The organism is Pseudonocardia sp. NPDC046786 (assembly GCF_040645415.1).
GTDB classification, from domain to species: domain Bacteria; phylum Actinomycetota; class Actinomycetes; order Mycobacteriales; family Pseudonocardiaceae; genus Pseudonocardia; species Pseudonocardia kongjuensis.
Window position 1 is genome coordinate 1 of record NZ_JBEYYF010000014.1, and the last position, 170,160, is coordinate 170,160.

Consider the following 170,160-nt stretch of genomic DNA (forward strand, 5'->3'; position numbering starts at 1 on the left):
GCCCGTCGGAGACGAACGCGGCCGGATGACCGACCGAGAACGCGGCGTAGCGGGTGACCCGCGGCGAGCGCAGCGTGATCGCCCAGCCGAGCCTCGCAACGCTCGGCAGCGGGCGTGTCATGGCCGGAGGGTGGCCGCAGCGCGTCGGCGATGAATCTCCAGGTACCGGCGCAACAGGTCCGGTGCCGGTGACGTCGGCCGCACGGCGCCGGCGTCGCGGGCGCGGGCGACCAGCGCGTCGGCGGCCGCGTGCAGCCGCTCCCGGATCCCGGCCACGGACCCAGATGGAACTGCGTGGCGCGACGGCGCTCGTGACCGGTGCGAACCAGGGTTTCGGCCGTCAGCCGGCCGTGGAGCTGGTGACGCGTGGCGCGACGGTGTACGCCGCCGCCCGCCGTCCGGAACTGATCGACATCGCCGGGGTGCGTCCGCTGCGGCTCGACATCACCGATCCGGGCTCGGTCGAGGCCGCCGCCCGGACCGCGCCCGACGTCGACCTGCTGGTCAACAATGCCGCCTCCACCGAGATCGGCAACCTGGTGACCGGAGATCCCGACGTGGTCCGGCGGATGCTGGACACCCACTTCCACGGCACCCTGGCGATGATCCGGGCGTTCGCCCCGGTGCTCGCAGGCAACGGCGGCGGCGCCGTCCTGAACGTGCCGGACGAGCTGGCGCGGCACGCGCTGGACGGCATCGAGGCGGGCGAGATCGAGATCCTCGACCGGCAGAGCGCCGAGGCGAAGACCGCCCTCTCCGGCCCCCCGCACCCGTTCGATCCGGCGGCCATCGCGGGTTCCTGACGTCCCGGAGCCGGCGGGTCGGCCGACCGACGACGGGTGTGATCCGCACGTCACAGTCCACAATTGAACCTGAGCACGGATTCAATTAGCGTCCCTCGGCGAGGGGAGCCACCGACGGCTCCCGGTCCGCCGGAGGGAACGCATGGACGTCACGGGGCAGGTCGCGGCGGTCACGGGTGGGGCGGGCGGCATCGGCCGCGCGATCGCCCGGCGACTCGTGGAGAACGGCGCCCGGGTACTGGTCTCCGATCTCGACGCCGGCCGGATCGACCAGGTCGTCGCGGAGCTGGAGGTCCTCGCCCCGGGCCGGATCGCCGGACACGTCGGCAACTGTGCGGACGAGACCGATCTCGCCGGGCTGCTCGCCGAGGCGGATCGCCGGTTCGGGCCGGTCGATCTCTTCGTCGCCAACGCCGGGATCGGCCCGGTCTCCGGGATCGACGCCCCGGACGCGGAGTGGACCGCCGCGCTGGAGGTCAACGTCCTCGCGCACGTCCGGGCGGCCCGGCTGCTGCTGCCCGGCTGGCTGGAGCGCGGCCGCGGGTACTTCGTCGCCACCGCGTCCGCGGCCGGGCTGCTCACCCAGATCGGGTCGCCGACCTACACGGTCACCAAGCATGCCGCGGTCGGCTTCGCCGAATGGCTGTCGATCACCTACGGCGACCGGGGGATCGGGGTGAGCTGCCTGTGCCCGATGGGTGTCGACACCGCGATGCTGCGCGGCGGCACCGACAGCGGTGGCACCGACAGCGGCGGCGTCGAGCCCGGTGCCGCGGAGGCCGGTGACGGTGAGGCGCTGCGCCGGGCGCTGGCCGCCGTCACCGGGGCCGGCCGGGTGCTGGACCCGCTCGACGTCGCCGACACGCTGCTGGCCGCATTGCACGACGAGCGGTTCCTCGTGCTCCCGCACCCGGAGGTCGGCGAGTTCCACCGGCGCAAGGCCGCCGACCACGACCGCTGGCTCGCCGGGATGCGGCGCTACCGGCAGAGCCTCGGCTGAGCCCCGGCCACCGGGCCGTCGACCACCAGACCACCCGATCACCCGCGATCCGACGGAGACGCACCATGGACTTCGCCCCCAGCCCGCGCGCCCAGGAGTACCAGAAGCTCCTGCTGGCCTTCATGGACGAGCACGTCTACCCCGCCGAGCCGGTCTACGCGCGGCAGATGGCGGAGTCCGGGAACCCGAACTTCCACCCGCCGGTCCTGGAGGAGCTCAAGGCGGAGGCCCGCAGCCGGGGTCTGTGGAACCTGTTCCACCCGCACGAGCGCCCGGACTGGGGTGCCCCCGGCCTGAGCAACCTCGACTACGCCCCGCTGGCCGAGATCATGGGCCGCAGCCCGCTGCTCGCCCCGGAGGCGACCAACTGCAACGCCCCGGACACCGGGAACATGGAGGTGCTGGAGCTCTTCGGCACCGACGAGCACAAGGAGCTGTGGCTGCAGCCGCTGCTGGCCGGGGAGATCGCCTCGGCGTTCGCGATGACCGAGCCGGACGTGGCCAGCTCGGACGCGACCAACATCGAGCTGCGGATGGTGGCCGACGGCGACGACTACGTGCTCAACGGCCGCAAGTGGTTCGCCTCGAACGCCCTGCACACGCACTGCCGGGTGCTCATCGTGATGGGCAAGACCGATCCGGACGCGGCACCGCACCGCCAGCAGTCGATGATGGTCGTGCCGCTGGACACCCCCGGGATCACGGTGGTGCGCGGCCTGCCGGTGTTCGGCTACCTGGACCGCGAGGGGCACGCCGAGATCCTCTTCGAGGACGTCCGGGTGCCGCGGACCGCGCTGCTCGCCGGCGAGGGCGATGGCTTCATGATCAGCCAGGCCCGGCTCGGGCCCGGCCGGATCCACCACTGCATGCGCTCGATCGGCGCGGCCGAGCGGGCGCTGGACCTGATGATCGCCCGGGCCCGGGAGCGGGTGACCTTCGGCAGCCCGGTCGCCGAGCGGTCGAACATCCAGGACTGGATCGCCGAGGCCCGGATCGACATCGAGATGACCCGGCTGCTGACGCTGAAGGCGGCCTGGCTGATGGACACCGTCGGGAACCGGGAGGCGCGCACCGAGATCGCGGCGATCAAGGTCGCCGCCCCGGCCGTGGCGCTGCGGGTGATCGACCGGGCGATCCAGGTGCACGGCGGCGCCGGCGTCACCGAGGACTTCCCGCTGGCCGGGTTCTACGCCCACCAGCGCACGCTCCGGCTGGCCGACGGCCCGGACGAGGTGCACAAGCGCACCATCGCCCGGATGGAACTGCGCCGCGTCGAGTCCGCCGGACGGCGCTGATGGCCGTGCAGCCGACCGGCCGGGGCGCGCGGGCATGACCGGCTCCGGTGCAGCGCGCACCGAGGGCCCGATCGACGACGTGCCGCCGCTCGCCGACACCTCGGGGATCCGGGAGCCGACCACCCGCCGCGGCGCGCGCACCCGGGCCGCGCTGGTGACGGCCGCCCGGACGGTCTTCGAGCGCGACGGCTACCTGGCGGCCCGGCTCAGCGACATCACCGCCGAGGCGCGCTGCTCGATCGGGACGTTCTACACCTACTTCGCCGGGAAGGATGAGATCTTCGCCGCCGTCCTGGAGGCCGCCCAGGACGACATGCTCCATCCCGGCATGCCGCACGTCGCCGCCGACGACGACCCGGCCGCCGTGATCGAGGCCAGCAACCGGGCCTATCTGGTCGCCTTCCGGCGGAACGCGAAGCTGATGGCGCTGATGCACCAGGTGGCCGCGGTCGATCCGGCGTTCCGGGAGCTGCGCCGGCGCCGCGGCCGGGCGTTCGCGGAGCGCAACGCGCGGCGGATCGCCGAGCTGCAGCAGCGCGGGCAGGCCGATCCGGACATCGACCCGTTGCAGGCGTCGTACGCGCTGTCCGGGATGGTGAGCCGGATGGCGATGGACCAGCTGGTGGGGGAGGGCGCCGACCTGGAGGAGCTGGTCCGCGTGCTGACCCGGCTGTGGATCAACGGGCTGCGGCTCACCGACAGCTCGGGGCGGCCCGCGCGGTGAGCCGGTCAGGCCCCGGTCGTCGCGCCGGGTCCGGGGGCCGGGTCCGGGTCCGGGCTGAAGATGTCCTCGATGGCGCGGCCGAACACCGCCGCCAGCCGGAACGCGAGCGGCAGTGACGGGTCGAAGCGGCCCTTCTCGATCGAGATGACCGTCTGCCGGGTGACGCCGAGCTCGGCGGCCAGCCGCTGCTGGGACCAGCCGTACCCGCGGCGCAGCTCGGCCAGGGTGTTGCGCACCGTCATCCCCGCCGGCGGGCGAGCAGGTAGCGCACCGATACCGACACCAGCGCCACCAGCACGGTGGCGGTCAGCGCGCCGATCCCCGGGACGTCGGCCCCGGTCACGGCGAGGGCCGCCAGGGCGAGGCCGGCGAACGTCACGGTGTCGGTGAACGCGCCGCGGGCGGCGGCGTCGAACCACACCGACTCGACGGACTCCTCGGGGCGCTCGGTCGCGCCGCGCAGGGTGCGCCGGTCCACCAGGAACGCCCACACCAGCCCGGTGAGCCCGGCGAACGAGACCAGCGCGACGGCGGCGCCGCCGATCAGTGGCCGGGGACCGGCGGCGCCGGCCAGCGCCGCGCCGACGCCGAGCCCGGCGGCGAGCACCGCCCCGGCCGGTGCCGCGAGCCACATGGCGGGCACCGTCCCGTTGCCGAACCGGACACGGCCCCAGCGGGTCGGTGCGTCGTCGGTCATGATCACCCCTCCGATGTACAGCTCACTTGACATGTTGAGTGAGCTTTACACAGCGGTGGGCTGCGCGCAACGGTGCGGCTCCCGGGTCAGCCCGCGCCCTGGACCTTCGTCGCCAGCAGCTCCCAGCTGCGCCACCAGCTCTCCCGGCGCGGCGCCGGGACGGTGACGACGAGCTCGTCGGCGTCGGCCCGGGTGGTGAACTCGGCGAGCTCGCGGGCGACGGTGTCCGGCGTGCCGACGGCGCTGCACCGGGTCATCGTGCGGACCTGCTCGCCGCCGGGGCCGTCGAGCACGGCGTCGACCTCGGCGTCGGTCAGCGAGCGCCCGCGCCGCCCGGTGAGCAGGCGGACCCGGTCGCGCTGGGTCTCGTGCAGCACCTGCTGTGCCTCCTCGGCGGTGTCCGCCGCGATCACGTTCACCCCGGCCAGCACGTGCGGCTCGGCGAGCTGGGCGGACGGCCGGAACTCCCGGCGGTAGAGCGCGACGGCCTGCTCGAGGGCGTCCGGCGCGAAGTGCGAGGCGAACGCGTAGGGCAGGCCGAGGGCCGCGGCGACCTGGGCGCCGAAGAGCGAGGACCCGAGGATCGTCAGCGGGACGCCGGTGCCGCGGCCCGGGTAGGCGTGCACGTTCGGCACCAGGGTCTCGTCCCCGAGGAACGCCTGCAGCTCCTGGACGTCCTGCGGGAAGCGGTCGGACGCCCGGGGATCGCGGCGCAGCGCGCGGACGGTCTCCTGGTCGGTGCCCGGCGCGCGGCCCAGCCCGAGCTCGATCCGGCCGGGGTGCAGCTCGGCGAGGGTGCCGAACTGCTCCGCGACCTGCAGCGGCGAGTGGTTGGGCAGCATGACGCCGCCGGAGCCGAGGACGATCCGCTCGGTGCGGGCGGCGATGTGCGCGATGAGCACACTGGTCGCGGCGGACGCGATCGACCCCATGTTGTGGTGCTCGGCGTACCAGATGCGCCGGAAACCCCACTGCTCCGCGCGCTGCGCGAGCGTGGTGCTGGCTTCCAGCGCCTGGCCGACGCTCTCGCCCCTGGCGACGGTGGCGAGATCCAGGATCGACAGCGGCAGGGGCAGGGACACGGGGACACCTCTCGTCGCGGAAGGGGAGGACCCTCCGGACAACAACGGGGATGCCCGCGACCTTCCGTCCCCGGGTGCACCCGTGCCCGGAGTGTGCTGCTCGCAACACCGATGCCGTCGGCGCCCGGATCACGGACGCCGCACCGTCAGAACGACGACGCCCAGCAGGTTCGTCCCGAGGTAGGCCAGCGCCGAGCCGACGACCGCGAACCCGACCCGGCCGGACGGGTCGGCGAGCAGCGCGAGGACGCCGATCGGCGCGACGTACATGACGATCCGGATGAGGCCGAGCTGGATCTGCTGGAGCTGGTCGATCACGTTCAGCGCGAGCGCGTTCCCGGTGGCGCGGACGTGCCGGTTGAGCGCGACCCCGAACAGCAGCGAGAACACGATGATCGGCACCATCGCGGCCTCGGCCATCGCCTCGACGATGTTGGTGGTGAAGAAGCCGAGGACGGTGTCCTGCCAGCCCGCGGGCTGCGCGTCCGGGGCCGCCAGTGCGGGATCGACGGCGCCGAGGCCGACCATCCCGGCGCCGGGCCGGAGCAGCAGGCCGAGTACCACCGCCACCACGGCCGACACCGCGGAGAGCCCGAGCATCCAGCCGAAGGGCCGGGCCGCGACCCGCCCGGTCCCGGCGCCGCTCATCGACCCGGTGGCGGTGATCACCGAGGTCATGACGAGCGGCACGATCGCCATCTGGACCAGCCGGATGAACGCGTCGCCGACGACCTTGAGGCTGCCCGCCCACTCGCCCGCGACGATGCCGAACGATGCCCGCGACGGCGGCGACGGCGATCTGGGCCGCGGGATGTCTCAGGGCGGAGAGCGTCATGTCGTCCCTTCGTCGCCGTCCGGTCGCCCGGCCCGGCGTGTGGATCATGGATCCGGGCGACGCCGACGACAGGATGTTGCGACGGCGGCTCGGTGGGATGTCCCCGTGTTACCCGGGGGAGCCGACGGTGCCGCGGGACGGCGGGCGCTCAGCCGGGCCGCACCTCCGACAGGGCGTCGGTGAGCAGTGCGACCAGCGCCTCGAGCTGCACGTCGGCCGACGACGGGCCGTCGTCGTCGATCCCGTCCAGCGCCTGCGCGGCCAGCCCCTCCTTGCTGTCGATCAGCTCGGCGATCCGGGCGTCGATCGTCTGCGCGGCGATGATCCGCCAGGCGGTGACCGGCTGGTCCTGGCCGATGCGGTGGCTGCGGTCGATCGCCTGGGTCTGCTCGGCGGCGGTCCAGGACAGCTCCGCGAGCACGATGTTCGACGCGACCTGCAGGTTGATCCCGACGCCCGCCGCGGTCAGCGAGCACACCGCGATCGAGACGTTCGGGTCGCCGGTGAAGGCGTCGATGTTGCGCTGCCGGGCGGCGGAGGTCTGGTCGCCCCGGATCGAGGCGATCCGCAGGCCCGCCCGGGCGAACGTCTGCTCGGCGGCGTCCATCACGTCGACGTGCTTGGCGAAGAAGACGACCTTGCCGGCGCTGCGCGCGAGCTGGGCGGCGTAGTCGGCGGCGAGCGCCGCCTTGGCCCGGCCGATCCGGCGCATCATGCCGAACACGTTGTCGCCGGACTTCGAGCCGATCGCGTCCTTCTGCTCCCACTTCGCGACCTGGCGCACCAGGTCGTGGTCGATGCCCTCGACGACGGCGCGGGAGCTGCGGTTGGCGAGCGCCTCGGAGTAGCGGGCCACCATCCGCCGGGCGAGATCGCGCTCGGCGGCCCGGATCGAACGCCCGTCGGCGCCGTCCAGCTCGACCGGTAGATCGGCGATCCGGCGGGCCGGGATGTCCGCGGCCACGTCGATCTTGCGCCGGCGCACGATGCCCATGTCCACGACGCACTGCCGGGCGGCGGGCTCGAACCGCGCGTCGGCCGGGGTCATGCCGGTGGCGGTGAGCGCGTCCATCAGCTCGGCCCGCGGCTTCTTCTCGTCGATCCAGCCGAGGAACTGCCAGATGGCGAGGAAGTCCTCGATGTCGTTGATCAGCGGCGTCCCGGTGAGCGCCATCATCAGCGGCCGGGTGGTGAAGGCGCGGATGCGGTCGGACAGCGCGAGCACGTGCTGCGAGCGCTGGGAGCTCTTGTTCTTGATGAAGTGCGCCTCGTCGACGACCATCCCGCGGAAGCCGAACTCGCCGAGCCAGCCGACGTGCCGGTCCAGGATCTCGTAGTTCACGACGACGATGTCGGCGAACCCGTCGATCGAGTCCCCGTTGCCGTAGATCACGGTGGCCGGGCGGCGCGGGGTCCACCGCTGGGCCTCGCGGACCCAGTTCGTCTTGACGACGTTGGGCACGACGACCAGCAGCGGATAGGCGTTCGCGGCCTCGGCGGCCAGCAGGGCCTGGGCGGTCTTGCCCAGCCCCGGCTCGTCGGCGAGAAGGAACGTGCGGTGCCCGGCGGCCGCGGACGCGACCAGGCGGGCCTGGTGTGCCATCAGCTCCGGGCCCTCCGGCCCGGTGTGCTCCGGCGGCTCGGGGAGCTCCATGCAGGTCGACGCGCCGGTCCCGGCCCGTTCGAACGACCGCAGCAGCGGCTCGAGCAGCTCCCAGCCCGACAGCGGCGTCGGCCGCGGCCCGGCCGGCCGGGGCGCCGAGAAGTCGGGCGCCAGGAACGGGTTCGCCAGCTGCCGGGAGACGACCGCCTGCGGCACGACCCCGGGCCGGGTCGGCTCGGGCGGAGCCGGCACCGGCTCGGCGACCTCCTCGGTCGCCTCCTCGACGCCGACCGAGCGCAGCACCTCGCGGGACATCGAGCGGGCCTCGTCGGACACCACCGCGTCCTCGGAGAGCAGGGCCAGCAGCGCCGCGTCGCGCACCGCGGTGGAGGCCAGGTTGGTCGCGATCGTGTCGAGCCGCTTGAGCTGCTCGGCCCGCTGCGCCTCGGTGCTCGTGCGGTCGCCCAGCACCCGGGCCCGCTCGTTGCGCAGCAACAGCGCGATCGCCTGGAACTTGGTGCGGGTCTCGGCGGTCACCCGACCGTTCCGCCGAGCGGCCTGGACCTCACGGACCGAGCGCGCGAGCACCGACATGATGTCCCCGCCGTCGCGGCCGCGACGGCGGTCCCGCGGGGCGTCACGGCGCGCCCTGGTCTGCGGCCGGCCTCGTCGAGCCAAGAACTCCTCCTCCGGAGTACCCGGCGGGACCACCGCAGCGGCCCCGCCGCGCATGCTGCTTCGGTCGGGGTGGCGGACGTCGCGGGAGGAGGAGCCGGATGGCCCATCCCCGATGCGACCCGACCCGTAGGTCTGTGGGAGATCGCCGTCGCAGGGCCGAACAGTCCGAACACGGAGCTGGGCGCCACGACGGGCATCCCGGACGCCCTCCGTCGATGATAACCCGACGGGCCGCGGCCGACGAGCGGCGCCGGTGCGCCGGTGGGGTGACGGTCGCGGGTCAGCCCCGCGGTTTCGCGTTACCGGAGGAGCCCTCGGTGTGGGACAGCCGCTTCGCGTCGCAGTCCCGGGCCGGGTATCCCTGCGAGTCACACCACTGGTTGGCCTCGTCGGCGGTGTAGTGCGGGACGGCGGCCACCGTGACCCAGAACCCGCCCGAGCGGAAGCTGGAGAAGTCCTCGGAGCGGACGAGCAGGAACGGCGTGTCCGGCCGGGTGGAGCCGGTGGACCGGTGTTCCCGCAGGTTCGACGGCGCGTCGTACCCGTCGACGCCGACCTGTTTCGAGGAGACCTGCGGCACCCAGTACCCGACGAGCTGGTCGGTGTAGGGGCGGTCGGCGTCGGCCAGCTCCTGCAGCGTGTCCGCTGCGGCCGGGGCCGCCGCTGCCGGTGCCGTCGGCGAGGGATAAGAGGTATCCGGGGGCGGAGCCGGCCCGACGGCGTGCGTGGCAGGCCGCAGCATGAGGACGGTTCCTCCGCCCACCGCGACCGTCAGCACGATCGCGGCCGCAATCAGCGCCGCGGCACTGCCGCGGCTCCACCCTCCCGGCCGGTCGGCGGCCTGCCGGGGGTCCTGGGCCGAGCTTCCGCAGCCAGGACAGAACAGGGCGTCCGCGCGCAGCGTTCCCCCGCAGGAGTCACAACGGTCCATCTGCGATCAGCCCGGGAACCGGTTCGCGATGATCTCGGTGATCTTCAGCAGGTCCGCGCTGTGCGCGAGGGCCCGCCCGAGCACCGCGCGGACCGCCTCCCACCGGCTGCGCACGACAGCGGATCGCGGCTCGTCGCGGTCCAGCTCGGCCAGGATCGCCTGGACGTCGGCGCGCAGGGCCGCGCGCTCGTCCTCGTCCTGCCCGCCGTCGACGATCCGGTCCCGGACCCGCCTGCAGGCTCGCCCGCAGGTCGGTGCCGGCCGGTTGGGCGCCGGCGTGGTGGGTGACCTGGCTGGTGGTCCCGATCCCGATCGCCGTTCCGCCGGTGAAGGTGCCACCGGTGACGTGGACGACCGAGTCCCCGCCGGGGCCGTCGTGGGTGTCGCTGCCGGTCATGGCTGCTGTCCGTTCCGCCCGCTCGGGCTGTTGGTCCGGGAGTCGGTCTGCTGGTTCACGGTGCCGATGCCGAGCGCGGTGCCACCGGCGAAGTTCCCTCCGCTGACCGAGATCGAGTTGTTGGTGATGATCGAGGCCTTCGCGGCCTCCATGAAGTCGACGACCGAGTAGCCGCGCTCCTCCAGGAACCTCCCGACCGCGCGGAGCACGGCACGTTCGACGATCCGCGTGTAGCGGACGGCGTCGGTGTCCTGGAAGTAGTCCAGCGTGTACGCGTCGGCGGCGAGCTCGCGCAGGGTGGTCCCGGCGCCGTAGCGGTCGGGGACGACCTCACCGGGGCGCTGGGGCAGCGCCCGGAACCGGTGCACGATCCGGGCGAGCCGCTCGAACACCGTCACGGGCAGCGTTATCGCCGTGCCGAGCGCCCGCAGGACCGGCCCGGCCCGGGGGGGGGGGGGGGGCCGGTCGATGTCGCGGTACTGGTCCTTCAGCGGTCTGAGCAGGCAGTGTGTCCATGCGAGGTAGAGCATCCGCGAGTCGACGCCCGCGGCGAAGTAGGTGGTCGTGGCGAGATCGCGGTCCCATGCCTCGATCCGGAAGCACCGGTAGTAGCGGGCCCACTCCTCCGGCCGGTCCGCGAGCTGCCGGACCCGGTCGGCGGGCAGGTGTGGGACCGGCGGCCGGTCCAGGCCCGGCAGGACCGGAGCGCAGCGTTAGCAACACGCACCGTCGAACCCGGGGAGAGGGTCGCAAGCATCCCCAAATCTGGGGACACGGGTTCGCCGCTTCCGCTCCTCCGGTCCGCCGGCACGTCACTCGTGCCGCAGCGCCTCCACCGGGTCCTTGCGGGCGGCCCGCAGCGCGGGCAGCGTCCCGGCGAGGAACGCGACGGCGACGATCACCGCGATCACCGCGAACACGGTGCCGGGGGCGAAGGCGATCAGCGTGAACCCGGGCAGGTCGGCGAACAGCGACCCGGCGAGCGCCGCGCTGATCGCGGTGCCGGCCACGATCGCGATCACCGCCCCGAGGATGCTGCCGAGCAACCCGAGGAACCCGGCCTCCAGGCTGAACAGGGCGAACACCCGGGCGCGGCCCATCCCCATCGCCTGCATGAGCCCGATCTCGCGGGTCCGTTCCTGCACCGACATGAGCAGCGTGTTCACGATGCCCAGCCCGGCGGCGACGAGTGCGATCCCGGCGAACGCGTTCAGCACCAGGACGATCGTGTCGATCACCGAGGTGAAGGCGCCGATCTGGTCGGCGATCGTCCGGCCCTCGAACCCGGCGTCGACCAGCCGGTCCTTCAGCGCGGTGAGCTCCTCGGGGGTGATGTCCGCGGCGTACTGCACGGTGGCCTGGGACCACCGGTCCACCTGGTCGGCGGGCAGGCCGACCTGCTGCAGGTCGTACACCGCGTCGGACAGTGCGTCGTTGACGGTCACGCCCGGGGCGGCCGGCCCGGCGAGGGTGTCCTCGGTGACGCCGACGATCGTGCCCTGCACGGTCTGATCGGCACCGGCGCCGTCGGTGAGGCCGAGCGTGACGGACTTGTCGATCGCGTCCGCGGCGTCGGTGAAGCCGAGCGGATCCACGTAGCTGAGCGGGATGGTGAGCTGGCGGGCGTCGCCGGTGCCGTCCGGGGCGGTGCCCTCGGTGCGCTCCTGGGTCTGGCCGGGGAGCAGGGTCGACGCGGTCGTCGCGTAGCGGGTGCCGGACCCGTACTGGACGAAGTCGACGGCCAGCGACCGGATCGGCGCCGCCTCCTCGACCCCGTCGATGCCGGCGAGGGTGTCGATGTCGGCCTGCGTCATCACGGTCGTCGTGGTCGGCGGGCCGGGCTGGTCGGAGGTGACCGCGTCCGGGTCGTAGACGGGTGGCCCGTCGGTCTCGATGGCGACGTCGGCGTCGGAGCGCTTGACGACCGTCATCACCTCGCTGGACCCCAGCGAGGACACGGTGCTGTCGATGAACCGGTTGATGCCGGTCCCGGCGCCGTTGGTCAGGGTGAGGGTGAAGGCGCCGACGAAGATCGCCAGCACGGTCAGCAGGGTCCGCGCCCGGGCCCGGAACAGGCTGCCGGCTGCGGTGCGGACGAGGTCGCGCGTCCTCATGCCGCCGCCACCTCGTCGGTGACGATCCGCCCCTCGCGCAGCCGCAGCGTGCGGTCGCAGCGGGCGGCCAGCTTGTCGTCGTGGGTGACGATCACCAGCGCGATGCCCTGCTCCCGGTTCAGCGTGAACAGCAGGTCCTCGACGATGCCCCCGGTCACCCCGTCGAGGTTGCCGGTGGGTTCGTCGGCGAAGACGATCCGCGGGTTCCCGACGATCGCCCGGGCGATCGCCACCCGCTGCTTCTGCCCGCCGGACAGGTCGGTGGCCCGGTTGGACGCCTTGTCGGCGAGCTCCAGCTGCTCCAGGGTCGCCATCGCGCGCTCCCGGCGGACCCGCGGGGCCAGCCCGGCGATCGTCAGCGGCAGCATCACGTTCTCCAGCACCGTCCGGTCGGGGGAGAGCAGGAACTGCTGGAAGACGAAGCCGAACGTCTTGTTGCGCGCCCGGTTCAGCCGCGACCGGCGCAGCTCCCAGGTGTCGCGGTGGTCGAGCAGGATGGTGCCGTCGGTCGGCTCGTCCAGCAGCGCGAGCAGGTGCATCAGGGTGGACTTGCCGGAACCGCTGCGGCCGACGACGGCCAGGCTCTCGCCCTCGTAGACGTCCATCGAGACGCCGCGCAGTGCCTCCGAGCCGCCGACCGCGCTCCGGTAGGTCTTCCGCACGTTGCGCGCGGACAGTATGGCCTCGTTCATGGTGTCCGTTCTCTTCCGTGGCTGGTCGGCACAGCCTCGCCGCAGACATGCGCGCCGGGCATCGGCCCGTGGGTGTCTTCCCGTGTACCGCAACCGCAGTACACGGATGCACAACCGGCGGGGGAGGGCCCGGACGCCCGGCGGGTGGACAATGGGCCGGTGCCCGGGACCGCGATCGGACCGCCGCGTCGGCTGATCCCGGTGTGGCTCACCGACGTGGCGGTGACCCTGCTCGTGCTCGGCGCGGCGGTCGCCCCGGTGGCCGGCCGGTTCGGCGAGGTGAGCGCGCTGGGCCCGGCGTTGGAGGCGCTGCCGGCCGTGCTGCTCTGGCTGCGCCGCCGGTACCCGGTGGCGGTGCTCGCCGCCTGCACGGCGTGCTTCGTCGGCGCGCTGTTCACCGCGGTGATCACGCCGCTGTCGGTGTTCGCGCTCGCCGTCGCGATGTTCGCCTGCGCCGACCACCACGGGCGGCGGTTCACCGTCGCCGCGTACCTCGCCGTGCTGGCCGTCGTCGTGCCGGCGACGCTCGTCGCCGCGATCGGCTCCGGGCACCCGCCGCTGACGATCCAGATCGCGGTGACGATCGGGTTCGCAGCGGCGCTCGGGGACAGCACCCGCAGCCGCCGCGACTACATCGCCTCGATCACCGCGCGCGCCGAGAACGCCGAGGCGACCCGGGAGATCGAGGCGGTCCGCCGGGTCACCGAGGAACGGCTGCGGATCGCTCGCGACCTGCACGACGTCGTCGCCCACCAGATCGCGGTGATCAGCCTGAACGCCGGCGTCGCCTCGGCGAACCTGCACGGCGGGCCGCCCGCCGCGACCGACGCGCTGGCCACCATCCGGTCCGCGGCCCGCCGGGTGCTGGGCGACATCGGCGACCTGCTCGCCGTGCTGCGGGCCGACGACGACCAGCCACCGGTCTCCCGCCCGGGCCTGCACCAGCTGCCCGAGCTCGTCGAGTCGCTGTCGGTGTCCGGGCTGGAGGTGACGGTCCGGCGGACCGGCGAGATCCCGCCGACGCTCTCGCCGGCCACCGACGTCGTCGCCTACCGGGTGCTGCAGGAGGCGCTGACCAACGTGCTCAAGCACGGCAGCGAGTCCCGGGCACACGTGCTGGTCGCGGCCGGCCGGGACACGCTGCGGCTGCTGGTCACCAATCCGGTGTCCGACGCCGGTCCGGCGGGCCGGTCCGGGACCGGTGGGTACGGTCTGAACGGGATCCGGGAGCGGGCGGCATCGGTCCGCGGCCGGGTCAGCGCCGAGGAGCGCAACGGGATCTTCCGGCTGGACGTGCACCTGCCCGTCCCGGCCGCGGTGGGGGAGGGGAACCGATGCCGGACGTCGTGATCGTCGACGACCAGCCGCTGATCCGGTCCGCGATCCGCGGCCTGCTCGACGCCGACCCGGAGGTGACCGTGGTCGGTGAGGCCGGCGACGGCGTCGAGGCGCTGGAGGTGATCGCCGCGACCAGGCCGGAGGTGGTGCTGATGGACATCCGGATGCCCCGCCTCGACGGCATCCGGACGACCGCCGCGCTGTGCGCCGACGACCGGTTCGCCGACATCCGGGTGCTGGTACTCACCACCTTCGAGGAGGACGGCTACGTGGTCGCCGCGCTGCGGGCGGGCGCCAGCGGGTTCATCGGCAAGGGCGCCGAGCCGGAGGACATCCCGCGCGCGGTCCGCGCGATCCACGACGGCGAGGCGCTGCTCTCACCCGCGGCGACCCGGGCGCTGATCGAGAAGTACCTGACCGTCAGCCGGGCCGCGGACCAGGAACCCGGCGGGCACACCGGGCCGCCGCTGGAGACGCTCACCGCGCGCGAGCGAGAGGTGCTGGAGCTGGTCGCCCGGGGCCGGTCCAACCAGGAGCTGGCCGCAGAGCTGGTGATCTCGCCGCTGACGGTGAAGACGCACGTCAACCGGATCATGGCCAAGATCGGGGCGCACGACCGGGCGCAGGTGGTCATCTACGCCTACGAGAGCGGGCTGGTCGTCCCGTCGCCGCCGCAGGGCTGACCCGGCGGGTCTCCCCGGCCAGGCGCGGCCCGGTGAACTCGACGGTCACCGGCTCGGCGGGCAGCTCCTGGCCGATCAGCCCGAGCGCGCGCCGGGCGCACTCCCGGCCGAACTCGCGCGGCCGCAGGTCGAGCGCGAGCACCTCGGCGCCCAGCGCATCGGTGACCGAGGAACGGATGTAGGCGGCGACGGCGGGGTCGTGGTGGCCGTGCTCGCGCAGCCAGGTCGCGACCGAGCCGGCGGTGCTGTCCGTGCCGACCAGCAGGACATCCGGCTGTGCGGCCATCAGCGGGCCGAGCAGGTCCTGCACCCGCTCGTGCTCGGTGAACGGCACCTCGGTGACGATCGGCTCCCGGTCGAGCCGGGCGGACCAGTCGCGGTAGGTGCGCTGCAGGGCGCGGGCCCAGCCGGCGTCCGAGCCGGGGGCGAGCAGTGCGATCCGGCGGTGCCCGCGCGCGGCCAGTGCGTCCAGCACCGCCGTCGCGTGCCGGGGGTGGTCCACGGCGACCGTCACGGCGGGCCGGGGGAGCCCGTCCGGGACCTCCTCGGCCGCGACGACGGGCGCCCCGCCGGTCAGCAGGTCACGCGCGACGGCGTCGTCCGCGGTCACGTCGAGCACGACGGCGGCGTCCAGGCCGACGTCGCGGGCACCGTGCTCGCCGAGCAGCAGCACCGACATCCCGGCCTCGTCGCACGACTCGACCGCCCCGAACACGAACTCCATGTAGAACTCGTGGCTGGTCGCCCGGTGCGGCAGGTGCACGCCGAGCACGCCGTGCCGGCGCCGCCGCAGGTTGCGCGCGGTCGCGTTGACCCGGTAGCCGAGCTCCTCGGCGACCCGCAGCACCCGCGCCCTGGTCTCCGCCGAGACCCGGCCGCGCCCGGACAGCGCGTACGACGCGGCGGCCACCGACACCCCGGCCCGCTCCGCGACGTCGCTCAGCTGGACGGCTCTGCGCGCCATCTCCCGGTCCTCCTCCTCGCCCATATATCAACTTTCTTGTGTCTTTGTCGGCTCGGGTTGACGGACCCCTCGCCGACCTCCTAGCCTCAGATTAATCGATTAATCACCAACCCGCACCTCGGCTCCGGGTGGTTCGTGGGGCACCGTCGCCCCCTTCCCGCTGCCCGATGTGCGTCCCGGCCCGGCCGCAGCCGTCCACCGGCGGCACCGGCCACGATCCGCCGGCCCGGCGGATCCGGGACCGGACCCGATCGGGAGGAGTGGAATCGGATGATCGTCACCCAGGGGTGGGTGTACTGCGACGTCCAGGGCTGCTGGACGCCACCGTTCACCCGCGACGTCACGGTCGCCACCGGCGGCTTCGATCCGGTGCTCCGCGCCCGCTGCAGCGAACACGGCTGGCAGCACCACGCGGACATCGACGTGTGCCCGGAGCACGTGGGGGACCTGGACAAGCTCGCGGTCGACCGCGGCGACCGGCCCGGCCTCGACGGCGGGCCCGACCGGTCGTGAGCCCGGCCGCCGGTCCGGGCCGGTGACACCGGCTCCCGGGTCGCCGCACCCTTTCCCCGTCCACCGCCCGGGTGCCATGCTGCCTTAACGATCGTTCAGCGCTGACGTGAGGACGGGTGATGGGCAGCGAACCCGACCGGGTGGCCGGGCTCGACCCGGAGCGGGTCGCCCGCTGGCTCACCGGCACCGTCGACGCGCTGGTCGGTCCGGTCCGGTTCGAGCTGGTCGCCGGCGGCCGCTCCAACCTGACCTTCCGGGTCACCGACGCCGCGGGCACCGGGTACGCGCTGCGCCGCCCGCCCACCGGCGGGGTGCTGTCCACCGCGCACGACATGGCGCGCGAGTGGCGGTTCCTGACCGCGCTGGCCCCGACCCCGGTGCCGGTCCCGCGGCCGGTCGCCTTCTGCGCCGATCCGGACGTCACCGGTGCGGAGTTCTACCTCATGGAGTTCGTCGAGGGCACGGTGCCCGCCGACGCCGCCGCCGGCGCCGCGCTCGGCCCCGCCGCCTGCGCCCGGGCCGGCGAGCAGACCGTCGACGTGCTGGTCGAGCTGCACGCGCTCGACCCGGCCCGGACCGGGCTCGGCGACCTGATCCGCCGCACCGGCTACCTGCAGCGCCAGCTCCGGCGCTGGCACGCCCAGCTGCACGCCTCGGCGGACCGGCTGCCCCGGCTCGCCGCCGATCTCGCGCTGCTCGACGAGGTGCACGACCTGCTGCTCGCACACGTCCCGCCGCAGCGCACCGGGATCGTGCACGGCGACTACCGGCCGGGCAACGCGGTGTTCGGCCCGGACGGCACGCTGCGCGCCGTGCTGGACTGGGAGCTGGCCACCACCGGGGACCCGATGGCCGATCTCGCCTGGCTGATCTCGGGCTGGCCGGACCCGGGCGAGGACCTGGTGCCCACCACGTCCGGCCCGAGCACCGCGCCCGGCTTCCCGCGGCGCGCCGAGCTCGTCCGCCGCTACGCCGACCGGTCCGGCCGCGACGTCGCGGACCTGCCGTACTGGACGGCGTTCGCCCGCTGGCGGGCGGCCTGCATCAGCGCCGGCGTGCAGGCCCGCTACCTGGCGGGCCACATGGCCGACGACGGCCACCTGATTGAGGCGCGGGCGCGCGCCGAGCACGTGACGCAGCTGGGCCGGTCCGCCCGGTCCGCCCTGCGGGACGCGGGAATCTGACGAGGGGAACGGCGATGGCCTGGGATTTCTCGACCGAACCGGAGTTCGAGGAGAAGCTGGAGTGGATGCGCGGGTTCGTCCGCGACGAGGTCATCCCGCTGGAGACGCTCGACCTGGAACCCGCCGAGCTGGACCGGCTGACGGCGCCGCTCAAGGCGGAGGTGCGGGCCCGCGGGCTCTGGGCCGCGCACCTGCCGCCCGAGCTGGGCGGCGGCGGCTTCGGGCAGGTCCGGCTCGGCCTGATGCACGAGATCCTCGGCCGCTGCGTGTACGCGCCCGCCGTGTTCGGCAACAACGCCCCGGACTCGGGCAACGCCGAGCTGCTCGCCGTCGGCGCGAACGCCGAGCAGAAGCGGCGCTGGCTGGAGCCGCTGCTCGACGGCACGCTGCGCAGCGCGTTCTCGATGACCGAGCCCGGCGCCGGGGCCGACCCGACGCTGCTCACCACCCGGGCCGAGCGGGACGGCGACGGCTACCGGGTGAACGGCCACAAGTGGTTCACCTCGAACGGGTCGGTCGCCGACATCCTGGTCCTGATGGCCGTCACCGATCCGGACGCGCCGCCGCGCCGCCGGGCGTCGATCTTCGTCGTGCCCGCCGACGCGCCGGGCGTGCAGATCCTGCGGGACGTGCCGACGATGGGCGACCCGCACGAGCACTTCGGACGGCCCGGCGGGCACGCCGAGATCCACTACCGGGACGTGTGGGTGCCCGCCGAGAACCTGATCGGGGCGGAGGGCGACGGCTTCCTGCTCGCCCAGAAGCGGCTCGGGCCCGGCCGCATCCACCACTGCATGCGCTGGCTCGGCCAGTCCCAGCGGGCCTTCGACATGCTCTGCGAGCGGGCCGTCTCCCGGTACGCGCACGGCTCCGTGCTCGCCGACAAGCAGATGGTGCAGGACTGGATCGCCACCTCGGCCGCCGAGATGACCGCGGCCCGGCTGATGACGCTGCAGGCGGCCTGGAAGATGGACCGGGGCGGCACGACGGCCGCGCTGACCGACATCGCGATGATCAAGTTCTACGGCGCGGGCGTGCTGTACAACGTGATCGACCGGGCGGTGCAGGCGCACGGCTCGCTCGGCTACACCACCGACCTGCCGCTGGAGTCGATGTACCGGCACGCCAGGGCGGCCCGGATCTACGACGGCCCGGACGAGGTGCACAAGGTGACGGTCGCCCGGCGGGTGCTGCGCGACTACCCGCCCCGCGAGGTCCCCACCGAGCACGTGCCGACCCGGCGCGAGGCCGCCCGGGCGAAGTTCGCCGAGCTGCTCGACACGATGTCGGTCGGCTCGTGAACGGCCGCTCAGCCGCGGTGGTCGACGATCCGCAGCGCGATGCCGGTGTAGCGCTCCGCCAGCTCGGCCGGCGTGATGCCGCCGCCCGGCTCGTACCACTGCACGATCGCGTTGCACGCGGCGACGACGGCCCGCCGGGCGTCGTCCGGGTGCGGGCAGCCGAACACCCCGCGGGCGACGCCGTCGTCGATGATGTCCGCCCACAGCCGGGTCGCGGCGCGGCGCAGCCCGGCCAGCCGCTCCCGGTTCGCGGGTTCCAGGTTGCGCCACTCCAGGGCGGCGATGTTGCTCTCCACCCGCCGGCTCACCCGGTACTCCACGGTGACCCGGACCAGCGCGCTCAGCCGCTCCGCCGGATCGTCGCCGATCCCGCGCAGCGCGCGGTCGCACCGCCCGAAGTAGTCGTGGGTGATCTCCTCCATCAGCGCGGCCAGCAGGTGCTGCTTGCTGGGGTGCCAGTAGTAGAGCGCGGACAGCGACAGCCCGGCCCGCCGGGCGATGTCCCGGATCGAGGTGCCGTGGTACCCGCGTTCGGCGAAGCTCTCCCGGGCGGCAGCGGTGATCGCCTCCCGGCCGCCGCCGCGCCGGGGCGCACCCGGGTGGATCTCCTCGGCGGTGCTCATCGGGTCAGCATGGCCCATCGGGCGGGTGCGCGGTCCGGCGGCGTGCGGACGGTGCGATGAGCGACCACAGCGAGATCCGGCTGGACCTCCCGACCGGCACCGGCTCCGGCTCCGGCACGGCCACGATCACCCTGCACCGCCCGGACCGGCTCAACGCATTCACCGGCACGATGGCCCGCGAGCTGGTCGCCGCGTTCGACGCCACCGACGCCGACGAGTCGGTCCGGGTGGTGATCCTGACCGGCGCCGGGCGCGGCTTCTGCGCGGGCGCCGACCTGGGCCGCGGGGAGCGCTCCTTCGACGCCGGCGACGCGGCCCGGGCCGCCGAGCGCGGCGACCTGGGCACCGTCGGCGGCGCCCCGCGGGACGCGGGCGGTGTCGTCTCGCTGCGGATCGCGGCGTCGGTGAAACCGGTGATCGTCGCCGTCAACGGCCCGGCGGTCGGCATCGGCGCGACGATGATGCTGCCCGCCGACGTCCGGATCGCGGCCGCGTCGGCGCGCTTCGGGTTCGTGTTCGCCCGCCGCGGCCTGGTGCCGGAGGCGGCGTCGAGCTGGTTCCTGCCCCGGGTGGTCGGCATCTCGCAGGCGATGGAGTGGGTCGCCACCGGCCGGGTGTTCGACGCCGCCGAGGCGCTCTCCGGCGGTCTCGTCTCGCGGGTCGTGCCGGACGACGAGCTGATCGGCACCGCGCGGGCGCTCGCCGACGAGATCGCGCACAACACCTCCGCGGTGTCCGTCGCGCTCAGCCGCAGGCTGCTGTGGTCGATGCTGGGAGCGTCGTCGCCGTGGGAGGCGCACCGGCTGGACTCCGGCGCGATCCTCGAGCTCGGCCGCGGGGCGGACGCCCGGGAGGGTGTCTCCTCGTTCCTGGAGAAACGGTCGCCGCAGTTCCCGGACCGGGTCGCCGACCGGCTCGGCGTCGTCCCGGGCTGGCCGGAGCGGCCGGACGGAATGACCTGAGCGGCGCCGCAGGCCGGGTCAGGCCGGGCCGGGTCATCCCGTGCCCGCGCACTCCCGGGCCGCGCCGACGAAGTGGCCGACCGCGGGGGAGCGGTTGCGCCGGCGCCACGCCACCTGCAGCGCGACCGAGGGCACCTCGCCGGACAGCGGCCGGAAGGCGACGCCCGGCGGCCGCAGGTTGGCGTAGTACGACGGCTGCAGCGACACCCCGATCCCGGCCGCGACCAGGCTGAGCTGGGTCTCGATGTCGGCGCCCTCGGCGACGATCCGCGGGGTGAACCCGTGGTCGCGGCAGTAGCCGGTGATGATGTCGAAGAACTCGGCGCCCAGCGGCCGCGGCCACAGCACGAACGGCTCGTCGGCGAGCGCGCCGGCGTCCACAGTGTCGTGCCGGGCCAGCGGATGGTCGCCGGGCAGTACGACCAGCAGCGGTTCGGTGACCAGCTCCTCGACGACCACCGCGTTCGTCGGCGCCGCCGAGCGGACCAGCCCGACGTCGAGCCGCTCCTCGGCGAGCATCACCATCTGGGCGGCGGTGTCGTGCTGGGACACCTCCATCCGCAGGTCCGGGAACCGGGCGCGGACCGTCCGCAGGATCCGCGGTGCGATCGAGGCGAGTGCGGTCCCGACCGAGCCGACGACGAGCAGCCCGCTGGCGCCCTCCGCGGCCTGCCGGACCCGCGCCCCGGCGCGCTCGGCCTCGAACAGCACCCGCGGTGCGGCGTCGAGCAGCACCCGCCCGGCCGGGGTCAGCTCGGTCGCCCGGCTGGTGCGGTCGAACAGGGTCGCCCCGACGGCCCGCTCCAGGGTCCGGATCTGCTGGCTCAGCGCGGGCTGGCTGACGTGCAGCCGGGTCGCGGCCCGGCTGAAGTGCAGCTCCGCGGCGACCGCCAGGAACACCCGCAGCTGACGCAGCTCGACGTCCATCGTCGAATCATAAGGTTCTCCTTATCCCTGCATCGGGACGCCCGATCGCGGATCGGCCCCACGGCGGCGCCGGCCGGGTCAGGGTGGGGGCGCACCTACCCCCGGGAGATCCACAGTGAACACCGACCATCCCTTCGTCGTCGTCGGGTGCGGCGGCATCGGCTCCGCCGCGCTGTTCTGGCTCGCCCGCGCCGCGGCGCCGTACTCCCGCGTGCTCGGGCTGGAACGGCACAACCTCGGCCACGACCACGGCGCGAGCCAGGACCACAGCCGGATCATCCGGCTCGCCCAGCACCAGGACGTCTACGCCGCGCTCGCCCCGCACGCCTACCGCACCTGGCGGCAGATCGAGAGTCTGTCCGGCCAGACCCTGGTGACCGAGACCGGCGGGCTGGTGATCGAGGACGTGCAGTCCCGCCGCGGGCTCGACACCGCCGGACGCGACATCGACGGCTACGCCGCGGTCGCCGCCCGGCACGGTGTCGACGTCGAGCTGCTCGACGCGGACGAGCTCACCGCGCGCTGGCACCAGTTCCGGCTGCACGGCACCGAGCGGGCGCTGTACCAGCGGCGGTCCGGCATCCTCGACGCCCGCCGGGCGAACGCCACGCACATCGCGCTGGCCCGCGGGTACGGCGCGCAGGTCCGGGAGAACAGCCCGGTCCGGGCGCTGCACGACGCGGGCCGGCATGTCGAGGTCGTCACCGACGACGAGATCTACCGGGCCGAGCACGTCGTCGTCGCCGCCGACGCGCGCACCAACGAGGTACTCGACGGCCTGGTCCCGGCCCTCCCGCTGACCGTCACCCAGGAGCAGGTCACCTACTACGCCACCCCGAACCTGCTCGACTTCGCACCCGGGCGGTTCCCGGTGTTCATGTGGCACGGCGCCGAGAACTACTACGGCTTCGGCGTGTACGGCGAGGTCGCCACCAAGCTCGGCCAGCACATGGGCGGCCCCGAGGTCACCGCCGACTCCCGGACCTTCGAACCGGACCCGTTGCGCCGCAAGCGGCAGGAGGAGTTCCTCGTCGAGCACGTGCCCGGCATGCTGGGGCCCGAGCTGTACACGAAGACCTGCCTCTACACGATCCCGCCGGGACCAGCATCTCGTCCTCGGTCCGGTGCCCGGCGCGCCGCGGGTCAGCGTCGCGGTCGGCGCCGGGCACGCGTTCAAGTTCGCCTCGCTGCTGGGCCGGATCCTGGCCGAGCTCGCACTCTCCGGCCGCACCGGCTACCCGGTGCGGGCGTTCGCGCCCGACCGCCCGGCGCTCACCGATCCCGCCTTCCGGAGGTCGTTCCATGTCTGACACAGCACTCTCCGGCCCAGCCCGGTCCGGCACGGCTCGGTCCGCCACCGTCACCACCGTCCCGCTCCGGCGGCCCGGCTGGTCGCTGCCGCAGGCCGCCTACACCGACCCGGACGTGTTCGACGCCGACCTGGAGCGGGTCTGGGCCGGCGGCTGGCTGTTCGCCGGGCACACCTGCGAGCTGGCCGGCCCCGGCGACTACCTCACCCGCGACGTCGGCCGGGACCGGGTGATCGTGGTCCGCGGTGACGACGGCGCCCTGCACGCCCACCACGACGTCTGCGCGCACCGCGGGTCCCGGCTCACCACCGCCGACCGCGGCCGCGTGCGCGCCTTCGTCTGCCCGTACCACCAGTGGGTCTTCCGCACCGACGGCTCGCTGCGCTCGGCCCGGCTGATGGGGGACGGCTTCGGGGTCGCCGGGTACCGGCTCGCCCCGGTCGCCGTCGCCGAGATCGAGGGGCTGGTGTTCGTCTGCCCGGCCGACGAGCCGCCGGACATCTCCGGGTTCGCCGCCGCGCTGGGCCCGCAGCTCGCACCGCACCGGCTCGCCGACGCCCGGATCGAGACCCGGCTGCGCTACCGGGTCGCCGCCAACTGGAAGACGCTGGTGGAGAACAACCGGGAGTGCTACCACTGCGCGGGCAGTCATCCCGAGTTCACGCTGTCGAACTTCGATCTCGGGGTGAACGGCGACCTCCGCACCAACCCGCGCTACGACGCCACCCGCGCACGGGCGCACGCCCGCTGGGCCCGGCGCGGGCTCCCGTCGGCGGAGGTCAGCTTCCCGGACGGCGCCTGGTACCGGGTCGCCCGGCTGCCGCTGCGCGACGGTTTCGTCACCGAGTCGCTGGACGGCCGCCCGGTGGCGCCGTTCCTCGGCCGGCTCGGCGAGGCCGACGCGGGCAGCCTGCGCGTGGTCGGGCTGCCCGACATGTGGGCGCACGCCAACAGCGACTACGCGGTGACCACCCGGCTCACCCCGGTCGACGCCGGCACGACCGACGTCGAGCTGTGCTTCCTGGTGCGCGCCGACGCCGGTGCCGTCGACGTGGACGCGCTCACCGCGGTCTGGCGCGCCACCTCCGAGCAGGACTGGGCGCTGTGCGAGCAGGCGTATGCCGGGATCGCCTCCCGCGGCTACCGGCCGGGGCCGCTGTCCCCGGTCGTCGAGTCCTCGGTCGAGGCGTTCCTGGCCTGGTACGAGTGCGCGTTCCGCTGATCACACTCCTGTCGATCACTTGCCACGGCAAGTCATCGCGGGCGTAGTGTACCGGTGGTGACCGAGGAACCGCCGCGCTGGCTCTCCGCCGAGGAGATGCAGGCGTGGCGGGCCCTGCTCGGGGTCATCATGTGGCTCCCGCCCGCGCTCGACGCGCAGCTGCGCCGGGACGCGGGGCTCGCGCACTTCGAGTACGCGCTGCTCGCCCAGCTGTCGATGAGCCCGGGGGGCCGGGCCCGGATCAGCGATCTCGCCGTGCTCGCGAACGGTGCGCTGCCCCGGGTGTCCAAGGTGCTCGACCGGTTCGAGCAGCGCGGCTGGCTCACCCGCACACCCGACCCGTCGGACGGCCGCTACACCCTCGCCGTGCTGACCGCGCAGGGCCGCGCCGTCGTCGAGCGCAGCGCGCCCGGTCACGTCGAGCACGTCCGCGGGCTGGTCTTCGACCGGCTCACTCCGGCCCAGGTCCGGCAGCTGACCCGGATCGCCGACGCGGTCGGCCGGGCCGCCCGGCCGGAGCCGAACCCCACGCACACCGCCCGAACCGCACCGGAGGAACCATGACCACGACCGGCACCGCGAACGACGGCCGCACCGTCCCCGACGGCTTCCGCGATCTGCTCGCCGCCCCGTTCGCCACCCTGGCGACCAACGGTGCGAGCGGATGCCCGCAGCTCACCGCGGTCGCGTTCCTGCACGACGAGGACGACGACCTGATCAAGATCTCGCTCAACGACACCCGGCAGAAGACCCGCAACATGCGCCGCGACCCGCACGCGACGCTGTTCGTCGTCGACCCGCAGAACCCGGGGCGGACCCTGGAGGTGCGGGCCGAGGTCGAGTTCGCCCCGGACCCGGACTTCGCCTTCTGCACCCGCGCCGGCGCGAAGTACGGGCAGGACTTCCGGGCCAACGACCGGCCCGGGGAGACCCGCTCGATCGTCATCCTGCGGCCGCGGCGGGTCGTGGGCACCGACCTGTCCGGCTGACCTCCCGGCGGCCGCTCCGGCCGGTGATCCGGAGCACCCGCCGGCCCGGTTGACCGTGCCGCCTCGGCACGGTGTGTGCTCGGAGCCGAGCGCGCCCGGCCGGGGGCGCCGTCCCGTGGGAGGTAGGAGCATGCGCGGTACCGCGCGACCGGTCGGCACACCCGTCACCGCGGAGCTGGTGCACGGTGCGCTGGAGCTGGAGCGGACCCCGGTCGGGATCCGCCCGCACCGGCTGCCGGCGGCGGCGCTGGCCCGGGGCGGCGATCCGCAGCTGGCGATGGCCGAGGCCCAACCGTCGGGCGTCCGGCTGGTCGCGGAGACCGGGGCGCGCAGCATCGAGCTGACGGTGCTCACGACCCGGTTCAGGTTCCGCGGGCTGCCCGCGCGGCCGCCCGGGGTGTTCGAGCTGGTCGTCGACGGCCGCCCGGTCGCCCGGTCGATCCCGGACACCGCCACCACGGTCACCGTCGATCCCGCCACCGGCACCCGGGAGACCAGCACCGCCGAGCCCGCGACGATCGTGTTCGACGATCTCCCCGCCGGCCGCAAGCTGGTGGAGATCTGGCTGCCGCACAACGAGACCGTCGAGATCGCCGGGCTGCGGGCCGACGCCGCGCTGGATCCCGCCCCGGGCCGGCGCCCGCGGTGGCTGCACCACGGCAGCTCGATCAGCCACGGTTCCGGCGCCGAGCACCCGCTGGGCACCTGGCCCGCGGTCGCCGCCACCGCGGCCGGTCTCGACCTGGTCAACCTGGGGTTCGGCGGCAGTGCGCTGCTGGACCCGTTCACCGCCCGCACGATCCGGGACACCCCGGCCGACCTGATCAGTATCAAGATCGGGATCAACCTGGTGAACGCCGACCTGATGCGGCTGCGCGCGTTCGGGCCTGCCGTGCACGGGTTCCTCGACACGATCCGGGACGGGCACCCGGACACCCCGCTGGTCGTGGTCTCGCCGGTGCACTGCCCGATCCACGAGGACACGCCGGGGCCGGGTGCGTTCGACCCGGCCGCGCTCGCCCGCGGCGAGCTGCGGTTCGTCGCGACCGGCGACCCGGCCGAGGTCGCCGCCGGGAAGCTCACCCTGCGCGTGGTGCGTGAACAGCTGGCCCGGATCGTCGCCGAGCGGCGCGCCGGCGACCCGGACCTGCACCATGTCGACGGGCCTTCGCTCTACGGCCCGGACGACGCCGTCGCGCACCCGCTGCCCGACGACCTGCACCCGGACGCCGCCACCCACCTGCAGATGGGCGAGCGGTTCGCCGGGCGGCTGCGTGCGGTGCGATCGCCGGTCTGACCGCTAGCGGTGCGGCCCGGGGGCGGCCAGCGCCGGGATGTCGGGATGGTCGAGCAGCGCCTCGACGACCGCGTCCACCGCCGCCCGCAGCGCGGTCCCACGGCGGCGCACGATCGCCACGTTGCGCTGCACCGGCGTGGTCAGCTCCCGGGTGACGACGGCGTGGCCCGCCGTCACCGCGAGCGCCGGCAGCAGGGCCACCGAGCGGCCCGCCTCGACGTGCTGCAGGGTCAGCAGGTAGTTGCCGAACCGGCAGGCCACCTGCGGCTCGAAGCCGGACTCCCGGCACAGCCGCCGGGTCAGCTCGTCCATGTAGGAGCCCGGCCGGTCGCAGGCCCACAGCTCGCCGGCGCAGGCGGCGAGATCGACGACCCGGCGCCGGGCCAGCGAGTGGCCGGCCGGCAGCACCAGCACGACCGGGTCCACCCCGAGCGGCACGATCTCCAGGTCCGGGCTCCACGGGAACTCGACGAAGTCGGTGGTGGTGACGACGACGTCCAGCTCGCCGGTGCGCAGCGCCGGCCCGCTCTCGTGCGGCTCGGCCTCGACCAGCTCGACGTGCAGGTGCGGATGCGACCCGGTGAGCCGGGCGGCGGCCGGGACGGCGAGCGGATGGATCGCGCTCTGGAACACGCCGAGCCGCACGGTGCCGATCGGCTCGTCGTTCAGCGCGCGCAGCTCCGCCTCGGTCTCGGCCATCCGGTCCAGGATCTCCCGGCCGCGCCGGGCCAGCGCGATCCCGGTCCGGGTCAGCCGGACCCGGCGCCCGGACCGCTCCAGCAGCGGGCTGCGGGTCTCGGCCTCCAGCACGGCGAGCTGCTGGGACACCGTCGACGGGCTCAGGTGCAGCGTCTCGGCGACCGCGCGGACGGTGCCCAGGCTGTCGAGCAGCGCGAGCATCCGCAGCCGCCAGGGGTTCAGCATCCCGGAAGTGTGCACGCCTGTGCGCCGGAACCGAACAGCAGCGTCGGAATCGTGTGATGGACGTGCACGTCGGTGGTTCCTAGCCTCGACCGCATGCCGGACGCCACCAGCCATCTCATCCGCTACGCCGGCGGTTTCACGCACGGCATCGTCGACCGCGCGAAGGGCACCTCGATCTTCACCGAGGACGGCCGCGAGCTGCTCGACTTCACCTCCGGGCAGATGAGCGCGATCCTCGGCCACTCGCACCCGGCGATCGTCGAGGTGATCCGCGACCAGGTCGGCCGGCTCGACCACCTCTACAGCGGGATGCTGTCCCGGCCGGTACTCGATCTCGCCCGGCGGCTCGCCGGGACCCTCGCCGATCCGCTGGACCGGGCGATGCTGCTGACCACCGGCGCCGAGTCGAACGAGGCGGCGCTGCGGATGGCGAAGCTGGTCACCAGGAAGCACGAGATCGTCTCGTTCGCCCGGTCCTGGCACGGCATGACCCAGGGCGCCGCGGGCGCCACCTACGTCGCGGGCCGGTCCGGCTACGGGCCGGCCGCGCCGGGCAACTTCGCGCTGCCGGTGCCGGACCGGTTCCGGCCGGCGATCGTCGACGCCGACGGGAACCTGGACTGGCGCCGCCAGCTCGATCTCGGCTTCGACCTGATCGACGCCCAGTCGTCGGGCAGCCTCGCGGCCTGCCTGGTCGAGCCGATCCTCAGCTCCGGCGGCGTGGTCGATCTGCCGCCCGGCTACCTGGCGGCGCTGCGCGACAAGTGCCGGGAGCGGGGGATGCTGCTGATCCTCGACGAGGCCCAGACCGGCCTGTGCCGGACCGGCGACTGGTACGCGCACGAGCGTGACGGTGTCGTCCCGGACATCCTGACGCTGTCCAAGACGCTCGGCGCGGGACTGCCGCTGGCCGCCGTCCTGACCAGCGCCGAGATCGAGCAGGAGGCGCACGACCGCGGCTTCCTGTTCCTGACCACGCACGTCAACGATCCGCTGCCGGCCGCGGTCGGCAACACCGTGCTCGACGTGCTGGTCCGGGACCGGCTCGACGAGCGGGCCCGCGAGCTGGGCGTGCTGCTGCAGGACGGGCTGCGCGAGCTGGCCGGGCGGCACCCGGTGATCGGTGACGTCCGCGGCCGCGGCCTGCTGGTCGGGCTGGAGCTGGTCGGGGCGGACCCGGCCGATAGCAGCAGCACCGGCGCGCGCAGTGCCGGCACACGGAGCGCCGACGCGCTCGGGGCCGCCGTCACCCGCCGCTGCGCCGAGCTGGGCCTGCACATGAACATCGTGCAGCTGCCCGGGATGGGCGGCACGTTCCGGATCGCGCCGCCGCTCACCGCCACCGAGGCGGAGATCGGGCGCGGCCTGGAGATCCTCGACGGCGCGCTCACCGACGTCACCCGCTGACCGGCCGCCGGTCCGCGGCGGACGCGACCAGCGCGACAGCGATCAGCGCCGCGGCCAGCCCGATCCCGGTGGCGAGACCGGTCCGCCACGACCCGGCCGCACCGGCGACGACGAACAGTCCGGTCCCCGCGGCCAGGCACAGGGTCGCCGAGATCCGCTGCGAGACCTGGAAGAACCCGGCGGCCAGCCCGCGCGCACCGGCCGGCGCCAGGGCCAGCGACAATCCCTGGTTGGGTGCGGTGACCAGCCCGCCCGCCGCGCCGACCAGCAGCTGGGAGCCGGCCAGCGTCCAGGGCAGCGCGGCGTCCGGCAGGGTCAGGACGGCGCCGAGGGTGCCGAGCTCCACCAGCAGCAGCGAGGCCAGCGCGACCGTCACCGACGGCCGCCCCCACCGGGTGACGACCCGCCAGCCCAGCCAGGACACCAGGCCCATCCCGATCGCGGCCGGCACCGTGCACAGCCCGGCGGCCAGCGGGCTCAACCCGAGGCCGTCCTGCAGGGCGAGGGTGATCACGACCGTGCTGCCCAGCGAGGACCCGAACCAGCACATCGCGACGAGCGTCCCGAGCACGAACCCGCGGGATCGGAGCAGCGCGGGCAGCAGCACCGGCGTCCCGCCGCGCCGGGCCACCCGGCGTTCCCACCGCACGAGCGTGACCAGCACCGCCACCCCGGCGGCCGACCAGGCGAGCGGCGGGCCGGCGCCGACCACCGGCAGCAGCACGCACAGCGTCAGCAGGGTCAGCAGCGCGACGCCGACCAGGTCGAGATCGGCCCGGCCGTCCCGGACCGGGTGGCCGCGGCCCAGCCGCAGCGCCGCGACCAGGCAGGTCGCCAGCCCGAACGGGACGTTCACCGCGACCACCAGCCGCCAGCCCGTCTCCGGCCCGGCGATGGCGAGCAGCCCGCCGCCGACCAGCGGCGCCAGCACCGAGGACAGCGCCGCGACGGTCGCGTAGGCGCCGAGCGCCCTGGTCCGCCCGGTGCCCTCGAACCGGTCCTGGATCAGGCCCAGCACCTGCGGATTGGCGGTACCGGCGCCGAGTCCCTGCAGCAGCCGGGCAGCGACCAGCATCCACGGGTCGCTCGCGCAGGCCCCCAGCAGGCTCGCCGAGCTGAACAGGGCGAGGCCACCGACCAGCAGCCGGTGCCGCCCGTGCGCGTCGCCGAGCCGTCCGGCGGGCACCAGGGCCAGCCCGAAGGTCAGCGAGTAGGCGGCCAGGATCCACTGCACCTGCGCGGTGTCGGCGCCGAGATCGGACCGCAGCGCGGGCACTGCGACGGTCAGCGCCGCCTGGTCGAGCAGGGTGGTGAACCCGGTCGCCAGGCAGACGGCGAGGACGAGTCGGTTCCTCACCCCGGCACGGCGGGCGCCCGGTCGGCGACCGCGGGCAGCAGCCCGAGGTTCTCCCGCAGGGTCGTCCCCTCGTACGCGGTGCGGTAGGCGCCGCGGTCCTGCAGCGCGGGTACCAGCCGGTCGACGACGTCGTCGAACCCGTCCGGGACCGCGTTGGGCTGCAGGTTGAGCCCGTCGAGCGCCCCGGCCCGGACGTAGCGGGTCAGCTCGTCGGCGACCGCGGACGGGGTCCCGACGAACTCGACGGCGTCGTTCAGGTGCAGCACCAGGTCCCGCATCGAGAACCCGCGGGCGGCGGCGAGCTCGCGCCAGGCGGCGGCGGTCCGCAGCGGCCGGTCGCTGGTGTTGACGACGCCGTGGGTGAGGGTCTGGGTGGCGGCCACCGGATCGGACGCGGGAAGCGGACCGTCGACGTCGTGATCGGACAGGTCGTGCCCCCACACGGCCTCGACGACCGAGCGGATCCGCCGCTCGCTCCAGGTGCGGTCGCGGAACCAGGCGGCCTTCTCCCGGGCCTCGGCGTCGGTGTCACCGAGGATGACCCGGGTGGCCGGGAAGATCCGGATGTCGTCGGCAGGCCTGCCGTGCCGGACCAGCCGGGCGCGCAGGTCGTCGGCGAAGGCCAGCGCCTCGTCGAACCGCAGGTAGCGGGAGAAGACGCCCTGCGCGTGCCGGGCGGCGAACTCGCGGCCCTGCGGCGACTCGCCGGCCTGGAACAGCACCGGGCGGCCCTGCGCGCTGGGCGGCAGCGCCGGGCGGGCCCGCCGCGCGCCGCGGACCACCGGGGTGATCGCGGCGGGCCGGGACCAGGCCGGTGCGTCGGTCGCGTCGGCCACCGCACCGGGCGGCCAGCCGCTCCACAGCGCCTCGACGGTGCCGAGATGCTCCGCGGCGTGCCGGTAGCGGTCGTCGTGGGTGACCTCGGCGCCGCGCCGGAAGTTCTCCCCGGTCCAGTCGTTGTCGGTGGTCACCACGTTCCAACCGGCCCGGCCGCCGCTGAGCAGGTCCACCGTGGACAGCCGCCGGGCCAGGTCGGCGGGATCGGTGAAGGTGGTGTTGAGCGTGGCGACCAGCCCGATCCGCTCGGTCACCGCGGCGAGATGAGCGAACAGCACGAGCTGGTCCGGCCGCCCGGTGACCGAGTGGTCGGTGACCCGGCCGAGGTGCTCGCGCAGCCGCTGGCTGTCACCGAGGAACAGGGTGGAGAACAGCCCGCGTTCGGCGGTGGCGGCGAGCCTGCGCCAGGCGGCGAAGTCGTAGTAGACGTGCGGGCCCGGCGCCTCCGACCAGACGTAGGCGGGGCCGAAGCCGAAGAAGCCGGCCAGGTGCAGGTGGGCGTGCGGACGGGCGGGTTCGGGTGCGGCCACGGTCTCCTCCGGGTCTCGGGACGGTCAGGACGCCCGGTCGCTGGGCGCGGCTTGCTGCCCCGCCGGGTCGAACCGCCCGGCGGGCCGGGGCAGTCCGAAGGCGTCGCGCAGGGTCGCGCCGGGTACCGGGCGGTGCAGCAGCGATCCCAGCGCGGGCAGCACCCGCCCCGCGAGGACGGCGCCGTCCACGTCGAGCACGGCGGGGAGCAGCCGGACCGCGTCGAACCGGGCGGCCAGCGTGCGGAGCAGCGCGACCAGGCCGTCGGCGTCGCCGACGTGCCGCAGCCGCCGGCCGGCGGGCCACCGGGCGTGCCGGTCCAGCGCGGCCAGCCGGTCCGCGGCAGGTGCGTCCGGGGTGTCGAGCACGATCTCGATCTCGGCCAGCGAGCGCGCGGCGCCCGGGTCGGCGGCGAGCAGCCCGTCGACGTCCGGCGCGGTGACGATCCCGACGTCGACCAGGTCCGGCGCGAGCGTCCCGGCGGGCGCGAACACCGGCACCTGTCCCTGCGGCGGGCGCGGCACCAGGGCCGGTCCGCGCACCGAGAACGTGCGGCCACGGAAGTCCACATGATGGACCCGGTCGGCGTCCAGGAACCGGCCGGTGGCCTCGTCGGCGATGATCGCGTCGTCCTGCCAGGAGTCCCACAGCCACCGGGCGGCCCGCACGACGTCGCCGGTCTCCCCGGCGAGCACCGCCGGCGCGCTCTCGTGCCGCACCGCGTACGCCGCGGAGCGCTCCGGCGACTCCCCGCCGACGGCGAGCCAGCCGGCCCGCCCGGCCGAGCCGTGGTCCAGGCCGGAGAGCTGGTTCGACACGTGGAACGGCTCGGCGTGCGCGGTCGGCACCACCGGTACCAGGCCGGGTGCGGAGGTGTGCGCGGACAGGAACGCCGCCGCCGTGACCGGATCGAACCGGCCGGCGACGCCCGCGCCGGGATCGGCCCCGGCCCGGTCGTCGAGGGTGACGAAGGTGTAGCCGGCGGCCTCGGCGCGGTGCCCGGTCCCGGCGAGCCGGGCCGGGGTGAGCAGCTCGTCCGGCGGGTGCGCCGCGTACCGCCAGGCCGCCGGGTGGGCGCCGTCGCCGTCGATCTCCAGACCGACGGCGAGGCCGCGTGTCGTCGCGTCCATACAGGTCTCCTTCCCCGGCCCACGGACCGGGACGTCGCTCGCTCCCCGCGTGATGTGCCGCCTACGTTGGCCGGACCTGCCGATCTCCGAGGAGGAACCGTGACCGAGCCCGACCGGGTCGGCCTGCTGGAGGGGCTGCGCAGCACCCCGTCCCGCCGCTACCTGTCCGACACCCCGATCCCCGACGACGTGCTGTGGGAGCTGCTCGACGCCGCGGTCCGCGGACCGTCGGGGGGCAACCGGCAGCAGTGGGGCTGGGTGGTGGTCACCGACGCCGGGGCCAAGGAGCGCATCGCGGTGCACTACCGGGAGGGCTGGGAGGCTGCCTACGGGGTGCGCCGCGACGAGCTGCTCGATCCGGCCCGGGACGGCGCCGCGGAGGGGCTCAGCCCGTCGTCGTTCCGGGCGACCGAGCACCTGGCCGGGCACCTGGCGCAGGCGCCGGTGCTGGTGGTCCCGGTGCTGCGCAACGCGGCGGGCTCCACCGACAAGCGGCTCGGCGCGTCGATCTACGGCGCCGTGCAGAACCTGCTGCTCGCGGCCCGCGCGTACGGCATCGGAGGGGTGCTGACCTCGTTCCACCTGACCGGGGAGGCGGAGATCGACGAGCTGCTCGGGCTGCCCGCCGACGCCACCACGATGGGGCTGGTGCCACTGGGCTATCCGGCGCGCGGGCGCTGGTCGCTGCCGCACCGCCGCCCGGTCGCGGAGGTCGTGCACTGGGGGCGCTGGGGCGAGGTCCGGCACGGATCCTCCGGGCGGTGACGGGGCCGACCCGCCGGGGACGACGGGGGACCGGTGGTCACGGGCGCCGGGGGCGGCGGGCGTGCGGGACGGCACGGAGCGGACGGCCGCGGGTGGCGGGGATCCGGGGCCGGGGGACCGGTCGGCGGGACCTCGTCGACCCGCAGGCGGGGGACCGCCCGGCGGTTCCCACTCAACCCGCCGCCCCGATCCGAAGTCAAGGCAGCTGTGTCGAGGCGGCGGTGTCGGGGCAGCCGAGTCACCGCCGCGGTGCCGGGGCCGCTGTGTCGCCGCAGCTACGTCGAGGCGGCCGGGCGGTCAGCCCCCGCGCGGCCGCCGGGCCGGCGCCGGCGCCGCGGCCGGGCCGGTCGAGGTGGACGGCAGCGCGCCGGACAGTCCGCGCACCCCGCCACCGGCCAGCAGCCCGCCCAGCACCATCGCGAACAGCTGGTCGGCCAGCTCCCGGTCGGCGTCGGCGCTGCGCGGGGTGAACCAGTGCTGCATCCAGTCGAGCATGCCGACGACCGCGCGGGTGGCGATCCGCGGGCTGGCCGGCAGCGACAGTTCCCCGGTGCGGGCGCCCTCGGCGAGCAGCGTCTCGACGGCCGCGGTGTAGCGCCGGTCCATGTCGTCGAAGAACGCGAAGGCGGGTGTGCGGGCCCGGCCGACGTGCTGCAGGTACACGAACGCCGCCGGGTAGTGGTCGGCGAACACCCGGACCTGGAGCCGGATCAGCTCGCGCAGCCGCACCGCGACGCTGCTCGTGTGATCCCGGCTGAGCAGCTCCAGCTCGTCGAGTAACGCGCGGGCCGGGCCCTCGACGACGGCCAGCAGCAGCTCCTCCTTGCTGCTGACGTAGTTGTAGACGCTCCCCTTGAGGATGCCGACGCGGGCGCCGATGCCCTCCAGCGTCGCGTGGTCGTAGCCGTGCTCGCGGAACTCCTCACCCGCCGCGGCGACGAGATCGGCCCACCGGTTCTTGCGGGGCATCGGTTCCCTCCGTTCTCCTCCACGCCCGGTGTGGCGCCGCTGCCCGGTGCACGGTCAGTGCATGGCCCAGCCGCCGTCGACGCACAGGGTGCTCCCGGTGATGTACGAGCCGGCGTCGGAGGCGAGCAGCAGCAGCGGCCCGTCCAGCTCGTCCGGCTCGCCGATCCGGCCCATCCGGATCCGGGTGAGCGCGCGGGCGTGCGCGCCCTCGTCGTGCAGCAGCGGCGCCGTCAGGTCGGTTGATACGTACCCGGGTGCGAGGGTGTTCACCCGGATCCGGTGCCGTCCGGACCACTGCTGGGCGAGATCGCGGGTCAGCCCGAGCAGGCCGGCCTTGGACGCCGAGTACGCGGCCTGCGGCACCGTGCCGGTGCTCAGCCCGAGCGCCGAGGAGATGTTGACGATGGAGCCGCCGCGCCCGGCGTCGATCATCGCCCGGCCGGCTGCCTGGCACATCCGCAGCGTGCCGAGCAGGTTGGTCTCCAGCAGCCGGGCGGCGCGCTCCGGGTCGTCGTCCTCGGCGCGGGCGGCGTAGCCGGTGCCCGCGTTGTTCACCAGCACGTCGGGCCCGCCCAGCTCGACGGCGGCCGCGACCAGCGCCCGGCAGCCCTCGACCCGGGCGATGTCGGTCCGCACGGCGACGCAGCGCCGTCCGAGACCGCGCACCGCGTCGGCGACCGCCTCCAGCTCGGCGACCCGGCGGGCGCCGAGCACGAGATCGGCTCCGGCCCGGGCCAGCAGCACCGCGAAGTGCGCCCCGAGCCCGGCCGAGGCCCCGGTGACGACGGCGGTGCGCCCGTCCAGCCGGAACCGGGCGCCCGGATCACCGGCCGGCGCGCTCATCCGGCCCCGGCCCCGCCGGCCAGCAGCGGGAAGCGCTCCATGCCGCGGGAGAGCAGCACCGGCGCCCAGTGCGGCTCGCCCGCCGGGACCGCACCCGGCAGCCGCTCCAGGATGCGCGGCACCGCGATCGCCGTCTCCAGCCGGGCCAGCGGGGCGCCCAGGCAGTAGTGCATCCCGACCCCGAAGCCGAGCTGGCGGCCCTGCCGCCGGGTGATGTCGAAGGTGTCCGGGTCGTCGAACGCCGCCGGGTCCCGGTTCGCCGCCGACGGGCTGAGGAAGACCCGCTGCCCGCGGCGCAGCACCCGGCCGCGCAGCTCGACGTCGTCGGCCATCAGCCGCACGACGGTCTTGGCCGGGCCGTCGAACCGCAGCATCTCCTCGACGGCCCCGTTCACCAGCGCCGGGTCGGCGGCCATCCGGGCCGCCTGGCCGGGATGGGCGAGCATCGCCCGCACCCCGGAGCCGATCAGGTTGGTGGTGGTCTCGTGCCCGGCGAACAGCAGCAGCACACCGGTCGCGATCACCTCGTCGTGGGTCAGCGCGTCCTGCTCGTCCCGCGCGGTGATCAGCCCGGACAGCAGGTCGTCGGCCGGCTCGCGCTCGCGGCGGGCGACCAGCTCGGTCAGGTACCCGGTGAGCTCACCCATGCCCTCGGCGCCGCTGCGGTGCCGGTCGGTGTCGGAGAGGCCGCCGAACACCAGGCCGGTGATCCGGTCCGACCACTCCTTGAAGCGTTCCTGGTCGGCTCGCGGGACCCCGAGCATCTCGGCGATCACCGACGCGGTGAGCGGGTAGGCGAGGTCACGGACCACGTCGATCCGGCCGGGCGGCGCCGCGTCGAGCAGCTCGTCGACCAGCTCGGTGATCCGCGGGGCGATCCGGCCGACCGCGCGCGGGGTGAAGCTGCGGCTGAGCAGCCTGCGCAGCCGGGTGTGGTCGGGCGGGTCCTTGAACACCATCCACTCGCCCAGTACTCCGAACGCGGCCCGCAGCGCCGGATCGGCGTCCGGGCCCTCCAGCTTCGCCCGCCGGTACGGGGTGATCCGGTCGGAGGAGAACCGGGGATCGCGCAGCGCGGTGCTGACGTCGTCGAAGCGGGTGACGAACCACGACCGGAAGCGCTCGCTCCAGTGCACCGGGTCGTGCTCGCGCATCGCGGCGAGCAGCGGGTACGGATCGGCGACCGCCTCGGGGGAGAGCAGATCGGCGTCGGCGACGTCGGTGGCGGTCGGGGTCACGGTGCCTCCAGAACGGCGACGGCGCAGGCGTTCCCGTCCAGCACGGACACCCCGCCGCCCATGGTCTCGACGAGGCCGAGGCGGGCGCCGTCGACCTGGCGGCCGTTCGCCCGGCCGCGCAGCTGCCACACGATCTCGGCGACCTGGGCCAGCCCGGTCGCGCCCAGCGGGTGCCCCCGGGAGAGCAGCCCGCCGGACGGGTTCACCGGCAGCGACCCACCGAGCGCAGTGCCGCCCTCGGCGGCCAGCCGGCCGCCCTCGCCGGGTGCGGCGATGCCCAGCGCCTCGGTGGTGACGACCTCGCCGATGGTGAACGCGTCGTGCACCTCGACGACGTCGAGATCGTGCACCGAGTCCAGGCCGGCCGCGCCGAGCGCGTCGGCTGCGGTGTCCCGGACGATGTCGTGTCCCCACACGTGCGGCGACCGGTCGTCCCAGGGGGCACCGCTGCGCAGCGCGAGCCCCCGGACGGTGACCGCCGGCTCCGGGCCGGCCGGGCCGAGCACGGCGGCGGCCGCCCCGTCCGAGGTGGGGCAGCACTGCAGCACGGTGAGCGGATCGGCGACCATCCGCGATCCGAGCACCTCGGCGACGGTGTAGCGGCCGGAGTACTGGGCGCGCGGGTTGTGCAGGGCGTGCGCGTGGTTCTTCACCGACACCGCGGCCAGCTGCTCAGCGGTGACCAGGCCCTCGTGCAGGTAGCGGCCGGCGCCCATCGCGTAGAGCGCGGGCAGGGCGAGCCCGCTGCGTTGCTCGGGATCGGTCGGCTCGGGGGTGATCGCCCCGGAGAACGCGCTGCTCATGTGCTCCAGGCCGAGCGCGAGGACCCGGCCGTACCGGCCGGTCCGCACCGCCTCGTGCGCCTCGACGAACGCGGTGGTCCCGCTGGCGCAGGCGTTCTCCACGGTGATCACCGGGATGCCGGTGATCCCGCAGGCGCGCAGCACCCGCTGGGTCACCCCCGGCGGGCCGAACACGGTGCCCGCCCAGACGGCGTCGACCGGCGGGTCGGGCCGGGTGGAGCCGGCGTCGGCGAGCGCCTCGGTGACGGCGGCGTGCGCGAGCGCGACCAGATCGTGCCCGGGCTGGCGGCCGAAGTGCGAGGTCCCGACGCCGAGCACGGCGACCCGGCCGGTCACGGCGTCACCACCGGGCACGGGTGGCCGCCGGTGCGGGCTGGGGGAGCGGTGGGGCGGGCACGGGGCCTCCGGGAACGTCGCTGGGCTGGGTCTCGCCCCAGGATGTAAACAAACACGTGGTAGTTAATCAACCACAGGTCGACTCGCCGCGGATCGCGAAGGGGGGCGTTCGTCCTCGTAACTTGACAGCAGCGGTGAACCAGGTCACTGTACGCCGACAGCGATAACTACCCGTGGTTTGCCAACGTCTGGACGTGCGGGTGGTTCTGCTCCCACCTCACGAGCCAGGAGGATCCGACCGATGCAGTTCGGCCTGTTCGCCATGCCCGAGCACCCCCCGATCGAGAACTGGACGCTGTCCTACGACCGCGACATCGACGACATCGTGCTGGCCGAGAAGCTCGGATTCTCCGAGTACTGGATCGGCGAGCACCACACCGGCGGCTTCGAGAACGTGCCGGTCCCCGAGTACATGATCGCGAAGGCGTCCGCGGTCACCAGCCGGATCCGGCTCGGCACCGGGGTGGTGAACCTGCCCTACCAGGACCCGTTCCAGGTCGCCGAGCGCCTCGCCTTCCTCGACCACCTCACGCACGGCCGGCTCGACTACGGCTTCGGCGGCGGCGGGCTCCCGACCGACCAGGCGCTGTTCGGCCTGGAGCGGTCCGAGGCCGCCCCGCGCACCAACGAGGCGCTGGAGATCATCGAGCTGCTGCTCACCTCCGACGACCCGGTCGACTACGAGGGCGTCTACTGGAAGTACGAGAACCGCCAGCTGCAGGTCGGCCCGTACCAGGAGGTGCCGCCGTTCGCGGTGGCCGGCCTGACCGGCACGCACAACTACGCCCGCTGCGGCGCCAAGGGCTGGAAGGCGCTGTCGGTGTACTTCTCGCCGATCGACAACCGAGGCTACGAGGGCGCCCCCGACCTGCTCGCGCACGGCAAGGCCCTGGTCGGTGCGGCCGAGGCGGCCGGACTCGATCCGGCGGTCGCCCGCCGGAACTGGCGGGTCAGCCGCGAGGTCTACGTCTCCGACAGCCGCAACCAGGCGATGAACGAGATCCGCGAGGGCGTCAAGCGCTCCTACGAGTACCTGCTCGGGCTCGGCCTCGGCGCGCTGATGAAGAAGGGCGAGGGGATGGACGACGCCGACCTCACCTTCGAGTGGATGGCCGAGGAGATCCCCTGGATCATCGGCAGCCCCGAGGACTGCGTCCGGCAGCTGCGCGAGCTGGAGGAGGGCACCGGCGGCTTCGGCACCTTCCTGATCAACGCCCGCGACTGGGTCACCACCGACAAGTGGAACCGCTCGCTGGAGCTGTTCGCCCGCTACGTCGTGCCGCAGTTCACCCCGAGGGAGAACATGGCGCGCCGCAACCGGCTCGCGAACGTCGCGCTCGGGCGGGACTGAGCCGTGGTCGCGCGGTTCGAGGGCCGGATCGCCGTCGTCACCGGCGGCGTGCAGGGCATCGGGCAGGGCATCGCCGTGCGGCTGGCGGCCGAGGGCGCCGCGGTCGTCATCGGCGACCTGCAGGACGACGATTCGACCGCCCGGCGGATCGTCGCCGACGGCGGGCGGGCCGCGCACGTGGTGATGGACGTGCGCCGGCCCGGCGACTGGAAGCGCCTGGTCGACGAGGCGGTCGGCGGCTTCGGCGGGGTGGACGTGCTCGGCAACGTCGCCGGGGTGACGAACACGCTCGGCCCGGACAACGTCGTCGAGCTGACCGAGGCCGGCTGGAACCACGTCGTCGACACCGACCTGAAGGGCGTCTGGCTGGGCATGCAGGCGGTCATCCCGCGGATGCTCGAGGGCGGCGGCGGGTCGATCGTGAACATCGCGTCGATGGCAGCGCTCAAGGGCCTGGAGAACCTGGCCGCGTACTCCGCGGCCAAGGGCGGCGTCGTCAGCCTCACCCAGCAGGTCGCGATGGAGTACAGCCCGCGCGGCATCCGGGTGAACTGCATCTGCCCCGGCACGATCGACACCCCGATCCTGGCCGGCATCACCGACGACATGCGGAAGAACTTCACCGCGGCGCACCTGATCCCGCGGCTGGGCACGTCCGCCGACATCGCGGCGGCGGCGGCGTTCCTGCTGTCCGACGACGCGAGCTTCTGCACCGGCGAGGTCCTCCCGGTGGACGGCGGCTGGAACACCAAGGGCAGCGCGGGCTGACGGCTCCCGGCCGGGCGGGGCCGCCGAGCCCGCCCGGCCGGGCACCTGCACCGACCACCACGAGGAGGGGTACATGAGCGACGACGGAGTCGCGGGCCGGACCGCACTGGTCACCGGCGGCGGCAGCGGCATCGGGAAGGCGATCACCGCGGCGCTGCTCGCACGCGGCGCGAACGTCGTGGTGCTGGAACTGTCCGCCGCGAACATCGCGGCCGCCGACGCCGAGCTCGACGGGGGCGACCGGCTCGCCTGGCACGAGGGCTCGGTGGCGGTCGCCGCCGACGTCGACGCCGCGTTCGCGCTGGCCGCGGAGCGGTTCGGCACCGTGCACCATCTGGTCAACAACGCGGGCACCGCATCGCTGGCGCTGATCCGGGACTGCTCGGAGGACGACTGGGACCTCATCGTCGACACCCTGCTCAAGGGCACGTTCCTGTGCACCCGGGCGTTCGCCCGGCAGGCGATCGAGGCCGGCGAGGGCGGGACGGTCGTCAACATCTCCTCGCTGAACGCGGTCGCCGCCACCGACGGCCTCGGCCACTACTGTGCCGCGAAGGCGGGCGTCGCCCAGTTCACCCAGGTCACCGCCGGCGAGCTGGGCCGGCACGGGATCCGGGCGAACGCGATCGGGCCGGGCACGGTGAACACCCCGCTCGGCGCCGGGTTCACCGTCGGCCGGATCGGCCAGGAGTTCCTGGACCGGACGCTCGTCGCGCCGCCCCGGCACCAGGAGGCCGAGGACATCGCCGACGTCGCGCTGTTCTTGATGTCGCCCGCCGCCGGACGCATCACCGGGCACTTCGTCCCGGTCGACGGCGGCCAGCACGTCCGCGGCCTGCACTCGTACTGGGACGTCGCCGAGGCGCAGGGCCTGGTGAGCCGGTCGTGAGCACGGTGACCGGCGCCGGGGACGATCTCGGCGCCCCCGATAACCTCGGCGAACCTGAGAACCTCGGCGCAGCTGACAACCTCGACGACTCCGAGAACCTCGACGACTCCGACGAGCGCGGCTTCCCGCGGTTCTGGGACGCCGCCCGCGAGACCCGCCCGCACGCCGAGCGCGAGCAGCTGGTCCTGGAGCGGATCCGGCACCAGCTACACTACGTCTACGCCGAGCTCCCGTTCTACCGCAGGCACTACGACGCGCACGGCTTCCATCCCGACCAGGTCCGCTCACTCACCGACTTCACGACGAAGGTCCCGGTGATCACCAAGCGGATGCTGGTCGCCGACCAGGCCGAGCACCCGCCGTTCGGCAGCTACACCCCGCAGCACCCGCCCGGCGGGATCGCCCGGATCCACGGTTCGTCGGGCACCTCCGGGACGCCCACCCTCTACGCCGTGTCCAATCCCGACTGGGACCGCGCCGCCGACGTGCACGCGATGGCCCAGTGGTGCGCCGGGATCCGGCCGGACGACATCGCCCAGGTCGGCTTTCCGTTCGGGCTGTTCTTCGGCGGCTGGGGGGTGCTGCAGGGTCTGGAACGGATCGGCGCGACCGTGTTCCCGCTCGGCGTGACCGACTCGGAGAAGCACATCGAGCTCATCACCCGGCTCGGCTCGACGGTGTTCACCGCGACGCCGTCGTACGCGGTGCACCTGCTCTCGGTCGCCGAGCGGATGGGCGTCGATCTCGCCGCGGGCACCGTCCGCACGCTGCTCGTCGGCGGCGAGCCCGGGGGCTCCCTGCCCGGGACCCGCCGGATCATCGAGCGCGGCTGGGGCGCCACCGTCGTCGACGCCGGCTCCACCTCCGAGATGTACCCGTTCCAGACGAGCGTCGGCTGCCCGGCGGGCACCGGCACCCACCTGATCGCCGACGAGGTGCACACCGAGATCGTCGCCTCCGGAGACCTCAACACGCCGATCCCGGCCGGTGAGCGCGGCGCGATCGTCTACACCCACCTCTGGCGCGAGTCCCAGCCGATGATCCGGTTCGCGCCCGGCGACGAGAGAGAGCTACCTGACCACCGAGCCCTGCCCCTGCGGGCGGACCTGGCCGCGGCTGCCGGAGGGTGTGCTCGGCAGGCTGGACGACATGCTGGTGATCCGCGGGGCGAACGTCTACCCGTCGGCGATCGAGACCGGCCTGCGCACCGTCCCCGAGCTCGGCCCCGAGTTCCGGATCCGGGTCAGCAGGTCCGGTGCGCTGGACGAGATCACCGTGCTCGCCGAGCTGGGCCGGGAGGCCGCGGCGGCGCTGCCCGCCGACGGGCCGGGCCGGGCCGACGTCGTCGCGCGGACCGAGGCGGCGCTGCGCCGGGCCGTCAACATCGGCGTGCCGGTCCGGCTGCTGGAGCCGGGCACCCTGCCGGAGACGACGTTCAAGGCCCGCCGGGTGGTCGACGAGCGGCCCCGCGCGCAGGACGCCCGTTGACCGTGCACCCGCCGGGCGCCACCGGGACGGTCGGCACGCGCGACACCACCGTCCACAACACAGCCGTCCACAACACAGTCGTCCGCGACACCGTTGTCCGCAACACAGTCGTCCGCACCACAGTGCCGGTCGCCGACGGCGTCGTCGCGGTCGAGCTGGTGGCCGCCGACGGCGGCCCGCTGCCGCGCTGGGAGCCGGGCGCGCACGTCGACCTGCTGCTCGGCCCGGACCTGGTCCGCCAGTACTCGCTGTGCGGCGACCCGGACCGCCCGCGGAGCTGGTGGATCGCGGTGCTGCTGCGCCCGGACGGCGGCGGCGGATCCCGCCGGGTGCACGCGCTGCGCCCGGGCGACCGGGTCCCGGTGCGCGGGCCGCGCAACGCCTTCCGGCTGCACCCTGCGCCGCACTACGTGTTCGTCGCGGGCGGCATCGGGATCACCCCGATCCGCCCGATGCTCGACGCGGCCGGCCGGGCGGGCGCCGGCTGGACCCTGCACTACGGCGGCCGGTCGCGCTCGACCATGGCGTTCGCCGACGAGCTGGCCCGGCACGGCCCGCGGGTCCGGCTGCAGCCGCAGGACGAACACGGCCCGCTCGACCCGGACGCGATCCTGGCCGCCGCACCGTCCGGCGCGCTCGTCTACTGCTGCGGCCCGGCAGGGCTGATCGACGCGGTGACCGCGCGCAGCGGCGGATCGGGGACCCTGCACGTCGAACGGTTCACCGCCGCACCCGGTGCCGACGACGGCGCGGACACGGCGTTCGACGTCGAGTGCCGCGCCTCCGGCGTCACCGTGCGGGTCCCGCCGGGGGTCTCGATCCTCGACGCGCTGGAGGAGGCCGGCGGGGTGATCGTCAACTCGTCGTGCCGGGAGGGGGTGTGCGGCACCTGCGAGGCCGGTGTGCTCGCGGGCGAACCCGACCACCGCGACACCGTCCTGGACGACGCCGAGCGCGCCTCCGGCGAGATGATGATGGTGTGCGTGTCCCGGTCCCGCGGACCGCGGCTGGTGCTCGACATCTGATCCCCGGTGCCGCGCTGCGGTACACCCGGACGGCCGCACCGGAGGGCACCGGACGGCGTCCTCCGGAGACCGGGCTCACCACACCTTGATCGGAGTTACACCGGTGTTCCTACAATCCCACCGATCAGGCGGAACGGTGGTCGGCGTGGCAACGTCGATCCCGCTCGGCAGACGATGACGGTGAGCGTGGTGCGGCGGTGGTCCGCGATCGGTTCGACGATCGCGGGATGCCGCAGGCATCCGGGTGAAGGGAGACGGGGTTGGCCGAGATCTCAGGCGGCGCCGGTGAGCCGGTGTCCGCGAAGTCGATCCAGGGTGAGCAGCAGCAGGACACGGGTTGGGTCAGGGCCTCCGAGGAGGACGTCGACCTCTACGTGGACCGGGTGACCGACGAGGTGCTGGCCTGCCGGGAACGGGGCAGGCACCTGTTCCCGACCATCCGGCAGGCGGGCATCCACTTCACCGGTGTCGACGACGACGGCCTGCTGCTGCGCCGTCTGGTGTGCACCTGCTGCGAGCTCGCGGTCCGGGTGGAGAAGTGGGAGGGCGCCCGCCGCGGCGGCCGGACCCGGTTCCAGCGGGTCGCGTCCGGGCTGGAGTACCGCACCGGGAAGGACGGCCAGGAGTACCTGGCGCCCAGCGGCCGCGGGCACATGACCCCGCGCCAGATCGGTGACTCGGTGGCGTCGAAGGCGCTCTCCGGTCAGACCCTGGCGTCGCTGCGCAAAGCCGCCGAGCGTGCGCAGAAGGAGGAGCGGGCCGAGCGGGCCGCCCGCTCGCGCGACGCGTCGGACACACAGGGCTGAGCGGACGGAGGCTGACACGTGGGTGTTCGAGAGATCCGGTACTGCGATCTCACCGGTACCGAGGACGGCGTCGAGTCGCACGAGATCCATCTCGACCAGATGCGGATCGCGATCGACCTGGCCGCGGGCGAGTACCAGAAGCTGCTGACGGTGTTGCGTCCCTACATGGATGCCGGGCGGATCGAGGCGTCGGTGCCGGACGGTTCGTCGATGGCGTCGCGGCGCAACGAGCCGCGCCGGCGCACCACCTCCGGTCTGACCGCCGAGCAGCGCCAGGAGCTGCGCCAGTGGGCGGAGGAGAACGGGATCGAGGTTCCGTCGAACAACCGGTTCAGCCAGGCGCTGGTGAAGCGCTGGCGGGAGGCGCACGAGGTGCCTGCCGAGGAGGAGTGACGGATGTCGGGATCAGCTCGGGCCACCGCCCCGCGGGGCGGTGGCCACGATCCCGGCGACCAGCAGTTCCAGACCGAGCGCGAGGTACTCCTCGCGCTCGATGCCCTCGCTGAGTGGGCCCTCCGCCTCGACCAGCCGCGGGTAGCGCTGCGCTCGCCGCGCTGGAGGCGGTCGCCGACCGGATCCCGGTGTTCCGAGTGGTCCCGGCGGGCTGAGTGCCGGTCAGCCGATCACGCCGCGGTCGCGCAGGGCGCCGATCTCGGCGGTCGACAGGCCGAGCTCGCCGGCCAGGATCTCCTCGGTCTCCCGGCCGAGCTCGGGAGCGTCCCCGGCCTCGCCGTGCGCGCCGTCCCAGCGGACGGGGGAGCGGGCGGTGACCGCGGCCGTCCCGCTCGGCAGCACGATGTCGGTGAGCAGCGGATGCGCGCCGGCCCGGTGCTGCTCGACCACCCGGGTCATCCCCTGGTAGCGCCCCCACAGCACGCGGGCCCGGTTCAGCTCGGCCTCGACGGTCGCCGAGTCGCGGGCCCCGAACCACGGCCGGAGCACCGCGGCGATGGTCTCGCGGAGCCGGTAGCGCTCGGTCTCGTCGGTGAGGTCGGCGCCCAGCGCGGTCTCCAGCGCCGCGAACACGGCGCCGGTGCCGGTCACCGTGATCAGCGCGTTCCACTGGCCGGGGGTGAGCGCGACGACCATCACCCGCCGCCCGTCGGAGCAGGCGAAGTCGACGCCGAAGCTGCCGAAGACGTGGTTGCCGTGCCGGGGCCGCTCGTGGCCGGTCTCGGCGGCCTCGGACAGCCAGCCGAGGTTCGCGACACCGGCCAGCGCGACGTCGGACAGCGCGATCTCGGAGTAGACGCCGCGCCCGGTGCGGCCGCGCTGGTGCAGCGCGGCGAGCACGGTGGTGGACACCGTCAGCCCGGTGACCAGGTCCCAGGCGGGCAGCACGTGGTTGACCGGCGCGGCGCCCTCCTCGCTGCCGGTGATCTGCGGGACGCCGACCTCGGCGTTGACCGTGTAGTCCACCGCGGGCCGCCCGTCCGGGTAGCCCTGGACGCGCACGTGGATCAGGTCGGGGCGGCGCGCGGTGAGCACCTCGTTGGCCATCCAGCGGCGGCCGACGACGTTGTCGACGAGCACGCCGCGGTCCTCGCCGGCGCCGGTCGCGAGCGCGACGACCAGCTCGCGGCCCTCGTCCGAGCGCAGGTCCACCGCGAACGACCGCTTGCCCTTGTTCAGCGACGCCCAGTAGTACGAGTCGCCGGTGCCGTGCCCCGCCGCGGGCCAGCGGCCATGGTCCGGCCCGCCGCCGAGCGGGTCGATCCGGATCACCGAGGCGCCGAGCTGGGCGAGGGTCATCCCGCCGGTCGGGCCGGCGACGAAGCTCGCGCACTCCACGATCCGCAGGCCGTCCAGCGGGCGGCCGGTGTGCTGCTGGGAGGTCGTGGTCACGTCCGGCCGGGCCCCTCGGGTCGCTGTGCGTGGATGATCACGGTCCGAGGGTAGCCGGGGGGATCGGCCGGACCGTCGTCGCGGAACCGGGCGACGACGAACTCGGCGAACCGGGACACCACCGGTGGGCGGGGCCGGTCGCGCAGCCAGGCCAGGCCGATCATCCGGTGCGCGGCGCCGTCGGTGAGCCGCAGGTGGCTGACCCCCGGCTCGGCGCGGTGCGGCCGCGGCTCGGGCACGATCGCGACCCCCAGGCCGGCAGCGACGAAGCCCTCCAGGGTGCCGATCTCGGTGCCCTCGAACGCGATCCGCGGCGCGAACCCGGCCCGTGCGCACAGCTCGTCGGTGAGTCGGCGGAAACCGATCGGTTCGCGCAGCGTCACGAACGGCTCGTCGCCCGCCTCGCCGAGCGCCACCCGGTCGCGGCCGGCGAGCCGGTGCCCGGCCGGGACGGCCAGGCACAGCCGTTCCCGGTGCAGGTCGGTCCAGGCGATCGCGTCGTCGTCCGGGCGCGGGGCGGTCAGCCCGAGGTCGACCCGCCCGGCGCGCACCTGCTCGACGATCTCGTGCCCGACGGCCTGGGTGAGCTCGAAGGTGACGCCGGGGGCCTCGGCGCGGTGCGCGCGCAGCACCTCGGGCATCAGCCCGGCGGCGATCGAGTGCAGGAACGCGAGCCGTACCGTGCCGCGGCCCGGATCGCGCAGCGCGGCGATCCGCTCCTCGGCGGCGGCGAGCTCGGCGAGGCCGCGCCGGGCGTGCTCCAGCATGATCTCGCCGTAGGGGTTGAGCCGCAGCCTGCGGTTGACCCGGTCGAACAGCGGCGCGCCGACCCGCCGCTCCAGCCGGCCGAGCGCCCGGGACAGCGTCGGCTGGGCCAGCGAGAGCCGTTGCGCGGCCTGCGTCATGTGCTCGGTCTCGGCGAGCGCCACGAACCACTCCAGCTCGTCCACGGTCGTCACCTGCGTCATCATGCCACCCGAAACGATGTCTCGGGTGCATCACCGCGGGTCAGGGCGCCGCCTGCCGGAGCACCTCCCGCGCGTGCGCCAGCAGCGGCACGTCGACCATCCGGCCGTCCAGCCGGAACACGCCGCCGGAGTGCGCCTCGGCCGCGGCGAGCATCGCGCGGGCCCGGGCCACCTCGTCGTCGGTGGGCCGGAACGCCTCCCGGACGACGGCGACCTGCGCCGGGTGGATGCACGCCTTCGCCGCGAACCCGGCGGCGACGGCGGCCGCCGAGTCCGAGCGCAGCGTCGCCCCGTCGTCGATGTCGACGAGCACGGTGTCGACCGGGGTGACACCGGCGGCGCGAGCGGCGTAGAGGATCCGGGTCCGGGCCTCCTCGACGGCGGGCCGGTACCCGCCGCCGGGCGCCCGGCCGGCCCGGCCGCCGAGATCGGCGACCAGGTCCTCGCTGCCCCACATCAGGCCGGCGCAGCCGGTCGCGGCCGCGATCTCCGGTGCGGCGAGGACGCCGCGGGCGGTCTCGCACAGCGCGACCACCGGGTGCGGGGCCAGCGCCTCGACGTCGGCGGCCCGGTCGGCCATCGGCAGCATCAGCGCGACCTGCGGGTGGCCGGAGAGTGCGCGCACGTCGTCGTCGTACCAGGGGGTGCCGGGCGCGTTGATCCGCACCAGCACCGCGGCCGGGTCCAGGTCGGCGAGTGCGCCGACGACGGCGGTGCGGGCGGCGGCCTTGTCGTCCGGACCGACGGCGTCCTCCAGGTCCAGGATCACCGTGTCGGCGGCGGCGACCGCCTTCGCGAACCGGTCCGGACGGTTGCCCGGGCAGAACAGCAGGGCGGGCCCGCGCAGGGCGAACGTGGCCGTCATCCGCGGTCCAGCCCGCCGCGCCTGACCAGCTGGGCGGCGACCACGTTGCGCTGGATCTCGTTGGTGCCCTCACCGACGATCATCAGCGGGGCGTCCCGGAAGTAGCGCTCGACGTCGAACTCGGTGGAGTAGCCGTACCCGCCGTGGATCCGGACGGCCGACAGCGCGACCTCCATCGCGGTCTCGGAGGCGAACAGCTTCGCCATGCCGGCCTCCATGTCGCAGCGCCGGCCGGACTCGTACTCCCGGGCGGCGTGCAGGATCAGCTGCCGGGCGGCGGTGATCTTGGTGGCCATGTCGGCGAGCAGATTGCCGACCGACTGGTGCTGCCAGATCGGCCTGCCGAACGACTCGCGGTCCCGGGCGTAGCGCAGCGAGTCCTCCAGCGCGGCGTCGGCGACGCCGAGCGCGCGGGCGGCGACCTGGATCCGGCCCGTCTCCAGGCCCTTCATCATCTGCGCGAAACCGCGGCCCTCGACGCCGCCGAGCAGGGCGTCGGCCGGGACCGCCATGTTCTCGAACACCAGCTCGCAGGTCTCGACGCCCTTGTAGCCGAGCTTCGGCAGGTCCCGGGAGACGGTCAGGCCCGGGCCGTGCTCGACGAGCAGCACCGAGATCCCGCGGTGCGCGGGCTCGGCCGCCGGGTCGGTCTTGCACAGCAGCGCGATGAGCCCGGACCGGCGGGCGTTGGAGATCCAGGTCTTCGATCCGTCGATCACGTAGCCGTCGTCGGTGCGCCGCGCCCTGGTCGTCATGTTCTGCAGGTCGGAGCCGCCGCCGGGTTCGGTGAGCGCCATCGTGGCGCGCAGCTCGCCGGTGGCCATCCGGGGCAGGTAGCGGTCCTGCTGCTCGCGGGTGCCGAACGCGACCAGCAGCTTCGCGACGACGGTGTGCCCGCCCATCGCACCGGCCAGGCTCATCCAGCCGCGGGCCAGCTCGGCGGTGACGAGTGCGTAGCACGGCATCGAGACCGGGGCCTCGCCCCACGGCTCGGGGACCGCCAGCCCGTAGATCCCGAGCTGCTTCATCTGCTCGATCCACTTCTCGGGATAGACGTCCGCGTGTTCCAGCTCGTTGACGTGCGGTTTCACCTCGCGGTCGATGAAGTCGCGGACCGTGTCGACGACGGCCTGTTCCTCGGTGTCCAGCGCACCCATGGCGCGGACCTCCTGATCTGGTCGGCGGTGGTCTGTGCTCGTGGCTGTCGGGGCTCGTCTGCGGGTGCCGGCGGTCGTCAGCGGAACCGGACGGTCGCGACCAGCGACGGGGCGACCCCCTCGGCCGCGACCGCGACCGTGGCGGCACCCGGGTCGTCGGCGTCCCGGTCACCGGCGGCGACCAGCGTCGAGGGCACGAAGGCGGGCCGGGTGAGCCGGTAGCCGAACTCGGCGACGGTGTCCGCGGGTGCGTGCACCCGGGGCAGCTCCAGCGCGAGCAGGGCCATCAGCGGCCCGTGCACGACGAGATCCGGGTAGCCCTCGACGGTCGTCGTGTACGGGTGGTCGTGGTGGATGCGGTGGCCGTTGTAGGTCAGCGCGCTGAACCGCGACAGCAGCACGCTGCCGGTGCCCAGCCGCCGCCGCCACGCCCCGTCCGGCTCCGGCTCGCCGCCCGCCGGACGGGGGACCACCCGTCGCTGCGCGCCGTCGGGCTCCGAGCGGTAGACGATGTCCTGCTCCTCGACCGCGACGACGGCCGGATCGTCGCCCACCCGCAGTTCCTGGCGGACGGACACGAACAGCATCTCGCCGCTCCGCCCGGACTTCGGGGTCACCGAGGTGACGGCCGAGCTGCCGTGCAGCACCGCGCCGAACGGGATCGGGGCGTGCTGGGTGAACCGCCCCCCGGCGAACATCCGGCGCCGGCCCGGGACCCGCGGCAGCAGTGGGCCGTCGGCGGGATGCCCGTCCTCGCCGAGATCGGCGGTCCGCGGGTGCTCCAGCAGCACGAACCAGTGCCACAGCGGGGGGAGCGGCGCGCCGTCGCCGAGCGCCGGGGGAGCGGCGTCGACCAGGTCGGCGAAGGCGGCGGCCGGCCACGGGTCGACCCGCCGGCTGGTCCGGACGGTCGGCGGATCCCAGTCCCGCACCAGATCGGCCAGGTTCGCGGTCTCGGACACGGCACTCCCTCGTACGGTTCGGTCGCCGGATCCCACTCTGGACGCTCCGGCTCGATGTGTGAAATGCAGATCCGGACCCTGCCCGATGCACCGCGTGCATCAGCGGGCGTGGGGATGCGTGCTGCCGGGATCCGGCCCGCCCGCCTCGTGGTCGCCCCGCGCGCCCGGCTCAGGGTCCGTCGAGCCAGGCCCGCACGTCGGCCGAGTCCGCACCGATCGGCGGCGGCGAGCGCCGGTAGGACGGCGGCGTCCGCGAGTACGTCACCGGGTTCCGGACGGTCGGGACCGCGGCCGCGTCCGGCGCCCGGACCACCGGCTCCAGGCCGAGCCGCTCGGCCAGCGCCACCCCGCCGTCGACCGAGTTGATCGGTCCGCAGGGCACGCCCACCTCGGTGATCGCGGTGTACCACTCCTGCGCGGTGCGGGTGGCCAGCCGGGCGCGCAGCCGCTGCTCGATCTCGGCGCGATGCCCGATCCGGTCCGACATCGTCGCGAAGCGCGGGTCCTGCGCCATCGCCGGATCGCCGAGCACGGTGGCGAGCCTGCGGAACTGGCCGTCGTTCCCGGCGATCACGATGAGCTCGCCGTCCTTGCAGGGCATCGGCTGGTAGGGGAAGACGCTCGGGTGCTCGTTGCCCATCCGCTGCGGCACCGCGCCCGCGGCGACGTAGGCCTCGGTCTGGTTGACCAGCGTCGACAGCGCGACCGAGAGCAGGTTCGTCTCCAGCAGCTGCCCCTCGCCGGTGTGCTCCCGGTGCCGCAGTGCCGCCGCGACGGCCAGCGCGGCGTGCAGCCCGGTGAGCACGTCGAACACCGCGACCCCGGCCCGGTAGGGCGGCCCGTCGGCCGGGCCGGTGATGCTCATCAGGCCGGACACCGCCTGCACCAGCAGGTCGTAGCCGGGCAGGTGGGCGCCGCCGAGCGGGCCGAACCCGGAGATCGAGCAGTACACGACCGACGGGTTGTCCGCCGCGACCGCGGCGTGGTCGAGGCCGAAGCGGGCCATCCCGCCCGGCTTCATGTTCTCCACCAGCACGTCGGCCCGCTGCGCCAGCCGCCGCGCCACCGCCAGGTCGGCGGGGTCCTTGAGGTCGAGCACGATCGACCGCTTGTTCCGGTTGATCGACAGGTAGTAGGTGGACGTCCCGTCGAGCACCGGGGGTTTCCAGGTGCGGGTGTCGTCGCCGCCGGGGCCCTCGACCTTGATCACGGTCGCGCCGAGATCGGCCAGCATCATGGTGGCGTACGGACCGGCCAGCACCCGGGAGAAGTCGGCGACCAGAATGCCGTCCAGCGGGCCGCCGGCCGGTGCGTCGCCGAGTCCGGGGCCGTCCTGCGTCGGGGAGTGATCCACGTACCGGGACGTTATCCCCGGCCGGACGGCGTGTCAGGGGCCGGCAGGATATTGCCGCCGATCGGCATTCCTGCCGATTCCGGGCCGGGCCGGTCGCGGCCACCATCGACGCCATGAGCAGCGACGGCCGGACGCTCGTCCGGATCCTGGCCGGTCTCGGCCGCGCCGGGCCCGGGGGATGGCGGCTGCAGGGCTGCTACCTGCCGGTGCCCGGCGTGCCGGACCCCGGATCGAGCTCCCCGCCGACGTAGAACCACCGGCCGTCCTCCCGGACGAACCGGCTCCGCTCGTGCAGCACGCCGTCCCGGCGGTGCGCCCGGAACTCGACGATGCCCTCGGCGTCGAACATCGCCCCGCCGGAGCGGTCCAAGATCTCCAGCCCGGTCCACACCGAGCCGGGCTCCAGGCGCAGCGCCCGCGGCCGGGTCGAGGGATGCCAGGACGCGGTCAGGTGCGCGGTGTCGCCCCGGACGAACGCGGTGTAGCGGCTGCGCATCAGGTCCTCGGCGGTCGCCGCGGGGCGGCCGTCGAGCACCGGGCCGCAGCAGGCCCGCTCCGGGCGGGCCCGGCCGCAGGGACAGTTCACGGGCATCCGTCCAGTATCGGGCCGGCTCAGCTCCCGGCCCGCACCGCCCGCGGGCTGGCGCCGAACCGCTGCCGGAACGCCGTGCTGAATGTGCTCACCGACCGGAACCCGGACAGGTGCGCGATCTCGGTGACCGACATCCCGCGGTGCGCCCCGCAGGTGAGCCGGGCTCGTGCGCGGGTGAGCCGCTCCTCGCGGATCAGCTCCCGTGCGGTCGTGCCGGCCCGCTGCAGCGCGAGCTGGACCTGCCGGGTCGACCAGCCCAGTGCCGCGGCGATCGACGACGCGTTGAGGTCCGGATCGTCGACGTGTTCGCGGACGTGCCTGCGGACCGCGATCTCGATCTCCCCGAGGGTGCCGGTGCCCGCCGTGCCCTGACCGGCGACGAGGATGCCGGTCAGCTCCCCGAGCCGTTCCACGACCGCGTCGAAGTGGTCGGCCGGGAGCCGCTCCTGCGCCAGCGTCGCCTGCAGCACGGCCCGCAGGATCGTGCCCAGCCCGGTCCTGAGATCGATCGGCGAGGTGCCGCCCGGCAGCCGGCCGACATGCCGGGTGATCTCGCGGCCGGTCATCGTCACCACGACCAGCTGGGCTCCCCGGCCGTGGGTCACCTCGAACGGCCGGTCCATCCGGATCAGGGCGGCGGTTCCGTCGTCGAGCACCGCCGGACCGTGCCCCCCGCCGAGCACGACCCGTCCGCGGGCCGGCGCGACCAGCAGGCAGCTGTCGATCCCGTCCGCCCGGATGTGCCGGTCGGTCCGCTCGTACCGGATCGGCGTGGAGTTCCAGCTGAGCACCTGGTACCGGTCGGTCCGGGTGCGCGTGAGGGTCCCGCCGAACTCGGCGCGGTCCCCGAAGTGACACGTCATGGCGCCCTGCAGGGCGGTCGTCAACGTGCGCCAGGTGTCCCGCGCCCGGGTCACGGGCAGGCCGTGGACGGCCGTGCGCTCGCTGCGGACCGCATCGTCCGACATCTCGTCCACCTCCGGTCGTGACCGGCGTCCGGGGCAGCGTAGCGGTCGCGACGGCGGCGTCCGAGCCCGACGAGGCCCTGTGCCCGCCCACCACCGCACGGTGGCGGCTCGCTCCATTGGAGCGTCCCCGGACCGTTCCTAGCGTGGGACGCACGCCCGGCGCAGCCCGCCGGAGTCCGGGCGGCCCACGACCGGCGGGAGCCCGGAGGACGACGGATGGATCTCGCGACCCTGATCCGGACCGGCGCACGTGACCACCCCGACCGCCCCGCCGTGATCTGCGACGACATGACGCTCGACTACACGGGCCTGTACGAGCGGAGCTGCCGCCTCAGCAACGCGCTGGCGGGTCTGGGCGTGCGACCGGGGGAGCGGGTCGCCACCCTGACGGACAACAGCCCGGAGTCGCTGGAGCTGATCCTGGGTGTCGCCCTCGGCGGGTACGTCCGTGCGTCGCTCTACACGCACAACACTCCCGCGACGAACGTCGCACTGCTCGACACGATCGGCGCCACGGTGCTGATCGCGCAGCGCACCCATCACGACGCGATCGCTCCGCACCTGGCCGGCGCCGGCGCACTGCGCCACGTGATCGTGCTCGACGGCCCGGCCCCGGCCGGGGCACACGGCTACGACGACCTGCTCGCCGCGGCGTCCCCGGTCGACCGTGGGATCGCACCGGACCCCGATGCACCGCAAACGATCCGGTTCTCGGCAGGGACCACCGGCACCCCCAAGGGCATCGTGCACTCCTGCCGGGCCTGGACCGGTGTCGGCACCGAGACCACCGCCGCGCTGATCCCGCTCCGAAACGACGACATCTACCTCGCGGCGGGGCCGCTGGCCCACGCGACGATCATGCCGGTGTTCGGTGTGCTGGCCGCCGGGGGTGCGGTGGCGGTGCTCCGCGCGTTCGAACCCGGTGCCTTCCTCGCCGCGATCGAGCGGCACCGCTGCACCCTCACCTTCGGCGTGCCGACGATGGTCCAGCTCGCGGCCGGGCACCCGGCGGCCGGCCGGACCGACCTGCGCAGCCTGCGGCAGTTCGTCTACGGGGGTTCCCCGATGACCGCCACCGCCCTCGACCGGGCCCGCGAGGTCTTTGGCGACATCCTGCTCCAGCTCTACGGCCAGAGCGAGGTCGCGCCGGTGTCGGTGCTGTCGCCGGCCGACCACCTGGCCGAGGGCGGCCGCTGGCTGCGGTCGGCCGGGCGGGCGACGCCGAACACCCGGATCACGATCGTCGACGAGGGTGGGCGGTCCGTCCCGGCCGGGACCGTCGGCGAGGTCGCGGCGCACAACCCGTCGGTGTTCGACGGCATCTGGGACGACCCCGAGGCCACCCGTGCCCGGCTGCTGCCCGACGGGTCCGTGCTCACCCGGGACATGGGCTACCTGGACGAGCACGGCTTCCTCTTCCTGACCGACCGCAAGGAGGACATGATCATCTCGGGTGGGTTCAACGTGTGGCCGACCGAGATCGAGAACGCGCTGGCGGAGCACCCCGCGGTCCGTGACGCCTCGGTCGTCGGTGTACCGCACGACAAGTGGGGTGAGACGCCGCTGGCGCTGGTCGTTCCCGAACCGGGTGCCGAGGTCACCGAGGACGAGCTGATCGCCTGGACCCGCGAGCGCCTCGGGCCGGTGAAGCGCCTGACCAGCGTCCGGTTCGACACCGAGCTACCCAAGTCCGCCGTCGGGAAGGTGCTGCGGCGCGAGGTCCGCGCCCGGTACGCCCCGCAATCCGCACAGCCGAGCCGAGGAGCAGTACACCCGCGATGAGAACCGCCTACGTGCTCGGTGTCGGAATGACCGAGTTCAGCAAGCCCGGCCGTCCCGACCCGAACTACCCCGAACTCGCCCACCGCGCCGCCGACGCCGCCCTGCGCGACGCGGGCATCGGGTACCGCGACGTCGAACAGGTCTGCGCCGGGTTCGTGCACGCAGACTCGACCGCGGGTCAGCGCGCGGTCTACGAGCTGGGCATGACCGGCATCCCGGTCGTGAACGTCAACAACAACTGTGCCTCCGGCTCGTCCGCCCTGCTCTACGCCCGACAGCTGGTGCAGGGCGGGCTGGCCGACTGCGTGCTGGCGCTGGGCTTCGAGAAGATGCAGCGCGGCTCGCTCGGCACCCCCACCCACCCGCAGTCGGCGAATCCGGTCGGCAAGTTCGTCGAGGCGCTCGCCGGGTTGCACGAGCCGACGGGCGCACCGGTCGTGCTGGAGATGTTCCGGGCGGCCGGCAACGAACACTCGGCCCGGTTCGGCACCACGCCCGAGCAGTTCGCCAAGGTCGCCGAGAAGAACCACCGGCACTCCGCGGACAACCCGTACGCACAGTTCCGGGACGTCCACACCCTGCAGGAGATCCTGGACTCCACCGCGGTCTGCACGCCGCTGACCAAGCTGCAGTGCTCGCCCACCTCGGACGGGGCGGCCGCCGCCGTCGTCGTCTCCGAGGAGGTGGTCGACCGGCTGGGCGCTGCCGGGCGGGCGGTCGAGATCGTCGCCCAGGCGCTGGCCACCGACACCACCGACGCCTACGACAGTGCGGTCAACATCGTCGGGACACCGGTCTCCCGGCGGGCCGCCCGCCAGGTCTACGAACAGGCCGGGATCGGGCCCGACGAGATCGACGTGATCGAGCTGCACGACTGCTTCTCGGTCAACGAGATCCTCACCTACGAGGCGCTCGGGTTGTGCGCAGAGGGAGAGGGCGGCGCTCTCGTCGACGCCGGCGCCACCACCTACGGCGGACGCTGGGTGGTCAACCCCTCCGGCGGGCTGATCTCGAAGGGTCATCCGCTCGGCGCCACCGGGCTCGCCCAGTGCGCCGAGCTCAGCTGGCAGTTGCGCGGCGAGGCGGGGCCCCGCCAGGTCGACGGCGCGCGGCTCGCCCTTGCGCACAACGTCGGCCTCGGCAGCGCCGGCGTCGTCACCCTCTACCGGATGGCGCAGTCGTGAGCGGCCCGTTGCTGGTGGAACGCCGGGACGCGGTCGTCGTCCTCACGATCGACCGGCCGGAGCGCCGCAACGCCTTCGACCGTGCCACGGCCGAGGCGATGGAGGCCGCGATCGACGCCTTCGACGCCGACGACGGACTGCGGGTCGCGGTGCTCACCGGGGCCGGCGGGACGTTCTGCGCCGGCCAGGACTTGAAGGCCGCGGCCCGGGGCGAGCTCGGCCGTACCGAGCGGCGCGGCGGCGGCGGGCTGATGGCCCGCCCGCCGGAGAAGCCGATCATCGCGGCGGTGGAGGGACACGCACTCGGTGGCGGCCTGGAGCTGGCGCTCGCCTGTGACCTGGTCGTCGCCGCCCGCGGTGCCCGGATCGGCCTTCCCGAGGCCCGGCGCGGACTCCCGGCGATGGGCGGCGGGCTGTTCCGGCTGCCCCGGCGGATCCCGTACGCGCTGGCGATGGAGGCCGCACTGACCGGCGCGGCCTGGGACGCCGAGCGGTACCACGAGCTCGGGCTGGTCAACCGGTTGGCTGAGCCCGGTCAGGCGCTGGAGGTCGCCCTCCGGTTCGCCGCCGAGATCGCCGCCGGGGGACCGGTCGCGGTCCGGGCCAGCAAGGCGATCGTCCGGCACGGTCCGGAGTGGACGGACGAGGAGAGCTGGACGGCCCAGCAGCGGTACGTGGACACCGTGCTGGCGTCCGAGGACTACCGCGAGGGCCTGGCGGCCTTCGCCGAGAAGCGGGAGCCGGTGTGGAAGGGACGATGAAGACGACGGGCACGAACGCGGTGGGCACGGACACGCTGGGCACGAACGCGGTGGGCACGAACGCGGTGGGCACGAACGCGGTGGGCACGAACGCGACAGATGCAGCCGGGACCGACATCGAGGGCCGGGTGGCCCTGGTCACCGGTGCCGGGCAGGGGGTCGGCCGGCAGGTCGCCCTCGACCTCGCCGCCCGCGGCGCGGGTGCGGTGCTGGTCAACGACGTGGACGCCGCACGGGCCGATGCGGTAGCCGCCGAGATCCGCGGCCTGGGTGGCACGGCGACCGGGGTGGCGTGCGACGTCACCGACTACGACGCGGTCGGCGCGATGTTCGCCCGGGCCCGCGACGCACACGGACCGGTCGGGGTGCTGGTCAACAACGCGGGAAACCAGGGCGGCGGGGGCGCTGCGCCGCCGGCGCTGCCGTTCTGGGAGCAGGGCCCGGAGCACTGGTCACCGTCGCTGGGGGTGAACCTGCACGGCGTCCTGAACTGCGCCCGGCACGCGCTGGCGCAGATGGTCGAGGCCGGCGCCGGCGGCCGGATCGTCACCGTGATCTCGGATGCCGGACGGGTCGGCGAGACCGGCGGCCTGGAGGCGTACTCGGCCGCCAAGGCCGGCGCGGCCGGCCTGACCCGGGCGCTGGCCCGGGCGGGCGGGCGGTACGCGGTCACCGCCAACAGCGTCGCGCTCGGCGCCACCCGGACCCCGGCGACGGACGGGTACCTGGCTGATCCGGCGCTGCGCAAGCAGCTGCTGAGCCGCTACCTGGTGCGCCGGATCGGTGAACCGTCGGATGCCTCGGCGATGATCGTGTTCCTGGCCTCGCGCGGCGCGTCGTGGATCACCGGCCAGACGATGCCGGTCAACGGCGGCTACTCGGTGGCGCTGTGACCGATGTGCCTCCGGCCGGCCTGTTCGACGTGACCGGCCGTACCGCGCTGGTGACCGGCGGGACCAGCGGGATCGGGCTGATGACCGCCGAGGGGCTCCTCGCGGCGGGTGCCCGGGTGCTGGTGTCCTCGCGCAAGCCGGCGGCCTGTGCGGCGGTCGCCGACCGGCTCGGAGCGCGCTGCACCGGCGTCCCGGCCGACGTCGGTACACCGGACGGCGCGCGAGCCCTCGTCGCGGCCGTCGACGGGCAACTCGGCGGGCGGCTGGACATCCTCGTCAACAACGCGGGCGCCACCTGGGGTGCGCCGATCGACGACTTCCCGGACGACGCCTGGGACAAGCTCGTCGGGGTCAACCTCACCGGCGTCTTCCGGCTCACCAGCTCGCTGCTGCCCGCACTGCGCGCCGCGGCGACCGACGACCATCCGGCGCGCGTGATCAACATCGGGTCGCTGGCCGGGCTGCGGGTGACCGAGCTGGAGAACTACCCCTACAGCGCCACCAAGGCAGCTGTGCACATGCTGACCCGGCACCTCGCCCGCCGTCTGGCGGCCGAGCACGTCACCGTCAACGCGATCGCGCCCGGCTACTTCCCCAGCCGGATGAGCGCATTCGTGGCCGACGACCCGGACGCCCACGACGCGGTCCGGGCCGGGATCCCGCGCGGCCGCTGGGGCCGCCCGGACGACGTCGTCGGGGCGACCGTCTTCCTGTCCTCGCGGGCCGGCTCCTACCTGACCGGCGTCGTGCTGCCGGTCGACGGCGGGGTCTCCGGCTGCACCTGACCTGCCGGGTCCGGCCGGGCGACCATCGTGGACAGCTCGGTGGCGGTGCGCAGCGCCAGATCGGCCGGGTCCACCGGACGTCCCAGCAGTGACTCGATCCGTTCCATCCGCTTGACCACGGTGTTCGGATGCACGTGCAGCCGGCGGGCGGTGCGGGTCGGGCTGCCCAGTTCGGCCAGGTGCACCCGCAGGGTCCGCAGCAGCCGGTCGGCCTCGTCGCCGCCGGCCGCCAGCCTGCCGAGCGTCCTCGCCACGAACGCGGTCGCTGCGGACTCGTCCCGGGTGGCCAGCGCGAGTACCGCGACGTCGTCGAACAGCACGGTGCCCGCCGAGCCGAGTGCGTCGGCGACCCGGCGGGCCTCCTGTGCCTCGGCGTGGGTGGTGCGGAAACCGTCGTACCCGGAGGCCGGGCCACCCCAGGCGATGTGCACGCCCGGCGGGAGGCTGCGCCGCGCCGCCAGCTCGCGCCACCCCTCCCCGTGACAGACCAGCCAGCCGTGGACGGACCGGCCGTCGCCGGGGACCCGGAGCCGGCGCTGCGGTCGCAGCGCCTCCACCACGGTCCGGACGGCGCCGTCGAGCCGGTCCGGCCCGGATCCGCGGTCGGTCCAGGCGATGAACCCGACGTGCCGGGCACCCAGGTCGTAGCCCAGCTCGCGCTGTGCCGCCGCCGGATCCACCGTCCCGCCGAGCAGCCCCGTCACCAGGTCGGTCCGGCGGGACGTCGCCCGGCGCTCGAGCAACGCCAGTTCGGTCCCGTACAGCGAGGCGGTCCGCTCGCTCGCGGTCCGGAAGTAGGCGAACAGCCGGGCCGCCGCCCACTCCATGACGGCTGCCCGCTCGACCGCGGACGGCCGCGGGTCCGCGGTGTGCAGCGCTGTGACCAGGTGTTGCCACAGCGCGGCGTGCAGCGTCTCGAACGACCGCAACAGCACCGGCAGGGCCACCGCGTCGTGTCGGGCCAGCGCCCGTGTGTAGCGGGCGACCAGCGACGGCATCGCGATCTCGGAATCCGGTTCCTCGGGTGTGAAGCAGCGGGTCAGCGTCGTGAGGTGCATGCGCACCGCGTCTCGTACGTGCCGGTCCGGGGCGTCGGCGGCGACCAGGATCTCCGGCACCGCCGTGGTGAGCGCCGACACCAGCGGGTCCAGCAGGGACTCGATGTCGCGGCGCAGCCAGCCGGCCAGCCAGGCCTGCGGGGTGGACCCACCCGCGCGGCCGATCGTCGTCGATCGGGTCATGCCCGGACCCTGGCCGCGCCGCGGGGGCACCGGCAAGTCGCTGCGCGCAGGGATCTTCGTCCTGCGCGCAGGGTGGCCAGGCGGGCCTCCGGTGCAGCGCGCCGCCGATGTGCGACGCCGCCACCGGACGGTGTCGGCCGGGCCCATTGAGGACCGGTGCCACCGGCAGAAGGCTGCCCGGTGAGCAGGTGCAGCCCGACTCGGCGCACCGGGACCACGGAGGGACGGGTATGCCGGTCACGATCGACATCGACACGGGAGGGACCTTCACCGACGTGTTCGTGGTGCGCGACGGCACAGTCCACACCGCGAAGACGCTCACCACCCCGCACGATCTCGCGCTGTGCTTCCGGGCGGCGGTGGAGGCCGCGGCGGAGCGTCTCGGCACCGGTGTGCCGGACATGCTGCGGGACACGGTCGCCGTCCGCTACGCGACGACCGTCGGGACGAACACGGTGATCCAGCGCAGCGGTCCCCGGCTGGGGCTGCTGACCGACGACACGACGATCGCCGCCGGGGGACCGGGGACCGGGGTCGGCACGTTCGTCGACACCGGGATGGTCGCCCGGGTCCCGGACGGCACGAGCGGCCTGGCGGAGACCCGGGGGCTGCTCCAGGACGGCGCCCGCGGGCTCGTCGTCGCCTCTGCCGACCCGGCCCGGGAGACGTCGATGGCCGCGACGTTCACCGAGCACCACCCCCGGCACTGCCTGGACGCGGTCCCGATGCTGCGGGCCGGTGAGCTGTCCGCGGGCAGGGACCCGGTGCGCGCGGCCGCCACCGCGCTGTTCAACGCCTACGTCCATCCCGACGTCGCCGACTACCTGTACCGGGCCGAGGACTACCTGCGCGACCAGGGTTACGCCCGGCCGCTTCGAGTGGTGCACAACGACGGCCGGGCCGCCCGGGTGGCGCGCACGGTCGCGGCGAAGACCTACAACTCCGGCCCGGCGGCCGGGCTGCTCGGGGCGGCCGCGGTCGCCCGGCACCACCGGATCCGCGACCTGGTCACCCTGGACATGGGCGGGACCAGCCTGGACGTGTCGGTCCTGCGCTCCGGCGAGGTCCCCTACCACGAGCACGGGGTGGTCGCCGGGGTGGAGATCGACCTCCCGCTGCCCGACCTGCTGGCCTTCGGCCTGGGCGGCGGCTCGATCGCCTGGGCCGACGGCACGGAGCTACGGGTCGGCCCGCAGAGCGCCGGCGCCAGCCCCGGTCCGGCCTGCTTCGGCTTCGGCGGCGCCGAGCCGACCGTGACCGATGCCGATGCCGTGCTCGGTGTACTGCGGCCGGAGACTTTCCTCGGCGGGGGGATGGAGCTCGACGTCACCGCGGCCCGCCGCGTGTTCACCCCGCTCGCCGACCGGTTCGGGATCACGGTGGAGGAGATCGCGGCCCGCGCCCTGGACACCGCCCACCGCGCCGCGGGCACCGGGATCGCCGCCGAGCTGCACCGCCGCGGCGTGCACCCGGCGACGGTGACGGCGCTCGCCTTCGGCGGCAACGGCGCCACCCACGGCGCCGCGATCGCCGCGGCCACCGGCATCCGCTCGGTCCTCGTGCTGCCGTTCGGTCCGGTGTTCTCCGCCTACGGCGCCTCGACCGTGGATGTCCGGCACGTGCACGGCGCACCCGCCGACGGCGCCGACGAGGCGTCCCTTCGGGAGCGGGTGCTGCGCGACATGCGCGGGGAGGGGATCGCGGCGACGGACGTCGAGCTGACCGTGACCCGGGTCGGGCACGACGAGCACCGACGGGTGGTGGTGGAAGGCGTCCACCGGTTGCCCCACCATCCACCGACCGGCCCTCGCCTCCCGGGGGCGACGGCGGGCGGGAGCACGAGCGACCGGCCGGTGTACTGGCCGGGACACGGACGGCTTGACACCGCGGTACTGGGCCCGCAGGGGCCGGCCGCCGGCACCGTCGTCACCGGCCCCGCGCTGGTCGACTCCGCCGACACCACCCTCTGCGTCCCGCCCGGCTGGACGTTGCGGGTCGACGACCACGGCGCCGCCCTGCTCGGCGCCCCGACCGGGGGGAGCGACCGATGAGCGACCGGATCCGCATCACCGAGTACCTGGTGATCGACCTTGCCACGGCGAGCTGGCACTGCGAGCGGTGTGACCACCGCATCGGGCCGGCCGGCGAGGACTACAAGCGCGGCCTGCTGCTGCACGACCGGGACCCGAGGGAGATCCACCCACCGCGCTTCGACGGTGGCCACGACGTCGCACCGGACCCGGCCTGGTGCCGGATCGTCGAGTACTACTGCCCCGGCTGCGGCGCGCAGGTGGAGGCGGAGTACCTGCCGCCGGGACACCCGCTGGTGCGGGACATCGAGATCGACCTCGACACGCTGGAGGCCCGATGAACGCCGTGCGCCGCACTCCCGGGAACAGCCCCTCGAACCGGGCAGAGATCAACGTCGACATCGGCGGCACCTTCACCGACTGCCTCGCCACCGACCGCGACGGCACCGTGTACACCGCCAAGGCGCTGACCACGCACCACGACCTGTCGGTCGGGTTCCTGCGCGCCGTCGGTGACATCGCCGCGGCGGCCGGCCGGGACACCGACGAGCTGCTCGCCGGCACCGGCGCCATCCGCTACGCCACCACGCTCGGCACGAACGCACTGATCGAGCGGACCGGCCCCCGGCTGGGCCTGATCACCACCCGCGGGCACACCGCCACCGTGCCGATCGGGCGGTGCCGCCAGTGGGCCGACGGGCTGCCCGCAGCGGCCACCCGCGACCTGCCCCGTGCCACCCGGCCGCAGCCACTCGTCGAACCGGAACGCATCGTCGGGCTGACCGAGCGGATCGACTCGGCAGGGCGGGTGGTGATCCCGCTCGACCCGGACGAGATCCGCGACCGGGTCCTCGACCTGGTCGACCAGGGCGTGCGCGGGTTCGTGGTGTGCCTGCTCAACGCCCACCTGAACGCGGCGCACGAGCAGCTGGTGCGCGAGATCGTGGAACACGAGTACCCCGACAGCTACCTGGGCCGGTTCCCGACGATCCTGTCCCACGAGGTGTCCGGCCGGGCGGGTGAGTACGCCCGGTCGATGACCGCCACGATCGACGCCTACCTGCACCGGTTCACCGCGGACCGGCTCTCCGCGCTGCGTGACGAGCTGCGCGCCCGGGGCTACCTCGGCGAGCTCCTGATGGTGCACAACAGCGGCGGGATGGGCGGGCTGGCCGGGACGTCGCCGATCCAGACCGTGCACGCGGGCCCGGTGTCCGGGCTGTACGGCAGCAGGCACATCGCCCGGGCCCGCGGCCTCGACAAGATCGTCACCACCGACATGGGCGGCACCTCGTTCGACGTCGGCATCGTCGTCGACGGATCGGTCCGCTTCTACGACTTCCATCCGGTGATCGACCGTTGGCACGTGCAGCTGCCGATGATGGACATCTCCGCGATCGGCGCGGGCGGCGGCTCGATCGCCCGGCTCGACCCGATCTCCGGTATCGCGGTCGGCCCCGAGTCGGCGGGCTCCACACCCGGCCCGGCCTGCTACGGGCAGGGCGGCACCGAACCCACCGTCACCGACGCCAACCTGATCCTCGGCCACCTCGCCGCGGACACCTACCACGGCGGCCGGCTGCCCCTTGACCTGCGGCGGGCCGAACGGGCCGTGGAACGCCGGATCGCCGGCCCGCTGGGAATCTCGGTCCCGGAGGCGGCACACCGGATCCGCCGGATCGTCGACGAGACGATGGGCGCCGAGATCTTCAAGGGGATCACCACCAAGGGCTACGACCCGCGGGAGTTCACCGTGCTCTCCTTCGGCGGCGGCGGACCGCTGCACGCCTGCGGCTACGCGGCGGCGCTGGACGCGCGCGAGGTCGTCGTCCCGCCGCACAGCTCGGTCTTCTCCGCCGCCGGCGCCGCCGGGCTGGAGCGGTTGCACATCTACGAGCAGTCCGTGTGGATGGTGCTGTTCAACCCGCTGACCAAGCAGCTGCTCACCGACGTCGACGGGTTCAACGCGATCGTCGACGGCTTCCGGGAGCGTGCCCTGGCCGACTTCGCCGGCCAGGGCCACGGCCCGGACGACATCGTGACCGCCGTCGAGCTGGACATCCGGGCGCTCGGCCAGCTGGACGTGGTGACCGTCGCCAGCCCGGTCGAGCGGATCACCGGCCGGGACGACCTGGTCGCCGTGCTGAAGACCTACTTCGCCGAGTACGGCGACCGGTTCGGTGATCTCGCCCTGACCCGGGAGGTCGGCGTCGCGATCGACACGGTCCGCGTCCGGGCCCGGATCCCGCGCCCGGCGCCGGCACCCAGGGCGCGTACCGCCGACGGATCCGATGCGCGCACGGCGTTGCGCGGCCGGCGGGACTGCCGGTGGGGCGGCGCCGAGCCGGTCACCACCGACGTCTACGCCTATCCGGCCCTGACCCCCGGACACCGGATCGCCGGGCCGGCGATCCTCGAGGCCCCCGACACCACGATCGTCGTCGAGCCCGGCTGGCACGGCGAGCTCGACACCCACGGCTTCTTCCGGATGCGGCGAGAGGACCACCGATGAGCACCCCCGAGACGACCACCGCCGGCGACGACACCGAGGCGTTCCTCGACGACCTGCTGGAGAACCGGCCGGTGATGTACGGCCCGGACGCCGAGCTGACCGGCGAGTTCCGGCTGCGCCCGCGCACCGACCGCGAGGACGAGGCACTCGCCGCCGTGACCGACCCGACCGACCTGGCCGTCGGGCTCGGCCGGGTCGAGGCGGTGCTCGAGTCGAGCATGCAGATGCTCCAGCAGATCAGCGCTTCCTCCGCCGCCAAGTGGGGCGACCTCATCGTCGGCATCTACACCCGGGAGGGCGACTTCGCCGTCGCCACCTCCGGCGGGGTGAACATGTTCTCCGCGACGACCTCGCCGGTGCCGAAGTTCGTCAACCGGTACTGGGCCGACGAGCCCACCGTCGGGCTCGCCGAGGGTGACGTCTTCTACCACAACGACGCCAACTACGGCGGCACGCACAATCCCGACCACACCCTGCTGCTGCCGCTGTACTGGGCGGGCGAGCACATCGCCTGGATCGGCGCGGTCGTGCACGAGGGCGAGAACGGAGCCTCGCTGGACCAGGGAGGGCTCGCCGTGCGGGCCACCACCAAGTACGCCGAGGGCGTCCGGATCCCGCCGATGAAGATCGGTGAGGGCTACACGCTGCGCCGCGACGTGGTGAACATGTTCCAGAACCAGGTCCGCGACCCGCTGCTGTGGCTCACCGACATCCGCGCGAAGCTCGCCGCCGCCCGCGCCGTCGAACGCCGGATGCACGAGTTCATGGCCGAACGCTCGCCGGAGCTCCTGATCGCCACCCTGCGCTCGGTGCTGGAGAACACCGAGGCCGAGGTGCGCCGCCGGATCTCGGCCTGGCCGGACGGCACCTACCGCGGTGTCCACTTCGGCGACACGACCCTGCTGGAGGAGCGCCTGTTCAAGCTGAACGTCGAGCTGGACAAGCGGGGCGACACCCTCACCGTGCGGACCGCGGGCAGCGCCCCGGCCATCGACCGGGCGCTCAACACGCAGGCGCACTTCACCCGCGCCATGGTGGCGAACCTGTTCATGAACTTCCTCTACGGGGACCTGCCGCGCACCGCGGGGTTCATCGCCGCACTCGACTACGACCTGGAACCGGGCTCGATCCTCACCGCCGACACCGAGCACCCCTCGTCGCTGTCACTGACCACCATGTTCTGCCTGAACGCGGCGCTGCACCAGGCCGTCACCAAGGCGATGTTCTCCGCGCCCGGCCCGGCCAAGCCGATGGCGCCCTGGTACGCGATGATCCCGACCCTGCAGTACGGCGGCCTGACCCAGCACATGCAGGTCACCGCGAACGTCTCCACCGAGATGAACGCCGCCGGTGGCGGGGCGCGCTGCGACGCCGACGGCGAGCACGCCGCGGGCCCGGTGTTCGCGCCGGTGTCTGACTGGGGTGAGATGGAGACCCGCGAGTCCGAGCTCCCGCTGCTCGGGCTGTGGCGCGAGATCCCGGCCGACAACCACGGCTTCGGGCGGTTCCGCGGCGGCGCATCCGTCGAGTGGGCGTACATGCTCTACGGCAGCCAGATGTTCGGGTTCGGGATCACCAGCATGGGCGGCCGGTTCCCGGTGACCGCCGGCATGTTCGGCGGGTACGGCGGCAGCTGCACGCCGCTGACCCGGATCCGGCCCGACGGCGGGATCGAGGCGGTACGCGCCTGGCTGGCGGGCGGCGCGAAGGGAATCACCTACGACGGGCCGTCCATGGTCGTCGACCGCCCGTTGCCCGGGACCTACGAGGTCGGCAACCCCGTCCAGCCCGCCGACCCGGTCGCCGAGGGTGACATCTGGATCCAGCGGATGGGCGGCGGTGGCGGCTACGGCGACCCGCTCGAACGGGATCCGCGCGACGCCATGACCGACCTGCGGCGTGGCCTGATCAGCCCCGAGGTGGCGCGCCAGGTGTACCGGCTGGTGTGGGACCCGCAGCGGATGGAGCTCGACGGGGCGGCGACCGAGGCGGCCCGGACCGCCGAACGCGCCGACCGGATCGCCCGCGGCCGGCGCTACGACGACTTCGTGGCGGGCTGGCGCGCGGACACCCCACCCGAGCACCTGGGTTTCCTGGGGGCCTGGGAGTGGCCGGAGGGGCAGGGCTGAGCGGTGCTGTTCGTCCCCGTCCTCGACCAGGTCGCCGCCCGCATCGGGGGCGTACCTGTCGGCGCCCGCACCGATCCCGCCCGCTGGGCCTACCGGGTGCGGGACGCGGCCGCGCTCGCCCGGCCGGACTGGGTGGTGACCCACCACGACCCACAAGCCGAGGCGGACGCCGTACGGGCGGCGGGCGGTGGTCCGCTGGACCGCCCGCTGCCCGGCTCCGCCGCGGTCGCGCCGCTGCTGGAGCTCACCCGGGTGCTCGCCGGGCTGTTCCCCCGCACGGCGGTGGCAGCCTCGCTCACCGGTCCCGTCGCGCTGGCCCGTGCACTCGCGGGCGGGGGGACGCCGGACCCGGAGCTGGTCACCGACTGTGCTGACGCACTGGCCGGTCTGGCGTCGGCACAGGTGGAGGCGGGGGCGACCCGGCTGCTCGTCTGGGAGTCCGATGAGCCGGGACCGGCGCCGGCCGACGCGCTGGCCCCGCTGCTGCGCCGGGCCGCGATCCTCGGAACCCCGGTGCTGCTCCGCGGCGGCCCCGTCCCGGCCACCGCGGGCGTGCTGCGTGCACGACCGGACGGCAGCGGTGACGCGCTGCTCGTCGATCCCGCCGTGTTCGCCCCGGACGGCACCGCGGCCGGCTTCGAGCGGGCCTGGTCGTCCTGGACCGGCGCCTCGGCGCCCGAGCTGGTGCTCACCGACGGCCCCGTCCCGTACGACTGCGACCTGGCGACGGTCCGTGCGGCGGGTGAACGCCCGATGTGACCTCCCCGACCGGCCCACCCGGTCCGGTTGACCGCCCCGTGCGGCGTGTGGTCGGCTCGTTCGCCGTCGATCACGGATCAGCTGCGCAGGGGACCATCAGGAGGCCAGGGGTGCACGGGGACTTCTACGACGTGCTGCACTCCCGCCGCGACGTCCGCACCGGGTTCCGGCCGGACCCGGTCGACGACGCCGTGCTCACCCGGGTGCTGGCGGCCGCGCACGCCGCGCCGAGCGTCGGGTTCTCCCAGCCGTGGGACTTCGTGCTGGTGCACGACGCCGGCGTGCGGGACCGGGTGCGCGCGCTGGTCGCCGAGCACCGCGAGCGGTACGCCGCGTCGCTGCCCGGCGCGCGGGCCGAGGCGCTGCGCGACATCCGGATCGAGGCGATCCGGGAGACCCCGCTGAACGTCGCCGTCACCGCCGACCCGACCCGCGGCGGCCGGCACACCCTCGGCCGGCACGGCCGGCCCGAGATGGGCACGTACTCGGCGGCGCTGGCCGTGCAGAACCTGTGGCTGGCGGCCCGCGCCGAGGGCCTGGGCGTCGGCTGGGTCAGCTTCTTCGACGACGCCGGGCTGGCCGCCGTGCACGAGCTGCTCGGCCTGCCCGGGCACGTGCAGCTCGTCGCCTACCTGTGCGTCGGGCACGTCGAGGAGTTCCCGGACCGGCCGGAGCTGGAGCAGCACGGCTGGGCCCGGCGCCGCCCGCTGGACTGGGCGGTGCACCAGGGGACCTGGGGCAACCGCGGGCTGCCCGGCGCCGCACCGGCCGCCCTGCTGGAGTCCGCGGTGGACGCCGTCGGGCCGGTCGACGCGGCCGCCCGGGCCGCTGCCGCGGACCGGCTGGACCGGATGACGAAGCCGCGCGGCGCGCTCGGCCGGGTCGAGGACGTCGCCGTCGCACTCGCCGGGATCGCCGGGGAGCCGGTGCCCGCGGTGCCCGCGCCGGCCGCGGTCGCGGTGTTCGCCGCCGACCACGGCGTGCACGCCCGCGGCGTGACGCCGTGGCCGCAGGAGGTCACCGCGCAGATGGTCGCGAACTTCACCGGCGGCGGCGCCGTGGTGAACGCGTTCGCCCGCCAGCTCGGCGTCGAGGTGCAGGTCGTCGACGTCGGCGTCGCCGCCGAGCTGGACCCGGTCCCCGGGCTGCTGCCGCGCAAGGTCGCCCGCGGCACGGCCGACATGACCGCCGGGCCGGCGATGACCCGCGAGCAGGCCCGCACCGCGCTCGAGCACGGCATCGAGGTGGCCCGCGACCTGGTGGCCGCCGGGAACCGCTGCCTGCTCACCGGCGACATGGGCATCGCGAACACCACCGCGGCGGCCGCCCTGATCTGCGCCTTCACCGGCGCCGACCCGGCCGAGGTGACCGGCCGCGGGACCGGCGTCGACGACGAGACGCTGGCGCTCAAGACCGCCGTCGTGCGGGAGGCGCTGGAGCGCCACCGGCCCGATCCGGCCGATCCGCTCGGCGTGCTCGCCGCGGTCGGCGGGTTCGAGCACGCCGGGCTCGCCGGGCTGGTGCTGGGCGCCGCCGCGCTGCGCGTTCCGGTGCTGCTCGACGGCGTCTCGGCCGGTGCGGCCGCGCTCGCCGCGGCCGCGTTCGCGCCCGACGCGACCGGCTACTGCCTGGCCGGGCACCGCTCCGCCGAGCCGGGCGGGGCCGCCGCGCTGCGGCACCTGGGCCTGACCCCGCTGCTGGAGCTGGACATGCGGCTCGGCGAGGGCACCGGCGCGCTGCTCGCGCTCCCGGTGCTGCAGGGCGCGGCCCGGGCGATGGCCGACGTCGCGACCTTCGACAGCGCAGGGGTCACGGACAAGACCGATGGGTGACCCGCCGGTCACCGTCGTCGGGATCGGCGCCGACGGGTGGGCCGGGCTGGCGGAGCCGTCCCGGTCGGCGCTGCGCGACGCCGAGCTGCTGCTCGGCGGACCGCGCCAGCTCGACCTGCTGCCCGCCGACGTCGCGGGGGAGCGGCGGCCCTGGCCGTCCCCGCTGGTCCCGGCGCTGCCCGGGATCCTGGACGAGCTCGCCGGCCGCCGGATCGCGGTGCTCGCCTCGGGCGACCCGATGTTCTTCGGGATCGGCGCCACGCTCGCCCGGATCGCCGGGCCGGAGCGGCTGCGGGTGCTGCCGCACCCGTCGTCGGTGGCGCTGGCCTGCGCCCGGCTGGGCTGGGCCGCCGAGCACGTCCGGGTGCTCAGCGTCGTCGGCCGCCCGCTCGACGCGCTGCGCCGCGCCCTCGCGCCCGGCGCCCGGCTGCTCGTGCTCTCGGCCGGCGCCGGATCACCGGCCGAGATCGCCGCGCTGCTCACCGGCGCCGGCTGGGGCCGGTCCGGGCTCACCGTGCTGGAACGGCTGGGTGCCGGCGACGAGCGGACCGTCACCGGCACCGCGGCCGGCTGGCGCGGCGGGAGCGACCCGCTCAACGTGGTCGCGCTCGAGTGCGTCCCCGACGACGGCCTGCACCCGCCCGGCGAGACCCCCGGCCTGCCCGACGGCGTCTACGAGAACGACGGCCAGCTCACCAAGCGCGACGTCCGCGCCGTCACCCTGGCCCGGCTGGCGCCGCGGCCCGGCGAGCTGCTGTGGGACGTCGGCGCGGGCTCCGGCTCGATCGGGATCGAGTGGATGCGCGCCCATCCGGCGTGCCGCGCGATCGCCGTCGAGTCCCGGCCGGAACGCGCGGAGCGGATCGTGCGCAACGCCGCCGCGCTCGGCGTCCCCGGCCTGCGGGTGGTCACCGGGAGCGCCCCCGGCGCGCTGGCCGGGCTGCCGGAACCGGACGTGGTCTTCGTCGGCGGCGGTCTCACCCGGGACGGCGTGTTCGACGCCTGCCTGGGCGCCCTGCGCCCGGGCGGCCGGCTGGTCGCCAACGCGGTGACCGTGCAGACCGAGGCGCTGCTCGCCGCCGCGCACGCCGGGCACGGCGGCGAGCTGGTCCGGGTGCAGGTGGCCGTGGCCGAGCCGATCGGCCGGGGCGCGGCCGCTCCGGGCGGGGCCGGGTTCCACGGCTGGCGGCCGTCGATGCCGGTGACGATCTGGACGTACGAGAAGGGGGATGCGCCGTGACGGTGCACTTCATCGGGGCCGGCCCGGGCGCGGTCGATCTGCTGACCCTGCGGGCCCGGGACCTGATCGCCGCCGCGCCGGTCTGCCTGTACGCGGGCAGCCTGGTGCCGCCGGAGATGCTGGACATCTGCCCGCCCGGGGCGCGCACCGTCGACACCGCGCTGATGACCCTGGACGAGATCCTCGACGAGATGGTCCGGGCACACCGGCACGGCCTGGACGTCGCCCGGCTCGCCTCGGGCGATCCGTCGGTGTTCTCCGCGATGGCCGAGCAGATCCGCCGCCTGGAGATCGAGGGCGTGCCCTACGACGTGTGCCCCGGCGTCCCCGCCTACGCCGCCGCGGCCGCCGCGCTGGGCCGGGAGCTGACCGTCCCGACGGTCGCGCAAACCGTCACGCTCACCCGGGTCGCCGCCCGCGCCACCCCGATGCCGCCCGCCGAGGACCTCGCCTCGCTCGGGAAGGCCGGCGGCACCGTGGTGCTGCACCTGGCCGTGCACCGGATCGACGAGGCCGTCGACGCGCTGGCCCCCGCCTACGGCGGCGACTGCCCGGCCGCGGTCGTCGCGCACGCCTCCCGGGCGCACGAGATCGTGCTGCGCGGCACCCTGCAGGGGATGCCCAAGGCGGTGCGGGAGGCGGGCATCGAGCGCACCGCGGTGATCATCGTCGGGGAGGCGCTGGCCGCCCGGCACTTCCCCGACTCGCACCTGTACTCGAACGACCGCTGCCGGGACCTGCCTCAGTAGTCCTCGTGCCAGGCCCGGCCGTCCCGCTCGACCAGCGCGGTGGCCGAGGCCGGTCCGTTGCTCCCCGCCGCGTACGGCCGCGGATGCTGGCCGGTCGCCTCCCAGGTGCGCAGGATCGGCTCCGCCCAGGTCCAGGCGGCCTCGATCTCGTCGCGCCGCATGAACAGCGTCGGGTTGCCGCGCAGCACGTCCATCAGCAGCCGCTCGTAGGCGTCCGGCAGCCGGTCGCCGAAGGTGCGGGCGAACGACAGGTCCAGCGGCGCCGGGATCGGCCGGATCCCGCCGGGGCCGGGCTGCTTGGCGGTCATGTGCAGCCGCACCCCCTCGTCCGGCTGCAGCCGCAGCACCAGCCGGTTCGCCGGCAGCTCCTCGCCGAACGCCGGGAAGATCGAGTGCGGGACCGGCTTGAACTGCACCACGATCTCCGACGCGTGCGTGCCCAGCCGCTTGCCGGTGCGCAGGTAGAACGGCACCCCCGCCCACCGCCAGTTCGCGACCTCGGCGCGCAGCGCGACGAACGTCTCGGTCGTGGACCGTTCCCGCTCGCGGGCCGTGCCGGCCCGCGACTCGGCCAGCTCGGTGGCGTAGCCGGGCACCGCGGCGCCGTCGACCAGGCCCTCGGTGTACTGCCCGCGCACCGTGTCCCGCACCACGTCCGGGCCGTCCAGCGGGCGCAGCGACTGCAGCACCTTCAGTTTCTCGTCGCGGACCCCCTCGCCGTCGATCCGGGCCGGCGGCTCCATCGCGACCAGGCACAGCAGCTGCAGCAGGTGGTTCTGCACCATGTCCCGCAGCGCGCCGCTGCCGTCGTAGTAGTCGGCCCGGTTCCCGACGCCGATCGACTCGGACACGGTGATCTGCACGTGGTCGATCTGGCCGGCGTTCCACAGCGGCTCGAACAGCGAGTTCCCGAAGCGCAGCACCAGCAGGTTCTGCACGGTCTCCTTGCCGAGGTAGTGGTCGATCCGGAAGATCTGCTCCTCGGCGAACACCGAGCCGACCTCGTCGTTGATCGCGCGGGCCGAGGCCAGGTCGTGGCCCAGCGGCTTCTCCAGCACCACCCGGGTGCGGTCGTCGACGATGCCGGCCGCCGCGCTGCCCACGCAGATCCGGCCGAACAGCTGCGGCGCCGACGCCAGATACAGCACCCGGATCCGCCGGTCCTGCGGTCCGAGCAGGTCGGCGAGCGCGGACCAGTCGTCGTCGGCGACGTCCAGCGTCACGTGGTGCAGCCGGCCGAGGAACCGCTGGTGCACCGCGTCGTCGGCGCACACGTCCACGCCGGCCCAGCGCGGCGCGGTGGCCCGCAGCTCGGCGTCGACCTTGTCCCGGTAGCCGGCGTCGTCGAGCCCGGACCGGGACACCGCGACGATCCGGGTGCCCGCCGCCAGCTGGTCGTCGCGGTCGCGCAGGTAGAGCGAGGGCAGGAGCTTGCGCATGGCGAGATCGCCGGTGCCGCCGAACACGACGATGTCGGCGGGATCCATGACGGGATGTGGATGCGGCACGAGCCGTCTCCTCGATCGATCGGGAACAGAGGTGCCTGTCGGAGCGCCGCTCAGGGCAGCCCTTCCGTACTGTACCGATTCCGATCGGGCTTTCAAAAACCTAATCGGGCAGCCGCCCCGCGCCCTCGCTCGGCCGTCCCGGGAACACCACCGGCGCCGTCCAGCCGCGCTCTGCGTACGCGGCGCGCACCGCCGCCGTCACCGCGCCGACCCGGCCGGTGTCGCACAGCGCGATCACGCACCCGCCGAAACCGCCGCCGGTCATCCGGGCCCCGACCGCCCCGCCGGCCCGGGCCGCCGCCACCGCCACGTCCACGTGCGGCACGGTGATCTCGAAATCGTCGCGCATCGACGCGTGCGAGGCGTCCAGCAGCTGGCCGATCTCCCGCGGATCCGCGCCACCGGAGAGCAGCGCCACCACCTGCAGCACCCGCTCGTTCTCGGTGACCACGTGCCGGGCCCGGCGCCGGATCCGCTCGTCGGCGATCCGCGGCAGGTCCGCCGGGCGCGCGTCGCGCAGCGCGGGCACGCCGAGCGCCGCGGCCGCCGCCTCGCAGTCGGCCCGCCGGGCGCCGTACTCGCCGTCCGCGTGCGCGTGCGGCGCCCGCGAGTCGATCACCAGCAGCTCCAGGCCGTGCGCGGGCGGATCGAACGGCACCAGCTCGACGGTGTCGTCGCGGGTGTCCAGGAAGACCAGCCGGCCGGGCCTGCCGTGCATCGACGCCATCTGGTCCATCCCGCCGGTCGGCGCGCCGACGAAGGCGTTCTCCGCGCGGCGGGCGATCCGGGCCAGCCCGGTCGGGTCGACCGGCACCCCGGCGAGCCCGGCCAGTGCCACCCCGACCGCGCACTCCACCGCCGCCGACGACGACAGGCCCGCCCCGACCGGCACGTCCGAGTCCAGCCGCAGGTCGACCTCGCCGACCGGGAACCCGGCCTCCCGGAACGCCCAGCAGGTCCCGGCCAGGTACGCCGCCCAGCCGGTCACCTCGCCCGGCGCCACCGTGGCCGCCCGGAACTCCACCACGCCGTCCTGCTGCGCCGACCGCACCCGGCTGGACCCGCCGGACACCGCCGACGCGGTCACCACCGCCCGGTGCGGCAGCGCGAACGGCAGCACGAACCCGTCGTTGTAGTCGGTGTGCTCGCCGATCAGGTTGACCCGGCCGGGGGCGAACCAGACCCCGGACGGCGCGGCCTCGGTGGACATCGCGACGCTCCTCACTGCGACAGGTGCGGGCGAGCATGCCCCGCGGGTCCGGGCCGGGCGCCGCCGGGGCAGGATCGGGGCGTGCCAGCCGATCTCGACGCCGCCCTGCGCAATCCGGTCCCGGACACCCTGAACGGTCGGCTGCGCGAGTTCGGCACGGTCCGCGGTCGGGCCGCCCGCTTCGCGCCGGACGTCTCCCCGTTCGGCGGCATGCCGCTGCGCCCCGAGGACGGCGACTGGGCCGATCTCGCGGCGCTCTGCGGGCCCGGCGAGCCGGTCGTCCTGGTCCGCGCCGGCGACGGGCCGCCCGCCCTGCCGGCCGGCTGGCGGCTGGAACGGGCCTTCCCCGGCGTCCAGATGGACGGCTCCGCCGCGCCCGGCGAGCCGGACGACGACGCCGTCGAGCTCGGCCCCGCCGACCGCGCCGAGATGGCCGACCTGACCGCCCGCACCGAGCCCGGCCCGTGGCTGGCCCGCACCGCCGAGCTCGGCCGGTTCCTCGGCATCCGGCACGGCGGCAGGCTGGTCGCGATGGCGGGGGAGCGGATGCGCCTGGGCGGTCCCGGCGCGGGCGCCACCGAGATCAGCGCGGTGTGCACCGACCCGGAGTTCCGCGGCAAGGGCCTGGCCGGGCGGCTGGTCCGGGCGGTGATCGCCGGGATCGTCACGCGCGGCGACCGGCCGGTGCTGCACGCGTCCGCGGTGAACGCCGGCGCGATCCGGCTGTACCGGCAGATGGGCTTCGAGGTGAGCCGGGAGATGCGGTTCGACCTGCTGCGGACCCCGGACGGCGGGTGACCCCGGCCGGCCGGGTCACCCGGCGCGGCCCGCCGGGGCGCTCACCGCGCGGTCCACCGCGGTCGCCGAGAGCACCTCGTCGAGCACCAGGATCGCGCAGCCGATCACCCCGCTGCGCCCGCTCAGCAGGCCGGGCTCGATCCGCAGGTTCTGCGTCGCGGTCGCCATCGACCGCCGGTAGATCGCCTCGCGCACCCCGGCGACCAGCGGATCGAACGCGCCGACCAGGTCACCGCCGATCGCCACCAGCGCCGGGTTCACCAGGTTCACCGCGGCGGCCAGCACCTCGCCGAGCCTGCGGCCGGCGATCCGCACCAGCCGCACCGCGTCCGGGTCGCCCTGCTTCACCAGCGCCACCACGTCGGCGATCGAGGTCACCTCGCCCTCCGGCCGGCCCGCCGACAGGTCCCGCACCAGCGCCCGGCCGGACGCCAGGACCTCCAGGCAGTCGATGTTGCCGCAGCCGCAGCCGATCCCCGGGCCGTCGTGCACCGGGATGTGCCCGATCTCCCCGGCGGCGCCCCAGGCCCCGCGCTGCAGGAACCCGCCGGACACCAGCCCGGCGCCGACCCCGGACCCGATCTTCACCATCAGCAGGTCGTCGACGTCGGGATGGGCGGCGTGCTCGGCGAGCGCCATCACGTTCACGTCGTTGTCCACCCGGACCGGCACCGCGAAGCGCTCGGTCAGCAGCGGCGGCAGCGCGATCCGCTCCCAGCCGGGCAGCGAGGGCACGCCCACCGACCACCCGTTGCGGTCGTCGACGGTGCCCGGGACGGACAGGCCGAGCCCGCGGATCCCCGCGTCGTCGGCGCCCGCGTCGAGCAGCAGCTTCTCCAGCGTGCTGACGGCGTCGCCGAGCAGCCGGTGCGGCCCCACCGAGGCGGGCAGGTCGACGACCGCCTCCGCGAGCACGGCGCCGGTGAGGTTGCAGACCGCCGCCTTGCTCCGGCTGACCCCGACCGACAGTGCCAGCACGGTGCCGCCCGACGCGTTGAACTCCAGGCGCGCGGCGGGCCGCCCGCCGGTCGCCGCGGCGCCCACCACCTCGGTGACGAGGCCGTCGGCGAGCAACCGGTCGACCCGCGCGGCGACCGCGGTCCGGGACAGCCCCGTCTCCCGGCCGATCTCGGTCCGGGTGGCCGCGGTGCCGTCCCGGACCAGCCGGAAGATCTCGCCCGCCGTCGCGGGCGCGCTGGTCGGGGTGCGTCCTCGCATTCGTCCAGTCAACCACAGGGCTTTGAGCTGGCAAAACGCCGATCGGCTGATACTAACGCCTTGTAGGTACTTAATAACATCGCTAGAGTGCAGATCGCGGGCACGCTCCGCCCGGTCCGGCACCTCCGCCCACCACCCCCAGGAGAGGGACGCATCGTGACCGTCATCCCGGAACCGCATCCCGTCCTCGACCAGGTCACCCGGCGGGTCGTCGCCCGCTCGGCGACCACTCGCGCCGCCTACCTCGAGCGCATCCGCGTGGCCCGGCGGGCCGCCCCGGCCGGGCCCGGCCGGGGGAGCCTCGGCTGCGCGAACCTCGCGCACGGCGCCGCCGCCTGCGGCCCGGACAAGCTGACCCTCACCGCCACCCCGGCCCGCAACCTGGCGATCGTCACCGCCTACAACGACATGCTGTCCGCGCACCAGCCGTTCGAGGGCTACCCGGAGCTGATCCGCTCGGCCGTCCGCGAGACCGGCGGGGTCGCCCAGGTCGCCGGCGGCGTGCCCGCCATGTGCGACGGCATCACCCAGGGCCGCGCCGGGATGGAGCTGTCGCTGTTCTCCCGCGACGTCATCGCGATGTCCACCGCGGTCGCCCTGAGCCATGACATGTTCGACGCCGCGGTGCTCCTCGGCGTCTGCGACAAGATCGTCCCCGGGCTGGTGATGGGCGCGCTGTCGTTCGGCCACCTGCCGGTGCTGCTGGCCCCGGCCGGCCCGATGCCGTCCGGCCTGCCGAACAAGGAGAAGGCCAGGATCCGGCAGGCCTTCGCGGCCGGCGAGGTCGGCCGCGACGAGCTCCTGGAGGCCGAGTCGCAGAGCTACCACGGGCCGGGGACCTGCACCTTCTTCGGTACCGCGAACTCCAACCAGCTGCTCATGGAGGTCATGGGCCTGCACCTGCCGGGCTCCTCGTTCGTCAATCCCGGCACCCCGCTGCGGGCGGCGCTGACCGCCGAGACCGCGCGCCGCGCGCTGGCTGCCGCCGATGACCCGGACCGGGCGATGGGCGAGATCGTCGACGAGCGGGCGGTGCTCAACGGGATCGTCGCGCTGCTCGCCACCGGCGGCTCGACGAACCACACCATGCACCTGGTCGCGATGGCCGCCGCCGCGGGCGTCCGGATCACCTGGGACGACTTCTCCGACCTGTCCTCGGTGGTCCCGCTGCTCGCCCGGATCTACCCCAACGGGCACGCCGACGTGAACCACTTCCAGGCCGCGGGCGGGATGTCGCTGCTGGTCCGGGAGCTGCTCGGGGCCGGTCTGCTGCACGACGACGTGCGCACCGTCGACGGGCCCGGCCTGCACCGCTACACCCGCGAGCCGTTCCTCGACGACGGGCGGCCGGTGTGGCGGGAGGGCCCGGCCGAGAGCCTGGACAAGTCCGTGCTGCGCGGCGTCGGCGACCCGTTCTCGCCGGACGGCGGCCTGCGCGTGCTGCACGGCAACCTCGGCCGTTCGGTGGTCAAGACCTCCGCCGTCGAGCCGGACCACCGGTTCGTCGAGGCACCCGCCGTCGTCTTCGACGACCAGGACGACCTGCTCGCCGCCTACCGGGCCGGCGAGCTGGACGGGCGGGACTTCGTCGCCGTCGTCCGGCACCAGGGTCCGCGCGCCAACGGAATGCCCGAGCTGCACAAGCTCACCCCCGCGCTCGGCGTGCTGCAGGACCGCGGGCAGCGGGTCGCCGTCGTCACCGACGGCCGGATGTCCGGCGCGTCCGGCAAGGTCCCGGCCGCCCTGCACGTCACCCCGGAAGCGGCCCGCGGCGGCCCGCTGCAGAAGGTCCGCGACGGGGACCTGATCCGGTTGGACACCCTCAACGGCACACTGTCCCTGCTCGTCGACGCCGACGAGTTCGACGCCCGCGAGCCGGCCCGCCCGGCCGCCCCGTCCGGGCCGGCCTTCGGCACCGGCCGGGAACTGTTCGGTGTGTTCCGCGCCGCCGTCGGACCGGCCGACGAGGGCGCGGTCGTCGCCGCCCCGGGATCCTGAGAGGAACCATGAGCGAGAAGCTGCTGGAACTGGCCCCCGTCGTGCCGGTCGTCGTGCTCGACGACGCCGGTGCCGCCGTCCCGCTGGCCCGCGCGCTGGTCGACGGCGGCCTGCCGGTGATCGAGGTGACCCTGCGTACCCCGGCCGCCGCCGAGGCGGTCCGCCGGATCGCCGCCGAGGTGCCCGATGCCGTCGTCGGCACCGGCACCGTCCGCACGCCCGCCGACGTGCGGCTCTCGGTCGACGCCGGGGCGCGGTTCCTGGTCAGCCCGGGCGCCACCCCGCGGCTGCTGGACGCGATGGAGGACTCCGGACTCGATCTGCTGCCGGGCACCTCGACGATCTCGGAGATGCTGGCCGTCGCCGAGCGCGGGCTCACCGCGATGAAGTTCTTCCCGGCCGAGGCGGCCGGCGGTCGCCCGTTCCTCTCCGCCGTCGCCGGCCCGCTGCCGGACCTGCGGTTCTGCCCGACCGGCGGGATTTCGGTGGACAGCGCCCCGGACTATCTGGCGCTGCCGAACGTGTCCTGCGTCGGCGGCTCCTGGATCACCCCGGCCGATCTGGTGGCGGCCGGCGACTGGGACCGGATCCGGTCCCTCGCGGCGGCCGCGGCGGCGCTGGGATAGGGTCCTGCCCGGTGTGCCGGGAAGTCTGGTCGGCGATGGACGACGCATGCCCGCCGACCCCCGGAGTCCCGTGAAGACCTCGAACCCGCTCGCCCGCACCGCCGACGCCCTCCGGGGCGAGTCCATCGGCGGGTTCCTGCTGGTCGGCGCCGCTGTGCTGGCGCTGGTGCTGGCGAACTCGCCGTGGCGCGACGCCTACTTCGGGCTCGCCGGGACCACCGTCGGCCCGGCCGCACTGCACCTGGACCTCACGGTCGCCGCCTGGGCCGCCGACGGGCTGCTCGCGATCTTCTTCTTCGTCGTCGGGCTGGAGCTCAAGCGCGAGTTCCTGGCCGGCGACCTGCGCGACCCGGCGAAGGCGTTGCTGCCGGTCGCCGCCGCCGTCGGCGGGATGGTCGCCCCCGCGCTGATCTACGTCGCGATCAACCTGGCGAACCCGGACGCGCTGGTCGGCTGGGCGATCCCGACCGCGACCGACATAGCGTTCGCACTCGCCGTGCTCGCGGTGATCGGCAGCAGCCTGCCGTCCGCGCTGCGGATGTTCCTGCTGACCCTGGCCGTCGTCGACGACCTGCTGGCCATCACCATCATCGCGATCTTCTACACCGACGACCTGTCCTTCCCGCCGCTGCTGCTGGCACTGGTCCCGCTCGCGCTGTTCGCGCTGGCCGTGCAGCGCGGCGTCCGGGCCTGGTGGCTGCTGCTCCCGCTCGCCGCGCTGACCTGGGTGCTGGTCCACGAGTCCGGCGTGCACGCCACCGTCGCCGGGGTGCTGCTCGGCTTCACCGTGCCGGTGCTGGCCCGGGGCGGCGAACGGCCCGGCCCCGGGCAGCGCTCGCCCGCCGAACGGATCGAGCACACCGTCCGCCCGATCTCGGCCGGGATCGCGGTGCCGGTGTTCGCCTTCTTCGCGGCCGGCGTGTCGATCGTCGACGGCGACGGGATCGGTGCGGCCCTGGCGGACCCTGTGACGCTGGGCATCATCGCCGGGCTGGTGCTCGGCAAGACCGTCGGCGTGCTCGGCTCGACCTGGCTGGTGCAGCGGTTCACCAGGGCCCGGCTGGCCGAGGACCTGGGCTGGTGGGACCTGCTCGGGCTGGCCCTGCTCGCCGGGATCGGGTTCACCGTGTCGCTGCTGGTCGGCGAGCTGGCGTTCGGCACCGGCACCCCGCAGGACGACCACGTCAAGATCGGCGTGCTGACCGGGTCGCTGACCGCGGTGCTGCTGGCGACGGTGGTGCTGCGGATCCGCAACGCGCACCACCGGCGGCTCGCCGAGGGGCGCGACGGGCCGTGAGCCGGCCGGCGCGCGATGATCGCGGTGCACCATCCGGCGTCCGGCCGGGCCCGGTGCCGCGGACAGCGCGGCGCCGACGGCCAGCGGATCCGCCCGCCGCCCGGCGGGCGCCCCCAGCAGCGACGACGTCCGGCCGGGCAGCTGTGCGGCGAGCTGGTCGAGACAGCCGTAGGCGAGCGCGGTCTCGTCCTCGTCGCCGTCCGCGGCGAGCACCACCGTGCCGGACGTGCGGGCCGCGCAGCGGGCGATCAGCGCGCTCTCGACCGGCGCCCGCCGGGCCGTCCACCCACACCAGCGCGGGCTGCCCGGCGCAGGCCGCGGCCCAGGCGTCGTCGACGGAGGCGAGCTCGGCGACCCGCCCGACGAACGGTTCCCTGGCCGGTCGCACGGTGGTCATCCGACGACGACAGCGCGGGACCGGCCGCGGAGTCCATAGCCAGTTTCGACGGTTCGGCAGAGCCCGTCCGGGTCAGCGGTGGTCGGCGCGGGCGGCGGCGTGCCGGACCGCGGCGGGGGACAGGCCGCGGCGGCCTGCGTCCCAGTCGCCGGTGTCGGGCAACTGGCACGGCAGCGCGTGCACGAAGGTCCGCACCGGGGCGCCGTCCGGCGCGACGCCGCCGAGGGTGTTCATCCGCAGCGGCTCCGCGGTGCGGTCGATCGGGTTCCAGCACCGCTCGCAGAGCAGGTCGCCGGTCATGCCGCGCGGTCCTGCCGCTCGTGCGCCCAGTGGCTGCCCGCCGCCGCACAGGGCGCGGTGTGCACCACCGCGTCCCGCCAGGTGACGTTGCCCGCCGCGTCGGCGTGGTCGATGTGCGAGAGCCGGTAGTGGCCCTCGGTGTCGGGATCGATCGGTGCGTAGCACCGTTCGCAGAGGAGGATCATCGTTCACGGCTCCCGGGGAGCTGTCGGAGTCGGATCCGCCATTGTTGCTCAGGGCACCCTTACCTCACACCTGAATGTGGTCCGCGCCGCTCTGTGTCCTGAGGCACCTGAGCTGGGATTTCACGGCGGTTCGCGGACGCGCCGGGTCGCGTCGCGGTCGCTGTCGGTGCGCTCTCCTACACTCGGCGCGCCCCCTCGACGATCACCCGGCAGGACCGGACCGGGACAGGACGGAGTCGCCATGCGCCTGGTGCACGCCGCCGACCTGCACCTGGACAGCCCGCTGCGCGGCCTGGCCCGGCTCGGCGACTCCGAGCTGGCCGGCACCCTGCGCGCGGCGACCCGGCGGGCCTGCGAGAACCTGGTCGACGCCGTCGTCGACCTGCGGGCGGACGCGCTGCTGCTGGCCGGCGACGTCTACGACGGCGACTGGAAGGACTACGCCACCGGCGCCTTCTTCGTCCGGCAGCTGTCCCGGCTGCACGACGAGGGCGTCCCGGTGTTCCTGATCAACGGCAACCACGACGCGGAGTCCGAGATCACCCGGTCGCTGCGGCTGCCGCCGAACACCCACCGGCTGTCCGTCGAGCACCCGGAGACGGTGGTGCTCGACGATCTCGGCCTCGCCGTGCACGGCCAGGGCTTCGCCCGCCGGGCCGTCCTGGAGAACCTGGTGCCCGCCTACCCGGACCGGATCCCCGGCCTGGTCAACGCCGGGATGCTGCACACCTCGGTACAGGGCGACGACCGGCACGACACCTACGCCCCGTGCCGGCCGGAGGACCTGTCCGGCTGCGGCTACGAGTACTTCGCGCTCGGGCACGTGCACGAGCGGCGCACCGTCTGCGACGGGCCGCACAAGGCCGCGTTCTCCGGGAACCTGCAGGGCCGCCACCCCCAGGAGCGCGGCCCGAAAGGGGCGCTGCTGGTGGAGGTCGAGCCGGGCGGCGCGGCGTCGATCGAGCCGCTGGTGCTGGACGTGGCGCGCTGGGAGCTGGTCGAGGTGGACATCACCGGCCTGGCCGGCGCCGACGAGGTGTTCGACGCGGCCGCGGCGGCGCTGCGCGAGCGGTGCGTCCAGGCGGCACCGCGGGCCGTCGTCGCCCAGGTGACGCTGCACGGCGCCGGGCCGGCCGCGGCCGGGCTGACCGAGACCGAGCGGGTGCGCACCGAGCTGGACCTGGCCGCCGGGCAGGCCGGTGCGGTGCTGGAGAAGATCCGGAACCGGACCCGTCCGCCGGCCGATGCGCTCGCCGTCGACCCGGAGCTGACCGCCGCGGTGTCCGCAGCCGCCGCCGGGCTGGCCGGGGACCCGGACCGGATCCGGGAGCTGGCCGCCCCGCTGGACCGCGAGGTGGGCCGCCGGCTGCGCGAGGCCGGCCTGCTCGACCTGCGCGACGACGCGCGGCTGGCCGCGCTCGCCCACCAGGCCGAGCAGCAGCTGCTGGCCCGGATGGCCGGGACGGAGGGCGACCGGTGAACCTGCGGACCCTGGTCCTGGAGCGCTACGGCGCCTACGAGGGCCGCGAGCTGGCGCTCGGCCGCGGCCTGACCGTCGTGTCCGGCCCGAACGAGGCCGGCAAGACGACCCTGCTCGACGCGCTGTCCGACCTGCTGTGGGGGATGCCCCGCCCGGTCCGGCACGCCTACGCGTTCAGCCCGGCCCGGCTGGCGGTGTCCGCGCTGGTCGACGGCCCCGACGGCGAGCAGCTGCTGCGCCGCACCACCCGCGGCCTGCACCGGGTGCCCGGCGATCCGGACGGTCCCGCGGAGATCGCGGTGGATGCGCCGTGGGGCCCCGGGGGCGCCGAGGCCCGCCGGCGCTGGCGGGAGGGCTTCGGGCTGGGCCACGAGCAGCTGCGCGAGGGTGGCCGCAAGCTGTGCGCCGGCGGCGGGGACCTCGCCGAGCTGGTGTTCACCGCCCGCAGCGGCCGCGATGCGCGCGCGCTGATCGCCGCACTGGACGCCGAGGCCGACGCGCTGTTCAAGGAGCACCGCGGGAACCGCTCGGTGGCGGTGCGGGCCGGGTTCGCCCGGTTCACCGAGACCGAGCAGCTGGCCGGCGAGCGCACCTCGCGGGCCGGTGAGGTCAGCGCCGTCGCCGACGAGATCGCCCGGCTGGAGCGCCGCGCGGCGGAGCTGGCCCGCGCCCGCCGGTCCGCGGCCGACGGCGCCGACCGGGCGCGGCAGGCGCTGCGGGCCAGGGAACCGGCCCGGGAGCTGGCCGCGCTGCAGGCCGAGCGGGCCGCGCAGTGCGCCACCGGTGCCGCGCTCGGCGCGGAGGCGCTCGCCGAGTACACCCGGGCGAGCGCCGACCGGGTCGCCGCCGAGCAGGAGCGGGACACCCACCGCACGCGGGCCGACGAGCTGCGGGCCGCCCGGGCCGAGCTGGACCTCGACGAGGACCTGCTGGCCGACGCCAGCCGGGTGCGCGAGCTGGAGTCCGCCGCCCAGGCCCGCCGGGCCGACGCCGAGCGGGCGGCCCGGTTGCGCGCCGACGCGGCCGAGGCGCACCGGCGGGCCGAGTCGGCGCTGGCCGGGCTGGTCGCCGACGACGGCCGCAGCGCCGGGGAGCGGCTCGCCGCGGTGCACCTGCCCGCCGACCGGGCCCGCGATCTCGACGAGATCGCCCGCAGGCTGCACGACGCGCAGGTCGAGGAGGACCGCGCGGAGCGGGTGTACGCCGAGGCGCTGGCCGAGGTGCGCGAGGCCGCCGACGTGCCCGGCGGCCTCGATCCGGACCGGGTCGGCCGGGTCGCCGAGGTGCGCCGGGCGATCGAGGCCGACGGCTCGGCGGCGGCGCTGTGCCGGGCCGCGGTGGTCGAGCGGGACGCCGCCCGCGCCCGCCGGGCCGAGGCGCTCGCCGCGGCCGGCTACCGCGGGCCGGGCGCGGACAGGCCAGGACAGGCTCTGCCGGACAGCGCCCCACCGGTGCTCGCCCCACCGGTGCGGGAGGTCCGGTCGGCCCGCACCGCGCTGCGCGCGGCCGAGCAGGAGCTCCGGGCCGCCGAGCGCGCGGCCGCCGACGCCGCGGAGCGCGAGCACCGGGCCCGCACCGCCCGCGACGGGGTCGCCGCCCGCGGCCGCCCGGTCGGGCCGGACGCGCTGGCCGCGGCCCGCGCCGAGCGCGACGACGCGGTGGCCCGGCTGCTGGCCGCCGACGACCGCGCCGTGTCGGCGGCGGCCGGGCGGGTCGCGTCCGCGGTCGCGGCGGCCGACCGCGTCGCCGACGACATGATCGCCTCCGCCGACCGGGTCGCCGAGCTCGCGCAGAAGGAGTCCGAGCTGGCCGCCGCGGCGGACGCGCTGGCCGAGGCCGGTGCGGCGGTCGGGCGGGCCCGTGGGCAGGCCGACGCCGCCGGATCGGCCTGGACCACGCTGTGGCGGGCGCACGGCGTCGCGGTGCCCGATCCGGACGACGCCGACACCGTGGTCGCCGCCCTCGCCGAGGCGACCCGCGCCCAGGACGAGGTGGCCCGCGCCGACGAGCGGCTGGCCCGGCTGCGGGACCAGGCGCAGGAGCAGGAGCGGGCGCTCGGCACGGCGCTGGCCGCCGCCGGGCGTCCGCGGGACGGGGCCCCGCTGGACGTGCTGCTGGTCGCCGCCGAGGACCTGGCGGTCGAGGCCGGGCACGCCAGGGACCGCCAGGTGCTCCTGGCCCGGCTGCGAAGCGAGGCCGAGCGGGCCGGGGGAGCGGCCGACGCCGCCCGGCACGACCGCGAGCTCGCGGCCCAGCGCTGGCGGTTCGCGCTGCGCGGGGCCGGGCTGCCGACCGACCTGGAACCGTCCGGCTGGGGCACCCGGCGGGACACCGTCGCCGACGCCCAGCAGGCCGGGGCACTGGCCCGCCAGGACGACCAGGAGGCGACCCGCCTGGAACGGGCGGTGAACAGCCACCGCCGGGCGGTCACCGCGCTCGTCGAACGGCACCTGGACCGGGCGCCGACCGGCACCGCGCCGGCCGACCGGCTCGGCGAGCTGGCCGACCGGGTCCGCGAGGTCACCAAGGCGGCGGTCTCGGCCGGGCATCTCGACGACGGCATCGTCGCCGCCGAGGACGCCGCGGCCCGGGCGGCCCGCGACGTCGCCGCGGCGGGGGCGGTGCTGGACCGGCTCGCCGTCGAGCTGGCGCTGACCGAGGCGATGGAGCCCGGCGGGCTGGAGGCGGCGGCCGAGCGCGGCGCCGTGGTGGCCGGGCTGGACGCCCGGATCGCCGAGCAGTCGCGGCTGCTGGCCGCCGCCGCGCCGGATCTCGACGCCGGCGAGCTCGTCGCGTCCGCGGCCGATCCGGGTGCGGAGCCGCCCGCCGGAACCGGCGGGGTGAGCCTGAGCGCCGATCCCGGGGCGCTCGCGGAGGCCCTGGACCGGGCCGAGGCGCACGAGCGGGAGCTGGGCGCCGAGCAGGACGGGATCCGCGAGCAGCTGGGCGGTCTGCGTGCCCGGCGCCGCGAGCTGGAGGAGGCCGAGGGCGCGGCCGAGCTGCACGCCCGCGCGCAGGAGGAGCTCGCCGGGGTCGCCGACGCCGCCGAGCGCTACCTGGTGCTGCACCTGCAGCGCGAGATCCTGCGCCGCGAGCTGGACGCCTACGAGCGCAGTCACGCCTCGCCGCTGCTGGTGCGGGCCGGGTCGCTGCTGGAACGGCTGACCGGCGGCCGGTTCGTCGCGCTGCGGCCGCCGTCCGAGCCCGGGGCCGGCGCCCGGACGCTGGTCGCGGTCCGGGCCGACGGCGAGGAGCTGACCCCGCCGACACTGTCCGAGGGCACCGCGGACCAGGTGCACCTGGCGCTGCGGCTGGCCGGGATCGAGCAGCTGCAGGCGGACCGGACCGCGGCCGGTCTGCCGCCGGTGCCGGTGGTGCTCGACGACGTCCTGATGACCTTCGACGACGAGCGCTCTCCGGCCGCGATCCGGGTGCTCGCCGAGCTGGCCGGAACCGCCCAGGTGCTGCTGTTCACCCACCACGAGCACCTGGTCGGGCTGGCCCGCGGCACCGGCGTCGAGTTCACCGTCGCCGAGCTGGGCCCGCCGTCGCGGATCGAGCCCGTGCTCGACGCCGGCGCCGCGCGCGCCACCCCGCTCGCGGGCTGATCCGCCGCGGTCCGCACACTGCGTGGATGGACGCGTGTGGTGAGCGGTTCGTGATCGTCTCCGGGGACTGCCGGGCCGAGGTGGACGAGGTCGGCGGCGGCCTCGCCGGGTTCGTGCAGGGCGGCCGGGTCCGGGTGGAGCCGCATCCGCCGACGGCGCGGCCGGCGAAGGGCTCCGGCGCGGTGCTCGCGCCGTGGCCGAACCGGGTCCGCGGGGGCCGGTGGAGCCTGCGCGGCGCGGCGCAGCAGCTCGCGCTGACCGAGCCCGCGGCGGGCAACGCGATCCACGGGCTGCTCCGGCACGTCGGGTGGACGCTCGCCGACCGGGCCGGCGACCGGCTGGTGCTGACGGCAGTGGCGCCGGTCCAGCCGGGCTGGCCGCAGCCGGTGCGGGTCCGGATCACCTACACCGTCGGTGCGGGCGGGCTGGGCGTCGAGACCGAGGTGGAGAACCTCGGGTTCGCGCCGGTGCCGTTCGGCCTGGGCTTCCACCCCTACCTGCGGGTCGGTGACGTCCCGGCCGACGACCTGGAGCTCACCCTGGCCGCCCGGACCCGGCTGCCGCTGCGCGAGCAGCTCCCGGACGGTCCGCCGGAGCCGCTGGACCGCCCGTTCGCCGGGACCCTGCTGGCCGGGACCGAGCTGGACGACGCGTTCGGCGGCTGCGTGCCCGCGGAGGGCGACGACCTGGTCCGGCACCGGGTGGTCGCCCCGGACGGCGGCGGCACCGAGCTGTGGGCGGACCCGGCGTTCGGCTGGGTGCAGGTCTTCACCCCGGCGGACTTCCCGCGGCACGGCCCGGACGGGGTGGTGACCGCGGCGCGGGCGGTCGCGGTGGAGCCCATGACGTGCCCGCCGGACGCGCTGAACTCGGGCACCGACCTGATCGAGCTGGTCCCCGGCGAGCCGCAGGTGCTGCACTGGGGGATCACCGCCACCGGGTGATCCACTTCACCGGCCGGTGCGGAATCCCGGTCGATGGTTGAGCGTTCTACTTCCTGTGACTGCGACTGCTGCGCTTGCTGCGACCCAGCTCCCCCTGCCCGTCCTCGACGACGCCGGCCGCACGGCACTGTTCACCGAGGCCCGCACCGCGAACACCTTCACCGACGAGCCGGTGTCCGACGAGACGCTGCGCTCGATCTGGGAGCTCGCCCAGTGGCCGCCCACCGCGGCGAACACCCAGCCGCTTCGGGTGACCTTCGTGCGCACGGCCGAGGCGAAGCAGCGGCTGCTGCCGCTGCTCGCCGAGGGCAACCGCGGCAAGTCCGAGCAGGCCCCGGTGATCGCGATCCTGGCCGCCGACCTGGACTTCCACGAGCACTCGCCGGTCACCTTCCCGGTCAAGCCGGACTTCCGGGAGGGCATGGAGGCGCAGGGCCGCGAGGGTCGCGAGGGCATGGCCCGGTTCAACGCCGGCCTGCAGATCGGCTACCTGCTGCTCGCCGTCCGCGCGCACGGCCTCGCCACCGGCCCGATGGCCGGGTTCGACGCCGACGCCGTCACCGAGGAGTTCCTGCCCGGCGGGCGGCACCGCGCGCTGCTCGTGGTGAACATCGGGCACCCGGGCCCGGACGCCTGGTTCCCGCGCCTGCCGCGGCTGGCCGCCGAGGACGTCCTCACCTTCGCCTGAGCCCGCGGGTCACGCCGCTCGCAGGCAGCCGTGCAGCGCCCCGAGCAGCCGGGCGGCCCGGTCGTCGACGTCCTCGGCGCGCATCTCGTTGGTCAGGAACGAGAAGCCGATCCGCCGCTCGGGCCAGGCGCCGTGCCGCCCGCCGCCCGCGCCGCTGTGCCCGAACGCGACCGGCTCGGGACCGAACGTGCCGAGCCGGTCGGCGAGCTCGTAGCCGAGCCCGAACCGCACCGGCCGGTCGTTCACCGCGTCGGTACCGGTCGCGTGCGTGCGCACGGCACGGGCCAGCGCGGCCGGCCGGACCGGTGACCGCGCCGGATCGGTCAGCGCCGCGTAGGCCCGGGCCATCGCGGGAGCCCCGGCCACCGCCGCGCCGGCCAGCGCACCCGAGCGGTACCAGCCGGGGGAGTTGACGGCGTCGGCGTCGTCGAGCAGCACCCGGTACATCCGCTCGACGGCCCGCCGGCGCCGCGGATCGTCGAGGAACGTCGAGATCCGGTACCCGGGCGCCCGGACGATCCGGGCGGGCTCCGGCGGCGCGGTCGCCAGGAACACCCGGGCACCCGGCACCCGGCCGACGACCTCCTCCAGCACGACCCGCGGATCGGCGCCGCCGGTCGCCCGGCGCACCAGCTCGGCGACCAGGTTCCCCCAGGTCAGCGCGTGATAGGCAACCCGGCTGCCGGGCTCCCACAGCGGTGTCTGGCGGGCCAGCGCGACGGCGCAGGCCCGGTCGTCGAGCGCGTCGGCGGTCGCCGGCTCCGGATCGACGTAGGGCAGCCCGACGGTGTGCGCGAGCACCTGGGCGACGGTCGCGGTCGCCTTGCCGCCGGCCGCGAACTCCGGCCAGTACCGGACCACCGGCGCGTCCGGGTCGAGCCGGTCGGCGAGCGCTGCGCAGGCCGTCGCGGCCAGCCCCTTGGTGCCGGAGAACAGCACCGCCACCGTGTCCCGGGTCCACGGCCGCCCGGTCACCGGGTCGGCGAGCCCGCCGTGCAGCTCGACCAGCGGAACCCCGTCCCGGACCACTGAGAACGCCGCGCCGCCGCGCGCGCCGGCCAGCACGTCGGCGAACGCGTCCGCGACCGCGGAGAACCCGGGCGCGACCGGGCCGCGCGGCGCGGACCGTGCGGCCGCCGGATCGCCCCTCACCGCACGGCGGCCATCGACGGCGTGTGCTCCAGCAGCTGCCGGGTGTAGGCGTGCTGCGGGTCCGCCAGCACGTCCTCCACGGCGCCCTGCTCCACGATCCGGCCGCCCTGCAGCACCGCGATCCGGTCCGCGACCTGCCGGGCCAGCGCGATGTTGTGCGTCACGAACAGCATCGCCGTGCCCAGCTCGCGGCGCACCGTCGCGAGCAGGTCCACGATCGCCGCCTGCACCGACACGTCGAGCGCCGAGGTGACCTCGTCGCACACCAGCACGTCCGGCGCGGTGACCAGGGCCCTGGCGATCGCCGCCCGCTGCCGCTCGCCGCCGGACAGCCCGCCCGGATAGCGCCCGGCGAACGTGTCGTCCAGCCGGACCTGGCCGAGCATGTCCAGCACCCGGGCCCGGCGGGCGTCTGCGTCGAGATCGGTCAGGTGCCGCAGCGGCACCTCCAGCGAGCCGGCGACCGTGCGCCGCGGGTTCAGCGAGGCGAACGGGCTCTGGAACACGTACTGCACGCTGCGTAGCTGCACGTAGCTGCGCGGGGTCGCCAGCGGCTCGCCGCGCAGGGTCAGCGATCCGGTGTCGAGATCGAGCAGCCCGGCCAGGCCACGGGCCAGGGTCGTCTTCCCGGAGCCGGACTCGCCGAGCAGCATCAGGCACTCGCCGGGCCACAGCTCCAGGTCGATGCCGTCGAGCACGGTCCTGGGCCCGTAGCTCTTCCCGGCGCCGGTCACCTGCAGCAGCGGGGCGCCCGCGTCCGCACCGGACGGCGCCGCGTCCCGCTCGACGATCCGGTCCAGATCGGGCACCGCCGCGATCAGGCTCTGCGTGTACGGGTGCTCGGGCGCGGTGAGCACCTGGCGCACCGTCCCCGTCTCCACCACCTCACCGGCCTGCATCACGGCCACCCGGTCGGCCAGCCCGGCGACGACGGCCAGATCGTGGGTGATGTACAGCGCCGCCGTCCGGGACCGGGTGACCAGCTCGCGGACGGTGTCCAGCACCAGGTCCTGGGTGGTCACGTCGAGACCGGTGGTCGGCTCGTCGAGCACGACGACGTCCGGCCGGTTCGCGAACGCGGCAGCGATCCCGACCCGCTGCTGCTGCCCGCCGGAGAGCTGGTGCGGGTAGCGGCCGAGGAACGCGTCGTCGCAGTCCAGCCCGACGTCGGTCAGCACCTCCTGCACCCGCGCACCGACGTCGCCGTCGTAGCCGTGCGCCTGCAGCACCTCCGACACCTGGGTGCCGATCCGCAGCAGCGGGTTCAGCGACAGCGCCGGGTCCTGCGGCACGTAGCTGACCAGCCGCCCGCGGATCCCGCGGATCGTGGCCGGCGGCACCGTGAGCAGGTCGTCGTGCGACTCGGTGTGGCCGTCGAATCGGATGGTCCCGCCGGTGTGGACCAGCCCGGTGCGGAAGTGGCCGAGCGCGGCGAGCGCCGCGGTCGTCTTGCCCGATCCGGACTCGCCGACCAGGGCGAGGATCTCGCCGGGCGCGACGGCGTAGTCCACCCCGTGCAGCACCTCCCGGCCGCCGGTGGTCCCCACCCGCAGCCCACTGCAGGCGATCGTCGCGGAGGCCGTGGCCGTGACCGTGCCGCCCGGTCCGCTCGCGTCGTTCCCGGTCATGATGCGGCCTCCCCGGTCGTGTCGGCCGACTCCTTGGCCAGCGCGTCGGTGATCATGTTCGTGCCGACGGTCAGCACCGCGATCGCGAGCACCGGCAGCAGCACACCCCACGGCGTGACGATCAGCGCGATCCGGTTCTCGTTGATCTGCAGGCCCCAGTCCGACGCGGGCGGCTGCACCCCGAGCCCGAGGAACGACAGCGACGCGACGTAGCCGATCGAGTACGTCAGCCGCAGGCCGAGCTCGACCATCAGCGGCCCGGTGATGTTCGGCAGCACCTCGGTGGCCAGGATCCGCCGCCGCGGCACGCCGTACATCCGGGCGGCCAGCACGTAGTCCTGCCCCGCGACCGACAGCGTCGCCTGCCGGGCGACGCGGGCCACCCGGGGGATGTGCGTGATCCCGATGACCAGCACCAGCAGCCAGCCCGACGAGCCGAGCACGGCCACGGCCAGCAGCGCCAGCACCAGCTGCGGGAACGACAGCAGCACGTCACCGCCGCGCATGATCAGCGCGTCCAGCCTGCTGCTGCGGTCACCGGCGGAGTACCCGGCGAGCATCCCGGCGATCGCGCCGCCGACGATGCCGATCGCGGTCGCGGCCAGCGCGTAGAGCAGCACCGGCCCACCACCGGCGAGGAACCGGGTGAGCACGTCGCGGCCGAGATCGTCGGTGCCGGCGACCCCGTCGGACTGGAACGGCCGGCCGGCGAAGTCGTCCACCCCGTAGCCGGTGAGCAGCGGGCCGAGCAGCGGGCCGAGCAGCGCCACCGCCACGACGACCAGCGTCAGCACCGCCCCGATCCGGGCCTGGCGGCGGCGGAACGTGCGCCGCAGCAGTCCTGCAGGAACAGCGGGGGCACTCATGCGCCACCTCCCGACGCGTGACGGATCCGCGGATCGGCCAGGATCCCGGCCACGTCCGCGGCCAGGTTCACCAGCACGTAGAACGCGGCGATGATGAGCGTGATCGCCTGCACCACCTGGACGTCGCGGTTCGCGACGGCGTCGATCAGCGCCTGCCCGATCCCGGGGTAGCGGAACAGGAACTCGACGACGACGACGCCGCCGGCCAGCCAGGCGAGCTGCAGCGCGATCACCTGCGCGACCGGCCCGATGGTGTGCGGGACGGCATGCCGGACGAGCACCGTGCGCTCCGGCAGGCCCTTGAGCCGGGCCATCTCGACGAACCCGGCGTCCAGCGCCTCGGACAGCGTCGCCCGGGTCATCCGCACCACGTACGGGATCACCACCAGGGCGAGGGTGAGCACCGGCAGCACCAGCTGCTCGGGCCGCGCCCACACCGGCTCCCCGGGCCGCGCGATCGTCACCGACGGCAGGATCTGCAGGACCGACGTGGCGAACAGGACGACCAGCAGGACACCGATCACGAACTCGGGCAGCGCGGCCAGCACCAGGCTGGATCCGGAGAGCACCGAGTCGGTCCGGGTGCCGCGGCGGGTCGCCGCCCAGGCGCCGAGCGCCAGCGCGACCGGGGTGCTGATCAGCGCGGTCAGCACCAGCAGCAGCGCCGAGGCGGCGATCCGGTCGCCGAGCAGCTCGGACACCGGGCCCTGGGTGGCGGCGGAGAAGCCGAGATCGCCGGTGAGCACACCGCCGAGCCAGGACAGGTACCGCTCCCACGCCGGCCGGTCGAGGCCGAGCTGCTCGGTCAGCGCCGCCACCCGCTCCGGGGTCGCCTGCTGGCCGAGGATCGCCCGGGCCGGGTCGCCGGGCAGCAGCAGCGTCGCGGCGAAGATCAGCAGCGACACGACGAGCAGCACCAGCACGCTCACCAGGAGCCGCTTCACGATCATCTTCGTCAGCAGGCTCATGCGGCCACCCACGCCTTCCGGAACTCGTATCCGGACAGCGACAGGCCGGTGCGGTTCGGGACCAGCCCGCCGACGTAGCCCTGGTGCGCGTCCACCCGGTCCGGGAAGCCCCAGATGAGGTAGCCGCCGCGGTCGAACTCGATCTGCTGGGCCCGGCGCACCAGCTGGGCCCGCAGGTTCGGGTCCACCTCGGAACGGGCCCGCCGGATGACGGCCTGGTACTCGGCGTCGTCCCAGTGGGTCTCGTTGAACGGCGCGTCCGGCATCGACGACTGGGACGCCTGCGGGATGTAGTTGCGGGTGTTCCAGAAGCTCTGCGCGAACTCCCACTGCAGGTACTGGTCGGAGAAGAAGGTGGAGGTGTCCACCCGGCGCAGCCCGATCTCGACGCCGGCCGCGCGGGCCTGCGTCGCGTACACCTGCGCGGCCTCGACGGTGCCGGCCTGGATCGGCGAGGTCACCAGCTCCAGCGACAGGTTCGGCCGCCCGGCCGCGGAGAGCAGCTCGCGCGCCCGCTCCAGGTCCTGCTCGCGCTGCGGGTCCAGGTACTCCGGGTCGAACCGGGCGTACAGGTCGACCGCGGGGGCGCCCAGGCCGGACAGCACCTGGTTCACCATCTGCTCGCGGCCGGCGACCAGGCGCAGCGCCTGCCGCACCCGGACGTCGTCGAACGGCTCGACGTCGACCCTCATCGTGATCGGCAGCCACGCCCCGGTCTCCGAGGTGAGCAGCCGGATCGACTCGTAGGACCCGACGACCTCGGTCAGCGACAGCGGCACCTGGTCGATCGCGTCGACCTGGCCGGACAGCAGCGCGTTGATCCGCGCGTCGTCCTCGGAGAAGTTGATCAGCTCCAGCCGGTCCACCCAGGGCTGGTCCGGACGCCAGTAGCCGTCGTGCCGGACGAACGCGCTCTGCTGGCCCGGGCTGAACGACTCGAACCGGAACGCCCCCGTCCCGACCGGCCGCGTCACGTCGAAGTCCGCGGGCACGATGCCGCACGAGTACTCGCCGAGGTACTGGTCGAACACCGGCGACGGCTCGCTCAGCACGAACCGGACCTCCCGCTCGCCCGCGACGACGATGTCGTCCAGCACCCCGAGCTGGGACGCCCCGGACTTCGGGTCGTCCGGGTCGGTGATCCGGCGGAAGGTGGCGACGACGTCGTCCGGGGTGACCGGACGGCCGTCGTGGAAGGTGATGCCGGCCCGGATCGTCGCGGTCCAGGCGCGCGCCCCCGGCTCGGGGCGGACCGCCTCGGCGACGGCCGGCTGCAGGGTGTACGTGTCGTCCCAGTGCAGCAGCGGCTCGTAGAGGCTCAGCGTGCGGGCGATGTCCGGGTTGGTGGCCGGGCTGTGCGGGTCGAGGGTGTCCGACGCTCCACCGCCGGTCACCCCCACCCGCAGGACCCCGCCGCGGCGGGGTGGCCCGGCGTCCCGGGCCGCGGCGGGACCGCCGCAGCCTGCGAGCAGTGCCACCGCCCCCAGGCCGGCCGCGCCGGCGAGCAGGCGGCGCCGCGGGAACGGCGCCGCTGTCGGGCTGATCATGAACTTCTCCTCCGGGCAAGGCCCCGGAGTCCTGCCCCGGGGCCGCGGTCGCGGGCTCAGGTCGGGGGCCGGCGCACCACCGTCCCGTCGGGTTCGGCACCGGCCGGGCCGACCGGGGCGATCGCGCGTCCGGCGTGTGTGGGCTCCGGCCCGTCCCCGGTGAGCGCGTCCAGCGCGGCGGCGACCGGGTCCGGGAACGGCAGCGTCCCGTCCGGGCCGACGTGCAGGCACATCAGCTCCTCGGTCGCCGAGGGCGCGCCGGCGGGGTCCACGTACAGCTCGTGCCAGAGCCGCAACCGCTTGGCGTCCCGGCCGAGCACCCGGGTGCGCACGGTCAGCGGCGCGTCCGGACCGATCTCGGCCAGGTACCGGACGTGCGCCTCCACCGTGTACAGCGAGCAGCCGGTCGCCGCCCGGTAGGCGGCGTCCATCCCGGTCCGTTCCATCAGCGCGGTCGTCGCGTCGCCGAACACCAGCACGTAGTACGGCTCGGAGAGGTGCCCGTTGTAGTCGATCCACTCCGGGCGCACGGTGTCGGTGTGCACCAGCCCGGAGCCCGGTCGCTCAGCCACCGGCACCCCCGGCAGCCCGGGCCGCCTCGACCGCGCGCCGGACGGCGATGACCGCCCGGTCCCGCTCGGCGACCAGCTCGGCCATCGGCCGCCCACCGGCGCTGACCTGCGCACCCGCCACCATGTCGTCGCGCAGCGCGGCGGTGAGCTCGGGTGCGTCCAGCCGGGTCCACGGGGCCTTCAGCGACGGCCCGAAGTGGTCGAGCATGTGCGCCATGCCGCCCTCGCCGCCCGCCAGGTGGAAGGTCAGGCAGGGGCCGTGCACCGGCCAGCGCAGGCCGGGCCCGTCGGTGATCGAGCGGTCGATCTCCTCCGGGGTGGCCTCGCCCTGGGCGACCATGTGCAGCGCCTCCCGCCAGATCGCCTCCTGCAGCCGGTTCGCGATGAAGCCGGGCAGCTCCCGGTCCATCTCGATCACCGACTTGCCGATGTGCCGGTAGAACTCCGCCGCCCGCGCGGTCGCCCAGGGCTCGGTCGCGTTCCCGCCGACCACCTCGACCAGCGGGATCAGGTAGGGCGGGTTGAACGGGTGCCCGACGACCAGCCGGCCCGGGTCGGCGGCCTCGGTCGCCATGTCCGACATCGGGAAACCCGAGGTCGACGAGGCGACGACGACGTCCGGCCCGGCCGCGGCGGCCAGCTCGGCCAGCAGCGCCCGCTTCAGGGTGAGGTCCTCCGGGGCGCTCTCCTGCACGAAGTCGGCACCCGCGACGGCCTCGGCGGCGGTCGGGAACAGCTCCAGCGCGTGCGGGTCGGCGCCGGGCGCCAGGCCGAGCTCGGTCAGCGCGGGCCAGGCGGCGTCGATGGTGCGGCGCAGCCGGTCGCCGGCGTCCGGCGCCGGGTCCCAGGCGCGCACCCGCAGCCCGCGGGCCAGGAAGTAGGCGGCCCAGCCGCCGCCGATCACCCCGGCGCCGATGCAGGCGACGGTGCGGATGCCGCTCACCGGGCGCTCAGACACCGGCCCGCTCCTTCAGCCCCAGGATCTCGCGGGCCTGGTCCGGCGTCGCGACCGTCCCGCCGAGGTTCTGCACGATCTCGACGGCCCGCTCGGTCAGCTGCTCGTTGGTCGCCTTCACCCCGCGGGCGAGATAGAGGTTGTCCTCCAGCCCGACCCGGACGTGCCCGCCGTGCAGCATCGACTGCGCCACCCAGGGCAGCTGGTCGCGGCCGATCGAGAAGGACGCGAAGTTCGAGCCGGGCGGGAGCAGGTTCACCATCGCGGCCAGCACGCCCGGATCGGCGGGGGCGCCGTACGGGATGCCCATGCACAGCTGGAACAGCGGCGGCGCGTCGATCAGGCCCTCGGCGACCATCGTGGACGCGAACCACAGCTGGCCGGTGTCGAAGATCTCCAGCTCCGGCTTCACGCCGAGCTCCTGCACCCGCTTGGCGCCGGTGCGCAGCATGTCCGGGGTGGACACGTAGAGCTGGTTGCCCTCGCCGAAGTTCAGCGAGCCGCAGTCGAGCGTGCAGATGTCGGGCAGCAGCTCCTCGACGTGCGGGAGCCGCTCGAGCGCGTTGACCAGGTCGGTGCCGTCCACCGGCTTGAGCGGGTCCTCGGCGTCGATCACCAGGTCACCGCCCATGCCGGCGGTCAGGTTCAGCACGACGTCGACGCCGGCGTCCCGGATCCGGGTCACCGTGTCGCGGTACAGCTCGACGGCCCGGGACGGGTCGCCGGTCTCGGGATCGCGCACGTGGATGTGCACGACGGCGGCGCCCGCGCGGGCGGCCGCGATCGCGTCGGCGGCGATCGCGGCCGGGGTCACGGGGACGTGCGGGCTGCGGCCCACGGTGTCCCCGGCCCCGGTCACCGCGCAGGTGATGATGACGTCACGGTTCATCCGGTCTCCGTCCGGTGGGTGTCCTCCGGCGCCGCGAGCACGGCCCGGTCGATGAAGTCGTGCAGCACCGCGCGCATCTCGGCGGCCCCGGTGCCGGGGGTGCCCGCCATGACCTGGATGCCGAGGCCGTCGATCAGCGCGGTGAGCTGGTGGGCCAGCGGTTCGGCCCGGCCGGCGACGAACACGCCGGTGGACGCGCCGTCCTGCAGCGTCATCAGCACGCTGCGGTACCAGCGGTCGTAGGAGTCCCAGTAGAGCTCCCGGCGGGCCGGGTCGATCGCCGACTCCGCCCACACCTGGATCCAGATCGACCACTCGCGGCGCAGCAGCTCGCCCTGCGGCAGCTGCAGGTCGATCAGCCGCAGCAGCCGCCGGTGCGGGTCGGTGATCTCGTCCAGCTCGGCGACCTGCCGGTCGAACGCGAGCTTCACGTTGTGCCGCAGCGCCTCGTCCAGCAGCTGGGAGCGGGTGGGGAAGTGGTAGTGGATGGCCGCCGGGCTGGTGCCGCACTCGCGGGCCACGTCGGCCGTCCGCACCCGGTGGTAGCCGTGGTCGGCGATCAGCCGCCACGCCGCGTCCAGGATCCGGCGCCGGGTGCGCCGGGCGCCCTGCGTCCCGGCGTCCGTGCCGTCCGGCGTGCCGTCCGGCGTGGCACCGGAGGCCGCGGCGGCAGCAGGGCCAGGTGACGCGACAGGGGCCGCGGTGCCGCCCGGCACCGCGGTGTGCGTGCGCGCGTCGTCGCGGCCGTGCAGCAGCCGGTTCACCGTCTCCCCGGTGACGTCGGCGATCGCGACCAGCTCGGCCGCGGCGAACCGGCGGCGGCCGGCCAGCGACTTCGACAGCTTGGTCTCGTCCAGCCCGATCGCGGCCGCGAAGCGGCGCTGCGTCCACCCGTCCCGGTCCAGCAGCTCGCGCACCCGTGCGGCCACGGCGGGAACGGAGCGGGGATCGGTCATCGCGGAGCACGGTAGGGCCGGACTTGCGTATTTCGCAACATTTGATCCTCGACCGCGCTGCGTACAGGCCGCTTGCGGAGACCTGTCCGGCGCACCGGTCAGATTGCGCCTCCGGACCGGGTGGCCGGTGTCGCGATCACCGGTAGGGTCGCGCGTCGGTACGGAGTCGACCCGGGGGAGAGAGAGCCATGCGCTCGCTGGACGAGGCCGCGATCTGGAACGAGGGCGTGCCGGGGGTGGACGTCCCCGGCTACGACCGGACCGGCATCCGCACCGGCATCGTGCACATCGGAGTGGGTGGGTTCCACCGCGCGCACCTCGCCATGTACGTCGACTCGCTGCTGATCGCCGGGGAGGCCCGGGACTGGGGGATCTGCGGGGTCGGGGTGCTGCCCGGCGACGCCCGGATGCGCGACGTGCTGGCCGCCCAGGACGGGCTGTACACCCTGGTCCGCAAGGAGCCGGACGGGTCGCTCGCGCCGCGCGTCGTCGGCTCGCTGGTCGACTACCTGTTCGCGCCGGACGACCCGGAGGCGGTGATCGAGCGGATCGCACACGCCGACACCCGGATCGTGTCGCTGACGATCACCGAGGGCGGCTACGCGATCGACCAGAAGACCGGCGAGTTCGATCCCGAGTACCCCGGCGTCCGGGACGGGTCGTGCGCGTTCGGCCTGGTGGTGGAGGCGCTGGCCCGCCGCCGGGACCGCGGCACCGGCCCGCTCACGATCATGAGCTGCGACAACATGCAGGGCAACGGCGACGCGGCGCGGCGGGTCTTCACCGGCGTCGCGCAGCTGCGCGGTCCGGAGCTGGGCGCCTGGGTCGCCGACCGGGTGAGCTTCCCGAACTCGATGGTCGACCGGATCACCCCGGCCACCGCCGACTCCGACCGCGACGCGCTCGCCGACCGCTTCGGCCTGCGCGACAGCTGGCCGGTGGTCTGCGAGCCGTTCACCCAGTGGGTGCTGGAGGACGACTTCGCCGCCGGCCGCCCGGACTTCGAGCGGGTCGGCGTGCAGCTCGTCGACGACGTCGTGCCCTACGAGTTCATGAAGCTGCGGCTGCTCAACGCGACCCACCAGGCGCTCGGCTACCTCGGCTACCTGGCCGGCCACCGGTACGTGCACGAGGTCGCCCAGGACCCGGTCTTCGCGTCGTTCCTGCGCGGCTACATGGACGACGAGGCCACCCCGACCCTGCGCCCGGTCCCGGGGATCGATCTCGACGGCTACAAGGACACGCTGATCGAGCGGTTCGCCAACGCCGGCGTCGCCGACACCCTGATGCGGATCAACTACGGCAGCTCGGACCGGATCTCGATCTTCCTGCTGCCGGTGGTGCGCGAGCAGCTCGCCGCGGGCGGCCCGGTACAGCGGGCCGCCGCCGTCGTCGCCGGATGGTGCCGCTACGCCGAGGGGGCCGACGAGCAGGGCACGCCGATCGAGCAGCAGGACCGGCTCGCCGCTGAGCTGACCGCGCTCGCCCTGCGCGAGCGGGACGAGCCGCTGTCGTTCCTGCGGCACAGGGCGGTGTTCGGCGACCTGGCCGACGACGAGCGGTTCGCCTCCGCGTTCCGGACCGCGCTGGAGTCGCTGTACGCCCGCGGCGCCGCGGCGACGGTCGCCGATCTCGGCTGAGCGGTGGGCCCGCGGCCGGGCCGGTGGGTCCGCGGCCGCGACGATGAGTTCCGGGTGCTCCGCCGGTCAGCACCGGGGAAGCCCGCCGCAGACAGGAGACCGCCATGGGAACCATCGACGTGCACGAGTTCATCAGCCTGGACGGCGTCGTCGAGGATCCGTCCTGGACCGCCGAGTACGGTTTCACCGAGGCGATGGGCAACGCCATCGGGAACCTCTGCGACCAGGCGATCCTGCTGGGCCGCACCACCTACGAGGCGTTCCACCCGGCGTGGTCGGCGCGCGGGCACGACGTCGAGTCCGGCGGCGCGTTCTTCAACGGATCGCCGAAGCACGTGGTGACGTCCACCCTGGACGACCCGCTGGAGTGGGAGAACTCCACCGTGCTCGGCAGCTACGACCCGAAGCGCATCCAGGACCTGAAGGACTCGGTCGACGGCGGCATCTACGTCAGCGGCAGCGTCACGCTGGTCCGCGCGCTGCTCGCCGACGGCCTGGTCGACACGCTCAACCTGTTCGTCTACCCGGTGGCGCTGGGATCGGGCCTGAAGCTGTTCACCGACGGGCCGCAGGTGCCGCTGCGGCTGATCGAGACCGAGCCGTACGACAACGGCGTGGTCCGGATGACCTACGGCCCGCCGGTGTGACGCCCCGGCTCAGCGGTGCGCCAGCAGCGCCGCCCCGATGATCCCGGCCTCGTTGAGCAGCTTCGCCGGGACCATCGGGGTCCGCGTCGACACGTACGGCGACCACTTGTCGAACTTCTTGCTGACCCCGCCGCCGACGACGATCAGGTCCGGCCACAGCAGGTTCTCCACGTGCCGGAAGTAGCGGGTCAACCGCTCGCCCCACTCCTCCCAGCCGAGCCCGTCGCGCTCGCGGGCGGAGTCGGCGGCGCGGGTCTCGGCGTCGTACCCGTCCAGCTCGACGTGGCCCAGCTCGGTGTTCGGCACCAGACGGCCGTGTGCGATCACCGCCGTGCCGATCCCGGTGCCGAGCGTCGCCAGCAGCACCACGCCGGACTTCGCCCCGGCCGCGCCGAACTCGACCTCGGCGACACCGGCCGCGTCGGCGTCGTTGACCAGCACCGTGTCCCGGCCGGTGACCTTGCGCAGCACCGAGGCGGCGTCGCAGTCGACCCAGGAGTCGTCGACGTTGGCGGCGGTGCGGGTGACGCCGTGCTGGACGACGGCGGGGAAGGTGCAGCCGAACGACCCCTTCCAGCCGAAGTCGTCGAGGATCTCGGCGACGGTCGCGGCGACCGCCTCCGGGGTGGACGGTTGCGGGGTGGGGATGCGGACCCGCTCGCCGGCGAGCCTGCCGGTCGCCAGGTCCACCGGGGCGCCCTTGATGCCGGAGCCGCCGATGTCGATCCCGAACCCGTGTTCGTGCTTCTTGCTCACGTCGGCGATCCTCCCTCAGCCGGCCAGCGCGGCCGACACCACGTCGCGGGCCTGTTCCTGGATCTGCGCCAGGTGGTCGGGCCCGCGGAAGCTCTCGGCGTAGACCTTGTAGACGTCCTCGGTGCCCGACGGGCGGGCGGCGAACCAGCCGGACCCGGTGACGACCTTGAGGCCGCCGATCGGGGCGTCGTTGCCGGGGGCCCGGGTGAGCTTCGCGGTGATCGGGTCCCCGGCGAGCTCGGTGGCGGAGACCGCGTCCGCGTCGAGCCGGCCCAGCGCCGCCTTCTCCGCGCGCGTGCAGGCCACGTCGGTGCGGGCGTAGGCGGGCTCGCCGAACCGGGCGGTGAGGTCGCGGTAGTGCTCGCTGGGGGTGCGGCCGGTGGTCGCGGTGATCTCGGCGGCGAGCAGGGCGAGCAGCAGGCCGTCCTTGTCGGTGGTCCACGGGGAGCCGTCCCGGCGCAGGAACGACGCGCCGGCGCTCTCCTCGCCGCCGAAGCCGATCTCCCCGGAGCGCAGGCCGGGCACGAACCACTTGAACCCGACCGGCACCTCGACCAGCGTGCGGCCGAGATCGGCGGCCACCCGGTCGATCATCGACGAGCTGACGGCGGTCTTGCCGATCCCGGCGGCGGCCGGCCAGCCGGGGCGGTGCGCGAAGAGGTAGCCGATCGCGACGGCCAGGTAGTGGTTGGGGTTCATCAGGCCGCCGTCGGCGGTGACGATGCCGTGCCGGTCGGCGTCGGCGTCGTTCCCGGTCGCGATCCGGAAGGGGGCAGTGCGTGGAGCGTCAGCGGAACGCGCATCGGCACTGCCGGCTTCCATACGTTTCCGCAGTGACGCCATCGCGTACGGCGACGAGCAGTCCATCCGGATCTTGCCGTCCCAGTCCAGCGGCATGAACCCGAACGTCGGGTCGACGTCCGGGTTGACCACGGTCAGGTCCAGCCGGTAGCGCTCGGCGATGGCGCCCCAGTAGTCGACCGAGGCGCCGCCGAGCGGGTCCGCCCCGATCGTCACGCCGGCGTCCCGGATCGCGTCCATGTCGAGGACCTGGCCGAGCTGGGCGACGTACTCGCCGAGGAAGTCGTAGCGGCCGGGATCGATCGTCGCGGTGCGGCGCACCCCGGACAGGCCGGCCTCGAGCAGCTCGTTGGCCCGGTCCGCGATCCAGGTGGTCGCGTCGGTGCCGGCCGGGCCGCCGTCCGGCGGGTTGTACTTGAAGCCGCCGTCGGCGGGCGGATTGTGCGAGGGGGTGACGACCACACCGTCGGCGAGCCGGCCAGTTCCGGCACCGTCGGCGAGCCGGCCAGTTCCGGCACCGCCGGCGAGCCGGCCGGTCCCGGCACCGCCGGCGAGCCGGCCCGCTCCCGCGTTGGCGACCAGGATGGCGTGCGACAGCGCCGGGGTCGGGGTGAGGCCGTCCCGGGAGTCGACGACCAGCTCGACGCCGTTCGCGGTGAACACCTCGGCCGCGGTGCGCCAGGCCGGCTCGGACAGCGCGTGCGAGTCCCGGCCCAGGAACAGCGGCCCGTCGATGCCCTGGGCCGCCCGGTACTCGACGATCGCCTGGCTGGTGGCGGCGATGTGGTCGTCGTTGAAGGTGGCCGTGAACGCCGACCCGCGGTGGCCGGAGGTGCCGAACGCGACCCGCTGGAGGTCGACCTTGGGGTCCGGGTGGACGTCCCGGTACGCCGCGAGCAGCGCGGGCACGTCCACCAGGTCCTCGGGGCGGGCCGGGGTGCCGGCGCGCTCGTGCACGGTCATGGATGTCCTGTCCTTCCGGAGTGCGGTCGCCGCCCACCCTGCCGCATGGGCGGGGATGTCGGCAGCACCTACGCTCTCGTCCGTGCGGATCGCCTCGTTGCTGCCGGCCGGTACCGAGATCGCCGGGCGGCTCGGCCTGGCCGGCCGGCTGGTCGGGGTGACCTTCGAGTGCGACGACCCGGCCGGGATCCGGGACCGGGTGCCGGTGGTGGTCGACACGGCGCTGTCCGCGTCCGGGACGCCCGCCGAGATCGACGCGGTGGTCCGCGAGCGGGCGGCGGCCGGGCTGCCGCTCTACGACCTGGACCGGGCGACGCTGGCCGCCGCCGATCCCGATCTGATCCTGACCCAGGACCTGTGCGCGGTGTGCGCGCTGCCGGGATCCTCGGTCGCGCAGGCGCAGGCGGCGATCGGGACCCGCGCGCAGGTACTGTCGCTGGACCCGCACCGGCTGCCCGACGTGCTGGACGTGATCACCGCCGTCGGGACGGCGGCCGGGGTGCCGGAGGTGGCCGCCACCCTGGTCGGGGAGCTGACCGCCCGGCTGGACGCGGTCGCCGCGGCGGTGCACGACCGGCCGGCGCCGCGGGTGCTGGTGCTGGAATGGACGGACCCGCCGTTCCTGCCCGGACACTGGGTGCCGGACCTGGTGACCGCGGCCGGCGGGACGGCGGTCGGCGCGATCGCCGGTGGCCGCAGCGTCGCGACCGGATGGGACGCGCTGCCCGGCCCGGTCGACGTCGTGCTGGTCGCGCCCTGCGGGTTCGGGCTGGCGGGGGAGCGGGGTGCGCAGGCCCAGGCCCGCGCGGTGCTGGACCGGCTCCCGGCCCGGGTCCCGGTGTACGCGCTGGACTCGGCGTCGTACGTGGTGCGGGCCGGGCCGCGGCTGGTGGACGGGATCGAGGCGATCGCCGCCGCACTGCACCCGGGTGCGGTGCCGGAGCCGCCGGCGGGACGGATCGCCCGGGTCCGCTGAACGGGGCCTGCGCCGGCCGCTCGTGCGGACGTCCGGCACCGCCGGGGTCGGGTCGCCGGGCCGGGCCGGGCCGGGTCGGCGAGGTCGGACCGGAGCGGTCGGGCCGGAGCGGTCGGGCCTCCTGCCGCGGCGGTCCGGCCTACCTGCCCCGGCGCTCCCTGCCCGGGGTGTCCGCCGGTTCGGCGTGCCCCGCCGGTTCGGCGTGCCCCGCCGGTTCGGCGTGCCCCGCCGGTCCGGTCTCCCCGCCCGTCCCGGCCCTGGTCGGGCCTGCTTGTGCTCCCGGGCCCGCCTGTGCTGCCGACCCGGCCTGCCCTGCCGACCGGGCCTGCCCTGCTGCCCCGGCCTGCCCTGCTGCCCCGGCCTGTGCTGCCGGCCCGGCCCGCCCTGCCGGTCCCGCAGGCCCGGCAGGCTCGGGGTCATCGTCGTCGGCCCGGCTGCCGGGCCCGAGCCACCGGCCGACGAACCGGGCGATCCACGGCGCGACGAGCAGCATCAGCACCACCCGCAGCACCTGGACGGCGACCACCGACGTGACGTCGACACCGGACGAGATCGCGGTCGCCAGCACCGCGTACACCCCGCCGGGCGTCGTGGCGAGATAGCCCTCCAGCAGCGTCATGCCGGTGAAGTGCGACAGCACCAGACCGAGCCCGGCACACAGGGCGACCACGGCCAGGATCAGTACGGTGGCCAGCGGGAGCACCCGGGCCACGGTGGCGAGCGCCCGGCGGGTGAACCGCAGCCCGGCCTGCCAGCCGATCAGCGCATAGGCGAGGTCGACGATCGGCAGCGGCACCGACGCGTCGAACGAGAACCCGGCGAGGCTGATCACCAGCGCCACCACCATCGGGCCGAGCAGCGCGCCGGCCGGAACCCGGGCGAGCCGGGCGAGCGGGACGCCGACGGCGACGCACACCGCCAGCACCCCGAGCCCGATCCACCACGGCGCCCCGGACGTGGCCGGGTCCGGTTCGGCGCCGGGTGCGGCGTGCTGCGCCCCGTAGAGCGCGACGGCGACCACCGGCATGGTGGCCGTCACCAGGCCGACCCGCAGGTACTGGATGACGGCGACCATGCGTTCGTCGCCGCCCAGCTCGCGGCTGATCGCGACCAGCCCGGAGGCACCACCCGCCGTCTGCGCGAGCATCCCGGTGAGCGGGGTGACGCCGCGCTGCAGGCCCATGAGCAGGCCGGCGGCCATGCTGACCAGGAGTGTCCCCAGGCTGATCAGCAGGACCGGCAGCCAGTTCGAGGCGATCGCGGCGAGCGTGTCGGGCCGGGCGAGCAGCCCGATGACGACGCCGATCACCGCCTGCGCGCCCGCGGTCAGCGGCCGCGCGACCCGGCTCGGGCCGAGCCCGGACAGGGCCAGCACGGTGGCGACCAGCAGCCCGGCGAACAGCGCGGGGGAGGGCACGCCGAGGGCGCCGAGACCGATCGTGCCGAGCACGGTGAGGGCGGCGAGCAGCAGCCACCGCCACCAGGGGACGTTCCGCAGGCGCCGGAGCGCCGTCACCGCACGATCACGGACCGAGCGTATGCGGCACGGTCCCGGGCCGTGCCGCGTGCAACGGTGAGACCGGCCACGATCGTTGCGGTGAGCGAACGACCTGGCGGGGATCGGGCGTCCCGGCGTCCCGGCGTGCTCGGGCGGGAGGGTCCGCTCCTGCCTGCTCAGCCGGGATCGACCCGGAAGACCGGGCAGGTACCGGCGAGGTCCGCCAGCGCCTCGGGGGTCGGTGCTGCTGCGATGCCGCTCGCCACCATGATCTCGACTCCGTCCGGGGTCACCTCCGGCCACGCCGCGAGGATCGGGCGGGCCTCGTCGATCGGCAGCTCGGTGAGGACGACGTCCTCGGTGGCCGTCGAGGCCCCGCTGCTGAGGGTCGCCCGGCCGCCCGCTGCTCGGAGGTTCGCGATCCAGTCGGCGGCCGGGAACCCGCCCACCACGAAGCGGGCGTCGTCGCGCTCGTACACGGTCAACGGCGTCCGGCGGGGGCGGCCGCTCCGTCGTCCGGGCACGGTCAGCACCGGGAGCGCGAACCCGAGCGTCCCGGCCTCGCGCTGGGCGAGGAGCTCGTCGTTCATCTCCTTGAGCTCGCGCGGGGCGCGGATCCGGGAGCGGGGATCGGGCGTGCGGTCCACGGGGCCTCCATGAGTCGGTGCCGGTCGAGGAATAGCTCAGTACGGCGTACGTAGTTCAGTGTGTCATCGAATCGGCGGTGCCGCCTGTGGCTTCCGGTGGCGGACCGCTGTGGCGGGTGTTCGAGGTCGTGTGTCCCGTCCGGGTGGTCAGAACGGCGCGGGATCCTCGCTCGCGTCGTAACCGGGGACGGTCGATCCGGTGGAGCCGTCAGGCGTCCGGTCCCGGCCGGGATACGTGGGTGCCGGAGGCGTCTGCAGGGAGGCGGTGACGACGTCGGGGGCCGGATACGGATCGGTGAGGTCCCGGTAGTCGCGCGGGTGGGATGTGCTGGTCCAGCCGTGCGGACTGATCCATTCGACGGAGCCGTCGGGGTGGGTGAGGACCTGCCAGCCGGGTCGGTCCTTGAGGGTGTGGCAGCCGCGGCAGTAGCTGTGCAGGTTGTCTTCGCTGGTCTGGCCGCCGTGTGCCCAGGGGATGTGGTGGTCCAGGTCGCGGATGGGGTGGTCGCAGGCGGGGCCGCGGCAGTGGCCGTCCCGGGCGCGGACGTGGTCGGCCATCGCGGCGGGCGGGGAGTAGCGGGTGCGTCCGACATTGTGGATGTGGCCGGTGGCGGGATGGGTGACGAGTTGCTGCCAGACGCCGCCGGCGGCGAGCGCACGGGCCGTCGTGGCGGGGATCGGGCCGTGACCGGCGAGTTCGGCGGGGCGGTCGGTCGTGCCGATGAGGGTGTCGAGCGCGACCACCACCTGGATCAGCGGGGTGCGGCCGATGGTGCTGTTGGGATCGGGCTTCCGGGCCAGGGCCTGGATGACGGCCTCGGCGAGCACCTCGGGTGCGACCTGGGTGCCGGCGGTGGGGATGCCGCCGGCCGCCGCGGTGGGAGCGATGGGAGTGGCGGGCGCAGCGGCGGGGGCGCCGACAGCTGCGGCGCCTGTGGTGGTGGTGCCGGCGGCAACTGCGGCGGAGGTGTCGGCAGTGGCGAGGGAGGTGCGGGCGGTGGAGAGAGCGCAGCCGGCGGGGGATGTGTCGGCGATGGACGTGCCGGCCAGGGAGGAGCCGGTGGTGGCGAGGGAGCCGCCAGCAGTGGAGGTGCCGGCCGGGGAGGTCTCGGTGGAGGTGAGGGAGTCGCCGGCGGGGGAGGTGCCGGCGGGGGCGAGAGAGGTGCGGGCGGCTGCGAGGACGCTGTTGACGGCGGCGTGGACCTGGCCGAGGTCGGTGGTGGTGAGGGTGCCTTGGAGGAGTTGGTGGGCGAGGTCGACGCGGCGTTGTTCGAGGGTGCGTGGGTCGTCGGTGCCCAGTGAGCGGGCGAGGCGATCGAGCGAGCGCCAGGAGGCCTGGGTGTCGTGGGCGGAGCTGGTGAGCCAGAGGGTGGCCATGGCGTCCTCGCCGTTGGACAGGCCGATCCGGCGGTCGGCCAGGGATCGTTGGTGGCGGCGTTCGGCGCCGTCCGGGTCGATCCTGGCCACGGCGCGGCGGAGCCGGTCGTAGATCTGGCGGCGGGTGGCTCCGGCGGCTCGGGCGAGGACGATGGTTTCGACCTGGTGGGCCTGGTCGTCGTCGAGGACGTCGGTGGCGCGGAGCACGGTGTCGACCTTGCTCTGGTCGAGCAGCCCGGTCTGGAGGGCGTCGAGGGTGGCGGGCAGGACGTGGGTGAGGCGTTGGGCGTCGGCGATGATGCCGCGGGCGCGTTCGCGGCTGATGGCCAGGACGAGGCCGAGTTCGTCGGGCACCCACTGTTCGACGGGGGTGGCTGTGGCGGCGCCGGGGCGGGTGGCGTGGCTGTCGCGGGGGTGGCGGTCGGCGTAGGCGGCGATCATGCGGTGCTCGAGGGCGGCGAGCCAGCTGCGGTGGCGGGCGGTCGCGGCGACGACCTCGAGCAGCTGGGTGTCGGTGAGCTGCCCGGCCACGGCGGCGGCGTACTCGATGTGCAGGGCCAGGCGGGACCCGGGTGGGGCGCCGGGATCGATGACCGGGATGCCGGATGCCGGCTGGTGGGCGGCGAGGTCCGGATCGGCCTCGGGTTCGAACTCTGGGTCGGCCTCGGTTTCGAACTCGGGTCCGAACTCTGGGTCGAACCCGGGGCCGAACTCTGGGTCGAACTCGGAATCGAACTCTGGCTCGATGTCGGGAGGTTCGCGGTCGGCCCAGTGTGGGCGGTCGAGTACCACCTCTGTCGGGTCCGTGAGATCGAACATGCATTCGATTCTAGGGTGCTCGGGGTCGCGCTCGCGAGCGTCCGACCATGATCGTTTGCAATGGTGAACGAGTTTCTGCGCCGGCTCGCGACCACGGCGGCGAGGGGCCCGGCCTCGGTCCGGCCGGCCCCTGCCCCTGCCACTGCCCTTCCGGTGCCGGTGCCGGCTCCACGGTGGAGGCAGCTGCGCGACCATCACATGGTTGGCCGGGCCGCCGGCGGGTGTTGCCGGCGACACCGGCACCGGCGACGGCGTTGACGGCGATCCCGACGGTGTCAGACGCCGATGGCCGCATCCGGACACCCGCGGCCGGTCATGACTCCCGGGCGTCCTCGACGGCCTGCTCTGCCCGGGCCACCGCCGCTGTGGACGACCGGGCCCGGCGGTCCGCGTCGCCGGCCGCCCGTTCCGCGGATCTGGCCTCCCGCTCGGCGGCCGTGACCGCGCTGCGCGCACGGTCGAGCTCGGCCCGCAGGTCCTCGACCCGGCGGTGCGCGTCGTCGCGCCGCGTGGCCGCCGCGTCGGCACGTTCGCGGGCGTCGTCGCGTTCCCGGGCCGCGTCGTGTACGGCGAGCCGGGCCTGTTCGAGGAGGGCCTCGGCGTCGGCGACGGCCGTCTCCCGCCGTGCCCGTTCTGCCTGTGCCCGCTCCTGTCGACGTAGCGCGCCGGGTTCGCCTGACGACGGCTGGTCCGGTGTGGCCCTGCTGCCGGACGCTGCGGGCCGGTCCGGGGTCGCGCGGCGGCTGCGGGATGCCGTAGGCCGGTCCGGCGTGCCGGATTCCGGTGGCTGGTCGGGTGTGGTGTGGCTGCCGGAGGTCTGCGGCCCGTCCTGACCGGACGACGCTGCCAGCGGGCCGAAGCCGCTGTGCCGCTCGAACCGCACCAGGCGCCCGGAGCGGACGCGCTCGGCGAGCTCCTCGTCGGCGAGCGCCGACTCCAGCACCACCCGCACCTCGCGCTCCAGCGCGGGCTCGATCCGGCGGCCGGTCTCCCGGCCGAGCTGCGCGGCCCGCCGGGCGAGGGAACCGACGAGCGTGCTCCGCTGTGCCGACACCCGGCGCAGGGCGGCGCCGTCCAGCGACTGCTGCGCCTCGGCGAGCGGGCCGGCGAGGCCGAGCAGGCCGTCGACCTCGTCCGGGACCTCGGCGACGAGCAGGTTGGTCAGCCAGGCCGCCCGGGTCGGCCGCTTGAACGACGCGATCTCCTTCGCAGCGGCGCGGTCCCCGGCGGCCCGGGCGTCGGCGACGAGTGCGTCCCGCTCGGCGACGAAGTCCTCCGGCGGGATCCGCTGCAACCGCGCGGCGGCCTCGGCGACGACGGGCGCGGGACCGGCCGGCGCGCCGGACTCCCGGGCCGAGCCGGGCGTGCGGGGGCCGGCCCCGGGTGCCGGCGCACCACCGGCACGCGGGCGGGCACCCGGGCCGTCGTCCGGGCGGGCGTCCGGGCTGTCGGCCGGGTTGCCCCCCGGGTTGTCGGCCGGGCGGGCACCCGGGCCGCCGTCCGGGCTGTCGGCCGGGTTGCCCCCCGGGTTGTCGGCCGGGCGGGCACCCGGGCCGCCGTCCGGGCTGTCGGCCGGGTTGCCCCCCGGGTCGTCGTCCGGGTTGTCGCCCGCGCCGCCGTCCGGGTCCGAGCCCACCTGGGCGTCCGTCAGCTCAGGTTGGCGTGCGTGCCGACCAGGGTCGCCCGGCCCACGGTGTGGCCGAACAGGTTGAACCCGAGGAACGCCGGCGTCGCGGTCGCCGGGACGTCCAGCGACGGCACGTCGACCGCATGCACCACGAAGTAGTAGCGGTGCGGCCCGTGTCCGGGCGGCGGCGCGGCACCCAGGTACCGGGCCAGGCCGGCGTCGTTCGCCAGCTGAACGGCCCCCTCGGGGAGCCCGGAGCCGCTCTCGTCACCCGCACCGGACGGCAGCGACGTCACCGACGCCGGGATGTTCAGCACCGCCCAGTGCCAGAACCCGGAGCCGGTCGGCGCGTCCGGGTCGAAACAGGTCACCACGTAGGACTGCGTGCCGTCCGGCGCACCGGACCAGGACAGCTGCGGGGACACGTCCTCGCCGCCGGCACCGAAGATGCCGGACAGCTGCGGGGCGGCGAGCGCCGCGCCGTCGTTGAGGTCGGTGCTGGTCAGCTCGAACGACGGGACCGGGGGGAGCTCGTCGTAGGGGTTGCGGGGCACGTGGGCGTCCTCCTCGTCTCGGGTGGATGTCCGCCGAATCCTGGCACGGCGCGCCACCCCCCGTCCTGCCGGAGAGCGGGACAGTCTGTTCGCCGTGCAGATGCTGCTGGTGGTCGTCGGGCTGATGGTGGCGACGGTCGTGCTGGTCGGGGTGGGCGAGCGGCTGCGGCTCCCGTGGCCGGCGCTGATGGTGGTGCTCGGGGCGGGCGTCGCGGTCACCCCGGGCCTGCCGGACGGGTTCCGGGTCGAGCCCGACCTGATCCTGCCGCTGTTCCTGCCACCGCTGCTGTTCGCGACCGCGCAACGGACGTCGTGGGCGCTGTTCCGGGCCCGGTGGCGGACGATCGCGCTGCTCGCCGTCGGGCTGGTCCTGGTCACCGCCACGGCGGTCGCCGGTACCGCCTGGCTGCTGGTCCCCGGGATCGCGCTCACCGCCGCGATCGCCCTGGGCGCGATGGTGGCACCGCCCGATCCGGTCGCCGTCGAGGCGGTCGCCGGGCAGGTCCGGATCCCGCGCAGGCTGGTGTCGGTGCTGCAGAGCGAGGGCCTGTTCAACGACGCCACCGCGCTGGTCATCTTCCAGGCGGCGGTGCTCGCGACGGTCGCCGGCGACGAGCTGAGCCCGCTCGGGCTCGGGGTGCGGTTCGTGGCCGGGGCGGCCGGCGCGGTCGTCGTCGGGCTGGGCGTCGCCTGGCTGGCGCGCCGGGTGCTCGGACGGCTGACCGACACGGTCGGCCGCAGCGCGCTCACCCTGGTGCTGCCGTTCGCGACCTACCTGGCCGCCGAGGAGATCCACGCGTCCGGGGTGATCGCCGTCGTCGTGCTCGCCCTGCAGCTGCGGGCCGGCGCCGACGCCGACGAGGCCGCCGAGCGGCTCACCCAGACCTCGCTGTGGAACGTGGTCGAGCTGCTGGTCACCGGCCTCGCGTTCGGCCTGATCGGGCTGGACCTGCGCCAGGTGGTGACCGACGCGGGTGACGACCTGCCCCGGATGCTCGGGCACGCGGCGATCGTCTGCCTGGTCGTGATCGTGGTGCGGGTGCTGTGGATGACCGCCGCCTGGCGGATCCTGCGCCGCAGGCCCGGCGCCGCCGACGAGGGCGCGGCGCCGGTCACCGGACGGGAGGCGGTGCTGCTGTCCTGGTGCGGCATGCGCGGGCTCGCGACGCTCGCCCTCGCCCTGTCGCTGCCGGTCGTCACCGCCTCGGGCGAGCCGTTCCCGGCGCGCGCCGAGCTGGTGCTGATCGCGGTGTCGGTGCTGCTGGTGACGCTGCTGGTGCCCGGCTTCACGCTGCCGGCGCTGGTCCGTGCGCTCGACGTCGACGACGAGGCGGAGGCCGAGGAACACGCCGAACGGGAGATCGTGCGGCGGGCCCGGCGGGCCGCGGTGGCGACGATCGAGTTCGAGCAGCGGGTCCGCGAGCTGCCCGACGAGGTCGGCGCCGTGCTGCGGGAGCGGGCCGACCGGCTGGAGGCGGTGCTGTCCGGGGAGACGCCGTCGGAGGAGGAACGGCAGCGGATCGCGGCACTGCAGACGGTGCGCGCTCAGGTGGCGCAGGCGCAGGCCGCCGCGCTCGCCGCGGCCCGGGCCGAGGTGCTCGCCGCCCGCCGGGAGCCCGGGGTGGACCCGCACGCGGCCGACCGGGTGCTGCGCCGGCTCGACCTGCGCACGGTGCTGCTGGACTGAGGCGGGCCGGCGCCGGCTCGGCGCAGGACGGCCGCCGCGTCCGGCTCGGCGCAGGACGGCCGCCGCGTCCGGCTCGGCGCAGGACGACCGCCGCGTCCGGCTCGGCGCAGGACGACCGCCGCGTCCGGCTCGGCGCAGGACGACCGCCGCGTCCGGCTCGGCGCAGGACGACCGCCGCGCCCGGCTCAGCGCAGGACGACCGCCGCGCCCGGCTCAGCGCAGGACGACCGCCGCGTCCGGCTCGGTGACCCGGAAGGTGAACGACTCCTCCAGGTAGAGGTGCACGTCGTCGGCGTCGTGGTCGGTGTAGCCGATCGCCAGATCCTGCCCGACGTCGAGCACGAAGTCCCCACCGCGCTGGGACACCACCAGCGCCCCGTCCAGCCCGGGCGCCCGCAGGATCTGCCCGCCCAGGATCCGGGTCAGGTGGTCGAACAGCGGGAACCCGCCGTGCTCGGCGGTCTCGGCGATCCTGGTGAACCCCTCGGGCGCCACCGCCAGCGCGAACGGCCCCTCGATCCCGTTGCGGCGCAGCACGTCCACCGCCCGGGCGACGACCGCCGGATAGTGGTCGGGCTCGGCGCCGAGGGCCAGCACGTCGTACGGCGTCGAGGCGGCGATGCCCCGGATGCCGGCGTCCGGCCAGCCGTGGAACAGCGCCCGGTTCTCGACCTCGGCGGCCTCCCGGGCGGCCCGGGCCAGGTCGTCGAACTCGGGATCCTGCGCGCCGCGCTGGATGTCGTCGATCTCGTCGCGGGCGACCGTGAACGGCACCCGGAACTCGGCCAGCGGCTGCACCTCGCGCAGCCGCGCGCGGAACCCGTCGGCCTTCACCCCGGGCGGCGGGCCGTCCAGCCGGTGCGACCGGCCGGTGGAGACCGACGAGGCGTTCCAGCCCGCGGTCCCGCCCCAGTCGGCGAGCCGGCGCCCGGCCAGCAGCGGGGTGAGCCGCTCGCGCGCCTCGTCGTCGATCGCCTGCCAGGCGGTGACCGGGATCGGGGCCTTGTCGCGGAGAAGGTGGTCCTGCACGGTCACTGGCTCTGTCCTCTCAGGTGGCCGATGCCCAGGCCGCGACCGGCCTGGTCGGGCTGGTCGAGGCGGGCCTCGACGTAGTCCTCGGGATCGAGGTCGGTGCCGTCCGGTCCGTCGAGGCCGGCGAGGTCGCCGGGATCGGGATGGGCGTCCATGAACTCGGCGAACCGGGCTCCGAGCGACTCCCGCAGCTCCGGCGCGACGTGCAGCCGGAAGTTCGCCAGCCCCTCGTTCTCCTCCTCGCCCATGTGCTCGTCGTTGGCCCGCCGGGCGTTCCACACGCCGTCCCACCAGCCGCGGGACCCGACCGGACTGCGCTGCGCCTGCGCGATCCCGTCCCGGATCTCGTTGTGGTCCCCGATCGCGTCGACGGTCTCCTCCCGCGGGTCCTCGCCGCGGGCCAGCAGCTGCGGGTAGAAGATCCGTTCCTCGGCGACGGCGTGCACGTCCAGTCGGGCGGCGAGCGGGTCCCAGACCCGCGCCAGCTCCCGCGGATCGGTGCCGGCCCGGGCCTGCAGCTCGTCGAGCGCCGCGAACCGGCGCCGGAACCAGGCGTGATCGTCAAGGATCAGCGTCGTGATGTCGGGCACGTCCGGAGCCTAGAACGGCGGGCCGTCACCGGCGCGCCGGAACGCAGGCGCGCGGCGACCCAGGCGTCGAACGCCTGCCCGCTGGTGTAGCCCGGCCGGTAGCCGAACTCGTCGGTCAGCCGGTCGTTGGCGAGCACCGGGCGGTAGCGCAGGAAGCGGGTCTGCTCCGGGCCGTAGCGGGTCAGCCGGAGCCGCCGGGCCACCGTGAGTACCGCGCGCAGCACCGGTTCGGGGACGGCCAGCACCGGCTTGCCGAGCCGGGCGGCGATCTCGGCGACGGTGAGTGCGCCGTCCCCGGCGACGTTGACGACGCCGGTCACCGGGCCGGTGACGGCCCGCTCGACGATCGCGGCGACGTCGTCGTCCCAGACGAACACGAACGGCGAGTCCGCACCGCGGATCGCGAGCAGCCGGGGCCGCTCGAACAGGGCGGTGATCTGGTTGTCGACCCGCTCGCCGAGGATCGTGCCGATCCGCAGCACCACCTGCTCCAGCTCCGGGTGCGCGTCGCGGGCGGCCGCCAGCAGCTCCTCGACCAGGCGTTTGTGGTGGCTGTAGGCGAACTCCGGGTTGCCGCGCGGCGGATCGTCCTCGCGCAGCGGGACCGGGTTGTCGGCGTGGTAGCCGTAGGCGGCGCCGCTGGAGGACACCACGATCCGGCGGACGCCGTGCGCCAGGCAGGCGTCGACGACGTTGCGGGACCCGTCGACGTCGACGGCGTACTCGCGGGCCCGGTCGGAGTCCCGGCCCGGGGTGACGACCGACGCCAGGTGCACGACGACCTCGGGGGAGTGCGCGGCGAACGCGGCGTCCACCCCGGCCCGGTCGGTCACGTCCAGCGGTACCGCGGCGCCCGGCCGGACGTCGGCGTCGAGCACCTCGTGACCGGCCGCCCGCAACCGGCGGACCACGCCCGTCCCGAGGAAGCCGAGACCGCCGGTGACCAGGACCTTCACGTTGCGGCCTCCGGGGCGCGGTGCCGGGCGCGCCACCAGCTCGCGACCGCGAGCCCGGCGACGATGTCCCAGATGCCCCACCAGGCGGCGGCCAGCGCCATCCCGCCGAGGCCGTCGAAGTAGGTGAAGACGAGCAGCAGCCCGAGGCCGGCGTTGCGCACCCCGACCTCGAAGGTCATCGCCCTGGTGCTCGCCGCGGGCAGCCCGCTCACCCGGCCGATCAGGTAGCCGAGACCGAGCGCGAGCGCGTCGTGCGCGAACACCGCGACCAGCACGACGCCGATGTAGGCGACGAAGACCGCCCAGTTGTTCGCGACCCCGACGGCGATCACCGCGCCCAGTGCGAGGAACGAGACCGGCCCGACCACCCGGTGCGCGCCGGCGGCGAACCGCGGCCACAGCCGGGCGATGGTGATCCCGGCGACGAACGGGACGCCGATCACCGCGCCGATCTCCACCAGCAGGTCGGTGGCGGACACGTCGACCTCGCGCAGCAGCGCCTGCCCGGTCGGGTGCAGCCCGCCCCAGAACGCCAGGTTCAGCGGCAGCGCCACGATCGCCAGCACGTTGCCGACCGCGGTCATCGAGACCGACAGCGCGACGTCGCCACCGGCCCGGTGGGTGAGGATGTTCGAGACGTTCCCCGGCGGGCAGCAGGCGACCAGGATCAGCCCGAGCGCCACCGAGCCGCGCAGGTCCAGCGCCAGGGTGAGCACGAACGTGATCGCCGGCAGCAGCAGGAACTGGGCCAGCACGGACAGCGCGATCGTGCCCGGCCGCCGGGCGGCCCGCACGAAGTCCTCGACCCGGGTGTCGAGCGCGATCCCGAAGAGGATCGCCCCGATCACGATCTTGAGGGTGGTCAGCGAGCCCGCGTCGAACGCGATCCGGACCGCGTCGACGTCATCCACGACCGGCCCCCCGCAGCGCCGCGGTCTCGGCGCGGACCGCGCGCCGGTAGGCGTCCTTGTTCACGTAGTAGGCCATCCGGTCCAGCCGCAGGTAGCGGTAGCCGCCGGACAGGTCCGGCCGGGGCCCGGCGGCGCGGGAGTCGAACGCGGCCCGGGCGGCGGGCGGCGCGGCCAGGTGGGCCGCGACGAGCTCGGCCTGCTCGTAGCGGCCCTGCCAGCCGATCCCGCTCGCCTCGATCATGCCCAGCACGTACAGCCCGGCGCGCGGGCCGACGATGTTGAGGTACAGGTCCGGCGCGCCGCCGCGACCGTCCCAGTTCAGCAGGGCCGGATCGAGGAACGGGTAGTGCAGCCGGTAGCCGGTGGCGAGCAGCACGTCGTCGTAGCCGGCGCGGGTGCCGTCGGTGAACACGACGCCGTCGCCGTCGAGCCGCTCGACGTCCGGCCGCACCCGCAGGTCGCCGTGCCCGAGGTGGTGCAGGATCAGCGAATTCACCACCGGGTGCGACTCGTAGAGCCGGTGGTCGGGGCGCGGGAAGCCGAACCGGGCCGGGTCGCCGGTGAACAGCCGCAGCAGCCGGGAGTCGACGAACTGCTTGATCCGGGGCGGCAGCGGACGGCCCCGGTTCAGCGTGTCGGCGGGCCTGCCGAGGACGTACTTGGGCACGAAGTGGTAGCCGCGGCGCACCGAGATGTCGACGGCCGCGGCGTGGTGCACGAGATCGACGGCGATGTCGCAGCCTGAGTTGCCCGCGCCGACGACGAGCACCCGCCGGCCGGTGAACGCCTGGGGCCGCTTGTAGGCGCTCGAGTGCAGGACCGTCCCGCCGAACCCGCCGGGCAGGGTGGGGACGTTCGGCTCGGCCAGCGTGCCGTTCGCGACGACGACGGCACGGTAGGTCGCCGTCGTGCCGCCCGCGGTGACGTCCCAGCGGCCGTCGTCACGCGGCACGACGGCGTCGACCGTGGTGCCGAAGCGGAACCCGTCGCGCAGCCCGAAGCGGTCGGCGTAGCCGCGGAAGTAGGCGTGCAGCTCGCGGTGCGACGGGTAGTCGGGCGTCCCGGCCGGCATCGGGAACTCGGTGAACTCTGTGGTGCTGCGCGAGGAGATCAGGTGCGCCGAGGCGTAGACGGTGCTGCGCGGGGCGTCGATGTTCCAGAGCCCGCCGACGTCGTCGGCGAGCTCGAAGCCCACCCAGTCGATCCCGTTGCGGGCCAGGGCGCGGGCGGCGGCGAGACCGGACGGTCCGGCGCCGACGACCGCGACCCGCCCGGCGCTGCTGCTCACCGCCGCATCCTGTCAGTGAGCGAGGGGGCGCAGTGCGTACTTCGACTGCGAACACCCCATCGCGAAGGCACTGGCGCGGCTCAGGTGATGGTGAGCCCGCCGTCGACCGCCCAGGTCTGCCCGGTGACGTAACCCCCGGCGTCGGACGCCAGGAACAGCACCGCCGCGGTCAGCTCCTCCGGGTCGCCCTTGCGCCCCATCGGGATCCGCTCGGCCATCTTCTCCAGGTAGCCGGGCTGGTACTGGTCGGTCATCTCGGAGGCGAAGAAGCCGGGGGCGATCGCGTTCACCCGGATGCCCTTGCGGCCTGACCACTGCTGGGCCAGGTCCCGGGTCAGCCCGATCACGGCCGCCTTCGACGCCGAGTAGGCGGCCTGCGGCAGCGCCGCCGTCGTCAGCCCCAGGATGCTGGAGATGTTGACGACGCTCGAGCCCGGGCCCATGTGTGCCGCGCAGGCCTGCGCCATCCAGTAGCTGCCGTTCAGGTTGATGTCGATGACCTGGGTGAACTGCTCGGGGGTCTCCTTGAGCGCCGGGACGGCGGTGCCGATCCCGGCGTTGTTCACCAGCACGTCGAGCCGGCCGAACTCGTCGACGGCGGCCTGGGCCAGCGCCCGGCAGTCCTCGGGCCGTGCCACGTCGGTGGCGACGGCGACGGCCCGGCGCCCGGCGTCCTCCACCAGCTTCACGGTGTCGGCCAGCTTGTCGGTGCGCCGGGCACCGAGCACCAGGTCGGCGCCCGCCTCGGCCAGGCCGCGGGCGAAGACCACGCCCAGCCCGGAGGACGCACCGGTGACGACGGCGACCTTGCCGTCCAGTCGGAATCGTTCGATCACGCTCACGGGAGCGACCCTAACCGGGCCGCCCCCGTGCGGGCGATCAGGAACCGAGCGCGGCCTGCAGCCCGGGCACCAGCCGCTCCAGTGCGAACGGCGCGGACAGCACGCTGTTGTAGGTCATCGCGCCGCGGGTGTCGGCGTCCGGCACGATCATCCGGTCCTGGGCGACGACCGGGACCTGCGCGAGCACCGCGTCCCGGGCGACCTGCTCGGCGGCGGCGCCCTCGTCGGCCAGCATCACCAGCACGTCGCCGTCGAGCAGCCCGGCCTGCTCCGAGGAGACCTCGACGTAGAAGCTCTCGCCGGTGTCCAGCTCGTCGATCCGCGGCGGCTGCACGAGGCCCAGCCCGGTCATGAACCGGCCGCGGTTGTCGGCGGTGGTGAAGGCGCCGTACTTGCCGTCGAAGGGCAGCACGGTCGCCCCGGTCCGGCCCTGGAACTGCGGGTTCGCCGCGACGGCGTCGGTGAAGGCGGCGTCGGCCTGCCGGATCAGCTCCTCGCCGCGCTCCGGCTCGCCGAGCGCGGTCGCGACGATCCGGGTGTGCTCGTCGCGCGGGACGCCGTAGGCGATCGTCCCGACCGGCCGCGCCACGACCGGCGCGATCGCGGACAGCTGGTCGTACATCGGCTGCTCGATGCCCGCGCTGACGGCGAAGATCACGTCCGGTGCGAGGGCGGCGATCTGCTCCAGGTTCGGCTCGCCGGCCAGCACCACCGGCGGCTCGCCCTGCACGAGATCGCGGGCCCACGGGCCGAGCCCGCCGGTCTCCTCGTAGAAGGTGTAGGACGCCAGCCCGACCGGGGTGACGCCGAGCGCGAGGACCGGATCGGCGTCGGTCACGCCGAGCGCGACCACCCGGGCCGGGCGCTCGGGGATCTCGGTGGTCCCGAACACGTGCTCCACGCCGACCGGGAAGGCACCGCCGGCCTCACCGCCGGGGGCGGCGGGATCGTCGGGGGCGTGAGAGCATCCGGTCACCAGCGCGAGCAGGGCCGGAAGGACAAGGATCTTTCGAATCACGGCCGGACATTAGCGCAGCCTTACCTGTGCTGCTCGCGCCCGCGTCGAGCGCCTCGTTGCTCCCCGACGCGGGCGCGCCGGAATCAGCCGCGCGGGCGGCGCTTGCGGGCCACCACGGCCCGGTACAGCAGCGGATCGCGGGAGGTCGCGAGCCGGTGCCGGTAGACGGTCGAGCCCAGCTGCTCGAGCTCGCCGGAGTCGAGCAGCGCACCGATCAGGCCGGCGAAGCCGGAGGTGTCGCCGTCGGAGAGGAAGTCGTCGCGGATCGTGATCGCCACGAAGCCGTCCACCGCGACCATGTCGAACGCGGCCCGGAACGCGGCGGGCGGGATGTCCCCGAAGCCGAGGGCCGCCACGCAGGTCAGCGCGTCGAACCCGCCGGACGCGATGGACTCGCTCTGCTCCTCGTCGAGCGTTGTGAGGTCCACCACGTGGTAGTCGGCATAGACGCCGGGCCGGTCCCGCTCGGCGGCCTCCCGGGCCTCCGGGATGATGTCGACGCCGACCACCTTGCCCAGGCCACGGGTGCGCAGCTCCTCGGCGACGATGCCGTTGCCGGCGCCGACGTCGAGCACCCGCAGCCCGGACGGATCGACCTGGTGCGCCCGCAGCTGCTCGACGAGCAGATCGCACACCACCGGTGGCGACTGGCACTGCAGGATCTCGTAGAACAGCTTCTCGTAGAGCCCGGGGATCCGGTAGAGCGCGTCGTAGTCGTGGAAGCGGTACTCCTGCCAGCCCTCGCCGGTGTCGAGAACGCAGTACTCGACGTCCTGCTCGTAGGTCTCCGTGGGTTCCGGCAGGGCCAGCCGGTACGGGAGTTCGGAACGCTCGACGGCCATAGAAGCACCTTCCTGGTCGGGAACGGGCCCTCCGACGGTAGTCGAACCGGCGCCCCTCGTCCGGCGTGACCAACGCCGCACCGCCCGCGCCGCACCGGGCGGGCCGGAGTGACACGATCGACCCGGCGCCGCCGCCGTGTCCGTGATGTCGGAGTACCGGATGTCCGTGTGAGGGATGTCCGTGTCCGGGACGTCCGTCCGGCGGAGCGCCGAACCGGGGCCACCCGGAATCCGGCCCGCCGGGCACCGGCGGCACGCGCGCACGCGAGGAGAGACATGACCCAGCAGCAGAGGACCGCGATCGTCACCGGAGGCGCCCGCGGGATCGGGGCGGCCACCGCGGTCCGGCTGGCCGCCGACGGGCACCGGGTCGCGGTGCTCGACCTGGAGGAGTCGGCCGCGAAAGCGACGGTCGAGGCGATCGAGGGCGCGGGCGGCACCGCGGTCGCGTTCGGCGCCGACGTGGCCGACGCGGCTGCCGTCGAGGCCGCCGTCGGGGCCGTCGTGGAGAAGCTCGGTAACCCGACGATCCTGGTCAACAACGCCGGCATCACCAAGGACAACCTGCTGTTCAAGATGTCCGAGGGTGACTGGGACGCGGTGATGGGCGTCCACCTGAAGGGCTCGTTCCTGATGACCCGCGCCGTGCAGAAGTACATGGTCGAGGCGACGTGGGGACGGGTGGTCAACCTGTCGTCCACCTCGGCGCTGGGCAACCGCGGCCAGGCGAACTACTCCGCCGCGAAGGCCGGCCTGCAGGGCTTCACCAAGACCCTGGCGATCGAGCTGGGCAAGTTCGGCGTCACCGCGAACTGCATCGCGCCCGGGTTCATCGCCTCGGAGATGACCAAGGCGACCGCCGAGCGGCTCGGCGTGGACTGGGACGAGTTCAAGGCGGCCCGCGCCGCCGAGATCCCGGTGCAGCGGCCGGGCGCGCCGGAGGACATCGCGAACGCCGTGTCGTTCTTCGTCGACGAGCGGTCGTCGTTCGTCAGCGGGCAGGTCGTCTACGTGGCGGGCGGCCCGAAGACCTGACGACGCCCCGGCCCGGTGGCGGGCCGGACCGGTCCGGTCCGGCCCGCCCGGGCGGTCAGGCGGAGTTGTCCATCGGGATGATCGCCCAGCCCGGGATGTCCTCCTGGCCGGGCACCGCGACCGGCTCGGCGGCCAGGTTCATCATCAGCACCGAGCCGTCCGCGGTGCGGAACGCGGCCAGCGTGGAGTCGCCCTGCGCGCGGCCCAGCTCGACGTCGCCGTCGCGCATCTTCGGCACCAGCCAGCGCCAGGCGTCGGTCAGCGGGGTCGGCTGCCCGCCGTCGGGCTCGGTGGCCGGGCTCCACAGCGACGAGTAGTCCAGCGACTCGCTGCCCTCCGGTCCCCAGAGCAGCGCACCCTGGGTGCCGCTGCGGGCCATCGCCTGGATCACGGCGAGGGTGGAGACGGCGCTGGCCTCGGTGCCGAAGCCGGCCTCGGAGTCGGCCGGGACGTTGGCGTAGAACTCGGCCCACCAGATCGGCAGCTGGGTGCGCTCCTGGATCCACCGGTCGATCACCGAGAACTTCTCGGCGCCGACGTCGACCGGGGAGATCGCGTCCTGCTGGCCGCGGTTGGTCGTCGCGCCGTCGACCACCATGAAGTCGGCGCCGACGTTGTTCTCCAGCCAGTACTCGATGACGTCCAGCGGCCGCTGGTCCAGCGCGCCCCACGGGCCGCGGATGTCCGAGGCGTCCGGCGAGTCCACCGGCAGGCTGCTCATCACCACGTACGGCCCGCCGACGAGGATGTCCGGCCGGACCGACTTCACCGCCTGGTAGACCTCGTTGTAGAAGGCCGTGTAGCCCTCGTAGTCCCAGCGATTCTCCTCCTCGTTGTAGAAGCCCTTGAGCTCGTTCCAGACGAGGACCCGGTCGACCTGCGGGTAGCGCTGCACGGCCTCGCGGGCGAGGTTCGCGTAGTCGCGGAAGTACTCGGGCAGGGGCGCCATCTCGATCCGCTCCCAGGAGGTGACGCCGGGCGGGCCGCCCTTCATCCAGTCCGGCGAGCAGCACAGCGTGAGCATCGCCTTCCCGCCGGTCTCCTCGGTGAGCTCCATCCGGCGGTCCAGCGAGCCCCACTCGAACTCGCCGGGCGAGGGCTCCGGGTTCAGCGTGCCGAAGCCCATCAGGTGGTGGTTCTGGTACTCCTCGCCGAGGTTGGACAGGATGTCCACGCCGCGCTGCCGGGCCTCGGCGGGCTCGGTGTCGTCCAGGCTGTTCTGGGTGTGCGTGACGCCCAGCTCCATCGGCCCGGACCGGCGGTCCCAGGTCCAGCCCGCGTCCAGGTCGACGGCGCGGGCGGACGCCTCCAGGGAGGTCGACGGCGGGTTCTCCGTCGTGCCGGTGTCACCCGGTGTGCAGGACGCCACGGCGAGCAGGCCGACGACGAAGGCGGCCAGGGCGGGCACCCGCCGTATCCGGAACGGGCCGGACGGCAGGGACCGCGCCGGGGACGTCGGGGATGGATGGCGGGACGCTCGCACGGGGTGGGACCTCACGTTCTGACACGGTCGCTGACACGGGGGGTTCACGACCACCGGACGAGACCGTGTCACCCGGGGGCCGGACCCCAGGGTTGCAGTGGGCTCCTGTGACCCGACTGAGAGCAGGAACCGCGGCAACCGCCCTCAGACGTTCGCATCAGGGTATTGCCGTGGTTCGGTCGCGCCGACCACAACCCCCGTGCGGGCGTGCAGCCGTCCGTCACGCAACGTGTACACGGCGTCGAGCCGGTGCAGGACGGCCGGATCGTGGGTGATCATCAGGACGGAACGGTCCGCCGCGGCGGCGAGCAGGTCGTCCAGGACGGCGTCGCGGGTGTCCGGGTCCAGGTGCGCGGTCGGCTCGTCGAGCACCAGCACGGCCGGATCGACGAGCAGCGCCCTGGCCAGCGCGAGCCGGCGGCGCATGCCACCGGAGAGCCGGGCGCCGTGCGCGCCCACCTCGTCGTCCAGGCCGGGGCCCGCGCCCAGGCCGACCCGGCGCAGGACGGCGGCCAGCTCGTCGTCGCCGGCCCCCGGTGCGGCGAGGCGCAGGTTCTCGCGCACCGTCGAGTCGAACACGTGCGGATCGGCGGGGACCCCGGACACCACCGCGCGGACCTCGTCCGGCGGGCGGGTGGTGAGCTCCTCGCCGCCCAGGGTGACCGACCCGGCGACCGGGTCCAGGAACCGGAACAGCACGGCCGCCAGCGTCGACTTGCCCGAGCCGCTCGCTCCGACCAGCGCGACGTGCTCGCCGTCGGCGAGGTCCAGGTCCAGGCCGTCGAGCACCGGGTCCTGCGCACCGGGGTGGGTCACCGTCAGCCCGCGGATCCGCAGGTCGCCGCGGGCCGGTAGCGGCGTGCCGCCGGGCTCGCGGTGCCGGACCGCGGGCTCCGCCCGCAGGACCGGGACCAGCCGGGCGAGACCGGCCCGCACGGCCGCCAGCTTCGCGGCCGCGGCCGGCAGCGGTGCGACGATCTCGAACGCGGCCAGCGCGGTCAGCACCAGCACCGCCATCGGGACGGAGCCGAGCGTCCCGGCGTCGACCGCGGCGACCCCGAGCAGCAGCATCCCGGCCAGCGTCAGCCCGGCGACCAGCGCGCCGGCGCCCGCGCTCAGGCCGAGCAGCCCGGCGTCCCGGCGGGCGGCCCGGGTCAGCTCCGCGTCGGCCCGCTCGACCTCGGCGACCATCCGCCCGGTGGCGCCGTGCGCCAGCAGGTCCGGGGCGCCGTCGAGCAGGTCCACCAGGCCGGTCGCGAGCCGCGACCGGGCGCGTGCCGAGCGCGCGGCGGGCCCTCGGGACAGCGCCGCGGCGGCCGCGGGCACCGCCACCCCGGCGAGCAGCAGGCCGGTCGCGAGCAGGGCGCCGCCGGGCACCAGCAACGCGGTCGCCAGCAGCACCGCGCCGGACCCGGCGACCAGCGCGGCGACCGGCGGGAGCACGCCGCGCACCACCAGGTCCTGCACCGAGTCGGTGTCGTTGACCAGCCGGGACACCAGGTCGCCCGAGCGGAACCGGCGGATCGGCTCGGCGGCGGCGAGCCGGGCGTAGACCCGGTTGCGCATGTCGGCCAGCGCGCGCAGCGCCGCGTCGTGCCCGACCAGCCGTTCGGCGTAGCGCGCGACGCCGCGGCCCACGCCGAGCGCGCGGGTGAGCACCACGGCGATGCTCAGCGCGGTCACCGACGGGTGCTGCGCGGCGGTGGCGAGCAGCCAGGCGGCGAGGCTGAGCAGCCCGGCGCCGCAGGCGGTGGCGAGCGCGCCGAGCAGCGCGCCGCCGACGATGCCGCGGGCCCGCGGGCGCAGCACGGTGCCGGCGAGCGCCCAGGGGGAGCCGGGGACGGTGGTGTCGCGGGTCATCGGTGCGCCTTCCGGTGAGCCGCTCCGGCGGGCTCCGGCTCCCGCTCCGGCCCCGGCTCTGGCTCCGGCTCTGCCGGCCGGTCGATCCGGACGGTCCGGTCGGTGTGTTCGGTCCAGCCCGCGTCGTGCGCGACGACGATCGCGGTGCGCCCGCGCAGCAGCTCGGCGGCCGCGGCCCGGACCGCCTCGGCCGAGTCCGGATCGAGGTGCGCGGTCGGCTCGTCGAGCAGTACCAGCGGCGCGTCCCGCAGGAACGCCCTGGCCAGCGCGACCCGCTGCCGCTCGCCCGAGGACAGCCGGGCCCCGCTCTCGCCCAGCGGGGTGTCCCAGCCCTGCGGGAGCCGGGCGACGACGGCGTCCAGCCCGGCCCGGCGGGCGGCGGCGTGCACCGCGGCGTCCGGGGCGTCCGGTTCGCCGAGCCGGACGTTGTCGGCGACCGATCCGGCGAACAGGTGCGGCTGCTGCGGCACCCAGGCGACCGTCCGCCGCCAGGCGTCGAGATCGAGCTCGGCGAGCGGGGTGCCGTCCCCGGGGCCGTCGATCCGGACCGTGCCCGCGGCCGGGGCGACGAACCCGAGCAGCACGCCGAGCAGCGTCGACTTCCCGGACCCGGACGGCCCACGCAGCAGCACCGACTCGCCCGGTCGCACGGTCAGCGACAGCCCGGACAGCGCGTCGGTGCCGCCGGGGCCGCCGTCCGGCCCCGGGTAGCGCACCCGCAGGTCGTGCACGGCCAGGCCGCGCCCGGCCGGTGCCGCGGGCGGCGGCGTGCCGGTGCCGCCGGCCGGGCCACCGGCCGGGCGGTCCAGCTCGTCGAACACCTGGCGGGCGGCGGCGACGCCCTCCATGCTGGCGTGGAACCGGGCGCCGACCTCGCGCAGCGGCAGGTACGCCTCCGGGGCCAGGATCAGCACGAACAGCGCGGTGGCGTAGTCGAGGTTGCCGTAGAGCAGTCGCAGCCCGACCTCCACGGCGACCAGCGCGACCGCCAGCGTCGCGAGCAGCTCCAGCACGAACGCCGACAGGAACGCCACCCGCAGCGTGCCCATCGTCGCGTGCCGGTGCTCGTCGGTGGTGTCCCGGACCTTCTCCGCGACGATCCCGGCCCGCCGGAACAGGGCCAGCGTCGGGAGCCCCTGCACGACGTCGAGGAAGTGCCCGCCGAGCCGGGACAGCATCCGCCACTGCCGCTCGGTGCGGGCCCGGGTGTGCATGCCGACCAGCGCCATGAAGATCGGTATCAGCGGCAGCGTGACTCCGATGACGACGGCCGAGATCCAGTCTGCGTCGGCGACCACGACCAGCACCGCCACCGGGACGAGCGCGGCGAGCACCAGCTGCGGCAGGTAGCGGGCGAAGTAGTCGTCCAGCGCGTCCAGCCCGCGGGTGGCCAGGGTGACCGTGGTGCCGGTGGAGCGCCCCGGGTCCGGCCCGGCCGCCAGCCTGCGCACCAGCTGCATCCGCAGCTGGGACTTCGCCCGGGCGGCGCTGCGCAGCGCGGCGGCCTCGGCGCCGTAGGCGAGCAGGGCCCGCGCCACCGCGATCCCGGCGACGGCGACGACCAGCCAGAACAGCATGTCCAGGCCGGAACCGGGACCGATCGGGCTGCCGTCGAGCCCCCACTGCGGGGTCGCGCCGGCGATCACCCGGGACACCAGCCAGGCCTGGGCCAGGATCAGCGCGGTCGCGGCGACACCGCAGCCCGCGGCCACGAGCAGGTGCAGCCGCACGGCGCTCGTCGAGCGGAGCAGCCGGGGATCGACCGGTGGTCCGGCGGCGGCCGGTGGGGCGGCTGGGGCGGCCGGGGTCACGTCGTTCATCGTGGTGCCGGGACCGCGGCCCCGGCAGGGCCGTCGGTCCCGCCCGGTTCTACCCGTTCGCCCCCCAGCCGCCTGCGGAAGACCCAGTAGCTCCAGGCCTGGTAGCCCAGCACGAGCGGCAGGAACACCACGGCCACCCAGCTCATCACGGTCAGCGTGTAGGGGGCGGACGCCGCGTTCGCCACGGTCAGGGTGTGCGCCGGATCGGTCGCCGACACCAGCAGCTCCGGGAACAGCTGCCCGAACAGCACCACCGACAGGCCGCCGATCGCGGTCGCGGTGGCGGTGAACGCCCAGCCCTCGCGGCCCAGCAGCAGGGCGATCCCGGCCACCGCCAGCGCCGTACCGGCCGCCCAGGCCACCGGGGTGGTCCAGGACGGGTCGCGCAGGGCGAGCGTGGCGGCCAGGAAGGCGATCGTCACCAGCAGCACCGGCAGCACCGCCCGGACGGCGAACCGGCGGGCCCGGTACCGCACCGGGCCGTCCGTCTTGAGCGCCAGGAAGACCGCGCCGTGCAGCAGGAACAGTGCCGTGGTGAGCACCCCGCCGAGCACCGCGTAGCCGTTGAACAGGTCGCCGGGGGAGGCGGTGACGACGGTGTTCGCCCCGCTGCCCGGCTCGGTGACCCGGGTCGGCAGGCCGCGGACCAGGTTGGCCAGCACCATGCCCCAGACGAACGACGGCACCAGCGATCCCAGCCCGATCATCAGGTCCCAGCGGGCCCGCCAGGGGGCGTCGTCGCGCTTGGCCCGGTACTCCAGGCCGACGCCGCGCACGATCAGCGCCAGCAGCACGAACAGCACCGGCAGGTAGAAGCCGGAGAAGGTGGCGGCGTACCAGGCCGGGAACGCCGCGAACATGGCGCCGACGGCGGCGATCAGCCAGACCTCGTTGCCGTCCCAGACCGGGCCGATCGCGCCGAGCGCGACCTCGCGGTCGTCCTCGGTGCGGCCGAACGCCCGCAGCAGCATCCCGACCCCGAAGTCGAAGCCCTCCAGGACGAGGTAGCCGGTCCACAGCACGGCGACGGCCAGGAACCAGACGGTGGGCAGGTCCATCGCGGATCTCCTCGTGGGTGCGGCGCGGTCAGTAGCTGAACGCCGGGTCGCGGCGTTCCTGCGGTTCGGGATCGGGCTCGTAGGGCAGTGCGGCCCCCGGCCCGGCCTTGACGTAGCGGAACAGCAGGCCGGCCTCGACCACCGCGAGCACGCCGTAGAGCAGGGTGAACGTCGCCAGCGAGAAGGCGACCTGACCCAGGCTCACGCCGGGGGAGACGCTCGCCGCGGTGAGCAGCTCACCGCGCACCGTCCAGGGCTGGCGGCCCATCTCGGTGAGGATCCAGCCGAAGATGTTCCCGGTCAGCGCCGCGGGCAGCGCGGCGACGACCACCCGGTACATCCACCGCCGGCCGGGCAGCGCGCCCCGGCGGGTCAGCCACAGCCCGGCCACCGAGACCGCCACCCCGGCCAGACCGAGCCCCATCATCAGCCGGAACGACCAGTACAGGACGGCGATGTTGGGCCGGTAGTCGCCGGGGCCGTAGAGCTGCTCGTACTGGGCCTGGACGTTCTCGATGCCCTGCACCTCGCCCCACGGGCTGCCGGTGGCGAGGAAGCTGAGCACGCCCGGGATCTGGACGTTGACGTGGTTGCGGCTGCCCTGGACGTCGCCGACGGCGAACAGCGAGAAGCCGGCGGACTGCTCGTTCTCCCAGAGCGCCTCGGCCGCGGCGAGCTTCATCGGCTCGTAGGTGGCGGCGAGCTTGGCCTGGTGGTCGCCGGAGGCCACCACCAGCGCACCGGCGAGCGCGGTGACCAGGAACCCGGCGCGCAGGCTCGTGCGGAACAGTTCGTGCTCGGTGTGGTGCGGGGCGCCGTGCTGCGGGCCGGGCCAGCGCTCGCGCATCAGCTTCCAGGCGCTCACCGCGGCGACGAACAGGCCGGCGATCACGAACGACGCGGCGATCACGTGGAAGTAGGTGGACCAGGCCTGCGGGTTGGTCAGCACCGCGCCGATGTCGGTGAGCCGGGCCCGCCCGGTGGCCTCGTCGACCTCGTAGCCGACCGGGTTCCGCATCCAGGCGTTCGCGGCCAGGATGAAGTAGGCGGAGAGGTTCGAGCCGATCGCCGCGGCCCAGATGCAGGCCAGGTGGACCCCCTTGCGCAACCGGTCCCAGCCGAAGATCCAGAGTCCGATGAAGGTGGACTCCAGGAAGAACGCGATCAGCGCCTCCATCGCCAGCGGGGCGCCGAAGACGTCGCCGACGAAGGTGGAGTAGGCGCTCCAGTTCATCCCGAACTGGAACTCCTGGACGATCCCGGTGACCACGCCCATCGCGAAGTTGATCAGGAACAGCTTCCCGAAGAACTTGGTCGCGCGCAGGTACTCGGTCCGGCCGGTGCGGTACCACGCGGTCTGCAGTGACGCGACGATCACCGACAGTCCGATGGTCAGCGGTACGAACAGGAAGTGGTAGACCGTGGTGATCCCGAACTGCCAGCGTGCCAGGTCGAGCGCGTCCATCCGGACCTCGTCTCCGCGAAGTTCTACGTCCAGTAGTAGTTCTACCGGAAGTAGAAGATCGATGGTGGACGGGGTGGCGTGGCCCCCGACACGGCCTCCGTGGCACTAGGCTGTCCGGGTGCCCCGCCCGAGCCGCTGGTCGGAGATCGTCGCCGCTGCCAGCGAGGAGTTCCGCGACCGCGGCTACGAGAACGCTACGCTGGAGAGCATCGGCGCTCGGGTCGGGATCCTGAAGGGCAGCATCTACAACTACGTGGCCTCCAAGGAGGAGCTGCTGCTGGCCGTCGTCGAGGAGCCGGCCCGGCAGCTGCTCGCCGAGCTGGAACGGCTGCGCACCTCCTCCGGCCGCACCGTCACCGTCCGGTTGCGGGAGCTGATCCGGATGCAGGTCCGGATCTTCGCCGACTGCCATCCGGCCGCGTTCGTCTATCTGCAGCACCTCGGCCGGATGCCCTCGCCCCGGTTCGCCGAGTTCCGCGAGATGGACGAGCAGTACATGGACGCGCTGGAGGCGCTGCTCGCCGAGGGCGTCCGGACCGGCGAGCTCGCGCTGGCCGGCGAGCCGCGCACCGCCGCCTACGTCGTCGTCGGCACGCTGGGCTGGATGCAGCACTGGTTCGTCCCGCGCGGCCCCGAGGCCGACCGGGTGCTCGCCGACCAGCTGTTCGCGCAGCTGCTGGGCGGCCTGGTGGCAGGCTCCGGGATGCTCGGGATCTCGCGATCCTTCGCGGACGAGCACGGGCTGTGACCCCGCAGGCGAACCCGTCGTTCCGGCTGGACGGGCGGGTGGCCGTGGTGACCGGGGCGTCGTCCGGGCTGGGCCTGCGGTTCGCCGGGGTGCTCGCCGCGGCCGGCGCCGACGTGGTGGTGGGCGCCCGCCGCGCAGACGGACTCGCCGCCGCGCAGGACGCGGTCCGGGCGGCCGGCCGGCGCTGCGTCGCGGTCCCCACCGACGTCACCGACGACGGCGACTGCGCACGGCTGGCCGACGCCGCGGTGCGCGAGCTGGGCCGGCTCGACGTGCTGGTGAACAACGCCGGGATCGGCTACGCGGCCCGGGCCGAGTCCGACGACGATCCCGGCCGGGCCGCGGCGCTGTTCGCGGTCAACCTGCTCGGCGCCTACCGGATGGCCGTGCACGCCGGCCGGGCGATGATCGCCGGGGGCCGCGGCGGGTCGATCGTCAACATCGGATCGGCGCTGGGCTCGGCCACCGGGCCGCTGCCGGAGGCGGCCTACTCGGCGTCCAAGGCCGGGATCGCCGGCCTGACCCGGGACCTGGCCGCCCAGTGGTCGGCCCGGCACGGGATCCGGGTCAATACGCTGGCCCCCGGCTGGTTCGCCTCCGAGCTGACCGGCCCGCTGCTCGCCTCCGACGGGCACGCCCGGCGGATCGCGGACTGTGCGCTGCTCGGCCGGATCGGCCGCCCCGACGAGCTGGATGGGCCGCTGCTGCTGCTCGCCTCCGACGCCGGGTCCTACCTGACCGGGACGACGCTGGCCGTCGACGGCGGGTGGAGCGCGCGCTGAGCGCTCAGGCCGGGGTGAACCGCACCGGCAGCCGGTCCAGCCCCCGCGACAGCAGCACCGGCTGCCAGCGCAGCGGACCGTCGACGACCGGGCTGCCGAGCCGGTCGAACACCGCCGGGATCGCGATCGACGCCTCCAGCCGGGCCAGCGGCGCACCCAGGCAGTAGTGCAGGCCCAGCCCGAACCCGAGCTGACGGCCGGGGTTGCGGGTGACGTCGAAGCGGTCCGGGTCGGGGAAGACCTCCGGATCGCGGTTGGCCGCCGCCGGACAGAGGAACACCCGGTCGCCGCGGCGCAGCGTCCGGCCGCCCAGCTCGACGTCGGAGATCATCAACCGGGCGATCGTCTTGGCCGGGCCGTCGAACCGGAGCACCTCCTCGACGGTGCCGGGGGCGTCCGGGGCCTGGCCGGGATGGCGGATCAGGGCCAGCACCCCGTTGCCGATCAGGTTGGTGGTGGTCTCGTGCCCGGCGAACAGCAGCAGCACGCCGGTCGCGACGACCTCGTCGTGGGTGAGCGTGTCGTCGCCGTCGCGGGCCCGCAGCAGCGCGCCGAGCAGCCCGCTCGCCGGTTCGGTGCGGTCCTGCCCGATCAGCCCGGCCAGGTACCCGGTGAGCTCGGACATCCCCTCGGCGCCGTCGGTGTGCCGGTCCGGATCGCCCAGGCCGCCGAACACCAGCCCGGTGATCCGGTCCGACCAGGACTTGAACCGGTCGAGGTCGTCGGCGGGCACGCCGAGCAGCTCGGCGACCACCGACGCGGTCAGCGGGTAGGCGAGATCGGCGATCAGGTCCGCCGACCCGGCGGCGGCGACGTCGTCGAGCAGCCGGTCGGTCAGCTCGGCGATCCGCGGCCGCAGCCGCTGCACCGCGCGTGGGGTGAAGGCCCGGCCGAGCAGCCGCCGCAGCCTGCCGTGCCGGGGCGGGTCCTGGAACACCATCCAGTCCTCCAGCACTGCGAACGCGGCCTCCACCCGCGGGTCGCCGGGGGCGCGCCCGCGGGCCCGGCGGTACGGCGAGATCCGGTCGGAGGAGAAGCGCGGATCGCGCAGGGCGGCGTCGACGTCGGCGTAGCGGGTCACGAACCACGACCGGTACCGCTCGCTCCAGCGCACCGGATCGTGCTCCCGCCAGTGCGCGAGCAGCGGATACGGATCGGCGACGGCGGCGTCGTCGAGCAGTTCCACGGTCTCCGGGGGAGCGCTCACCCGCGCTCCAGCAGTGCCGGACGGTCGCGGCGCGGAGCGGGGCTGCCGTGCCGCCGGGTGCCGCCGTCGTCGCTCACCGGCGCTCCAGCAGTGCGACCACGCAGGCGTTGCCGTCGAGTACGCTGACGCCGCCGCCCATCGTCTCGACCAGGCCCAGCCGGGCGCCGGGCACCTGCCGCCCGCCCGCCCCGCCGCGCAGCTGCCAGACGATCTCCGCCACCTGGGCCAGCCCGGTCGCGCCGAGCGGGTGCCCGCGGGAGAGCAACCCGCCGGACGGGTTCACCGGGAGCGACCCGCCGAGCGCGGTCCGGCCGGCCGCGGCGTCCGCGCCCGCCGCACCGGGGGCGCTCAGCCCCAGCGCCTCGGCGGTCACCAGCTCGCCGATGGTGAACGCGTCGTGCACCTCGGCCAGGTCCACCTCGCGCGGATCGACGCCGGTCGCCGCCCACACGTCGGCGCCGGTGTCGCGGACCAGGTCGTGCCCCCACACCCGGTCCGAGGTGTGGTCCCACGGCCGCCCGGACCGGGCGGCGACGGCGCGGACCCCGACCCGGCCGGGTGCCGGCGGTCCGAGCACGGCCGCGGCGGCGCCGTCGGAGACCGGGCAGCACTGCAGCAGGGTCAGCGGATCGGCGACCATCCGGGAGCCCAGCACCTCCTCGACGGTGTGCCGCCCGGAGTACTGGGCGCGCGGGTTGTGCACGGCGTGCGCGTGGTTCTTGACCGACACCGCGGCGAGCTGCCCGGCGGTGACCCGGTCCTCGGCCAGCCAGCGGGTGGCGGCCATCGCGTAGAGCGCGGGCAGGGCCAGTCCGGAGCAGCCCTCCGGGTCGCTCGGCTCGGGCACGATCGCGCCGTCGAACGCGGTGCTCATCTGCTCCAGGCCGAGTACCAGCACCCGCCGGTACCGGCCGGTCCGGATCGCCTCGCAGCCCTCGGCGAACGCCGAGGTGCCGCTGGCACAGGCGCTCTCCACGCTCAGCACCGGGACGCCGGAGATCCCGATCGCCCGCAGCACCCGCTGCGCGGTGCCGGCCGGTGCGAACACCGAGCCGACCCAGACGGCGTCGACCGCGCGCGGTCCGCCCGCGTCCCGGAACGCCTCGTCGACGGCCTGGAACGCCAGTCGGACCAGCCCGGTCCCGGGCTGCCTGCCGAACCGGGAGGTGCCGACCCCCTCGACGGCGGCGATCGGGGGGTTGCTCACGGGGACGGCTCGGCGCGCACGTCGCCGTCGTCCCCGTCGCAGGGGTGGCCCATCAGGTGCCGTGTGCTGGGCCCGAGCAGCCGCACCCGGGAACCGACCGGCTGCTGCTCGGTGGTGTGCGCGAGCACCCGGGGGCCGTCGTCGAGATCGACGTAGGCGAGTGCGTAGGGCGGGGTGCGGCCGGGCACCTGGATGCGGACGACGGTGCTGCTCCACACGGTGCCGCCGGGCCCGAACTCGGCGGGCTCGACGGTGCCGCCACAGCTGGGGCAGGCGGGCCAGTCGAACGCCGCCCGGCCGGGGCACCGTTCGTGGTCGGTGCAGCGGACTCCGGCCACAACTCCGGCACCGTCCGGTGCTGCGACGATGCGGGGCCGGGGATCGACGATGGTCACAGCCGTATGAAAGCAAACAGTGGTTCGACTATCAACGGCATGCGTTTGACCCCGCAGGCATTATTGACAGTCACCTTGATCCCCGACAGGCTCGTTGCAGCGCTGACGCCAAACATGTGTTTGTCCACCTGCCGCTCCGCGGACCGCCCGAAAGGACCCGACCGATGAAGTTCGGCTTCTTCACCATGCCGGAGCACCCGCCGATCGAGAACTGGACACTGTCCTACGACCGCGACATCGCGGCGATCGTGGAGGCCGAGCGGCTCGGGTTCGACGAGTTCTGGATCGGCGAACACCACACCGGTGGCTTCGAGAACGTCCCGGTGCCGGAGTTCATGATCGCGAAGGCGAGTGCGTTGACGCACCGGATCCGGCTCGGGACCGGCGTCATCAACCTGCCCTACCAGGACCCGTTCATGGTGGCCGAGCGGATGGCGTTCCTCGATCACCTGACGCACGGCCGGCTCGAGTACGGGTTCGGCGGCGGCGGGCTGCCCACCGACAAGGCGCTGTTCGGGCTGGAGCCGGCCGAGGCCGCCCCCCGGACCAACGAGGCGCTGGAGATCATCTGGCAGCTGCTGACCTCCGACGACCCGGTCAGCTACGAGGGCCTCTACTGGAAGTACGAGAACCGCCAGCTCCAGGTCGGCCCCTACCAGGACGTCCCGCCGTTCGCGATCGCCGGGCTCACCGGGGTGCACAACTACGCCAAGTGCGGCGAGCGCGGCTGGAAGCCACTGTCGGTGCACTTCGCCCCGATCGACAACGGCACCTACCCGCACGCCCCCGACCTGCGCGCGATGGGCACGGCCATGCTGGAGGCCGGCGCCCGGTCCGGCATCGACCCGGCCGTCACCCGGGACAACTGGCGGATCGTCCGCGAGGTCTACGTGACCGACGACCGTGACCAGGCGCTGCGCGACATCCGGGAGGGCGTCGAGCGGTCCTACGACTACCTGTTCGGGCTCGGCCTCGGCGGCCTCATGCTGATCGGCGAGGAGATGTCCGACGCCGATCTCACGCTGGACTGGATGGTCGACAACATCCCGTGGATCATCGGGAGCCCGGAGGACTGCACCCGCCAGCTCAAGGAGCTGGAGGAGGAGGTCGGCGGCTTCGGCACGCTGCTGATCAACTGCCGGGACTGGGTGACCACCGACAAGTGGAACCGCTCGCTGGAGCTGTTCGCCCGCTACGTCGTCCCGCAGTTCACCCGGCGGGAGCGGCTCGACCGCAGGCAGCGGATGGCGAACGTCGCCCTCGGCATCGCCTGATGGCCGATGCCGACGGGCGGGACTGGCCCCGGTACTGGGACGCGGAGCGGGAGACCCGCGATCCCGCGGAACGCGACGGGCTGATCCTGGAACGGGTGCAGGCCCAGCTCGGCTACGTCTACCACGGCCTGCCGTTCTACCGCAGGCACTACGACGCGCACGGCTTCCATCCCGACCAGGTCCGCTCGCTCGCCGACTTCACCGCGAAGGTCCCGGTGATCACCAAGGCGATGCTGGTGGCCGACCAGGCCGAGCACCCGCCGTTCGGCAGCTACACACCGGAGCGGCCGACCGGCGGGATCGCCCGGATCCATGGCTCGTCCGGCACCTCCGGGACGCCGACGATGTACGCGGTCTCCCGCGGCGACTGGGACCGGGCCGGCGAGGTGCACGCGATGGCGCAGTGGTGCGCCGGGGTGCGCCCGGACGACGTCGTGCAGGTCGGCTTCCCGTTCGGGCTGTTCTTCGGCGGCTGGGGCGTCGTGCAGGGCGCCGAGCGGATCGGGGCGACCCTGTTCCCGATCGGGATCACCGACTCCGTCCGGCACCTGGAGCTGATCGAACGGCTCGGGTCCACCGTGTTCTCGGCGACCCCGTCGTACGCGGTGCACCTGCTCTCGGTCGCCGAGAAGCACGGCTTCGACCTGCGCGCCAACACCGTCGCGCACCTGCTGGTCGGCGGCGAGCCGGGCGGTTCGCTGCCGGGCACCCGCCGGGTGATCGAGGACGGCTGGGGTGCGGTCGTCGCGGACGCCGGATCGACGTCGGAGATGTACCCGTTCCAGACCAACGTCGGCTGCGAGGCGGGCACCGGGACGCACCTGTTCACCGACGAGGTGTTCACCGAGATCGTCGACGCCGACGACCCGAATGCGGCCGTCCCGGCGGGCACCCGGGGCGCCGTCGTCTACACCCACCTGTGGCGGGACTCCCAGCCGATGATCCGGTTCGCCCCGGGCGACGAGTCCTACCTCGCCGACGACCCGTGCCCCTGCGGCCGCACCTACCCGCGGCTGCCGGAGGGCGTGCTCGGCCGGCTGGACGACATGCTGGTGATCCGCGGCGCCAACATCTACCCGAGCGCCGTCGACACCGCGGTGCGCTCGGTGCCCGGCCTCGGCCCGGAGTTCCGGATCCGGGTGACCCGGCCGGGCGCGCTGGACGAGATGACCGTCGAGGCCGAGGGCGACCCGGCGCTGAAGCCCGAGCTGGAGGCCGCCCTGAGCAGGGTGCTCGGCATCCGGGTGCCCGCGGTGCTGCTCGCACACGGCACACTGCCGGAGACCACGTTCAAGGCCCGCCGGGTGGTCGACGAACGCTGACCAGCGCCGACCCGGCCCCGGGATCCCCGGCGACAGCCCGGGGGTGGTGTGCGCGCCGCCCCCGGGTGGTCACCGGTCCGCTCGCTCACCGCCCGTCGAACGCGCCGTGCTCGCGCAGGACCTCCAGCACCTCGGGCAGCCCGGCGAACGACTCGCGCACGTCCGCCGGCTCGACGACGCGGTGCGCGTTGCGGTCGATGTGGTCCCGTACGGCGGCGTCGAACCGGTCCGCACCGACGCGGCGGCGGCCCTCCAGCAGCGCCGCGGCACCCTGGTCGTACACGCCGGTGACGTACCCGGAGAACCCGCCGCCGCGCCGGTCCCACGCCGTCATCGGGTCGCCGATCCGGCCGTCCGCGGCGGGGGAGTACCGCTCCGGCCGGTAGTACCCGGCCTGGTCGGCGACCACGGCCTGGGCCCAGGTGGCGAACGACTCGTCCAGCCACGGGTCGCGGCCCTGGTCGTTGCCGACGAGCGCGTAGAACCACATGTGCGCCAGCTCGTGCGCGGTGAGCGCGGATCGGGTGTCGTCGTCGACGTCACCGAACTGCAGGTGGGTGGGGAACTCGACGCCGTCGCTCTGGGTGGGCACGATCGTCAGCCACAGGTCCGGGTAGGGGTGCGGGCCGAGCAGCGCCTCCAGCCGGGGGAGGTACTCGGCGACGGCGGCGGTCCAGTCGGCGGCGGTGCCGCGCAGCCCGCCCGTGGTGTCCGTGACCCCGGGCCCGCCGGGGGTGGGGAGCGCGATGCGGACCCGGGTGGTCCCGACGGTGGACTCGGTGACCGTGTAGTCGCCCGCCGCGATCGCGACGTCGCGGATCGCGTCCGCGGTGAACGTGTGGGTGCTGCGGCCGGGGCCCGCCGCGGTCCGGCCGGCCGGGGTGCCGACCCCGACGACCTGCTGGTCGTCGCCGACCGTGACGGCCAGCGACGCGAGCCGGAAGTCCTCCGACACCACCGTCTCACCGGCCAGCGCCACGGCGTCCCCGCGGACCCAGCCGCGGCCGCGCACGTGGTCGAGCAGCGGCAGCGGGGAGCCCAGCCAGGCGGTTCCGGCGGCAGGCGACCGGCCGATCCGCTGCCCGGAGTCCGCACCCAGGGTGATCCGGAAGCCGAGCTCGGCGGTGACCGGGGTGCCCGCGTCGACACAGGCCGGCAGCGGCAGCTCGACCAGGGTGCCCGGCGCGCCCTCGGGGGCGCCGGCCCGCTCGGTCACCGGGGTGACCGGGATGCCGTCGACGGCGGCCCGGGTGATCTCGGACGACGTGCCGTCGGCGACGGTGGGCGGCCGGTTCGCCCACAGCCGGAACACCAGCTCGCAGGTCCGGTCGTCCGGGGTGAACCGGACGGTCTGGGTACCGGTCGCCGAGCCGAGATCGGGGGCCAGGTCCAGGGCGGCGTCGACGACCGGCCGGTCCGGGTCCGGCGCGGCCCGCCCGGCACCCCTCCCCGCGGCAGCGCACCCGCCGAGCACCGCCGGGACCACGGCGAGCATGACGAACGCGCGGTACCACCGGCCGCTCGGGTCGATCATGCGACGAGGCTAGCCCCGGTGCCGGCCCGCGGCGGCCGGCGTGCCGGTGCGCCTCGCCGAGCACACCCGGTCGCGCACCGCGTGCGCCGGGGCGGACACCAGCGTCTCCAGCGGGCCGCGCCCGACCGCCCGCCGCCAGGCCTGCCCGGCCGCCAGCGCGACGCCGACCTGCCACAGGTAGCCCTCCAGCGGGCCGAACGTGTCCAGCGGCGAGTTCATGAACAGGATGGACGCGACGTAGAACGTCAGCGTCATCGAGCCGGCCGCGGCGAGCGGGCGCAGCAGGTGCCCCAGCACCGTCGACCCGCCGCGGGTGCCGATCCCGGCCAGGAGCAGCATCGCGCCGAGCACGGCGAGCGCCGATCCGCTGGTCTGCACGACGTCGAGCGGGGTGCCCGAGTGCGGCGCCACCGTCGCGAGCCACCACCAGGTGGTGGTCGGGGTGACCCCGTCCGGGTAGCCGGTGACCGCGTCGGCGATCGTCGGTGCCGAGTCGAGCAGCTCCGGCGGGCCCGCCGCGGCGATCGCGGCGTAGCCGCCGCCCGGCCCGAGCAGCCAGATCGACGCGGCGGTCGCGGCCAGTGCGGCGGTGGTCCCGCCGACCAGCAGCCCGGCCGCGGTCCGCGCCGAGGACAGCCGCAGCCGCCCGACCACGATCCCCACCGCCAGGTAGGCGAGCCACACGACGCCCGGGTAGGCGCCGGTGACGGTCAGCTCGGACAGCAGGCCCAGCGGATCGGTGACCAGGCCGGTGAGCGAGGGATTGCCGAGGTCGGGCACCGGCAGGGCCGGGCGGACCAGGTGCGAGAGCACCGGGACGCCCAGGCAGAGCGCCGCCGCCAGCGGCGCCAGCACCGTCGTCGGGAGCGCCACGAGCGGGATCGCGAGCAGGAAGGCGATCGCGTAGTACGGCAGGATCAGCGCCGCGATCGTCGGATCGGTCCAGCTCAGCGCCAGCCCGATCAGCATCAGCATGCCGGCCCTGGTGGCGAGCATCGCGGCGGCCGACCACAGGTCCGGTCCGGGCCGGACCCGGGCCCGGCCGGTCAGGAGCGCCAACGACACCCCGGCGAGCACGGCGAACAGCGCGGCCGAGCGGCCGCCGAAGATCAGGTAGCTGGCGGTGGCGACGCCGTCGTCGGCGGTCTCGACGAGCGCGTGCACGGCGATGATCCCGAGGAGCGCGACGCCGCGGGCGGCGTCCACGCCGATCAGCCGGGACCGCTGCGCGGGACGGCGGGGTTCGGCGGTGGCGGCCGGCGGGCCGGACGTGCCGGTGGGTGGGGGAGCCGGCGGCGGTGCAGTGGGCGGGGCTGTGACCGGGCCCGCCGGGGGTGCCGTGCGGGACCGGGGGCGCGGGACCGGGTGTCGTGGTTCGGGCGTCCCGTGGGCCGGGCGCCGCGGACCGCGGGGCGCGGGCACCCGGGCGGGCGGGGGCATCCGGCCGGGCGCGGTGCGCACGGTCGGCCCGTCGATGCGGGGCGCGGGCACCCGCGGTCCCGGCGGTGGGGTCGGTCGGGTCATGCCATCACCTCGTCGATCAGCTGGTGGCCGAGGTCGCGGGCGTCGGCCCGGGGGAGCCCGGCGTCGTCGAACCAGTCCGGTCCGGCCTCGGGATGCGGGCCGACCACGCCGACCCGCCCGGCGCCGAACGGCAGCACGGCCGCGGCGATCTCGCCGTTCGGGTAGCGGGCCAGCACGCCGCCCGCGGCGCCGGGATCGAGCAGGAACCGCGGCCCGTCCTGGAAGAACAGGGTGCGCTCCCGGCCGCGCCAGTCGATCCGGACCAGCGCGTCGCCGTCGTGCTCGACGGTGGCGGCGCGGGTGCCGATCCAGCGGTCCGTGTCGCCGGGCAGCAGCCCGAAGCCGGGGGTCGCCCCGGCGAGATAGCCGCCGAGGCAGAAGCCCAGGTAGCGGCCGCCGCCGGCGACCAGGTCCCGGACCGGGCCGCGGATCCGGCGGACCACCGGCCAGGCCGCGTCCAGGCCGCCGCCGCCCGGTTCCGCGTAGAGCGCCGCCGCGGCGAGCGTCCCCGCGGACAGGTCCAGCTCCTCGCCGCGCCCGGCGAACCGCACGTCGAACCCGTGCCGGGAGGACGCGAGCAGGGCCGCCACCGACTCCGCGCAGCCGGGCACCGCGTCCGGGCCCCGCCGGACCAGGGCGAGCGGTGCGCCGGGCCGCGCGCGACGGCCCGGCCGCCGGAACGGGCGGGGCAGCCTCACCGGTCGGGCCTGCGGTGCCGCGCGCCGCCGGGCCGGGGCGCCGGCACCCGGTACGTCGGCGGCCCGGACGGGCGCGGCGCCGAACGCGCCGCCTGCACCGAGCGCATCCGCACGGTCCGCCCCGGATCGACGGCCGGGCCGACCCGGGTGAGGACCGTCGTCCGCTGCGCGTCCACCGCGGCGGTCCGCACGGTCGGCTCCGCCTGCGCGACCGGGGTCGGGGCCGGGGCCGGGACGGGCGGCGCCGCGTCGGAGACCGGCTGGGCGGTGATCCCGCGCCAGCGGGTGCCGGGCGGCAGGTGCTCGCCCTTCATCACCAGCGACAGCGGCTCCAACCGCATCCCGGCGCCGACCACCGCGTCGTACAGCACGATCGCCCGGTCGCCGACGGTCGCACCGGCCCCGACGGTCACCGTGGACATCTTCATCACCCGGTCCTCGAACAGGTGCGTCTGCAACGACACGTCCCGCCCGACGACGGCGTCGTCACCGATGTCGACCAGGTCGAACTCGGTCAGGTAGGTGGTCGACACGCAGGTCCGCCTGCCGATCCGGGCACCCATCAGGCGCAGCAGCGGCGGCAGCATCGGCGAACCGGAGAGCATCGTCAGCAGACCCGGCACGGCCGCGGCCTCGTACAGCCCGGTGACGAACTCGGAGCGGCGCACGAACCGGCTCCACAGCGGCTCGGTGCGTACCCGGTACGCGCCGACGACCAGCCATTTCACCGCCGCGACCAGCAGCACCAGCAGCAGCGCGGTGCCGAGCGCGAGTGCCGGCGCGGCGAGCACCACGACCCAGGACGGCGCCGTGCGGGCGACGTCGGAGAGCCACTGGAGGAACAGGTAGATCGACACCGAGATCGCCGATGCGGGCAGCGTGGCGCGCAGGAACTCGATGCCCAGCCGCTCGGCGACCCGGCCGCGGGACGGCCGGAACGTCATCGACTCCGGATGGTCGCCGGAGTCCTGCCGCACCGGTAGGTGCATCGCGGGTGAACCGAGCCAGGTGCTGTCCTGCGGGACACCGGAGGGCGGCGGCACCGTCGCCACCCCGATCAGCGACTCGTCACCGAGTGTCGAACCGGCCGGTACGACGGCGGCGTTCCCGACGAACGCCCGCCGGCCGACCAGTGTCGGGCGGCGCACCATCCAGCCGTTGTGGAAGGTCGCGCTGCCCACGCTCGCCATGTCGGCGACGAAGCTGCCCTGCGAGATCGTGAGCATCTCCGGGTCGATGTGCGACGCCGTCGACACCTCGGCGCCGCGGCCCACCTTCGCGCCGAGCAGCCGCAGCCAGCCGACCGTGTACAGCGTCGAGTACAGCGCGTTGGTGTAGGTCAGGCTCATCTCGAGCAGCTTGTCGCCGAACCACTTCCGCAGGCCCAGCGCGGACCGGGCCGGGAACACCCCGGGCCCGGTGCGCGGGGCGACCACCCGGCGGCCGACCGCGACCAGCGCGCAGACGGTCAGCACGAACACCGGACCCACCGCCACCGCGACGGCGAGCGCCGGTCCGTTGCCGAACAGCAGCAGCGAGGTCCACACCAGCAGCACCGCCGGGACCAGCGAGGCCAGCGCGACCAGCTCCAGAGCCAGCACGCCGGCTACGGCGGCGGCCAGCTGCGGCCGGGTCCAGGACGGCGCCGGCCCGCGTTCGGTCAGCTCGGCCACCGCGGCGTCGGCGGCGTCGGGCACGCAGGGCGAACCGGCCCAGTGCTCCCCGCGCGGCACCACCTGGTCCGCGGCGACCGCGGACTGCTCGCCGAGCACCGCGTCGGCGCCGATCACCGCCCCCGGTTCGACGACGGCGCTGGCGCCCACGTGCGCGCCCTCGCCGACCGCGATCGGCGCGACCGTGACCCATCCGTCGCCGAGCGTCCACGGCCGCAGCGCGGCCCCGTAGCCGATGGTGGCGCCGTCGCCGACCTGCAGCATCCGCGGCAGCGCCAGCACCGACGTGCCGAGGTGGGTGTCCCGGCCGATCCGGGCGCCGAGCATCCGCAGGTAGGGTGCGGCCAGCGGGCCACCGGAGAGCACCGGCAGCGGCGACATCGCCAGCAGCTGGTCGGCCGCCCACAGCCGCAGGTGCACCGCGCCCCACATCGGGTACCGGCCCGGCGCCACCCGCGCGGTCAGCGCGCGTACCGCCAGCGGCGCGAGCACCCAGCGTTGCAGCAGGAACACCGCGGTCGCGCCGACGGCGAGCTGGGCCAGCACGTCCGGCGCGACCCGGCCGCCGTGCCAGGCGTAGACGGCCGCCGCGGGCAGCGTCATCACCAGCAGCAGCACGAACAGTGCCGCGGCCTGGACGGTCCCGGCGCGCGAGTAGCGGCCGCGCGAGTGGCGCAGCGGCTGCGGCCGCGGCGGGGGCGGCGGGGCCGCGTCCGCCGCGGGGCCGGCCGCCGGATCGAGCGCCCCGGCCAGCCCGCGGACCGTGGGATGGTCGTAGAGGTCGCGCACCGCGGCGGTCCGCCCGACGGCGCGTTCCCGCAGCAGGGTCACCACGCGGGCGGCGAGCAGCGAGTGCCCGCCCAGCTCGTCGAAGAAGTCGGCGGTCACCGACACCTGGCCGGGTTCCAGCGACAGCACCTCGGCGAGCACGTCGCGAACCCGGGTCTCCAGCCCGGCCGCCGGCCCCACCACCGGGCCTGCGGACAGCACGATCCGCGGCCCGGACGGCGGCGGCAGCTCCGGGCGGTCGACCTTGCCGCTGGGCATCATCGGCAGCCGGTCGATGACCTCCAGGTAGCCGGGGACCATGTACTCGGGCAGCCGGGTGCGCAGCAGCTCGTGCAACGCGGCCCGGTCCGGGTGCGCCGGCCCGGCGGGCACCACGTAGACGGTCAGCTCCTCGCCGGTGCCGTCGGCCGGCGTGCTGAGCGCGGCGACCGCGCTCTCCACGCCCGGGTGCTCCAGCGCGACGCTCTCGATCTCGCCGAGGTCCACCCGGTGCCCGCGGATCTTCACCTCGTCGTCGGCCCGGCCCAGGTAGACGATCTCGCCGCGCTCGTCGATCCGGCCGAGGTCACCGGTCCGGTAGAGCCGGCCGTCGCCGTTGGGTGGTGCGGCGCGGTGCCGGACGAACCGGTCGGCCGTCTTCTCCGGGAGGTTCACGTAGCCGACGGCGACGCCGGGCCCGCCGATGCAGATCTCGCCGACCTCGCCGCGGGGCACATCGCGCAGTGCGTCGTCCAGGATCACCACCGAGTAGGTGGGCACCGGGACACCGATCGTCACCGGCCGGCCGGGGAGCAGCTCGCCCCAGGTCGCGGTCACGGTGGCCTCGGTCGGGCCGTAGGTGTTCAGCATCCGGCGCCCGGGCCGGGCCCAGCGCTCGACCAGCCCGGCCGGGCACGCCTCGCCGCCGACCAGCAGGGTGCGCAGCGCGGGCAGCTCGACCGGGATGGTCGCGAGCAGGGTGGGGACGCAGCACAGCACCGTCACGCCGGTGCCGGCCAGGAACTCGCCGAGCTCGGCGCCGATCCGCCGGGAGTCGGTGGGCCCGACGACGAGCGTCGCCCCGGCCGCGAAGGTCGGCCAGATCTCCTCGATCGAGAAGTCGAACGAGATCGTCATGCCCTGGTAGACGCGGTCGCGCGGGCGGACGTCGTAGATCCGGGTGATCACGTGCACGAAGTTGCAGATGCTCGGGTGCGCGACGGCGACGCCCTTGGGTCGCCCGCTGGAGCCCGAGGTGTAGATGATGTAGGCGAGCGGATCGGCGCCGGGCGGGACCGGTTCGACCGGGTGCCGGGGGAGCCGGGCCACCTCGGCGGTGCACAGGTCGAGCTGCACCAGCCGCTCCCGGTCCAGCTCGGCGGCCAGGTCCGAGGTGGTGACCAGCAGGTCCAGGCCGGCGTCGGACCGGATGTAGCCGACCCGGTCCGGTGGCGCGGCCGGATCGATCGGGACGAACGCGGCGCCGGTCTTCAGCACGGCCAGCAGCACGGCGTAGGTGCGCCAGGAGCGGTGCAGCAGGATCCCGATCCGGCCGCCCGGCCCGGCCCCGTGCCCGCGCAGGTAGCGGGCCAGCTGGGCGGCCCGGGCGTCGAGCTCGGCGTAGCTGAGCTCCAGCGCGCCGTCCTGCAGCGCGACCGCGTCCGGTGTGCGGGCCACGGTGGCCTCGAAGAACCGGTGCAGCCGGTCCGGATGCCGCTGCGGCCCCGGACCGGTGTGCGGGCCGGTGCGCGGGATGGCGCGGCCCGCGCGGGGCGGGGACATCGTCACGTGCCGTCAACTCCCTCGGACGACGGCGCGCCGGACCGGGCGCGGAGCAGGGGAGGTCGGGGAGCCGCTCGGCCGGGACGCCGTGGTGCACCGGGTATGTCGACGACGGAGGGCAACGATGTTACGGCGACATTGCGCCGACAGGGTGACGCTGTTCGGCTGCGCGCAGTCGGATCCGGGTTCACTGCCGCTGTCGGTGGCCTGCGCTGGGCCGTCCGGGGGAACGGCGGCCGGTTGTCCCGGGATCCGGCTCGGGCCGGCTCAGGTGCCGGCGGGTGCCGGGGAGAGCGTGCGGGTGAGGAAGTCCACCTGGGCGGCCACCGAGCGTTCGAACGGGGCACCGGTGTAGATGTCGAAGTGCCCGCACGGCAGCTCCAGCACCTCGGCGCCCGCCCCCGCCCTGGCCGCCGCCCGCCGGGCCGCCGCGGGCGGCGCGATGGAGTCCCGGGCGGCCACCACGACCAGCATCGGCGCGCGCAGCCGCGGGGCGGCCGTCACCGGGCGGTTGACCGGGATGCGCAGCGCCGCGCGGGCCCGCACGGTGTTGCGGAACGACGGCCCGGTGATCGACGAGTAGCCGGCCTCGGCATCCGGCGCGGTGATCGCGGCGGCCGAGCCGGGCGGGCCGTACACCCCGATCCGGTGCGGCGGGCGGCGCAGCAGTGCCCCGGCGAGATCGCGCAGCCCGTGCCCGGTGAGCGCGAGCAGCCCGCCGGGACCGGCGTGGCGCGCGACCGCCCACAGTGCGCCGAGGCCGTCCATCGCCGCGCCCTGTGAGATCACCGCGGCGACCCGGCCGTCCCGGGCGGCGACCGGGACGACGTGCCCGCCGGAGTACGAGCTGCCCCACAGCACGATCCGTTCCCGGTCCACCCCGGGCAGCGTCCGGGCGTGCGCGATCGCCGCGTGGTAGTCGGCCCGGTGCCGCAGGTGGTGCACGTCGTGGGCGAGCGCGGGGTCGGTGGTGCCGTCGCTGGTGCCGAAGCCGCGGTAGTCGAAGAGCAGCACGTCGCAGCCGGCCGCGGCGAACCGCTGCGCGAACGGCAGCAGCCCGGAGTCCCGCGTGGCGCCGAAGCCGTGCGCCATCACCACGCACGGCCGCCCCCGATGCCCGGCCAGCGCGTCCGACGCCGCGGTCAGGTGCCAGGCCGCGCACCGGCTGCCGGCGCTGCTGAACGACGTCTCGACGGGGGTGACGGTCATCGGTGCTCCCTGGCTGGTGGTCCTGCCCGGTGGTCACCGGCACGGCCGCGCCGATCATGGTGGCGCAGCGCGCCCGGCCTGTCACGCCGAGGCGTCGCCCGGGGAGGATCAGCTGCCGGTCGGGCCGAACTGCTCGATCCGGATCGCCGCGGCGGGCAGGCCGGCCTCGGCGAGCAGCGCCGCCGCGGCATCGGCGAACGCGGGGCTCCCGCACACGAACGCGGTCTCCCCGCCGCGGACCAGCGGCGCGACGTCGTCGAGCCGCAACCGCCCCGCGGGGCGCGTCGAGCCCTCCGGCACGACCTTGGTGAACACCGGATGCACCTCCGGGCCGTGCAGCTCGTCGCCGTAGTAGAGGCCGCGCGGGGTGCGCACCGACAGCACCATCCGCACCAGGTCCGGCCGGCCCAGCGCCCGGGCGTGCCGCAGCATCGCGACCAGCGGCACCTGCCCGGAGCCGCCGCCGACGAGCAGCGCCGGCCCGGAGCCGTCCCAGGCGAACCAGCCGCCGACCGGCCCGCGCACCTCCAGCACGTCACCGGGCACGACGACGTCGTGCAGGAACTCCGACACCTCGCCGTCGTCGAGCCGTTCCACGGTCAGCTCGATCTCCGCGCGGCCGTCCGGCGCCGAGGCCACCGAGTAGGAGCGCTGCGCGGTGTAGCCGTCCTCGGCGGTCAGCCGCACCACGTAGTACTGGCCGGGCAGGTGGGTGGCCGGCTCGGCCAGCGCGAGCCGGAAGGTGCGCACCTTCGGCGCCTCGTCGTGGACGTCGAGCACGGTCGCGAGCTGCCAGCGCAGGGTCCGGCGGGAGGTCGTCTCCATCAGTCCCCTCCGAACCGCTGCTCGGCCCACGGGTCGCCGCGGTCGTGGTACCCGTTGCGCTCCCAGAATCCCGGCTCGTCCTCGGCGAGCAGCCGCAGCCCGGCCACCCACTTCGCGCTCTTCCAGAAGTAGAGGTGCGGCACCAGCAGCCGGGCCGGGCCGCCGTGCTCCCGGGTGAGCGGGGCCGGCGCCGCCGGCGCGGTGCCCGCGGCGAAGGCGAGCCAGGCGCGGCCGCCGGTGATGTCGGCCAGCGGCAGGTTCGTGGTGTACCCGGTGTGCGAGTGCGCCACCACGTAGCGGGCCCCCGGCAGCGGGCCGGCCGCCTCCAGCAGCGTGTCGATCGGGATCCCCTCCCAGGTCATCCCGAACTTCGTCCAGGTGGTGACGCAGTGGATGTCGCCGTCCCAGCGTTCGCGAGGCAGCGCCCGGATCTCGTCCCAGGTCCACTCGGCCGGGCGCTCGACGAGGCCGTCGATGCGGAACGTCCAGCGGGCGGTGTCCAGGTTCGGCGCGGGCTCGGCGGTCAGCACCGGCCACTGGTCACCGACGTCGTACTGGCCGGGAGGCAGTCGCGGGTCCCGCTTGCGCCTGCCGACGAAGCCTCGGGTCACGGGTGGCATGGACGGCACAATGCCGCACCGGCCCGGTGTGTTCCAGGCCGTCGGGTGCGTCACAGGCCGTGCGCGTCGCACCACAGCCGATGCCCCCGGCCGGGTGCCGTCACTAGACTCCGTTGCACTTCGGCGGCGTCATCACGGCGGCGCCGGGCGGGGCAACGAGGCCGCCCGCGGGCCGGTGAGGAGAACTGAGCGGATGACGGGCAGCGACCGGGCGGCGGTCGACGCAGGTGACGGTCCGGCGGAGCCGGACGAGCTGGTCCTCGCGGGCGGGTTCGACCCGGTCACCCGGGAGCAGTGGACCGCCGCCGTCGACGCGGTGGTACGGAGGTCCGGCCGGATCGGCGAGGACGCGGAACCGGGGGCCGGGGTCGCCGCGCTGACCCGGACCAGCGCCGACGGCATCCGGGTGGCCCCGCTCTACGCGTCCGAGGACGTGGCGGAGCTGCCCGCCACCGGGGTGCCCGGGGCGTGGCCCTTCACCCGCGGTGCGCTGACCGACGGGCACGTCCCCGGCGGCTGGGACATCCGCCAGCGGCACACCGGCACCGATCCGGCCGCGGTCCGCGAGGCGCTGCTCGCCGACCTGGAGTGCGGCGTCAACTCGGTCTGGCTGCAGGTCGGCGAGGGCGGGATCCCGATCGACGCGATCGCCGCCGCCGTGGACGGCGTCTACCTGGACCTGGCCGCGGTCGCGCTGGACGCCGGCGCCGACGCCGTCGAGGCCGGTGGCGCGTACCTGGACCTGGCCGCCCGCAACGGCGTCGAGGACGCCGAGCTGCTGGGCTCGCTCGGTGCCGACCCGATCGGCCTGCGCGCCCGCACCGGGTCCGGGCCGGACACCGGATCGGTCGCCGAGCTGGCCCGCCGGGTCGCCGGGTCGTTCCCGAAGGTCACCGCCGTCACCGTGGACGCCCGGGTGATCCGTGAGGCCGGCGGGTCCGACGCCCAGGAGCTGGGCTGGTCGCTCGCCGCCGGCGTCGCCTACCTGCGCGCCCTGGTGGACGGCACGACCGGCGGGCTGGACGTGCTCGCCGCGGCCCGGGTGCTGGAGTTCCGCTACGCCGCCACCCCCGAGCAGTTCCCGACGATCGCGAAGCTGCGTGCCGCGCGCCGGCTGTGGGCGCGGGTGCTGGAGGCCGCCGGCAGCACCGACGTCCCGCAGCGCCAGCACGCGGTCGTCAGCGAGGTGCTGTTCTCCCGCCGCGACCCGTGGGTGAACATGCTGCGCGGCACCGTGGCCGGCTTCGCCGCCGGCGTCGGCGGGGCGGACGCGGTCACCGTGCCGCCGTTCGACGCCGCGATCGGCGCCGCCGAGCCGTTCTCCCGCCGGATCGCCCGCAACACCCAGAACCTGCTGGTCGAGGAGTCGCACCTGGCCCGCGTCATCGACCCGGCGGGCGGCTCCTGGTACGTCGAGCACCTCACCGACGATCTCGCCCGGGTCGCCTGGGAGTTCTTCCAGGAGATCGAGGGCGCGGGCGGCGCCGTCGCCGCGCTCGACTCCGGGCTGGTGGCCGAGCGGGTCGAGCAGGTCCGGGCGAAGCGGGAGGCCGACGTCGCCCGCCGGAAGACCCCGCTGACCGGCGTCTCCGAGTTCCCCGACCTGAACGAGAAGCCGGTCGCCCGGGATCCGCTGCCGGCCCCGGTGGCCCGCGGCGGCCTGCCGCTCTACCGGCCCGCCGAGGCGTACGAGATCCAGCGGGACCGTTCGGACGCCGCGCTGGAGCGGGACGGGCGCCGCCCGACCGTCTTCCTCGCCACGATCGGCCCGCTGGCCGTCCACACCGCGCGGGCCGGGTTCACCCGCAACCTGCTCGGCGCCGGCGGGATCGACGCCGCCGAGGCCGGGCCGACCGAGACCGCGCAGGCCGTCGCCGACGCCTATCTGGCCGGTGACCGCCCGGCGGTCGCCGTGCTGTGCTCGTCGGACGAGCTCTACGCCGAGCGGGCCGCCGACACCGCCGCCGCGCTGCGCGCGGCGGGCGCGACCCGCATCCTGCTGGCGGGGAAGCCGGAGGAGGAGGTCCCCGGGGTGGACGGGTACCTGTTCGCGGGCTGCGACGCCCTGGCCGTGATCGACGACGTGCACACCTCGCTGGAGGGATCGAAGTGACCCGGATTCCCGACTTCAGCTCGGTGCCGCTGCGCTCGGGCAGCACACCGTCGTCGGCCTGGGCGGGATCCGCCCCCACCTGGGAGGCCCCGGAGGGCATCGGCGTCAAGCCGCTGTACACCGCGGACGACCTGGCCGACGTCGACTTCCTGCACACCTACCCGGGCATCACCCCGTACCTGCGCGGGCCGTACCCGACGATGTACACCAACCAGCCGTGGACGGTGCGCCAGTACGCCGGGTTCTCCACCGCCGCCGAGTCGAACGCCTTCTACCGCCGGAACCTCGCCGCCGGGCAGAAGGGCCTGTCGATCGCGTTCGACCTGGCGACCCACCGCGGCTACGACTCCGACCATCCGCGGGTCGCCGGCGACGTGGGCATGGCGGGCGTGGCGATCGACTCCATCCTGGACATGCGCCAGCTGTTCGACGGCATCCCGCTGGACAGGATGTCGGTGTCGATGACCATGAACGGCGCCGTGCTGCCGGTGCTCGCGCTCTACATCGTCGCGGCCGAGGAGCAGGGCGTCGCGCCGGAGAAGCTGACCGGGACCATTCAGAACGACATTCTGAAGGAGTTCATGGTCCGCAACACCTACATCTACCCGCCGCAGCCGTCCATGCAGATCATCTCCGACATCTTCGGCTTCACCAGCGCGAAGATGCCGAAGTTCAACTCGATCTCGATCTCCGGGTACCACATCCAGGAGGCCGGCGCGACGAACGACCTGGAGCTCGCCTACACGCTCGCCGACGGCGTGGAGTACCTGCGGGCCGGCGTCGACGCGGGGCTCGACATCGACAAGTTCGCCCCCCGGCTGAGCTTCTTCTGGGCGATCGGCATGAACTTCTTCATGGAGGTCGCCAAGATGCGGGCCGCGCGCCTGCTCTGGTCGAAGCTGGTGAACCGGTTCGAGCCGCAGAACGCGAAGTCGCTGTCGCTGCGCACGCACTCGCAGACCTCCGGCTGGTCGCTGACCGCGCAGGACGTCTACAACAACGTCGTCCGCACCTGCGTCGAGGCGATGGCCGCCACCCAGGGGCACACCCAGTCGCTGCACACCAACGCGCTCGACGAGGCGCTCGCGCTGCCCACCGACTTCTCGGCGCGGATCGCCCGCAACACCCAGCTGCTGCTGCAGCAGGAGTCGGGCACGACGAACGTCGTCGACCCGTGGGGCGGCAGCTACTACGTCGAGAAGCTCACCTACGACCTGGCACGCCGGGCGTGGGCGCACATCGACGAGGTCGAGAAGGCCGGCGGGATGGCCGAGGCGATCGACGCGGGCATCCCGAAGATGCGCGTCGAGGAGGCCGCGGCCCGCACCCAGGCCCGGATCGACTCCGGCCGGCAGCCGGTCATCGGCGTCAACAAGTACGTGGTCGACGTCGACGAGCAGATCGACGTGCTCAAGGTCGACAACGCCGGGGTGCGCCGCGAGCAGCTGGAGAAGCTGCAGAAGCTGCGGGCCGAGCGCGACGACCGGGCGCTCGACGAGTCGCTGCGCCGGCTCACCGCCGTCGCCGAGAAGATCGCCGAGGGCGGACGGCGCGACGACGCCGACAACCTGCTCGGCCTGGCCGTCGACGCGGCCCGGAACAAGGCCACCGTCGGTGAGATCTCGGACGCGCTGGAGAAGGTCTTCGGGCGGCACGCCGGTCAGATCCGGATCATCTCCGGTGTGTACTCCTCGGAGGCCGGGAAGAACCCGGCGATCGACCGCGCCCGCGAGCTGGTGGACACCTTCGCCGCCGCCGAGGGCCGCCAGCCCCGGATCCTGGTCGCCAAGATGGGCCAGGACGGCCACGACCGCGGCCAGAAGGTCATCTCGACGGCGTTCGCCGACATCGGCTTCGACGTCGACGTCGGCCCGCTGTTCCAGACCCCGGCCGAGGTCGCGAAGCAGGCCGCCGAGTCCGACGTGCACGTGATCGGCGCCAGCTCGCTGGCCGCCGGTCACCTCACGCTGGTCCCGGAGCTGCGGCACGAGCTGGCCGAGCTGGGCCGCGAGGACATCATGGTCGTCGTCGGCGGCGTCATCCCGCCCGCCGACGTGCCGGAGCTGCTGAAGATGGGTGCGGCAGCGGTGTTCCCGCCCGGCACGGTCATCGCCGAGGCGGCCGTCGACCTGCTCGGGAAGCTCTCGGCCGCGCTCGGCCACGACGACCCCGACGAGGCGGCCGGGACCGGCACCGTCTACGCGGACTGATCCCCGGCAGGGGAACGACCGGACGTGCCCGACGACCGGGCCGGCCCCCGTTCCCCCTGTCCGGGTGCGGCCCCGTCCCGAACCCCGAGAACCGGAGGTCCTGATGGCCCCGCGTGTCCCCGATCCTGCGGACCTCGCCCGCGGGGTACTGGCCGGCGACCGCACCAGGCTGGCCCGGGCGATCACGCTCGTCGAGTCCAGCCGGCCCGACCACCAGCGCGCCGCGCAGGAGCTGCTGCTGGAGCTGACACCGAAGTCCGGCGGCGCCGTCCGGGTCGGCATCTCCGGCGTGCCCGGCGTCGGCAAGTCGACGTTCATCGAGGCGATGGGGACCCGGCTGACCGGGCAGGGGCACCGGGTCGCGGTGCTGGCGGTGGACCCGTCGTCGACGCGGACCCGCGGGTCGATCCTGGGCGACAAGACCCGGATGCCGCGGCTCGCCGTCGACCCGGACGCGTTCGTCCGGCCGTCCCCGTCGGCCGGGACGCTCGGCGGGGTCGCCCGCCGCACCCGGGAGACGATGGTGGTGATGGAGGCCGCCGGGTACGACGTCGTGCTGGTCGAGACGGTCGGTGTCGGCCAGTCCGAGACGACCGTCGCCGGGATGGTCGACACCTTCCTGTTCCTGACCATCGCGCGCACCGGCGACTCGCTGCAGGGGATCAAGAAAGGCATCCTGGAGCTCGCCGACGTCGTCGCCGTGAACAAGGCCGACGGGCGGCACGAGCAGGACGCCCGGGCCGCGGCCCGCGAGCTCGCCGGGGCGCTGCACATGATGACGCCGACGTCGTCGACCTGGCGGACGCCGGTGCTGTCCTGCTCCGCGCAGACCGGGATGGGCCTGGACACGGTCTGGGAGAAGGTCCGCGAGCACCGTGCCGCTCTCGACGAGGCCGGTGAGCTGGCGACCCGGCGGGCCGACCAGCAGGTCGAGTGGATGTGGCAGATGGTGCGGGACCGGCTGATGGACCGGCTGCTGCACGACCCGGGCCTGCAGGAGAAGCTTCCCGCGCTCACCGCGGACGTCCGGACCGGTGGGCTCACCCCGACCCTGGCCGCGCAGACCATCCTGGACACGCTGCGCTGAGCACGCGGGGGGCGGCGGCGCGGGCCCGGCCGGTTCAGCTTGCGCGGGCCTGGGCGAGCTGCTCCGCACAGGCCGCCCGCAGGATGGCCTGCTCGGCGGCGAGCATGGTGAAGGTGCAGCCGAGCCCGCGGAAGCGGCGGGCGTGCGCGGGGGAGTTGCAGTAGATCCCCACCGGCACACCGGCCGCCGCGCAGCGCGAGGTGATCCCCTCGATCAGCTCGCCGTAGCGGGCCGCGTCCGGCGCGTCCGGTGCCTGCGCGGCGAGCGGGAGCCCGTAGGCCAGGGCGAGGTCCGACGGGCCGACGAAGACCGCGTCGAGCCCCTCCACGGTGAGGATCTCCTCCAGGTTCGCGACCGCGGCGACCGTCTCCACCATCACCACGCAGCGCCCACCGGCCAGCGGCTCGCGCCCCAGCCAGGACGGCCGGACCGGACCGAAGCTGCGGTTCCCGGCCGGCGGGAACCGGCAGGCGGCGACCGCGGCGGCGGCCTGCTCGGCGGTGTCGACCAGCGGGACGATCACGCCGTCGGCGCCGCGGTCGAGCGCCCGGCCGATCGCTTCCGCACCGTGGCCCGGCACCCGGACCAGCGACCGGGTGCCGGATGCGGTGAGTGCCTGCAGCATCCCGAGCACGCTGTCGTCGCCGATCAGGCCGTGCTGGGTGTCGACGCACACGCTGTCGAACCCGGCCGAGCCGACGATCTCGGCGACCGCGGGGGAGGGCAGCTGCAGCCAGCCACCGACGGCGTCGCCGGTGAACATCGGGTCGGTACTGGGAACGCTCATGGACCGACCGTGCCCGTCCGCGCCGCGATGCGCCACCGGCGGGGTGGCGCGGGCATCATGATCCCCATGCCGACGAGCCTGCCGCCCCGACCGGTGATCGGGATCCTGCACCCCGGAGCGATGGGGGCCGCGATCGGGTCGGCGCTCAAGGCCCGCGCGGGCGCGGTGATCTGGGCCGACGCCGGCCGCAGCCACGCCACGGCCAAGCGCGCCGAGCTCGCCGACCTGGTCGCCGTGCCGGACGTCGCGGAGCTGGCCGCCCGGTCCGACGTGATCGTCTCGATCTGTCCGCCGCACGCCGCCCGCGAGGTGGCCGAGCAGGTGGCGGCGGGTCTCACCGGCCGCACCGACCGGCCGGTCTACCTGGAGGCGAACGCGATCGCGCCGGACACCGTCCGGGCGATCGCGCAGCTGCTCGGCGAGCGGGCCGTGGTGTGTGACGGCGCGGTGATCGGGCCGCCCGCGTGGCAGCGCGGGACGACCGTGCTGTGGCTCTCCGGCCCCGGCGCGGACGCGCTGGCGGGTCTGTTCGACGGCAGTCCGTTCGACGTCCGGACGCTCGACGGGGTCGGCGCCGCCAGCGGTCTCAAGGCGTGCTTCGCGCTGCAGAGCAAGGCCCTGCCGACGCTGTGGCTGGCGATGGCGGAGGCGGCGGCCCGGTTCGGGGTGACCGCCGCGCTGCACGACGAGCTGGCCCGCGGCGGGATCGAGCACGACGCGGCGCTGGCCGACGTCCGGGCGAAGGCCGCGGCGAAGGGCTGGCGCTGGGCGGGGGAGATGGACGAGGCCGCGGCCGCGTTCGCGGCGGTGGACGTCCCGGACGGCTTCTCGCGGGCCGCCGCCGAGCTGTACCGCCGGGCCGCCGACCGGCCCTGAACCCCGGCCCCCGAGCCGCCGCAGCCCGTGCGGCGGGGCGGGGGCCGGGGCGGGGGCGGGGATCAGGCTGCGACCGACCCGTGCGGGTCGATCACGTACTTGCGCGAGGCGCCGCCGTCGAAGTCCCGGTAGCCCTGCGGGGCGTCGTCGAGCGAGATCGTGGTGGCGTTGACCGCCTTCGCGATGTCCGCCCGGCCGGACAGGATCGCCTGCATCAGCTGGCGGTTGTATTTCTTCACCGGGCACTGCCCGGTGGTGAAGCTGTGCGACTTCGCCCAGCCCAGCCCGATCCGGACGCCGAGCGTCCCCTCCTTCGCGCCGTCGTCGACCGCGCCCGGGTCGCCGGTCACGTACAGGCCGGGGATGCCGAGCGCGCCGCCCACCCGGGTCACCTCCATGACCGAGTTCAGCACCGTCGCCGGCGCCTCGTCGGCGTCCTTGCCGTGCCCGCGCGCCTCGAACCCGACGGCGTCGACGGCCGCGTCCACCTCCGGCTCGCCGAGCAGCTGCTCCAGCTGCTCGGGCAGGGTGCCGCCGGCGGTGAGATCGACGGTCTCGCAGCCGAAGCTGCGGGCCTGCTCCAGCCGGGACGCGACCATGTCGCCGACGACCACGGTGGCCGCGCCGAGCAGCTGCGCGGCGTGCGCCGCGGCCAGCCCGACCGGCCCGGCACCGGCCACGTACACGGTCGAACCGGTCGTCACACCCGCGGTGAGCGCCCCGTGGTAGCCGGTCGGGAAGATGTCGGACAGCATCGTCAGGTCGAGGATCTTCTCCAGCGCCTGGTCGCGGTCCGGGAACCGCAGCAGGTTGAAGTCGGCGAACGGCACCATCACGTACTCGGCCTGGCCGCCGATCCAGCCGCCCATGTCCACGTAGCCGTAGGCGGCGCCCGGCCGGGCCGGGTTGACGTTGAGGCACACCCCGGTCTTGCCCTCGTTGCACATCCGGCAGCGGCCGCAGGCGATGTTGAACGGCACCGAGCAGATGTCGCCCGGCCGGGCGAACAGCACGTCGTCACCGACCTCGACGATCTCGCCGGTGATCTCGTGGCCGAGCGTCTGGCCGGCCGGGGCGGTCGTGCGGCCACGCACCATGTGCTGGTCGGAACCGCAGATGTTGGTGGTGACGACCTTGAGGATCGCGGCGTGCGGGGCCTTCTTCTTGATCTTCAGGCCGTCCACGACGTCCGTCGGGAGCTCCAGCTTGGGGTAGTCGATCGACTCGACGGCGACCTCACCCGGAGACTTGTAGACGACCACGCGGTTGTCGGGCATGAGACTGGCTCCCCTCACGATCGGTGCGGTCCGCGGTCGCGGACCGGAACCGGCGGACGCGCCCGGGTGCCGCCCCCGCGCCGGCCGCGCCGCCGTTCCCGACCGTGACACAGGATGCCGACGTGCGCATGGCTGGATGCATCGCGCACGGGTGGAGCGCACCGCCGGGGCGCACCGGAGTGACCGCGCCCGCAGCGGATCACGGCCCCGGCGGCGATACTGCGCGGATGACCGACGACCTCCGCGAGCCGCCCGTCCCGGTGCTGACCGCGCCGCACCACACGCCGGAGCGGGAGGCCCTGCAGAAGCAGGCCCGCGAGTTCGCCACGGCCCGGGTGCTCCCGGTGGCGAACGAGCTCGATCCGCGCCGGGGCGAGATCCCGCGTGACCTGCTCGACGAGATGGGTGAGCTCGGCTACTTCGGGATCACGGTCGATCGCGAGCACGGCGGCCTCGGCCTCGGCGCCTTCGAGTACTGCATGGTCGCCGAGGAGCTGGCCAGGGCCTGGATGAGCGTCGGGTCGATCATCGCCAGGGCGCAGGGCGCCGGCACCGCCGTGGCGGACCCGGACCGGCGCGCCGAGCTGCTGCGCCGCAGCGCGCGCGGCGACTGGATCGGCGCCATCGCGCTGTCCGAGCCGGACGCGGGCTCCGATCTCGCCGCGGTGGAGACCCGCGCCGTCCGCGACGGCGACGAGTTCGTGATCACCGGCCGGAAGCGCTGGACCGGCAACGCCAGGGCGGCCGACTTCATCCAGGTGCTGGTCCGCACCGACGACCCGGCGCCGGGGGAGAAGCGCTCGGCCGGGCTGGCCACCGTCGTCGTCGAGAAGGAGCGGGACAGCTTCCCGGCCGGGCTCACCGGCAGCCCGATCGACAAGATCGGCTACCACGGCTTCGTCACCTGGGATCTCGAGTTCGACGGCCTGCGGGTACCGGTCGCGAACCAGCTCGGCGACGGCGGCGAGGGCTTCGCCGACGCGCAGGCCTGGCTGAACATCGCCCGCGTGCACACCGCCGCCCGCGCCGTCGGGCTGGCCAGGGCGGCCGTCGAGGACTGTGTGCGGTACCTGCAGCAGCGGCGGCAGTTCGAGCACCCGATCGGCGACTTCCAGGCCGTCCGGTTCACCCTCGCGACGATGGCGGCCAGGGTCGAGCAGGCGCGGTCGTTCTACCAGCACGTCGCGCACCGGCTCGACCAGGGCGAACCGTGCGCCCGGGAGGCCGCGATGGCCAAGCTGGTGGCGACCGAGATGGCCGCCGAGGTCACCGCCGACGGCATCCAGCTGCACGGCGGCAACGGGTACACCACCGAGCACCAGGTGGAGCGGCACTGGCGGGACGCCCGGCTCACGACGATCTTCGAGGGGACCAGCGAGATCCAGAAGAAGATCATCGCCGACCGGCTCCTCCCGCGCAGCCCGCTGGGCTGAACGGCCGGGGTGTGTCGTGCTCCGATCGGGCGCAATTTCAGGTTCGTGACCTGCGGATCCTCGTCCGTGTCACACGCCCGTGACACGCTGGACACCGTTCGGTAGCGAAGTCGGTGCACCCTGTGCGTCTTCCTGATCGCCCACAGTGATCACATCTCGGCGATGATCACTCCCGGCGATCGAGAGCACGACGCCGCCGCCACCGGCGGCTCGGGAGCGGAGGGGTGGATGGCACCGTCGGAGATCGGGCGGACGGGTGCCCGGTTCGGGGCCCGCCCGTCCCGGCATGCCCCCGATCCGGACCACCCGCACGGGCGCCCGGCCGAGGCGGCCGAGACCGAGCCTCCGGAGCCGGAGGCCGACGAGAACCTGATCGGCGTCACCGGGGCCCGGTTCGGCGGCCACTCGGCCAAGCGGAGCCGCAAGACCCGTAAGCAGCGCGCCGCGGAGCGCGCCGCGGCGGCCGAACGGGAGCGGACCGGGAACGCGGGCGCCGGCAGCAGCACCGGCCCCGATACCCACTCCGGTACCGGCTCCGGCCCAGACTTCGGCAGAGAGTCCGACCCAGAGTCCGACCCAGAGTCCGACACCGCGCCGCTCCCGGTCGTCGGCGGCACCGCCGAGCCCGCCCCGCAGGCCGCGTTCACCGCGGTCCGCCCGTACGTCATCACCGGCGGCCGGACCCGGGTCCGGATGGAGCTGCGGCTGGAGACCCTGGTCTCGGTCCGGCCGGTGCCGGGCCCGGCACCGGTGCTCGGCACCGAGCAGGCGGCCGTGCTGAGCCTCTGCGCGCAGACCCGGTCGGTGTCCGAGGTGGCCGCGCTGGCCGGGATCCCGCTCGGCGTCGCGCGGGTGCTCATCGACGACCTGGCCGGCGAGGGCAGGCTGACCGTGCACGGCGTCTCGTCGGCCGAGGACGGGCCGAGCATGGCGCTGATGGACCGGGTGCTCTCCGGGCTGCGGAACCTCTGAGCCGGGACCGAGCAGGCACCGGCCCGGATCCGCCCGGCGCGACCCGGCCCGGTCGGCCAGGATGGACCCATGACCGATCCGCGCCCCGTCCGCGTCGGGCTGCAGCTGCAGCCCCAGCACACCGACTACGCCGACATCCGCCGAACGGTCGCGGCCGCCGAGGAGGCGGGCGTCGACGTCGTCTTCAACTGGGACCACTTCTTCCCGCTCTACGGCGAGCCCGACGGCCGGCACTTCGAGTGCTGGACGATGCTCGGCGCCTGGGCCGAGGCGACCTCCCGGGTGGAGATCGGCGCCCTGGTGACCTGCAACAGCTACCGCAATCCCGAGCTGCTCGCCGACATGGCACGCACCGTGGACCACATCTCCGACGGCCGACTGATCCTCGGCATCGGCGCCGGCTGGTTCGAACGCGACTACGACGAGTACGGCTACGAGTTCGGCACCGCCGGGGACCGGTTGCGTGACCTCGCCGCGGCGCTGCCCCGGATCCGGGCCCGCTGGGCGAAGCTGAACCCGGCGCCGACCCGCGACATCCCGGTGCTCGTCGGCGGCGGCGGCGAGAAGAAGACGCTGCGCTACACCGCCGAGCACGCCACCATCTGGCACGGCTTCGGCGACGTCGGGACCGTCGCCCACAAGTGCGCCGTGCTGGACGCGCACTGCCGCGACATCGGCCGCGACCCGGCCGAGATCGAGCGCTCGGTCGCCGTCGAGCACGGGCCCGACGAGCTCGGCCCGGCCCTGTACGACGCCGGCGTGCGGCTGTTCACCGTCGGCCAGGACGGCCAGGGCGGCTACGACCTGAGCCGGCTGAAGGACTGGCTCGCCTGGCGCGACGAGCGCAACGGCTGACCGGCCCGCCGGCCGCTCAGCCGCCGTCGCGCAGGAACGGGTCGCGGAGCAGGTCCGGGATCCGTTCCGGGACGACCGCGGGCGCGTAGTACCAGCCCTGGGCGTTCGCGCAGCCGTACTCGCGCAGCCGCAGCGCCTGCTCCCGCGTCTCGACGGCCTCCGCGGTGACCTCCAGGTCCAGCGCGGAGGCCAGCGAGATGAGCGTGCGCAGGATGACGTCGTCGCGCTCGGCGGAGCCGGCCACGAAGTGACCGGCCAGCTTCAGCACGTGCACCGGCAGGTGCCGCAGGTAGGCGAGGTTGGAGTAGCCGGTACCGAAGTCGTCGATCGCGATCCGCACGCCCATCCGCTCGAGCTCGCGCAGCGTCGCGGGCGGCCCGCCCGGCGAGCCCATCAGGTCGGACTCGGTCAGCTCGATCTGCAGCCGCTCGGCCGGCCAGTCGTAGCGGTCCAGGGTGGCCGCGACGTCCGAGACCAGATCGGACTCGACGATCTGGCGGGCGGCGACGTTCACGCTGACCAGCAGCGGCCGTTCCGGGTGCGCGTCGGCCCAGGTCCGGCCCTGCCGGCACGCCTCGGCCAGCACCCGCCTGCCCAGCGGGACGACCAGCCCGGTCTCCTCGGCGAGCGGGATGAACCGGTCCGGACCGAGCAGCTCGCCGTCCGGGCGCTGCCAGCGCACCAGCGCCTCGACCCCGACGGTCTGCTCGTCGGCGAGCCGGACCAGCGGCTGGTAGACGACCACGAAGTCGTCGCGGCGCAGCGCCTCCGGCATCTGCGACGACAGTTCGAACCGGCGGACGTCCGAGCGGTGCCGCTCCCGGTCGTAGTGCAGGTAACGGCCGCGGCCGGCGCGCTTGGCCGAGTACAGCGTGGTGTCGGCGGCCTGCAGCAGCTCGTCGGCGCCGAGCTCGCCGTCGTGCCGCACCACCCCGACGCTCGCCGAGATCACGATGTCCCGGCCGTCGATCCGGACCGGCCTGCGGACCGTGCCCAGCGCCCGGCCGGCGACCTCCTCCAGGTCGGCCCGGTCGGCCGTCCGCGGCACCAGCACGACGAACTCGTCGCCGCCCATCCGGGCGACCAGATGCCCCTCCGGCTCCAGGGCGGCGCGCAGCCGGGTGGCGAGCACCTCCAGCAGCCGGTCGCCCGCCTGGTGCCCGAGCGTGTCGTTGACGACCTTGAACCCGTCCAGGTCGAGATAGCAGATGCCGGGCCGGGTGCCGTCCGGGCGGGACTCGGCGATCGCCGCGGCCAGCCGGCCGAAGAACAGTGAGCGGTTCGGCAGCCCGGTCAGCGGATCGTGCGACGCCTGGTGCTCCAGCCGCCGCTGCAGCTCGCGCTGCTCGGTGACGTCGCTGAGCACGGCGACCAGGTGGTCGGTCGCGCCGTCGTCCTCGCGCAGCGGGGTGACCACCGCATCGATCCATATCTCGGCGTCGTCGGCGCGGCGAACCGGGCGCACGACGCGCAGCCGGTCCAGCGAGCCGTCGAGCAGCCGCGGCCGTTCCGCCCACAGCTCGGGGGCCTGCTGGACGGACACGAAGTCGCCGACGCTCATCCCGGTGAGCTGCTCGCGGGAGTAGCCGAGCATCGCCGCGGCGGCGTCGTTCGCCTCGATCGACCGGCCGTGCGGGTCGAAGATCACGATGCCGACCGCGGCCGAGTCGAACATCGCCGAGAACCGGGTCTCGGACGCCCAGCGGGCCCGCTCGGCGACCTGGCGGGCGTCCAGCGCGGCCCGGGTGACCTGCTCCTGGTCGGCGAGCACCTGCAGCCGCAGTGCCTCGGTGAAGCCGCGGACGAAAGACGCCTGCACCGCGGCGGTCCGCCGGACCCGGTCGCCGGTGCCCGCCGCCCGCTCCAGGTGCGCGCCGACCACGGTCATCGAGACCTCCAGACAGGCCGGGTCGGTGATCCGCGCGCGGACCAGCTCGCGGCCCGCCTCGGTGACCTCGGCCGGATCGAGGATCTCGGCGGTCGCGGCCCGCCGCAGCCGTCCGGTCAGCCGTTCCAGCAGCGGGCGCAGCTCGGTGGCGGGCTGCGCGCACCGGCGGGCCAGCGCGGCTGTCCAGGCGGTCACGAGCTCCGAGGGCACGGGCAGCTCGTCGGCGGCGAGTGCCCGGCCGTGGTCGACGCATGCAGCGGCGACATCGGCCTGCTGCATCCACCGACCCCCGTTCGCTCCGGTGGAGGGACTGCCCTCTCGATCGTGGAACACCGTAACCGATCCGGCCCGTCCGATGGGGCCGACCGGGTTATGCCTGCGGGTCGTGCACGTCGGACGGTGACCCGTCGGTCACTCCCGTCACCCAGACGACGGCCTCCCCGGCCTCGTCCGAGGCCGCGAGATCGATCTCGGCGGTGATCGCCCAGTCGCGGTCGCCCGCCGGGTCGTCGAGCACCTGGCGGACCAGCCAGCGGTCGGTCTCCTCGGTGAGGTCGAACAGCGCGGGCCCGCGGGCCTCCGGCCCGAAGCCGATCCGGTCGTGCACCGCGAAGTAGGGCGCCACCGCGTCCCGCCACCGCTGCGCCGTCCAGCCCGCCTCGCCGTCGAGCGCGCCGAGCTCCTCGTAACGGCCCAGCGCGAGCAGCTCCACCCGGCGGAACAGCGCGTTGCGGACCAGCACCCGGAACGCCCGCGCGTTGCCGGTGACCCCGGCCGGTGCGGCGAGCCCGGCGTCCGCGCCGGGCGGGGTGATCTCTCCGTCCCCGGTGTCGGCGCCTGCGGCGAGCTTCTCCCACTCGTCGAGCAGCGAGGAGTCGGTCTGCCGGACCAGCTCACCGAGCCACTCGATCAGGTCGGTGAGCTCCTCGGTGCGGGCGTGCTCGGGCACGGTCTGGCGCAGCGCCCGGTAGGCGTCGGCGAGGTAGCGCAGCACCAGCCCCTCGGAGCGGGCGAGCTGGTAGTGCGAGACGTACTCGGTGAACGTCATCGCCCGCTCGCTCATGTCGCGCACCACGGACTTCGGCGAGAGCACGGCGTCGGCCACCCACGGCGCGCCGCGCCGGTAGGTCTCCAGCGCCGCGTGCAGCATCTCCGCCAGCGGCCGGGGGTGGGTGACCTCCTCCAGCCGGGCCATCCGCTCCTCGTACTCGATGCCGTCGGCCTTCATCGCCGCGACCGCCTCGCCGCGGGCCTTGTTCTGCTGGGCGGCCAGGATCTGGCGCGGGTCGTCCAGCGTGGACTCGACGACCGACAGCACGTCGAGGGCGTAGTCCGGGGACTCCTGGTCGAGCAGCTCGAACACGGCGAGCGCGAACGGCGACAGCGGCTGGTTGAGCGCGAAGTCCAGCTGCAGCTCGTCGACGACCCGGGCGCGGGGCCGGGCGGCGCCCTCCACGGTGTACTCCTCGACGACGCCCGCGCTGCGCAGCGCCCGGTAGATCGCGATCGCCCGCAGCATGTGCCGGAGCTGGCGGCGGCGCGGCTCGTGGTTGTCGGTGAGCAGGTGCCGCATCGCGGCGTAGGTGTCGCCGCCGCGCGAGATCACGTTCAGCAGCATCGCGTGGGTGACCTCGAAGTGGCTGGTCAGCGGCTCGGGCCGGGCCTGCTGCAGCTTCTCGAACGACGTCTGGGACCAGCCGACGAAGCCCTCCGGCGGCTGCTTGCGCTGGACCTTCCGGCGCTTCTTCGGGTCGTCGCCCGCCTTGGCGAGCGCCTTCGCGTTCTCGATGTCGTGCTCGGGGGCCTGGGCGACGACGGTGCCGACGGTGTCGTACCCGGCGCGGCCGGCGCGGCCGGCGATCTGGTGGAACTCGCGGGCCTTGAGCGGGCGGACCCGGCGGCCGTCGTACTTGGACAGCGCGGTGAACAGCACCGTGCGGATCGGCACGTTGATGCCGACGCCGAGCGTGTCGGTGCCGCAGATGACCTTGAGCAGGCCGGCCTGGGCGAGGGTCTCCACGAGCCGCCGGTAGCGGGGCAGCATCCCGGCGTGGTGCACGCCGATGCCGTGCCGGACCAGCCGGGACAGCGTGCGGCCGAACCCGGAGGTGAACCGGAACGCGCCGATCGTCTCGGCGATGGCCGCCTTGTCCTCCCGGGAGGTGACGTTGACGCTCATCAGCGCCTGCGCCCGCTCGACGGCGGCCTGCTGGGTGAAGTGGACGATGTAGACCGGCGCCTCGCGGGTGGCGAGCAGCTCGGCGATCGTCTCGTGCAGCGGCTCGACGACGTAGCGGAAGTGCAGCGGCACCGGCCGGTCCACCGAGGTGATCTCGGCGGTCTCCCGGCCGGTGCGCCGGGTCAGGTCCTCGGCGAAGAACGACGTGTCGCCCAGGGTGGCGCTCATCAGCAGGAACTGTGCCTGCGGCAGCTCGACGATCGGCACCTGCCAGGCCCAGCCGCGGGCCGGGTCGGCGTAGAAGTGGAACTCGTCCATCACCACCGACCCGACGTCGGCGCCCGATCCGGTGCGCAGCGCCAGGTTGGCCAGGATCTCCGCGGTGCAGCAGATGATCGGGGCCTTCTCGTTCACCGCCGCGTCACCGGTGAGCATGCCCACCTTGTCCGCGCCGAACACCTCGCACAGCGCGAAGAACTTCTCGCTGACCAGCGCCTTGATCGGCGCGGTGTAGAAGGTGCGCTCGCCGCGGGCCAGCGCCGCGGCGTGCGCGCCCATCGCGACCAGCGACTTCCCGGAGCCGGTCGGGGTGGACAGGATGACGTTCGCGCCGGTCACCAGCTCCAGCAGCGCCTCCTCCTGCGCCGGGTACAGCGACAGCCCGCGCTCGTCGAACGCCCAGTCGGCGAAGATCTCCACCAGGTCGGCGGGGTCGATCGGGTCGTCGGGGCCGGAGCTGCGGGGGAGCCGGTCGGTGAGCGTCATGATGGCCCCGATTGTGCCTGGTGGCCCGGACGCGGCGACCGCGGCTGGAACCCGGCGCCGTCCGCCCGACTACCGTGGGCCCGTGACCGGGGGTGGGGTGTCGGGCGGGTCCCGCCCGACCATGCCCGAACTCGTCCCGCCGATGCTGCCCGCGACCGGCGAGCTGTCCGACGCGACCGATCCCGCGCGGTGGGCCGTCGAGTTCGGCTGGGAGGGCCACCGCTGCGTCGCCTACGTCAGCCGCGGGCGGGTCCGGCTGCTGTCGTCGACGGCGCGCAGCGTCACCGGGTCGTTCCCCGAGCTCGGCGTGCTGGCCGCTCAGGCGCCGCCGGGCGGGCTGGTCCTCGACGGCACCGTGGTCGCCCTGGACGAGGCGGGCCGCCCGTCGCGCGGACCGCTGCTGCGCCGCACCGCGACGCTCGCCCCGGACGCCGCGCTGCGCGTCGAGGTCCCGGTCGGCTACGTGGTGACCGACCTGCTCTGGTGCGACGGGCGGCGGGTGCTGGAGCTGCCCTACCGGCGCCGCCGGGCGGAGCTGGAGGAGCTGGCGCTGGCCGGTCCGGCGATCCTGGTGCCGCCGTCGTTCGGGCTGGACGAGGCCGACCTGGTGGTGCGCACCGCCGAGCAGTACGGGCTGGACGGGCTGCACCTGAAGCGGCTCGACGTGCCGTACCAGCCGGGCAGGCGGACCCGGAACTGGCTGCGGGTGCCGCTGCGCAGGCGCAGGCAGGCGCTGGTCGCGGGCTGGGTGCCCGCACCCGGGCGGCCGGACCGGATCGCCGCGGTGCTGCTGGCGCTGCCCGGGCCGGAGGGCCCGCAGTACGTCGGCCGGGTCGGGATCGGCGCCGCGGACGCCGACGCGCGCACCGTCCGCGCCGCCGCGCCCGGTGCGCCGCCGGCCGGGGTCCCGGACGGCGTCGCCGCGGACGCCCGGTGGCTGGCGCCCGGGCTGGCCTGCGCGGTCGAGCACCGCGGCCGGACGGCCGCCGGGCGGCTCGCGCTGCCGTCCTGGCGGGGGCTGGTGCCGGCAGACGAGCAGGACGACGAGCTGTTCGAGGTGCCGGCTGCAGCCGCAGCCGCGACCGTCCCCGCCGCCCCCGCCGAGCCCGAGCCCAAGCCCGCGCAGGCGCCGGCCGGGGCCGAGCCCGGGCCCGCGGGCACCTGGCACGGCCCGCTGTCCCGGCGGCTGGAGCAGCACTTCGTCTACAACACGCTGAACACGATCGCCTCGCTGGTGCGCACCGACCCGCCGCGGGCCCGCGAGCTGCTGCTCGGTTTCGCCGACCTGTCCCGGGCGGCCGACCGGGCCGAGGAACCCGCGATCCGGCTGGACGAGGAGCTGGCCGCGGTCCGGGCGTACCTGCAGATCGAGCGGACCCGGTTCGGCGCCCGGCTGACCGCCGAGATCGACGACCCGGCTGCCGCGGGCGTCGACCCGGGTGCCGCGGTGCCGCCGCTGGCCGTGCTGGCCGCGGTGCGCCGCGCCGTGCAGGAGGAGATCGAGCCGGTGCCCGGCGGCGGTGCGGTGCACGTGCAGCTCGTCACCCCGCCGGAGGGACCGGGTTGCCGGATCGAGGTCACCCACGCCACCCGTGCCCCGTTCGTCCTGTTCAGCCTGCCGCTGGACGCCCCGGCAGGGTTGTGATCTCCGATTCGCGGGTACCCGGGGCACTCCCGGGGGCGACGGACCTTCATCGATCCGGATAGCGTGCGCGCCATGCTGGGGTTGCCCGACGGCGCACGCGCGTGCCTGTTCGATCTCGACGGCGTGCTGACCGACACCGCGAGCGTCCACGCCGCGGCGTGGAAGCAGATGTTCGACGAGTACCTGCGACGCCGGGACGGGGAGGACTTCACCCCGTTCGACATCTCCGCCGACTACGGCCCGTACGTGGACGGCAAGCCGCGCCTGGAGGGGACCCGCAGCTTCCTCGCCTCGCGCGGGGTGGCGCTGCCCGAGGGCACCCCGGACGACGACGCCGACACCGAGACCCTCTGGGGCCTGTCGACCCGCAAGAACGACCTGGTCCAGGTCAAGATCACCGAGGGTGTCCGGGTGTACCCCGGATCGCGCCGCTACCTGGAGGCGGTGCGGGAGGCCGGGCTGGTCACCGCCGTCGTCTCCTCGTCGGCGAACGCCGAGCAGATCCTGCGGGTCACCGGGCTGGAGACGTTCATCGACCACCGGGTCGACGGCGTCACCGCCCGGGAGCGCGGGCTGCCCGGCAAGCCGGCCCCCGACACTTTCCTCGCCGCTGCCGCGGACCTCGACGTCGACCGGTCCGCCGCCGTGGTGTTCGAGGACGCGCTGGCCGGCGTGCAGGCCGGCCACGCGGGAGGCTTCGGCGCCGTCATCGGCGTCGACCGCCTCGACCAGGCCGCCGCGCTGCGTGAGCACGGCGCGGACGTCGTCGTCACCGATCTCGCCGACCTGCTGGAGCGCTCGTGAAGCCCGACCACCTGCCCACGTTCACCACCGAGCCGTGGGTGATCCGTGAGCCGCGCCTCGACCTGGACGCGATGGGCCAGACCGAGTCGGTGTTCGCCCTGTCCAACGGGCACATCGGCCTGCGCGGCAATCTCGACGAGGGCGAGCCGCACGTGCTGCCCGGCACCTACCTGAACTCGTTCTACGAGGTGCGCCCGCTGCCCTACGCCGAGGGCGGCTACGGCTACCCGGAGTCCGGGCAGACGATCGTCAACGTCACCAACGGCAAGCTGATCCGGCTGCTGGTCGACGACGAGCCGTTCGACCTGCGCTACGGCACCCTGCGCCGGCACGAGCGGGTGCTCGACATGCAGGCCGGGACCCTGGAGCGCGACGTCGAGTGGGAGTCGCCGGCCGGCCGTGCGGTCAAGGTGCGCTCGACCCGGCTGGTGTCGCTGACCCAGCGGGCGATCGCCGCGATCTGCTACGAGGTCGAGCTGGTCAGCAACGGCACCGCCGACGAGAACGACGGCGCGCTGCTGGTGCTGCAGTCCGAGCTGGTCGCCAACGAGCAGCTCCCCGGCCGCGACGCCGACGACCCGCGGCTGGACACCGCGCTGGACAACGTCCTGGAGCCCGAGCAGTCCCGGGCCGGTGACGCCGGCGCGACCCTGGTGCACTCCACCCGCAAGTCCGGCCTGCGCTGCGGTGCCGCGATGGAGCACGAGGTCAGCGGCCCCGAGGGCATCCAGGTCAGCACCGACGCGAACGAGGACCTGGCCCGCACCACGATCATCGCCCGGGTCCGGCCGGGGGAGACGCTGCGCGTCGTCAAGTACCTGTCCTACGGCTGGTCGTCGCGGCGCAGCCTGCCTGCGGTCTACGACCAGGTCCGGGCGGCCATCGCCGCCGCCCGCTACACCGGCTGGGACGGCCTGGTCCGCGAGCAGCGCGAGTACCTCGACGACTTCTGGGCCACCGCCGACGTCGAGATCGACGGCGACGCCGAGCTGCAGCAGGCGGTGCGGCTCGCGACGTTCCATATCCTGCAGGCCGGTGCCCGCGCCGAGCGGCGCTGCATCCCGGCCAAGGGCCTGACCGGCGACGGCTACGACGGCCACACCTTCTGGGACACCGAGACGTTCTGCCTGCAGGTGCTGTCGTTCGTCGCGCCGGACGCGGCGGCGGACGCACTGCGCTGGCGCCGCTCGATCCTGCCGCAGGCGTTCGAGCGGGCCGAGACGCTCGGCCTCAAGGGCGCCGCGTTCCCGTGGCGGACGATCCGCGGGCACGAGTGCTCGGGCTACTGGCCGGCCGGCACCGCGGCGTTCCACATCAACGCCGACATCGCGGACGCGGTGAAGCGGCACGTCGCGGCGACCGGCGACACCAAGTTCGAGCTGGAGGTCGGGCTGGAGCTGCTGGTCGCGACCGCGCGGCTGTGGCGCTCGCTGGGCCACCACGACTCGGCCGGGAACTTCCGGATCGACGGCGTGACCGGGCCGGACGAGTACTCCTCGATCGCCGACAACAACGTCTACACCAACCTGATGGCCCGGCAGAACCTGCGCTACGCCGCGGAGGTCGCCGCCAAGCACCCGCGGTCGGCGGCCCGGCTGGGCGTCGACTCCGAGGAGATCGCCTCCTGGCGGGACGCGGCGACCGCGATGCTGATCCCGTTCGACTCCCGGCTCGGCGTGCACCCGCAGTCCGAGGGCTTCACCGACCACCAGCGGTGGAACTTCGACGACACCCCGGCCGAGCGGTACCCGCTGCTGCTGAACTACCCGTACTTCGACCTGTACCGCAAGCAGGTCGTCAAGCAGGCCGATCTCGTGCTGGCGATGCAGATCTTCCCGGACGAGTTCACCGAGGAGCAGAAGCGCCGCAACTTCGCCTACTACGAGGCGATCACGGTGCGGGACTCGTCGCTGTCGGCGTGCACCCAGGCGGTGCTCGCCGCTCGCACCGGGCACCTGGAGCTGGCCCACCAGTACCTCGCCGAGGCGGCCCTGGTCGACCTGCAGGACCTGGCCGGCAACACCGACCACGGCATGCACATCGCGTCCATGGCGGGCACCTGGTCGGCGGTGGTGCTGGGCTTCGGCGGGATGCGCTGCGAGGCCGACGGCCTCTCGTTCGCGCCGGTGCTCCCGCCGTCGCTGTCCCGGATCTCGTTCGGGCTGAAGTGGCAGGGCCGCCGGCTCCGGGTCACGATCACCCCGGACGAGGTCGAGTACCAGCTGCTCGACGGCGCGCCGATGCGGCTGCGGCACCACGACGAGCCGATCGCGCTGGACGGCGAGGGCCCGGTGACCGCCCCGACGCCGACCACCGAGTGGGTGGAGCCGGTGGAGCAGCCGGCCGGGCGGGCGCCGCGCCAGCGCGGCTGAGGCCGGGGCCGGCTCGCCGCGACGAGCGCGCGGCGGCCGGTCGTGCACCGCTGGTACGTTGATACGTCGCGCCGCCCGACGGGTGCAGGGTCCACGGAGGAGCCCGCACCGGCAGGCGTCGCGACCGTGCTCGTCCCCTCGGTGGAGGATCCCCGCGCCGTGCCCGAAGCCACGCCCGACCCGTCCGTCGGTCCTCCCGCCGACCAGGGGACCGATGCCGGAACCGATCCGGAGCTGCTCCACGAGCAGACCTACGTCGGCATGCTCTACGAGCAGCTCGAGGACCGCCGCCGGGACACCGCGCGGCGGCTCGCCGACACGCTGCGCGAGGAGACCGTCGGCACCCCGCAGGCGCTGACCCAGCGGGACGCGGCCGCGGCGCTGCTGGCCGACCGGCTGGCCGCGCTGCGGGCCGCCGAGCACGGCCTCGCGTTCGGCCGGCTGGACTCCGACGACGGTGAGATCCGCTACGTCGGCCGGATCGGCCTGCTCGACGAGCAGAACGAGTACGAGCCGCTGCTGATGGACTGGCGGGCGCCGGCGGCCCGGCCGTTCTACACCGCGACGGCGGCGAACCCGGAGGGCATGCGCCGGCGCAGGCACCTGCGGACCCGGCTCCGCCAGGTCGTCGCGATCGACGACGAGCCGCTGAACCTCGCCGAGATGGACGACGACGAGCGAGCCCGCGCCGGGGCCGGGCTGACCAGCGAGGCGGCGCTGCTGGCCGCGGTGTCCGAGGCGCGCACCGGCCGGATGGGCGACATCGTCGCCACCATCCAGGGCGAGCAGGACCGGATCATCCGGTCCAAGCCGTCCGGGGTGCTGGTCGTGCAGGGCGGGCCGGGCACCGGCAAGACGGCGGTGGCCCTGCACCGTGCCGCCTACCTGCTCTACACCCACCGCGACCGGCTCGCCCGGCGCGGCGTGCTCGTCGTCGGGCCGAACCCGACGTTCCTGCGCTACATCGGGCAGGTGCTGCCGTCGCTGGGGGAGACCTCGGTGGTGCTGGGCACCGTCGCCCAGCTCTATCCCGGCCTGGACGCCCGGCGCCCGGAGGACCCGGCGACCGCGGAGCTCAAGGGCCGCGCGGACATGGCGGCCGTCGTCGCGGCCGCCGTGCGGGACCGCCAGCAGGTGCCGCGCAAGCCGATCGAGCTGGTCGTCGAGCAGCAACGGGTGGTGCTGGACCGGGACACCGTCACCCAGGCCAGGACCCGCGCGCGGCGCTCCCGCAAGCCGCACAACGAGGCCCGCCGGACGTTCCGCAAGGAGCTGCTGCGGCTGCTCGCCCAGCAGGTCGCCCGGCGGGTCGGGGCGGAGCTGCTGGACCGACTCGACGTCGACGACATCCGCGACGAGCTCACCGAGTCGCCGGCGCTGCAACAGGAGCTGGAGCAGCTGTGGCCGACGCTGTCGCCCGAGCAGCTGCTCACCGACCTGTTCGCCGACCGCAGGCGGCTGAACTCGGTGGCCCGGCGGATCCCGGCCGACGAGCGGGTGCTGCTGGAGCGTGACGCGCCCGGTCCCGACGTGCCCTACGAGCAGCGCTGGTCGGCGGCGGACGTGGCGCTGCTCGACGAGGCCGCCGAGCTGCTCGGCGACGACGGCGCCGCGCAGGCCGCGGCCGAGGCCGCCGCGCTGCGCGAGGAGGTCGAGTACGCGCAGGGCGTGCTGGACGTGCTCGATCTCGAGGAGGACCTCGATCCGGAGCTGCTGCGCGCCACCGACATCATCGACGCCGACCGGCTCGCCGAGCGGATGCAGGTCGCCCGCTACGACTCCACCGCCGAGCGGGCCGCCGCGGACCGCGAGTGGACCTACGGGCACGTGATCGTCGACGAGGCGCAGGAGCTGTCCGCGATGGCCTGGCGGATGGTCATGCGCCGGGCGCCCGCCCGGTCGATGACCCTGGTCGGGGACATCGCGCAGACCAGCGACCGGGGCGGCGCCGGATCGTGGAACGAGGTGCTGTCGCCGTTCGTGGCCCGGCGCTGGCGGCTGGAACAGCTGACCGTCAACTACCGGACGCCCGCCGAGATCGCCGACGTCGCCGACGACGTGCTCGCCGAGATCGACCCGTCGCTGCAGCCGCCGTCGTCGGTCCGCTCGACCGGGGTTCCGCCGTGGGCGGCGCCGCTGCCGGTCGCCGGTGCCGAGCGGGACCGGGTGCTGGCCGACCGGGTCGTCGCCGAGCGGGACGCGGTCGGCGAGGGCCGGACGGCGGTGCTCGTCCCGGCCGCGCGGCTGCAGCAGACCCGGGACGCGCTGGTCGCCGCCGGGATCATCGACGCCGCGACCGACCCGGACGAGCTGGACACCGCGGTCGTCGTGCTCGCGGTGACCGGTTCGAAGGGCCTGGAGTTCGACGCCGTGCTCGTCGTCGAGCCGCAGGAGATGCTCACCGAGTCGCCGCGCGGCCTCAGCGACCTCTACGTGGCGATCACCCGGGCCACCCAGCGGCTCGGCGTGCTGCACTCCGGCGAGCTCCCACCGGTGCTCAAGCGGATCAGCCGGGAGCGGTAGCCGCGAGCCCGGCTCAGCGCGCCGGGCCGGCCTGTCCGGCACCGTTCGCGCGCACCCGGACCCGGTTCCGGCCGGCCCGTTTCGCGGTGTAGAGCGCCTCGTCCGCGGCGGCGAGCAGCCGATCGAGCTCGGTGCCCGCACCGGGCGCGACGGCGGCCCCGACCGACACGCTGAGCCGGTCGATCCGCACGTCGCCGGTCGGCGAGGGCACGTCCACGCTGAGCGACTCCACCCGGCGCCGGATCCGCTCGCACATCTCGTGCACCGCGGTCGCGCCGGCCGCCGGGTCCTGCTTCATCGTGCCCATCGCGACCACGAACTCCTCGCCGCCGAACCGGCCGACCACGTCGGCGCCGCGGACCTCACCGGTCAGCACCTCGGCCATGGAGGCCAGTACGGCGTCCCCGACCAGGTGGCCGTGCCGGTCGTTGACGTCCTTGAAGTGGTCGAGATCGAGGATCAGCACCCCGGCGGCGACCCGGTCCCGGCGGGCGCCGGCGAGCAGCCGGGTGGCCCGGGCCCGCCAGGCGTCGGCGTTGAGCAGGCCGGTCTTCGGATCGGTGTTCGCCTTGTCCTCCAGCTGGCGGACCAGCGTCGTCTGTTCGAGCAGCAGCAGCAACGGCACCAGCAGGACGACCAGCGGCCAGTGGTCCGGCAGCACCACCACGGCGACCAGCGCACCCAGGCTGAGCGTCGCCAGCTCGAGCGCGATCTCGCCGCCGGCCAGGATCGCCAGGAACGACGACCGCGGCTGCGACAGCCGGATCACCGAGACCACCAGCAGGGTGTTCGTCAGTGTGTAGGCCAGCAGGCAGCCGGCCAGGGTGGCGGCGCCGGCGACCGAGGCGTAGTCGTCGCCCACCCCGGTCAGCCCGCGCAGCATCGCGACCAGGTACACCGCGAGCACGACGGTGGACGTCGAGTACAGCTGCCGGTGCGGGGGTGTCCCGGCCGGGCGGAACACCCGGAAGTACAGGTGCGTGTAGAGGGCCACGACGGTGGCCGCGGCCAGCGCGGCGGGCAGCACCAGCGCGGCGGCGAAGGTCCACACCGAGCTCAGGTCGATGTAGCGGGTGTCCGCTATCCGGCGGCGCATCCGTTCCGCGCCGAGCGAGAGCTCCGCGTGCAGCGCGGCCGCCACGAGAAGTGCCGCCACGACGATCCACGATCGCGGTTCGAGCAGTTCCGGGCCGCGCAGCGCGATCTCGCCCGCCGGCAGCAGTACGGCGGTGAGCTCGACCGCCACGAGCAGCCCGCGTACACGCAGTGGCAGCCCCCGGAACGACGGGCGGCGCGGCGCGTCGCCGGAACCCGGTACCCGGGCGCCGGATGCCGACGGATCTCCAGACAACGGTGCCGAACCTCTGATCGTTTCTCTTGTCGAGCATAGCGGCGGGGCCCCGGACTCGGCGCTGGTCAGCGGGGCCGGACTCGGCCCACGGGTGGGTCCGGCCGGCGCGGCGAACCGGCCGCCGAAGATCAACAGTGTGCCTGACATGGCGAAGTCGTGTTTACCCTTGTTCGCGGACCTCACCCAGAAGAGTGTCGACGCTGCGGACAGTGACGGTCGGCGGCGTCCCGGGCCGCCGGGACACCGGGTGGGGCTCCCGGTCCGTTCGCGGGGAGGTGAATCGGAATGCGCAACTGGAACTGGTGACGAACGCCCGGGAACGGGCGGATGCAGGCACGCACCGAAAGGGGGTCGGGCACATGCGCAACTGGAACTGGTGACCGTGTGCGGAGAACGTCGGAACACATTCGGGAAAGGAGCGCGACATGCGTAACTGGAACTGGTGACAATGCTCGCGGTGCGTGGCGCCCGGCGGCCGGGTCAGCCACGTACCGGCGGCGCGGCCGCGTACAGGTCCCGCAGCAGGGCGATCTCGGCGCCGTGGTGGATGACCTCGCGGTGGATGTGCAGGACCAGCGTGGCCATCGGCGCGTCGGCGTAGGGGCCCTCGGCGGCCCCGCACGGCCGGGCCAGGCCCGCGGTGCCGAGCGCCGCGACACCGGCCGTCCAGCGGCGGTAGGCGTCGTCGAGCTGGGCGAGGGCCAGATCGGCGGTCCCGGCGCAGGTGTGCGAGTCGTAGTCGACCGGTGGGCCGTCGAAGTGCGCGTGCACCCGCATGCCGAGCACACCGACGATCACGTGCACCAGCCGCCAGGCGATCGTCGTGACCGGGGGCGGTTCCGGCACCGGGTAGGCGAAGTCGATCACCCGGTCGCCGGAGCCGGCCCCCGGCGGGGTCACCGAGGAGCCCCGGGGGCGCACGCTCCACATGCCGGGCACGGGCTCCCAGAGGTACTCCTCGTCGGTGAGCCCGGCGAGCCGGGGACGGAGCAGCTGTTCCCAGTGGAACGTCAGCTGCTCGCCGAGCTCGGTGTTCCAGTCGATCGTCCGGTTCATGGCGGGCAGGCTAGGACCGAACGAGGTCGGCCGCGCTGGCCGGGGCGCTCCCGGGGAGCCCGTGGGAGCTGCGCGACGAGATCGCGTTCACCTCGTCGCTGCGCTGGTCGGGGCAGGTCAC

Annotated in this window: 147 protein-coding genes; 65 read left to right on the plus strand and 82 right to left on the minus strand. The window is 74.7% G+C overall.

Annotated elements, in window-relative coordinates; translation table 11 throughout:
- Nucleotides 1–117: 117 nt before the first annotated feature.
- Nucleotides 118–276 carry a hypothetical protein gene (locus tag ABZ881_RS18190; RefSeq protein WP_358485926.1) on the minus strand — a complete coding sequence of 53 codons (159 nt, stop codon included), beginning with the start codon at nt 274–276 and terminating at the stop codon, nt 118–120.
- An 8-nt stretch (nt 277–284) separates the two neighbouring features.
- On the opposite strand from ABZ881_RS18190, the gene ABZ881_RS18195 reads away from it, so the two are divergent.
- The 4 genes from ABZ881_RS18195 to ABZ881_RS18210 all read left to right on the plus strand — a co-directional run bounded on the left by ABZ881_RS18195 (nt 285) and on the right by ABZ881_RS18210 (nt 3,822).
- Nucleotides 285–803 (plus strand): SDR family NAD(P)-dependent oxidoreductase, encoded by a 519-nt coding sequence (locus ABZ881_RS18195; protein WP_358485928.1) that lies wholly within the window; start codon nt 285–287, stop codon nt 801–803.
- Between the two features lie 142 nt (nt 804–945).
- Complete coding sequence (locus ABZ881_RS18200) at nt 946–1,803, plus strand: SDR family oxidoreductase (RefSeq protein ID WP_358485930.1); 858 nt, start codon at nt 946–948, stop codon at nt 1,801–1,803.
- A gap of 65 nt (nt 1,804–1,868) precedes the next feature.
- Complete coding sequence (locus ABZ881_RS18205; RefSeq protein ID WP_358485933.1) at nt 1,869–3,098, plus strand: acyl-CoA dehydrogenase family protein; 1,230 nt, start codon at nt 1,869–1,871, stop codon at nt 3,096–3,098.
- A 34-nt stretch (nt 3,099–3,132) separates the two neighbouring features.
- Nucleotides 3,133–3,822, plus strand: a complete 690-nt coding sequence (locus tag ABZ881_RS18210) for a TetR/AcrR family transcriptional regulator (RefSeq protein ID WP_358485935.1) — start codon at nt 3,133–3,135, stop codon at nt 3,820–3,822.
- 5 nt (nt 3,823–3,827) lie between these two features.
- On the opposite strand, the gene ABZ881_RS18215 is transcribed toward ABZ881_RS18210, so the two are convergent.
- The 10 genes from ABZ881_RS18215 to ABZ881_RS18260 all read right to left on the minus strand — a co-directional run bounded on the left by ABZ881_RS18215 (nt 3,828) and on the right by ABZ881_RS18260 (nt 12,851).
- The gene (locus tag ABZ881_RS18215) at nt 3,828–4,058 is read right to left on the minus strand and encodes a helix-turn-helix transcriptional regulator (protein WP_358485937.1); all 231 of its coding nucleotides are present in this window, start codon (nt 4,056–4,058) and stop codon (nt 3,828–3,830) included.
- Between the two features lie 2 nt (nt 4,059–4,060).
- Nucleotides 4,061–4,519, minus strand: coding sequence for a hypothetical protein (locus ABZ881_RS18220; protein WP_358485940.1), 459 nt, complete (start codon nt 4,517–4,519; stop codon nt 4,061–4,063).
- 86 nt (nt 4,520–4,605) lie between these two features.
- Nucleotides 4,606–5,595: an LLM class flavin-dependent oxidoreductase gene (locus tag ABZ881_RS18225; RefSeq protein WP_358486209.1), complete on the minus strand. Its 990-nt coding sequence runs from the start codon at nt 5,593–5,595 to the stop codon at nt 4,606–4,608.
- A gap of 135 nt (nt 5,596–5,730) precedes the next feature.
- Nucleotides 5,731–6,414, minus strand: coding sequence for a cation:dicarboxylase symporter family transporter (locus ABZ881_RS18230; protein WP_358486210.1), 684 nt, complete (start codon nt 6,412–6,414; stop codon nt 5,731–5,733).
- 170 nt (nt 6,415–6,584) lie between these two features.
- Nucleotides 6,585–8,576: a DEAD/DEAH box helicase gene (locus ABZ881_RS18235; protein ID WP_358485942.1), complete on the minus strand. Its 1,992-nt coding sequence runs from the start codon at nt 8,574–8,576 to the stop codon at nt 6,585–6,587.
- A 421-nt stretch (nt 8,577–8,997) separates the two neighbouring features.
- Nucleotides 8,998–9,459 (minus strand): zinc ribbon domain-containing protein, encoded by a 462-nt coding sequence (locus ABZ881_RS18240; RefSeq protein WP_358485943.1) that lies wholly within the window; start codon nt 9,457–9,459, stop codon nt 8,998–9,000.
- A 195-nt stretch (nt 9,460–9,654) separates the two neighbouring features.
- Nucleotides 9,655–9,987 (minus strand): hypothetical protein, encoded by a 333-nt coding sequence (locus ABZ881_RS18245; RefSeq protein WP_358485945.1) that lies wholly within the window; start codon nt 9,985–9,987, stop codon nt 9,655–9,657.
- Nucleotides 9,988–10,041: 54 nt separating this feature from the next.
- Nucleotides 10,042–10,443, minus strand: a complete 402-nt coding sequence (locus ABZ881_RS18250) for a hypothetical protein (RefSeq protein ID WP_358485947.1) — start codon at nt 10,441–10,443, stop codon at nt 10,042–10,044.
- 414 nt (nt 10,444–10,857) lie between these two features.
- Nucleotides 10,858–12,159: an ABC transporter permease gene (locus tag ABZ881_RS18255; RefSeq protein WP_358485950.1), complete on the minus strand. Its 1,302-nt coding sequence runs from the start codon at nt 12,157–12,159 to the stop codon at nt 10,858–10,860.
- Nucleotides 12,156–12,851 carry an ABC transporter ATP-binding protein gene (locus ABZ881_RS18260; protein ID WP_358485952.1) on the minus strand — a complete coding sequence of 232 codons (696 nt, stop codon included), beginning with the start codon at nt 12,849–12,851 and terminating at the stop codon, nt 12,156–12,158. The genes ABZ881_RS18255 and ABZ881_RS18260 overlap by 4 nt, the downstream gene beginning before the upstream one ends.
- 159 nt (nt 12,852–13,010) lie before the next feature.
- Here ABZ881_RS18260 and ABZ881_RS18265 point away from each other — a divergent pair, with 159 nt between their 5' ends.
- Both ABZ881_RS18265 and ABZ881_RS18270 read left to right on the plus strand, forming a co-directional pair.
- Nucleotides 13,011–14,201, plus strand: coding sequence for a histidine kinase (locus tag ABZ881_RS18265; protein WP_358485954.1), 1,191 nt, complete (start codon nt 13,011–13,013; stop codon nt 14,199–14,201).
- Nucleotides 14,186–14,872 (plus strand): response regulator transcription factor, encoded by a 687-nt coding sequence (locus tag ABZ881_RS18270; protein WP_358485956.1) that lies wholly within the window; start codon nt 14,186–14,188, stop codon nt 14,870–14,872. Before ABZ881_RS18265 ends, ABZ881_RS18270 begins: the two co-directional genes overlap by 16 nt.
- On the opposite strand, the gene ABZ881_RS18275 is transcribed toward ABZ881_RS18270, so the two are convergent.
- The gene (locus ABZ881_RS18275) at nt 14,820–15,860 is read right to left on the minus strand and encodes a LacI family DNA-binding transcriptional regulator (RefSeq protein ID WP_358485959.1); all 1,041 of its coding nucleotides are present in this window, start codon (nt 15,858–15,860) and stop codon (nt 14,820–14,822) included. The two genes, ABZ881_RS18270 and ABZ881_RS18275, sit on opposite strands and share 53 nt — an antisense overlap.
- Nucleotides 15,861–16,106: 246 nt before the next feature.
- Between ABZ881_RS18275 and ABZ881_RS18280 the strand changes: the two genes are divergently transcribed.
- The 3 genes from ABZ881_RS18280 to ABZ881_RS18290 all read left to right on the plus strand — a co-directional run bounded on the left by ABZ881_RS18280 (nt 16,107) and on the right by ABZ881_RS18290 (nt 18,834).
- Nucleotides 16,107–16,349 carry a hypothetical protein gene (locus tag ABZ881_RS18280; protein ID WP_358485960.1) on the plus strand — a complete coding sequence of 81 codons (243 nt, stop codon included), beginning with the start codon at nt 16,107–16,109 and terminating at the stop codon, nt 16,347–16,349.
- 119 nt (nt 16,350–16,468) lie between these two features.
- A complete protein-coding gene (locus ABZ881_RS18285) occupies nt 16,469–17,533 on the plus strand; it encodes a phosphotransferase family protein (RefSeq protein ID WP_358485962.1) in 1,065 nt (354 codons plus the stop codon).
- Nucleotides 17,534–17,547: 14 nt separating this feature from the next.
- On the plus strand, nt 17,548–18,834 hold the full coding sequence (locus ABZ881_RS18290) for an acyl-CoA dehydrogenase family protein (RefSeq protein WP_358485964.1): 1,287 nt from the start codon (nt 17,548–17,550) through the stop codon (nt 18,832–18,834).
- An 8-nt stretch (nt 18,835–18,842) separates the two neighbouring features.
- Here the strand turns inward: ABZ881_RS18290 and ABZ881_RS18295 are convergent, their stop codons facing one another.
- Nucleotides 18,843–19,457 (minus strand): TetR/AcrR family transcriptional regulator, encoded by a 615-nt coding sequence (locus ABZ881_RS18295; RefSeq protein ID WP_344017905.1) that lies wholly within the window; start codon nt 19,455–19,457, stop codon nt 18,843–18,845.
- 56 nt (nt 19,458–19,513) lie between these two features.
- Between ABZ881_RS18295 and ABZ881_RS18300 the strand changes: the two genes are divergently transcribed.
- Nucleotides 19,514–20,419, plus strand: coding sequence for an enoyl-CoA hydratase-related protein (locus tag ABZ881_RS18300; RefSeq protein ID WP_358485967.1), 906 nt, complete (start codon nt 19,514–19,516; stop codon nt 20,417–20,419).
- A 33-nt stretch (nt 20,420–20,452) separates the two neighbouring features.
- Here ABZ881_RS18300 and ABZ881_RS18305 read toward each other — a convergent pair whose 3' ends face one another.
- A complete protein-coding gene (locus ABZ881_RS18305) occupies nt 20,453–21,346 on the minus strand; it encodes a LysR substrate-binding domain-containing protein (protein WP_358485969.1) in 894 nt (297 codons plus the stop codon).
- Nucleotides 21,347–21,461: 115 nt separating this feature from the next.
- Here ABZ881_RS18305 and ABZ881_RS18310 point away from each other — a divergent pair, with 115 nt between their 5' ends.
- From ABZ881_RS18310 to ABZ881_RS18330, 5 genes are all read left to right on the plus strand, one after another.
- The gene (locus tag ABZ881_RS18310; protein ID WP_358485972.1) at nt 21,462–22,889 is read left to right on the plus strand and encodes an FAD-dependent oxidoreductase; all 1,428 of its coding nucleotides are present in this window, start codon (nt 21,462–21,464) and stop codon (nt 22,887–22,889) included.
- Nucleotides 22,772–23,878, plus strand: a complete 1,107-nt coding sequence (locus ABZ881_RS18315; RefSeq protein WP_358485974.1) for an aromatic ring-hydroxylating dioxygenase subunit alpha — start codon at nt 22,772–22,774, stop codon at nt 23,876–23,878. The genes ABZ881_RS18310 and ABZ881_RS18315 overlap by 118 nt, the downstream gene beginning before the upstream one ends.
- 57 nt (nt 23,879–23,935) lie before the next feature.
- Complete coding sequence (locus ABZ881_RS18320) at nt 23,936–24,442, plus strand: MarR family transcriptional regulator (protein WP_358485976.1); 507 nt, start codon at nt 23,936–23,938, stop codon at nt 24,440–24,442.
- On the plus strand, nt 24,439–24,867 hold the full coding sequence (locus tag ABZ881_RS18325; protein ID WP_358485978.1) for a PPOX class F420-dependent oxidoreductase: 429 nt from the start codon (nt 24,439–24,441) through the stop codon (nt 24,865–24,867). The genes ABZ881_RS18320 and ABZ881_RS18325 overlap by 4 nt, the downstream gene beginning before the upstream one ends.
- A gap of 130 nt (nt 24,868–24,997) precedes the next feature.
- Complete coding sequence (locus tag ABZ881_RS18330; protein ID WP_358485981.1) at nt 24,998–26,164, plus strand: GDSL-type esterase/lipase family protein; 1,167 nt, start codon at nt 24,998–25,000, stop codon at nt 26,162–26,164.
- Between the two features lie 3 nt (nt 26,165–26,167).
- Here ABZ881_RS18330 and ABZ881_RS18335 read toward each other — a convergent pair whose 3' ends face one another.
- On the minus strand, nt 26,168–27,088 hold the full coding sequence (locus tag ABZ881_RS18335) for a LysR substrate-binding domain-containing protein (protein WP_358485983.1): 921 nt from the start codon (nt 27,086–27,088) through the stop codon (nt 26,168–26,170).
- 93 nt (nt 27,089–27,181) lie between these two features.
- On the opposite strand from ABZ881_RS18335, the gene ABZ881_RS18340 reads away from it, so the two are divergent.
- Nucleotides 27,182–28,495, plus strand: a complete 1,314-nt coding sequence (locus ABZ881_RS18340; protein ID WP_358485985.1) for an aspartate aminotransferase family protein — start codon at nt 27,182–27,184, stop codon at nt 28,493–28,495.
- Here the strand turns inward: ABZ881_RS18340 and ABZ881_RS18345 are convergent.
- From ABZ881_RS18345 to ABZ881_RS18355, 3 genes are read right to left on the minus strand one after another with little or no spacing between them, the layout of a single operon-like run.
- Nucleotides 28,485–29,852, minus strand: coding sequence for an MFS transporter (locus tag ABZ881_RS18345; RefSeq protein WP_358485987.1), 1,368 nt, complete (start codon nt 29,850–29,852; stop codon nt 28,485–28,487). The genes ABZ881_RS18340 and ABZ881_RS18345 overlap by 11 nt on opposite strands.
- Complete coding sequence (locus ABZ881_RS18350; protein WP_358485990.1) at nt 29,849–31,219, minus strand: NtaA/DmoA family FMN-dependent monooxygenase; 1,371 nt, start codon at nt 31,217–31,219, stop codon at nt 29,849–29,851. The genes ABZ881_RS18345 and ABZ881_RS18350 overlap by 4 nt, the downstream gene beginning before the upstream one ends.
- Before the next feature lie 24 nt (nt 31,220–31,243).
- Nucleotides 31,244–32,347: an LLM class flavin-dependent oxidoreductase gene (locus ABZ881_RS18355; protein ID WP_358485992.1), complete on the minus strand. Its 1,104-nt coding sequence runs from the start codon at nt 32,345–32,347 to the stop codon at nt 31,244–31,246.
- A 99-nt stretch (nt 32,348–32,446) separates the two neighbouring features.
- On the opposite strand from ABZ881_RS18355, the gene ABZ881_RS18360 reads away from it, so the two are divergent.
- Entirely contained in the window at nt 32,447–33,112 is a 666-nt protein-coding gene (locus ABZ881_RS18360; RefSeq protein WP_358485994.1) for a nitroreductase family protein, read from the plus strand.
- A gap of 297 nt (nt 33,113–33,409) precedes the next feature.
- Here the strand turns inward: ABZ881_RS18360 and ABZ881_RS18365 are convergent, their stop codons facing one another.
- The 4 genes from ABZ881_RS18365 to ABZ881_RS18380 are packed head-to-tail and all read right to left on the minus strand — an operon-like array spanning nt 33,410 to nt 37,301.
- Nucleotides 33,410–34,081, minus strand: a complete 672-nt coding sequence (locus ABZ881_RS18365) for a TetR/AcrR family transcriptional regulator (protein ID WP_358485996.1) — start codon at nt 34,079–34,081, stop codon at nt 33,410–33,412.
- Between the two features lie 54 nt (nt 34,082–34,135).
- Entirely contained in the window at nt 34,136–34,924 is a 789-nt protein-coding gene (locus ABZ881_RS18370; protein ID WP_358485999.1) for an SDR family oxidoreductase, read from the minus strand.
- Nucleotides 34,921–36,162: a cytochrome P450 gene (locus ABZ881_RS18375; RefSeq protein ID WP_358486001.1), complete on the minus strand. Its 1,242-nt coding sequence runs from the start codon at nt 36,160–36,162 to the stop codon at nt 34,921–34,923. Before ABZ881_RS18375 ends, ABZ881_RS18370 begins: the two co-directional genes overlap by 4 nt.
- A complete protein-coding gene (locus ABZ881_RS18380; protein WP_358486003.1) occupies nt 36,159–37,301 on the minus strand; it encodes a thiolase family protein in 1,143 nt (380 codons plus the stop codon). The genes ABZ881_RS18375 and ABZ881_RS18380 overlap by 4 nt, the downstream gene beginning before the upstream one ends.
- Nucleotides 37,302–37,602: 301 nt before the next feature.
- Here ABZ881_RS18380 and ABZ881_RS18385 point away from each other — a divergent pair, with 301 nt between their 5' ends.
- The 3 genes from ABZ881_RS18385 (at nt 37,603) to ABZ881_RS18395 (ending at nt 40,369) form a co-directional block, all read left to right on the plus strand.
- Nucleotides 37,603–38,712, plus strand: coding sequence for an LLM class flavin-dependent oxidoreductase (locus ABZ881_RS18385; RefSeq protein ID WP_358486005.1), 1,110 nt, complete (start codon nt 37,603–37,605; stop codon nt 38,710–38,712).
- Nucleotides 38,713–38,715: 3 nt separating this feature from the next.
- A complete protein-coding gene (locus ABZ881_RS18390) occupies nt 38,716–39,480 on the plus strand; it encodes an SDR family oxidoreductase (RefSeq protein WP_358486008.1) in 765 nt (254 codons plus the stop codon).
- A 73-nt stretch (nt 39,481–39,553) separates the two neighbouring features.
- The gene (locus ABZ881_RS18395; RefSeq protein WP_358486010.1) at nt 39,554–40,369 is read left to right on the plus strand and encodes an SDR family NAD(P)-dependent oxidoreductase; all 816 of its coding nucleotides are present in this window, start codon (nt 39,554–39,556) and stop codon (nt 40,367–40,369) included.
- Between the two features lie 284 nt (nt 40,370–40,653).
- Here the strand turns inward: ABZ881_RS18395 and ABZ881_RS18400 are convergent, their stop codons facing one another.
- Nucleotides 40,654–41,385: a hypothetical protein gene (locus ABZ881_RS18400; RefSeq protein ID WP_358486012.1), complete on the minus strand. Its 732-nt coding sequence runs from the start codon at nt 41,383–41,385 to the stop codon at nt 40,654–40,656.
- Between the two features lie 133 nt (nt 41,386–41,518).
- On the opposite strand from ABZ881_RS18400, the gene ABZ881_RS18405 reads away from it, so the two are divergent.
- The 4 genes from ABZ881_RS18405 (at nt 41,519) to ABZ881_RS18420 (ending at nt 44,081) form a co-directional block, all read left to right on the plus strand.
- Nucleotides 41,519–41,857, plus strand: coding sequence for a hypothetical protein (locus ABZ881_RS18405; protein WP_358486212.1), 339 nt, complete (start codon nt 41,519–41,521; stop codon nt 41,855–41,857).
- A 521-nt stretch (nt 41,858–42,378) separates the two neighbouring features.
- Entirely contained in the window at nt 42,379–42,882 is a 504-nt protein-coding gene (locus tag ABZ881_RS18410; RefSeq protein ID WP_358486215.1) for an iron-sulfur cluster-binding domain-containing protein, read from the plus strand.
- Between the two features lie 260 nt (nt 42,883–43,142).
- A complete protein-coding gene (locus ABZ881_RS18415) occupies nt 43,143–43,688 on the plus strand; it encodes a hypothetical protein (protein WP_358486014.1) in 546 nt (181 codons plus the stop codon).
- Nucleotides 43,689–43,706: 18 nt separating this feature from the next.
- Nucleotides 43,707–44,081 (plus strand): histone-like nucleoid-structuring protein Lsr2, encoded by a 375-nt coding sequence (locus tag ABZ881_RS18420; RefSeq protein ID WP_344017883.1) that lies wholly within the window; start codon nt 43,707–43,709, stop codon nt 44,079–44,081.
- Nucleotides 44,082–44,303: 222 nt separating this feature from the next.
- Here the strand turns inward: ABZ881_RS18420 and ABZ881_RS18425 are convergent, their stop codons facing one another.
- The 8 genes from ABZ881_RS18425 to ABZ881_RS18460 form a co-directional block, all read right to left on the minus strand.
- Nucleotides 44,304–45,533: a CoA transferase gene (locus ABZ881_RS18425; protein ID WP_358486017.1), complete on the minus strand. Its 1,230-nt coding sequence runs from the start codon at nt 45,531–45,533 to the stop codon at nt 44,304–44,306.
- On the minus strand, nt 45,530–46,492 hold the full coding sequence (locus ABZ881_RS18430) for a LysR family transcriptional regulator (protein WP_358486019.1): 963 nt from the start codon (nt 46,490–46,492) through the stop codon (nt 45,530–45,532). Before ABZ881_RS18430 ends, ABZ881_RS18425 begins: the two co-directional genes overlap by 4 nt.
- A gap of 49 nt (nt 46,493–46,541) precedes the next feature.
- Nucleotides 46,542–47,366 (minus strand): CoA ester lyase, encoded by an 825-nt coding sequence (locus tag ABZ881_RS18435; RefSeq protein ID WP_358486022.1) that lies wholly within the window; start codon nt 47,364–47,366, stop codon nt 46,542–46,544.
- Nucleotides 47,363–48,523 carry an acyl-CoA dehydrogenase family protein gene (locus ABZ881_RS18440; protein WP_358486024.1) on the minus strand — a complete coding sequence of 387 codons (1,161 nt, stop codon included), beginning with the start codon at nt 48,521–48,523 and terminating at the stop codon, nt 47,363–47,365. The genes ABZ881_RS18435 and ABZ881_RS18440 overlap by 4 nt, the downstream gene beginning before the upstream one ends.
- Nucleotides 48,524–48,600: 77 nt before the next feature.
- Nucleotides 48,601–49,485 carry a hypothetical protein gene (locus tag ABZ881_RS18445; RefSeq protein ID WP_358486026.1) on the minus strand — a complete coding sequence of 295 codons (885 nt, stop codon included), beginning with the start codon at nt 49,483–49,485 and terminating at the stop codon, nt 48,601–48,603.
- A 169-nt stretch (nt 49,486–49,654) separates the two neighbouring features.
- Nucleotides 49,655–50,839 carry a CoA transferase gene (locus ABZ881_RS18450; RefSeq protein WP_344017874.1) on the minus strand — a complete coding sequence of 395 codons (1,185 nt, stop codon included), beginning with the start codon at nt 50,837–50,839 and terminating at the stop codon, nt 49,655–49,657.
- Between the two features lie 196 nt (nt 50,840–51,035).
- The gene (locus tag ABZ881_RS18455; protein ID WP_358486028.1) at nt 51,036–51,431 is read right to left on the minus strand and encodes a YchJ family metal-binding protein; all 396 of its coding nucleotides are present in this window, start codon (nt 51,429–51,431) and stop codon (nt 51,036–51,038) included.
- A 20-nt stretch (nt 51,432–51,451) separates the two neighbouring features.
- A complete protein-coding gene (locus tag ABZ881_RS18460; RefSeq protein ID WP_358486030.1) occupies nt 51,452–52,399 on the minus strand; it encodes an AraC family transcriptional regulator in 948 nt (315 codons plus the stop codon).
- Nucleotides 52,400–52,615: 216 nt separating this feature from the next.
- On the opposite strand from ABZ881_RS18460, the gene ABZ881_RS18465 reads away from it, so the two are divergent.
- From ABZ881_RS18465 to ABZ881_RS18485, 5 genes are read left to right on the plus strand one after another with little or no spacing between them, the layout of a single operon-like run.
- Complete coding sequence (locus ABZ881_RS18465; protein WP_358486034.1) at nt 52,616–54,181, plus strand: AMP-binding protein; 1,566 nt, start codon at nt 52,616–52,618, stop codon at nt 54,179–54,181.
- Complete coding sequence (locus ABZ881_RS18470) at nt 54,178–55,365, plus strand: lipid-transfer protein (RefSeq protein WP_358486036.1); 1,188 nt, start codon at nt 54,178–54,180, stop codon at nt 55,363–55,365. Before ABZ881_RS18465 ends, ABZ881_RS18470 begins: the two co-directional genes overlap by 4 nt.
- Nucleotides 55,362–56,126, plus strand: a complete 765-nt coding sequence (locus tag ABZ881_RS18475) for a crotonase/enoyl-CoA hydratase family protein (protein WP_358486038.1) — start codon at nt 55,362–55,364, stop codon at nt 56,124–56,126. The genes ABZ881_RS18470 and ABZ881_RS18475 overlap by 4 nt, the downstream gene beginning before the upstream one ends.
- Nucleotides 56,123–57,019: an SDR family oxidoreductase gene (locus ABZ881_RS18480; RefSeq protein WP_358486040.1), complete on the plus strand. Its 897-nt coding sequence runs from the start codon at nt 56,123–56,125 to the stop codon at nt 57,017–57,019. Before ABZ881_RS18475 ends, ABZ881_RS18480 begins: the two co-directional genes overlap by 4 nt.
- Nucleotides 57,016–57,804 carry an SDR family oxidoreductase gene (locus tag ABZ881_RS18485; protein ID WP_358486042.1) on the plus strand — a complete coding sequence of 263 codons (789 nt, stop codon included), beginning with the start codon at nt 57,016–57,018 and terminating at the stop codon, nt 57,802–57,804. Before ABZ881_RS18480 ends, ABZ881_RS18485 begins: the two co-directional genes overlap by 4 nt.
- On the opposite strand, the gene ABZ881_RS18490 is transcribed toward ABZ881_RS18485, so the two are convergent.
- The gene (locus ABZ881_RS18490; protein ID WP_358486045.1) at nt 57,750–59,045 is read right to left on the minus strand and encodes a helix-turn-helix domain-containing protein; all 1,296 of its coding nucleotides are present in this window, start codon (nt 59,043–59,045) and stop codon (nt 57,750–57,752) included. The genes ABZ881_RS18485 and ABZ881_RS18490 overlap by 55 nt on opposite strands.
- 230 nt (nt 59,046–59,275) lie before the next feature.
- Between ABZ881_RS18490 and ABZ881_RS18495 the strand changes: the two genes are divergently transcribed.
- The 8 genes from ABZ881_RS18495 to cobM all read left to right on the plus strand — a co-directional run bounded on the left by ABZ881_RS18495 (nt 59,276) and on the right by cobM (nt 70,296).
- Nucleotides 59,276–61,096: a hydantoinase/oxoprolinase family protein gene (locus ABZ881_RS18495; RefSeq protein ID WP_358486047.1), complete on the plus strand. Its 1,821-nt coding sequence runs from the start codon at nt 59,276–59,278 to the stop codon at nt 61,094–61,096.
- The gene (locus tag ABZ881_RS18500; RefSeq protein ID WP_344017861.1) at nt 61,093–61,416 is read left to right on the plus strand and encodes an acetone carboxylase subunit gamma; all 324 of its coding nucleotides are present in this window, start codon (nt 61,093–61,095) and stop codon (nt 61,414–61,416) included. The genes ABZ881_RS18495 and ABZ881_RS18500 overlap by 4 nt, the downstream gene beginning before the upstream one ends.
- Nucleotides 61,413–63,587: a hydantoinase/oxoprolinase family protein gene (locus ABZ881_RS18505; RefSeq protein WP_358486049.1), complete on the plus strand. Its 2,175-nt coding sequence runs from the start codon at nt 61,413–61,415 to the stop codon at nt 63,585–63,587. Before ABZ881_RS18500 ends, ABZ881_RS18505 begins: the two co-directional genes overlap by 4 nt.
- The gene (locus ABZ881_RS18510; RefSeq protein WP_358486052.1) at nt 63,584–65,716 is read left to right on the plus strand and encodes a hydantoinase B/oxoprolinase family protein; all 2,133 of its coding nucleotides are present in this window, start codon (nt 63,584–63,586) and stop codon (nt 65,714–65,716) included. The genes ABZ881_RS18505 and ABZ881_RS18510 overlap by 4 nt, the downstream gene beginning before the upstream one ends.
- Before the next feature lie 3 nt (nt 65,717–65,719).
- Nucleotides 65,720–66,475: a hypothetical protein gene (locus tag ABZ881_RS18515; RefSeq protein ID WP_358486054.1), complete on the plus strand. Its 756-nt coding sequence runs from the start codon at nt 65,720–65,722 to the stop codon at nt 66,473–66,475.
- Between the two features lie 110 nt (nt 66,476–66,585).
- A complete protein-coding gene (cobT, locus tag ABZ881_RS18520; protein WP_358486056.1) occupies nt 66,586–68,307 on the plus strand; it encodes a nicotinate-nucleotide--dimethylbenzimidazole phosphoribosyltransferase in 1,722 nt (573 codons plus the stop codon).
- On the plus strand, nt 68,300–69,547 hold the full coding sequence (gene cbiE / locus ABZ881_RS18525) for a precorrin-6y C5,15-methyltransferase (decarboxylating) subunit CbiE (protein WP_358486059.1): 1,248 nt from the start codon (nt 68,300–68,302) through the stop codon (nt 69,545–69,547). Before cobT ends, cbiE begins: the two co-directional genes overlap by 8 nt.
- On the plus strand, nt 69,544–70,296 hold the full coding sequence (cobM, locus tag ABZ881_RS18530; protein WP_358486061.1) for a precorrin-4 C(11)-methyltransferase: 753 nt from the start codon (nt 69,544–69,546) through the stop codon (nt 70,294–70,296). The genes cbiE and cobM overlap by 4 nt, the downstream gene beginning before the upstream one ends.
- Here the strand turns inward: cobM and zwf are convergent.
- On the minus strand, nt 70,290–71,783 hold the full coding sequence (gene zwf, locus ABZ881_RS18535) for a glucose-6-phosphate dehydrogenase (RefSeq protein WP_358486064.1): 1,494 nt from the start codon (nt 71,781–71,783) through the stop codon (nt 70,290–70,292). The two genes, cobM and zwf, sit on opposite strands and share 7 nt — an antisense overlap.
- Before the next feature lie 121 nt (nt 71,784–71,904).
- On the minus strand, nt 71,905–73,014 hold the full coding sequence (galK, locus tag ABZ881_RS18540; RefSeq protein ID WP_358486066.1) for a galactokinase: 1,110 nt from the start codon (nt 73,012–73,014) through the stop codon (nt 71,905–71,907).
- A gap of 81 nt (nt 73,015–73,095) precedes the next feature.
- Here galK and ABZ881_RS18545 point away from each other — a divergent pair, with 81 nt between their 5' ends.
- A complete protein-coding gene (locus ABZ881_RS18545) occupies nt 73,096–73,812 on the plus strand; it encodes a GNAT family N-acetyltransferase (RefSeq protein ID WP_358486068.1) in 717 nt (238 codons plus the stop codon).
- Nucleotides 73,813–73,827: 15 nt separating this feature from the next.
- Here the strand turns inward: ABZ881_RS18545 and ABZ881_RS18550 are convergent, their stop codons facing one another.
- Nucleotides 73,828–75,030 (minus strand): ROK family transcriptional regulator, encoded by a 1,203-nt coding sequence (locus ABZ881_RS18550; RefSeq protein ID WP_358486071.1) that lies wholly within the window; start codon nt 75,028–75,030, stop codon nt 73,828–73,830.
- 156 nt (nt 75,031–75,186) lie between these two features.
- On the opposite strand from ABZ881_RS18550, the gene edd reads away from it, so the two are divergent.
- The 3 genes from edd to nhaA all read left to right on the plus strand — a co-directional run bounded on the left by edd (nt 75,187) and on the right by nhaA (nt 78,951).
- Nucleotides 75,187–77,028, plus strand: a complete 1,842-nt coding sequence (edd, locus tag ABZ881_RS18555) for a phosphogluconate dehydratase (protein WP_358486073.1) — start codon at nt 75,187–75,189, stop codon at nt 77,026–77,028.
- An 8-nt stretch (nt 77,029–77,036) separates the two neighbouring features.
- Nucleotides 77,037–77,654: a bifunctional 4-hydroxy-2-oxoglutarate aldolase/2-dehydro-3-deoxy-phosphogluconate aldolase gene (gene eda, locus ABZ881_RS18560; protein WP_358486075.1), complete on the plus strand. Its 618-nt coding sequence runs from the start codon at nt 77,037–77,039 to the stop codon at nt 77,652–77,654.
- Nucleotides 77,655–77,724: 70 nt separating this feature from the next.
- The gene (gene nhaA, locus ABZ881_RS18565; RefSeq protein ID WP_358486078.1) at nt 77,725–78,951 is read left to right on the plus strand and encodes a Na+/H+ antiporter NhaA; all 1,227 of its coding nucleotides are present in this window, start codon (nt 77,725–77,727) and stop codon (nt 78,949–78,951) included.
- Nucleotides 78,952–79,420: 469 nt separating this feature from the next.
- On the opposite strand, the gene ABZ881_RS18570 is transcribed toward nhaA, so the two are convergent.
- On the minus strand, nt 79,421–79,648 hold the full coding sequence (locus tag ABZ881_RS18570; RefSeq protein ID WP_358486080.1) for a hypothetical protein: 228 nt from the start codon (nt 79,646–79,648) through the stop codon (nt 79,421–79,423).
- Nucleotides 79,645–79,833, minus strand: a complete 189-nt coding sequence (locus ABZ881_RS18575) for a hypothetical protein (protein WP_344017841.1) — start codon at nt 79,831–79,833, stop codon at nt 79,645–79,647. Before ABZ881_RS18575 ends, ABZ881_RS18570 begins: the two co-directional genes overlap by 4 nt.
- 241 nt (nt 79,834–80,074) lie before the next feature.
- Here ABZ881_RS18575 and ABZ881_RS18580 point away from each other — a divergent pair, with 241 nt between their 5' ends.
- The 4 genes from ABZ881_RS18580 to ABZ881_RS18595 are packed head-to-tail and all read left to right on the plus strand — an operon-like array spanning nt 80,075 to nt 86,553.
- Complete coding sequence (locus ABZ881_RS18580; RefSeq protein WP_344017840.1) at nt 80,075–81,313, plus strand: DNA repair exonuclease; 1,239 nt, start codon at nt 80,075–80,077, stop codon at nt 81,311–81,313.
- A complete protein-coding gene (locus tag ABZ881_RS18585; RefSeq protein ID WP_358486083.1) occupies nt 81,310–84,921 on the plus strand; it encodes an AAA family ATPase in 3,612 nt (1,203 codons plus the stop codon). Before ABZ881_RS18580 ends, ABZ881_RS18585 begins: the two co-directional genes overlap by 4 nt.
- A gap of 26 nt (nt 84,922–84,947) precedes the next feature.
- Nucleotides 84,948–85,865, plus strand: coding sequence for an aldose 1-epimerase family protein (locus tag ABZ881_RS18590; RefSeq protein WP_358486085.1), 918 nt, complete (start codon nt 84,948–84,950; stop codon nt 85,863–85,865).
- Nucleotides 85,866–85,920: 55 nt separating this feature from the next.
- Nucleotides 85,921–86,553: a malonic semialdehyde reductase gene (locus ABZ881_RS18595; RefSeq protein WP_358486087.1), complete on the plus strand. Its 633-nt coding sequence runs from the start codon at nt 85,921–85,923 to the stop codon at nt 86,551–86,553.
- Nucleotides 86,554–86,562: 9 nt separating this feature from the next.
- On the opposite strand, the gene ABZ881_RS18600 is transcribed toward ABZ881_RS18595, so the two are convergent.
- The 9 genes from ABZ881_RS18600 to ABZ881_RS18640 are packed head-to-tail and all read right to left on the minus strand — an operon-like array spanning nt 86,563 to nt 96,086.
- Nucleotides 86,563–87,705: a serine hydrolase domain-containing protein gene (locus tag ABZ881_RS18600; RefSeq protein ID WP_358486089.1), complete on the minus strand. Its 1,143-nt coding sequence runs from the start codon at nt 87,703–87,705 to the stop codon at nt 86,563–86,565.
- A complete protein-coding gene (locus ABZ881_RS18605) occupies nt 87,702–89,333 on the minus strand; it encodes an ABC transporter ATP-binding protein (RefSeq protein ID WP_358486091.1) in 1,632 nt (543 codons plus the stop codon). Before ABZ881_RS18605 ends, ABZ881_RS18600 begins: the two co-directional genes overlap by 4 nt.
- On the minus strand, nt 89,330–90,199 hold the full coding sequence (locus ABZ881_RS18610; protein WP_344017833.1) for an ABC transporter permease: 870 nt from the start codon (nt 90,197–90,199) through the stop codon (nt 89,330–89,332). Before ABZ881_RS18610 ends, ABZ881_RS18605 begins: the two co-directional genes overlap by 4 nt.
- Nucleotides 90,196–91,158: an ABC transporter permease gene (locus ABZ881_RS18615; RefSeq protein WP_358486217.1), complete on the minus strand. Its 963-nt coding sequence runs from the start codon at nt 91,156–91,158 to the stop codon at nt 90,196–90,198. Before ABZ881_RS18615 ends, ABZ881_RS18610 begins: the two co-directional genes overlap by 4 nt.
- Nucleotides 91,159–91,163: 5 nt before the next feature.
- Complete coding sequence (locus tag ABZ881_RS18620; RefSeq protein WP_358486093.1) at nt 91,164–92,714, minus strand: ABC transporter substrate-binding protein; 1,551 nt, start codon at nt 92,712–92,714, stop codon at nt 91,164–91,166.
- Nucleotides 92,715–92,770: 56 nt separating this feature from the next.
- Entirely contained in the window at nt 92,771–93,286 is a 516-nt protein-coding gene (locus ABZ881_RS18625; RefSeq protein WP_358486095.1) for a thioesterase family protein, read from the minus strand.
- The gene (locus ABZ881_RS18630) at nt 93,279–94,244 is read right to left on the minus strand and encodes a 3-hydroxyacyl-CoA dehydrogenase NAD-binding domain-containing protein (protein WP_358486097.1); all 966 of its coding nucleotides are present in this window, start codon (nt 94,242–94,244) and stop codon (nt 93,279–93,281) included. The genes ABZ881_RS18625 and ABZ881_RS18630 overlap by 8 nt, the downstream gene beginning before the upstream one ends.
- Nucleotides 94,237–95,130 (minus strand): 3-keto-5-aminohexanoate cleavage protein, encoded by an 894-nt coding sequence (locus ABZ881_RS18635; RefSeq protein ID WP_358486099.1) that lies wholly within the window; start codon nt 95,128–95,130, stop codon nt 94,237–94,239. The genes ABZ881_RS18630 and ABZ881_RS18635 overlap by 8 nt, the downstream gene beginning before the upstream one ends.
- Nucleotides 95,127–96,086, minus strand: coding sequence for a TetR/AcrR family transcriptional regulator (locus tag ABZ881_RS18640; protein ID WP_358486102.1), 960 nt, complete (start codon nt 96,084–96,086; stop codon nt 95,127–95,129). Before ABZ881_RS18640 ends, ABZ881_RS18635 begins: the two co-directional genes overlap by 4 nt.
- Nucleotides 96,087–96,274: 188 nt before the next feature.
- On the opposite strand from ABZ881_RS18640, the gene ABZ881_RS18645 reads away from it, so the two are divergent.
- Nucleotides 96,275–97,726, plus strand: coding sequence for a mannitol dehydrogenase family protein (locus ABZ881_RS18645; protein WP_358486104.1), 1,452 nt, complete (start codon nt 96,275–96,277; stop codon nt 97,724–97,726).
- A gap of 104 nt (nt 97,727–97,830) precedes the next feature.
- Nucleotides 97,831–98,373, plus strand: a complete 543-nt coding sequence (locus ABZ881_RS18650; protein WP_358486106.1) for a dihydrofolate reductase family protein — start codon at nt 97,831–97,833, stop codon at nt 98,371–98,373.
- A 9-nt stretch (nt 98,374–98,382) separates the two neighbouring features.
- Here ABZ881_RS18650 and ppgK read toward each other — a convergent pair whose 3' ends face one another.
- Both ppgK and ABZ881_RS18660 read right to left on the minus strand, forming a co-directional pair.
- Nucleotides 98,383–99,129, minus strand: a complete 747-nt coding sequence (ppgK, locus tag ABZ881_RS18655; protein WP_344017825.1) for a polyphosphate--glucose phosphotransferase — start codon at nt 99,127–99,129, stop codon at nt 98,383–98,385.
- Between the two features lie 15 nt (nt 99,130–99,144).
- On the minus strand, nt 99,145–100,893 hold the full coding sequence (locus ABZ881_RS18660) for a phosphoglucomutase (RefSeq protein ID WP_358486108.1): 1,749 nt from the start codon (nt 100,891–100,893) through the stop codon (nt 99,145–99,147).
- An 82-nt stretch (nt 100,894–100,975) separates the two neighbouring features.
- Here ABZ881_RS18660 and ABZ881_RS18665 point away from each other — a divergent pair, with 82 nt between their 5' ends.
- The gene (locus ABZ881_RS18665) at nt 100,976–101,869 is read left to right on the plus strand and encodes a cobalamin-binding protein (protein ID WP_358486110.1); all 894 of its coding nucleotides are present in this window, start codon (nt 100,976–100,978) and stop codon (nt 101,867–101,869) included.
- A 139-nt stretch (nt 101,870–102,008) separates the two neighbouring features.
- Here the strand turns inward: ABZ881_RS18665 and ABZ881_RS18670 are convergent, their stop codons facing one another.
- From ABZ881_RS18670 to ABZ881_RS18690, 5 genes are all read right to left on the minus strand, one after another.
- Nucleotides 102,009–103,385, minus strand: a complete 1,377-nt coding sequence (locus tag ABZ881_RS18670; RefSeq protein ID WP_358486112.1) for an AbrB family transcriptional regulator — start codon at nt 103,383–103,385, stop codon at nt 102,009–102,011.
- Nucleotides 103,386–103,543: 158 nt separating this feature from the next.
- Nucleotides 103,544–104,014: a nitroreductase/quinone reductase family protein gene (locus ABZ881_RS18675; RefSeq protein ID WP_358486115.1), complete on the minus strand. Its 471-nt coding sequence runs from the start codon at nt 104,012–104,014 to the stop codon at nt 103,544–103,546.
- Between the two features lie 147 nt (nt 104,015–104,161).
- The gene (locus ABZ881_RS18680; protein WP_358486117.1) at nt 104,162–106,405 is read right to left on the minus strand and encodes a DUF222 domain-containing protein; all 2,244 of its coding nucleotides are present in this window, start codon (nt 106,403–106,405) and stop codon (nt 104,162–104,164) included.
- A 118-nt stretch (nt 106,406–106,523) separates the two neighbouring features.
- Complete coding sequence (locus ABZ881_RS18685) at nt 106,524–107,846, minus strand: hypothetical protein (RefSeq protein ID WP_358486119.1); 1,323 nt, start codon at nt 107,844–107,846, stop codon at nt 106,524–106,526.
- 11 nt (nt 107,847–107,857) lie between these two features.
- Nucleotides 107,858–108,391: a YbhB/YbcL family Raf kinase inhibitor-like protein gene (locus ABZ881_RS18690; RefSeq protein ID WP_358486121.1), complete on the minus strand. Its 534-nt coding sequence runs from the start codon at nt 108,389–108,391 to the stop codon at nt 107,858–107,860.
- A gap of 100 nt (nt 108,392–108,491) precedes the next feature.
- Here ABZ881_RS18690 and ABZ881_RS18695 point away from each other — a divergent pair, with 100 nt between their 5' ends.
- Nucleotides 108,492–110,078, plus strand: a complete 1,587-nt coding sequence (locus ABZ881_RS18695) for a Na+/H+ antiporter (RefSeq protein ID WP_358486219.1) — start codon at nt 108,492–108,494, stop codon at nt 110,076–110,078.
- Between the two features lie 213 nt (nt 110,079–110,291).
- Here the strand turns inward: ABZ881_RS18695 and ABZ881_RS18700 are convergent, their stop codons facing one another.
- The 8 genes from ABZ881_RS18700 to ABZ881_RS18735 form a co-directional block, all read right to left on the minus strand.
- Nucleotides 110,292–111,113: a family 1 encapsulin nanocompartment shell protein gene (locus ABZ881_RS18700; RefSeq protein WP_358486124.1), complete on the minus strand. Its 822-nt coding sequence runs from the start codon at nt 111,111–111,113 to the stop codon at nt 110,292–110,294.
- Nucleotides 111,110–111,700, minus strand: coding sequence for a hemerythrin domain-containing protein (locus ABZ881_RS18705; RefSeq protein ID WP_358486126.1), 591 nt, complete (start codon nt 111,698–111,700; stop codon nt 111,110–111,112). The genes ABZ881_RS18700 and ABZ881_RS18705 overlap by 4 nt, the downstream gene beginning before the upstream one ends.
- Nucleotides 111,679–112,656: an NAD-dependent epimerase/dehydratase family protein gene (locus ABZ881_RS18710; protein WP_358486128.1), complete on the minus strand. Its 978-nt coding sequence runs from the start codon at nt 112,654–112,656 to the stop codon at nt 111,679–111,681. Before ABZ881_RS18710 ends, ABZ881_RS18705 begins: the two co-directional genes overlap by 22 nt.
- Nucleotides 112,653–113,567 (minus strand): bile acid:sodium symporter family protein, encoded by a 915-nt coding sequence (locus ABZ881_RS18715; protein WP_358486130.1) that lies wholly within the window; start codon nt 113,565–113,567, stop codon nt 112,653–112,655. The genes ABZ881_RS18710 and ABZ881_RS18715 overlap by 4 nt, the downstream gene beginning before the upstream one ends.
- Nucleotides 113,560–114,855 carry an NAD(P)-binding domain-containing protein gene (locus tag ABZ881_RS18720; RefSeq protein ID WP_358486132.1) on the minus strand — a complete coding sequence of 432 codons (1,296 nt, stop codon included), beginning with the start codon at nt 114,853–114,855 and terminating at the stop codon, nt 113,560–113,562. Before ABZ881_RS18720 ends, ABZ881_RS18715 begins: the two co-directional genes overlap by 8 nt.
- A gap of 80 nt (nt 114,856–114,935) precedes the next feature.
- Nucleotides 114,936–115,697, minus strand: coding sequence for a glucose 1-dehydrogenase (locus ABZ881_RS18725; protein WP_358486133.1), 762 nt, complete (start codon nt 115,695–115,697; stop codon nt 114,936–114,938).
- Nucleotides 115,698–115,734: 37 nt separating this feature from the next.
- The gene (locus ABZ881_RS18730; RefSeq protein ID WP_358486135.1) at nt 115,735–116,715 is read right to left on the minus strand and encodes an iron-siderophore ABC transporter substrate-binding protein; all 981 of its coding nucleotides are present in this window, start codon (nt 116,713–116,715) and stop codon (nt 115,735–115,737) included.
- An 83-nt stretch (nt 116,716–116,798) separates the two neighbouring features.
- Nucleotides 116,799–117,557 (minus strand): methyltransferase domain-containing protein, encoded by a 759-nt coding sequence (locus ABZ881_RS18735; protein WP_344017811.1) that lies wholly within the window; start codon nt 117,555–117,557, stop codon nt 116,799–116,801.
- Nucleotides 117,558–117,833: 276 nt separating this feature from the next.
- Here ABZ881_RS18735 and fabG point away from each other — a divergent pair, with 276 nt between their 5' ends.
- Entirely contained in the window at nt 117,834–118,592 is a 759-nt protein-coding gene (gene fabG, locus ABZ881_RS18740) for a 3-oxoacyl-ACP reductase FabG (protein WP_358486138.1), read from the plus strand.
- A gap of 55 nt (nt 118,593–118,647) precedes the next feature.
- On the opposite strand, the gene ABZ881_RS18745 is transcribed toward fabG, so the two are convergent.
- The 5 genes from ABZ881_RS18745 to ABZ881_RS18765 form a co-directional block, all read right to left on the minus strand.
- Nucleotides 118,648–120,000 (minus strand): hypothetical protein, encoded by a 1,353-nt coding sequence (locus ABZ881_RS18745; RefSeq protein WP_358486140.1) that lies wholly within the window; start codon nt 119,998–120,000, stop codon nt 118,648–118,650.
- A 219-nt stretch (nt 120,001–120,219) separates the two neighbouring features.
- Entirely contained in the window at nt 120,220–121,935 is a 1,716-nt protein-coding gene (gene cydC / locus ABZ881_RS18750; protein ID WP_358486142.1) for a thiol reductant ABC exporter subunit CydC, read from the minus strand.
- A complete protein-coding gene (cydD, locus tag ABZ881_RS18755) occupies nt 121,932–123,746 on the minus strand; it encodes a thiol reductant ABC exporter subunit CydD (protein ID WP_358486144.1) in 1,815 nt (604 codons plus the stop codon). Before cydD ends, cydC begins: the two co-directional genes overlap by 4 nt.
- 5 nt (nt 123,747–123,751) lie before the next feature.
- Nucleotides 123,752–124,813, minus strand: coding sequence for a cytochrome d ubiquinol oxidase subunit II (cydB, locus tag ABZ881_RS18760; protein ID WP_358486147.1), 1,062 nt, complete (start codon nt 124,811–124,813; stop codon nt 123,752–123,754).
- Between the two features lie 28 nt (nt 124,814–124,841).
- Nucleotides 124,842–126,278, minus strand: a complete 1,437-nt coding sequence (locus tag ABZ881_RS18765; protein ID WP_358486149.1) for a cytochrome ubiquinol oxidase subunit I — start codon at nt 126,276–126,278, stop codon at nt 124,842–124,844.
- 118 nt (nt 126,279–126,396) lie between these two features.
- Between ABZ881_RS18765 and ABZ881_RS18770 the strand changes: the two genes are divergently transcribed.
- Entirely contained in the window at nt 126,397–127,026 is a 630-nt protein-coding gene (locus ABZ881_RS18770) for a TetR/AcrR family transcriptional regulator (protein WP_358486151.1), read from the plus strand.
- Nucleotides 127,023–127,808 carry an SDR family oxidoreductase gene (locus tag ABZ881_RS18775; RefSeq protein WP_358486152.1) on the plus strand — a complete coding sequence of 262 codons (786 nt, stop codon included), beginning with the start codon at nt 127,023–127,025 and terminating at the stop codon, nt 127,806–127,808. Before ABZ881_RS18770 ends, ABZ881_RS18775 begins: the two co-directional genes overlap by 4 nt.
- 4 nt (nt 127,809–127,812) lie before the next feature.
- Here the strand turns inward: ABZ881_RS18775 and ABZ881_RS18780 are convergent, their stop codons facing one another.
- From ABZ881_RS18780 to ABZ881_RS18790, 3 genes are all read right to left on the minus strand, one after another.
- Nucleotides 127,813–129,015 (minus strand): cytochrome P450, encoded by a 1,203-nt coding sequence (locus ABZ881_RS18780; protein WP_358486154.1) that lies wholly within the window; start codon nt 129,013–129,015, stop codon nt 127,813–127,815.
- Between the two features lie 73 nt (nt 129,016–129,088).
- A complete protein-coding gene (locus ABZ881_RS18785) occupies nt 129,089–130,222 on the minus strand; it encodes a thiolase family protein (RefSeq protein WP_358486157.1) in 1,134 nt (377 codons plus the stop codon).
- Nucleotides 130,219–130,617 (minus strand): OB-fold domain-containing protein, encoded by a 399-nt coding sequence (locus tag ABZ881_RS18790; protein WP_358486159.1) that lies wholly within the window; start codon nt 130,615–130,617, stop codon nt 130,219–130,221. The genes ABZ881_RS18785 and ABZ881_RS18790 overlap by 4 nt, the downstream gene beginning before the upstream one ends.
- 164 nt (nt 130,618–130,781) lie before the next feature.
- On the opposite strand from ABZ881_RS18790, the gene ABZ881_RS18795 reads away from it, so the two are divergent.
- Entirely contained in the window at nt 130,782–131,891 is a 1,110-nt protein-coding gene (locus ABZ881_RS18795) for an LLM class flavin-dependent oxidoreductase (RefSeq protein WP_358486161.1), read from the plus strand.
- Complete coding sequence (locus ABZ881_RS18800) at nt 131,891–133,213, plus strand: phenylacetate--CoA ligase family protein (RefSeq protein ID WP_358486163.1); 1,323 nt, start codon at nt 131,891–131,893, stop codon at nt 133,211–133,213. The genes ABZ881_RS18795 and ABZ881_RS18800 overlap by 1 nt, the downstream gene beginning before the upstream one ends.
- A gap of 85 nt (nt 133,214–133,298) precedes the next feature.
- Here the strand turns inward: ABZ881_RS18800 and ABZ881_RS18805 are convergent, their stop codons facing one another.
- From ABZ881_RS18805 to ABZ881_RS18835, 7 genes are all read right to left on the minus strand, one after another.
- Nucleotides 133,299–134,747, minus strand: coding sequence for a M1 family aminopeptidase (locus ABZ881_RS18805; protein WP_358486166.1), 1,449 nt, complete (start codon nt 134,745–134,747; stop codon nt 133,299–133,301).
- A 9-nt stretch (nt 134,748–134,756) separates the two neighbouring features.
- The gene (locus ABZ881_RS18810; RefSeq protein WP_358486168.1) at nt 134,757–135,953 is read right to left on the minus strand and encodes a heparan-alpha-glucosaminide N-acetyltransferase domain-containing protein; all 1,197 of its coding nucleotides are present in this window, start codon (nt 135,951–135,953) and stop codon (nt 134,757–134,759) included.
- A 314-nt stretch (nt 135,954–136,267) separates the two neighbouring features.
- Nucleotides 136,268–136,969, minus strand: coding sequence for a hypothetical protein (locus ABZ881_RS18815; protein WP_358486169.1), 702 nt, complete (start codon nt 136,967–136,969; stop codon nt 136,268–136,270).
- Complete coding sequence (locus ABZ881_RS18820; RefSeq protein ID WP_358486221.1) at nt 136,966–141,192, minus strand: Pls/PosA family non-ribosomal peptide synthetase; 4,227 nt, start codon at nt 141,190–141,192, stop codon at nt 136,966–136,968. Before ABZ881_RS18820 ends, ABZ881_RS18815 begins: the two co-directional genes overlap by 4 nt.
- A gap of 267 nt (nt 141,193–141,459) precedes the next feature.
- Nucleotides 141,460–142,401, minus strand: a complete 942-nt coding sequence (locus tag ABZ881_RS18825; protein ID WP_358486170.1) for an alpha/beta fold hydrolase — start codon at nt 142,399–142,401, stop codon at nt 141,460–141,462.
- Nucleotides 142,402–142,509: 108 nt separating this feature from the next.
- Nucleotides 142,510–143,226, minus strand: a complete 717-nt coding sequence (locus ABZ881_RS18830) for an FAD-binding oxidoreductase (RefSeq protein ID WP_358486172.1) — start codon at nt 143,224–143,226, stop codon at nt 142,510–142,512.
- The gene (locus ABZ881_RS18835) at nt 143,226–143,846 is read right to left on the minus strand and encodes a sulfite oxidase-like oxidoreductase (RefSeq protein ID WP_358486174.1); all 621 of its coding nucleotides are present in this window, start codon (nt 143,844–143,846) and stop codon (nt 143,226–143,228) included. Before ABZ881_RS18835 ends, ABZ881_RS18830 begins: the two co-directional genes overlap by 1 nt.
- 193 nt (nt 143,847–144,039) lie before the next feature.
- On the opposite strand from ABZ881_RS18835, the gene ABZ881_RS18840 reads away from it, so the two are divergent.
- The 3 genes from ABZ881_RS18840 (at nt 144,040) to meaB (ending at nt 149,256) form a co-directional block, all read left to right on the plus strand.
- Nucleotides 144,040–145,959 (plus strand): methylmalonyl-CoA mutase family protein, encoded by a 1,920-nt coding sequence (locus tag ABZ881_RS18840; RefSeq protein WP_358486175.1) that lies wholly within the window; start codon nt 144,040–144,042, stop codon nt 145,957–145,959.
- A gap of 23 nt (nt 145,960–145,982) precedes the next feature.
- Nucleotides 145,983–148,169 carry a methylmalonyl-CoA mutase gene (scpA, locus tag ABZ881_RS18845; protein WP_358486223.1) on the plus strand — a complete coding sequence of 729 codons (2,187 nt, stop codon included), beginning with the start codon at nt 145,983–145,985 and terminating at the stop codon, nt 148,167–148,169.
- A gap of 103 nt (nt 148,170–148,272) precedes the next feature.
- Complete coding sequence (meaB, locus tag ABZ881_RS18850) at nt 148,273–149,256, plus strand: methylmalonyl Co-A mutase-associated GTPase MeaB (protein WP_358486177.1); 984 nt, start codon at nt 148,273–148,275, stop codon at nt 149,254–149,256.
- Nucleotides 149,257–149,290: 34 nt separating this feature from the next.
- Here the strand turns inward: meaB and ABZ881_RS18855 are convergent, their stop codons facing one another.
- Nucleotides 149,291–150,043, minus strand: coding sequence for an aldolase/citrate lyase family protein (locus tag ABZ881_RS18855; protein ID WP_344017785.1), 753 nt, complete (start codon nt 150,041–150,043; stop codon nt 149,291–149,293).
- Nucleotides 150,044–150,109: 66 nt separating this feature from the next.
- On the opposite strand from ABZ881_RS18855, the gene ABZ881_RS18860 reads away from it, so the two are divergent.
- Entirely contained in the window at nt 150,110–150,919 is an 810-nt protein-coding gene (locus ABZ881_RS18860) for a DUF1932 domain-containing protein (protein WP_358486179.1), read from the plus strand.
- Between the two features lie 62 nt (nt 150,920–150,981).
- Here ABZ881_RS18860 and fdhA read toward each other — a convergent pair whose 3' ends face one another.
- The gene (gene fdhA / locus ABZ881_RS18865; RefSeq protein WP_344017783.1) at nt 150,982–152,196 is read right to left on the minus strand and encodes a formaldehyde dehydrogenase, glutathione-independent; all 1,215 of its coding nucleotides are present in this window, start codon (nt 152,194–152,196) and stop codon (nt 150,982–150,984) included.
- A gap of 227 nt (nt 152,197–152,423) precedes the next feature.
- Between fdhA and ABZ881_RS18870 the strand changes: the two genes are divergently transcribed.
- From ABZ881_RS18870 to ABZ881_RS18880, 3 genes are all read left to right on the plus strand, one after another.
- A complete protein-coding gene (locus tag ABZ881_RS18870; RefSeq protein ID WP_358486182.1) occupies nt 152,424–153,629 on the plus strand; it encodes an acyl-CoA dehydrogenase family protein in 1,206 nt (401 codons plus the stop codon).
- Between the two features lie 228 nt (nt 153,630–153,857).
- Nucleotides 153,858–154,601: a DUF742 domain-containing protein gene (locus tag ABZ881_RS18875; RefSeq protein ID WP_358486183.1), complete on the plus strand. Its 744-nt coding sequence runs from the start codon at nt 153,858–153,860 to the stop codon at nt 154,599–154,601.
- A gap of 69 nt (nt 154,602–154,670) precedes the next feature.
- Nucleotides 154,671–155,456 carry an LLM class F420-dependent oxidoreductase gene (locus tag ABZ881_RS18880; RefSeq protein ID WP_358486184.1) on the plus strand — a complete coding sequence of 262 codons (786 nt, stop codon included), beginning with the start codon at nt 154,671–154,673 and terminating at the stop codon, nt 155,454–155,456.
- Nucleotides 155,457–155,472: 16 nt separating this feature from the next.
- Here the strand turns inward: ABZ881_RS18880 and ABZ881_RS18885 are convergent, their stop codons facing one another.
- Both ABZ881_RS18885 and ABZ881_RS18890 read right to left on the minus strand, forming a co-directional pair.
- A complete protein-coding gene (locus ABZ881_RS18885) occupies nt 155,473–157,623 on the minus strand; it encodes an EAL domain-containing protein (protein ID WP_358486186.1) in 2,151 nt (716 codons plus the stop codon).
- Nucleotides 157,624–157,714: 91 nt separating this feature from the next.
- Entirely contained in the window at nt 157,715–160,288 is a 2,574-nt protein-coding gene (locus ABZ881_RS18890; RefSeq protein WP_358486187.1) for a DUF3516 domain-containing protein, read from the minus strand.
- Between the two features lie 82 nt (nt 160,289–160,370).
- On the opposite strand from ABZ881_RS18890, the gene ABZ881_RS18895 reads away from it, so the two are divergent.
- From ABZ881_RS18895 to ABZ881_RS18910, 4 genes are all read left to right on the plus strand, one after another.
- Nucleotides 160,371–161,933 carry a histidine kinase gene (locus ABZ881_RS18895; protein WP_358486199.1) on the plus strand — a complete coding sequence of 521 codons (1,563 nt, stop codon included), beginning with the start codon at nt 160,371–160,373 and terminating at the stop codon, nt 161,931–161,933.
- 72 nt (nt 161,934–162,005) lie between these two features.
- Nucleotides 162,006–162,737: a beta-phosphoglucomutase family hydrolase gene (locus tag ABZ881_RS18900; RefSeq protein ID WP_358486201.1), complete on the plus strand. Its 732-nt coding sequence runs from the start codon at nt 162,006–162,008 to the stop codon at nt 162,735–162,737.
- Nucleotides 162,734–165,109, plus strand: coding sequence for a glycoside hydrolase family 65 protein (locus ABZ881_RS18905; RefSeq protein WP_358486203.1), 2,376 nt, complete (start codon nt 162,734–162,736; stop codon nt 165,107–165,109). Before ABZ881_RS18900 ends, ABZ881_RS18905 begins: the two co-directional genes overlap by 4 nt.
- Nucleotides 165,110–165,370: 261 nt before the next feature.
- Nucleotides 165,371–167,632: an ATP-binding domain-containing protein gene (locus tag ABZ881_RS18910; protein WP_358486225.1), complete on the plus strand. Its 2,262-nt coding sequence runs from the start codon at nt 165,371–165,373 to the stop codon at nt 167,630–167,632.
- A gap of 13 nt (nt 167,633–167,645) precedes the next feature.
- On the opposite strand, the gene ABZ881_RS18915 is transcribed toward ABZ881_RS18910, so the two are convergent.
- Both ABZ881_RS18915 and ABZ881_RS18920 read right to left on the minus strand, forming a co-directional pair.
- Nucleotides 167,646–168,878, minus strand: coding sequence for a GGDEF domain-containing protein (locus ABZ881_RS18915; RefSeq protein WP_358486205.1), 1,233 nt, complete (start codon nt 168,876–168,878; stop codon nt 167,646–167,648).
- Between the two features lie 585 nt (nt 168,879–169,463).
- Nucleotides 169,464–170,039 carry a DinB family protein gene (locus ABZ881_RS18920; protein WP_358486207.1) on the minus strand — a complete coding sequence of 192 codons (576 nt, stop codon included), beginning with the start codon at nt 170,037–170,039 and terminating at the stop codon, nt 169,464–169,466.
- Nucleotides 170,040–170,160 lie beyond the last annotated feature (121 nt).

Excerpts from the sequence above, each read along its gene's own strand:
- ABZ881_RS18195 (WP_358485928.1), top strand. The coding sequence starts at position 285 with ATGGAACTGCGTGGCGCGACGGCGCTCGTGACCGGTGCGAACCAGGGT.
- ABZ881_RS18200 (WP_358485930.1), top strand. The coding sequence starts at position 946 with ATGGACGTCACGGGGCAGGTCGCGGCGGTCACGGGTGGGGCGGGCGGC.
- ABZ881_RS18205 (WP_358485933.1), top strand. The coding sequence starts at position 1,869 with ATGGACTTCGCCCCCAGCCCGCGCGCCCAGGAGTACCAGAAGCTCCTG.
- ABZ881_RS18210 (WP_358485935.1), top strand. The coding sequence starts at position 3,133 with ATGACCGGCTCCGGTGCAGCGCGCACCGAGGGCCCGATCGACGACGTG.
- ABZ881_RS18220 (WP_358485940.1), bottom strand. The coding sequence starts at position 4,519 with ATGACCGACGACGCACCGACCCGCTGGGGCCGTGTCCGGTTCGGCAAC.
- ABZ881_RS18240 (WP_358485943.1), bottom strand. The coding sequence starts at position 9,459 with ATGCTGCGGCCTGCCACGCACGCCGTCGGGCCGGCTCCGCCCCCGGAT.
- ABZ881_RS18255 (WP_358485950.1), bottom strand. The coding sequence starts at position 12,159 with ATGAGGACGCGCGACCTCGTCCGCACCGCAGCCGGCAGCCTGTTCCGG.
- ABZ881_RS18260 (WP_358485952.1), bottom strand. The coding sequence starts at position 12,851 with ATGAACGAGGCCATACTGTCCGCGCGCAACGTGCGGAAGACCTACCGG.
- ABZ881_RS18270 (WP_358485956.1), top strand. The coding sequence starts at position 14,186 with ATGCCGGACGTCGTGATCGTCGACGACCAGCCGCTGATCCGGTCCGCG.
- ABZ881_RS18275 (WP_358485959.1), bottom strand. The coding sequence starts at position 15,860 with ATGGGCGAGGAGGAGGACCGGGAGATGGCGCGCAGAGCCGTCCAGCTG.
- ABZ881_RS18280 (WP_358485960.1), top strand. The coding sequence starts at position 16,107 with ATGATCGTCACCCAGGGGTGGGTGTACTGCGACGTCCAGGGCTGCTGG.
- ABZ881_RS18285 (WP_358485962.1), top strand. The coding sequence starts at position 16,469 with ATGGGCAGCGAACCCGACCGGGTGGCCGGGCTCGACCCGGAGCGGGTC.
- ABZ881_RS18290 (WP_358485964.1), top strand. The coding sequence starts at position 17,548 with ATGGCCTGGGATTTCTCGACCGAACCGGAGTTCGAGGAGAAGCTGGAG.
- ABZ881_RS18295 (WP_344017905.1), bottom strand. The coding sequence starts at position 19,457 with ATGAGCACCGCCGAGGAGATCCACCCGGGTGCGCCCCGGCGCGGCGGC.
- ABZ881_RS18300 (WP_358485967.1), top strand. The coding sequence starts at position 19,514 with ATGAGCGACCACAGCGAGATCCGGCTGGACCTCCCGACCGGCACCGGC.
- ABZ881_RS18305 (WP_358485969.1), bottom strand. The coding sequence starts at position 21,346 with ATGGACGTCGAGCTGCGTCAGCTGCGGGTGTTCCTGGCGGTCGCCGCG.
- ABZ881_RS18325 (WP_358485978.1), top strand. The coding sequence starts at position 24,439 with ATGACCACGACCGGCACCGCGAACGACGGCCGCACCGTCCCCGACGGC.
- ABZ881_RS18330 (WP_358485981.1), top strand. The coding sequence starts at position 24,998 with ATGCGCGGTACCGCGCGACCGGTCGGCACACCCGTCACCGCGGAGCTG.
- ABZ881_RS18335 (WP_358485983.1), bottom strand. The coding sequence starts at position 27,088 with ATGCTGAACCCCTGGCGGCTGCGGATGCTCGCGCTGCTCGACAGCCTG.
- ABZ881_RS18340 (WP_358485985.1), top strand. The coding sequence starts at position 27,182 with ATGCCGGACGCCACCAGCCATCTCATCCGCTACGCCGGCGGTTTCACG.
- ABZ881_RS18355 (WP_358485992.1), bottom strand. The coding sequence starts at position 32,347 with ATGGACGCGACGACACGCGGCCTCGCCGTCGGTCTGGAGATCGACGGC.
- ABZ881_RS18365 (WP_358485996.1), bottom strand. The coding sequence starts at position 34,081 with ATGCCCCGCAAGAACCGGTGGGCCGATCTCGTCGCCGCGGCGGGTGAG.
- ABZ881_RS18370 (WP_358485999.1), bottom strand. The coding sequence starts at position 34,924 with ATGAGCGCGCCGGCCGGTGATCCGGGCGCCCGGTTCCGGCTGGACGGG.
- ABZ881_RS18385 (WP_358486005.1), top strand. The coding sequence starts at position 37,603 with ATGCAGTTCGGCCTGTTCGCCATGCCCGAGCACCCCCCGATCGAGAAC.
- ABZ881_RS18395 (WP_358486010.1), top strand. The coding sequence starts at position 39,554 with ATGAGCGACGACGGAGTCGCGGGCCGGACCGCACTGGTCACCGGCGGC.
- ABZ881_RS18405 (WP_358486212.1), top strand. The coding sequence starts at position 41,519 with ATGCTGGTGATCCGCGGGGCGAACGTCTACCCGTCGGCGATCGAGACC.
- ABZ881_RS18410 (WP_358486215.1), top strand. The coding sequence starts at position 42,379 with ATGGCGTTCGCCGACGAGCTGGCCCGGCACGGCCCGCGGGTCCGGCTG.
- ABZ881_RS18435 (WP_358486022.1), bottom strand. The coding sequence starts at position 47,366 with ATGACGGCCACGTTCGCCCTGCGCGGGCCCGCCCTGCTGTTCTGCCCG.
- ABZ881_RS18440 (WP_358486024.1), bottom strand. The coding sequence starts at position 48,523 with ATGGGTGCGCTGGACACCGAGGAACAGGCCGTCGTCGACACGGTCCGC.
- ABZ881_RS18455 (WP_358486028.1), bottom strand. The coding sequence starts at position 51,431 with ATGCCCGTGAACTGTCCCTGCGGCCGGGCCCGCCCGGAGCGGGCCTGC.
- ABZ881_RS18460 (WP_358486030.1), bottom strand. The coding sequence starts at position 52,399 with ATGTCGGACGATGCGGTCCGCAGCGAGCGCACGGCCGTCCACGGCCTG.
- ABZ881_RS18465 (WP_358486034.1), top strand. The coding sequence starts at position 52,616 with ATGGATCTCGCGACCCTGATCCGGACCGGCGCACGTGACCACCCCGAC.
- ABZ881_RS18470 (WP_358486036.1), top strand. The coding sequence starts at position 54,178 with ATGAGAACCGCCTACGTGCTCGGTGTCGGAATGACCGAGTTCAGCAAG.
- ABZ881_RS18480 (WP_358486040.1), top strand. The coding sequence starts at position 56,123 with ATGAAGACGACGGGCACGAACGCGGTGGGCACGGACACGCTGGGCACG.
- ABZ881_RS18490 (WP_358486045.1), bottom strand. The coding sequence starts at position 59,045 with ATGACCCGATCGACGACGATCGGCCGCGCGGGTGGGTCCACCCCGCAG.
- ABZ881_RS18495 (WP_358486047.1), top strand. The coding sequence starts at position 59,276 with ATGCCGGTCACGATCGACATCGACACGGGAGGGACCTTCACCGACGTG.
- ABZ881_RS18500 (WP_344017861.1), top strand. The coding sequence starts at position 61,093 with ATGAGCGACCGGATCCGCATCACCGAGTACCTGGTGATCGACCTTGCC.
- ABZ881_RS18505 (WP_358486049.1), top strand. The coding sequence starts at position 61,413 with ATGAACGCCGTGCGCCGCACTCCCGGGAACAGCCCCTCGAACCGGGCA.
- ABZ881_RS18510 (WP_358486052.1), top strand. The coding sequence starts at position 63,584 with ATGAGCACCCCCGAGACGACCACCGCCGGCGACGACACCGAGGCGTTC.
- cbiE (WP_358486059.1), top strand. The coding sequence starts at position 68,300 with ATGGGTGACCCGCCGGTCACCGTCGTCGGGATCGGCGCCGACGGGTGG.
- zwf (WP_358486064.1), bottom strand. The coding sequence starts at position 71,783 with ATGGATCCCGCCGACATCGTCGTGTTCGGCGGCACCGGCGATCTCGCC.
- galK (WP_358486066.1), bottom strand. The coding sequence starts at position 73,014 with ATGTCCACCGAGGCCGCGCCGTCCGGGGTCTGGTTCGCCCCCGGCCGG.
- ABZ881_RS18550 (WP_358486071.1), bottom strand. The coding sequence starts at position 75,030 with ATGCGAGGACGCACCCCGACCAGCGCGCCCGCGACGGCGGGCGAGATC.
- eda (WP_358486075.1), top strand. The coding sequence starts at position 77,037 with ATGAGCGAGAAGCTGCTGGAACTGGCCCCCGTCGTGCCGGTCGTCGTG.
- ABZ881_RS18570 (WP_358486080.1), bottom strand. The coding sequence starts at position 79,648 with ATGACCGGCGACCTGCTCTGCGAGCGGTGCTGGAACCCGATCGACCGC.
- ABZ881_RS18575 (WP_344017841.1), bottom strand. The coding sequence starts at position 79,833 with ATGATCCTCCTCTGCGAACGGTGCTACGCACCGATCGATCCCGACACC.
- ABZ881_RS18580 (WP_344017840.1), top strand. The coding sequence starts at position 80,075 with ATGCGCCTGGTGCACGCCGCCGACCTGCACCTGGACAGCCCGCTGCGC.
- ABZ881_RS18590 (WP_358486085.1), top strand. The coding sequence starts at position 84,948 with ATGGACGCGTGTGGTGAGCGGTTCGTGATCGTCTCCGGGGACTGCCGG.
- ABZ881_RS18605 (WP_358486091.1), bottom strand. The coding sequence starts at position 89,333 with ATGACCGGGAACGACGCGAGCGGACCGGGCGGCACGGTCACGGCCACG.
- ABZ881_RS18610 (WP_344017833.1), bottom strand. The coding sequence starts at position 90,199 with ATGAGTGCCCCCGCTGTTCCTGCAGGACTGCTGCGGCGCACGTTCCGC.
- ABZ881_RS18620 (WP_358486093.1), bottom strand. The coding sequence starts at position 92,714 with ATGATCAGCCCGACAGCGGCGCCGTTCCCGCGGCGCCGCCTGCTCGCC.
- ABZ881_RS18635 (WP_358486099.1), bottom strand. The coding sequence starts at position 95,130 with ATGAACCGTGACGTCATCATCACCTGCGCGGTGACCGGGGCCGGGGAC.
- ABZ881_RS18640 (WP_358486102.1), bottom strand. The coding sequence starts at position 96,086 with ATGACCGATCCCCGCTCCGTTCCCGCCGTGGCCGCACGGGTGCGCGAG.
- ABZ881_RS18645 (WP_358486104.1), top strand. The coding sequence starts at position 96,275 with ATGCGCTCGCTGGACGAGGCCGCGATCTGGAACGAGGGCGTGCCGGGG.
- ABZ881_RS18650 (WP_358486106.1), top strand. The coding sequence starts at position 97,831 with ATGGGAACCATCGACGTGCACGAGTTCATCAGCCTGGACGGCGTCGTC.
- ABZ881_RS18660 (WP_358486108.1), bottom strand. The coding sequence starts at position 100,893 with ATGACCGTGCACGAGCGCGCCGGCACCCCGGCCCGCCCCGAGGACCTG.
- ABZ881_RS18680 (WP_358486117.1), bottom strand. The coding sequence starts at position 106,405 with ATGGTCGCGCAGCTGCCTCCACCGTGGAGCCGGCACCGGCACCGGAAG.
- ABZ881_RS18695 (WP_358486219.1), top strand. The coding sequence starts at position 108,492 with ATGCTGCTGGTGGTCGTCGGGCTGATGGTGGCGACGGTCGTGCTGGTC.
- ABZ881_RS18735 (WP_344017811.1), bottom strand. The coding sequence starts at position 117,557 with ATGGCCGTCGAGCGTTCCGAACTCCCGTACCGGCTGGCCCTGCCGGAA.
- fabG (WP_358486138.1), top strand. The coding sequence starts at position 117,834 with ATGACCCAGCAGCAGAGGACCGCGATCGTCACCGGAGGCGCCCGCGGG.
- cydC (WP_358486142.1), bottom strand. The coding sequence starts at position 121,935 with ATGACCCGCGACACCACCGTCCCCGGCTCCCCCTGGGCGCTCGCCGGC.
- cydB (WP_358486147.1), bottom strand. The coding sequence starts at position 124,813 with ATGGACCTGCCCACCGTCTGGTTCCTGGCCGTCGCCGTGCTGTGGACC.
- ABZ881_RS18765 (WP_358486149.1), bottom strand. The coding sequence starts at position 126,278 with ATGGACGCGCTCGACCTGGCACGCTGGCAGTTCGGGATCACCACGGTC.
- ABZ881_RS18795 (WP_358486161.1), top strand. The coding sequence starts at position 130,782 with ATGAAGTTCGGCTTCTTCACCATGCCGGAGCACCCGCCGATCGAGAAC.
- ABZ881_RS18800 (WP_358486163.1), top strand. The coding sequence starts at position 131,891 with ATGGCCGATGCCGACGGGCGGGACTGGCCCCGGTACTGGGACGCGGAG.
- ABZ881_RS18805 (WP_358486166.1), bottom strand. The coding sequence starts at position 134,747 with ATGATCGACCCGAGCGGCCGGTGGTACCGCGCGTTCGTCATGCTCGCC.
- ABZ881_RS18820 (WP_358486221.1), bottom strand. The coding sequence starts at position 141,192 with ATGTCCCCGCCCCGCGCGGGCCGCGCCATCCCGCGCACCGGCCCGCAC.
- ABZ881_RS18825 (WP_358486170.1), bottom strand. The coding sequence starts at position 142,401 with ATGACCGTCACCCCCGTCGAGACGTCGTTCAGCAGCGCCGGCAGCCGG.
- ABZ881_RS18830 (WP_358486172.1), bottom strand. The coding sequence starts at position 143,226 with ATGGAGACGACCTCCCGCCGGACCCTGCGCTGGCAGCTCGCGACCGTG.
- ABZ881_RS18835 (WP_358486174.1), bottom strand. The coding sequence starts at position 143,846 with ATGCCACCCGTGACCCGAGGCTTCGTCGGCAGGCGCAAGCGGGACCCG.
- ABZ881_RS18840 (WP_358486175.1), top strand. The coding sequence starts at position 144,040 with ATGACGGGCAGCGACCGGGCGGCGGTCGACGCAGGTGACGGTCCGGCG.
- meaB (WP_358486177.1), top strand. The coding sequence starts at position 148,273 with ATGGCCCCGCGTGTCCCCGATCCTGCGGACCTCGCCCGCGGGGTACTG.
- ABZ881_RS18855 (WP_344017785.1), bottom strand. The coding sequence starts at position 150,043 with ATGAGCGTTCCCAGTACCGACCCGATGTTCACCGGCGACGCCGTCGGT.
- ABZ881_RS18860 (WP_358486179.1), top strand. The coding sequence starts at position 150,110 with ATGCCGACGAGCCTGCCGCCCCGACCGGTGATCGGGATCCTGCACCCC.
- fdhA (WP_344017783.1), bottom strand. The coding sequence starts at position 152,196 with ATGCCCGACAACCGCGTGGTCGTCTACAAGTCTCCGGGTGAGGTCGCC.
- ABZ881_RS18870 (WP_358486182.1), top strand. The coding sequence starts at position 152,424 with ATGACCGACGACCTCCGCGAGCCGCCCGTCCCGGTGCTGACCGCGCCG.
- ABZ881_RS18875 (WP_358486183.1), top strand. The coding sequence starts at position 153,858 with ATGGCACCGTCGGAGATCGGGCGGACGGGTGCCCGGTTCGGGGCCCGC.
- ABZ881_RS18880 (WP_358486184.1), top strand. The coding sequence starts at position 154,671 with ATGACCGATCCGCGCCCCGTCCGCGTCGGGCTGCAGCTGCAGCCCCAG.
- ABZ881_RS18885 (WP_358486186.1), bottom strand. The coding sequence starts at position 157,623 with ATGCAGCAGGCCGATGTCGCCGCTGCATGCGTCGACCACGGCCGGGCA.
- ABZ881_RS18890 (WP_358486187.1), bottom strand. The coding sequence starts at position 160,288 with ATGACGCTCACCGACCGGCTCCCCCGCAGCTCCGGCCCCGACGACCCG.
- ABZ881_RS18900 (WP_358486201.1), top strand. The coding sequence starts at position 162,006 with ATGCTGGGGTTGCCCGACGGCGCACGCGCGTGCCTGTTCGATCTCGAC.
- ABZ881_RS18910 (WP_358486225.1), top strand. The coding sequence starts at position 165,371 with ATGCTCTACGAGCAGCTCGAGGACCGCCGCCGGGACACCGCGCGGCGG.
- ABZ881_RS18920 (WP_358486207.1), bottom strand. The coding sequence starts at position 170,039 with ATGAACCGGACGATCGACTGGAACACCGAGCTCGGCGAGCAGCTGACG.